213 protein-coding genes, 6 pseudogenes and 1 riboswitch (2 of these 220 cut by a window edge) are annotated in these 230,686 nt (G+C 43.0%); of the genes and pseudogenes, 170 read left to right on the top strand and 49 right to left on the bottom strand.

Annotated elements, in window-relative coordinates:
- From ACQ4MX_RS10155 to ACQ4MX_RS10145, 3 genes are all read left to right on the top strand, one after another.
- Positions 1-353, top strand: partial view of an amino acid ABC transporter ATP-binding protein gene (locus tag ACQ4MX_RS10155; RefSeq protein ID WP_431090423.1) — the end only. It extends 394 nt beyond the left edge of the window; only the last 353 of its 747 coding nucleotides appear in the window; the start codon falls outside the window, past its left edge; it ends in the stop codon at positions 351-353.
- Between the two features lie 53 nt (positions 354-406).
- A complete protein-coding gene (locus tag ACQ4MX_RS10150) occupies positions 407-832 on the top strand; it encodes an OsmC family protein (RefSeq protein ID WP_431090421.1) in 426 nt (141 codons plus the stop codon).
- A gap of 186 nt (positions 833-1,018) precedes the next feature.
- Complete coding sequence (locus tag ACQ4MX_RS10145; RefSeq protein WP_431090420.1) at positions 1,019-2,254, top strand: serine hydrolase; 1,236 nt, start codon at positions 1,019-1,021, stop codon at positions 2,252-2,254.
- Positions 2,255-2,257: 3 nt separating this feature from the next.
- Here the strand turns inward: ACQ4MX_RS10145 and ACQ4MX_RS10140 are convergent, their stop codons facing one another.
- On the bottom strand, positions 2,258-2,455 hold the full coding sequence (locus ACQ4MX_RS10140) for a hypothetical protein (RefSeq protein ID WP_431090419.1): 198 nt from the start codon (positions 2,453-2,455) through the stop codon (positions 2,258-2,260).
- 162 nt (positions 2,456-2,617) lie between these two features.
- Here ACQ4MX_RS10140 and ACQ4MX_RS10135 point away from each other — a divergent pair, with 162 nt between their 5' ends.
- Together ACQ4MX_RS10135 and ACQ4MX_RS10130 are read left to right on the top strand one after the other, a co-directional pair.
- On the top strand, positions 2,618-2,911 hold the full coding sequence (locus ACQ4MX_RS10135) for a putative quinol monooxygenase (RefSeq protein ID WP_134911171.1): 294 nt from the start codon (positions 2,618-2,620) through the stop codon (positions 2,909-2,911).
- A 45-nt stretch (positions 2,912-2,956) separates the two neighbouring features.
- On the top strand, positions 2,957-3,781 hold the full coding sequence (locus ACQ4MX_RS10130) for an aldo/keto reductase (RefSeq protein WP_431090418.1): 825 nt from the start codon (positions 2,957-2,959) through the stop codon (positions 3,779-3,781).
- Between the two features lie 65 nt (positions 3,782-3,846).
- On the opposite strand, the gene ACQ4MX_RS10125 is transcribed toward ACQ4MX_RS10130, so the two are convergent.
- Both ACQ4MX_RS10125 and ACQ4MX_RS10120 read right to left on the bottom strand, forming a co-directional pair.
- Positions 3,847-4,503, bottom strand: a complete 657-nt coding sequence (locus ACQ4MX_RS10125; protein WP_431090416.1) for an SdpI family protein — start codon at positions 4,501-4,503, stop codon at positions 3,847-3,849.
- The gene (locus ACQ4MX_RS10120) at positions 4,500-4,811 is read right to left on the bottom strand and encodes an autorepressor SdpR family transcription factor (RefSeq protein ID WP_025715558.1); all 312 of its coding nucleotides are present in this window, start codon (positions 4,809-4,811) and stop codon (positions 4,500-4,502) included. The genes ACQ4MX_RS10125 and ACQ4MX_RS10120 overlap by 4 nt, the downstream gene beginning before the upstream one ends.
- A 234-nt stretch (positions 4,812-5,045) precedes the next feature.
- On the opposite strand from ACQ4MX_RS10120, the gene ACQ4MX_RS10115 reads away from it, so the two are divergent.
- From ACQ4MX_RS10115 to ACQ4MX_RS10070, 10 genes are all read left to right on the top strand, one after another.
- The gene (locus ACQ4MX_RS10115; protein WP_431090415.1) at positions 5,046-5,672 is read left to right on the top strand and encodes an alpha/beta hydrolase; all 627 of its coding nucleotides are present in this window, start codon (positions 5,046-5,048) and stop codon (positions 5,670-5,672) included.
- A 118-nt stretch (positions 5,673-5,790) separates the two neighbouring features.
- Positions 5,791-6,015: a small acid-soluble spore protein Tlp gene (gene tlp, locus ACQ4MX_RS10110; protein ID WP_044647028.1), complete on the top strand. Its 225-nt coding sequence runs from the start codon at positions 5,791-5,793 to the stop codon at positions 6,013-6,015.
- 241 nt (positions 6,016-6,256) lie between these two features.
- Positions 6,257-7,549, top strand: coding sequence for an ABC transporter substrate-binding protein (locus ACQ4MX_RS10105; protein WP_044647029.1), 1,293 nt, complete (start codon positions 6,257-6,259; stop codon positions 7,547-7,549).
- 27 nt (positions 7,550-7,576) lie between these two features.
- Positions 7,577-8,539 (top strand): carbohydrate ABC transporter permease, encoded by a 963-nt coding sequence (locus tag ACQ4MX_RS10100; RefSeq protein WP_431090414.1) that lies wholly within the window; start codon positions 7,577-7,579, stop codon positions 8,537-8,539.
- Positions 8,540-8,542: 3 nt separating this feature from the next.
- On the top strand, positions 8,543-9,382 hold the full coding sequence (locus ACQ4MX_RS10095; protein WP_431090413.1) for a carbohydrate ABC transporter permease: 840 nt from the start codon (positions 8,543-8,545) through the stop codon (positions 9,380-9,382).
- 211 nt (positions 9,383-9,593) lie between these two features.
- Positions 9,594-10,883, top strand: coding sequence for a threonine ammonia-lyase IlvA (gene ilvA, locus ACQ4MX_RS10090; protein ID WP_431091296.1), 1,290 nt, complete (start codon positions 9,594-9,596; stop codon positions 10,881-10,883).
- Between the two features lie 199 nt (positions 10,884-11,082).
- Positions 11,083-12,057: a glycoside hydrolase family 43 protein gene (locus tag ACQ4MX_RS10085; RefSeq protein WP_431090412.1), complete on the top strand. Its 975-nt coding sequence runs from the start codon at positions 11,083-11,085 to the stop codon at positions 12,055-12,057.
- A 199-nt stretch (positions 12,058-12,256) separates the two neighbouring features.
- Positions 12,257-13,342, top strand: coding sequence for a FecCD family ABC transporter permease (locus tag ACQ4MX_RS10080; protein ID WP_431091295.1), 1,086 nt, complete (start codon positions 12,257-12,259; stop codon positions 13,340-13,342).
- Positions 13,342-14,367 (top strand): FecCD family ABC transporter permease, encoded by a 1,026-nt coding sequence (locus ACQ4MX_RS10075; protein WP_431090411.1) that lies wholly within the window; start codon positions 13,342-13,344, stop codon positions 14,365-14,367. The genes ACQ4MX_RS10080 and ACQ4MX_RS10075 overlap by 1 nt, the downstream gene beginning before the upstream one ends.
- Before the next feature lie 88 nt (positions 14,368-14,455).
- Entirely contained in the window at positions 14,456-15,403 is a 948-nt protein-coding gene (locus tag ACQ4MX_RS10070; protein ID WP_431090410.1) for an ABC transporter substrate-binding protein, read from the top strand.
- 268 nt (positions 15,404-15,671) lie between these two features.
- On the opposite strand, the gene ACQ4MX_RS10065 is transcribed toward ACQ4MX_RS10070, so the two are convergent.
- Positions 15,672-16,100 (bottom strand): hypothetical protein, encoded by a 429-nt coding sequence (locus ACQ4MX_RS10065; protein WP_134911159.1) that lies wholly within the window; start codon positions 16,098-16,100, stop codon positions 15,672-15,674.
- Between the two features lie 197 nt (positions 16,101-16,297).
- Between ACQ4MX_RS10065 and ACQ4MX_RS10060 the strand changes: the two genes are divergently transcribed.
- The 3 genes from ACQ4MX_RS10060 (at position 16,298) to ACQ4MX_RS10050 (ending at position 18,658) form a co-directional block, all read left to right on the top strand.
- A complete protein-coding gene (locus tag ACQ4MX_RS10060) occupies positions 16,298-16,597 on the top strand; it encodes a hypothetical protein (protein WP_431090409.1) in 300 nt (99 codons plus the stop codon).
- Positions 16,598-16,943: 346 nt separating this feature from the next.
- Positions 16,944-17,768, top strand: coding sequence for an alpha/beta hydrolase family protein (locus tag ACQ4MX_RS10055; RefSeq protein WP_431091294.1), 825 nt, complete (start codon positions 16,944-16,946; stop codon positions 17,766-17,768).
- Between the two features lie 92 nt (positions 17,769-17,860).
- Positions 17,861-18,658 carry a dioxygenase family protein gene (locus ACQ4MX_RS10050; RefSeq protein ID WP_431090408.1) on the top strand — a complete coding sequence of 266 codons (798 nt, stop codon included), beginning with the start codon at positions 17,861-17,863 and terminating at the stop codon, positions 18,656-18,658.
- Positions 18,659-18,752: 94 nt separating this feature from the next.
- Here ACQ4MX_RS10050 and ACQ4MX_RS10045 read toward each other — a convergent pair whose 3' ends face one another.
- Positions 18,753-19,679 carry a hypothetical protein gene (locus tag ACQ4MX_RS10045; RefSeq protein WP_431090407.1) on the bottom strand — a complete coding sequence of 309 codons (927 nt, stop codon included), beginning with the start codon at positions 19,677-19,679 and terminating at the stop codon, positions 18,753-18,755.
- A 292-nt stretch (positions 19,680-19,971) separates the two neighbouring features.
- On the bottom strand, positions 19,972-20,490 hold the full coding sequence (locus ACQ4MX_RS10040; RefSeq protein ID WP_044647040.1) for a DoxX family membrane protein: 519 nt from the start codon (positions 20,488-20,490) through the stop codon (positions 19,972-19,974).
- 243 nt (positions 20,491-20,733) lie between these two features.
- On the opposite strand from ACQ4MX_RS10040, the gene ACQ4MX_RS10035 reads away from it, so the two are divergent.
- The 7 genes from ACQ4MX_RS10035 to corA all read left to right on the top strand — a co-directional run bounded on the left by ACQ4MX_RS10035 (position 20,734) and on the right by corA (position 28,164).
- Entirely contained in the window at positions 20,734-21,834 is a 1,101-nt protein-coding gene (locus ACQ4MX_RS10035) for a DUF3048 domain-containing protein (protein ID WP_431090406.1), read from the top strand.
- Positions 21,835-22,026: 192 nt separating this feature from the next.
- On the top strand, positions 22,027-22,641 hold the full coding sequence (locus tag ACQ4MX_RS10030; RefSeq protein WP_014279877.1) for a DUF47 domain-containing protein: 615 nt from the start codon (positions 22,027-22,029) through the stop codon (positions 22,639-22,641).
- 14 nt (positions 22,642-22,655) lie between these two features.
- Complete coding sequence (locus ACQ4MX_RS10025) at positions 22,656-23,645, top strand: inorganic phosphate transporter (protein ID WP_431090404.1); 990 nt, start codon at positions 22,656-22,658, stop codon at positions 23,643-23,645.
- A 241-nt stretch (positions 23,646-23,886) separates the two neighbouring features.
- A complete protein-coding gene (locus ACQ4MX_RS10020) occupies positions 23,887-25,335 on the top strand; it encodes an amino acid ABC transporter substrate-binding protein/permease (RefSeq protein WP_431090402.1) in 1,449 nt (482 codons plus the stop codon).
- Positions 25,328-26,056: an amino acid ABC transporter ATP-binding protein gene (locus tag ACQ4MX_RS10015; RefSeq protein WP_431090401.1), complete on the top strand. Its 729-nt coding sequence runs from the start codon at positions 25,328-25,330 to the stop codon at positions 26,054-26,056. The genes ACQ4MX_RS10020 and ACQ4MX_RS10015 overlap by 8 nt, the downstream gene beginning before the upstream one ends.
- Before the next feature lie 427 nt (positions 26,057-26,483).
- Entirely contained in the window at positions 26,484-26,975 is a 492-nt protein-coding gene (locus ACQ4MX_RS10010) for a GNAT family N-acetyltransferase (RefSeq protein ID WP_431090400.1), read from the top strand.
- 229 nt (positions 26,976-27,204) lie between these two features.
- The gene (gene corA, locus ACQ4MX_RS10005; protein ID WP_431090398.1) at positions 27,205-28,164 is read left to right on the top strand and encodes a magnesium/cobalt transporter CorA; all 960 of its coding nucleotides are present in this window, start codon (positions 27,205-27,207) and stop codon (positions 28,162-28,164) included.
- A gap of 6 nt (positions 28,165-28,170) precedes the next feature.
- Here the strand turns inward: corA and ACQ4MX_RS10000 are convergent, their stop codons facing one another.
- A complete protein-coding gene (locus ACQ4MX_RS10000) occupies positions 28,171-28,698 on the bottom strand; it encodes a tyrosine protein kinase (protein ID WP_431090396.1) in 528 nt (175 codons plus the stop codon).
- A gap of 228 nt (positions 28,699-28,926) precedes the next feature.
- On the opposite strand from ACQ4MX_RS10000, the gene ACQ4MX_RS09995 reads away from it, so the two are divergent.
- The 4 genes from ACQ4MX_RS09995 (at position 28,927) to rlmD (ending at position 32,977) form a co-directional block, all read left to right on the top strand.
- Positions 28,927-29,217, top strand: coding sequence for a YerC/YecD family TrpR-related protein (locus ACQ4MX_RS09995; RefSeq protein WP_014279885.1), 291 nt, complete (start codon positions 28,927-28,929; stop codon positions 29,215-29,217).
- The gene (locus tag ACQ4MX_RS09990; protein WP_431090394.1) at positions 29,217-29,990 is read left to right on the top strand and encodes a sirohydrochlorin chelatase; all 774 of its coding nucleotides are present in this window, start codon (positions 29,217-29,219) and stop codon (positions 29,988-29,990) included. The genes ACQ4MX_RS09995 and ACQ4MX_RS09990 overlap by 1 nt, the downstream gene beginning before the upstream one ends.
- 186 nt (positions 29,991-30,176) lie before the next feature.
- Positions 30,177-31,058, top strand: coding sequence for a diacylglycerol kinase (locus ACQ4MX_RS09985; protein ID WP_431090392.1), 882 nt, complete (start codon positions 30,177-30,179; stop codon positions 31,056-31,058).
- Positions 31,059-31,300: 242 nt separating this feature from the next.
- Positions 31,301-32,977, top strand: a complete 1,677-nt coding sequence (gene rlmD, locus ACQ4MX_RS09980) for a 23S rRNA (uracil(1939)-C(5))-methyltransferase RlmD (RefSeq protein ID WP_431090390.1) — start codon at positions 31,301-31,303, stop codon at positions 32,975-32,977.
- Positions 32,978-33,155: 178 nt separating this feature from the next.
- On the opposite strand, the pseudogene ACQ4MX_RS09975 reads toward rlmD, so the two are convergent.
- Positions 33,156-33,364, bottom strand: a pseudogene (locus ACQ4MX_RS09975) (IS30 family transposase); the annotation flags it as partial.
- Between the two features lie 176 nt (positions 33,365-33,540).
- Here ACQ4MX_RS09975 and ACQ4MX_RS09970 point away from each other — a divergent pair.
- Together ACQ4MX_RS09970 and ACQ4MX_RS09965 are read left to right on the top strand one after the other, a co-directional pair.
- Positions 33,541-33,705 carry an HNH endonuclease gene (locus ACQ4MX_RS09970; protein WP_431091293.1) on the top strand — a complete coding sequence of 55 codons (165 nt, stop codon included), beginning with the start codon at positions 33,541-33,543 and terminating at the stop codon, positions 33,703-33,705.
- Between the two features lie 171 nt (positions 33,706-33,876).
- On the top strand, positions 33,877-34,935 hold the full coding sequence (locus ACQ4MX_RS09965) for an HNH endonuclease (protein WP_431090389.1): 1,059 nt from the start codon (positions 33,877-33,879) through the stop codon (positions 34,933-34,935).
- A gap of 775 nt (positions 34,936-35,710) precedes the next feature.
- Here ACQ4MX_RS09965 and ACQ4MX_RS09960 read toward each other — a convergent pair.
- Together ACQ4MX_RS09960 and ACQ4MX_RS09955 are read right to left on the bottom strand one after the other, a co-directional pair.
- Entirely contained in the window at positions 35,711-36,181 is a 471-nt protein-coding gene (locus ACQ4MX_RS09960; protein ID WP_431090388.1) for a hypothetical protein, read from the bottom strand.
- Between the two features lie 83 nt (positions 36,182-36,264).
- Positions 36,265-38,871 (bottom strand): hypothetical protein, encoded by a 2,607-nt coding sequence (locus ACQ4MX_RS09955; protein WP_431090387.1) that lies wholly within the window; start codon positions 38,869-38,871, stop codon positions 36,265-36,267.
- Positions 38,872-39,453: 582 nt separating this feature from the next.
- Between ACQ4MX_RS09955 and ACQ4MX_RS09950 the strand changes: the two genes are divergently transcribed.
- The 12 genes from ACQ4MX_RS09950 (at position 39,454) to ACQ4MX_RS09895 (ending at position 55,192) form a co-directional block, all read left to right on the top strand.
- Positions 39,454-40,581: a DNA cytosine methyltransferase gene (locus tag ACQ4MX_RS09950; RefSeq protein ID WP_431090386.1), complete on the top strand. Its 1,128-nt coding sequence runs from the start codon at positions 39,454-39,456 to the stop codon at positions 40,579-40,581.
- 1 nt (position 40,582) lies between these two features.
- Positions 40,583-41,671, top strand: coding sequence for a restriction endonuclease (locus ACQ4MX_RS09945; protein ID WP_431090385.1), 1,089 nt, complete (start codon positions 40,583-40,585; stop codon positions 41,669-41,671).
- 481 nt (positions 41,672-42,152) lie between these two features.
- A complete protein-coding gene (locus tag ACQ4MX_RS09940) occupies positions 42,153-45,674 on the top strand; it encodes a hypothetical protein (RefSeq protein WP_431090384.1) in 3,522 nt (1,173 codons plus the stop codon).
- Positions 45,675-45,760: 86 nt separating this feature from the next.
- Complete coding sequence (locus ACQ4MX_RS09935) at positions 45,761-45,958, top strand: DUF5659 domain-containing protein (RefSeq protein WP_431090383.1); 198 nt, start codon at positions 45,761-45,763, stop codon at positions 45,956-45,958.
- A gap of 19 nt (positions 45,959-45,977) precedes the next feature.
- A complete protein-coding gene (locus tag ACQ4MX_RS09930) occupies positions 45,978-47,813 on the top strand; it encodes a DNA primase family protein (protein ID WP_431090382.1) in 1,836 nt (611 codons plus the stop codon).
- Between the two features lie 1,036 nt (positions 47,814-48,849).
- Complete coding sequence (locus ACQ4MX_RS09925) at positions 48,850-50,118, top strand: site-specific DNA-methyltransferase (protein WP_431090380.1); 1,269 nt, start codon at positions 48,850-48,852, stop codon at positions 50,116-50,118.
- Between the two features lie 18 nt (positions 50,119-50,136).
- Positions 50,137-50,298, top strand: a complete 162-nt coding sequence (locus tag ACQ4MX_RS09920) for a hypothetical protein (RefSeq protein WP_431090379.1) — start codon at positions 50,137-50,139, stop codon at positions 50,296-50,298.
- Between the two features lie 67 nt (positions 50,299-50,365).
- Entirely contained in the window at positions 50,366-51,109 is a 744-nt protein-coding gene (locus tag ACQ4MX_RS09915) for a transposase (protein ID WP_431090377.1), read from the top strand.
- Between the two features lie 158 nt (positions 51,110-51,267).
- Complete coding sequence (locus ACQ4MX_RS09910; protein WP_431090375.1) at positions 51,268-52,113, top strand: tyrosine-type recombinase/integrase; 846 nt, start codon at positions 51,268-51,270, stop codon at positions 52,111-52,113.
- A gap of 175 nt (positions 52,114-52,288) precedes the next feature.
- Entirely contained in the window at positions 52,289-53,839 is a 1,551-nt protein-coding gene (gene terL, locus ACQ4MX_RS09905) for a phage terminase large subunit (RefSeq protein ID WP_431090374.1), read from the top strand.
- Between the two features lie 203 nt (positions 53,840-54,042).
- Positions 54,043-54,678 (top strand): 5,6-dimethylbenzimidazole synthase, encoded by a 636-nt coding sequence (bluB, locus tag ACQ4MX_RS09900; protein WP_431090373.1) that lies wholly within the window; start codon positions 54,043-54,045, stop codon positions 54,676-54,678.
- A 154-nt stretch (positions 54,679-54,832) separates the two neighbouring features.
- On the top strand, positions 54,833-55,192 hold the full coding sequence (locus ACQ4MX_RS09895) for a phage portal protein (RefSeq protein WP_431090372.1): 360 nt from the start codon (positions 54,833-54,835) through the stop codon (positions 55,190-55,192).
- A 1-nt stretch (position 55,193) separates the two neighbouring features.
- On the opposite strand, the gene ACQ4MX_RS09890 is transcribed toward ACQ4MX_RS09895, so the two are convergent.
- A protein-coding gene (locus ACQ4MX_RS09890) for an IS3 family transposase (protein ID WP_431090370.1) occupies positions 55,194-56,320 on the bottom strand; the annotation gives its coding sequence in 2 pieces (ribosomal slippage) (positions 55,194-56,071 and positions 56,071-56,320; 1,128 coding nt in all).
- A gap of 215 nt (positions 56,321-56,535) precedes the next feature.
- On the opposite strand from ACQ4MX_RS09890, the gene ACQ4MX_RS09885 reads away from it, so the two are divergent.
- The 3 genes from ACQ4MX_RS09885 (at position 56,536) to ACQ4MX_RS09875 (ending at position 59,592) form a co-directional block, all read left to right on the top strand.
- Positions 56,536-57,687, top strand: a complete 1,152-nt coding sequence (locus ACQ4MX_RS09885) for an Ig-like domain-containing protein (RefSeq protein WP_431090369.1) — start codon at positions 56,536-56,538, stop codon at positions 57,685-57,687.
- A gap of 63 nt (positions 57,688-57,750) precedes the next feature.
- A complete protein-coding gene (locus ACQ4MX_RS09880; protein ID WP_404521938.1) occupies positions 57,751-57,876 on the top strand; it encodes an SHOCT domain-containing protein in 126 nt (41 codons plus the stop codon).
- A 90-nt stretch (positions 57,877-57,966) separates the two neighbouring features.
- Positions 57,967-59,592: a recombinase family protein gene (locus ACQ4MX_RS09875; protein ID WP_431090368.1), complete on the top strand. Its 1,626-nt coding sequence runs from the start codon at positions 57,967-57,969 to the stop codon at positions 59,590-59,592.
- A 59-nt stretch (positions 59,593-59,651) separates the two neighbouring features.
- Here ACQ4MX_RS09875 and ACQ4MX_RS09870 read toward each other — a convergent pair whose 3' ends face one another.
- From ACQ4MX_RS09870 to ACQ4MX_RS09855, 4 genes are all read right to left on the bottom strand, one after another.
- The gene (locus ACQ4MX_RS09870; protein WP_431090367.1) at positions 59,652-59,939 is read right to left on the bottom strand and encodes a hypothetical protein; all 288 of its coding nucleotides are present in this window, start codon (positions 59,937-59,939) and stop codon (positions 59,652-59,654) included.
- Positions 59,940-60,339: 400 nt separating this feature from the next.
- The gene (locus ACQ4MX_RS09865) at positions 60,340-60,642 is read right to left on the bottom strand and encodes a hypothetical protein (RefSeq protein WP_431090366.1); all 303 of its coding nucleotides are present in this window, start codon (positions 60,640-60,642) and stop codon (positions 60,340-60,342) included.
- Between the two features lie 18 nt (positions 60,643-60,660).
- Entirely contained in the window at positions 60,661-63,921 is a 3,261-nt protein-coding gene (locus ACQ4MX_RS09860; protein ID WP_431090365.1) for an EndoU domain-containing protein, read from the bottom strand.
- Between the two features lie 864 nt (positions 63,922-64,785).
- Positions 64,786-65,115 carry a hypothetical protein gene (locus tag ACQ4MX_RS09855; protein ID WP_431090364.1) on the bottom strand — a complete coding sequence of 110 codons (330 nt, stop codon included), beginning with the start codon at positions 65,113-65,115 and terminating at the stop codon, positions 64,786-64,788.
- Between the two features lie 798 nt (positions 65,116-65,913).
- Between ACQ4MX_RS09855 and ACQ4MX_RS09850 the strand changes: the two genes are divergently transcribed.
- From ACQ4MX_RS09850 to ACQ4MX_RS09795, 12 genes are all read left to right on the top strand, one after another.
- Complete coding sequence (locus tag ACQ4MX_RS09850; protein WP_431090363.1) at positions 65,914-66,147, top strand: helix-turn-helix transcriptional regulator; 234 nt, start codon at positions 65,914-65,916, stop codon at positions 66,145-66,147.
- Between the two features lie 4 nt (positions 66,148-66,151).
- Positions 66,152-66,430 (top strand): hypothetical protein, encoded by a 279-nt coding sequence (locus ACQ4MX_RS09845; RefSeq protein ID WP_431090362.1) that lies wholly within the window; start codon positions 66,152-66,154, stop codon positions 66,428-66,430.
- Between the two features lie 192 nt (positions 66,431-66,622).
- Entirely contained in the window at positions 66,623-67,906 is a 1,284-nt protein-coding gene (locus tag ACQ4MX_RS09840) for an RES domain-containing protein (protein WP_431090361.1), read from the top strand.
- A 591-nt stretch (positions 67,907-68,497) separates the two neighbouring features.
- A complete protein-coding gene (locus tag ACQ4MX_RS09835; protein WP_431090360.1) occupies positions 68,498-69,778 on the top strand; it encodes a hypothetical protein in 1,281 nt (426 codons plus the stop codon).
- The gene (locus ACQ4MX_RS09830) at positions 69,775-71,754 is read left to right on the top strand and encodes a hypothetical protein (RefSeq protein ID WP_431090359.1); all 1,980 of its coding nucleotides are present in this window, start codon (positions 69,775-69,777) and stop codon (positions 71,752-71,754) included. The genes ACQ4MX_RS09835 and ACQ4MX_RS09830 overlap by 4 nt, the downstream gene beginning before the upstream one ends.
- Positions 71,744-73,573, top strand: coding sequence for a DUF2357 domain-containing protein (locus ACQ4MX_RS09825; protein ID WP_431090357.1), 1,830 nt, complete (start codon positions 71,744-71,746; stop codon positions 73,571-73,573). Before ACQ4MX_RS09830 ends, ACQ4MX_RS09825 begins: the two co-directional genes overlap by 11 nt.
- A gap of 705 nt (positions 73,574-74,278) precedes the next feature.
- The gene (locus ACQ4MX_RS09820) at positions 74,279-77,674 is read left to right on the top strand and encodes an RNA dependent RNA polymerase (RefSeq protein ID WP_431090356.1); all 3,396 of its coding nucleotides are present in this window, start codon (positions 74,279-74,281) and stop codon (positions 77,672-77,674) included.
- Between the two features lie 103 nt (positions 77,675-77,777).
- On the top strand, positions 77,778-78,923 hold the full coding sequence (locus ACQ4MX_RS09815; RefSeq protein WP_431090355.1) for a ParB/RepB/Spo0J family partition protein: 1,146 nt from the start codon (positions 77,778-77,780) through the stop codon (positions 78,921-78,923).
- 95 nt (positions 78,924-79,018) lie between these two features.
- Complete coding sequence (locus ACQ4MX_RS09810) at positions 79,019-79,189, top strand: hypothetical protein (protein WP_431090354.1); 171 nt, start codon at positions 79,019-79,021, stop codon at positions 79,187-79,189.
- A gap of 14 nt (positions 79,190-79,203) precedes the next feature.
- Positions 79,204-81,258, top strand: a complete 2,055-nt coding sequence (locus ACQ4MX_RS09805) for a hypothetical protein (protein WP_431090353.1) — start codon at positions 79,204-79,206, stop codon at positions 81,256-81,258.
- Positions 81,259-81,596: 338 nt separating this feature from the next.
- Positions 81,597-81,788, top strand: coding sequence for a hypothetical protein (locus ACQ4MX_RS09800; RefSeq protein ID WP_431090352.1), 192 nt, complete (start codon positions 81,597-81,599; stop codon positions 81,786-81,788).
- Between the two features lie 34 nt (positions 81,789-81,822).
- Positions 81,823-83,079 carry a site-specific DNA-methyltransferase gene (locus ACQ4MX_RS09795; protein WP_431090351.1) on the top strand — a complete coding sequence of 419 codons (1,257 nt, stop codon included), beginning with the start codon at positions 81,823-81,825 and terminating at the stop codon, positions 83,077-83,079.
- Here ACQ4MX_RS09795 and ACQ4MX_RS09790 read toward each other — a convergent pair whose 3' ends face one another.
- The gene (locus ACQ4MX_RS09790; RefSeq protein ID WP_044648991.1) at positions 83,080-83,340 is read right to left on the bottom strand and encodes a DUF3953 domain-containing protein; all 261 of its coding nucleotides are present in this window, start codon (positions 83,338-83,340) and stop codon (positions 83,080-83,082) included.
- Positions 83,341-83,508: 168 nt separating this feature from the next.
- On the opposite strand from ACQ4MX_RS09790, the gene ACQ4MX_RS09785 reads away from it, so the two are divergent.
- From ACQ4MX_RS09785 to ACQ4MX_RS09710, 16 genes are all read left to right on the top strand, one after another.
- Positions 83,509-83,670: a hypothetical protein gene (locus ACQ4MX_RS09785; RefSeq protein WP_431090350.1), complete on the top strand. Its 162-nt coding sequence runs from the start codon at positions 83,509-83,511 to the stop codon at positions 83,668-83,670.
- A 66-nt stretch (positions 83,671-83,736) separates the two neighbouring features.
- Entirely contained in the window at positions 83,737-84,171 is a 435-nt protein-coding gene (locus ACQ4MX_RS09780; protein WP_431090349.1) for a hypothetical protein, read from the top strand.
- The gene (locus ACQ4MX_RS09775) at positions 84,149-84,478 is read left to right on the top strand and encodes a hypothetical protein (RefSeq protein WP_431090348.1); all 330 of its coding nucleotides are present in this window, start codon (positions 84,149-84,151) and stop codon (positions 84,476-84,478) included. Before ACQ4MX_RS09780 ends, ACQ4MX_RS09775 begins: the two co-directional genes overlap by 23 nt.
- Positions 84,479-84,637: 159 nt before the next feature.
- On the top strand, positions 84,638-85,483 hold the full coding sequence (locus ACQ4MX_RS09770) for a tyrosine-type recombinase/integrase (protein WP_431090347.1): 846 nt from the start codon (positions 84,638-84,640) through the stop codon (positions 85,481-85,483).
- A 176-nt stretch (positions 85,484-85,659) separates the two neighbouring features.
- Positions 85,660-87,210 (top strand): phage terminase large subunit, encoded by a 1,551-nt coding sequence (terL, locus tag ACQ4MX_RS09765; protein ID WP_431090346.1) that lies wholly within the window; start codon positions 85,660-85,662, stop codon positions 87,208-87,210.
- A 116-nt stretch (positions 87,211-87,326) separates the two neighbouring features.
- Positions 87,327-87,602, top strand: a complete 276-nt coding sequence (locus ACQ4MX_RS09760; protein ID WP_404521822.1) for a hypothetical protein — start codon at positions 87,327-87,329, stop codon at positions 87,600-87,602.
- An 84-nt stretch (positions 87,603-87,686) separates the two neighbouring features.
- Positions 87,687-88,481, top strand: a complete 795-nt coding sequence (locus ACQ4MX_RS09755; RefSeq protein ID WP_431090345.1) for a hypothetical protein — start codon at positions 87,687-87,689, stop codon at positions 88,479-88,481.
- Between the two features lie 219 nt (positions 88,482-88,700).
- Positions 88,701-90,008, top strand: coding sequence for a phage portal protein (locus tag ACQ4MX_RS09750; protein WP_431090344.1), 1,308 nt, complete (start codon positions 88,701-88,703; stop codon positions 90,006-90,008).
- 771 nt (positions 90,009-90,779) lie between these two features.
- The gene (locus ACQ4MX_RS09745) at positions 90,780-91,394 is read left to right on the top strand and encodes a DUF4355 domain-containing protein (RefSeq protein WP_192513226.1); all 615 of its coding nucleotides are present in this window, start codon (positions 90,780-90,782) and stop codon (positions 91,392-91,394) included.
- Positions 91,395-91,424: 30 nt separating this feature from the next.
- Positions 91,425-92,255 carry a P22 phage major capsid protein family protein gene (locus tag ACQ4MX_RS09740; protein WP_025684791.1) on the top strand — a complete coding sequence of 277 codons (831 nt, stop codon included), beginning with the start codon at positions 91,425-91,427 and terminating at the stop codon, positions 92,253-92,255.
- A gap of 97 nt (positions 92,256-92,352) precedes the next feature.
- The gene (locus ACQ4MX_RS09735) at positions 92,353-92,571 is read left to right on the top strand and encodes a hypothetical protein (RefSeq protein ID WP_192513228.1); all 219 of its coding nucleotides are present in this window, start codon (positions 92,353-92,355) and stop codon (positions 92,569-92,571) included.
- Positions 92,564-92,875, top strand: coding sequence for a phage head-tail connector protein (locus ACQ4MX_RS09730; RefSeq protein WP_192513229.1), 312 nt, complete (start codon positions 92,564-92,566; stop codon positions 92,873-92,875). The genes ACQ4MX_RS09735 and ACQ4MX_RS09730 overlap by 8 nt, the downstream gene beginning before the upstream one ends.
- Positions 92,875-93,165, top strand: coding sequence for a hypothetical protein (locus ACQ4MX_RS09725; protein WP_025682868.1), 291 nt, complete (start codon positions 92,875-92,877; stop codon positions 93,163-93,165). Before ACQ4MX_RS09730 ends, ACQ4MX_RS09725 begins: the two co-directional genes overlap by 1 nt.
- Positions 93,162-94,313 carry an Ig-like domain-containing protein gene (locus tag ACQ4MX_RS09720; protein ID WP_431090342.1) on the top strand — a complete coding sequence of 384 codons (1,152 nt, stop codon included), beginning with the start codon at positions 93,162-93,164 and terminating at the stop codon, positions 94,311-94,313. Before ACQ4MX_RS09725 ends, ACQ4MX_RS09720 begins: the two co-directional genes overlap by 4 nt.
- A 64-nt stretch (positions 94,314-94,377) precedes the next feature.
- A complete protein-coding gene (locus ACQ4MX_RS09715) occupies positions 94,378-94,503 on the top strand; it encodes an SHOCT domain-containing protein (protein WP_283657219.1) in 126 nt (41 codons plus the stop codon).
- 90 nt (positions 94,504-94,593) lie between these two features.
- Positions 94,594-96,216, top strand: coding sequence for a recombinase family protein (locus ACQ4MX_RS09710; protein WP_431090341.1), 1,623 nt, complete (start codon positions 94,594-94,596; stop codon positions 96,214-96,216).
- A gap of 29 nt (positions 96,217-96,245) precedes the next feature.
- Here ACQ4MX_RS09710 and ACQ4MX_RS09705 read toward each other — a convergent pair whose 3' ends face one another.
- The 3 genes from ACQ4MX_RS09705 to ACQ4MX_RS09695 all read right to left on the bottom strand — a co-directional run bounded on the left by ACQ4MX_RS09705 (position 96,246) and on the right by ACQ4MX_RS09695 (position 100,411).
- Positions 96,246-96,533, bottom strand: a complete 288-nt coding sequence (locus tag ACQ4MX_RS09705; protein ID WP_431090340.1) for a hypothetical protein — start codon at positions 96,531-96,533, stop codon at positions 96,246-96,248.
- 152 nt (positions 96,534-96,685) lie between these two features.
- Positions 96,686-97,459: an Imm47 family immunity protein gene (imm47, locus tag ACQ4MX_RS09700; RefSeq protein WP_431091292.1), complete on the bottom strand. Its 774-nt coding sequence runs from the start codon at positions 97,457-97,459 to the stop codon at positions 96,686-96,688.
- A gap of 36 nt (positions 97,460-97,495) precedes the next feature.
- Positions 97,496-100,411: a contractile injection system protein, VgrG/Pvc8 family gene (locus ACQ4MX_RS09695; RefSeq protein ID WP_431090338.1), complete on the bottom strand. Its 2,916-nt coding sequence runs from the start codon at positions 100,409-100,411 to the stop codon at positions 97,496-97,498.
- A gap of 1,501 nt (positions 100,412-101,912) precedes the next feature.
- On the opposite strand from ACQ4MX_RS09695, the gene ACQ4MX_RS09690 reads away from it, so the two are divergent.
- The 27 genes from ACQ4MX_RS09690 (at position 101,913) to ACQ4MX_RS09560 (ending at position 127,869) form a co-directional block, all read left to right on the top strand.
- On the top strand, positions 101,913-102,845 hold the full coding sequence (locus ACQ4MX_RS09690; RefSeq protein WP_431090336.1) for an ABC-three component system protein: 933 nt from the start codon (positions 101,913-101,915) through the stop codon (positions 102,843-102,845).
- A 3-nt stretch (positions 102,846-102,848) separates the two neighbouring features.
- On the top strand, positions 102,849-103,331 hold the full coding sequence (locus tag ACQ4MX_RS09685) for a three component ABC system middle component (RefSeq protein ID WP_431090335.1): 483 nt from the start codon (positions 102,849-102,851) through the stop codon (positions 103,329-103,331).
- 4 nt (positions 103,332-103,335) lie between these two features.
- Positions 103,336-105,348, top strand: a complete 2,013-nt coding sequence (locus ACQ4MX_RS09680) for a DUF3732 domain-containing protein (RefSeq protein WP_431090333.1) — start codon at positions 103,336-103,338, stop codon at positions 105,346-105,348.
- A gap of 54 nt (positions 105,349-105,402) precedes the next feature.
- Positions 105,403-106,740 carry an AAA family ATPase gene (locus tag ACQ4MX_RS09675; RefSeq protein ID WP_431090332.1) on the top strand — a complete coding sequence of 446 codons (1,338 nt, stop codon included), beginning with the start codon at positions 105,403-105,405 and terminating at the stop codon, positions 106,738-106,740.
- A complete protein-coding gene (locus ACQ4MX_RS09670) occupies positions 106,733-107,689 on the top strand; it encodes a DUF4435 domain-containing protein (RefSeq protein WP_431090331.1) in 957 nt (318 codons plus the stop codon). The genes ACQ4MX_RS09675 and ACQ4MX_RS09670 overlap by 8 nt, the downstream gene beginning before the upstream one ends.
- Positions 107,690-108,063: 374 nt before the next feature.
- Positions 108,064-111,462, top strand: a complete 3,399-nt coding sequence (locus ACQ4MX_RS09665) for an RNA dependent RNA polymerase (protein ID WP_431090330.1) — start codon at positions 108,064-108,066, stop codon at positions 111,460-111,462.
- Positions 111,463-111,629: 167 nt separating this feature from the next.
- The gene (locus ACQ4MX_RS09660; RefSeq protein WP_179031563.1) at positions 111,630-111,827 is read left to right on the top strand and encodes a DUF5659 domain-containing protein; all 198 of its coding nucleotides are present in this window, start codon (positions 111,630-111,632) and stop codon (positions 111,825-111,827) included.
- 19 nt (positions 111,828-111,846) lie between these two features.
- On the top strand, positions 111,847-113,685 hold the full coding sequence (locus tag ACQ4MX_RS09655) for a DNA primase family protein (RefSeq protein WP_431090328.1): 1,839 nt from the start codon (positions 111,847-111,849) through the stop codon (positions 113,683-113,685).
- Positions 113,686-114,479: 794 nt separating this feature from the next.
- Positions 114,480-114,668, top strand: a complete 189-nt coding sequence (locus ACQ4MX_RS09650) for a hypothetical protein (RefSeq protein ID WP_431090327.1) — start codon at positions 114,480-114,482, stop codon at positions 114,666-114,668.
- A 37-nt stretch (positions 114,669-114,705) separates the two neighbouring features.
- On the top strand, positions 114,706-115,974 hold the full coding sequence (locus tag ACQ4MX_RS09645) for a site-specific DNA-methyltransferase (protein ID WP_431090326.1): 1,269 nt from the start codon (positions 114,706-114,708) through the stop codon (positions 115,972-115,974).
- Positions 115,975-115,992: 18 nt separating this feature from the next.
- Positions 115,993-116,154: a hypothetical protein gene (locus tag ACQ4MX_RS09640; RefSeq protein ID WP_431090325.1), complete on the top strand. Its 162-nt coding sequence runs from the start codon at positions 115,993-115,995 to the stop codon at positions 116,152-116,154.
- A 69-nt stretch (positions 116,155-116,223) separates the two neighbouring features.
- On the top strand, positions 116,224-116,967 hold the full coding sequence (locus ACQ4MX_RS09635; RefSeq protein WP_431090324.1) for a transposase: 744 nt from the start codon (positions 116,224-116,226) through the stop codon (positions 116,965-116,967).
- Between the two features lie 159 nt (positions 116,968-117,126).
- The gene (locus ACQ4MX_RS09630) at positions 117,127-117,972 is read left to right on the top strand and encodes a tyrosine-type recombinase/integrase (protein WP_431090323.1); all 846 of its coding nucleotides are present in this window, start codon (positions 117,127-117,129) and stop codon (positions 117,970-117,972) included.
- A gap of 175 nt (positions 117,973-118,147) precedes the next feature.
- Complete coding sequence (gene terL / locus ACQ4MX_RS09625; RefSeq protein ID WP_431090322.1) at positions 118,148-119,698, top strand: phage terminase large subunit; 1,551 nt, start codon at positions 118,148-118,150, stop codon at positions 119,696-119,698.
- Positions 119,699-119,811: 113 nt separating this feature from the next.
- Positions 119,812-120,039 carry a hypothetical protein gene (locus ACQ4MX_RS09620; protein WP_431090320.1) on the top strand — a complete coding sequence of 76 codons (228 nt, stop codon included), beginning with the start codon at positions 119,812-119,814 and terminating at the stop codon, positions 120,037-120,039.
- A gap of 34 nt (positions 120,040-120,073) precedes the next feature.
- On the top strand, positions 120,074-120,283 hold the full coding sequence (locus ACQ4MX_RS09615) for a hypothetical protein (RefSeq protein ID WP_431090319.1): 210 nt from the start codon (positions 120,074-120,076) through the stop codon (positions 120,281-120,283).
- Positions 120,284-120,355: 72 nt separating this feature from the next.
- Complete coding sequence (locus ACQ4MX_RS09610) at positions 120,356-120,754, top strand: phage portal protein (RefSeq protein ID WP_431090318.1); 399 nt, start codon at positions 120,356-120,358, stop codon at positions 120,752-120,754.
- Positions 120,755-120,762: 8 nt separating this feature from the next.
- On the top strand, positions 120,763-121,668 hold the full coding sequence (locus ACQ4MX_RS09605; protein WP_431090317.1) for a phage portal protein: 906 nt from the start codon (positions 120,763-120,765) through the stop codon (positions 121,666-121,668).
- 771 nt (positions 121,669-122,439) lie between these two features.
- Complete coding sequence (locus tag ACQ4MX_RS09600; protein ID WP_431090316.1) at positions 122,440-123,057, top strand: DUF4355 domain-containing protein; 618 nt, start codon at positions 122,440-122,442, stop codon at positions 123,055-123,057.
- Positions 123,058-123,086: 29 nt separating this feature from the next.
- Positions 123,087-123,917 carry a P22 coat protein - protein 5 domain protein gene (locus ACQ4MX_RS09595; RefSeq protein WP_431090315.1) on the top strand — a complete coding sequence of 277 codons (831 nt, stop codon included), beginning with the start codon at positions 123,087-123,089 and terminating at the stop codon, positions 123,915-123,917.
- A gap of 98 nt (positions 123,918-124,015) precedes the next feature.
- Positions 124,016-124,234 (top strand): hypothetical protein, encoded by a 219-nt coding sequence (locus tag ACQ4MX_RS09590; protein ID WP_431090314.1) that lies wholly within the window; start codon positions 124,016-124,018, stop codon positions 124,232-124,234.
- Complete coding sequence (locus tag ACQ4MX_RS09585) at positions 124,227-124,538, top strand: phage head-tail connector protein (RefSeq protein WP_431090313.1); 312 nt, start codon at positions 124,227-124,229, stop codon at positions 124,536-124,538. Before ACQ4MX_RS09590 ends, ACQ4MX_RS09585 begins: the two co-directional genes overlap by 8 nt.
- Positions 124,538-124,828, top strand: a complete 291-nt coding sequence (locus ACQ4MX_RS09580) for a hypothetical protein (RefSeq protein WP_431090312.1) — start codon at positions 124,538-124,540, stop codon at positions 124,826-124,828. The genes ACQ4MX_RS09585 and ACQ4MX_RS09580 overlap by 1 nt, the downstream gene beginning before the upstream one ends.
- Positions 124,825-125,013, top strand: coding sequence for a hypothetical protein (locus tag ACQ4MX_RS09575; protein ID WP_431090311.1), 189 nt, complete (start codon positions 124,825-124,827; stop codon positions 125,011-125,013). The genes ACQ4MX_RS09580 and ACQ4MX_RS09575 overlap by 4 nt, the downstream gene beginning before the upstream one ends.
- 100 nt (positions 125,014-125,113) lie before the next feature.
- Positions 125,114-125,977, top strand: a complete 864-nt coding sequence (locus tag ACQ4MX_RS09570; RefSeq protein WP_431090310.1) for an Ig-like domain-containing protein — start codon at positions 125,114-125,116, stop codon at positions 125,975-125,977.
- A gap of 53 nt (positions 125,978-126,030) precedes the next feature.
- On the top strand, positions 126,031-126,156 hold the full coding sequence (locus ACQ4MX_RS09565; RefSeq protein ID WP_431090309.1) for an SHOCT domain-containing protein: 126 nt from the start codon (positions 126,031-126,033) through the stop codon (positions 126,154-126,156).
- A gap of 90 nt (positions 126,157-126,246) precedes the next feature.
- On the top strand, positions 126,247-127,869 hold the full coding sequence (locus tag ACQ4MX_RS09560; RefSeq protein ID WP_431090308.1) for a recombinase family protein: 1,623 nt from the start codon (positions 126,247-126,249) through the stop codon (positions 127,867-127,869).
- Between the two features lie 29 nt (positions 127,870-127,898).
- Here the strand turns inward: ACQ4MX_RS09560 and ACQ4MX_RS09555 are convergent, their stop codons facing one another.
- From ACQ4MX_RS09555 to ACQ4MX_RS09520, 8 genes and pseudogenes are all read right to left on the bottom strand, one after another.
- Positions 127,899-128,186, bottom strand: coding sequence for a hypothetical protein (locus tag ACQ4MX_RS09555; protein WP_431090307.1), 288 nt, complete (start codon positions 128,184-128,186; stop codon positions 127,899-127,901).
- A gap of 196 nt (positions 128,187-128,382) precedes the next feature.
- Positions 128,383-129,309, bottom strand: a complete 927-nt coding sequence (trpS, locus tag ACQ4MX_RS09550) for a tryptophan--tRNA ligase (protein ID WP_431090306.1) — start codon at positions 129,307-129,309, stop codon at positions 128,383-128,385.
- Entirely contained in the window at positions 129,284-130,318 is a 1,035-nt protein-coding gene (locus ACQ4MX_RS09545; protein WP_431085585.1) for an IS630 family transposase, read from the bottom strand. Before ACQ4MX_RS09545 ends, trpS begins: the two co-directional genes overlap by 26 nt.
- Before the next feature lie 108 nt (positions 130,319-130,426).
- Positions 130,427-130,570, bottom strand: a pseudogene (locus tag ACQ4MX_RS09540) (hypothetical protein); the annotation flags it as partial.
- Between the two features lie 152 nt (positions 130,571-130,722).
- Positions 130,723-131,937, bottom strand: coding sequence for an MFS transporter (locus tag ACQ4MX_RS09535; RefSeq protein ID WP_431090305.1), 1,215 nt, complete (start codon positions 131,935-131,937; stop codon positions 130,723-130,725).
- A 26-nt stretch (positions 131,938-131,963) separates the two neighbouring features.
- Positions 131,964-132,710: a hypothetical protein gene (locus tag ACQ4MX_RS09530; RefSeq protein WP_431090303.1), complete on the bottom strand. Its 747-nt coding sequence runs from the start codon at positions 132,708-132,710 to the stop codon at positions 131,964-131,966.
- A 3-nt stretch (positions 132,711-132,713) separates the two neighbouring features.
- Complete coding sequence (locus ACQ4MX_RS09525) at positions 132,714-134,219, bottom strand: B12-binding domain-containing radical SAM protein (protein WP_431090301.1); 1,506 nt, start codon at positions 134,217-134,219, stop codon at positions 132,714-132,716.
- An 82-nt stretch (positions 134,220-134,301) separates the two neighbouring features.
- Complete coding sequence (locus tag ACQ4MX_RS09520; protein WP_431090299.1) at positions 134,302-134,442, bottom strand: hypothetical protein; 141 nt, start codon at positions 134,440-134,442, stop codon at positions 134,302-134,304.
- 336 nt (positions 134,443-134,778) lie between these two features.
- Here ACQ4MX_RS09520 and ACQ4MX_RS09515 point away from each other — a divergent pair.
- From ACQ4MX_RS09515 to ACQ4MX_RS09495, 5 genes and pseudogenes are all read left to right on the top strand, one after another.
- A pseudogene (locus ACQ4MX_RS09515) lies at positions 134,779-135,030 on the top strand (helix-turn-helix transcriptional regulator); the annotation flags it as partial.
- A gap of 115 nt (positions 135,031-135,145) precedes the next feature.
- Positions 135,146-136,597: an IS1182 family transposase gene (locus ACQ4MX_RS09510; protein ID WP_431090298.1), complete on the top strand. Its 1,452-nt coding sequence runs from the start codon at positions 135,146-135,148 to the stop codon at positions 136,595-136,597.
- A gap of 128 nt (positions 136,598-136,725) precedes the next feature.
- Positions 136,726-137,448 (top strand): annotated as a pseudogene (locus ACQ4MX_RS09505) (helix-turn-helix transcriptional regulator); the annotation flags it as partial.
- A gap of 113 nt (positions 137,449-137,561) precedes the next feature.
- A complete protein-coding gene (locus ACQ4MX_RS09500) occupies positions 137,562-138,188 on the top strand; it encodes a type 1 glutamine amidotransferase family protein (protein WP_431090297.1) in 627 nt (208 codons plus the stop codon).
- Positions 138,189-138,236: 48 nt separating this feature from the next.
- Positions 138,237-138,761 carry a VOC family protein gene (locus ACQ4MX_RS09495; protein WP_044647050.1) on the top strand — a complete coding sequence of 175 codons (525 nt, stop codon included), beginning with the start codon at positions 138,237-138,239 and terminating at the stop codon, positions 138,759-138,761.
- Positions 138,762-139,062: 301 nt separating this feature from the next.
- On the opposite strand, the gene ACQ4MX_RS09490 is transcribed toward ACQ4MX_RS09495, so the two are convergent.
- The gene (locus ACQ4MX_RS09490) at positions 139,063-139,254 is read right to left on the bottom strand and encodes a hypothetical protein (RefSeq protein ID WP_431090296.1); all 192 of its coding nucleotides are present in this window, start codon (positions 139,252-139,254) and stop codon (positions 139,063-139,065) included.
- A 303-nt stretch (positions 139,255-139,557) separates the two neighbouring features.
- A complete protein-coding gene (locus ACQ4MX_RS09485) occupies positions 139,558-140,070 on the bottom strand; it encodes a DinB family protein (protein ID WP_431090294.1) in 513 nt (170 codons plus the stop codon).
- A 349-nt stretch (positions 140,071-140,419) separates the two neighbouring features.
- Here ACQ4MX_RS09485 and ACQ4MX_RS09480 point away from each other — a divergent pair, with 349 nt between their 5' ends.
- The 3 genes from ACQ4MX_RS09480 to ACQ4MX_RS09470 all read left to right on the top strand — a co-directional run bounded on the left by ACQ4MX_RS09480 (position 140,420) and on the right by ACQ4MX_RS09470 (position 143,196).
- Positions 140,420-140,863 carry a HEAT repeat domain-containing protein gene (locus ACQ4MX_RS09480; protein ID WP_431090292.1) on the top strand — a complete coding sequence of 148 codons (444 nt, stop codon included), beginning with the start codon at positions 140,420-140,422 and terminating at the stop codon, positions 140,861-140,863.
- A gap of 200 nt (positions 140,864-141,063) precedes the next feature.
- Entirely contained in the window at positions 141,064-141,303 is a 240-nt protein-coding gene (locus ACQ4MX_RS09475; RefSeq protein ID WP_431090291.1) for a helix-turn-helix domain-containing protein, read from the top strand.
- A gap of 513 nt (positions 141,304-141,816) precedes the next feature.
- Positions 141,817-143,196: an amino acid permease gene (locus ACQ4MX_RS09470; RefSeq protein WP_431090290.1), complete on the top strand. Its 1,380-nt coding sequence runs from the start codon at positions 141,817-141,819 to the stop codon at positions 143,194-143,196.
- A gap of 89 nt (positions 143,197-143,285) precedes the next feature.
- Here ACQ4MX_RS09470 and ACQ4MX_RS09465 read toward each other — a convergent pair whose 3' ends face one another.
- Entirely contained in the window at positions 143,286-143,540 is a 255-nt protein-coding gene (locus ACQ4MX_RS09465) for a hypothetical protein (RefSeq protein WP_431090288.1), read from the bottom strand.
- 220 nt (positions 143,541-143,760) lie between these two features.
- Here ACQ4MX_RS09465 and ACQ4MX_RS09460 point away from each other — a divergent pair, with 220 nt between their 5' ends.
- The gene (locus ACQ4MX_RS09460) at positions 143,761-144,468 is read left to right on the top strand and encodes a hypothetical protein (protein WP_431090287.1); all 708 of its coding nucleotides are present in this window, start codon (positions 143,761-143,763) and stop codon (positions 144,466-144,468) included.
- Positions 144,469-144,879: 411 nt separating this feature from the next.
- Positions 144,880-147,819: an S-layer homology domain-containing protein gene (locus ACQ4MX_RS09455; protein WP_431090286.1), complete on the top strand. Its 2,940-nt coding sequence runs from the start codon at positions 144,880-144,882 to the stop codon at positions 147,817-147,819.
- 64 nt (positions 147,820-147,883) lie between these two features.
- Here ACQ4MX_RS09455 and ACQ4MX_RS09450 read toward each other — a convergent pair whose 3' ends face one another.
- Entirely contained in the window at positions 147,884-148,558 is a 675-nt protein-coding gene (locus ACQ4MX_RS09450; RefSeq protein WP_431090285.1) for an NAD(P)H-dependent oxidoreductase, read from the bottom strand.
- 143 nt (positions 148,559-148,701) lie between these two features.
- Here ACQ4MX_RS09450 and ACQ4MX_RS09445 point away from each other — a divergent pair, with 143 nt between their 5' ends.
- The 4 genes and pseudogenes from ACQ4MX_RS09445 to ACQ4MX_RS09430 all read left to right on the top strand — a co-directional run bounded on the left by ACQ4MX_RS09445 (position 148,702) and on the right by ACQ4MX_RS09430 (position 151,860).
- On the top strand, positions 148,702-149,094 hold the full coding sequence (locus ACQ4MX_RS09445; RefSeq protein ID WP_431090284.1) for a winged helix-turn-helix transcriptional regulator: 393 nt from the start codon (positions 148,702-148,704) through the stop codon (positions 149,092-149,094).
- 316 nt (positions 149,095-149,410) lie between these two features.
- The gene (locus ACQ4MX_RS09440) at positions 149,411-150,433 is read left to right on the top strand and encodes an ABC transporter substrate-binding protein (protein ID WP_431090283.1); all 1,023 of its coding nucleotides are present in this window, start codon (positions 149,411-149,413) and stop codon (positions 150,431-150,433) included.
- Positions 150,434-150,464: 31 nt separating this feature from the next.
- Positions 150,465-151,064 (top strand): annotated as a pseudogene (locus ACQ4MX_RS09435) (carbohydrate ABC transporter permease); the annotation flags it as partial.
- Between the two features lie 121 nt (positions 151,065-151,185).
- Positions 151,186-151,860, top strand: coding sequence for a phosphotransferase (locus tag ACQ4MX_RS09430; RefSeq protein WP_431090281.1), 675 nt, complete (start codon positions 151,186-151,188; stop codon positions 151,858-151,860).
- Here ACQ4MX_RS09430 and ACQ4MX_RS09425 read toward each other — a convergent pair.
- The 4 genes from ACQ4MX_RS09425 to ACQ4MX_RS09410 form a co-directional block, all read right to left on the bottom strand.
- The gene (locus tag ACQ4MX_RS09425; protein ID WP_431090280.1) at positions 151,824-152,384 is read right to left on the bottom strand and encodes a stalk domain-containing protein; all 561 of its coding nucleotides are present in this window, start codon (positions 152,382-152,384) and stop codon (positions 151,824-151,826) included. The two genes, ACQ4MX_RS09430 and ACQ4MX_RS09425, sit on opposite strands and share 37 nt — an antisense overlap.
- A gap of 21 nt (positions 152,385-152,405) precedes the next feature.
- Positions 152,406-153,416, bottom strand: a complete 1,011-nt coding sequence (locus ACQ4MX_RS09420) for a hypothetical protein (protein ID WP_431090279.1) — start codon at positions 153,414-153,416, stop codon at positions 152,406-152,408.
- Positions 153,417-153,585: 169 nt separating this feature from the next.
- The gene (locus ACQ4MX_RS09415; protein WP_431090278.1) at positions 153,586-154,221 is read right to left on the bottom strand and encodes a cyclodeaminase/cyclohydrolase family protein; all 636 of its coding nucleotides are present in this window, start codon (positions 154,219-154,221) and stop codon (positions 153,586-153,588) included.
- Positions 154,218-155,084 carry a bifunctional 5,10-methylenetetrahydrofolate dehydrogenase/5,10-methenyltetrahydrofolate cyclohydrolase gene (locus ACQ4MX_RS09410; protein ID WP_044646628.1) on the bottom strand — a complete coding sequence of 289 codons (867 nt, stop codon included), beginning with the start codon at positions 155,082-155,084 and terminating at the stop codon, positions 154,218-154,220. The genes ACQ4MX_RS09415 and ACQ4MX_RS09410 overlap by 4 nt, the downstream gene beginning before the upstream one ends.
- Positions 155,085-155,197: 113 nt before the next feature.
- A riboswitch (ZMP/ZTP riboswitch) is annotated at positions 155,198-155,282 on the bottom strand.
- 219 nt (positions 155,283-155,501) lie between these two features.
- Between ACQ4MX_RS09410 and ACQ4MX_RS09405 the strand changes: the two genes are divergently transcribed.
- From ACQ4MX_RS09405 to ACQ4MX_RS09350, 12 genes and pseudogenes are all read left to right on the top strand, one after another.
- The gene (locus ACQ4MX_RS09405) at positions 155,502-156,557 is read left to right on the top strand and encodes a fatty acid desaturase (RefSeq protein WP_431090277.1); all 1,056 of its coding nucleotides are present in this window, start codon (positions 155,502-155,504) and stop codon (positions 156,555-156,557) included.
- 72 nt (positions 156,558-156,629) lie between these two features.
- Complete coding sequence (locus ACQ4MX_RS09400) at positions 156,630-157,763, top strand: sensor histidine kinase (RefSeq protein WP_431090275.1); 1,134 nt, start codon at positions 156,630-156,632, stop codon at positions 157,761-157,763.
- The gene (locus tag ACQ4MX_RS09395) at positions 157,760-158,359 is read left to right on the top strand and encodes a response regulator transcription factor (RefSeq protein ID WP_025683815.1); all 600 of its coding nucleotides are present in this window, start codon (positions 157,760-157,762) and stop codon (positions 158,357-158,359) included. The genes ACQ4MX_RS09400 and ACQ4MX_RS09395 overlap by 4 nt, the downstream gene beginning before the upstream one ends.
- 216 nt (positions 158,360-158,575) lie before the next feature.
- A complete protein-coding gene (locus tag ACQ4MX_RS09390; RefSeq protein WP_431090273.1) occupies positions 158,576-159,199 on the top strand; it encodes a deoxynucleoside kinase in 624 nt (207 codons plus the stop codon).
- Positions 159,196-159,837 (top strand): deoxynucleoside kinase, encoded by a 642-nt coding sequence (locus tag ACQ4MX_RS09385; RefSeq protein WP_134911064.1) that lies wholly within the window; start codon positions 159,196-159,198, stop codon positions 159,835-159,837. The genes ACQ4MX_RS09390 and ACQ4MX_RS09385 overlap by 4 nt, the downstream gene beginning before the upstream one ends.
- A 205-nt stretch (positions 159,838-160,042) precedes the next feature.
- Positions 160,043-160,896 (top strand): annotated as a pseudogene (locus tag ACQ4MX_RS09380) (Rpn family recombination-promoting nuclease/putative transposase).
- 193 nt (positions 160,897-161,089) lie between these two features.
- A complete protein-coding gene (locus ACQ4MX_RS09375) occupies positions 161,090-162,091 on the top strand; it encodes a Gfo/Idh/MocA family protein (RefSeq protein WP_134914447.1) in 1,002 nt (333 codons plus the stop codon).
- A gap of 338 nt (positions 162,092-162,429) precedes the next feature.
- Positions 162,430-163,455: a methionine ABC transporter ATP-binding protein gene (locus tag ACQ4MX_RS09370; protein ID WP_431090272.1), complete on the top strand. Its 1,026-nt coding sequence runs from the start codon at positions 162,430-162,432 to the stop codon at positions 163,453-163,455.
- The gene (locus ACQ4MX_RS09365) at positions 163,445-164,107 is read left to right on the top strand and encodes a methionine ABC transporter permease (protein ID WP_431090271.1); all 663 of its coding nucleotides are present in this window, start codon (positions 163,445-163,447) and stop codon (positions 164,105-164,107) included. The genes ACQ4MX_RS09370 and ACQ4MX_RS09365 overlap by 11 nt, the downstream gene beginning before the upstream one ends.
- 44 nt (positions 164,108-164,151) lie before the next feature.
- Positions 164,152-165,039: a MetQ/NlpA family ABC transporter substrate-binding protein gene (locus ACQ4MX_RS09360; protein ID WP_431090270.1), complete on the top strand. Its 888-nt coding sequence runs from the start codon at positions 164,152-164,154 to the stop codon at positions 165,037-165,039.
- 57 nt (positions 165,040-165,096) lie between these two features.
- The gene (locus ACQ4MX_RS09355; RefSeq protein ID WP_431090268.1) at positions 165,097-166,305 is read left to right on the top strand and encodes a M20 family metallopeptidase; all 1,209 of its coding nucleotides are present in this window, start codon (positions 165,097-165,099) and stop codon (positions 166,303-166,305) included.
- Positions 166,306-166,523: 218 nt separating this feature from the next.
- Positions 166,524-167,750, top strand: coding sequence for an RtcB family protein (locus ACQ4MX_RS09350; RefSeq protein WP_431090266.1), 1,227 nt, complete (start codon positions 166,524-166,526; stop codon positions 167,748-167,750).
- A 116-nt stretch (positions 167,751-167,866) separates the two neighbouring features.
- Here the strand turns inward: ACQ4MX_RS09350 and ACQ4MX_RS09345 are convergent, their stop codons facing one another.
- Together ACQ4MX_RS09345 and ACQ4MX_RS09340 are read right to left on the bottom strand one after the other, a co-directional pair.
- Positions 167,867-168,757 carry a shikimate dehydrogenase gene (locus ACQ4MX_RS09345; protein ID WP_149095944.1) on the bottom strand — a complete coding sequence of 297 codons (891 nt, stop codon included), beginning with the start codon at positions 168,755-168,757 and terminating at the stop codon, positions 167,867-167,869.
- 29 nt (positions 168,758-168,786) lie between these two features.
- The gene (locus ACQ4MX_RS09340; RefSeq protein ID WP_431090265.1) at positions 168,787-169,977 is read right to left on the bottom strand and encodes an MFS transporter; all 1,191 of its coding nucleotides are present in this window, start codon (positions 169,975-169,977) and stop codon (positions 168,787-168,789) included.
- 177 nt (positions 169,978-170,154) lie between these two features.
- Here ACQ4MX_RS09340 and ACQ4MX_RS09335 point away from each other — a divergent pair, with 177 nt between their 5' ends.
- The 3 genes from ACQ4MX_RS09335 (at position 170,155) to aroD (ending at position 173,329) form a co-directional block, all read left to right on the top strand.
- Positions 170,155-171,066: a LysR family transcriptional regulator gene (locus ACQ4MX_RS09335; RefSeq protein ID WP_431090264.1), complete on the top strand. Its 912-nt coding sequence runs from the start codon at positions 170,155-170,157 to the stop codon at positions 171,064-171,066.
- Positions 171,067-171,199: 133 nt separating this feature from the next.
- On the top strand, positions 171,200-172,459 hold the full coding sequence (locus ACQ4MX_RS09330) for an MFS transporter (protein WP_431090263.1): 1,260 nt from the start codon (positions 171,200-171,202) through the stop codon (positions 172,457-172,459).
- A 105-nt stretch (positions 172,460-172,564) separates the two neighbouring features.
- Positions 172,565-173,329 carry a type I 3-dehydroquinate dehydratase gene (gene aroD, locus ACQ4MX_RS09325; protein WP_431090262.1) on the top strand — a complete coding sequence of 255 codons (765 nt, stop codon included), beginning with the start codon at positions 172,565-172,567 and terminating at the stop codon, positions 173,327-173,329.
- A gap of 101 nt (positions 173,330-173,430) precedes the next feature.
- Here aroD and ACQ4MX_RS09320 read toward each other — a convergent pair whose 3' ends face one another.
- A complete protein-coding gene (locus ACQ4MX_RS09320; protein ID WP_431091291.1) occupies positions 173,431-174,003 on the bottom strand; it encodes a shikimate kinase in 573 nt (190 codons plus the stop codon).
- Positions 174,004-174,570: 567 nt separating this feature from the next.
- Between ACQ4MX_RS09320 and ACQ4MX_RS09315 the strand changes: the two genes are divergently transcribed.
- From ACQ4MX_RS09315 to ACQ4MX_RS09305, 3 genes are all read left to right on the top strand, one after another.
- Positions 174,571-175,263 (top strand): pectate lyase, encoded by a 693-nt coding sequence (locus tag ACQ4MX_RS09315; protein WP_431090261.1) that lies wholly within the window; start codon positions 174,571-174,573, stop codon positions 175,261-175,263.
- A gap of 204 nt (positions 175,264-175,467) precedes the next feature.
- Positions 175,468-176,505 carry a phosphotransferase family protein gene (locus tag ACQ4MX_RS09310; protein ID WP_431090259.1) on the top strand — a complete coding sequence of 346 codons (1,038 nt, stop codon included), beginning with the start codon at positions 175,468-175,470 and terminating at the stop codon, positions 176,503-176,505.
- 52 nt (positions 176,506-176,557) lie between these two features.
- Complete coding sequence (locus ACQ4MX_RS09305; protein ID WP_431090258.1) at positions 176,558-177,556, top strand: glycosyltransferase; 999 nt, start codon at positions 176,558-176,560, stop codon at positions 177,554-177,556.
- A 79-nt stretch (positions 177,557-177,635) separates the two neighbouring features.
- On the opposite strand, the gene ACQ4MX_RS09300 is transcribed toward ACQ4MX_RS09305, so the two are convergent.
- The 3 genes from ACQ4MX_RS09300 to ACQ4MX_RS09290 all read right to left on the bottom strand — a co-directional run bounded on the left by ACQ4MX_RS09300 (position 177,636) and on the right by ACQ4MX_RS09290 (position 180,238).
- Complete coding sequence (locus tag ACQ4MX_RS09300; protein WP_134911051.1) at positions 177,636-178,034, bottom strand: toxin-antitoxin system TumE family protein; 399 nt, start codon at positions 178,032-178,034, stop codon at positions 177,636-177,638.
- A gap of 20 nt (positions 178,035-178,054) precedes the next feature.
- Complete coding sequence (locus tag ACQ4MX_RS09295; protein WP_431090256.1) at positions 178,055-178,738, bottom strand: hypothetical protein; 684 nt, start codon at positions 178,736-178,738, stop codon at positions 178,055-178,057.
- Positions 178,739-179,029: 291 nt separating this feature from the next.
- Positions 179,030-180,238 carry an MFS transporter gene (locus ACQ4MX_RS09290; RefSeq protein ID WP_192512365.1) on the bottom strand — a complete coding sequence of 403 codons (1,209 nt, stop codon included), beginning with the start codon at positions 180,236-180,238 and terminating at the stop codon, positions 179,030-179,032.
- Between the two features lie 186 nt (positions 180,239-180,424).
- Here ACQ4MX_RS09290 and cysK point away from each other — a divergent pair, with 186 nt between their 5' ends.
- Together cysK and ACQ4MX_RS09280 are read left to right on the top strand one after the other, a co-directional pair.
- Positions 180,425-181,348, top strand: a complete 924-nt coding sequence (cysK, locus tag ACQ4MX_RS09285) for a cysteine synthase A (RefSeq protein ID WP_044646611.1) — start codon at positions 180,425-180,427, stop codon at positions 181,346-181,348.
- 21 nt (positions 181,349-181,369) lie between these two features.
- On the top strand, positions 181,370-182,347 hold the full coding sequence (locus ACQ4MX_RS09280) for an aldo/keto reductase (protein WP_431090255.1): 978 nt from the start codon (positions 181,370-181,372) through the stop codon (positions 182,345-182,347).
- A gap of 152 nt (positions 182,348-182,499) precedes the next feature.
- Here the strand turns inward: ACQ4MX_RS09280 and ACQ4MX_RS09275 are convergent, their stop codons facing one another.
- Entirely contained in the window at positions 182,500-183,300 is an 801-nt protein-coding gene (locus ACQ4MX_RS09275; RefSeq protein ID WP_431090253.1) for a WYL domain-containing protein, read from the bottom strand.
- Positions 183,275-184,600, bottom strand: coding sequence for a helix-turn-helix transcriptional regulator (locus ACQ4MX_RS09270; protein ID WP_431090252.1), 1,326 nt, complete (start codon positions 184,598-184,600; stop codon positions 183,275-183,277). Before ACQ4MX_RS09270 ends, ACQ4MX_RS09275 begins: the two co-directional genes overlap by 26 nt.
- 242 nt (positions 184,601-184,842) lie before the next feature.
- Between ACQ4MX_RS09270 and ACQ4MX_RS09265 the strand changes: the two genes are divergently transcribed.
- The 19 genes from ACQ4MX_RS09265 to ACQ4MX_RS09175 all read left to right on the top strand — a co-directional run bounded on the left by ACQ4MX_RS09265 (position 184,843) and on the right by ACQ4MX_RS09175 (position 209,650).
- A complete protein-coding gene (locus tag ACQ4MX_RS09265; protein ID WP_431090251.1) occupies positions 184,843-185,667 on the top strand; it encodes a nucleotidyltransferase domain-containing protein in 825 nt (274 codons plus the stop codon).
- An 85-nt stretch (positions 185,668-185,752) separates the two neighbouring features.
- A complete protein-coding gene (locus tag ACQ4MX_RS09260) occupies positions 185,753-186,544 on the top strand; it encodes a TatD family hydrolase (protein WP_431090249.1) in 792 nt (263 codons plus the stop codon).
- A gap of 379 nt (positions 186,545-186,923) precedes the next feature.
- Entirely contained in the window at positions 186,924-187,520 is a 597-nt protein-coding gene (locus ACQ4MX_RS09255) for an ECF transporter S component (RefSeq protein ID WP_431090248.1), read from the top strand.
- Positions 187,520-189,004, top strand: a complete 1,485-nt coding sequence (locus ACQ4MX_RS09250) for an ABC transporter ATP-binding protein (protein ID WP_431090247.1) — start codon at positions 187,520-187,522, stop codon at positions 189,002-189,004. Before ACQ4MX_RS09255 ends, ACQ4MX_RS09250 begins: the two co-directional genes overlap by 1 nt.
- Positions 188,979-189,770: an energy-coupling factor transporter transmembrane component T family protein gene (locus tag ACQ4MX_RS09245; protein ID WP_431090246.1), complete on the top strand. Its 792-nt coding sequence runs from the start codon at positions 188,979-188,981 to the stop codon at positions 189,768-189,770. Before ACQ4MX_RS09250 ends, ACQ4MX_RS09245 begins: the two co-directional genes overlap by 26 nt.
- Positions 189,771-189,907: 137 nt before the next feature.
- The gene (locus ACQ4MX_RS09240) at positions 189,908-190,633 is read left to right on the top strand and encodes a methionine ABC transporter ATP-binding protein (RefSeq protein WP_431091290.1); all 726 of its coding nucleotides are present in this window, start codon (positions 189,908-189,910) and stop codon (positions 190,631-190,633) included.
- Complete coding sequence (locus ACQ4MX_RS09235) at positions 190,626-191,297, top strand: methionine ABC transporter permease (protein WP_014279981.1); 672 nt, start codon at positions 190,626-190,628, stop codon at positions 191,295-191,297. The genes ACQ4MX_RS09240 and ACQ4MX_RS09235 overlap by 8 nt, the downstream gene beginning before the upstream one ends.
- A gap of 379 nt (positions 191,298-191,676) precedes the next feature.
- Entirely contained in the window at positions 191,677-192,534 is an 858-nt protein-coding gene (locus tag ACQ4MX_RS09230; RefSeq protein WP_431090245.1) for a MetQ/NlpA family ABC transporter substrate-binding protein, read from the top strand.
- Positions 192,535-192,882: 348 nt separating this feature from the next.
- Positions 192,883-193,302: a hypothetical protein gene (locus ACQ4MX_RS09225; RefSeq protein WP_431090244.1), complete on the top strand. Its 420-nt coding sequence runs from the start codon at positions 192,883-192,885 to the stop codon at positions 193,300-193,302.
- 15 nt (positions 193,303-193,317) lie between these two features.
- Complete coding sequence (locus ACQ4MX_RS09220; protein ID WP_431090243.1) at positions 193,318-198,288, top strand: DUF4132 domain-containing protein; 4,971 nt, start codon at positions 193,318-193,320, stop codon at positions 198,286-198,288.
- Between the two features lie 177 nt (positions 198,289-198,465).
- Positions 198,466-199,449 carry a Gfo/Idh/MocA family protein gene (locus ACQ4MX_RS09215; protein ID WP_431090242.1) on the top strand — a complete coding sequence of 328 codons (984 nt, stop codon included), beginning with the start codon at positions 198,466-198,468 and terminating at the stop codon, positions 199,447-199,449.
- 516 nt (positions 199,450-199,965) lie between these two features.
- A complete protein-coding gene (locus tag ACQ4MX_RS09210; protein ID WP_431090241.1) occupies positions 199,966-202,695 on the top strand; it encodes a glycoside hydrolase family 3 C-terminal domain-containing protein in 2,730 nt (909 codons plus the stop codon).
- A gap of 129 nt (positions 202,696-202,824) precedes the next feature.
- Positions 202,825-204,342 (top strand): glycoside hydrolase family 30 protein, encoded by a 1,518-nt coding sequence (locus ACQ4MX_RS09205; RefSeq protein WP_431090239.1) that lies wholly within the window; start codon positions 202,825-202,827, stop codon positions 204,340-204,342.
- A gap of 283 nt (positions 204,343-204,625) precedes the next feature.
- Positions 204,626-204,964, top strand: a complete 339-nt coding sequence (locus ACQ4MX_RS09200; RefSeq protein ID WP_431090238.1) for an iron-sulfur cluster biosynthesis family protein — start codon at positions 204,626-204,628, stop codon at positions 204,962-204,964.
- A gap of 362 nt (positions 204,965-205,326) precedes the next feature.
- Positions 205,327-205,884: an SLOG family protein gene (locus ACQ4MX_RS09195; protein WP_431091289.1), complete on the top strand. Its 558-nt coding sequence runs from the start codon at positions 205,327-205,329 to the stop codon at positions 205,882-205,884.
- 157 nt (positions 205,885-206,041) lie between these two features.
- Entirely contained in the window at positions 206,042-207,907 is a 1,866-nt protein-coding gene (locus ACQ4MX_RS09190) for a rhamnogalacturonan lyase (RefSeq protein ID WP_431090237.1), read from the top strand.
- Between the two features lie 177 nt (positions 207,908-208,084).
- Positions 208,085-208,318 carry a hypothetical protein gene (locus ACQ4MX_RS09185; protein ID WP_431090236.1) on the top strand — a complete coding sequence of 78 codons (234 nt, stop codon included), beginning with the start codon at positions 208,085-208,087 and terminating at the stop codon, positions 208,316-208,318.
- 123 nt (positions 208,319-208,441) lie between these two features.
- Positions 208,442-209,314, top strand: coding sequence for a DL-endopeptidase inhibitor IseA family protein (locus ACQ4MX_RS09180; RefSeq protein ID WP_431091288.1), 873 nt, complete (start codon positions 208,442-208,444; stop codon positions 209,312-209,314).
- 90 nt (positions 209,315-209,404) lie between these two features.
- A complete protein-coding gene (locus ACQ4MX_RS09175; RefSeq protein WP_014279995.1) occupies positions 209,405-209,650 on the top strand; it encodes an HPr family phosphocarrier protein in 246 nt (81 codons plus the stop codon).
- A gap of 106 nt (positions 209,651-209,756) precedes the next feature.
- On the opposite strand, the gene ACQ4MX_RS09170 is transcribed toward ACQ4MX_RS09175, so the two are convergent.
- Both ACQ4MX_RS09170 and ACQ4MX_RS09165 read right to left on the bottom strand, forming a co-directional pair.
- Positions 209,757-210,545 carry a formate/nitrite transporter family protein gene (locus ACQ4MX_RS09170; protein ID WP_013308962.1) on the bottom strand — a complete coding sequence of 263 codons (789 nt, stop codon included), beginning with the start codon at positions 210,543-210,545 and terminating at the stop codon, positions 209,757-209,759.
- Positions 210,546-210,640: 95 nt separating this feature from the next.
- On the bottom strand, positions 210,641-211,420 hold the full coding sequence (locus ACQ4MX_RS09165) for a Cof-type HAD-IIB family hydrolase (protein WP_431090234.1): 780 nt from the start codon (positions 211,418-211,420) through the stop codon (positions 210,641-210,643).
- Between the two features lie 198 nt (positions 211,421-211,618).
- Here ACQ4MX_RS09165 and ACQ4MX_RS09160 point away from each other — a divergent pair, with 198 nt between their 5' ends.
- Positions 211,619-212,647, top strand: coding sequence for a WXG100 family type VII secretion target (locus ACQ4MX_RS09160; RefSeq protein WP_431090233.1), 1,029 nt, complete (start codon positions 211,619-211,621; stop codon positions 212,645-212,647).
- A 302-nt stretch (positions 212,648-212,949) separates the two neighbouring features.
- Here ACQ4MX_RS09160 and ACQ4MX_RS09155 read toward each other — a convergent pair whose 3' ends face one another.
- The gene (locus ACQ4MX_RS09155) at positions 212,950-214,377 is read right to left on the bottom strand and encodes a hypothetical protein (RefSeq protein ID WP_431090232.1); all 1,428 of its coding nucleotides are present in this window, start codon (positions 214,375-214,377) and stop codon (positions 212,950-212,952) included.
- A 367-nt stretch (positions 214,378-214,744) separates the two neighbouring features.
- Between ACQ4MX_RS09155 and ACQ4MX_RS09150 the strand changes: the two genes are divergently transcribed.
- The 15 genes from ACQ4MX_RS09150 (at position 214,745) to ACQ4MX_RS09080 (ending at position 228,540) form a co-directional block, all read left to right on the top strand.
- Positions 214,745-215,191 carry a tellurite resistance TerB family protein gene (locus ACQ4MX_RS09150; protein ID WP_044646589.1) on the top strand — a complete coding sequence of 149 codons (447 nt, stop codon included), beginning with the start codon at positions 214,745-214,747 and terminating at the stop codon, positions 215,189-215,191.
- A gap of 28 nt (positions 215,192-215,219) precedes the next feature.
- Positions 215,220-215,813 (top strand): TerD family protein, encoded by a 594-nt coding sequence (locus ACQ4MX_RS09145; RefSeq protein WP_431090231.1) that lies wholly within the window; start codon positions 215,220-215,222, stop codon positions 215,811-215,813.
- A gap of 47 nt (positions 215,814-215,860) precedes the next feature.
- Complete coding sequence (locus ACQ4MX_RS09140; protein ID WP_044646587.1) at positions 215,861-216,436, top strand: TerD family protein; 576 nt, start codon at positions 215,861-215,863, stop codon at positions 216,434-216,436.
- Between the two features lie 33 nt (positions 216,437-216,469).
- The gene (locus ACQ4MX_RS09135) at positions 216,470-217,051 is read left to right on the top strand and encodes a TerD family protein (protein ID WP_023987194.1); all 582 of its coding nucleotides are present in this window, start codon (positions 216,470-216,472) and stop codon (positions 217,049-217,051) included.
- Between the two features lie 100 nt (positions 217,052-217,151).
- Positions 217,152-218,414 (top strand): TerD family protein, encoded by a 1,263-nt coding sequence (locus ACQ4MX_RS09130; protein WP_431090230.1) that lies wholly within the window; start codon positions 217,152-217,154, stop codon positions 218,412-218,414.
- A 26-nt stretch (positions 218,415-218,440) separates the two neighbouring features.
- Positions 218,441-219,175 carry a TerC family protein gene (locus ACQ4MX_RS09125; protein WP_431090229.1) on the top strand — a complete coding sequence of 245 codons (735 nt, stop codon included), beginning with the start codon at positions 218,441-218,443 and terminating at the stop codon, positions 219,173-219,175.
- A gap of 124 nt (positions 219,176-219,299) precedes the next feature.
- A complete protein-coding gene (locus ACQ4MX_RS09120) occupies positions 219,300-220,514 on the top strand; it encodes an HpcH/HpaI aldolase/citrate lyase family protein (protein WP_431090228.1) in 1,215 nt (404 codons plus the stop codon).
- Positions 220,515-220,566: 52 nt separating this feature from the next.
- On the top strand, positions 220,567-221,907 hold the full coding sequence (locus ACQ4MX_RS09115; protein WP_431091287.1) for a phosphoribosyltransferase family protein: 1,341 nt from the start codon (positions 220,567-220,569) through the stop codon (positions 221,905-221,907).
- Entirely contained in the window at positions 221,904-223,055 is a 1,152-nt protein-coding gene (locus ACQ4MX_RS09110; RefSeq protein ID WP_431090227.1) for a cysteine protease StiP family protein, read from the top strand. Before ACQ4MX_RS09115 ends, ACQ4MX_RS09110 begins: the two co-directional genes overlap by 4 nt.
- Entirely contained in the window at positions 223,052-223,888 is an 837-nt protein-coding gene (locus ACQ4MX_RS09105; RefSeq protein WP_431090226.1) for an HAD family hydrolase, read from the top strand. Before ACQ4MX_RS09110 ends, ACQ4MX_RS09105 begins: the two co-directional genes overlap by 4 nt.
- A 17-nt stretch (positions 223,889-223,905) precedes the next feature.
- Positions 223,906-224,937 carry an ATP-grasp domain-containing protein gene (locus ACQ4MX_RS09100; RefSeq protein WP_431090225.1) on the top strand — a complete coding sequence of 344 codons (1,032 nt, stop codon included), beginning with the start codon at positions 223,906-223,908 and terminating at the stop codon, positions 224,935-224,937.
- 58 nt (positions 224,938-224,995) lie between these two features.
- Positions 224,996-225,676, top strand: coding sequence for a hypothetical protein (locus ACQ4MX_RS09095; protein ID WP_431090224.1), 681 nt, complete (start codon positions 224,996-224,998; stop codon positions 225,674-225,676).
- 156 nt (positions 225,677-225,832) lie between these two features.
- Positions 225,833-226,933, top strand: a complete 1,101-nt coding sequence (locus ACQ4MX_RS09090; protein ID WP_431090223.1) for a toxic anion resistance protein — start codon at positions 225,833-225,835, stop codon at positions 226,931-226,933.
- 340 nt (positions 226,934-227,273) lie between these two features.
- A complete protein-coding gene (locus ACQ4MX_RS09085) occupies positions 227,274-227,819 on the top strand; it encodes a hypothetical protein (protein WP_431090222.1) in 546 nt (181 codons plus the stop codon).
- Positions 227,820-227,862: 43 nt separating this feature from the next.
- Positions 227,863-228,540, top strand: a complete 678-nt coding sequence (locus ACQ4MX_RS09080; protein ID WP_431090220.1) for a vWA domain-containing protein — start codon at positions 227,863-227,865, stop codon at positions 228,538-228,540.
- 153 nt (positions 228,541-228,693) lie between these two features.
- Here ACQ4MX_RS09080 and ACQ4MX_RS09075 read toward each other — a convergent pair whose 3' ends face one another.
- The 3 genes from ACQ4MX_RS09075 to ACQ4MX_RS09065 all read right to left on the bottom strand — a co-directional run.
- On the bottom strand, positions 228,694-229,824 hold the full coding sequence (locus tag ACQ4MX_RS09075; RefSeq protein WP_431090219.1) for a Fic family protein: 1,131 nt from the start codon (positions 229,822-229,824) through the stop codon (positions 228,694-228,696).
- Between the two features lie 421 nt (positions 229,825-230,245).
- Complete coding sequence (locus ACQ4MX_RS09070) at positions 230,246-230,626, bottom strand: DUF3899 domain-containing protein (RefSeq protein ID WP_431090218.1); 381 nt, start codon at positions 230,624-230,626, stop codon at positions 230,246-230,248.
- Positions 230,626-230,686 carry the 3' end of a peptide ABC transporter substrate-binding protein gene (locus ACQ4MX_RS09065; RefSeq protein ID WP_431090217.1) on the bottom strand. The gene runs 1,583 nt beyond the window's last position, so the window shows 61 of its 1,644 coding nt (coding positions 1,584-1,644); the start codon falls outside the window, past its right edge; it ends in the stop codon at positions 230,626-230,628. Before ACQ4MX_RS09065 ends, ACQ4MX_RS09070 begins: the two co-directional genes overlap by 1 nt.

Here is a 230,686-nt window from a genome sequence, read left to right as displayed (position 1 = left end):
TGTCGGACAAGCAGGATGCTCATCCTTCGCGTTTGTCCGGTGGACAGCAGCAGCGGGTAGCGATTGCGCGTGCGCTGGCGATGGACCCGGCAATCATGCTATTCGACGAGCCGACATCAGCGCTCGATCCCGAGCTGGTCGGGGAGGTGCTGGGCGTTATGCGGGAGCTGGCCCAGGACGGGATGACGATGGTCGTCGTCACTCATGAAATGAAATTTGCCCGCGAGGTGGCGGACAAGGTTGTATTTATGGCGGATGGTGTGATTTTGGAGAAGGCTGCGCCACAGGCGTTTTTCGAGGCTCCCCAGCATGAGAGAACACAGAAATTTTTGCGTCAAATCAGTGAGTTTTGAAGCGAGAATAAGAACAGATTATAGATTATTAAGATGAAAGAAGGCCTTTGAACATGAAAGTATCTACAACTTGGCACGGCAAACGTGCGTTTACCTCGGAGGGACCGTCCGGTTATTCCGTTGGGATGGATGCTACGGCAGCTTATGGCGGCGATGGCAAAGGCATGACACCGATGGAGTTGCTGCTGGCGGGTCTGGCGGGATGTATTGGCATTGATATTACGATGATTCTGGATCGCTTCCTGTCGGACATTACCCGTATTGATATTGACGCAGAAGGTACGCGTAGGGAAGAAATGCCGAAGGGTTTTACAGCGATTGATCTGACGTTCCATGTAGATGGCGATGTTCCGGATTACCGCGTGTGGAAAGCGATTCAGATGGGTAAGGAAAAATATTGTGCCGTATCCGATTCCTTAAAAGCGGAGATTCGCATGCGCCTGATCCTAAACGGAACAGAAGTACCACATCCAGCGTAAGGGTGGAAGGTTAGTGAAGGAGAGTCAACCTGTGTTATATGCAGGGAGGCTCTCCTTTTTGAATTTATTTTCAAATATGACATGTAATGAAACTTTTTGTGCTTTGTTTTCGTTTACAATAGAAACTGAAGTATAAAAATGGGAAAATAAACCTGTATGCTGAGTGCATACGGGGGGAGGTATATAGTGAAACGAAAGCAGCTTGTGATCATAGCGATGGGCTTGGCTGCGGTACTCATCGTGATTGGTATGGCAGTGGGATTGCCATCATCGAAGCAGGACAGAATGGCTAATACCCCGGATACTGTTCGGCCCGCAACTGCCATTGCAGCTGACGCTAAGGAGGAAACGATTGAGCAGGATAGCGCCCATCGCGTGCTGCGCTTTTTAGAGGAACATCCAGAGAAAGCATCCATTACGATTCTGAGGGATGGAAAGAAGCTGGCAGGTCGTGAGGAACACCGGATGATGCCCTTGGCGAGTACAGTCAAGACGGTGATTGCGGTGGAATATGCCAAGCAGGCGGCGGCAGGTACAATCAACCCGGATGAACGGATCAAGCTGACTGCGCTGGAGCGATTCTATCTACCGCGTCTGAATGGTGGCGCACATCCGGCATGGTTGAAGGAGATGGAAGCCAAAGGACAGTTGAAGAACGGAACCGTATCTATGCGCGAAGTCGCTAAAGGGATGATTCGGTTTAGCTCCAATGCCAATACCGAGTATTTAATGGACAGACTGGGCTTGGAACAGATTAACCAAACGAAAACTACCTTGGGACTCCAGGATCATGATCCGATTTATCCATTTGTATCTTCCATTCTGATTCCTTATGAATGGATGAGAGAGACCCAGGGACGGGCATGGGATGGTGCAAAGTATAGCAATTCTGCCAAAGCAGCCGTTCAAGCGATGTCTGATGTGCAGTTCCGCCAACATGCCCAGATGATCCATAACAAGCTGGCTCGTGATACGAGCGGTTCTTATAAGAGAAATGCCGCTATCGCGACATGGTATGATCGGGAATTTGATCGAATGAATACGGAACGTTTTATAGCTTCGACGACGGCGGATTATGCGTCCTTGATGAGTAAGCTGAATAGCCGTCAAGGCTTTACTAAAGCCGAGCAAAAATTATTGTCTGAGGTCATGGAGCAACTGATGGATCATCCGGAAAATCAGGAATGGCTACAACATTCCGGACAAAAGGGCGGATCTACCGAATATGTCCTCACCCTGGCCATGTATGCGACGGACAAGGAAGGACATTCGACGGAAATGGCGGTCTTCTTTAACGACCTGGACCCGTTCACGAATGCCTCCTTGCAAAATATGATGAATGAATTTAAAGAACGGCTATTGCGTGATGAATCGTTCAGAAAAGAAATCAATCAGCGCATTGGTGTACAGGTGGAAATGTAACCCCTACCCGTTGCCTTTTTGCTTGCGTTCCCGTAACAGCAAATACAGATAGTACGGTGCGCCAATAATGGCTGTCACGATGCCTGCGGGAATTCCATACAGGGCAGAGAGGTGAGCATATATCGAAAGGATGATCCCAACAGCCCGGTGACCACCAGCACTAAAAGGGATATGAAAAGGATTAGTTTTGTCTGAAAACACACGTGCATTCACCGCTGTCAAGCAAGATATAGGAGGGTCGATCGCCTGATTTTCTCTCCAACACGATCCATTTTACTGTATTACAGGAACGCCCGCACTTTTAATCTGTCGAATGAATGGTCTATAATAGAAATAGTTACATAATGTGAGGAGGAAAATATCATGATTATTATTCATGCTGATATGAAAGTTTTACCTGAAAAAAGAGAGGCTTTTCTGGAACAAACCAAGGGTTTGATTAGCGCATCACAAGCCGAAGAAGGTAATGTACGCTACACGCTGATGCAGGATCTGAATGATCCCAACGCTTTTACCATGGTTGAAGAGTGGAAAGATGCTGCTGCTGTAGATTTCCATAACAAGTCTGCCCATTTCCAGGCATTTGTTGCCGCAGCTAAAGAATTGCTGGCTGCTCCGCTTCAAGTCAATGCTTTTCAGGATGCAACAAAATTGTAATCAGCCCGTTTTCTAAATCATAATCAGGAACAGGAGGAGATAGACATGGGGAACATTGCGGATACAACTGTACTGAATAATGGAGTTCAGATGCCTTGGCTGGGTTTTGGTACGTACAAGGCGGAAGGCAATGAGGTCTACGAAGCAGTCAAAACGGCCATTGAGGTGGGCTATCGTCACATTGATACGGCGGCGATCTATGGCAATGAGGAATTGGTTGGACAAGCCATCCGTGACAGCGGGGCGGATAGAGAAAAACTTTTCATTACCACCAAGCTGTGGAATGAGGATCAGGGCTTCGACTCAACACTGCGTGCCTTCGATGAAAGCCGTAAGCGACTGGGTCTGGACATCATTGATCTGTATCTCATTCATTGGCCTGGCAAGGACAAGTACAAGGAAACCTGGAAGGCATTTGAACGCCTGTATGAAGAAGGAAGCGTACGCGCTATCGGAGTCAGCAACTTCCAAGTTCACCACCTCGAAAACCTCCTGAAAGATAGCAACATCGTGCCTACAATCAACCAAGTGGAGCTTCATCCGCGTCTGACACAGCAAGAGCTGCATCAATACTGCCGGGAGCACCAGATTCAGCTTGAATCATGGAGTCCACTGATGAAGGGTAAATTGACCGAGCAAGCGGATATCGTTGAGATTGCTGCAAAATACGGCAAAACCTCGTCGCAGGTTATTTTGCGCTGGCATCTGGATCGGGGTATCGTGACGATTCCCAAATCTGTAACCGCACATCGTATCCGCGAAAATGCTGATTTGTTCGATTTTGAACTGACGGCAGAGGATATTAACCGAATCAACGCACTTCATCTTGATGAGCGTGTGGGCACTCATCCCGATAAGCTGTTGTTCTAGTTTTAGAATGAAAAAGAACCTTCAATTCCACGTGTATCGTGGTTTTGGAGGTTCTTTGTTTATCCCTACTTTTGATTTAATTTGCGATAAAGGAGGAAGGAGTAGAGGATGGGGGCGACGACGGATATACCCATTCCAGTGAGAAAAATGACCGTTCCCGCCGCTCCACCGACCCATGCCGCCACCAGGCCCGAAGCACCACCAAGCATCATCATAGGGCCGCCGAAACGGTGCGTTTTACGCCATACCTCCGGGTTCTTCAGCGTCCATAGTGTGCGGATGCCGAAGAAAAAGTTAGGCTGTACCTGAGTCAAATAATTACCCAGCACCAGCAGCATCAGGCCCAGCACTCCATAAATGATTGTAACCATCTGCAACTGATAATTCAGGTTATACAGCAGCATTCCCCAACCGGCTATAGCGAGAATGAGCGAAGTGCCTACACGCGTAACCTCATAGGCTTTAGCAAATTTCTCGAAATTTGCTCTGTTAGGGTCCATGTAGCGGGATAGCCGAAGGAGCAAAGGCACCAGCCCCAACAGCACCAGCATGAGAATAGAACTGTTTTTACTCATATACCCGTCTGCTGTATTGTCAAAGCTAAAATGAGAGGCCAGCACATCGGGAAGCCGGTTATACAGCAGTAAAGCGCCTATAGCAGGTGATAAGGCAATCAAAGTCGTTAAAACATCCATAAAGCTCCATCTCACAGGTGATTTCATTCAGATTCCTCCGTATCCTTGGTGTCCTTCGAATTTTGTTTTACAGGGGCATCAGATTGGGCGATGCTGAACATCCAACCGATGACATCCGCTACAACCGTTGTATGCAAGGTGTAAATAATGCTTTGTCCCTGTCGCTCATCCAGCACAAGTCCCGCCTGCTTTAGCAGATTCAGATGGTGGGATATGCTGGGCTTGCTGATTTGAAAATGCTCGGCGACATCGCCTGCGCTCATGCTTTTCTCTTTCAAAAGCTGCAATATTTTGCGCCGGGTCGGATCGGCCAAGGCTTTAAAGGCATCATTCAATTTTTGCTCACTCCTTTAGATATTTAGATAATTCTCTAAATATATAATACAATAGTAAAATAGAGCTATGATACTTGTCAACGGATAAATACATCATTTTAGAAAAAGGTTTAGAGCAGGTTTGCTGATTTCGATTGTAAAAGGTCGGGAAGTTCGCTATAATTCATTTATACAAAAAATAAGATTCTTAATGTTAAATGAATATACTGAATACTTATTAAGGAGGAAATAGATATGAAACACGTTTTCCGTAAAGGAAGTAATCCACAAGCCCCGGTGCTATTGCTGCTGCACGGTACCGGCGGGAATGAACAAGATTTGATACCATTGGCTGATTTGGTTGCACCAGGAGCATCTGTGTTAGGCGTGAGGGGAAATGTGCTGGAAAATGGAATGCCTCGTTTCTTCCGCCGTTTGGCAGAGGGGGTGTTCGATATAGAGGATCTTGTATTTCGTACCAAAGAACTGAGCGAATTTGTGGATACGGCTGCGGGGCAATACAATTTTGACCGCAACAACGTCGTAGCTCTCGGGTATTCCAATGGAGCGAACATAGCGGCCAACATGCTCTTTCACGATGCCAAAGCGCTGCGCGGGGCTATTCTCCATCATGCGATGGTGCCGTTGCGTGGATTGAATCTGCCAGACTTGAATGGTGTTCCTGTCTTCCTGTCTTCCGGTGAAAACGACCCGATTGTTCCGGTTGCGGAATCCCGTGAACTGCAAACCTTGCTGGAAGGCGCAGGCGCGCAGGTAGATGCACATTGGGAACGCAATGGTCACCAATTGACCCGTACCGAGGCCGAAGCCGCAGGCAAGTGGTTTGCAGAGCATTTTGTCCTGAATGACCTGGAAAAATAATAGAAGTTACTCCGTTTCATTAATAATGGCGCAGGAATGCATAAAATGATCCGATAACGATCAAGCTACGGATTAGCGCTCCAGTGAGCGATCCCATTATTAGGAGGAGACAAACGAAATGGCAAAACCAGATAATCGAGCCGATAATGTTGAACATTTGCAACAAAGTATCCAGAATACACAGCAGAACCTGTATGAAGCTGAAGGGTATCTGAATGAATTTTCCTCTGAAATCAGTGACGAGGAGCGTAAGCAAATCGAAGAAAAAAATAACCGCCGCAAAGAAAGTATTAGATCGTTTCGTGAGGAAGTTAAGGACGAGGCAGCACATTCCCAAGAATAGGTAGAAGGGCGCGACCCACTCCGAATTTTAATTGGAGCCGGGTCGCTTTTTTATGCAAAAATCATCATATCCCCATTCAATTCAATTTCCCCCTATAATGCAATGTAGACGCTAGTTTTGCGCTAAAAATGTATTTTTTATAAATAATGTTCTTGTAAACTAATTTGGCTTGATGTTAAATAAGAAAGAAAGCGCAATCATTTTAAGGAATCATCTTTTCATCATGCGAAGGGGGAAGGATATGCTGCTGCGAAGAAAAAGCATGGCGTTGATGCTCATGGCGGTGGTTCTGCTGGCTGGACTGCTGCAAGGCTGTTCTTTCAAGGCCGACGAAAAGGATGGGCCGGGAACTGAACTGGTATTGTGGACGTTTAATGAACTGCATGAGAAGTTTTTTCTGCAAATGGCCGACCAATGGAACCAACTGCACCCTGATGAACCGATTATTTTGAAAGCGAATACATTTCCATATGATAACCACCACAGCAAGCTGTCGATTGCGTTGCAATCAGGGGTAGGGGCACCGGATATTGCGGATATCGAGGTGAACAAGATCGGTAATTTCCTCAAAGGGATACCGCAACTGGTTCCGCTCAATCCGGTGATTGACCCGGAGATGAAAAACATTGTGCCTTCCAGAGTACAGATTTACGGTAAGGACGGGAAGTATTACGGTATTGATTTTCATGTCGGAGCCGAAGTGATGTATTACAATAAAGAAATTTTGGATCAGGCGGGGGTAAACCCGGATTCTATTGTGACATGGGCAGATTATGCTGCGGCGGGTAAGCAAGTGCTGGCGAAGACGGGCAAGCCGATGGCGACCGTAGAAACGAATGACCTGTGGAATTACTGGCCGATGATCTCCCAGCAAAAATCGGATTTCCTGGATGACAAGGGTGAACTGACGCTGGATAACGAAACGAATATTAAAACACTTGAATTTCTCCAGCAGATGGTGAAGGACAAAATCGCCATTCCTGCTCCGGGCGGTGGACACCATATGGAGGAATACTACGGGTTTATGAACAAAGGCGGAGCCGCTTCGGTGTGGATGCCGATGTGGTATATGGGACGTTTTACGGATTACATGCCTGACCTGAAAGGGAAAATCATCATCCGACCGTTGCCAGCGTGGGAAAAAGGCGGCTCTCGTTCAGCGGGGATGGGCGGAACCGGTACGGTGGTCACGAACCAATCGAAGCACCAGGATCTGGCGATGCGTTTTCTGGCTTTTGCCAAGCTGTCCAAGCAAGGGAATGTAGAGATATGGAAGCAGCTCGGCTTTGATCCGATCCGCAGTGAAGTATGGACGTTGCCGGAAGTCAAAGCGAAGAATAAGTTTACGGATTATTTCGGAACGAATATTTTTGATACGCTCATTGAGGTAAAAGATGAGATCAATGCGGTGCATATCGGACCGAAAACGCCTGATATCGCCAGTGCAGTTCGCAATAAAATACTTTACCGAACACTGCTGAATGGCGAAGATCCGGCCACGGTGCTGCATGAGCTGGCAGATGAATTGAGATAGACCTCAACAGGAAAGGGAGTGAGATTCATGGCAACGCCCGTTCATACGAACGCAAATGTACCGACAGGTCAGCCGCCGAAGCCTCAGCGTCCGACCAGAAGCCGATGGAGCCGCTTTATTCATTCCAGCCGCACGGCGCCGTATGTGTTTGTCCTTCCGTTTCTACTGTCTTTTGTGCTGTTTTTTGCGTACCCGGTCATCTCGACAGTCATTATGAGCTTTCAGGAAGTGCTGCCTGGCATAACGACTTATGTCGGACTGGAAAATTATAAAGATTTGGTCAATCCCACGTTTGGAAAAGCGATTCTGAACAGCGTCCTGTATACCTTGCTTACGCTGGTGGTGCTGATTCCGCTGCCGCTGGTGCTGGCGGTCCTGTTGAATTCGCCTAAAATGCCAGGCAGAGGTCTGTTTCGCTCGGTGATGTTTATACCTGCACTGACCTCGGTCGTGGTGGCGGGGACGATTTTCCGGCTCATGTTCGGAGAACTGGACGGTTCGCTGATGAATTCCTTGCTTGGTGTGTTCGGCCTGGAGCCGTACAAATGGCTGATGAACGCCAACACCGGATTTTTAGCGTTGATCGTACTGGCCTTGTGGAGATGGCTGGGTGTAAATATGCTGTATTACATGTCGGGACTGCAAAACATTCCCCCCGAGCTGTACGAAGCCGCGCAGATTGATGGAGCCAGCCGCTTTGATTCCTTTTGGCGGATTACGATTCCGATGCTGAAACCGGTGACGATCTACGTATTTACGATTAGTATCTATGCAGGGTTGTCGATGTTCACGGAGAGCTACATGCTGTGGAACGGGAACAACTCTCCGAATGATATCGGCTTAACAATTGTCGGTTATCTGTACCGTCAAGGTCTGGAGCAAAACAGTATGGGCTTCGGAGCCGCAGTGGGTATTGTATTGCTCGTATTTACGCTGCTGCTGAACCTGGTCCAGCTCAAATTTTTTGGCTTGTTTCGGAAGGAGGACTAAGCGATGGTTCAGAAGCAAAAAGGCGCGTTATCCGCACTGCTCGTTGTTCTGTTCATCCTGTTTGCAGGGTTTGCCCTGTTTCCGCTATTTGCCGTGACGCTTGCCTCCTTCAAGCCATCGACGGAGCTGCTGCGGTACGGCTTGAATCTCAAGCTGGAGTGGAGCATCATGTCCTTGAAAAATTACGCGTTCATCTTTCAGGGGACGACGGATTATTTTCAATGGTACTGGAACAGTGTTGTGATTACCGTCCTATTTACGGTGCTATGTCTGATATTGTCCGCCATGGTGGGCTATGGACTGGAAATGTATCGTTTCAAACTGAAAAATGTGATTTTTACGCTCGTACTGGTCGTGATGATGATTCCAGTAGAAATTATTATGCTTCCACTCTATAAGCTGATGATCGGCATGAAGCTGATCAACACGGTATGGGGCGTCATTCTGCCATTTGTGGTCGCGCCGATTCCGATCTTTTTCTTCCGTCAATATTTGAGCGGGGTACCGAAGGATTTTATGGATGCTGCACGGGTTGACGGCTGTTCAGAGTATGGCATTTTCGTGCGGATTATGATGCCTCTGATGGCGCCCGCATTCGCAGCGATGGCTATTTTGCAGGCGATGAATAGCTGGAATAACTTCCTGTGGCCGATGATCGTACTGCGTACCAACGATATGCTGACACTGCCGATTGGTCTGTCCAGTCTGTTGACGCCGTATGGCAACAATTATGATGTGCTAATCGCCGGGTCGGTGCTGGCTATTTTGCCAATTCTCGTCGTGTTTCTGTTCTTCCAGCGTTACTTTATTGAGGGAATGACCGCAGGCGGGGTAAAAGGATAATGTTCCATGCTATTAAGGGAACGATTGAATAAAAGAAACGTATAACGTCAGGAAAAGCAGGTCGGGGATCGTCCCGGTCTGCTTTTTTTGAATATAATTGATTTTCATTCTCATTTTCATGCTCTATAACCTGCACAAGCTATAGGTAAACGTGGTATGATATTTGAAAGATTTCAAATACAGACATATTCAGGCGGAGCGTGGAGAACCTATGGAACCAACAGAAACCCAGAAAACCGATCCGGCCCCGATGACGTCAACCGTCAGCATGGAGGATATTGTACGGGCGCATCATATGCTGCGTGAGGTTATTGTACGTACACCTTTGCAGCGGGATGCCGTCCTGTCGGCCAAATATAACTGTAACGTGTATCTGAAAAGAGAGGATCTCCAGGTCGTGCGGTCCTTTAAAATCCGTGGAGCCTACAACATGATTCGCAGCCTGACTCCCGAGCAGATGGAAAAGGGCATCGTGTGTGCGAGTGCGGGGAATCATGCGCAAGGTGTTGCTTTTTCATGTAATGCGCTGGGCATTCACGGCAAAATATTTATGCCGAGCACAACACCCAATCAGAAGGTGAAGCAGGTTCGTCGCTTTGGCGGCAGCAGTGTGGAGGTGATCCTGACCGGGGATACGTTCGACGATGCATACGATGAGGCGATAAAGGTGTGCAGCGAGCAGGAGATGACCTTTATCCATCCGTTTGATCAGTCGAAAATTATAGCAGGCAACGGTACGATTGCGATGGAAGTGATGGAAAGTTTGGATTCGCCAGCGGATTATGTGTTCGTGACCATTGGCGGTGGCGGTTTGGCGGCAGGCGTAGGCACGTATTTCAAAACGGTCAGTCCGTCTACCAAGGTAATTGGCGTAGAGCCGCTTGGCGCGGCGTCGATGACGGAAGCGATGCGTTTGAACAAGGTGGTTACGCTGGAGCAAATAGACAAGTTCATTGACGGGGCCGCTGTTAAGCGTGTCGGTCAGTTAACGTATGACATTTGTACACGTACCCTGGACGATATTGTGAAGGTGCCGGAAGGTAAGGCGTGTACTGCGATTTTGGAATTGTATAATGAAAATGCGATTGTTGTGGAGCCTGCGGGTGCGTTGCCTGTAGCAGCATTGGATATGTATCGTGAACAGATTCAGGGCAAAACGGTTGTCTGCATCGTCAGCGGTGGCAACAACGATATTGACCGTATGCAGGAGATTAAGGAACGGTCCCTGATTTACGAAGGACTGAAGCATTATTTTATGGTAAAGTTCCCGCAAAGAGCAGGAGCGCTGCGTGAGTTTCTTCAGGATGTGCTTGGACCGGACGATGACATCACAAGGTTTGAGTATACGAAAAAGAACGACAAGGAGAACGGCCCGGCGCTGGTCGGCATTGAGCTGTTTCACAAGGAAGACTACCTTCCTTTGATTGAACGAATGAACCGCAAGGGGCTCGAATATACGGAACTGAACAAAAACGAAAATCTGTTTAATATGCTGATTTAACAAGGGAGGAGCCTAGGGGCTCCTTTTTTGTATGAACAACATTATGCGTAGTTTGGGAATTTCCTATGATTTGAAATAAAGCGTTTACAAAACGGAAGTTAATAGGTTAATATATGGGTAACTTCGTAAGTATAAACACTAATGTAATATGTGTGTCAAATGATTTCTATCATATGGAACTATTTCGGAGGTGCGTAGAATGTTGGAATCTTGGAAAAAATCAGTGCGGGGTAAAATAGCCCGAACGGCGTTTGCCGCCGTAACCTCGGCTGCGTTGTTGCTATCCGTGATGCCATCCGCATCGGCAGAGCATTGGGCATTAACTGGCGATGTGGCGGTACATGATCCATCCATCACGAAGGAAGGCAATGCGTGGTATATTTTCTCCACGGGTCAGGGAATACAGGTACAAAGGTCGGATGATGGACGCAATTTTTACAGATTGCCGCAAATCTTCTTATCACCGCTATCCTGGTGGAAATCGTATGTGCCTAATCAAACTACGAATGATATATGGGCACCGGATGCTCAAAAGTACAATGGACGAGTATGGGTTTACTACTCCATATCTACTTTCGGGTTCCGCACTTCGGCCATCGGATTGACTTCTGCAACGAGCATAGGAGCAGGGAGCTGGAGAGATGACGGGCTGGTGCTGCGTACGACGCAATCTGACGATTACAATGCCATTGACCCGAATCTGGTCATTGACGCTTCCGGTAACCCGTGGCTTTCCTTCGGTTCCTGGAACACAGGCCTGAAAATCACACGTTTGGACAAAAATACGATGAAGCCTACAGGGCAGATTTATTCCATCGCGAAGCGTACCGCTGGTGGTCTGGAAGCTCCACATGTTACATACCGAGACGGTTATTATTATCTGTTTGCTTCCATTGATAACTGCTGCCAGGGCGTAAACAGTAATTACAAAATTATTTACGGTCGCTCCACCAGTATTACTGGACCGTATGTGGACAAGAGTGGTAAAAAACTGATGGATGGCGGCGGAACCATATTGGATGCGGGGAATGACCGTTGGAAGGGACCGGGCGGTCAGTCCATTTATAACAATAGTGTGATTGCGCGTCATGCGTATGATGCCACTGATAACGGAAATCCAAAGCTGCTGATTAGTGATCTGAAATGGGACTCCGCAGGTTGGCCTACGTACTAAAAAATGTGGGCTACATGGAGTCATCCATATAGCGATCTTACCTAGGTATATCCAAAAACTGTTCCTCATAGGAGGAGCAGTTTTTGGCTTGCAATGTCATAGAAACATGCTATTATAAATCAAGTTGATAATAATTATCATTATCGCCATCGTCATGAGCGTTATGGTGGTTTCAGGTATGGAGGGAGTGGCCTCACGAATGCAGTTTAAAGGCAAAACGGACAAACATGCGGCTCGTACAGAAGGCACAACTCCCGAAGTAGTCTTGGTAGCCCGTCCTTTACTCCGGGCGGGCCGGATTCGGCAGGCGCTGCTATTCATAGGTTCTGCTGTGCTGCTGGCCTTGGCTATGTTTGCCGCGATTTCCCTTGGAGCCAAGGACTTGACATTAGGCACGGTATGGGCGGCGATATTTCACTATGATCGTTCATTGATGACACATCAGATCATTCATGAGCTGAGATTACCGCGTGTGCTGGGGGCGGCTGTCATCGGAGCTGCACTGGCGGTGGCAGGCTCTCTGATTCAGGGTATTACGCGCAACCCGCTGGGAGATACAGGTGTGTTAGGCATTAACGCAGGAGCGATGTTTGTGGTCGCTGTAAGTTTTGCCTTTTTCCCCAACCTTCCTTATGGGACGTTAATCGTATTGTCATTCCTCGGGGCGCTGATGAGCACCTTGCTGGTATTTGGTCTGGGAGCTTCCGCGCCCGGAGGATTGACGCCGATGAGATTGACGGTATCTGGAGCAGTGACGGCTGCTCTGCTAGGCTCTATGACTTCGGGAATTGCGATTTATTTTGATCTGAGTCAGGATTTGGCCTTTTGGTATGCGGGTGGTGTCGCCGGAATCAAATGGTCTCAGCTTGAGATTCTTGCGCCGATTTTGCTGATTGTGATCGCCTGGTCTATGGGGCTGGCACGCTCTATTTCACTGATTTCGATGGGCGATGAGGTGGCGCTGAATCTTGGATTAAATCTCAAGCGTATCCGGCTGCTGGGTCTGTTGACCGTGGTGGTACTGGCCGGATTGTCCGTGTCCGCAGCCGGGGCCATCGGTTTTGTAGGGCTGGTTATTCCGCATATCGCCCGCAAGCTGATTGGTGTGGATTACCGCCAAATCGTACCGCTGTCTGCGTTATTGGGGGCTGTGCTGCTGGTGTTGGCTGATTTGGGGGCGAGAATGGCGAATCCGCCCGAGGAGCTCGCTATTGGAATTATGGTGTCCTTTATCGGAGTGCCTTTTTTCCTCTTTCTTGCCCGTAAGGAAAGGAGGGATTTGTAATGATTCGCTCTTTAGGAACCGGGGATGCAAGAAGGACAAAGGCTTTGATCGTCTGCTTGGCTTTGGCGGCGATCAGCTTTGCCGTCATTGTATTGAGTTTGAATACCGGAACGATTCGTATTCCACCGCTGCGTGTGCTGGATACACTGTTTGGTGGTGGCAGCGGGCGTGATCATATCGTCCTGTTCGAATACCGTCTGCCGCGTATCGTTGTAACGGTATTGGCCGGGGCTGGATTGGGAGCAGCTGGGGCTGTTATGCAGGGCTTGTCGCGGAACGCACTCGCTGACCCGGGGGTGCTGGGGCTGCACGCGGGGGCTGCGTTAGGATTGGTGATGTTCGTCAGTTTCTTTCGCGATCTTGAAGGATCGGCAGCCGTGCTGATCCCCCTGTTTACTTTTGCAGGAGGTGTCGTGGCGGCGGTGCTGATTGTGCTGTTGTCCTACAACCGGAACAAAGGAATCGTGCCTGTGCGTCTGATCCTGTCCGGCATCGGTGTAGCCTCGGGCCTCAGCGCGATAACGCTGTATTGGTCCTTGCGACTCGATGAGGATACTTACGCGTTCACCGCACGTTGGTTGGCTGGCAGCGTATGGGGCCGGGACTGGATACATGCGGCGGCTTTGCTGCCGTGGATTGTTATTGTGCTGCCTTACGTTCTGTCACAGACGCGCAGCCTGAACAATCTGTCGCTGGGCGACGAGACGGCGGCTGGAATCGGCACGAGTGTGAAACGGCAGCGTCTGTTGCTGCTGGGAGCAGCCGTGGCTCTATCCAGCGCCAGTGTGTCCATGGCCGGAGGCATTGGCTTCATTGGGCTGATTGCGCCTCATCTGGCTCGCCGTCTGGTTGGGCCAATGTATCAGCATTTGCTGCCAGTGGCCTGCTTTGTCGGAATCGTCATTTTGGTCACCGCGGATACGATTGGACGCTCTGTGTTTCAGCCGAATGCGATTCCGGCGGGTGTGGTGGTTGCTGTGGTAGGGGCTCCGTATTTTTTATTTTTGCTGTCCCGTACGAAATGACAGATGGAATAGGTACATAAACCAACAAGCTGAAGCTTTCTATATAGATCATTTTATATGGAGCTTTTATGACATAGGAGGAATAGTAATGACAAAAAATGGTTCCAATTATTCAGGATTCAAGCGTTCGTGGGTGGGCATGGTTCTTATTTTATGTATGGTGGTGCTGTCCGCTTGTGGACAAGCAGCAGACAACAAAGCTGCCGATACGAAAGCGGCGGACAACGGTGAGAAAACGGTCAGCGCGGATTCGCGTATTGCTTCTATGTCCATTCATTTAACGAACAATTTGCTGGCGCTGGGCATTACTCCGGCTGGTTCGGTCATCGGTGGAGATGTTAAGGACTTTTTACCCCATGTAAAAGATCGTCTCCAAAATACCCGCAAGCTGGGCGTTGTCACAGACCCGGATATGGAAGCCGTGCTGGAGCTGCAACCTGACCATATTTTTCTCGACAAAAAATATTCGGGAACCGATGTAGCCAAGTATGAAAAAATCGCGCCGACCGAGGTCTTTGATCTGGACGAGGGCACATGGAAGGACCAACTGAAAAAAATAGCCGTTATGGTCAAGCATGAAGCACAGGCGGACGCTTTCCTAAAAGATTACGATGCCCAACAGGAACGGGTTAAAAAGCTGATCCATCAAAAAATCGGCGACGGAACCGTGATGGCTATTCGTGTTACGGCGAAGGAAGTCCGTGTGATGGGCATGAAGCGCCCGGTAGGACCGCTGTTGTATCAGGATTTGGGCTTGAAGCCAGCCAAGGGTGTGGAAAAGATTAACAAGGCATATCAGGTCGTATCCCAGGAGGTTTTGCCGGATTATGATGCCGATGCGATCTTTGTCATTATCAGTAAAGGAGCGGATGCCCAAAAGGTGTATGCGCAACTGGAAGGAAACGCGGTATGGCAAGGACTCAAAGCAGTGAAGCAGGGCCATGTCTACATGCTGGACGGACAGCCTTGGCTGGACTATTCGGCAATGGGACACAAAATCGCTCTGGATAATGCAGAGCAACTCTTTTCCAAATAAGCTTTAACGTACATCAAAGCCGTATTCCCAATGCACTTATTGCAGGTGGGGAATACGGCTTTTTGGCGAACACCTAAGCTGCAAGTCGGATGCCAGATAGATTATTTTATACGGATGTACAAGCGCCAGTATGGCACAACTCCGGGGCTGCAAACACGACAGAAAAGACAGGGCCAATCGTAATTGGGAGTTGTAAGAGTTGTAAAATAACCAAAAGAGCCGCCGCGAACAAAAATCGGGCAGCTTCGGTATACATGAGGATTGCGAGTTATGAACGTTTTTTGCGCAAAAAAATCGGCTTGAGTCCAATAAAGCCGATGGCGGCAAGGATCAGATTCACCCAGGGTGAAATGCTGAACACGGGCAGTGCGCTGCGCAGGGCCAACCCTGCGACCAGAATCACCACGACTAACACGACATACAGCAAGATGGACTTGAGGTCTATGCGGGGCTTCACGGGCGTATAGTCTTGCTGTGCTTCCTCTCCTTCTTCCGGGCGGTCCATAAAATTCATCAGCGCTTCAACCAGCAGGATGGCTCCTGCGGCGATGATGATTAGGGTGGACAGGTTAACTTTTTCAAAAGGAGCAACATCTCCGCCTGTAAATGTTACAAACCATCCGATGATCGCCTGTGTCAAAAAAAACATGGACAAGGCAATCCATGCAATAAGCGTATAATTTTTGGCTTTATTCATTGCTTCCTCCTGCTTTGCGGGCGTATTCCGGTCTGGCGGAACCGCCAATCCGTAACAAAAACAGTATACGTGAGTAAGCTGCGGATGGCAAAAGGCTTTGTCTGCGCAATGTATATTACCGCTGCATTCTCCTCAAACTGGATAAAGGGTGAGCACGCGGAGCATCCTGAATGTAAATGTGGAGAGGATGTGGCATCATGAAGCTGGATAAGCAGGCGGATTATACGGTTAATAAACGGCTGGAGGCCGCTCCAGTTAGAAACAGCGTGGAGGCCTTGCCTGTGAACGTGAGTCATCGGAGCGTTCAGGGGACATCCCCGACGTACCGTATTCTGAACGATGCTGAATGGGCTCAGGATACCGAGTTTGCAGGTGATCTGGGTGAAGAGAGCTACCGCAGCTTATGGCATGAGGATCAGAATAGCGGTGTCTCTTGTAGGCTGGAGTGGGAGGGGCGTACGGAGACCCACGAAATGTTCAGGAACAGCTACGAATAGTCTGCGGGATGAAAGTAATTTTCCCCGTCAAGTAATGCAATATGGCGCTCTCCGTTATTCGTTGCGGGGAGTGCCATTTGTTCCCTTTTTCTCCGTTATAACTGACAGGTTGACAAGGAAGCAGGGCAATGATAGACTGACTTTACTATAAAACTTATTAAACTTATCGGAATTAAAGTGAATGGATATTTTACTGTGTATCCATGTTACAATATACGTTTGACATATTCGCTTTAAATCATTAGTTATCAATCAGTAATCATTACGAGAAGCTTCGCAAGGTAGGGTTGCCCATGCAGCATAGCAGCTTGGTGACGGTGAAGCTTGAAACAGGGGGACAATCATGATGGAACGGCAAATTGGAATTCGCTTTGAAAATGAGGAGCTGACCGCAACGATTCATTATCCGAGCAATCCGAATGAAGGAGACCGTCAGAGACGGGTACCGCTCGTAGTGATATGCCACGGATTTGTGGGCAATCGTATTGGGGTAGATCGGTTATTCGTAAAGACTGCACGTGAGCTTGCGGAAGGGGGATATTTTGTCCTGCGCTTTGATTTTGCCGGTTGCGGGGAAAGCACGGGTGACTACGGCAAGCAAGGGCTGGAGTCGATGATTAATCAGACACGTACCGTGCTCGATTATGCCGTGAATTGTGCAGACATCGACCCGACCAAGGTGACGCTGATCGGTCACAGTTTGGGTGGCGCGGTCGCCCTTCTCACAGCAGTACGGGACAAGAGAGTACAAAATCTGGTGCTTTGGTCGGCGGTCGGCTACCCGTTCAATGACATTGTTAAAATTACGGAGCGGAGCGTGTACGATGAATCCGTGAAAAGCGGTCAGGCCGACTATTTGGGCTACAAGTTCACACCTACTTATTTTGAATCGCTTGCCCAGTTCCAGCCGTTTCAGGAGGCCGTCAAGTTTAACGGGGATGTGCTCGTTATTCACGGAACCTCGGATGATATCATTCCTGTGGACTATGCGTTCCTGTTTCAAAAGGTATTTTGGATGCGTCCAGAGGGACGTTGCGACAAAGAAATTATTTTTCAGGGAGATCATACCTTCTCTTCCGGTAAAGAACGGCAACGGTTGATCGACCGGACGCTGGAATGGCTGGATGAGCAGGAGAATATTCAGAGGGATTGGCAGCACTGGATGATCTGATTTCAGGCTGTAACGGATTGTATTGGAAATTGCGCCTCCACCGGAGTAAAATGGAAGAGTAACACTATACTGGCGTGTGGAGGTTGGCAGCGATGACATTACCCTCAATTTTTGTTGCGCATGGTTCACCGACACTGGCTTTAGAAAACAATGCATACACCAGCTTTCTTGCAGAGCTGGGCGCGAGCCTGCCCCGACCCAAAGGAATAGTCATTTTTTCCGCGCATTGGGATAGTGCTGATCAATGTATCGGCGCGGATGATCAGCATGCAGCGCTGCACGATTTCTATGGCTTTCCTGAACAAATGTACACACTCGATTACCCTGCACCAGGCGATCCGAAGCTGTATGAGGAGATAGAGCATCTATTCAGTCAGCATAACCTGTTCCACCAGCCGGTTCGGAACCGGGGACTGGATCATGGAGCATGGGTGGTTTTGCGGCATATATATCCTGATGCGGACATCCCGGTCGTCCCGCTCTCTATTGATTCTAGGCGTGCTCCGCAGGAGCAGTATGAGATTGGGCGGATGCTGGCACCGTTGCGTGAACAGGGCATTTTGATCATCGGTAGCGGTGGGTTGGTCCACAATTTGCGAACACTCAAGCAGACGAATGAGCCTGCGGATTGGGCGGTTCAATATGATGACTGGATCGGTCAGCAGCTTCAGGACTGGAATTTGCGTCATTTGTTCCAATATGACAAAAAGGCTCCTTATGCCAAACAGGCGGTTCCCTCTTATGGGATAGAGCATTTTTCACCGCTGTTTTACGCGATGGGGGCTGCGGATGATCAGCGCTCGGCGAAGAAGCTTTTTCAGTCCTATGTCCTGGGCTCACTGAGTCTCAATTGTTGGGCTTTCGGTCAAGAACGTGATACGCAAATGTGAAAAAGAACTTCCGAATCCACATGGCTAGTGGGAATGGAAGTTCTTTTGTGTATATAACGGGAGTTACTGTAGGGTGTGTTCCTGTAAAACTTGATCAGGAAGTGGGTACGTTCTTTTTCAGCCAGTCGGCTACCTGTGCAGTATGTTTATCCCCGTTTTGATCCAGTAGTGCCACGAAGGCTTTTAGTTTTTGTACATAAGGACTAGCTGAGCCACTGTTGCGTTGAATTACCAGTTGATATCCTTTTTTGGCGTTTGGATGAATCTTCTTGGTATCGTAATCGAATAATGGCGTATTGTTTGTGCCGTAGAAGGTATAGAAATAATACAGATCATGGAATTCTTTGACAGCTAGTGTACGGTTGGAATGAGGATATTTGTTTAAAAAGTCTTCCTGTGCCAGCACCCGTCCAGACAACTGCTGATATCCGATATGCAGCGCGGCATCCTTGGTAGCCGCCTGTCCAGATTCCACTGCCATGATGTCAATATAGCTGCGGATATCTGCCGTGGTGTGCTTTCCGAAAACTTTATATTTTTCATAGTTTATGACAGGATAATACATACCTTCTGCGGTTTCCAGTTTGTATTCGGCATCTCTGGTTTGGGTCAGTAATTTCTTCAGATTCGTATCTTTGGTGCGGCTAATTACATTTGTGAACGAATCGCCGGGTTTATAAATAGTATTGATTTTGGTCTGAACAGAAGCTGGGTATAAGGCTTGTGAATAAGAATCCAATTGCTTGGTCTGTGCATTTTCCAGATGAAGCGTCATGATGGTGGCTTGAGAGGCTGGAACGGATTGAATGTGTTTTTGCAAATAAGCGAATGCCTGAGGTAGCTTGCCGGGTTGACGCAGCAGTTGCTCGAAGGTCTTGGAGATACCTTGAACACTTTCCGATTGAGACGTTGTTGTAGTCGATACTGCTGCTTCGGCTTGTGATGGGTATCCCAGCCCCATAGTTTGTACTGTGAAAGTTACTGTCGCGAGCATGAGATAGGCTTTGGTAATCTTTTTCATGATATAACCCTCCATGGTTTTCTTTGGTGTAACTGTAGTGTATAGGGGGAATGTATCGTGAGCATTCCGGATTGTATCCAACTTGTAAACGTTTGGGGAAATGATGAATCGGATATAAAAAGGGGATTTCAAACCGGGAGGAGGGGTAGCAACATAACTGCAAGAGAACGAAACTTATAAGCCAGAATGGAGCATCGTAGCTGCACAAAGCTGAAACATATAAAACAAAGCAGCATTGCTGCACAAAAAAACAACCATTAGCCCGGAGGGTAACGGTTGTTTTTTGGGTAGCTTAAGCTATTTTTCGAGCGGGATCTGCTGGAAAGGTATCTTTATTTTTACGGAACAATCCACGCAGGAAGGGCAGTACCCAACGATCCAAGCCAATCCGTCCAGCGTTTGCGCCAGCAACGACAAGGAAGATTTCAAACAGCAGGTAGATTGCATTGGTGCTTACTGTGCCCGAGAACAGGAACGAGAAGTTCATGACCATTGCCATCAGAGCAGCTAATGTAGTCAGTGTACCAAGAAGCAGGCCAACTCCGACCAGGAATTCACCCAGTGGGATCAGTACGTTGAACAAACCGACATTTGGCAGGGCAAAGGCTTCAAGGAACGATCCCCACCAGCCTTGTACAGCGGGATGTTCTCCGCCTGTTTTAGCAATGGCCCCCGAGATAAATCCGCCTGCATCGAATCCGCCAGTCAGCTTCTCAAGTCCATGGGTCATCCATTCATATCCCAGATAAACCCGTACTACAGTCAGCAGCCACATTGCTACTTTATTTTCACGCAACCAGTTGTTAAACATTCAAACCACTCCTCTTTCGTATCTTATAATGTTGTTTGTATTTCATTTGGTTTGGGATGATCATCTCTGCTACACCCTTATTGTATTAGGTTCAGTTACAGTTATTTGTGATAAAAATCACAAAGTCTGAATATTTTTTAAATTTTAATGTCTTCATATAAGTATTCTATAGAGATGAGGTGTTTCAATCAAGACAAAAACAGGAAATAACGCTTATAATGAGAAAAATGTCTAACTGGAGGGATGAACTTGTCCGGGCCCATTTTCAATCGAAGACGATGGTTGCGTGTGATGACCTCGGTTTTGCTATGTATGACCATAATGTCTTGTTCTGCTTTGTCCAAATCGGGTGAATCAGAACCCGCACCTCAACCGCTTAAGCAAGAAACACAGCCGGAGGCGCTTGAGCCGTCCAAGGAACCGACTATTCCGGCATTTACAGCTCCGCTTACGGGTCTTCCGGTGCAGCAGCCTGTTCTGGAACGACCGCTTGCCATTATGATTAATAACGCTCCAGCCGCACGGCCTCAGGCGGGACTTAGCGAGGCGGACATGGTATATGAAGTTCTCGCGGAAGGTGGAATTACCCGTTTGGTAGCTTTTTTCCAAAGTCATGGCGGAGATGTGAAAATAGGTCCGGTCCGCAGCATCCGGCCTTATTTGATTGAGCTGGGTGAAACTTATGGGGCATTGCCGATACACGCCGGGGGAAGTACAGATGCCTATGCGATTTTACAGCAGCAGCGAAAGGAGCATCTGGATGAGATTTCGAATGGGGGAGCTTACTTCTGGAGAAGCAAGGATCGCCGTCCCCCACACAATCTGTACACAGATGTGAACAGACTTCGCCAAGGAAGCGAAAGCAAAGGCTACTCCAGGCAGACGGTGGTTCCGGTATATAACTACCTTAAATCCGGTGAAACCTCGGTCATGGGAGACGAGGATGCAGTATCTTTACAAATCCGCTTTTTGCTTAAAAGCTACAAGGTATCTTACACCTACGATCCGTCTGATCAGCAATATAAGCGTTTTGTGAACGAAAAGTCACATGTGGATCAAAACAATAACAAGCAGCTCTCTGCGACCAATGTCATTGTGATGAGCACAAGGCACCAAACGCTGGATGATGTAGGCAGATTGAGCGTTGAGCTGAATGGCAGTGGAGAGGCCATGGTGTTTCAACAGGGACGGCTGATACATGCTGAGTGGCAGCATTCATCCGGTGATGCGATTCGTTTTATGAAAAATGGAGTTGAAATTCCGTTAGTACCAGGTACATCCTATATACATGTGGTTCCTACGGACGTTTCGTTGAACGAGCATGTAAGTATAGAAACAAAGTAAAGTGGATGAAGTTCACCTTTTAAGGTAGATATTGTCGGATAATGCACTTCCTTGTCGGGCAATGTATACTTAATATTGTGAAATTTGCCTTTACAAACTTTACAAAAACATTGATGAGTGTGATAAGATAGCAAAGGTTGTCTAATGCAGTCGAAACAGGTTGCGGATATTTTCGTAAAGGGGTAATCGTTAATGAGATTGAAGAAAAAGGATATATTCTTCGAGACGTTGGAAAATATGGCAGATACAATCGTGCAAGCAGCCGATTATTTTGCCCAACATACTTCAAATCTTCAAGATGTGGTTCTGTTTACTAATGAAATGAAGAAGTATGAAAATAAGTGTGATGATTACACACACACGATTATTACTGAGCTGAACAAGACCTTCATTACGCCGCTGGAACGCGACGACATCATGGAACTGACAACGACCATGGATGATGTGCTGGACGGTCTGGAAGCGACGGCCTCTCGTTTTTATATGTACAACATTACGGAGCCGGACGAGTATATTGTGCAGTTCGCTGATATTTTGCGTCAGTCGGCTTATGAAATCCAGAAGGCTGTACATTTGCTTTCACAGAAGAAGCTGCTGGCCATCCGTGAATACACCATTCGCCTGAATGATTTGGAAAATCAGGGGGATGAGCTGTTGCGTATTTGCATCAAAAACCTGTTTGCAACTGTAACTGATCCCATTGAACTGATTAAACGCAAAGAATTGTACGAACGCCTAGAAACGACAACGGATTCATGCGAGGATGTTGCAAATATGCTGGAATCCATCATTATGCGTAACTCGTAAGGGAGTCCTTTTACATGGATACAAGTTTACTGGTATTGGGTATTGTTATTTTTCTTGCTCTGGCATTTGATTTTATTAACGGTTTTCATGATACAGCGAACGCTATCGCAACCTCGGTATCTACCCGTGCGTTGACGCCGCGTCGTGCGATTATTATGGCTGCGGTCATGAACTTTCTCGGAGCCATATTGTTTACAGGGGTTGCCAAGACGATTGGTGGCAGTGTCGCTGACCCTACCAAGCTTACGAACGGGATTGATATCGTCATTGCGACACTGATCGCAGCGATTATCTGGAATCTGCTCACATGGTGGTTCGGTATTCCTTCATCCTCTTCCCACGCCTTGATTGGTGCGCTGGCCGGGGCTGTGTATGTAGGTGCGGGATCAGAGAAATTGAACTGGAGCGGCTTCATCGGGATTGTTGAGGGACTTATTTTCTCCCCGCTGATTGCTTTTGTAATTGGTTATATTGTAATGATGATTTTAAAATACATCTTCGCTCGTCGCAGTCCGCATACGGTGAACAAAGGTTTTCGCACGATGCAGGTCATTACGGCAGCGCTTCAATCGTTTACTCACGGTACGAATGATGCCCAAAAGGCAATGGGGATTATCACATTTGCACTCGTTTCGGCGGGGTATCAGGATCATCTGGAAGTGCCGATGTGGGTTAAAATTTCGGCCGCAACAGCAATGGCGCTCGGTACGTCCATTGGGGGCTGGAAGATCATCAAGACGATGGGCACCAAGATTTTTAAAATCGAACCGATCAATGGCTTCGCCGCTGATATTTCCGGTGCATCGGTTATTTTCACAGCCACATTGCTTCATTTACCGGTAAGTACCACTCATGCCATTACTTCGGCTATCTTGGGCGTTGGTTCTGCGAAGCGTTTTTCCGCTGTGCGTTGGTCGCTGGCTGGTCGCATTGTCATTACTTGGGTTATTACGATTCCAATTGCTGCCTTATTGTCAGGTTTGATTTTCAAAATTCTTTTTTAGTTCATCATTATTTCTTGGAAAATAAGTACACACTATAGGATACACAATAAGCTTCCGTCCGCTTTTTGCGGCAGGGGCTTATTGGCATTAAAGGGGTAAAAACAGGTCTTTTAAACCTTACCCGACCAGACAGATCCATGAAACATTATAAAAAAATATCTGACATCAAAGTAGTCAATTTTTGATAACTCCTGTAGAATAAACAGAAAACTTTGAACCGTTCAACTGACTGGAGGAACTTATGCAAAAATCTAGAAAACGAATAGTACTCATGATTTGTCTGTTTTTTGTGGTTACCCTGGCCGGTAATTTTGGCGTAGTGGCACATGCAGAAAACAAAACAAAATATGATATTGGCACGGATTCAACGTTCGCGCCTTTTGAGTTTGAAGATGTAGATGGTAAATTTGTCGGAATCGACATGGATCTGCTAGCTGCTATTGCCAAGGATCAGAATTTTGACTATACCATTAAGCCTCTTGGCTTTAATGCGGCAGTGCAGGCCCTTGAAACGAATCAAGTGGACGGCGTCATTGCCGGCATGAGTATTACAGATGAACGTAAGCAAAAATTTGATTTTTCTGAACCGTATTTTGATTCAGGTGTGGTCATGGCGGTCCGTAAGGATAATGATACGATTAAACGCTATGAGGACCTGAAAGGGCAGCGTGTCGCTGTCAAAACAGGAACAGAAGGCTACACGTTCGCAGAGTCCATTAAGGCCAAATATGGCTTTACTACGGTTCCGTTCGATGATTCCTCTCAAATGTACGATGAGGTTAAGACGGGAAACTCAGTTGCATGTTTTGATGACTATCCGGTGCTGGCATACGGAGTGACACAGAATAATGGACTCAAGCTTGTGACAGACAAGGAAAAAGGCGGTTCTTACGGTTTCGCTGTCAATAAAGGCAGAAACCAGGAACTGGTGGAGAAATTTAATGCGGGGCTTGTGAATCTTCGCAACAGCGGAGAATATGACAAAATCATGTCCAAGTACCTGGGCGAATCCGGCAAAGGTGCGGCACCTGTAGAGCGTGGTCGTTGGGAACTCATTTCCGCTTCTCTGCCTTCGCTGATCAAAGGAATGGGAAATACGCTGCTGTACACGCTTGTATCCCTGCTGGTAGCTTTTGTGCTGGGTTTGGTGTTCGGCTTTATGAAGGTGAGTCACAATAAACTGTTCCGTGGTATTGCAACAGTTTTTGTCGATGTTTTCCGTGGTATTCCGCTGATCGTACTTGCTTTCTTTATTTACTTTGGTATTCCGCAGGCACTGGATTTCAAAATGCCGCTCTTTGTTGCAGCCGTACTGACGTTGTCTCTGAACGCGGGAGCTTATGTGACAGAGATTATCCGTGGCGGTATTCAGTCCATTGATCCGGGACAAATGGAAGCGGCTCGTTCGCTTGGCTTGCCATACCGGACGGCTATGCTCAAAATCATTTTGCCGCAGGCTGTGAAAATCATGATCCCGTCGTTTATCAATCAGTTGGTTATTACGTTGAAGGATACGTCAATTTTGTCCGTTATCGGTCTGGTCGAATTGACCCAATCGGGTAAGATCATTATTGCGCGGACGTTCCAATCCTTTGATATTTGGCTGGTGGTTGCGGTGATGTATCTTATCGTCATTACAGTCCTGACCAAAATTTCCAACCGTCTTGAAGGGAGAGTTCGCCGTGGGTAAAATTATCGTCAAGAACCTGAAAAAAAGCTATGGCAGTAACGAAGTACTGAAAGGCATTGATATGCAAGTACAGGAAGGCGAGGTTGTCTGCGTCATTGGCCCCTCGGGTTCGGGGAAAAGCACGTTTTTGCGTTGTATGAACATGCTGGAGGAAATTACCGCAGGCGAGGTCATCGTGGATGACTACAACTTGAGTGACAAGAGTGTGGACATTAACAAGGTCCGTGAAAATATAGGCATGGTGTTTCAGCATTTCAACCTGTTCCCGCATATGACGGTGCTCAAGAACATTATGTTTGCGCCGACAGAGCTGGGTAAACAGTCTAAGGTAGAGGCACGGGAGACAGCCTTAAAGCTGCTGGAGCGTGTAGGCTTGTCCGATAAGGCAGATGCATTGCCAGGACAGTTGTCCGGCGGTCAGAAGCAGCGTGTAGCGATTGCACGCGCGCTGGCCATGAACCCGGATATTATGCTGTTTGACGAGCCAACCTCGGCGCTTGATCCTGAAATGGTCGGAGAGGTGCTCGGCGTCATGAACGATCTGGCCCGTGAAGGCATGACGATGATGATCGTGACGCATGAGATGGGTTTTGCACGCGAAGTAAGCGACCGTGTCGTGTTCATGGACGGCGGTTACATTGTGGAGGAAGGAACGCCACAAGAGGTATTCGGTAATCCGCAAAATGAGCGGACGATTAGTTTCTTGGAGAAAGTATTGTAAGTGGGGCAGGGTTTGCGTTGAATGTGTGAGATGTGCTCGTTGTGAGACGCTCCGCGGTCCATTTGATCTTTCGATCGCTGTTGCCCCTGAATTTTTGGATTGTATAAGACATGAAAAGGTGAAAATTCAGGGGCAAAGGCGAACGCTCCGCTTCTTCAGATTCAAATGTACCGCTGCGCTACTACTCGCTGAATCGACTCCTTTTTTCACAAAAGCCTGCCCCACTCTTTTGGGGTGGAGCAGGAGAGGGAACTGGCGCAGCGCTGTGCTTGCTGCGCTGAGGGAATAACGAGGTAAGTATTATATTCTGGTAGTAGATCCATTTTGATTTTTTTACAAAATGAACTAAAGAATACAACGAGTTGAACGAGAACGAAGTGGGCGCAACAGCGATGGGAAGCACCATCCGACCGCGGAGTGGCGCTTCGTGAACGTAGGTGGTTGTTCTTTTATGATGTTTATTTTCATAAGTGGAGGGCTTACTTTGGAGATAAGGACTGCTCATCACGAGGATATTCCGGCGTTGGCTTATTTAATGGAGGAGCTTGGTTATCCTACATCAGTTGAAGATATGAAGCAGAGATATGAGCGTATCGCTTCTAATCCTAACTATCATACCCTGGTTGCCGAAATTGAAGGGGAAGTGGTGGGGATGGTTGGGTTACACTCTGATATCTTTTATGAAAGAAATGAAGATTATGCGCGTATCGTTGTTTTTGTGATGGATTCAAAACATCGTAATAAAGGCATCGGCAAGGCGCTAAATCAGGAAGCGGAAGCTTGGGCCAAAGAGAATGGTTTGGTTGCCATTGCTTTGAACAGCGGTAATCGGAGTGAGCGACAGGATGCGCATCAATTTTATCGACGGTTAGGCTATGGAGCAACAAGCACAGGCTTTGTGAAATTAATTGAAGCATAGTTATCATTATAAGTTAGCTTCTTATTAGATAGAGATATGGAAATTATTGTTTGAGTTGGATTGTATTTTACAAGGATATCTTGGGGGATGTGATGGCCCAGGGATATCCTTTTCTTTATTTGGCTATATGAAGCATGAATACGGGGCTTGAGATTTGTATAACGCTGAATAGCTTATATACAATGTAAATGGAATCAAAGACAGTAGTGTTAGGCGAGGGGGTTGTACGGTGATACGTACATTGACTATAGGCCATGATCATCAGGTGATAGTGGGGCAGCCGCTGGAGCAGATCGTCATGGAGGATTATATATGGATGTGGGTGGATTTTAGCGAGCCTACCGATCATGAATCGGAGCTGCTGACGAGTTATTTTCATTTTCATCCGTTGGCTGTAGAAGATTGTTTGCATGTTCTGCAACGTCCAAAACTGGATTACTACGAGGATGTGCAATTTCTGGTAGTACATGCGCTGGATGTAGATACATTGGATGCGGAAGAAGTGGATATGTTTATTAGCAGCCGTTTCTTGGTGACATACCATCATCATGAACTGGAGGAGCTGGATCAGGCTTGGGAACGGATTGTCCAGCATGCCAATGAACGCAAAATTTGGTCGCGTGGGCCGTTGGCTGCGGCTTATACCGTGGTGGACAAGCTGGTGGATAACTATTTTCCGAGTTTGTTCATGATTGAGGATGAGTTGGCAGAGCTGGAGAGCCTGGGCGGGCGTGAATCGGTGGAGGACTTGATGAAGCAGGTATTTGCCCTGCGAGGCAGGCTGCTCAAGCTGCGCCGTACAATTGTGCCCATGCGGGATTTGATGTACCGGGTCCTTAATTCGCAGCATGTGCAGGGGAAAGGAGAGCATATGGCCTATTTTACAGATATTTATGACCATCTGCTAAAGCTGACCGATATGCTGGAGGCCGACCGCGAGATGACAGCCGACCTGAGAGACAGTTATATTTCGTTAAATTCCAATCGTATGAATTCGATCATGAAGACGCTGACCGTCATCACGACTGTTTTTATGCCCCTGACGCTGATTGCGGGTATCTATGGTATGAATTTTTCGTATATGCCCGAGCTGGGCTGGAAATACGGTTATTTTGGAGTACTGTTCTTTATGTTCATATTAAGTGCGGCGATGGTAATCTGGTTTATGCGTCGGGGCTGGTTCAAATAAAATAGCCTACTTTCTTTTGCGCTTGCGTGGACGTCTGCGCGGGGTAGTGGTGCTTTTGCGCTGCGTCTTTTTCCGGCGTGGGCGCGGTGGTGTGTATTCATCCAATTCCTCGGCGATTTCCGTTGCAGAATTTTTGCCCGCGGATTTGCCGAATGCTGGGAGCGCGCCCATAATCAGCTTCGCCATCGGAGCAAACTGCTGCACGCTGGACATGACCTTTTGTACCTTGCCGAAAGTAGCGACAATCCCGTCAATACCGCCCATACGGTCAATGATGCCTTTAATTTCGCCGAGATTGGGAAGGTTACCAAGGTTGCCGAGACCGCCGAGCAGTCCTCCTTTGGCCGGGACCGGATCAGGTGTGACCACGGCGGCGGATTCTGTAATACTTGATGGCGCCTCATAAGGCACGATTCCGGAGGAATCGACTTGCGGAACATCGCTGTACGGGTCGAGTCCCGGATACGAAGATGAATTATACGGATCGGAAAGGGAACGCTGTGGCGGCCTCCGATGATAGTAGTTTCCAGGCATGAGATCACATTCCTTTGTAGGTTGATACTCTACTGTATGTTACAAACGCACAGTGGGTTTAGGCGCGTGTCCCGAAATCAGGTATAAAAGCGGATTTGGGCTCAAGCACAGTAGGATCCTGCTGAAAAATAATGCTGTTCTGTGATGCGTGAAATCGTTAACGCTTGAAAAACCGACTATTCCTCGGGTACAATGGGGATAGATCGTAACCTTGGGAGATGATAATCCATGCAGCTCAAAAAGCTTAATGATAAAAGTATTGATCAATTGTTCGAAGCCATCCTAACTTTAAAAAATTTGGAAGAGTGCTATGTATTCTTCGATGATTTGTGCACGATTAATGAAATTCAATCCCTCTCTCAACGTCTGGAAGTTGCCCGTATGCTGGGCAAGGGCAGTACGTATAACCAGATTGAAGCAGAGACGGGTGCCAGCACAGCTACGATTTCACGTGTTAAACGTTGCTTGAACTACGGTAATGACGGGTATAAATTGACACTTGAGCGTCTGGGGCGCTAATGCGAAGCCCTGGGATACTGGTCATTAGCCATGGCTCAAGGGAGTCGTATTGGGTGGAACAGGTGGATCAGGCAGCCGCAAAGCTTCATTTGCCGAAGGACATGCCGTTAGAGGTTTCATTTTTGGAAACGGTTAAAGGAAGATTGATCCAGGATGGTATTGACCGTTTGGAAGCCCGAGGTGTGACAGATTTGCTGGTTGTGCCCTTGTTTATGTCATCCGGCAGCACGCATGTAGACGAGATCAGTTATGCGCTGGGAGTCAAGGATACACCAGACAAAGAAACGGATTTGGAGCCTTTTCGAGTCAAGGCGCGTGTGCATTTTGGCAGTCCGCTGGATGATGGAGAAGATGTGGCTCACATGGTTTGGGACAAGGTTAGCCCATTGTCGGTCAACCCTGCGAGAGAGACTATTTTGCTTGTGGGACATGGCAGTGTGCATGATGGCTTTTTTCAGCGCTGGGAGCGAGGGATTTCTTCGTTAGCCCGTACGGTGCAAAGGGTGAGTAGTATCGCAACGGACTACGCCTTGCTGAATCCTGAGAGTGTATATGATAAGGTAGCGTATTGGAAGCAGGAGCGGGGTCATGATGTTATTGTGGCACCGCTTTTTTTAAGCTCGGGATATTTTACAAGTCATATCATTCCTGGACGATTACAGGGGCTTGAATACCGTTATTCAGGAGATCCTCTACTGCCGCATCCCCTGCTCACAAGCTGGATGAACGGGCAAATTCATGAACTGCTGCAAAGAATGCAGAAGCAAGATTGAGCAACAGGCCGCTTGTTTCAGCTACAGCTTTTATCATAGCCTGAAATTTCCGTATTTAGGTAAGTGTTGGCTTCTTTTATTGTAAAAGAGGCCTTTTTCCAGTATGATGATATTTCGTATAGAGTGAATATGATGAATGAGAATATAAACATAAATATCATTAAATATACGGGTGGCGTAACGGGAATGAAAAGTGCTAGATTGATCTATAATCCGACCTCCGGACGTGAGGAAATGAAGCGTCGCCTTGCGGACATTTTGCAGCGTCTGGATGAAGGTGGTATTGAAGCCTCTTGCCATGCAACTACGGGCGAAGGGGATGCAACTCGTGCGACAGCAAAAGCCATTGAGCGCGGGTATGATATGATCATCGCCGCAGGCGGGGATGGTACATTGTACGAAGTTATTAACGGGATGGCCGAAAAGGAAAACCGTCCGCCCTTGGGCGTATTCCCGCTAGGGACGACGAATGATTTTGCAAGGGCCTTGGGCATTCCCAAGCAATGGGAGGACTATTGTGATCTGGTCATTCGTCAAAATGCGAAGCCGCTGGATATCGGAAAAGCTAATGACCGTTATTTTATTAACATCGCGGGTGGCGGTACTTTGACCGAGCTTACGTATGAAGTTCCCAGTAAGCTGAAAACGATGATTGGACAGTTGGCTTATTATTTTAAGGGTGTGGAGAAAATGGTTAGCCTTGCCCCGCAAGAACTGATTATCAAGGCATCGGGTCAGGAAGTGATACACGACGAGTTCATGCTTTTCCTGATTGCTAATACGAACTCGGTGGGCGGATTTGAAAAGCTGGCGCCCGGTGCGACCATTGATGATGGGCTGCTCGATGTGATCGCTGTGCGCAAATGTAATTTGGCGGAAATGATCCGGTTGGTGACACTCGCGCTGCGTGGTGAGCATTTGCAGGACAAGAAGATCGTTTATTTTAAAACGGATTACATGGAAGTAACCTCGCCCGGCTATGTCCAGCTTAATCTGGATGGCGAACTGGGTGGAACCTTGCCAGCAACTTTCCGCAATTTACCGCAGCATTTGAATGTTTTTCGGTAAGGAATGATGGTGAGTGTTCTCGCTTCTCATCGCAGTACAGTATATGGAATGTAGAGCTGGAAGTTATTCTTCGCTGTGACGATATCGGTTCTTGCCGTTCTCCGTGGGGGGTAACGGCATTTTCGAGTTCACGGTACTGGTGTTAATGTGTAGAGCGATGGCCGTGTGATTATATATGAGGCTGTATGCCGATCATGAGCATAAACAGGTTTGAAAAGATTATCAGAAAGAAGTGACATATAATGACGAGTAACCGTAGCGGACGTGGAAAAAGCCGCCGGAATGAAGCAGCTCCCAATCAAGGGAAGCCGCAGAAAAAGACCATGCCGATGAACAGTGAAAGAGGGCAGGGACAGCTTCGAACTGGGAGCGGAAATGGAAGTGCGAGTGGAAGTGAGCAGGAAAGGGAACGGAAGACATCGGAAAAGGGACGAGGAACGCGTCGTTCTTCCGGTGGTGGACAGAGTCAGGATGCATACAATCGTAACCGAGTCAGCGCAGAGCGTACCGATCTGCCTGTGCAAAAAAACGATGAAGCCGTGATGGACATCATTGGCATGAACCATGACGGCGAAGGTGTGGGACGCGTTGAGGGTTTTACGCTGTTCGTTCCAGGCGCGTTGCCGGGTGAAAAGGTGCGGATAAAGGTGCTGAAAACGAAAAAGCAGTATGGCTATGCCAAGCTGCTGGATATCGTGCAGGCAAGCCCTGACCGGATTGCAGCTCCCTGCGCCATCTACGATCAGTGCGGCGGCTGTCAGATCCAGCATATGAGCTACGAAGCGCAGCTAGGCTGGAAGCGCCAGCATGTCGTGGACGTGCTGGAGCGTATCGGGAAGTTGAGTGTGGAGGGAAATGAAGGTTCCATCGCAGGTGAAAAAACTGCCGTGAAGGTACTTCCTACGCTGGGGATGAACGAGCCGTGGCGGTACCGTAACAAAGCCCAAGTGCCGATCGGCGTCACCGAAGGCGGACTTGTCGGCGGCTTCTACGCACGTGGCAGTCATCGTATCGTGGATATGGACACCTGTCTCATACAGGACGAGCGTAACGACGAGGTTGTCGCGCGTGTCAAAGAGATTGGACGGACGCTGGGCATCAGCGCATATAATGAAGAAACCGGACGCGGACTGCTGCGCCATGTCGTCGTCAAGACTGCTTTTCGTACAGGTGAAATGATGCTGGTGCTCGTTACGAATGGACGAGATATCCCACACGCAGATGCCTGGATCGGCAGTATTCGTGAGCATATCCCACACGTGGCAAGCATTTGCCAGAACGTGAATACCAAGCGAACGAACGTTATTTTTGGCGACGAAACTCGTGTGCTGTGGGGCCGTGACGTGATCTACGACTACATCGGAAACGTCCAATTCGCTATTTCCGCGAGATCCTTTTATCAAGTGAACCCTGTTCAAACCGAAGTGCTGTATAGCAAAACCGTTGAATATGCCGGACTCACGGGCAAAGAAACGGTGATTGACGCGTACTGCGGCATTGGCACGATTTCTTTGTTCCTCGCTCAGCATGCGGACCAGGTGTATGGGGTGGAGATCGTCAAAGAAGCTATTGAGGATGCACGGAGTAATGCGCTGTTGAACAATATGCGCAATGTGAAGTTTGAGGTAGGCGCGTCCGAAGACGTCATCCCCGCCTGGAAAGAACAAGGCATCACCGCCGACGTCATCGTCGTCGACCCGCCCCGCAAGGGCTGCGATCCTCGCTTGCTCGAAACCATTCTGGAGATGAAGCCAGAGCGCGTGGTCTATGTATCCTGTAATCCGAGCACGCTGGCACGGGATTTAAGAATACTGGAGGATGGCGGGTATAGTACAGTGGAAGTGCAGCCCGTGGATATGTTTCCGCATACGGTGCACGTGGAGTGCGTGGTAGTAATATATCGAGATGAGAAGCATTGATGGACTAGGGTTTAAGAACAATTTGAATATGTTCCTGCATTCAAAAAAATGCTTTAGCGTTGAGTGCGGGAATATATATTATTTCATACATGAGGGACGAGAAGTCGGTGGAATTGCTGGTGCCTAAGGGCAATTAATTTTGAAAGATGTATTGGCGTAGTAGGGAGAAAACAAATTGTCAAGCCGAGTGCGACAGTTCCTCAGTGAAAGATTCGTAAGCGGTCTTCTCAAGATATTTTCGAGCACGATGGTTGATCAAATCAAGCGAATGCTCCAATGCCATATTCGATATTTGTGCAAAGTCTATTCTCTTGGAAAATGTGCGGTTTCTAGGTTCGCGTAACAGGAAAATTCCTTTCCCCGATCTGCCGTAGCGGTTTGAAATGTTCAACGAAAATCAATGTGGAATGAAGGAGTTTCCAGTCGGATTGTGGAATAAGATATAGAGAACAATCAAGCTGTTTTCTCGGAGTGAGATACATGAACTTTATGTCGGTGAGGATTCATGTGCCTGAAGACTGGAAAACTTACCACCGTCGTTGTGTAATAACAGGTAAGAAAACATTGCCTGTATTGGAAGTCTGGAAGTCGCACATATAAAGCCTTATTCGGAAAATGACCCTCATATGATAAACAACGGATTATGGTTGAGAAAAGATATTCATACATTAGTTGACCGAGGATATATTACGATTAATGAAGGTTTCAGATTGAGGTCAGTAAACTGATAAAAGAGGACTGCAGAATGGTAAGGAGTTTATGCTTTCCATGGAAAGGAACTGACCGAGATTCCTGAACTGCAAAATGAATGGTCTTCCCCGCAGTTTTTAGTTTGACACAATGAGAAAGTGTATTTGGTTTAGAACTTAAAAAGTAGAATTAAAGTTGAGGTGAAATGTATGGCTTTTCCTTCTTTGAGACCTACACAACGAGATAGAGAATATAAAAAAGTTACTCAGCAATTACGGGATCGTGTAGTCTTAGAATACATAATAAATGATAAATCCCACCGTTGGCTTGACGAACATGTTCTTAAGCTTGATCCAAATTACTCACGTGGGTACATGTCAATGGGGTTGTTGCATTTCATCGGTTTGTGGGATGAACATAAAGGTCTTTATGGAAGTAAATCTGCTGAGGAAGTTATAGATATTCTTTTAAAGCAGAATCAAAAGGAATTCAAACCTATTGTTGATTCGTTGGTTCGGCAACAAAACCAATTGTATTCAGATGATTCGTTCGACTTATTTACGATAAATGAGTCTGTGCCGCCTTTATTTAAAAAGCTGGGTAAATCTCAATATTCAGATGGTGTTCGTATAGACAAGGAGTACCATCGATATTTCAATCCACTCGATTCAAAGTACCATGTCAAACGTGGGACAGCGAGAAAGATTAAGATTTTGTTTAACAATTCCATCTATGATGCTGAGTATCGTTATGAAGATCAAACTAATAAAAGTATTGAACTGCAAAGTATTCGATTTAGAAAAGAACTTAAACAGGCCTTTATGAAAGTATTTGCTGAACCGATTGGGTCATTTAACATTTATGTTGGAGCAGACTTAAAACATTTTGTGTTTGAGATTGTTCCCCAAAACTTTTATGAAGATAATGATGAAGAATACCCTGAGGGTGCAATTGCCTTTCGATTGCATAAAGTTCGAGAGCGCAATCCGGCAGTAATCAAGAAAGCAAAACAGATATTTTTTAAGAATTACAAACGATTATTCTGTGAAGTATGTGGTTTCGATTTCCAAAAAGTATATGGAAATAGGGGTTCTGACTTTATTGAGGGTCATCATAAAAGGTTAATTAGTGAGATGACCGAAGGCGAAAAAACAAAAGTAGAAGATATTGCTCTTGTTTGCTCTAATTGTCACCGTATGCTCCATCGGTCTCCTGCGCTAAAGATTGATGAACTACAAGTAATAATTGATAGAAAGCGGGGATCATGATTACGTCTATTTATTTGCTTTTAACACAAAAAAATGGTATTTTCTACAGTTGATGAAAGTATACAAGGAGCTAACGAAACAGGCAAGTTTGTGGCTCTTCGCTATACTACGTGGGAAAAGCTACGTTTGAAAGGCATAATAGAGCGATTTGACATGGAGCCTCTACGGGCATGAGTACTCGCGAAAGCCGCGAAGCATAGGGACTTCGCGATACTAACCAGCTTATCATGCCCGCCTCTCCATATAAAATCGCTCTCTATTTACCCCACCCAGAGTAGCGAGGAAGCAAAAAAACGCTTAAAGGTTGAGTGCGGGAACATATTTTATTTAAAAAGGTATGTGGAGTGTAAAGTGTTACTAGCTTTTAAGGATGCTACGGAGCAAAGAATCTTTATTGCGCCTTTATTGGCAAAATTACACTCGATCCATTTGCATATAAAGAATATGACTATGTTAGGTATAGCCTTTGATGAGTTTGGAGAGGATAAGTAGTATCTGGACTCAGTGTCTATCATTTGATTGAAGTAATAGCTCTAAGGGAGTATTCGACAAAAGAAGATAGTGTAACCTATAAAAGTAAGTATAGAATGTTTAGATGAAGAGGATTACATATCTGGTATTCATATTAAGAGCGTCAACTGTTGAATACTTTGTAACAAAATTGTGCACTTCCATATTTTGCGAACACGTTAGAATAAAATTTCTTGTACATGCTAAACTTTTTTACTTTGGATACTGTTCCACTCTCTGGCTTTCCTAGGTATAAAAGTACGCCCTAATTAATTTTAATATCATTGAATACAAAAGAATGATTCATCTGTAAAGTGATGTTATGGCTTTTCCATTTCCAGTTAAACAGGTCAGTGTTTGAATTTTCGTTTAATTTTAACCGATTAAAATTAAGCGCTTGAGCAATTTCCTTTCGAATCAATTCTAGATGTGAGTCGGTCAACCATTTTTGCCAATGGAAAGGGACTTTATAATAGCTCAAATAAAGAGACTGTAAAAAAGAGTTAGGAAGCATATCATTGTAAAGAACCCGCTGAAAAGAATAAATCTCCCCTTTACTAGTAGAAACAATTACAAAAGCATGATCAAAGTAAAAGCAGAAAGCGACCAAGCCTTGAGGAGTTTCTGTTTTATGGCTTTTGTTGAATTGCTCAATTAATAATTGACTAATATGCTCTTTTATAAATAAATCTGGTTCAACCTTAAAGAGTTGCTCGCTTACTGTCAGCAGTGTCATATCGAACCTCCTCAAAAGACAACCAACAAGAACAAATGTTCCTGTTGGTTTTTATTATATCATTTATTAACTTGAGATAACAGTTACTTTTTTCGAATTAATTTTTTTGTAAGTTTGGTTGTATTTAAAATCGGATAGCTTTCTGCAGCTATTTCGATATCTTCAAGCTGTTCATCAATATACTCTTTTGTAATAATGACATCATCTGTTGTAAATATGGCAGCGATTTGTTTATAAAAAATATCAGGTGTTTTATCGATTTTATCTTTATTAGCAATAAATTGATCGTATAAATAGGCCAAATCTCTGGAATTGATAAATACTGGTTTTGTATGGTGACCTTTAACAATCTCCTCACGTAAAAATTCAGCCATTGCTCGTGCCTGTTTCTCTCTAAATTTGTTGCCAATAAAAATATGAGAAGTTATTTCTCTTGAAGTGCAATAAGCTGAAATATTAACCAGTCTGTTTAACTGATTTATATAATGCAGGCTTTTTCGATTTTCAGAAGATCCTAGCTTATAGCCGGATTTTTCTAATGTGAATTTACAATCATAAGTGAATGCGTGTTTTATTTCGGTAGAAAAGGAGCCGCTATTTTCCTTATATTGAATTGCAAAAATTCCTTCAGGAACAGCATGACCAGTGTATTCTTTCCCCCATTTCTCAGAATTCGGAAAAAGATGTTTAATAATTGTAAATGCATCATCTTCGAGCATGTTTTCATCATACATATCTTCTAGAGTGGATGTTTTATCACCAATATAAGTTAGTTTTTTTGTTGCTTTCATTGCAGCAGTCACAACCATATGATGAGTACGCTTTTCCAAATCTTTGAGATAATTCTCCATTAAATTAAAGAATTGACCGGATTTATTTTGAACATAAATGTCACCAAATGTAATTTGTTCCACAGTTTCGATAGCATAGCGGTCACTTGTCTGCTTGTCAATTCCATAGCATATAATAATCGTTGGAATCAATTTTCGTTCTATCCATTCAAGGGTCTTTTTAGGTAACAGACTGTCTGTTACCAGTATTTGATAGGGTTCGTCCTTATACAAAAAGCGCTTAAAGGTATACTTGTTTTTTTTAAATGTTTGTGTAGATGTTGTTGGATTATCACAACTTTGGTGATGATTAACGAACGTATTAATCAATTGATGAATATAATTTTCAATGTTTTTTCCTTTTGGAACCAATTCCTCATTAGTAAATTGGTTAATAGATTCATCACATTCCGGACAGATCAATTGTTGTTCCTCATCATCTACGGAGAGCACCTTAAGTGCCGTACGATCTGTAGTGGTAAAGCTACAAGTTGGATTTGAACAATGAAAACTGGTTTCTTCATTAACAACGATTAATTGATGTGCATTCAATTCTTCGTATATTTTTTTATGCTCGTGCGTGAATGGATCGGTGCTGGCGAATCTGAAAATCTGGTCGACTTTGAATGCTTCGCCACCATCAAATTTATTCCGAACAGGCTGATCGAGCGGAAAACCAAACTTCTTTAAAAATTTTTCTTTAATAGAATTTTTGGTTGAATCATCTAAATTACTGTCATTAAGCTTGAAAATTACATTCCCATCTTCGAGAACAATTGAACGAATGGACTTGGAATGCTTCTCTGAACGAAAACCAATTTTCTTAATATCCTTAAGACTGTACAAGTCAACAATACCTCTATTAAAAGCATCATTAACGCTAGGCCAGATGTCACTGCCTTTGAGCTGTAAAATAACATCGGGTGATTTAATAAGCAAAGAGTTGGAAAATGTAATAGATTCGATGGAAAAATCATCAGGCTCTTCATCACCGACAGGTGTGCCTTCCCGAAAAAGCTGAACAATATCTTCCACATTATAATTACTGAATACGCTATTCTCCATTTTGCGAAGAATAGTATTAAATTGTTCATCAAAATATTTTTTTACGCCAATTGCATCGCTAGAAGATGCCTTAATTTCCAGTGTATGCTTGCTGTTGTCTAACGAGAACAGAATTTGGTCACGGTCTTTAATCCGCCTGTTTTCGTCATAGCCGGGTCTTTTAGAGTCTTTTATCAATTTGTATAGGAGATAGATCGAATGTTTTTTATCTATATCACAGTGGGCTACCGTTCTGTACTCGCTACTATGACCTGAATTTTTATACAGGATATTGACAAGCTGCTGTTGAAAGACAGAATCCCTACTCAATTTGCTTCTTATATCAGGAAAATCTTTACCCGCTACATAAATATCACCGGATATTTTATTCCTCCATTCGTGTAAAACAAATACCTCAAGTAGCCAGTTTGGATCGGCATAAAATAAATGAATCAGTTTGGTAAGTGGAGAGATAGACGGAGTAGCATAGTCCGGCAATTTACAGCGGAACACTTCTTCTACCGCTTTTTTCTTTCTCTTTAAAAATTCTTTTAAAAAGAGTAAATTCAGAAATTCTGGGCTATCTTTTAGATTTCGAGTCCATTTTTGTTCCTCCTTAAAATCAGACAGCTTAAGAATGGATTGGAGGCCTTCTTTATCTGCCGGACTTAAGTAAGCGATAAACGCTGATTTAGCGGCTTCCGCTTTTTGGGTATCTGAGTAAATTTCTGAAATTTTTTCGTGATTTACGAGTAAATTATCCCAGTATGCTGAATTAGCCTTAGCTGTATGGGTGACTTGGGGTGTATTTGACATTCGATCAATTCCTTCCGACGTTCTATAAGCTACAGGAAAGTAGTACATATAGACTAATAATCATAATTCTTTTATACTATAATCATGTAAAAAAATCCAATAATTCTAACAAAATAGAATCTGTTTTTGGTTTCATCTGACAGGGGCAGTTTGTGCCTTTACTCACTTGTTCTTATCCTTTGTACTGTTCCATAGCATAAGTAAGATGTACTTTGATATCGGCTCGATGAACCATGTCTGGATACAGAGCAACTTTGAGGGAAGCGCCCATGTTAACAGAAGAAGTACATAAAAAAGTAGATATATTATGGTTGATAGTTTGGAAGCTCTATTAAAAAAAGCTGTTTTTAGTGATTACAGAAATAAGATTAAAAGATTTAATGAGGGGCAAGAGTAGCATCGTTCCAAAAGGTATAATTGCTTTTCCTAAGTTTGTATTGTTTTAATAGTTGTAACTAAAGTATTGGCTGGTTCTTACTAGTCAATACTTTTTTATTTTGTTATTATTAGTTGTTAAGAAAGCAGAGAATGAATTTTAAGATTTGAAATGTCTAAATTTGATTTGAGGTAGGATAAACAACAATGGATAATGCACCAACTATCTTTTCATTTTTTTCCGGAGCAGGTTTTTTGGATTTAGGGTTTGAAAAAACCGGATATAATGTTGCGTTCGTAAACGAGTATCATCGTCCTTTTATGGAGACGTATATACACTCACGCAGAGTTATGGGGATTCCAGAACCTGAACTTGGATATCATTTATGCGACATAACTGAGTTTGAGCAAGAGGCTGAAAGTGAGTCTTTATCAAGATTAATTAATAGAACAAAAAATGAAAAACGTTTAGTTGGATTTATTGGTGGTCCTCCTTGTCCTGACTTTTCTGTGGCTGGAAAAAACAGAGGTCAAGAAGGTGAAAACGGTAGGTTGTCTGCAACATACATTGATTTAATTTGCAAACAAAAGCCTGATTTTTTCTTGTTTGAGAATGTAAAAGGACTTTGGCGAACAACCAAACATCGAGCGTTTTATGAAGAGATGAAAACAAAACTGCATAGATGCGGATATTTAACAACTGAACGTTTAATTAATTCAATTGAATATGGTGCACCTCAACAGCGTGAACGTATTATATTAATTGGTTTTCAAAAAAGTGTATTAAAGAATCTAGGGATTAAGCTTGATGCAGGTCAATCTCTAACAGATATCTTCCCTTGGGAAGAACATTTGAAATATCGTATTGATGATATTAATGCTATGCCCTGGCCTGGAATGGAACCATTTCTTGAAGAAGGTGAGCGTGAAAAACCAGAAGGTATTAGTGAAGAATTGACAGCTGATTATTGGTTCAAAAAAAATGATGTTGAAAATCATCCCAATGCTCATCAATACTTCACTCCAAGAGCAGGACTGGCGAAATTTTTAGTTATTCCAGAGGGGGATGATTCTAAAAAGTCATACAAGCGTTTGCATCGATGGAGGCCCTCTCCAACAGTAGCGTATGGTAACAATGAAGTTCATCTACATCCATATAAAGCTCGCCGCTTGTCAGTTGCTGAAGCATTAGCACTACAAAGCTTGCCGAAAGAATATGAATTACCTCCAGCCATCACGTTATCAAACGCATTCAAGACAGTGGGAAATGGTGTTCCTTATGAAGCAGCCAAAGGAATTGCAGAAACTATTTTGGATTTTTTAAAGGTGGATTAGAATGAGTAGACTAACCGCAGCTAACCTTGTCCATGAAATTGGAATGTTGCCAAAAAGCAGTGTATATAATTACGTTCACAGCAAGACCCCTACACTTATTAAAATTGTTAATGTGGTTAAGCCAGAAGGACCAATTGTTATTCAAAGGATTCGTCCTAATAAAGGTGAGACCTGGAATAATGCTAAAGAAGAATCTATTTCTATGCAAATGATTTGGAGGTTAGCAAATACACTTGCTCCAAATCATCCAATCAACGTAGATAGAATATTTGGTGGAAGCTACAATACTCGTTCTGCTCTGGAAGCATTACTTGCTCACACACCTCAATTTTATTATTGTTATCCAGGTCGTATTGAGAGCATTAGTTCTAATAGTAAGATTAAACCTGGTCATAAGCATATCATGTGGTGTCCAGATAATCCTCATGCTCCAAACGTTATGGTCAAAGCAGAAGTGGATATAGTTATTTCAGAAGTTCCTAATACTGAAATTGTCTATGATGCATTAGTTCTTCCAGACGAGATTCAAACTCCCGAATTAGACATTGAGATGAAACGTAGACACTGCCAAATGCAAATAGCTCTTATTGAAATTGGTCAACATCTTGGTTTTAAAACATGGATTGCTCAAAATGATAAAGGCATTGTTTATAAGAATCGAAAAATAGGGGAAATGGAAGATGTTATTACTTCGCTTAAAAAAGAAGAAAATGTGATGCAGAACTTTTATGATGCTCAAAAGGCGGCATTACTTATTGATTGTATTTGGTTTAAAAATGGAAAGCTAATGCCAGCTGTCATGGAAGTTGAACATAGTACAGGAGTTACAAGTGGTTTAACACGAATGAAAGGGCTACAAGATGCATTACCACCCTTCCCAACTCGTTATGTCATTGTAGCTCCTGATGAGGATAGGGATAAGGTTTTTAGAGAAGCATCCAGGCCTCAATTCCAATCCTTAAACACTAGATTTTTCCCTTATAGCGCAGTTGAAGAAATGTATGCCTTATTCAAACGACGTAAATTAAAAGGTATTACAGAAGAGTTTTTGGATAGCTATATGGAGCCAGTACTGACTCAGTTAGCTTAAAAAGTAGGCCTGCCCTCATTTTATTGTGGGTAGGTTATTTTTTTATAATTTCACTTTTGGGCCTGAAAAGCATTTAAATTGAACCGAAGCAGAGATTTACCAAAGCAACGTACGAAGATTTATTTGAAAGTGATAAATATAAATACAGCATTTGTTGATAATCTAAGTTGCAACAATAATGATGTTGAGTTTAAGCTGACGGAAGACTTGGAAAGTTCATCGATCTCTTCTTTATTCAACAAAATTGAACGAAGTAAGTATCTATGAAATTCTGAATAAGTTTTTGGGTATTATTATGTTCAAGGCTTGTATTTAGTTTATATAATAAGTATCTGTCCTTGACTTTCTTGTTCCCTTTTAAATCTTTTCTTCTTTAAAAAAGTTTGTCCAATCGTTGTCTTTTAAAGTGAAGGTATATGCGATATAATGCATATGAGAACACTTGTTCTGCATCGACGATAATAATATCGGAGGAAGATATATGATCAAAAAAAGACAATACCACCTATGGCAATATCAACTTGGCGATGTGGTAGAGAGAAACGGACAATTTTCGCTGGTCTACACTTTAGCAGATGCTAAACAAGCAAGTGAAACCTTCATGTATTACATTCTGCACGAAAAGATAATGAATAAGCAATTCGATGCTACGCCAGAGTACATAACGAATGAAAATACTTCAGATTTAAAATCCAATGACAGCAAGCCGATCAAAAAAAAGAAGAATATTCTCCCTATCATGACCATCGAAACGGGACGTGGACGTAGTGAGGAGGATAATGACAAACTCAAACGTTTGCTGGAAAGGGGCTTTACAGCCATCTATACAAAGTCAAACGGTCAAGAGATTGCTCGCCATACCTATGTATTTTTGGATAATGTCCTTTCCGGTGCTCAAAACAAAGAATGTCGTCAGCTATTTGTACTGGAGAAATATGCTGAAGCGTTGAAAGCACATGTTTCCCTTGGAACTGAACCGACCCAATGTACCGTATCTAAAAACTTGACGCGCAATGCCCTAATGACGACAGATGTGTATCTCTGCCCTGTAGATATGAAGCAGCTAACCATCTGTATTCTCCCCGATAAAGAAATACCCGTAACGGAAGACGTAGAGATGATTCTTCCTTATCATCGTACACCCGAAGAAGAGGACATGTACACTAAGCTCCAAGCCTATATGGAAGAAGAAAAGCACTATGAAAAGCAGCGCCAAAAAATCAGCCAAAAGGTCAAAGAACATAAAATTGAACTTCCTATCGCACCTAACGATAGAGATCAGTACAAAACGACTGGTCGCTGGAAAAAAGAGAATAGCAGACGAGTGTCTTTAGAGCACCTTAGTAAGCCTGCATGGAAAGTCGAAAAGAAAAATGGCGTTTCGGTTCCCGTATGGACTATCGACCAGACTGAGCTTTATGAGAAAAAAGAACTCCCCATCACACCATGGTCAACGGGCTTGCAATTAGCAGAAGTAAAAAATCATACGGTCATGGAAAATGTATTTGATGGCATGGGTTTGGTCTCAAAAGAGTTAGGACAACAAATGGAACGTTTCCTACAGGTAGACTATACGATTACAGGTTATCAATTACGCTTGCCAGCAATCAAAGGCTTTTTTCCTTGTGTAGATTTTCATGGATATTTCCGTAAGCATAACGTAAATCGGATTCAGGATATATTTGGAACATGGCATGATGTAGATAAAATTGATATCTTGACCACCGAGTCTACCTTTAAAGCGAAGCTGCAAGTGGTCGGAGAAAAGCCAGACGGTTCAGAGGAGAAAGCCTGGTTATTTCCCTCGATATCCGCATACCAGTCTAAATTGATCGAGTATGGCTATGATGCGATTGGGATCTCCAATATTGCCAAGCCAGTACATGAACAATACCGGAAGTCATCGTATCAGTTGTTGTTGGCACTTGATTTGCAAGCAAGAGATGTCGTTTGCTTATCCCATGTGCAGGGCGATCTCATATATCAGGCATTAAGCATCTATCGCAAAGAGGAACTAGATTGGGAAGATCTCCGCTATTTGCAAGCATTTTTGCACTTGGTGTATCGGGAAAATTCAGATAATGGAATTGGTAAACAGTGTAGCGATGCCATCCATGCTCTACACCTTAATAAAAAATTGGCATTCGACCATAAAGTAAGGCAAACGATCAAGGAAGTAATCGATCATAAAATAGATGAAATGGGCTTGGGAAAGTTTTATGTTGAAGCCAAGTATCTGTATGTGACACAAGATATTTTAGCGTTTCTATCTTACGCTGCAGCAGCGGATCACCATACATGGAAATATACAGGGTTTCTATCTGCCAAGCAGAGTTACTGTGGTGGTGCGATATTAGGTCAGAATCTATTTGCGAGGAACCCGATCATGTCCTTCAGTGAAATCACGCGAACCACATTCGTAGATTATGAAGGTGAGGATGCTGAGTTTATTCGCCATCTCGATAATATTGTGCAGCTTCCTTTGGGAACAGAGCCAGATCGTCTTGGCGGCGCAGACAGGGACGGCGATGAATTACTGATTCTGTCTACACAATTAAACTTGGCAGAGACTCAGATTGAATACCTACAGCAGTACAATTTCAAGGTTAATAACGAAGAAAGTGAACACCACGATAAAAATCTGCTTGACCTGTTGAATGAGAATATCCAGCAGCATTTTGCAGAACGTTTTCCCGTTCAAGCTAGAGTATCGCTAGCAGACTATGTAATCGATTCACTGGTACAAGTCAACGATGCAGATAAATCCACCGCTCCTTCACAGGAATGGAACAAGGCAAATGTTATTGATTTTATTATTCACTCTGAAGATAAAACGGGAGAAATCACCGATATTAATACGACGATTGAAAATATCGCTAACGCGAAGGATGGGTTATTGCAATACAAGTTTCCGATTGCGATCATGAAGCATTTGCAGGCCCTATGTATAGATGCTTCCAAATCGGGTCTGTTCGACCAAGTTGTCATTCCAGATGTAATTCAATATCGGTTTGGAACGTTGAAGCCACAATTTACATTTTTCAAAGACGGAAAAACCTACAACAAGGATCGTAAGCACACCTCGGCTTTAGATCTGCTTGCCGAGTCCATGTTTTCATTTAAGAAATATATAAACCGAATCATGATAGACGATACGGATCAGAAAATTCGGAAACATCAGTTTGAGAATATCTATCAGTACTTTCAAAATTTCGACCTGGATACAGTGTATGTGGATCAAACCATCAATGCGTTAAAGACAACTTATGATACGTTCCTGCAAATAAATAGAGAGCTAACGCAAGAGAAGCAAAGCCTGAATCCATTCGCATCAGACGAGAAGCAGAAGCGATTGCGAAAAGAAGTGGATGCCAAATTTGCAGAGCTATATCGGGAAACGAAAGCGGCAGCAGAACACATATGCGATTGTCCCTCTCTACTGGCTACGGCTGCTGTTCGGAAGACTTACGTGGACTCCAAAGCGAAAAAATCGAATAAAAATTATTCCTTTTGTTGGGTGGTCGCCAGTGAAGGAATGCTGCAAAATGTACAGCTTCATTATGAGGACAAAGATAAAGTATATATCCAGCAGGCAAAAGAAAGTGATGAACATACCTTTGAATGGTTAGGCCATAACTATGCCACGGTGATGAAACGAGAAGCTTACACGTTACAATGGCCTGAAGGCAAGGATATGAGCATCCCTGACAAGTACCTCAAACAACAGGATGCGAAGCTCGATGATCTCATGGACTACAAAATTTCTTTGGTAAGCAGCGAAAAGAGGACATGGAATCCCAAAGAAGTAGCTGAGAAAATGGTGGGTCAGACATACACTCTGTTCGATGACCGAGGCTGGCTTGGCGTGGCTGAAGGATTGAGCATTGCTCGCAAAGCAGGAGATTCCATCCTCAATTGCTATATGAACAAGTCTATAACCATTAAGCAAATTATAAAGACAACAAAGGCTTCCATCACTTGTCTAGCAGACTTCCGAGCATAACCATGCGGCTTGTCAGCCGGTAGAGAGGGATGTGGGAGAATTCACCTTTCACATTCCAATCACTTATTTAGATGAGGAGGTCAAATATGGATAGCCATACAATTGTCATTACCCAGTCTCGAATGGCTGGATGGTTAATGTTTAATCGGTTTCATAAAATGGATGAAAAAGTTGATTTAAAGGATTCGAATCGGAAAGTATTTATATTCAAGGATTCACCTCCGTTGAGGAAGGTCATGGAGCAATATAACGAATTTAAACAGGTAGTCGATAACATCTATTAATAAGGGGGATCATAACAATATGACAACAGCTTTAGAGAAGCTCGATGATAAACACAAGTATTATACCGACCAATTCACCATTAATGGAAAACAGGTGGATGTACGGAAAAATAGGAATAGCAAGCAAGTAGAAGCATGGATAGATGGTATGTGGAAGCCGATTACCAAGGAAGATGTGGATAAGCAGTATCGGATACAGTTTGAATATTCTCCCTATGAGTTAGAGTTTTCGTATAATGGTGGCAAAACGTGGTGGACATACACGGATGAAAAATATATGACCGATTCGGAGAGAGCATACTTTAAGAAGGAAATTGAATGTTTTGAGTATTGGAATCTCCAAACACGTATTGAAGAGGAAGAACAAAAAGCGAATGATCCAGAATATCAAGAGTGGATTGCCCAACAATATATAGATTGGTTAGCTCACGAGGAAAAGTATTACCGGAGTCAAAGTAATTCTAAGCCTATATCTTATTTGGATATTTCAGATGTGTTCAAAGGTGACGAAAAGTCGGCAGAGGAGAATCCGCCTTCGATTGAGCCTAACTATAGGAAATACTTTGAGATGAATGGGAATCAGAAGAAATTCCAGCCTATCTGGTACGGTAAAGATATTATAGATCAGCATATGAAATGTTTTTTTGATGGTACGTTTTTGTATCGGTATGATCAGGGGGTATATGTCAATGATGGTGAGCGTCACCTGGAGCAATTATCCGTTACCCTGCTGGACAATGAGTTCCGCCATAGTCGGATTAAGGAAGCACGTTACTACATAGAGGCCCAAAGTTATATTGCAGGAACAGAAATTAATCTGTTGGACGACTATATTAATGTGAAAAACGGTTTGTTGAATTGGAAAACGGGAGAGTTAAGGGAGCATACGCCTGATAGACGGAGCACTATTCAATTTCCTGTCCTATATGATCCTACGGCCAATGACCCTGTCATGCTTAAGTTTATCGAATCTGTGCTGGAACAGGATACGCATGCAACATTGTTTGAAATGATCGGCTATTTTCTGATTCCTACCTTGGAGTATGAAAAAATATTTTTATTCACAGGTACGGGAAGCAACGGGAAATCGGTATTGATTAAAACGATTGAAGCGATGATAGGCAAAGCGAATATATCCAAAGTTAAAATTCAAGATTTAGAAGGAGACAGATCAAGGTTTAAAATTGCTGAACTTTATGGAAAAGTGCTGAATTGCTTTACAGATATCCCTGCGGATGCATTGAACTCTACGGGGAACCTCAAGGTACTTGCCAGTGGTGAAGGATTAAATGCCGAGAAAAAGGGGAAAGATCCCTTTAACTCTGAGCCGTTTTGTAAACTGTTATTTAGTGCAAATGAATTGCCAAAAAGTAATGACAACAGTGATGGATTTTTTAGAAGACTGATGGTGTTTCCTTTTACTCGTAAATTTACAGATCAACAAAAGGATACGAAACTAATTCATAAACTGACGACTCCATCCGCTTTATCGACATTATTGAATTATGCGCTTGAAGGTTTAAGACGACTCGAACAACAAGGTGGATTTTCGTATTCACAAACGATTAAGGACCAAGTTAAAACGTATCAAATGGAATCGGATGTCATTATGCTATTCATAGATGAAGAATGTCAAATCGAAAGTGAAGCTTCAAAACAACATGAAAGCCGAATCGAATGTAAAAGGTTATATGCGAAGTATGCTGCATGGTGTAAGCAAGGTGGATTTAAACCTGAAACGACGACTAAATTTAATAAGCATATCAAAGAAAAACTTAAGGATAAGGTGTATCAGAGGAAAGCTAGAACAACAAGTGGCAGCTCAGTTCCCTTTTGGTTTGGTATCAAAATATAATGTTTCCTGTTTGCAGCATCTGTTTCCTGTTCGTTTTCTGTTTTGCATACAATTGGAAACGGAAAAATAGTTTGTTTACATAGAGAATCATGAGTTTGTTTCCATGTTTCCTGTTTTTTTAACTCTTGAGAGAATACATATAATAATATTTGATCGAATATTATGTGCTGGTGAGGAGTGTTATATGTCATCAGGAGTGTTCAAAACTGGAAACATGGAAACAGCTTTTAAAAATCAGCTATTATACTGGAGAAATTGAAGTGAAGATAGGAATCTGGCGTTATAAAATTGGAAACAAGCTGATGGAGAATAGGAAACATGTTTGTATATGGGCTTGTCAGCCCGTAGAGAGGAATTGATGGATAAGTCCAGCCATGAATTTTAGAGTAAAGGATGATTGGAGTTGCGAATGTGAACTTAATAAGCCGCAAAGGGGTTGGGTGTGGGAGGGGAAACGGCGGCAGGCGATACTACCGTTTACGAAGCATAGCGAAGTGGTTTTATCGCGGTTTTGAGTTTCCCCTATCCCACATATAGATCATACATAGATTCAGCAGGATTCATACATGTAGTCAGAATCATATTATTGTCTAGGATTACCGCTTCAAGATTTTCAATTTCATATTCAAATTTATCTTGGTGAATTGGACTATGATTTGTGGAATTTTAAACTATATGAGTGAGGACTTGAACCAACAAAGAGTAAAGTGTGTCACGTGACACAATGTTGAAAATTTAAAGTACATATTATACACGGGAACTCTGGCTATTGGCTAGGGTTCCTTTTCATTTTGGAGAGGAGCAACAAGATTGTTATTAATGTTACAAGCAATAATCATAGAAATATTAAGATTTGTTACTGCAATTGGTGTGTTTTGCATCTGGATGTGGATTGCAGCCTTTTTGAAAATAAAGGTAGAAAGGGGAATCAAGTGGATTGGAAATCAAATTCGTAAACGTAGAAACTCTGATACCATACATAAAAAACACCAGAAATAATGAGAAAGCTGTAGACATAAAGGAGAGAGTTTTATAAATGAAATGGATGAAATTGAAGATCGATCAACTGGTACATGCGGAATATAATCCAAGGAAGGATTTAAAAGCGGGTGACCCAGAGTTTGAAAAGATCAGGAATAGCGTCATCGAATTCGGTTATTGTGAACCGATTATTTGTAATAGTGATTATACCATTGTAGGAGGCCACCAACGTGCCAAAGTGTTAAAGGCACTCGGATACGATGAAGTCGATTGTGTCATAGTCGATGTGAATAAGTCGAAAGAGAAAGCCCTGAACATAGCGCTCAACAAAATTACAGGGGAGTGGGACTTTGACGCACTGGCTGCATTATTAGATGAGTTAAAGGAAGCAGAGTATAATATTGAGCTAACGGGCTTTGATTGGTCTGAAGCGGAGAAGTTGCTGGATACATTACATGAAGATACAGCCGATGATGAGGATGATTTTAATGTAGAAGAAGCATTACCTGAGCATCCGGTAACTCGAAAAGGTGACATTTGGCTACTTGGGAAGAATAGGCTCATCTGCGGTGACTCGACTAATCCACAGGATATTACGAGATTGATGGATGGTAAGAAGGCACAGCTTATTGTAACCGATCCACCCTACAATGTGGACTATACGGGCAAGACGAAGGATGCATTGAAAATAGAGAACGATAAAATGGACAATAATCAATTTTATAATTTCCTATCGGCAGCTCATACTCGAATGTTTGAAGTAGCTGATGACGGAGCAAGTATTTATGTGTTCCACGCAGATAGTGAAGGTTTGAATTTTAGGAAGGCATTCATTGAAGCAGGATTCAAACTGGCCCAGTGTTGCATATGGGCTAAACAAGCGATGGTTATGGGCAGAAGTGATTATCACTGGATGCACGAACCTGTATTGTACGGTTGGAAGCCGACAAGTGGACACTATTGGAATAGTGATCGTAAGCAAACGACATTATGGCAATTTGATCGTCCCTTCCGCAATGAATACCATCCCACCATGAAGCCGATTTCCTTGATTAGCTACCCAATTAAAAATTCAAGTAAGCTTGGCGATATCGTATTTGATCCATTCGGTGGTTCAGGTTCAGCGTTGATTGCTTGTGAGGAAACGGATCGGATTTGCCATACGAGTGAGCTTGATCCCAAATATGTAGATGTGATTGTGAAGCGATATATCGCCCACGTTGGCAGCGATAACGGCGTATATCTGATTCGAGATGGTATACAGTATAGTTACCAAGAAGTTGTTGCTGAGTCGGCAAAGTCAGAGGTATCATGTGCTGACTAAACCGAAAGGGTGATTGAATTGGGTAAGGCAAAAGTGAATATGGTGATTCGATTCCTGAAGGGCATGCAAGCCGAAAAGGTAAATGTGCTAGGAACTGAGGAAGCGCGTGAGGACAATGAGTTGGTTCAGAAGGTGATTGAGGATATCGAGTTGTTTTACGAGGCTGAGTTAGAAAGTTAAGCTGATACATATGGGGAATGGGCTATTATAGTCTGTTCCCTTTTTTCATGCTGGAGGTAAGCATAAGATGAGTAAATATAATGAAAAACCAAAAAGGAATAAGCCAAAGATACTGACCAAGTATGATCAATTTGTTGTGCCAAGACTCAGGGATATTCCCGTTTGGGTACGTGAAGGAGCCACAGATGAGGAGATTGCTAAACGACTAAATATTCATATTTGGACATTAGGCGACTACCGTAGAAAACATCCCAAATTTGCGGAAGCATTGGAACGTCCAACCAAGTGGGAAACACATGTATATCCTAGACTCACGGAGATTCAGCAATGGTTCGAAGAAGGAGTGAATGCAGAGGACATCATCAAGAAACTCGATATAGGTAAAACGACTTGGTACGAGTATATAGATAAACATCCGATGCTGGCTGAACTAGTCAAATGGAGCAAATCTGTCCCTATATCCCACGTAGAAAATTCACTTTTAAAAGCAGCAACTGGTTTTTCGTATGAGGAAATTAAAACAATAGTTGAAGAGGACAAAAATGGAAAAAAGAAGACGCGTATCGAGAAAGTGAAACGATATCAGCCTCCCAATCCGACAGCGATGATTTTCTACTTAAAGAACCGTTCACCTAACGAGTGGAATGATCGACGTGAGCTGGTGGTTAATACGAAGGCACTGGAACAGGAACGGAAGCAGCTATTTTTGGATATGATTGAAGCGGATGTAGTAGATGCCGACTATGAAGCTATTGAGGAATCAGTTGAGATGGAGGAAGGATACATAGAGCCAGATGATTCACAGTCATAACGTTATGCCGTCAGTATTTTCATAGATAAACGCCAGTTTTAGCCCTGAATTAGCCTGTAAATTACCCAAATTCAGTGCATAAGATAAGTTATGCAATCAGTGGACTTTCTCTCGCATCAACGGTATGATGTGACACACAAGCGAAGGGTGGGGCGAATATGGAGTATATTCAAGGGTTTGAAGCACATTTACGGAGCAAGGATCGGAGCGAGAACACGGTTTCCTGCTATATTAGGGATGTATTGCAGTTTATAACCTGGTATCAAAGGAAAACGGAATATGGACTGGACAAGTGGATTAAACTGGATAGCGTAGAATACAAGAAATATCTGCAAAGCACCAACCAAGCAATACTGACCATTAACCGTAAGATCGCCAGTATCAATGTTTTTGCACAGTGGATGCATCAACAAGGCTATATAAAGGAAGAAGTACATATCGAAGCGGTCAGGAACAAGGTCGTTCGCCAATACAAAGGGTTAGCGGAAAAGGATTTGTGGAAGCTGAGAAATGAAATTCACCGGATGGGCAATCGGATGCATATCTGTATGATTGAATTGCTGCTGGGTACAGGGATACGGGTAAGCGAATTGGTTGGTATCAAGCTGAAGGATATAGAAATAAGCGAACGCAAAGGATTATTGAAGGTACTCGGCAAGGGGAACTCCTTTCGTACCATACCATTGAATAAGGATGTACGAAAAGCCATTTCTTGGTATCTTGAAGTCAGACCACACAGTGAATCAGAATATTTATGTATTGGCCAGCGTGGAGCATTGGAACGAAATGCGATCAACCTGATTTTGAACAAATACGGGGATCGGATCAATGTGAAGGTCACACCCCATATGCTCAGACATACACTTGGCTATAAGTTGGTAAAAACGACTCCATTGACGACTATCCAGCAAATCCTTGGACATGATCACGTAGCGACCACCAATATCTATACACTAACAACACAGCAGGATATGGTTGAAGCTTTGGCAAATATCGAGTGGTGAGAAGCCACTCTTTTTGTCGTGGAGGGAGGGGTACTTCTATGTAGATAAACGGAGCTGCCAGCAAAGGGTGCAGAAATTTTTGTGATGATTTTATAGTGAATTTGAGAAAGGAGCTAGTACCATTGAAACAATAAAACAAGAAGAACAGCGACAGACTGAGCTGCTGAAGCAGTATATGGAGAAGCATTTCAAGCCGCCCAAAATGAAACAATTGATCGACACGTTCTCTTTCTCCGAATTAAGAAAGCTAATCGGTGAGATGGACATTGAGTTTTTCGCTTTAGCTTATTTTCCTAAATATTTTGATCGAGCGTTTGGCAAGTTTCATCAAGAGCTATTCACGGAATTAAGACATATGCTTGCCCATACTGGACTGATTACGGCTTTCGGCCTCCCTAGGGAGCATGGAAAGTCCACGATCAGTTCCTTTTTATTTCCGCTGTATGCAACTTTATATGATAAATCACAGTATACATTAATCATATCAGCAACAGAGCAGATTGCATTGCCCTTCCTCGATATGATCAAAGATGAGCTGGAAACCAATCAGATGCTGATTGAGGATTTCGGTATTCGTAAAGGGAGCCGCTGGAACAATAACGAGATCTGGCTCAAGAGTAAAGGTGGACTGGACTCATGTATTATGATTCGTGGGATTGACGGTTCACTTCGAGGTATCCATTACAAGCATCACCGTCCTACCTTGGTTCTAATGGATGATTTGCTCAAGGAGGATACGGCTCGATCCGAAGCCAAACGAGAACAAATTAAAAATACATTTACAGATGTCATTTTACCTATTGGCACAAGGGATACGAATATTCTGATCTGTGGAACCATTTTGAATGAAGAAGATATTATGGCCGATTTGCTCAAAGGTAAAATCCCTGGTGTGCGAAGTGTTCGTAAAGCAGCCGTGCTTCAATTTTCAGAGCGTGATGATCTTTGGTCAGAGTGGGAGCGACAATATAATAATCTACAAGTCGAGGATAGGATCAATACTGCTTTGTCCTTTTTTATGGTGAATGAGGAGGAAATGCTAAAGGGAACGGAAATCCTGTGGAGCGAGTATCTGGACTATTATTATTTGATGTGCAAGAAGCAAGCGATGGGAGAGAAAACATTTTATAAGGAGCTACAGAACGATCCGCGCTCAACCGATGAGTACATCTTCCAGAATCTCATGTATTGGGACAGGTTGCCTGAATTTGAGGATATGGAAATGGCTATGTACATCGATCCAGCGATTAAAGGCGGGAAGAAAAATGACTATTCGGCTATTTCAATTATTGGTCAGCACCGAAAGACAAAGCAGATGTATGTGGTGGATAGAAATATTTATAAACTTCTGCCGGATGATTTGTTCCAAGTGGCTATTGAGAAGTTGAAGCTTTACCCTGTAGATAAGCTTGGTTTTGAGGTTAATCAGGCACAGAGTTATATGAAGCAAAAGTTTGAAGAAGAGTTATGGAAGGCGAATATACATACACCCGTAGAAAGCGTGCATTCCAAGGGGCAGAAGCATGAACGAATTATTAGCTTGGAGCCAGAAGTGAAGAAGGGTCATATTCTGTTCAATGCAGATAACCTCAGATACAATCATCAGGTGAAGGACTACAATCGAAACTGTACATATGATGACGCGTCAGATTCACTTTATGGGGCTGTCCAATTGATTCAGTCTGTGAAAAGCCTGAAATTTTATGATCGCAGTTTGTTGTTTTGAGGGTCAGGCAGTTTAGATTGCAGATTGATAATGACCTGCAAGAGACAGTATTGATTTCAAGTATAAATAATATTAGAGTTATATCATTAAAATACCTATTTCAATGTAAACTTGAGTCTGAAGCTCTGTCATAATAATCTGAGTACTAGCGCATTCTCAGTCTTATTTAGGTTGGGGATTTTTGTTTTAAGGGAGGGATTAAATTGTTAAATGATTCTGAAAGAGAAGGTATATTTAAGGCCATTTTTGAAAGGAGAGATATTCGATCATTTAATGGAAAACCCATATCCAAAGATAAGTTAAACAACATATTAATGGCTGGTCATCATGCACCTTCCGTTGGTTTTATGCAACCGTGGGATTTTATTGTCATTGACTCTCAAGAGGTTAAAGAACGATTGGCATATGCATGTCATAAAGAAATACAAGCGTTGTCCATACACTATGAAGATGAAAAAAAGACAAGATTCCTCTCGTTAAAATTAGAGGGTATAAGGGAAGCACCTATAACAATCTGTATTACATGTGATCCCACAAGAGGTGGCGGACATGTACTTGGGCGAAATTCTATTCCTGAAACAGATATTCTATCCGTCGCCTGTTGTATCCAAAATATGTGGTTGGCGTCTTATGCAGAAGGAATAGCTATGGGATGGGTTAGTTTTTACAAGAAAACAGACGTACGAGAAATACTAAATATTCCGCCACATATCGACCCTATTGCTTTGATTTCATTGGGATATACGGATTTTTATCCTACAAAACCAATCTTGGAACAAGAAGATTGGGAGAGGCGTCGAAATCTGAATAGTCTAATACACCATAATGTTTGGGAATAATTTGAGATATAATTGAATCTTTCCTTTAGATATGATGCTAGCGAAAACGATAGTTCAATAAGGAACTACCTTATTAAGGGTGGTTCTTTTATTGATTTAAGAAAAAAATTTACAGCTAGTAATCGCATAACCCATTTTGAAAGGATGAGCCTATTTGCAAATAACCGAGTCCATCATATTAAAATGTCTAAACGAACTCCAATCGGCTGCAATAGCCAAACAGAAATATTCAGATTACTATAATGGCCAGCATGCCATTCTGAAGAACTATTCGATGCAAGAAAGTCGAAGCAATCAAAAGCTTATTTTCAATTTCCCACGTAAGTTTGTAGACAATGAAGTGGGTTATCTGCTCGGTAAGCCAGTAAACTATGTGTTCAAGTCAGATCAGGATACAGCTATACATAACATAGACGTACATATGAGTCATTGGGACAAAGAACATAATTTACAGCTTCGAAAACAGTCTGAAATCTTTGGTGAGAGTTTTGAATTGATGGATTGTCAACACTAAACTAGACAATTTTTTTGCGGTGCCTCTGCTTGAACTCAGCCGGACTCAAGTAATCCAGAGAACCGTGAATCCGAATATGGTTAAACCAGTGCACATAGTCATGTAATTCTGTGGTTAGCTCAGCAAGACTTTCAAAATGACGTTTCTTCACAAACTCTGTTTTGAAAATTTTAAACGTGGCTTCCGCAACGGCGTTGTCATAGGGACAGCCTTTCATGCTCAAAGAACGTTCAATCTGAAAAGCCTCTAGCGCATCGTCAATGAGCTTATTCTTGAATTCATTGCCTCGGTCGGTGTGGAAGAGCTGAATGTCATTCAGGTTGCCCTTAATCGAAGCCAAAGCACGGTAAACCAGCTTGGCATCCTTGTGTGGCCCCGCACTGTAACCGATAATTTCGCGGTTAAACAGATCCACAAAGAAGCATACGTAATTCCAATATGAACCTACTCTAACGTACGTCAGATCGCTTACGACAACAGATAACGCCTGCTCTTGCTCAAATTTCTGGTCCAGTACATTCGCTTGCTTGGCTTCATTGCATCTCGTGGGATGAGGCTTGTACTGGGCGACTGTATACGAGGAAACCAACCCGAGTTCCTTCATGATTCGTCCAATTCTCCGCCTGGATACCGTAAGGCCTTGCTGGTACAGCTCTTTTTTAATCTTACGCGTACCGTAGTTTTGGCGGCTGCTTTGAAAAATGTCCATAATCAGGGAGGGAAGCTCATCCTCCGATGTCACTTCCACTTTGTTTTCTTCATAATAATACGTGCTTCTAGGGAGTTTTAGGACGTCGCACATGGCTGATACCGAGTATTTATGTTTATTCTGGCGAATGACATTTACTTTCGTCCCATGATCAGCGCGGCTTGCTTTAAAATGTCATTCTCCATGAGCAGTTGCTTGTTCTGTTTTCGAAGTTCGATGAGTTCTAATTCCTCTGGAGTTCGGTTGTCTTTCTCTTTAAAGGATCCAGATGTGGAACTCTGTTTCACCCATTTATCTAACGATGAAGGATTCAAATCATATTCTTGAATGATATCCTTGCGTGGTTTGCCACTCTGATAGAGTTGAACCATCTGTGCTTTAAATTCAGTGCTAAAGGTACGTCTTTCCTTTTTTTTCATGTCCGTTCGCTCCTTCTAGAGTGCATCTGTAGTCTACTATATTAGACCACAATTTTTCTGTCTAGAAGAGTGTAGCCGATCCACTTATTGTTGTCGAACTGCTATGTCCAAATTGGTAAGGATGTCTTTATTATTTTGGATAAGAAGGAATGGAGTGATTATGTGGAGTTGTACCTGTATCGCTGCAAGCAGGATTTTGGTTTGGAGGTGGAGGAGTGACAAGGAGCCTAGAGCCGATGATAGATTTCTTCCTGCGAGAAAAAGGTGAGCCTGTACATATCAATGGTGTGCGACAGCTTGTTCTAATTCAGGATGCGACAAATACCATTCAAATGACCGATGAAAAAATTATTCGAGCAGCAACACCCTTACATACAGGAGATAGCGTTGATTATCGTGATGAACGGTATCTGATCACCAGTCAGGTGGATCGAAATGAAAAGTCTTGTCGAGGCAGAATGAGAAAGTGTAATCAAAGTTTAGCGTTGAATTGGAATGGAAAGGTGAGATGCTTTGATGCTGTGGTAGAAGCCAGAACGTTTTCAATGGAAACAGGTAAAGTTATTTCAATAACGGAGGGCAACATTCTGGTTAGTCTACAGGACAATGCAGATACGAGGGGTATTACATTAAGCCAACGATTTTATATGACTCATCAGCCATTTAAAGTGACTGGAATTGACCGCACAATGAATGGCATTATTCAGCTAAGCTGCACATTAGATAGCATAAATACAGCTTATGATGACGTGGAACATAACATTGCGGACAAATGGAAGTACGAAACTGCTCACACATACGCATTACATATCAATCAGGGAACGATAGCCCATGTGCTGCTCAACGAAACAATACAGTTAAATGTGAGCGCTGCGGATAATGGAAATGAGATAGCCAATCCAGCGATTACCTATACATCCAGTGACCCAAGTGTAATTAGCGTAGACCAGCAAGGTCAGGTTATGGGCATCGCTTTGGGACAAGCAAGCATCACTGCGAAATTAACGTATCACCCAGCAGTACAAAGTACCATTGAAATGAGAGTCGTCGAAACAGGAACGCATATCTATTCGATAGCCATTACTGGCAATCCCATTCTCAAAACAGGCCAAAGTGCATCATACGTCAGTCATATCTATGATCATGGAGTGGAAGTGTTTGACCAGTCTGTAGAGTGGAGCCTACGAAATCAAGATGATTCGACTCCTACTAAGGGAATCATAACAACCAGCACAGGAAATAGCGTAACGATAAAAGCAGGAAGCAGTAGTGGGGAGAACAATAAAGCCCTTGCACTGACTGCCACCTTAGTAAGTGATCCTAGCATGTCCGCAGAAAAGAACATTAGCCTTAAGAATTTATTTTAATCTTTATTATCTATCGGCTTGCCCTAGAGGTGAGCCATTTTTATTTCAAAGGAGCACATACATATGCAACGAAAATCTATTGATTACTTGCTCAGTCTGAGTCTATTGAAGCAATTAAGATCACAACAGTTGATAACAGAAGAAGAATTTATTGCGATTGATCAGCTTAATAAAAAATCTTTCAAGTAGCTATAACATGGGCAGAAATGGACTTGATGATGTGCCGAAAGCATTATACCATGTGACCGTATAAAGAAGATATCGAAGGGAGAAACGTCTATGGCACAAGCCGCATCCGCAAAAAAAGTTGTGATTGTTCCCATTAAAACGATGGACACCGTAGAGGGAATTCAATCTATACAAAAGAAGAAAGTCGCTGCCTATTGCCGGGTCAGTACCGATTCCGAGGAGCAAAAGGAGAGCTATACGAATCAGGTGAATTACTATACCCAATACATTCAAAACAACTTGGAATGGGAAATGGCTGATATTTATGCCGATGAAGGGATCACTGGAACCAGTACCAAGAATAGAACACACTTTAACCGGATGATACAGGATGCTCGAAACGGTAAACTGGATCTGATTCTGGTCAAGTCGATTTCGAGATTTGCAAGAAACACACTAGATTTATTGAAATATGTACGGGAACTCAAAAGTCTCGGAGTCGCCGTATTCTTTGAACGTGAGAATATTAATACACTGGATACCACAGGTGAGGTATTGCTGACCATTCTGAGTTCACTTGCACAAGACGAGAGTCGAAACATTTCGGAAAACAGCCGATGGGGCATACTACGTGGCTTCCAAAACGGCAAAGTCTTCTGCAACACGAATCGCTTCCTCGGCTATGATAAGGATGAACATGGTGAACTGGTCATTAATGAGAAGGAAGCCGAGATTGTGCGGCGTATATATGAGGAGTATCTGGACGGAAAAAGCTATCAGGCGATTGCTAGAGGATTGATGCGAGACCACATTAAAACAGTCACGGGTGGCGATACGTGGTGGGATTCCTCCATTACCTTAATTCTGACCAATGAGAAATATTATGGAGCCTTGCTGCAACAAAAGACGGTAACGGTAGATTTTCTAACCCATAAACGAATAAGGAATAAAGGACAGGAGCAGCAATATTTAATTGAGGACAACCATGAACCGATTGTTTCCAAGGAAATATTCGAAGCGGTGCAAAAGGAAAAGGAACGGAGAGCCAAGCTGAAAGGGAGTGTGATGGGGGAGAGTAAAAGATACTCCAGTAAATATGCACTCAGTAGCAAGGTATATTGTGGATGCTGCGGAGCTATTTTTAAGCGCCGAACCTGGAACAGCAATAATCCATCCAAAAAAGTGGTATGGCAATGCAAAACGTATGTCAATGAAGGTAAAGCAGCATGTGATGCCAAATCGGTTGATGAACAAGTTTTACATTCCGCGTTTGTACGATTGTTCAATCGGATGTATGAGAACAAGGAAAGATTCATACGAACGTTGAAAGGGAATATTGTATCGGTACTATCGGGCAAAGTAGAGCAAGAAACACTATTGGACATTGAAGGAAAGATGCAACAATTGAAATCCGACTTGAAGGAATTAGTGAATCTCAAGCTGCGGAATCAGATTGACGAGACAGTATATGATGAAGAAACGAGCAGACTTTCCAGCGAGCTCAATGAGCTACGGCAACAGATGCTGATATTAGAGGAGGAAGAGGATCAGAAAGCAAAAATCAAGGAACGAGTCGATGAAATCATTCAGGTACTAAGCTCGCGGCAAGATATACTGGAACAACTTAACGATAACCTATTCAATGCGTTGGTGGAGAAGATCACGATTCTCTCACCAGCGCATTTTGTTTTTACCTTGAAAAGTGGAATGAGCATAGATGAAATTATAGAAGATTAATAGATCATTGTTAGAAGTATTGACGAGTAAACGAATCATAGGCTAAAACGATCAATGGGCTAACGAATATTTGTGGAGTGTATGACGGGAAGGATCAATCGAATCCCGTCTTTAACTCCTTCCATATAGATGGATTGTTTGTCCTGACTTAGTTGATAGCCTATTGCTTCTTCCCATTCGGATAGCAGATGCTGAATATCCTCGGTTTGGTTAATTTTGAAATGATCCATTTGAGTGAATAGATTGTTGTCCTCTGATGAACATGAAGCCTGTTGTTCACTGGCTAGTTCTAATTGATAAAACCGTTGGCGTAACGCTTCGAGAAACCAATCTGGCCAATTTGACATGATACATTTTCCCTCCCGTAGTTTGAGTGTGTGTATGGTAACTCTGATGGGGAGGGATGGCAAGTCATTGTTTATTGTTTGAAATTAAGTTTCAGATTATTTGCTTGGGAGAACAAGAACTTCACTATAATAAACTTTTTTAGGGTGGCTAGCTTTTACTATATCCATTCTAATGGGGATTATCTGTTTAAAAGTAACGGTGCTGTAGAGAAAATAGGTCAATTATGGATGGTTTTCACCATAACTGACCTATTCTAAGTAACAGCTTTCCACTATTCAAGCGATAATATTTTGCTGTCGTATGCGTAAAACTTCGAAGGGGTAGTTGAAGTAGGTATTATATAGTAAAATTTGTTAATTATTAAATATTGATGTAATTGGTACTGTGAGCTTCAAATGGCTAATCCATGTAGCTCTCAGCGGTGTGAATATGTCTTATTAAATCTAAGTCTGGATATCTCTTATCTAAAGAATATAATATGTCGATATACTTTTTACTCTGTAAATTGTACGCCACTTCTTCGAAAACCTCACTTAAATATGAAATCTCTGTTTTATTGCATATCTGCAAGAAATTTAAAGTTGAGTTTTCGTCTTCACTCAGTAAATTAATTAATTCATCCCATTTTTGTTCTATTCTTGGATCGTTATCATCAAGTAATGCCCGTGCACCCAAGATTGCTCTAACTTTTTCTTCAAACATTAAATATCCTCCTTAAAATTATGGTTGTAGCATATTATCTGGGAAAATGGTTCCTATCTCTCCATTCGTTTTGATAACGCCAACTCTAACACCATTTAATTCTTCGAATATTGGTATTCCATCCATTGTTTCTTTGTGTTCAGGCATGTTAGCAATATGTTCTCCGGCATTCTTTATATCTGCCTTAGTCCATTCTTTTGGAAACCATGCTTGACCAATACCTGATCTTTTTCCTTTAGACTTATGTCCTGGTACATTACCAACCCTAACTCCATTGGAATAAGTTTTTTCTATATTATATTCAATTCCGTTGTTCTTAAGAAAATCTATATTATCCTGACCATGTCCACCCCCACTCATTTTCGATATCTTTCCTGTTTTTGGATTTCTAGTGAAATCACCCATGTTCGCATGGTCCAATGATTTTTCACTGACTATATGTGTTTTAGGTGGAATATTGTCCTGCGATTTAACAATTTCTTTTTCTTTTTTTAAATATTCTTTTATATTTGAGGCTTTTCTTGTATTTGTACTCTTAGTTACATTATATATGACCTTCTTTTGAATTTTATTATTTTCTTCTCTAGTTGCCTTGGAGGCAGTCTCTCGTAGCATTTTCCTTGCCTGTTGATCCTGTTGTTTATATTGGTTTTTCGTTGTTAACCTTTCATTTGGCTGTGGTTTGTAGCCTTTGGTTTCAAGAATTTGGTTATTTTTTGGGGTAGCTATGTTTTCTCTAGCTTCTATTTGTTGTCTCGCTAATAATTCCTGGACTCTTACTTTTGCACTTACTCCAGAAGAAATATTAAAGAACCCTTTTCCTCTACCCAGTTTTGAAAGTATCCCCTTTAATTCTTTAGTGTGGTCCATACCCCCTCGACCCCCAAACATAAGAGGGTTCTCTGTGATAATAGCATAGAACATCCATTTCTTCTCTTCTTCGGATACTCCTTGCTTCCTAGTTAGCATGAAGAAATCGCCGGGATAATTATGTTTCCATTCACTATAGTATTGGCGATCCGGTTTACCGTCACGAGTACGTACAAGACCATCTTCTCCTCGATAACTCCCCGGTTTAAGTTTGGGTGTAAAGTCTTCGGTATATGCTGCCCTAAGATAATCCTGCCAGATTCTTTCGTAGTCTTCTTCTGTCAGCTCTGGTGGCGCAGCTTCTTTTTTTACTTTAAGGACAGCTTTAGCTCTAGCTTCTTTTTCTGCTTTAAGAGCAGCTTCAGTTCTAGCTTTTTCTTGTTCTTTATAATCCCTGAGCATTTTATCTCGAACACTTTTAGGAACCTGCTGATAGGCATGAACCATAGCCTTTGACTCTTTCAGCAGGTTTTGAACTAGCTCTAATGGGCCACCGGAATCCGCCACATGACGCGCACTCGTGTACACTTTCCCCAAAATCCACTTGCTATAGTAGGCTTGTCTCGCTTGCTCATGCTCGTATTGACTAATCAGTCCCTCAAGGGCTAAACCAGCCAAGTATTTCAACGGATGAACCCCGCTATCCTTGCCGTTGCCTCCAATCGTAGGAGTTCCCTTGCTTCGAACGGGGATGGCTCCAGTTGCTTGTAATATCGTTGCTGCCACTTTACCTGCTGGCCCACCTACCGTATTCAACATCACATTGGCTACGTTCCCTACTACGGGAATGGAACCTAATAGCTTGGATACTGTCCCCATCAAAGCATTAGCCTTCTGAAGCTCAGCTGGAGTCGTAATTTTTGCTTTAGGGGTAGAGGCTTGGCTGCTAGATGAATCCTTGGCTGCTGATTGAGCTGCTTCATACGCTTTGATGCTCATCAATGGAGGCTCAGGTACAGGAGGGAGGTCAGCTACGAAAACGGGAGCTTTTACCGTACCTTCCTGATATATCACCGGAGCTTTGGTATCCGTTTCGCCATCGAGCACCATGCTGCTGGCTCCACCTTTTAAGTATAGCGCCGTACCAGCTTCGAGAGATAGTTCCTCACCTGCATCGAGCTTCACATGACCACCCTGAATCTGCACATTCCCCGGACTGTTAACGGTAATGCCACCATCTTCATTTAGTGTAATTGAAAATCCATCCGAGGTGGACAGGGTCAGTTCTTGCTCCGACATTTCTATGCCGCTTCCTTGTGCATGCTGCCAGACCTTAACCTCTGGTTGTCCATGAGCGTGGCGTTGTTGTCGCAGTGAATCCGTTACATAGGCATCCTGTTCGTGGTGTGTAGGCAGATATAACTCCACCTGTTCCCCGATTTCAGGCATATCGTACCATCCGCTATGTTCTTCGGCTACATATCGAGTCGCTACGGGAAACCAGCAGGCTTTGGTAGGATCTTGCTTCGGGTCGATGTCCAGTTGAAGCTGTACGAAATCCTGTTGTACCTTGAGCACCGTTCCTGTCAATGAAATTCCGGTAGCCTGATCGTTTTCATAACGGGCATAGCGGATATCCTGTTCAGCTTGAAGATCATAACGAGTACGCAGTAAGCCATCTGCTAACGTTGTTACTGCCCGAACGACGACCAACTCTTTGCCTTGTCCAATGGGCAACGTGATAAGGTTGCCCAGCGCATAGTATTGCAGACTTTCGATCATATAAGTGACATATGAGCCAGCATGTTCCCCTGGTTTTCCCGTATCCAGCTCATGAAACGTTTTTCGTACCCGATAAAATACATCTCGTTCCACCTTGTACTGCTTGCCTTCTGGCATCCCGAAGAAAACTTTGGGTGAGGCTGCGGTTACCTCTGGCACAAGTACGGAGCCAAAGCGGGAAGCAAGACGCTTTAAAAACGCCCAATCGGTCTCCTCATATTGTAAAACAAATGTCTCCAGTTTGGCATAGTTGCTTACCGTATCAATGGCATCTCCGTACTGATACTTTCGAACCAGTGCAGTGACCAGATGATCATAGGTACGGTGAATATCCTGATAGGATCGCTTTTTGATCTTGATATCCATCTGATAGGAATGGGAAGCGGCCTCCAGTTCAAATGTATATACGCCTCGCACACATTGTACGGACATACTCGTTACAACCCCATGGAACAGCCTTCTCAGCGATTGTCCCTGATCATCCAACTGACGAATCACAATCGGCTCTTGCTCCATATTTTGTCCGATGCATGCGGCTCCCTGTTCTTCGGAGAGCAACCCACTGATATGTAAAAAGGCATGGTCGTTGATGGTACGTGTTATTTGAAGTTTTTCGATGTGTAGTGGCTGAAAGGGACCATAAAAGCGTAGGCTTTCATACCCGATCCCATCTGATAGTAGGCTCAAGTGAGTTTATGTCTCCTTTCTAGATACGATAGTTATTTACAATTAACGTACGCTATTTTAAATTCGCTTCTGATTATAGAAGCCACAGATGGGTACAACAGTGAGTCAAGATAGATATGTATTACAAGGTTTGCTTGGTATAAAGGTACGAGAGGTGATATTTAATAAACAACCCAGCATATGTATTTATCGGTTGAAAGAGAGATTTAGTTTACAGAATGACCCATTCGTTGGGGTATTTACTATGTGTAATACTGGAAGGGAGAGGTATGGGAAGAGAGGAATTTAGAATGGAGATACCATATAATATGAGGCGAGAGGGGCTATCCCTTCCCTCGTCTCGACACATCATTCTACTCGTACCAAGAACGGACGACAATATCAAGAAGAGGGCCACAAATTCTGCGGCTTGCCCGCCTGTAATCATGGCTATGTCCACGGACATTCGATAGGCTTCTTCGTTTCCATTTAATGTCGGTGCGTGATGAACGGGGAGGGGGGACATATACATTAAACAGGTCAATCATGGTGGTATTGACCTGTTTAATGTAACGCTACAGCGGTATTTAGGTTATATGTCAAGCATTATTGTGCGTACATCCATATTAGCAAATCTCATACGGGACTGATGAAGGTTAATTCTGATTGGGGTAAGCCGCCCGATTCATTCGGCACTGGATGGGGTCTATTTTCACCTGCAGCTGCGACAGGGACAAAAGGAAAAAGAGACCACAATAGGAGGAGTGACTGGCTCGCATTGTGGGTTCTATATAGATTATGCATCGGAGAATCAGGAAACGTACACTTTATATTACTTTACAGGCACACCTTGATCAAGGAATTGCTCATGTTTTGCAATCAACGTTATGTAACTATCGTTGCAACTATTAAAATAAATCCTATCACTAGACCGGCAGGGCCCCAATAATGCATAGGGATAAAAAACAGACTGTTCTGGGTTCCCATTCGATAGCGTTGCCCCGTTTCCATATCAACTAGCACTTTGTCCGAGTCGGCGTTGAGTGCTTTCCCCAGATACCAGATAATAACTCCAGACACAATGAATACAAAAGCCATCGGCAGCCGGGAATCTATTGAGTCAAGTCCTAGAGCGGATACTAAACTCCCGACAATAACAAATAAAATCCCTGGAATAACAATATTTAAAATACCAAAACCCTTCCAAACAATCACATGAAAACTTCCTTTCTGGTTATGTTTACGTTAATAGTGAGTCCCCCTCGTCGAAGATTGGATAATAGAATTAAGGGGGCGTAAAAAAGTTTACACGAAATGATAGACAGACTCCTAAATTACAGGAAACCATATTTCATATGGGAATAAACAATCCTCCACTAGTACATTTGGCTCGATATGACCGTACATCACGATGTTTTCCATAGGTGTCTCCTTCTGTAGTTGTGTTTAATAAGTGCCATTTTGAAAATTCCAAGCAAGCCTATATTGTTATTCCTAAACCCAGCATATGTATTTATCGGTTAAAAGAGAAATTTAGTTTACAGTATGACCCATTGGAAGCGGTATTTACTATGTGTATTTCTGGAATTAGAAGATATGGAAGGGATGGTTAGAGTAGATATACCGTATAATAGGAGGCGAGAGGGGTATATATCCTTTCCATCCACTCGACACATGTGGAGTGCGTGGTAGTAATATATCGGGATAATAAGCATTGATGTACGAGGGCTAGAGGGTAATTTGAATATGTTCCTGCATTCAAAAAATCGCTTTAGGGTTGAGTGCGGGAATATGTATTATTTTTATTCACATGGCATATGGAGTGCGTGGTAGAGGTATATGAGAAGGATGCATCCTCCGATTAATAATGAAAGTGAATTTTTGAGCCTCCTTTTATGGGAGGTTTTTTGTATTATTGTAATTACATTTTGTTTTATAAACTGTTCTAAATGTTATATTTACTTCACAAAATGTTATTATAATATTACTATAATAATGAGAGGAGGTTTTTTCATGTTTGCATTTGGCGATATCAGCAACCAAGTTTATTTACTGCGTGCTGAACGGAGATGGACCCAAACAGACCTAGCCAAAGAACTAGGCGTAACAAGACAAACGATTGCTGCAATTGAGAACAATAAGTTTGTGCCGTCGCTTGAGCTTGCATTTGCCATAGCATATGTATTTAAAAAAGAAATTACTGAAGTATTTCATTTTGCAGTTTATGAAGAAAACGAGGAGGAATAATACGATGGGTATTTGGATAAGTATTATTATTTTAGTAGGGATACTATTAAATTTTATTTTTTCGGTTAGAGAAGGAAAAGATGAACGGTGGAAGCACATTATTAGCAGACCCCTAAATTATGCATTTTCTTTATTATTTATGGGTTATACTGGGGGTAATCTTATCTCTGTGTACTATAATTTTGACTTAGTTACATACAAAATGTACTATGATTATCTTTTTGCTGGCGTATTAGTCGTGTACATTGTTCTTTTGCTTATTGAGAGAAGGAAATTATCTTGAACTCAAAGAATTATGGCTCTACGCTATACTGCGTGGTTAAAGACACTTTTAATTAGGTTGTTAGAGAGATTTGATATGGAGCCTCTGTGGGTATGAGTACTCGCTAAAGCTGAGAGGCATAGGGACTTCGCGATGCTTACCAGCCTAGCCATGTCGAGTAGCGAAGAGGCTGATTTATTTTAAGGAGTGGGCATGATGGATAAAAAGATGAGTAGCATTATTTGCTTTCATTGTACTGGGCTTATTAAACCTTTATGGTACAATATGATTAGAATTGTAGATATTCAGGAAGCTCCAATAAATATTGTTGGTTATAATCCTAATACTAAATTAAGGTGTAAGCGTTGTAGTCGAGATTTACAGTTTAGAGATTTATATTTTGATAATGAAGATGAGTATAATACATTCATGAGAACGGCATTAGAAAAAATTGCATCAAAAGTTTCTAGAGAAATTTATTGCTGTGATAATTGTAGTGGCTACATAATTGAAAGACATGTTTATAACGTTAATAAAGGCGAACCTCGTAATTTGATAGATGAGAATAAGTATGGAACTTATATCACTTCAATATTAGAGGAAAATTATTTGCCTGAAAATACTTTTGATTTGATTTCGAAATTACTCGTATGTCAAGAATGTGGCTATGGAACTACTAGATATATACATGGAAATCCAAATAATAATAAGTTTGATAAGTGGGATAAAGTTTATCTTAAAAGTGAAGTGAATGAGTTTTGGGGATGGAATATCATTAAATTTGCAAATAAATTTGATATATCTATTCATGAGTATGAACTTGAAGTTTTTAAAAAGTTTTTGTATCAACAACCAATGTTAGCTCTCTTAGATGAAACAGGAGAGAAGCTTTACAAAGCAATTAAACAAAGTATGGATAGAGGCAATTTTGTTGTTCTTAGTAAGGAAGAAAAACTTTTTAGAGGAAGGATGAGATATAAGGATGAAAAATCATTTCTAGAACACGAAATGTGGAATCCTCCCCACGGAATAGCTAATCATGGGAGATATAATTCAATTGGCAAATCAGTTCTTTATTGCAGTAACCAAAAAGAGGCAGTACCTTTTGAACTTCATCCAACAAATGAACAGATTATTGATATTGTTACATTTGAAGTTAATCATGAAGTGAAATTATTTGATATGGATGAAGCTTTTGAAGATTTTGAAGGTTTTATAGCTACACTAAATTCTGAAAGCAAATTATTGAAACAAGAATATCTGATTACTAACTTTGTTGGTTCCTGTTGTGAAGCTGTTGGATATGATGGTATTAAGTATAGTGGGGTTGGAAATGCTGAATTGGGATATGATAATTACGCACTATTTGATAATGGAAAACTAAAAGAACTATTAAGAGTTATGAGCGATACAGAACCGTTCAGCGTTAGGGTATCTTACGAAAATAGTCGATATCGGGAAAAGAGTATTGATGAAATGTTGAGATTAATAATTTAACAAAAAGCAATTACGATTTGAAGTAAAATTATTTAATGGTTTATAAGGTTGAGCCTTTATTTAGCTTCAATAATTTAATATTTGCTCGATCTGATGAGTCAACTCCAGATGCTCAATCAGAGCAATGGATCGTCCACACTCTTCTAGACAGAAAGCTGGAGGGACATCCCCTCAGGCCCGTACATTTATGAGTGGCGTCTACGGTGGTGGTATAGAGCATTTTAAATAAGCTTCATTAATCGAGATTAAACTAAAATTCACAAAAATTGTGCACATACTCTAAATTAGGCCCTTGGTATTAAACAAGGTCTTTTTTTGTTCCATATATCTCCTTATATATGCTATAGTTTAAGGAATAAAGAAGATTTATGCAGATTTTAGTAGGGAAATATTTTTTTTGAGATTTTTTATTAGGTATATAGTCCTTTTATGAGGAGGTCAAGAATATGTAGAAAGAAGACATAATGAATTGGAAAAAATATTATTCATAACATAGCATAATTTATATAATCCGTATATGTTTTGTATTTCTCTAAAATTCCTTTTATCAGATGGAAAATGTATCACTTTAAGAAGAAGGAGATATAATGTATGCATGAAAGTGAGTGGCTGCCGAAGATAATGTCTAAATCTGACATGCTTCAAATATGCAGCCTATTTAATTTGAACATTAATGGTTTTCGTAAAGATTATTTATCGAGCAGATCGGTAGAACAAATAAGGGAACTCGTTTATAGTGCACTTGCAAAAGGAATTGGTTCCAAAAAAATTTCAAGAGGGAAAGTACCGATTCATTTGTTTTATGAACGCATAACAAAGGAAGTAGAACATGAGACGACTGATTTAAATAAAAGTGATATTAACAAATTTATGCTTGGAATAAGTGTACATCCATCACTAAGACCATACCAAAAGTTAGCACTATTGCACCAATGGTTTCAAGACAATTATCGAGAATATAACGATCATATAAAAACTAATGCAGTAGAAGGAAGAGATATCTTTTTTGGATTATTTTCAACTAGGGACTTGACGATTAAACTGCTTATGCAGGAAGAAGAATTTCCGAAAATTGAGGATTATACTAATTTCATTCATGAAATTGGAGAAAATAAACATCTAGATGAAATCAAAAAAAATCTAGAGAATAAATCCGATGATCTTAGATTGGCATATGTCACAGGTTTAGATCAAGTCAAACGATTTATTGGAACGTTTTTATTAGTACACTTATATGGCTTTGAGCAGCTTAAATATGGAGTTTATCGACTGTATGAAAAGGAGAAAGAGAGGTATGCTCAAGAAAAGCTAGATCATATTCTAATGGATCATTCCGTTTCTGAGAATCGATTAGAAAATTTAAACAACCAGTTGGATTTAGAAAGAAAGTTAAATCACGAACTATCCGCTCATTCAAATGAAATTGGAGACCAATTAGAAGTTATAAAATACAAGTTGCAGATTAAGGATGATGAAGTTGAAAGATTAAAGGAAGAACGAAGAGGAATTGAACGTGAATTAGTGGCATTAAACGAATATAAACACATAATGGATGATTTAGTACCAGAAATCAATCAGGCTGTAATAATAACAGACACGACAGATATCCAAATAAAGACGCTATTTAAGAAGAACGCTTTTACGAAAAAATTTTTGTTACAAGAGAAGCAAAATGGAAGTATAAATAATCTAAAGGACAAAATATGGTTTATTGACCGAAGGTGTTTTACAAATACGAGAGAATGGGTAGATATCAGACATTTTTTTTTACAAAGTGGTTTTAATTTTGAAGAATACAGTGATAATCTCGAATTAATTAGACAGTATATAGATATCTTTAAGGACGAAGACATGGAGGAATACGAACTATGACGCTAATTGAAATTAATGATAAAACTAAACGAGAGATAAATAATTGCTATATATTAGGTAGATTGGCAGATGATTCTGACCCTAATATTATACCACCGTTAGGACAAGACCGAAGGTCGGTTACAAAAAGTCACAGAAATGACTGTATAATAGTATTTTATTTACAGGCTGTAAGTGATGAGCCTAAGATATTAAATAGTTTAGGAAAAGAGCCGAAAGAATGTTATGTTTCTTTTGATGATCGCAATAGTAGATACTTACAGAGTATAAAATATTACGAGCAGCCGGATAAAGTGCAGTTTTTAAGAGAACATTTATCGGGAAAGTTAATTTTATTTAAACCAAAATTGTCAAATCGCAATGATAACACCGGACATAGATATCATTATAACTTCGAAATTGTTTTGGTTTCCGACGATAAAGTAGACGCTAATGACTACATTACTATTCCTCAGGTGAAAAAAGGAGTACCTGCTGTTCGATTTGAAAAAGCATGTATGGAAAATACACCAATTCAGCTTGTGGATTATCCAAATCATATGGAAATACCAGAGTTTATTCTTTGTGATGGTTTTTTGTATTTTATTCCAGAACAAGATATTCTCCAATCTAGCGCTCAGAATATGACTACATATTATGCAACGAAACCTGAGCTTATCAAAAAATTGCCATTAAGCGAGTTCACTGAATTTTGGGATGAAATTAAATGTGCATATCGTGAACTCGGGTTCATATCTGCAAAATTTGCCGGAAAACTGCGAGATCATTTTAATACACATGGTTCTTCAATTGGTCAGCAAGAGACAACAAGAAAAGAAGAAAAAGATAGGAAAAAAAGCTATAGTATTGAGGAAAATACGACTTTGAGTGAAGTTGACTTTATCGAAAGGTTAAAAGGATTGGCATTAGAAGAAGGACTCATATATCAAGAAGAGGAAGCTTTGATTAATTTCCATACTGCATTAAAGACTGGAAATATGGCTGTTCTTGGTGGAATGAGTGGAACAGGTAAAACTCAGCTTGCTTTACTTTATGCTAAAGCACTTGGACTTAAAAAAGATGAAAATTTATTAATTGTCCCCATTTCTCCTTCTTATACGGAACCAACAGATATTCTTGGATATTTAAATCATCAGTTGGGTATTTTTATGGAAAGTGAAACAGGGCTTGTTTCATTTCTTGAACGAGCTAATGAGGAAAAAACCGAACTGTTTATGGTGCTTTTTGATGAGATGAATTTAGGACAAGTAGAGCACTATTTCAGTCCATTTGTTTCATTGCTGGAGCTTCCCCAAGAACAACGGAAACTGCAAATTTTCAGTCAAGATGCTGTTTGTTATAATAGGAAATTAAAAGGTGGGATTCCTATAAATAACAATATACTCTTTGTAGGTACAGCAAACTTTGATGAAACGACCAAAGACTTCTCAAATCGTATGCTTGATCGAATGAATGTAATCTTTTTAGAAAAATTAACATTTGGGGAAGCCTATGTTGCTAAAGAAAAAGACAATAATGAATATGATAGGGAAACTACTGTTAACCGGAATATATACCGGAATGACTGGATGAACAAAGAGGAACATCTAGAGGAAAATGAAATTTCATTGCTTGATAGTTTGCATGATCTAATACGTGAGTATGATTCTCAAATAGGAGTAAGTTTTAGGACTGCAAAGGGTATCGGGAAATATTTGTCTAATATTCCTTGTGATTATGATGGCAACCCTTTGGTTACAAGGCAGACCGCTTTTGATTACCAAATTAAACAACGTATTTTAACTAAAATTCGTGGGCATCGCGAACAAATGCAAGAGTTGGTTGGTACTTTTGAACTTGAGAGTAATCGCTATCAACAAGGACTTATAGCTAGACTTCTAATGGAAGAAAGAACTGATGAAGCTGAATTTAAAACTTCGCTAAATTTTTTATTTCAGAAAGCCAAAGAACTGACGAGGAACGGGTATGTATTATAAAGACGATGCTTTGCCGTTTGTATTGGAATTCTTTACTGGAAATCAAGAACATCAAATTAAAAATGTAACTGATTTTTGGGACGGACATCAGGAAGTAGCGGCTAATTCTATTCGAAATCTAATCCAAGTCAAAGAAGGAGTACAGATCGGTGTTCGATTATATTCAAAAGAAGGACATAATTTTGACTATAATGCTAAAGTGGTAATTGAAACAAGTACGTACGATGAAATAGGACAACAGATATTGTTCACTGTGCCGATAAGTCAAAGAAATAATAATGATTATTTGTATAAAAATGAAAGTAAACGAGAGTTTCCGTGGAGAATGGGCGTTTATTTTATTGAGGTTCACTATCAAAATAAAAGTTATATTTCTGGCATTTTTGTCGCGCCAATTCATTTGAGTATCGACCAAGTACAACACTTGCATCTGCTACTAGAAAAAGAAGTTGAAGGTATTTGTTATGAACTTATGTACACTTCAAAATCGACTAGCAGTGATTATTTAGTTCTTAAATCAAAATCATATTACGATTATGTTCTTACCTTGGTGAATAAAAAAGAAAAAATAGTCTCAACTCTTTCTAGGTTGCAAAGAAGCATACCTGAACAAGTAATCACAGATTATGTTCCAAATTTATATCAGAAAAAGACAGATCATAAGAGCTTGCGTTGGAAAACTATACGTGGAACATCTATGGAATTGAATAAAAAAAAGGTGTTGTCTGTAAATATACCTGAAAACAGATGGATTAAGCATATTCTTATTTCATGGAAAAATGATATGTTAAATATAGAAAAGGAATTAGAAGAAGATTATAAGCGCGAATTAATGATTATTCATTCAAAGGAAGAAGAGAAACTTCAAAGGGAACAGCGAAGAGCAGTGCTTTGGAACGAAAGAGAGATCTCTCAGGCATCCAAAGATTCATTGCATTCTACAATTTTCCGACTTTCTGATGACATAAAAAGTGCAGAGCGCAAAATTGCAATATTAGTAAAATGGAGAAAATTGATTAATAATATTATTGGCAGATTAACTTTCATTCTCACATCAACTAATTTAAAGGAAGTTGAACTGATAAAAAAAAGAATACATTTAAAAAACAGAAATTATAGGGATGTTTACGAATTATATGTAGATTGTAAAAAATCAATTTTTGATGATGGAAATTCTAAACATGTAGTGCAAATTCTAAAGCCAACATGGAAAATCTATGAGCAGTTTGTTTATTTCCAAGTTGTCAGTATGCTTCAGAAGTATGGCTTTGGTATAAGTGATACGTGTGACTTAGAAAAATTACAGGAGCTAAACTCAGGATTTTGTATCGAACTGGAAAATGAAGATTTAGTCGCTCATGTTTGGTATGATAAGGTGATTCATCTGAGGGAAGATGCAAAAGTTTATAATGATGATTTCTTTGCTTCTCAATTGATTCAACCAGATATCCGTATTGACTTGTATAAAAAAGGTGAGCACCATGTCTTTATTTCAATGCTAGTTTTAGATGCTAAGCATCGCAAATACAAATCGTTATTCAGTGATGCCTTTACAAGTATTGTAGCTATTCAGTTATCCAAATACCAAAATATCTTTTACCGAGGTGAACATACCGTTCAAAGTCGTAGAAGATCTGTTATAAGCAGTGTTTTATGCGTTTATTCGCGAGATACAGAAGCACAGGTAAAGACGGAGGATTTCCCTTACGTTTTTATCCAACTATTTCCTGATTTAAACAAAGATCAAATGATCGGTTATGATGAACTATATCAAGAGTTTGCCAATTGGTTGAATGAAAGTAAATCAGAATATTGTTAGTGAAATTAGATAATTATCATCTAAGTTAATAGAAGAATATTAATATGCTAATAAAATTTAGTTAATATGAATTAACTTCTGATGTACTTGAGTGGACATAAAGCCTGAAAATCATCAATTCACATTCTTTTTGCTTCCATATGAGTGGGCGGACAAATCCTTTTGTACTGAATTTTTTAAGATTCTATCAAGTTGACGCTAAAATTCTCAAATTCAGAGACCTAGCAAAAGCTGGGTCTTTTTGTTGTACTTCAAGTTGTTATAGCAGAATAGAAGTACAGTATAATTTGGCCTCCTCGCTATTCGGCATGGGTAAAATAGACTGCGATTTTATATGGAGGGCGGGCAGATTAGCTGGTTAGCATCGCGAAGTTCCTATGCTTCGCGGCTTTCGCGAGTACTCATGCCCGTAGAGGCTCCATGTCAAATCGCTCTATTAACCTATCAAACGTGTCATTAACCACCCAGTATAGCGAAGAGCCATAATTTGTTTCAGAAACATTATGACAAGTATTTTTATCCCTAGGTGTTTGAAGTCTTATTCTCTCTATTAACAAATTTCTGAACTTAACTCTTGAAGTGAGAACATGCATTCGGTATAATTAACAGGAACGTTTGTTTCTATTTATTACACAGATACATGCTCCACCAAGAATGAAACGTTCACAACCATATCGCACAAACTACAAAATAGGAGGCTAAAATTTGACCACTAATCCAACACGAAATCAATACCAAATCAAACTGTTTCATTTTAATGAGATTACTCATGTAGGCAACCAACTTTACGCACCGCATTCCAGCACTCGTACCATCACCGTATCAAATAGCATCTATCTCGATCAACTCAAACGAGTTGTAGCAGAACGTGATCCTTCCCCTGATGTTACCGAAGTCATCTTTATGCTCAGAGCTGATCAAATTGACGAAGATGATCCATCCCAACTTGCTCTGTTTGAACGTATATTACGAGAGGGCATCTACTATAATGGAAGGAAATATGTTCGTTCAATTAAATCACCTGCTATGGGACGTACACAGAGAACAGAATTTATCCAGGAAAAGTATGTCGCAGATCTGTATAAACACATTACACTCGGCAAATTGCCACCACTCACCAATATCCATAAGTGGGAAGCAGCATTGGGTGTGAGTCGTTCAGCAGCACAACCAGTCCCGTATATTCCACGTATCGTCGTTATTCCAGATTATGAAAAGGATACGATTATCGAGGATGTATGGAAAGTGGAAAAATGTGCTGAAGATTTGGAGCAACAGAAGTTGATATTCGATGAAAAGACGAAGCAACGTGAATATTTCAAAGCGAAGAAAGAATTAAAACCATCCAAGGAACAATTACATAAGTTAGAACGTATACCGAATAAAACGATCTCGTGGAATAGCCGCACAAAGTCTGTTCCTGATCAATCAGGGTATAAAACTTTCAATGGATGGAATAAACATAATCGTCGTGTGAAGCTAGAAGCAATTCCTTTCCCTGCTCGCTCAGTTATGTACGATGATTTGTACCCTTGCTATTCCATCGAGCAAACGGAAGAAATCCCAATCATAGCGATCAATGAAGAGTCCATCGGATTTAAGCGAGTCGAGTACCCAAGTTATAAAAATAAGAATGTTCAGTTTTTCGATGGTCAAGGTTTAATGAGTTTCCAGTTTGCCGAGCGTATTGGACAACATCTGAACCTATCCTATTCACCCAATGCAGTTCAGGGAAGACTTCCATATATTAAAGGTAACTTTATTCGATTCGATCTGATGAAATGGTTCAAGGAAAATAGCATCACAGAAATAAAAGATGTTTTTGGTGAATCACAGCCGATCATCGACAAACAGGGTCGTCCTATTGATCTCATCCTCACCAAATCCTGCTTCAAAGCATGGCATCTATATAATGAGGGAGAAGATAAGCCGAAGTGTTTGTTTGAAGACATAACAGAATATGAAGAATTACTGAAAGTACATAATCATAACAATTTCTGGGTCGCCAATTATTCGAAACCAGCATACCAAATGAACGCCTACACACCACTAACATACCAATATATTCACGCGTTGAATCTTACACTGAACGATTTATATCAATTAGCTACGCCTCTAATGGATGTCATCAAACGAGTATTACATGGACAAAAGAATGACATCCATGGAAAGTGGCTTCGAGATATCGCGTACACAAAAGCGTTCCTACATATGCTAGTCCAGGAAGACGATGAAACTAAAGATGTAGACGAGGAACCCGACGAACAGGAAGATGAAATAGAACGGGGCCAGAAGAAACAATTTATAAATGAAATTATCCAAGCCATCGATTTGAATGAACGGATGCTGTATGACGGTAATGTCCGCAAATTCATCGTGAAGCAAGCCATGCAGAAGGTACAGGATATGTTGAAAGGTCGTATCCCAATTCGTGGAAGCTACTTTTATTTGACCAATGACCCGATTTCATTCATGGAGCATGCCAGCGGATATCCAATAACAGGTGTGCTGAAGAACAACCAGGCTTTTATGAATCGGAAACAGGGAATGCATGCGCTATTTCGCTCACCGTTAACGATATTTAATGAAGTCGGTAAGCTAGATTTTGTACACGTACATAACCGATATACGCGCCATTTAGACAATGTGATTGTGCTGAACTGTTGTGATTTAACACTGGCAAGACTTGGACTAGGAGATGTGGATGGAGATACGGCTCTCTGTACCAACGATCCAACTATACTCTCAGCCGTGATCGATGCTCCTACGATCATCAATGAAGATGATAAAAAAGTAGCTGCTCCAGTACCGAATCATATGGATAGTATCATCAAGATGGAATTGAAGAGCCTGCATAACCTGACGGGTAGATGTACGAATGTGAATACGTATTTTCAGAATCTGGCTTTGGAGGAAGGAAGCCTGCAAGCACGCGTTTTGGAAAACTCAGTCTTAAAATTTCTCCAAGGTCAAATCATTGATGCGACCAAAAATGGACTAGAAGTAGAGATCCCATATGTGCTGGATCGTCTGGCTATCCAGATGCCATATTTCTTTCGTTTTGTGAATGGTGGCAAAGCCGAGGATTATCAGCACTCGATGAAATCGCCGTTTAATCAATTTTGTGTCAAGGCAGAAAAGTACATAGATGACAAGTTCCAGATGAAAGACGGTAAATTGGATCAGTCTATTTTCAGCATCGAAAGTACGAGACAACTGTTACAGGATATGAGGAAGGTTAGCCAGCAGAAGTTTCTGAACTATCTAGCTCGTATTGAACCGCTGTATAAAGAATACAACGAGCAGAAAAATCCCATTAATCATCGTCGAAAGCAATTTAATGAACTGAAAAAATGGGAACGAGATAATGATACTCGGAAAGCGATCAGTGCTGAATACGCCAAGTTAAGAGAAAAATACAAAGCTCAGTGTGAAGAGATCTGCCCTTATCCTTCGATACTTGCCAGTGTAGCTGTGGAGATCGCTTATCAAAATTATGGAACGTACTCCTTTGCATGGTTGTTTGTAGATGGACTACTGGAAAATCTAAAGCAGCATGAAAATGTATTGAAGAAGGAAGTACGAAGGGTGAATCGGCTTACGAATCGGAATGTAGAAGGCAAGAAGCTTACCGTTCAAGCTGGCATGGCTACAATAGATAATGTGGAGTTTCCATTCTATGTGCCAGACGGTGTGTATTCATTATTTGAAATTATGGGACAATTCTTTATCGGGTATGAAGCTGAACGGGAAACCGTAGTACAAACCAGTAATACGCCTTCTCTGTTGGATGGGAGAAGTACAAGACGAACATTGAGGAATTATTCGCTTGGCTTCAGCACATTGAAAAAGTCGGAGGAAGAATCCCAGTTGATAGCTGACGATGTGTTGGGTAAGAAATTGCGGATTCAGGTGGTCGAGTATGGATATGTTCATATTGTAGATGAGCATGGAGAAAGGAAATGTATAATTCCGAGAGATCAGGCCATTCGTCGAGATGAGGGGTTATCCTTACTGGATTTTGATGGTACAGAAATTGAATTTTTATCTATCGAGAAAGTCACGAAATCGAGCTTTAAGGCGATAGTCCATATCGACTAACGTGAATCATTTGCTGTCATGATAGGCGCCTGTTAACACGGGCGCTTGGGTGACAGCTAGAACGTTATATATACGAATCCAAACATAAGGGAGATATCATCATTTGAACATCACATTAAAATTAAGCCAGATCGTTACCAACCCGAATCAGCCACGCAAGCATTTTAACGAGGAGTCTTTGCAGGAACTGGCAGCATCTATTCTAAGCGATGGATTACAGGAAGCTATATTGGTCAGACCACTGGGAAGTCAGTATGAAATTGTTCAGGGGGAGCGCAGATATCGAGCAAGTCAAATGGCTGGACTGGATACAATTGCAGTGAAAGTAAAGGAATTAAACGATGAGGAAGCTTTTCATCTATCTGTCATTGAAAATATCCAACGGGAACAAATGACCCCTATTGAAGAAGCTCATGCATTTTATGAGTATGTACAAAGAGGATACACGCATGATCAAATTGCCAAAAAAGTGAGCAAAAACAGAGCTTTTGTTACAAGCCGTTTGAGATTATTGAAATTATTACCTTTTATTCATGACTGGATTGCAGAAGGATATATTTCGGACGGTCATGCCAAACAACTATTGAAAATGGAATCGTTTTTGAATAGATTGCTAAATAATAAACCGACATTAAAATTCATTCATGAAGACGGTTCACAGAGAGAAGAAAGTCATTTTGAAAACTATCAATGGAAATTTCATAGTTCCTTTTGGGAGAAACATGACATAAAAAAAGAAAAACTAACCGTAAACGAAGTCAAAAGTTGGGTGGGTGGTTGGCATTATGATTTAATAATCTCGCCTATTTTGAATTATAAGGGACTTGGCTCTGTGGTTGTTTCTAAAAATAGAGGATTCGCTTTAACCGCTCAAATGAATTGTATTATCAATCATCTTCATATCTCCAACATAACAGAAGAAGATATTGATTTTGCAGTTGTTTATGATTTGGAAAAAAATAAAGATCACTTTGATTCCGAATTCAGACCGTGGATGGTTGAAAAATTTTGGGATGAGATGCGAAATGAACTCTTTCACTCTGATATCAACATCGAAGAAAAATGGAATGTACATAGCTTTCAAGATGAATTGAAAAGATGTAAAAATTACAGCGATGCTTTAGAGGGAAAATCATTGGAAACGTTAACGGAAGAAATCAAATTTTATAAGCAACAATTAGATCATATTGCCAAAGAGAATCATGTTTCAATGGATGACATACTGGATGACTTGCTGGCCATGGAGTAAATAGTGTCACGTGACACATATAGCGCCTGTTAACACGGGCGCTTGGGTGACACCTAATGTATTGGTGTGATTTCCAATGAGAGGAGTGAATTTGAATGAGCTATTTTTATTGTTATGATGGTCAGATGATGCGGAAATTGCAGGATAAAAATATTCGGTACATTACTCGCGCTTTGACGATTGAGAAGCATCAAAAGTTTTGGCTGTACGCTATTAATGAAGAATTTCAACAGGCTTTAGAGGAAATTAAGCAACTGAATATATAAGGAGTGAATCTGATTTGGCAGTGAATCGGGATTGTGAAATTGAACAAATGTATAATTATTTAACTGAAGAACATAAACAAAATGTACATAAGGAAGCATTTCAGGATATTGCAAACGTATTTCTAGATTTATATGACGAGTACACCAAACAGTATCATCAATATGTAGAATTTAAAAATAATAACCGGGTAGAAAAGCCTGATTCAGCTGTAAAATGGCTCTGCAACGCGAGTATGGGGCATGGTAAAACAACCGTATTAATTTGTTTCTTGAAGTGGCTTGTATCTGAAACTTATTTGAAGAAGAAGATTCCAGTCTTATTAGTCATTCGGGAGAATGGGATGGCTGAAGAAGTATTCAATGAATTGAAGAAATTTGATGAGCATTGTATTGTCAGTGTGAGAGCTGCCAATAAAGAAGATATTGAATCATATGTTTGTTATCATCAAATTATCATTATTACTCATAGTAGACTCGATAATCTGGCTCTTGGATATGGAAATGCTCAAATGTATAAGAGTTGGAAGCAGTATCGCATGAATGGGTTTAGTAGCTACGATGCTCTTGATACTCACAATTATGTATGCACCCGACAACGATTATTGATCGTTGATGAGAAACCTTCCTTTGTCAACGCATCGATTTTCGGAATTGACAGTTGGGATAATGCATTAGATTGGTTTAATACGCTGTCGTTTGTTTTAAAAATGCAGCCTTTTCAAGCTCAAGTTTTAAAAACGTATATTCTTCATTTAATTGCAAACCAACTCGTCGAAAACACTTCAGATGTAACAACGGCTCTTATGACGAAAACCAAAGATGACAAAATGAATAGTATTCTAAATGCCATTCAATCCATAAAGGCTAATGCTGAATCCAAAAGTAAAATTGAAGCGTACAAGAAAATGATTCACTTTGAAAAGTTATGTAAGAGATCCAGACTTGGAAGAATTGACGACTATGAGCAAAATGGTTTGACAGGTAGAAAAATTATCGTTTCAGAACGTATCCACTATGGCAAACTGAAGTTAAATATGCTTGTCCTAGATGGAACTGCTAAAATGAACAGTAGACAATACATAGGTTTTAAAGCAAAGATTATTCAGAATTATAATCAATACGCTCGGCTAAACATATGCCAAGATGTAATTAATACTTCAAAAAATAGTCGTTTGAAGAAGGGCCATACTACTCAAAAAGCAATTACGGAACGGATACTTGAGTTAAAGCAGAAGCATTTAGATTTATTCATATTGCCAACGAAATTTGACATCCCAATCTACAAAAAATTAGGAGCCATTGGAACAGAGCAGCAGGATTCCTTTGAAGAAAAAGTAAGTGATCATACTCGGCCTATTAACTTAATGAACACAACAGGGAAAAATCAGCTTAAAGATAAGACAGCGATGTATTTGACCAGTCTGCCTCGAATGAATCCCGACTACTATAAAATCATTGCAATATCGATTTATGGAGACAAGGTTTCACTAAAAATGAGCGAAGAAGATGATTTGAATTGGTTTGAAGATGAAAAGTTAGAGATGGTGTATCGAGGGGAATTGTACGCTGAGTTTTTGCAAATTGTGCATCGGACAGCGTTAAGAAAAATTAATGAAGATACGCCCATTCACATATATGTTGCATTTAACCAAAATGAGAAAGACATAGCTACAGTTCAACCGATGTTCTGGGAGATTAATAATTGGTATATGCATGGAAAAATGAAGTATACCTATAACCGCATCAATGATGAATCATTATACAGTCGTGGAGATACCATTCGTAACTTTGCACAGGAAATACATCAATGGATTTGGGAGAATTCAACCTATTTTAATCAGTTGCCGCTACCTGTCAGTAGTATTCAGAAGGGAACAGACAGTATTGGGGAAAAGTTTAGAAAATGGCTATCCAAAAATAATAATTGGGTTAACAAGAAAGAGATGATCAATAAAGTTTTTGCACAATACGGATATATCATTTATGAAAAACAAGATCGGTATAGCTCAAATACCAAGTATATTTCAACGATTAACAAGCATTACGAATATCAGATATTTGGTTCATAATAGACGTGACCCCACTTCTCTATATATAGGGGAAACTGGGGTCAGTTCATTAAACTTAGCTTAGTTTTAGGAAAAGGGTTATGTAGTTCTTTAAAAGGAAGGTTTCCAGTTGAGTACCTCCATATCCAAGATGGTTTTCCTTGGATTGGGGGGACAAGCAAGCAACAGGTCCATCGTTGCGCGGTAGGCACTTGAACTCAGAATTGGAGAATAGGGCTCACAAAATTTTGAAATGTGTCACGTGACACAATGTGCAGGTTTACAATTACAAATTCGATAACACGAGAACTCTGGCCATAAGCTAGGGTTCCTTTTTTATATAGAGAGGAGCAATATAAATGCTATTAATGTTACAAGCAATAATTATAGAAATATTACGAGTTATCACTGTGGTTGGTGTGGTTTACACCTGGATGTGGATTGCAGTATTTTTAAAAATGAAGGTAGAAAGGGGGAGCAAGTGGAGTGGAAATGAAATTCGTAAACGTAGAAATACCCATACCATACATAAAAAACGCCAGAAACAATGAGAAAGCTGTAGACATAAAGGAGCAAGTGATATAAATGAAATGGATGAAATTGAAGATCGATCAACTGGTACATGCGGAATATAATCCAAGGAAGGATTTAAAAGCGGGTGATCCAGAGTTTGAAAAGATCAGGAATAGTGTAATGGAATTCGGTTATTGTGAACCAATTATTTGTAATAGCGATTATACCATCGTGGGAGGTCATCAACGTGCTAAAGTACTGAAGGCACTTGGTTATGCTGAAGTCGATTGTGTCATAGTCGATGTGAATAAGTCGAAAGAGAAAGCCCTGAACATAGCGCTTAACAAAATTACAGGGGAATGGGACTTTGAAGCATTGGCTGGATTATTAGATGAGTTAAAAGATGCAGAATATAATATTGAGCTAACTGGCTTTGATTGGTCTGAAGCGGAGAAGTTGTTGGATACATTACATGAAGAATCCATGGATGATGAGGAAGATTTTGATGTAGAAGAAGCGCTACCTGAACATCCGATCACTCGTAAAGGTGACATTTGGCTACTTGGTAAGCATAGGCTCATCTGTGGAGACTCGACTAATCCGCAGGATATCGCAACATTAATGGATGGCAAGAAGGCTCAGCTTATTGTGACCGATCCACCTTATAATGTGGACTATACAGGAAAGACCAAGGATGCGCTGAAAATTGAAAACGATAAAATGGACAATAACCAGTTTTATGATTTCTTATTGGCTGCTTATACTCAAATGTTTGAAATAGCTGATGACGGAGCAAGTATTTATGTGTTCCATGCAGATAGTGAAGGTTTGAATTTTAGGAAGGCATTTATTGAAGCTGGATTCAAACTGTCACAATGCTGCATATGGGCTAAGCAAGCGATGGTAATGGGTAGACAAGATTATCACTGGATGCACGAACCCGTATTATATGGTTGGAAGCCGACAGGTGGACACTACTGGAATAGTGATCGTAAGCAAACAACCTTATGGCAATTTGATCGCCCCTTCCGCAATGAGTACCATCCCACGATGAAGCCAATTCCCCTGATTAGTTACCCGATCAAGAATTCCAGTAAGCTTGGTGATATTGTATTTGACCCATTTGGTGGTTCAGGTTCAACGTTAATTGCTTGTGAAGATACCGACCGGATTTGCTATACGAGTGAGCTTGATCCCAAATATGTAGATTTGATTGTGAAGCGATATATTGCCGACGTTGGTAGCGATAATGGCGTGTATTTAATTCGGGAGGGCAAGCGATATGACTATCATGAAATTGTTGCTGAGTCAGAATTAGAGTGCGTGTAGTTAACCTTTTCTTGATAAAAGTGTAGTTATAAATACCAAAATAGAAAACAAGGAGACACTGAAGCTAATTATTGCGTAAGTTTTTCGATTTGCCTTAAGTTCTGAGAAGCCAGAAAATAAAAACATGAGACCGAGGAAAAATTGTGAGAATTTGAATAGAATATGGTCGCCGGGATAAGCAAGTGACCAAAGGGACGTGATTATAACAACAGCGGCACATACAAATTTAAGAACTTGATAGATATTCAGTTTTTTAAGCATAGGTAAATTCCCCCACTTCATATACCGTATTATTCGGTGTAACCCCTTTATACAATATTATACAACTATTTGATTCGGAATGGTAAGTAGTATGGTTATGATGAAGTAGTTGCTGAGTCGGCAAGGTCAGAGGTATCATGTGCTGACTAAACCGAGAGGGTGATTCAATTGGGTAAGGCAAAAGTGAACATGGTGATTCGATTCCTGAAGGGCATGCAAGCTGAAAAGGTAAATGTGCTAGGTGCTAAGGAAGCTCAAGAGGACAATGAGCTGATTCAGAAGGTAATTGAAGATATCGAATTGTTTTACGAGGCTGAGTTGGAAAGGTAAGCTGATACATATGAGGAATGGGCTATTATAGCTTGTTCCCTTTTTTTCGTGATGGAGGTGAGCAGAATGAGCAAAAATAATGAAAAACCCAAAAGAAATAAGCCAAGGATACTAACCAAATATGATCAATTTGTTGTGCCAAGGCTCAAGGATATTCCCGTTTGGGTACGTGAAGGAGCCACAGATGAGGAGATTGCGAAACGGCTAAATATTCACATTTGGACATTAGGCGATTATCGCAGGAAGCATCCAAAATTTGCTGAAGTATTGGAACGTCCAACCAAGTGGGAAACACATGTATATCCTCGGTTAGCGGAGATTCAAAAATGGTTCGAAGAAGGTATGAATGCAGAGGATATCATCAAGAAACTCGACATTGGTAAAACGACTTGGTACGAGTATATAGATAAACATCCGATACTGGCTGAACTAGTCAAATGGAGCAGATCTGTCCCTATCCCACGTAGAAAATTCACTTTTGAAAGCCGCTACGGGGTATGAATATGAAGAAATAAAAACGATTATTGAAGAGGACAAAAATGGAAAAAAGAAGACGCGCATTGAGAAAGTGAAACGATATCAGCCTCCCAATCCGACAGCGATGATCTTCTACTTAAAGAACCGTGCACCTAACGAGTGGAATGATCGACGTGAATTGCTGGTAAATACGAAAGCACTGGAACAGGAACGGAAGCAACTATTTCTGGATATGATTGAAGCCGATGTAGTGGATGCCGACTATGAAGCTGTTGAGGAATCGGTCGAGGTTGAGGAAGGATATATGGAGCCGGATAACTCGCAGCTATAACGTTATGCCGTCAGTATTTGTATAGATAAACGCCAGTTTCAGCCCTGAATTAGCCCCAAAAGTAGCCAGAATCAGTGCATAAGATAAGTTATGCAATCAGTGGACTTTCCCTCGAATCAACGCTATGATGTGACACACGAAGCGAAGGGTGGGGGGGAAATGAAGTATATTCAAGGGTTTGAAGTACATTTACGAAGCAAGGATCGGAGTGAAAATACGGTTTCCTGCTATATTAGGGATGTGTTGCAGTTTATAGTCTGGTATCGGGGCAAGACGGAATATGGACTGGACAAGTGGATTGAACTAGATGGCGTAGAATACAAGAAATATCTGCAAAGCACCAACCAAGCAGTACTGACCATTAACCGTAAGATCGCCAGTATCAACGTATTTTCCCGGTGGATGCACCAGCAGGGGTATATTAAGGAAGAAATACATATCGAAGCAGTCAGGAACAAGGTCGTTCGGCAATACAAAGGGTTAGCGGAAAAGGATTTGTGGAAGCTGCGGAATGAAATTCACCGTATGGGCAATCGGATGCACATTTGTATGATCGAATTATTGATTGGGACTGGCATACGAGTAAGCGAATTGGTTGGCATCAAGTTGAAGGATATTGAAATAAGTGAACGTAAAGGATTATTGAAGGTACTTGGTAAGGGAAATTCTATACGAAACATACCATTGAATAAGGATGTACGAAAAGCCATTACCCGATATCTCGAAGTCAGGCCACAAGTGGAATCAGAATATTTATGTATTGGCCAGCGTGGAGTATTGGAACGAAATGCGATCAACCTGATTTTGAATAAGTATGGGGATCGGATCAACGTAAAGGTTACACCCCATATGCTCAGACATACGCTTGGCTATAAGCTGGTCAAAACGACTCCATTGACGACTATCCAGCAAATCCTCGGACATGATCACGTAGCGACCACCAATATCTATACACTAACCACGCAGCAGGATATGGAACTAACCTTGGCAAATATCGAGTGGTGAAAGGCCACTCTTTTTGTCGTGGTTGGGAGGGGGGCTTCTATATGCAAAAACAGAGCCGTCAGCAAAGGGTGCAAAAATTTTTGTGATGATTTTATAGTGAATTTGAGAAAGGAGCCAGAACAATTGAAACGATAAAGCAAGAAGATGAGCGCCAAGCTGAGCTGCTTAAGCAGTATATGGAGAAGCATTTCAAGCCGCCCAAAATGAAACAACTGGTCGAGACATTCAGCTTCTCCGAACTAAGAAAGCTTATCGGTGAGATGGACATTGAATTTTTCGCCTTGGCCTATTTCCCTAAATATTTTGATCGAGCATTCGGCAAGTTTCACAAAGAGCTATTCACGGAATTAAGACATATGCTTGCCCATACAGGACTGATTACGGCCTTCGGACTCCCAAGGGAACACGGAAAGTCAACGATCAGTTCTTTTTTATTTCCGCTGTATGCGACTTTATATGATAAATCACAGTTTACATTAATCATATCAGCAACAGAGCAGATTGCATTACCCTTCCTCGATATGATCAAAGATGAGCTAGAAACGAATACGATGTTGATTGAGGATTTTGGGATTCGTAAAGGGAGCCGCTGGAACAACAATGAAATATGGCTCAAGAGTAAAGGTGGATTGGACTCTTGCATTATGATTCGTGGCATCGACGGTAGCTTGAGAGGTATTCACTATAAGCATCACCGTCCTACCTTGGTTCTAATGGATGATTTGCTCAAGGAAGATACAGCACGATCCGAAGCCAAACGAGAACAGATTAAAAATACGTTTACGGATGTCATTTTGCCTATTGGCACAAGGGATACGAATATTCTGATCTGTGGAACCATTTTGAATGAAGAAGATATTATGGCCGATCTGCTCAAAGGTAAAATCCCAGGTGTGAGGAGTGTTCGTAAAGCAGCCGTGCTTCAATTTTCAGAGCGTGATGATCTGTGGTCAGAGTGGGAACGACAATATAATAACTTGCAAGACGAGGACAGGATCAATACTGCCTTGTCTTTTTTTATGGCGAATGAGGAGGAAATGCTGGAGGGTACGAAAATCCTATGGAACGAGTATTTGGACTATTATTATTTGATGTGCAAAAAGCAAGCAATGGGGGAAAAGAGCTTCTATAAAGAGCTACAGAACGATCCGCGCTCAACCGATGAATACATATTTCAGAATCTCATGTATTGGGACAGGTTGCCTGAGTTTGAGAACATGGAACTTGCCATGTACATTGATCCAGCCATTAAAGCCGGGAAGAAAAATGACTATTCTGCTGTCTCCATTATTGGGCAGCACAGGAAGACGAAGCAAATGTATGTCATCGACGGCGAAATCTATAAACTGTTGCCGGATGATTTGTTTCAAGTGGCTATTGAAAAATTAAAGCTTTACCCTGTAGATAAGCTTGGTTTTGAAGTCAATCAGGCACAAAGCTATATGAAGCAAAAGTTTGAAGAAGAGCTATGGAAGGCGAATATACATACACCCGTAGAAAGTGTCCATTCCAAGGGGCAGAAGCATGAACGTATTATTAGCTTGGAGCCGGAAGTGAAGAAGGGTCATATTCTGTTCAATTCAGATAACCTTCGATATAATAATCAGATAAAGGATTACAATCGAAATTGTACATATGATGATGCACCAGATAGTTTATATGGGGCTGTTCAATTGATTCAGTCGGTCAAGAGTTTAAAGTTTTATGATCGAGGCTTATTATTTTGAGACTTTCGCTAGATATTCATTCATTATTTTGATCCAATTTTGTTAAGCTAATGGGCAGGATAACCTTACCAGTTACCCAATTAGTTGTTGTATTGTTGCAAGGGAAGGGGATGCAAATGGCCATTTGTTTGGACTACGAGTTAGTTGAGATAAGAGGAACCGTTGCTGTGTATAAATTTGGAAACTGTTTGAAGGAATTAGATGGAATTTTTGAGATTAATCTACCCAAGTTGATAAGTGGGGAAATATCGATGCAAGCACCAATTGGTGAAGTAGTGAAACTAAAGAATGACAACCAATCTCAAGCTAAGGCCATCAAAGTATTTGGAAAGATATATAAACATTATCTTGAACATCACGAATATCCTACAAAGGGTGGATATTATGCTTAGTTAATCGGAGTTTATTCTTTTTTTCTTATAACGATCAATGGAAGATATAAAAATTACTCAGTGGACTTTAAAAGGAGCGGGAATATGGGTCTGGATGCTTATGTAGTATGCAATTGTGTGAAGGAAGGAAATGTTAAGCCTCTCCCTTTTGATATAAGCTTGCTGGAAATTACGGACGAAGGGATCGACATACTAGAATCTGTAAATGACGAAACCTATGAGCTTTATCAGCAGTGGCGGGAGAACGCTTGCGAGCATGAAGACTTTTACTATTATCAAGACCGGGTTTTTAATGTCGCAGGAGGAAATTTCTTTTATGGAATCATTGACCGGTTGGGGCAGGACAAATTCCCATTATTATTTTCAATTGGGGAGAAGTCACTCTCCACCGATCAGGTCGAAAAAGCTTTAAAGGAACTGGATATTTTTGAATCAGGAGCAAGCAAGCTGCAAGGGATTTTCCTCGTAGATACTGTATCTAATGATGAATATGGGAGATCTCTTCCTGGAGAGGATAAGTGGTTCTTATCATCTGGAGGTGGGCACACTTATCAGTTAAACGACCGAGGATTCTGTATTCTAGACAGAGATCATCGCGAGCTTTTTCATTCAGTAGCGTTCGCCCAAGAAGTAATGAGTGTTGAAAAAGAAGGACGGAAGCATAAGCATGCAAGATTTCATGATTTGGAGATGGGACGAATTTTTGAATCTTCTTATTCGCTAAGCCGAAAGATATGGGGAATCGATGAGCTGTATTATCCAAAATCTTTTCAGGTCGTAAAGAGAAACCTAAAGGGATCTGATTCTCGACCCGCGCGAGTACTAAGAAGCCCGTTTGAGGCTTCTTTACAGACAGGTAATCCGATCATTTGGGCATAAAGAGATCTGAGATGAAGCATTTGAATATTAACGGAATACGATCCTGTGCTGATTACAAATCCAGACTTTTTGAGATAGCTTAATATTATTCTTAACCTAGCATAATTGAGCTAATGGGAAACTTTAGTTCAACAAGGAACTACCTTATTAAAGGTAGTTTTTTTATTTATGAAGAAATTAACAACCAATAATTAGCCCATTTTGAAAGGAAGTATATATTTGCAAATAACCGAACAAATCATATTAGAATGTCTAAACGAACTCCAATCGGCTGTATTAGCCAAACAGAAATACTCAGATTACTACAATGGTCAGCATGCCATTATCAAGAACTATGCGATGCAAGAAAGTCGAAGCAATCAAAAGCTTATCTTCAATTTTCCACGTAAGTTTGTAGATAATGAAGTGGGTTATCTGCTCGGTAAGCCAGTAAACTATGTGTCCAAGTCGGATCAGGATGAAGCCATACATAATATAGATATACATATGAGTCATTGGGATAAGGAGCATAATCTACAGCTTCGGAAACAATCCGAAATATTCGGTGAGAGCTTCGAATTAAACTATATCGACTCGGATGGTCAGTTTTCAGCCACGGTGCTATCTCCTTTGAATGCCTATGTACTGGAAGATGGAACGGCAGAACGAAATGTATTACTTGGTTTACATAAATTTACCCGTCGGTTCGATAAGCAAATGTATTTGGACGTGTATACCGATCATGAAATTCTACACTATACAATCGGCAACAATGACAAACACAATCGGAGTAGGCAGAACCAAGCAACTGAATTAAAATATATCGGCAAACATAATCACATCTTTGGAAGAGTCCCACTTATCTCCTGTCCAGCCAATACGGAGAGAAAAAGTGGCTTCCATGATGTGATTTCTTTATTTGATGCCTATAACTCGCTGAATTCGGATTTGGTCAATGAAATCGCAGATCATCGCAACGCCTATCTGGTGATTGAGAATGCCAAGTTGGAAGCCGACGATTTATTGAATATGAAGAAGATGGGCATTATTCAGGTTCCGGCTGGAGGGAAAGTAAGCTGGCTCACAAAGCAGATTAACGATTCTTTTGTGAAAAATGAGTTGGACAATATTGAACGCAAAATCTTCGATATGATGGATCAGGTTAACTTCAATGAGAATTGGGCCAGTAATACGTCTTCCTTGGCGCTGAGAAATAAACTTTTGAATTTGGAGAATCGAGTGGCAATGAGGGAAGCTTTGATGGAAAAGGCAATCAAGCAGCGTCTGCGTAACTTCTTCACCTTTCTGCACATTAAAGAAGGGATGCAATACGATTATCGGGATATCGCCGTGAAGTTTACTCGCAACTTGCCGACAGATTTGGTTGGGATGGCTGATGTGATTGTGAAACTGAAAGAAGTGGTCTCTCAGGAAACGTTGCTCACGTTGCTTCCGTTTGTCGAGAATCCCAAGCTGGAATTCAATAAATTTCATGCGGAGCAGCAACGATTAGTTGGTACGGATAAGGAGAAATCGAATGCAGAATAAAAATAGGATCAAGCGGCTCGTGAAGAATAGCTGTGCTTGTTATCTCGGAACGAAACATGGCATCCCGAATTATTGCTGTTTACAAGATGGCCCATGTGTATTTTTTGCTCAAGATGATTCTTTTCCCCGTTGTAGCTATTTTGAAAATGGGGTTTTACCCATAGATGAAAAGTTAGAACGAGAATATAAGTCTGAGCGGAATATAGAATCTGAATTTAAAACAGTGCAACCGAGGGTGAACTGCCAGAAATGTAAGGCTACTTTTTCAGCAAATTCGAATCGGCAGAAATATTGTGATAAATGCAGAGACAAGAATGCGAACGAAAAGACGAAATTACGGATGCGTCAGATGAGGAAAAAACAGGCTTGATGTTACGCTTTAGAGGTTTAAAAAGTCCAATAAACTAAGGATGAAAAACAACCCAAAATGAGGAGTTGGTATGTTTGTACCTATTTCTCGTTTTTACGTTTTCTAATGCGTAACATTATTGTATCAGATATGACGTTAAACGAATTCAACATACATATGCGTGTTTGAAAGCTCGAACCTATACAGACTCGGTGTTACGCATTAGGCTATCCAAAATACGCATAAACAAAGGATGAAAAATAGGTAAAAGTGGGGAGTTGGTATGTTTGTACCTTTTCCTCGTTTTTGTGATTTCTAATGCGTAACAACCCTGTCCTGAGCATGACATTAAAAGGCTCCATACATATATAAGCGTGTTCGGTTCTGCGTAGTCGAATGGGCAATAAAGGAGATTATCTAAAATGAATTTAGAACAAATGAAGCAGTTGATTGAAGAAAACCAAACCAAAGAGGAATGGCAAATGTATCTTCAGGGTTTGAATCCGTATAGCGTGGAGGGGATGGAGCAATATATCCAATCTAATCAGCAAGCAAAAAGTTGGTTCGATAGCACGGTGGACAAACGATCCGCTAAATCGCTGGAAACGTGGAGAGCCAATCATCTGGAAAGTGCAGTGGATGCTGAGATCAAGAAGCGATTCCCGGCTAAGGATGAAAAAGAAATTGAAGTCGAAAAGCTACGAGCCGAAGTCGAAAATATGAAGCTGGAGAAGCAGCGTGAACGGTTAACCAGCCAAGCGATCAAAATTGCATCCGAAAAGAAACTTCCACTCCCGTTAGTGGATTTTTTTGTTGGTACAGATGAAGAAGCGACGACAGCGAATTTAGCTATGTTGGAACAATCGCTGCAATTGGCTATACAACAGCAAGTCGAGCAACGACTCAAAGGAGATGGCTATACACCTCCGGCTGGTTCAACAGGTAGCACATTTACATTGGATTCGATTAAAGGGATGTCCCAAAACGAGATTAATCAGCATTGGGATCAAGTCAAACAAGCATTACAAAACAAATAATAATAAACGAAAAGGACAAGGTGAAAAGATATGACAGTACAGAATTTTATTCCAACAATTTGGAGCGCACGTTTAAATGAAAGCCTGAAAAAGAATTTGGTGTATGGGAGCGTGGTCAACACCGATTATGAAGGTGAGATTCAAGGGCAAGGCTCAACGGTAAAAATTAATTCGATTGGGGCAGTAAGCATTGGCAATTATGATAAGGTGGCAGGAATCGGTAATCCACAGGAACTGGATGCTACACAAAAAACATTGGTGATTGATCAGGCCAAATATTTCAATTTTCAAGTGGATGATGTAGATGCTGCTCAAGCGAATGTAAATCTACTCGATGGTGGAATCGTGGAAGCCTCGTATGGACTGGCCAATGTAGTGGATCAGTATCTTGCTGGATTTTACACAGAGGTCAAAGCTGAGAATACGATGGGCAATGATACAACGCCTGTAATTCCAACGAAAGATACAGCCTATGATATGCTGATTGATCTTGGCGTGCTGCTGGACGAAAACAATGTACCGGAAAGCGAACGGTTTGTGGTGGTTCCTGCATGGTATTATGGCTTGCTGCTGAAAGATGCTCGTTTCACGAAAGACCCAAATATTATTCGCACAGGCTATGTGGGAGATATTGATGGTATGACCGTTTATAAATCCAACAATGTGCCAAATACAGGAGGAGCCAAGTATAAAATCATCGCAGGTCATAAAAGTGCCATTTCGTTTGCGGGACAAGTAGATTCGGTAGAAGCATTCAGACCAGAGAAACAATTTTCAGATGCAGTGAAAGGGTTGCAAGTGTTTGGAGCCAAGTGTATCAAGCCAGAAGCTCTCGCTGTACTTACAGCCAATAAGTCCTAATTGAAAATGTATGATTATGAGAACACATTATAATAGAAGAAACACGTTCGGGGTGTCCGTTTTGGATGCCCTATTTTATTTTTTGGAGGGTGATAAGATGTGGTTTTTGAATCAAGAAACAGGCTGCACATGGGAAGTCACGGATCAGGAGCTGTTGCTGCGTTTACAGGTTAATGATCATTATGAGCAAGTGGATGAGCCTAAACCAGATGAGACTGAGCAAGATTTACCCCAAACGAAAGTTCAAACTGTCAAGAATATGAAGCGTACCGAGAAGGCACAGGTAAAGGAGGAACAGGAGACAGTACATGAGTGAGCAAATGGATTTGATGAAACGATTATTAAGTATGGAGCCAACAGATATATCTAAAGACGATATCTTGATTCATTACTTAAACAAAGCCAAGGGTAATATTCTAGGCTATTGTAATGTGGCAACACTCCCTGTGGAATACGATCATGTTATGGTCGATTATGCTGTGTATCTCTATAAAAATAGGGATTCGGTTGGACTTATAACTAAGCAGGAAGGTGAACGCTCAGCTACCTATGAAATAGGCATTCCGGCAAGTATTCGACTTACTCTTCCTCTGCCTAAAATCAAGGTCGGAACAGATTAATGTTCTACGATACGAAGCTGGAAATTTTAGATGCTACTCATTTCAACCCTGTTCTGTCAGTGATGGCAGATGTACAACCTTATCGCAAAAGCTTTTCATTTGAAGATAGTTACACCTTGGAGACAATATATCGAGCTTTCTGTCCACTGGAATCCTTATTGCAATTAAACGGCTATGTCCAATTTGCTAAGGATGTCTTTATTATTTTGGATATGAAGGAATGGAATGATTATGTGGAGTTGTACCTGTATCGCTGCAAGCCAGATTTTGGTTTGGAGGTGGAGGAGTGACAAGGAGCTTAGAGCCGATGATGGATTTCTTTCTTCGAGAAAAAGGTGAGCTTGTACATATCAACGGTGTAAGACAGCTTGCTCTGATCCGGGATGCGACAAATACCATTCAAATGACCGATGAAAAAATCATTCGGGCAGCGACACTCTTACATACAGGAGATATCGTAGACTATCGCTATGAACGATATTTAATTACCAGTCAGGTGGATCAAAATGAAAAGTCTTGTCGAGGCAGGATGCGAAAATGTAATCAATGGTTGGCTTTAAACTGGAATGGACAGGTGAAATGGTTTGATTCTGTGGTAGAAGCCAGAACGTTTTCAACGGAAACAGGTAAAGTTATCTCCATGCCAGAGGGCAACATTCTGGTTAGTCTACAAGACAATGCAGACACGCGAAACATCGCATTGAACCAACGATTCTATATGACACATCAGCCTTTTAAAATAGTTGGAATAAATCATACATTGAATGGCATCATCCAGTTAAGCTGCATATTAGATAGCATAAATACAGCTTATGATGACGTGGAAAATAACATTGCAGACAGATGGAAGTACGAGATTGCTCATACATATGCATTACAAATTAACCATGGAACGATGGCCCATGTGCTGCTTAACGAAACAATACCGCTGGATGCAACTGCTACGGATAATGGTATTCCAATAGAGAATCCGGCGATTACCTATGTATCCAGTGATCCGAATGTGGTTAGTGTAGATCAGCAAGGCCAGGTTATGGGCATTGCTTTGGGACCAGCAAGTATTACTGCAAAACTAACGTATCACCCAACAGCACTGAGTACCATTGAAATGAGAGTCGTCGAAACGGGAACGCATATCTATTCGATAGCCATTATCGGCAATCCCATCCTCAAAACAGGTCAAAGCGCCTCATATGTCAGTCATATCTATGATCATGGAACAGAAGTGTTTGACCAGTCGGTGGAGTGGAGCCTACGAAATCAAGATGATTCGACTCCTACTAAGGGAAGCACGACAGCGAGTACAGGAAATAGCGTGACGGTGAAAGCAGGAAGCAGTAGTGGAGCGAACAATAAAGCCCTTGTGTTGACGGCCACCTTAGTAAGCGATCCTAGCATGACCATAGAAAAGACCATTAGCCTTAAAAATTTATTCTGAGCTTTATATCTACCGGCTTGCCTTAGAGGTGAGCCATTTTTTATTTCAAAGGAGCCACATACATATGCAACGAAAATCCATCGACTACCTACTCAGTCTGAGCCTATTGAAGCAATTGAGATCACAACATGTCATTACAGAAGAAGAGTTTATAGCCATTGACCAGCTTAATAAAAAGTCTTTCAAATAGTTATAACATGGGCAGAAATGGACTTGATGATGTGCCGCAAGTATTATACCATGTGACCGTATAAAGAAGATATCGAAGGGAGAAATAGCTATGGCCCAAGCCGCAACCGCAAAAAAAGTCGTGATCGTTCCCATTAAAACGATGGACATCGTAGAGGGAATTCAATCGATTCAAAAGAAGAAAGTCGCTGCCTATTGTCGAGTCAGTACCGATTCCGAGGAGCAAAAGGAGAGCTATACCAATCAAGTCAACCATTATACCCAATACATTCAAAACAACTTGGAATGGGAAATGGCTGATATTTACGCAGATGAAGGCATCACCGGTACCAGCACCAAAAATAGAACACATTTTAATCGGATGATACAGGATGCCCGAAACGGTAAACTGGATCTTATACTGGTCAAGTCGATTTCGAGGTTTGCTAGGAATACACTGGATTTATTGAAATATGTACGGGAACTCAAAAGTCTCGGAGTCGCCGTTTTCTTTGAACGAGAGAATATTAATACACTGGATACGACAGGTGAGGTATTGCTGACCATCCTGAGTTCCCTTGCCCAAGACGAGAGCCGAAACATTTCTGAAAACAGCCGATGGGGAATATTACGTGGCTTCCAGAACGGCAAAGTCTTCTGCAATACGACTCGCTTTCTTGGCTATGATAAGGACGAGCAGGGTGAGCTGGTGATTAACGAGCCAGAAGCAGAGATTGTGCGGCGCATATATGAGGAGTATTTGGATGGGAAAAGCTATCAGGCGATTGCCAGAGGCTTGATGCGAGATCACATCAAAACAGTCACGGGTGGCGATACGTGGTGGGATTCCTCCATTACCTTAATTCTGACCAATGAGAAATATTACGGAGCTTTGCTTCAGCAAAAGACGGTAACGGTAGATTTTCTAACCCACAAACGAATAAGGAATAAAGGACAGGAGCAGCAATATTTAATTGAGGACAACCATGAACCGATTGTATCCAAGGAAATATTTGAAGCGGTGCAAAAGGAAAAGGAACGGAGAGCCAAGTTGAAAGGGAGTGTGATGGGGGATAGTAAAAGATACTCCAGTAAATATGCGCTCAGTAGTAAAGTATATTGTGGATGTTGTGGAGCCATTTTTAAACGCCGAACCTGGAACAGCAATAACCCATCCAAAAAAGTGGTATGGCAATGCAAAACGTATGTCAATGAAGGTAAAGCAGCCTGTGATGCCAAATCAGTCGATGAACAAGTTTTACATTCCGCGTTTGTACGATTGTTCAACCGGATGTATGAGAATAAGAAAGGATTCATAAAGACGTTGAAAGCCAATATTGAATCGGTGCTTTCCAGCAAAGTAGGGCAAGAACCGCTATTGGACATCGAAGGACAGATGCAACAATTGAAATCGGATTTGAAGGAACTGGTGAACCTCAAGCTTCGGAATCAGATTGATGAGATTGTATATGATGAAGAAACGAACAGACTTTCCAATGAACTCAACGAGCTACGACAACAGAAGCTGACACTGGAGCAGGAGCATGAGCAGCAAGCGAAAATCAAGGAACGTGTCGATGAAATTATCCAAGTACTAAGCACACAGCAGGATATACTGGAACAATTTGATGATAACCTATTCAATGCGTTGGTGGAGAAGATAACCATTCTCTCACCAGCGCATTTTGTTTTTACCTTGAAGAGTGGAATGGACATAGATGAAATATTGGACTAGAGAAACCATAGGCTGAAACGATCAATAGGCTAGAGAATATTTGTGGAGTGCATGACGGGAAGAATCAATCGAATCCCGTCTTTTACTCCTTCCATATACATGGATTGTTTGTCCTGACTTAGTTGATCGCCTATGGCTTCTTCCCATTCAGATAGCAGTCGTTGGATATCCTCGTTTTGGTTGGTTTTGAATTGATCCATTTGAGTGAATAGATTTTTGTCCTCAGATAAACTTGAAGCCTGTTGTTCACTGGCTAGTTCTAATTGATAAAAACGTTGGCGTAATGCTTCCTGAAACCAATCTGGCCAATCTGACATAGTACATTTTCCCTCCCGTTGTTTGAGTGTGTGTATGTTAACTCTGATGGGGAGGGATGGCAAGTCATTGTTTTTGTGTAGGAAAGGTGAATGGTTATGGTCTTCTCGTTGTTGAAATAATATTCCTAATCGTTCATTATTCGTAAGATCGTCTATAATGTATGGCCGTAAAAATATTTCTGGCCTTTCTCCCAGTTTTTCTTTGAAAGTCCTTCAATATAGTTTATGAAATCTTTATAATTTGTTGAATTGATGACAGTATTATAGTCTCCTGGAACTTTCTCACCTGACCAAATAGATAATAAGGATGGAATTAATTCCATCTGGAGCGGTAATTCATGATTTGCAGCTATCATAATTCTTTCGATGAGCTTTTTCGCCAAGTCTCCGGGAAAGCTTAGTTTTTGATCAAAATAGTATTTATCGGTATCACAGTCTTTGGTGTAATTCAAATAATATTCCCCAATTTCGTCAACTGTTGCTTCGTCACCTAATTGATTTTCAAAATTAATAAAGAAATCAATGGAGTCTCTAATAATTGTCGAGGTTTCATTAATTTCATCCCAGTCATCAAGTAAGGATAAAAGGTAGGGGACTACATCAAGTGAAAGGGAGGTAATCGCTGCAGATGCAAATGTATTCACTGCATCTTCTGTTGCTTCGCCTAAGAAAATAAGATTGTTGGAATCTCTCAGATCGTCGTGAGTAGAAATGGAACAAAATACTCTAATACAAAGATTTAATACTGCTTCATCCTTAGTTTGATTCATTAGTTGTATTAATAGCGTTTTTTGGGTGAGATCACCTAATTTAAAGAGTTCAATTAAGTTAAATATAACATCCCGTTCTGTCTGTGCTTTTAAAATATTTTGTTTAATAACCGAACTGTCAACACTCGGAGCCTTTCCAAACCAAATATCATTCATAAGATTAACATATTTCACAAGCCATTATTCCCCCTCTTATTTCTTTCTTAGGCCGTTTTCTCTCTGCCATTTTAGCACTTTATTTTGAAAAACAGTAACTTCTGTGTGTTGAGGGTTATTTCCAAAGTGTATAATGCCTTTTTCATCTTGATATATTTTAAATATCTTTGCATTTTTCTTTCCATAACCCATTTCATGATAAAAATCCATATCTAATTCCTTAAGCTGTTCTCGACGTATGGTTGATTCTCCTGTGGTCTTTATATTTGAATTTGCATTTTCCCCACCAAACGCCAGTCCTTGAATATGATGACCTTTATCTAATTCTCCTCTTCTAACTAGTGCCTCGTAGTCAGCACGTGCCTGTTTTAAATCCTTTCCTTTTACAATTTTAGACTCGTCAGGATTCGGATACCATTCAGGATTTGATTCATGCAATTTTTTTGCTTCATCATAGTAAGGACCATATACATGTTCTACCTTACCTTCATTAATTTCTTTAGGCTTTTCATTCCAAATTCCTGATTTTTCAAATTTGGCCTTTGGAATTTTGAATTTTCCAGAGGGGAGCTTTAATTTCGTATTTAACTTAACACCACGCGAACCTCTAATGCCTTGAAAATTATAAGCAATACCGGCAAATACAATGGAAGCCGCCTGCCATTTGGGTATGGGTTCTCCCGTCCACAGATTATAACCTTCCATGGCGGCTTTTGTCTGTTCTAGGATAGGATCGAACTCATCTGATCCGTTATTTAATTTGATTTCCCCATTTTTGATAGCTTCGTTATAGGCAAGAGAAGCTTGTGCAGCTTTCTGATCGGTAACTCCATTTTTACTGAGGACCCACATAGTACCCATAAATTCTTTATCATACTCATCAAAATTATAGGATACTTTGGCTTTTTCAGCTGCCATGTAGCTATCGTGCTTGGCCTTCCAGCGTTGTCTTAGATCTACAGGGATCTGCTGATACGCATGAGCCATGGCGTTAGACTCTTTCAATAGGTTCTGCACCAGCTCCAATGGGCCACCGGAATGAGCTATATGACGCGCACTCGTATATGCTTTTCCTAAAATCCACTTGCTATAGTAAGCTTGTCTCGCTTGTTCATGCTCATACTGGCTAATCAACCCTTGCATGGCCAAACCAGCCAAGTATTTTAACGGATGAACTCCGCTCCCCTTGCTATTTCCTCCAATCGTAGGTGTTCCTTTACTCCGAACGGGGATCGATGCAGTTGCTTGCAAAACAGTTGCCGCTACTTTACCTGCGGGTCCACCAACTGTATTTAACATTACACTAGCCACTTTCCCCATCACCGGAATGGAGCCTAATAGCTTGGACACCGTGCCCATCAAGGCATTCGCCTGTTGAAGCTCTGCTGGACTGGTGATTTTTGCTTTAGGGGTAGAGGCTTGGCTGCTAGATGAATCTTTGGCTGCTGATTGAGCTGCTTCATAGGCTTTTATGCTCATCAATGGTGGCTCAGGTACAGGAGGGAGGTCAGCCACGAAAACGGGAGCTTTCACCGTCCCTTCCTGATAAATCACTGGAGACTTGGTATCCGTCTCACCATCCAGCACCATGCTACTTTCTCCACCTTTGAGATACAGCGCCGTTCCAGCTTCCAGCGACAGTTCCTCACCTGCATCGAGCTTCACGTGACCACCCTGAATCTGCACATTCCCCGGACTGTTGATGGTGATGCCACCATCTTCATTTAGCGTAATTGAAAATCCATCCGAGGTGGACAGGGTCAGTTCTTGCTCAGACATTTCTACGCCGCTACCTTGCACATGTTGCCATACCTTCACATCTGGCTGTCCATTCTCGTGGTGTTGTTGTCGGAGCGAATCCGTTACATAGGCATCCTGTTCGCGATTTGTTGGCAGATAAAGTTCGACCTGTTCCCCGATTTCAGGCATATCGTACCAGCCACTATGTTCTTCGGCTACATATCGAGTCGCTACAGGAAACCAACAGGCTTTGGCTGGATCTTGCTTCGGGTCGATGTCCAGTTGAAGTTGTACGAAATCCTGTTCTACCTTCAGCACCGTTCCTGTCAGCGAAATCCCGGTCGCCTGATCGTTTTCATAACGGGCATAGCGAATATTCTGTTCCGCTTGGAGATCATAACGGGTACGCAGTAATCCATCCTCTAACCGTGTCACTGCTCGAACGACGACCAACTCTTTGCCTTGTCCGATGGGTAACATGATAAGGTCACCTAGCGCATAGTATTGTAGACTTTCAATCATATAGGTGACATACGAGCCAGCACGTTGTTCTCCGAGCTTTTCCGCATCCAACTCATGAAACGTTTTTCGTACCCGATAAAATACATCTCGTTCCACCTTATACTGCTTGCCTTCTGGCATCCCGAAGAAAACTTTGGGTGAGGCTGCGGTCACTTCTGGCACAAGTATTGAACCAAAGCGAGAAGCGAGGCGTTTTAAAAATGCCCAATCGGTCTCTTCATATTGTAAAACAAAAGTATCCAGCTTGGCATAATTAGTTACGGTATCAATGGCATCTCCGTATTGATATTTTCGAACCATCGAAGTGACCAGATCATCATAAGTACGGTGAATATCCTGATAGGAACGTTTTTTACTCTTAATATCCATTTGATAGGAATGGGAAGCGGCTTCCAATTCAAAGGTGTATACTCCCCGTGTGCAATTCACAGACATTTGCGTAACAATCCCGTGGAACAGTCTTCTCAGCGATTGTCCCTGATCATCCAACTGACGAATCACAATCGGCTCTTCCTCCATGTTCTGTCCGATGCAGGCTGCTCCTTGCTCTTCGGAGAGCATACCACTGATATGTAAAAAGGCATGGTCGTTGATGGCACGTGTTATTTGAAGCTTTTCGATGTGTTGTGGCTGAAAGGGACCATAAAAGCGAAGGCTTTCATATCCGATTGCATCTGATAGTAGGCTCAAGTGAGTTCATGTCTCCTTTCTAGGCGATGGTTATTTTCAAGTTGAATTCGCTTCTGATTATAGAAGCCGCAGATGGGTACAAATTTGAGTCAAGATAGATATGTATTAAAAGGTTTGTTGGGTACAGAAACATTCTTAATCGGATACAGGTGTCCCAAGTAAGCATTCATTTAAGGAGCAAAAGGGCAAGAGGAGATATTTAAATAACAGTCCAACATATGTATATATCGGTTGAAAGAGAGATTTAGTTTACAAAATGACCCATTCGTTGGGGTATTTTCAATGTGTAATACTGGAAGGGAGAAAGCTAACAGTAATTTTGAGCAATTGCCTTTCAAAGTCAGGAACGGGGCTGATTTAATCGTGATCATGGATTCGGCTAAATATCTGGAAAAAAGGGGGGGGGGGTGAGAAGGAGTGGCTTTTGATAAAATAGGTAATATTTATAATAAAAAGAAATATATCCCTTCCATCGTCTCGACACATGTGGAGTGCGTGGTAGTGATATATCGAGATAAGAAGCATTGATGTACGAGAGCTTAAGATTAATTTGAATATGTTCCTGCATTCAGAAAATTGTTTAGGGCTGAGTGTGGGAACATATATTATGTACATACACAAGGTACGTGAAGTGCGTGGTATTGATATACTGAGGGGAATATTGGGGAAGCATAAATATATATGAAGTGACTTCTAGCAAGCAGATACTACCAAATCATTCTAGACGAATGCTCATAATAATTATGAGCGTTTATTTTTTTATTGTACTCTCAATAATAACGGTTTATCCTCTCTTTATAAAACTCTTGCTCACTGACCTCAAGTAGTTCTGGAGTAGTAGGTCTTTTCTAAAAAAGTTTCTGATCACGTAGTGATTTTGGCTCTTCTTGCAGCAATTTTAGAAATTCTTTTTTTAATTTCAGTATGCTGATTGGTTGTAATATTGTCCTAAATACAATTTTCGCAGTAAAAGTGCTGTACATAAATAATTATATAATAGTTATCTCATCTGATTTTGAGGAAAAAAATATGTAGTTTATAGTGTGAATATACAAATTTGCACTACACTAGTAGTTTTCAAAGTAAAACATATGTTCGGAAGGAAAATGTTGCATAATGTCGAAAACAGATACTAGTCCAATAGTTTTATTTTGTTTGGTTCTTAGTTTTATTGGACTATTTTTAAGGCCCTAAGGAGAGGATTGTTATATCTGACCTGAAATATAAACACGAAAAGCATGTAGCTCCCGGTAGTCTTGCAGGCTATCTATTCCAACCCGAAAGAGCCTTATTTTGGCTAGTCAATAGCAAGAATGGAGCAAAAGTAGGGATTGAAACTGATGATGATGTTGTTAAACAAGCAAAAAGCGATAATGAAAATAACGTATACGAACAAGATAAACATTCTATTTCAAAGAATATACCGTTTGGTAACCATAGTAAAGATTTGTGGAATACTCTTCATATCTGGCTAAATGCGATTTCAAGCGGGAAAATTGATGTGAAAAATGCACAGTTTCATTTAGTTACAAATAAAATTATAGAGGGAGGGATTGTTAAATCAATTGCGGCTGCTCAAACAAAAGAGGAGGTCATCAATTGTGTGACAAGTTTAAGAAATATTGCTTTGAGTGCGCCCGCTAGTGTGAAAGTTTACGCTGAGAAGGTTTGTTGGTATGATGACGAAACTATGTGTATGTTAATTGAGAAAATTTTTCTGTGCGATGGGAATGCTAATAGCTATGGTGACGGATTAAAAGAAGAGATAAGATCAAAATTACTTATACCAGAAAGTTTACCTTTTTCAGAAATATATGATTCATTACTTGGATGGGTCCATAGTTCTGCTATGAACTGTTGGCGCCACGATAAACCAGCTTGGTTATCACGGGATACTTTTACAGAATATTTTCAAAGGATAATTACTCGATATAAACTTAAAACATTTGTTGAAACGGACCATTCATTAATTCCACTTTCTTTAGTAGATAAAGAAGCTCAATACAATGAACTTTTTGTAAGGCAACTTTATTTACTAGCACTTGAGCGAGATGATGATATACTTACTGATTCAATTGAGGATTACTTAAGGTGTAAACATGAAAGAACAAGACTGAGCATCCAAGGGAACATTACTAAGGAGGAAATGGATAGATTCGATCAAAATCTAGTGGAAAGATGGAAAATCATTTTTGCTGAATTTAGCCGTAAGTATAAAAGAGGACAGAAGGCATGTGAAGATATAAACGATTTTGGTTCAGATATGGGATTTAACATTCTTGTAAGAACATTAGACCACAGAGAACCATTAGCGAACCAACCAACAGAGCAATATTATTTGACAAGAGGGAGTTATCATAGATTAGCCAATAATAATAAGTTACAAATTGGCTGGCATCCTGAATACAAAATGCTGCTTGGACAAGGAGAATAAAAATTGGATGATTTAGATGAATATGAAGTTGTTCAAAATATTGCCTTGGGTTCACTTGCTCTTTGGTCTTTTTCAGTTGAGTACTATAAAACAGTTGAAGAAAAAAAAGGAATCGATTTGCGAACGCTTATGCTGGTACTACCCTTGGTATACAATGAATCCATTGCAAACGCAGTATATAAAAGAAAATTTAAGGGTGGTCTTTTCAACTCATTAAATGATGATAAAGCTCTCTTTATAGGATTGCAAGAACGTATGCAAGATATGTCAGTGCTCTCACTCAAATCACTTAATCTATGTCTTTCTAGCAATTTATTATTGTATCAAAATAGCAGTTATGAATTTTTACCTATAAGAATGGGGAACTCAAATTACGATTATGCTGAATCTATAAAAAAAATATTAGCTGCTTCAAAACGTTTTGGTTATTGGTTTTCAACTATTGAATTCAACGAATTATGTCAGCTTTTAAAAGTGAGGTTTTAAATATATGGACTTTAAGATTAATAATATTATTTTATGGCCAAGAGATTCGAGTAAAGAAAAGAGAAATCTAGAATTTGAATTAGACAAAATCAATGTAATTACAGGTGATAGTCAAAAAGGTAAATCCTCTATAATACCAATTATTGATTATTGTCTAGGAAGTTCAAAGTGCACGATTCCAGTCGGATTAATTAGAGACAAAACTGAGTGGTTCGGGATTGTTGTTAATGTTAAAGGAAAGAAGATACTATTTGCTCGAAAAGAACCAGGAGTTCATAGTCAAAGTTCAGAGGTCTTTATTAAAGAAGATGTTGAAATTGAGAAATTACCTAGGCCAACGGCAGAAACAAATGTCACCTTTCTTAAAAATAAGTTAAATGAGATTGCTGCGTTGCCTTATCTTACTTTAACTGACGATGTTGATGAGAACGCGGCGGGAAAAAGAGCTAGTTTTAGAGATTTTTCCGCCTTCCAATTTCAGCCCCAACATATAGTCGCTAATCCGTATACACTATTTTATAAAGCTGATACTTATGAAAATCGAGAGCGTTTGAAAAATATTTTTCCTTTAGTACTTGGCGCACTAGATAAAGAAACCTTGTATTTAAGGCAACAACTAAAAGAACTTGAACAGGAGTATTCTAAAAAGATTAAAGAATTAAATGAAGTTAAACGTACTACAGAACATTGGATATATAGGGTGAGAAGTTACTACTCACAAGCAAGAGAGTATGGGCTACTTCCAAATGCTCCAGATTTTATGATTGGATGGTCGACTCAGGTTTATGTTAAATATCTAGAGGAAGTTCCTCAATTAATTAATTCTAAAATTTTTCTCATCGAAAATCAGGCTACTAACAGCGCAGTTACTGAATTGAACTTACTTTTAAATGAAGAATTGGAATTATCTCGTGAAATCGGAACTCTTCGACAAAAGCTTTATAAGATGTCCAGGCTTTTTGAATCTGAGAAACTCTATCATGAATCCCTAGACAAACAACAGGAAAGGTTACAACCAACTAATTGGTTCCAAAAATTGGTAGAACCTCGTACTACATGCATCTTTTGTGGATCTGAAAACAATAGTGCTTATGAAGAACTGAATAGATTATACAATTATCAAACTAAAATTAACATAAGTTCAAACGATATTGTAAGATCCTACGATATGTTAGATAGAGAAATCGTAAAAATTAGAGCAAGGCTAAGCGAGCTAGAAAAATCTCTAAATAACATCAGGAAACAGAAAAATAGCTTAGAAGTAGAGTCAGATGAAGTAAGAAGAATCAGACAAACAGAGCAAGAAGTTTTTCGTTTTGTCGGAAGATTAGAGAAGGCATTAGAAGACTACAAATTGGTTCATGAAGATCATAATTTGCAAGATGAAGTAACAGAACTTGAAAATCAAATAAATATATTAAAGGAAAAAATAAATCCTCAGAAAATTAAAGCAAATTTAAAAGAAGCATTAAAGAATATATCTAGTAAAATAAATAGATATGCTGATTTCCTTGGAGTCGAAGATGCTGATCATCCTATTTCATTGGATATTACTAATTTAACATTAAGAAAAACATCTGGTAAGAGAGAAGACTTTTTATGGGAAATTGGTAGTGGCGCGAACTGGATGGGATATCATATTGCTACGATGCTTGCTTTACATGAGTACTTTAAAGGTTTAAATTGGAATCCTGTTCCTCATTTTTTAGTAATTGATCAGCCAAGTCAGGTCTATTTTCCTGAAAAAATTATCGAAAACGAAAACACAAAAGAAAATGATGAAAATGAAACAAAACAGATTCCTCAGTTTAAACAAGAAGATGTAGTTAGAGTTGAAAAAATATTCACTGCGCTGTCTACTCATTTAAGGTTAAAAAACCTTAACAAATATTCTACTCAAATTATAGTAATTGAACATGCTGATGAGATTACATGGAAAAGCGCAGAACATGATATACATGTGGTTGCCAGATGGAGAGATGGAAATGATGCATTGATCCCAGAGGAATGGTTATAACTTGATTTGATGGGAACTTTAATATGTGATAAATTCAAATCTAAGGGTGATGACATGGAAAACATTTCTAATAGTAGAATTAAAGAGTTTAGTATATATAACTTATTTGGGGATAGAAATGTTACGATAAAATTTAATGAAAATGTTATGGTGTTAGTAGGCGAGAATGGCTTAGGGAAAACAACAATATTAAATATTATTTATTATACTTTATCTTGTGAATTCAAAAAATTATGGAGAATTAAATTCGATAATATTCATATTAAATTTGATGATGGGAACAGTATTAATATTAATAGAAAAGATATTTATCCCCGTAAAAAAGTATTAAAACACTATCGATATAATGAAGAAGATTCAGTGAAGATGGAGATCGTTATTAATGATTATGATGGCGAGAGTTATAAAAAAATAATTGATAGTGATTATGACGTTTATGAAAAAAATGGGGATTTTTATTTTGATGATGAAAAGATTGAGAAATATGATTCGATAATTAGAAATTATCAAGAGAAAATGGAACCTTATTTAGATGGGAAAATACTGTATTTTCCTACATATAGGAGGATAGAAGAGGATTTATATAAGATTAGGTCTGTTAATAGCATAAGAGAGAAAAATTTAATTAAGGAAAATCGTAATATTCTGCAGTTTGGCATGGAGGATGTAAAAGGGATATTTAAGAAAATTCTGGAGGATATTAAGTCATCTTCGTTGAATGGCTATACTCAAGTTACTGGGAAAATGATAACAAATTTAGTTGATGCCACTTCTCAATCCAAAATTACAAAAGACGTAAAGAATAGCATTCAGGATATTAAAACAATTGATATTATTTTGTCGAGAATAGATGATCATAACTTATCAAAAGATGATAAGCAAAAAATTAGGAACCTAATTGAATCAAAAGAAATTTTTGAGGGGGAATTATACAAACCATTAATTCATTTGTTATCTGATTTGATAAGAGTATATAATCAGCAACAAAGAAAACAAGATCAAGCTATTAAGACATTTGTGAGCGTATGCAATAGTTATTTAGTAAATAAATTTTTTGAATATGATGAAAGTGTCCTCACTTTGGAAGTTTATAATAAAAAGAATATGAAAGAAGTTAATTTAAGTGATTTATCATCAGGAGAAAAACAAATAGTAGCTATATTTTCTAAACTGTTTTTGTCGGTAGATGATGATTTTATATTACTATTTGATGAACCTGAGCTATCACTATCAATCGAATGGCAGGAAAAATTGTTGGTTGATATAGTTAATAGTGGAAAATGCAAATTTTTACTTGCTGTTACTCACTCTCCTTTTATTTTCAACAATGAACTCAAAGGTTTTGCACGTAGTATTGACTTATTTATTGAGGAGTTAAATGGGAATGAGTAGAATTAATAGAGCGTTAGATATGTTAAATAAATTAAGTGAAGAGCCGGTTGGTTATCATAGATTTATGTTAAAATATAAAAAATCTATTTATTCTCCAATTTGTTTGGTAGAAGGTATAGATTCAAAGTATTATCGAGTTAGAGTTAAGTCATTGTGTGAAGGAATAGAACCTGAATTTGTTGTTTGTGGAGGTAAAAAAGGCGTTATTGATACTCATGGGCTAATTCGGGAGATAGACGACTATAAGGAAGCCAAAATATTCGCATTCGTAGATAGGGATTTTGATTCAATTTTAGAAAACGAGAATATTTATGAAACACCATGCTATTCAATTGAGAATTTATATACTACATTGGATGTAATTAAAACTATTTTAATTGATGAATTGAAAGTCGATGAAGTACAGGATGTACAGGATTATAACACTTGTGTTGAATTTTTTATAAAGGCTCAATCTAGTTTTCATGTAGCCATCACTGAATTAAATGCATGGATAGCATGCCAAAGGGACTTAAGTAGTTCAGGTTTAACAACAAGGCTAAATCTTAATGATAAAGAAAATGTGATAATGAACAGTTTTTTTGATATTAAATTAGACAATGTTACTAAATTATATTCTATCGCTAAAATAGAATCATTGTTCCCAGATGCTCAGAAAATACCAGAAACTCAGCTAGCTAAAAAGATAAAAGATATTAGTCACTTAGATGCACAAAAAACTTATAGAGGAAAATATGAATTAGTGTTTCTCAAAGAGTTCCTTAAAAAATTAGTAAATGAACTTAACAGAAAAAATTCTAGTATTTTTTCTAAAAAAAGGAAAATTGACTTTCAGGTGTCAAACACAAATCTTATTTCTCAAATATCACAATATGCTGAAACACCTAATTGTTTAATAGACTATGTAAAAAAAATGTGGAAAGGAAATTTTATTGAATTGAGCGTATAAGCCATCCCAATTCCAATTACAGTTTTCTTTTGTGAACGTGGCGATAGCTCACTTGAAGTGGAAATACAAAATTTTCAATAAAATTTTTAAGACTCAGCGGCAGACGCTGGGTCTTTTCGCCTCCTCGATTCACCTGTCATAGCGGCGGTGAAATATAGGTAATTAGCTTCAGGAAATATTATAGAAATAATTTATTCCTATTGCCTTTTGAATGCCCCTATATAAACAATTCCTCAAACTTAATCCTTGTAATGCGAACATATATTCTGTATAATAAACACGAACGTTTGTTTCTATTTAGTGTAGATACAAAATCCATCAGGATGGAACGTTCACAACCATATCATCCAAACCAACAAACAGGAGGCTAAAATTTGTCCAGTAATCCAAAACGAAATCAATACCCAATTAAACTGTTCCACTTTAACGAGATCACCCATGTTGGCGACCAACTTTGTGCACCACAATCCAGCACTCGCACTATCACTGTATCGAACAGCATCTATCTCGATCAACTCAAACGAGTCGTAGCAGAACGTGATCCTTCCACCGATGTTACCGAAGTCATCTTTATGCTCAAAGCTGACCAAATTGATGAAGATGATCCAGCCCAACTTGCACTGTTTGAACGTATGTTACGAGAGGGAATCTACTATAATGGAAGGAAATATGTCCGTTCGATCAAGTCACCTGCGATGGGACGTACACAACGAACAGAATTTATCCAGGAAAAATATGTTGCTGATCTATATCGACACATTACACTCGGCAAAATGCCACCACTCACTAACATCCACAAATGGGAAGCAGCATTGGGCGTGAGTCCTTCGGCAGCACAGCGAGTGCCTTATATCCCTCGTATTGTCGTCATTCCCGATTATGAAAAAGATACGATCATTGAGGATGTATGGAAAGTGGAAAAGTGTGCTGAAGATTTGGAGCAACAGAAGTTGATATTCGATGAAAAGACGAAGCAACGTGAATATTTCAAAGCGAAAAAAGATTTGAAACCAACCAAGGAACAATTACATAAGTTAGAACGTATACCGAATAAAACAATCTCGTGGAATGACCGCACAAAATCTGTTCCTGATCAAAATGAATATAAAACTTTCAATGGATGGAATAAACAGAATCGTCGTGTGAAGCTAGAAGCAATTCCTTTTCCTGCTCGTTCAGTTATGTATAATGACAAATTATATCCTTGCTATTTCATCGAGCAAACAGAAGAAATTCCAATTATAGCCATCAATGAAGAGTCCATAGGATTTAAGCGAGTGGAGTATCCACAGTATGAAAATAAGAAAGTACAGTTTTTCGATGGTCAAGGTTTAATGAGCTTCCAGTTTGCAGAGTGTATTGGACAACATCTGAACCTATCCTATTCACCTAATGCAGTTCAGGGAAGACTACCATATATCAAAGGTAACTTTATCCGTTTCGATCTGTTGAAATGGTTTAAGGAAAACAACGTGACAGAGATAAAGGATGTTTTTGGTGAATCACAACCCATCATCGACAAACAGGGTCGTCCTATTGATCTTATCCTCACCAAATCCTGCTTCAAAGCATGGCATCAATACAGCGAGGGAGAAGCTAAGCCTAAATGTTTGTTTGAAAATATAGCGGAATATGAAGCATTACTGAAAGTACATAATCATAATCACTTTTGGGTAGCGAACTATGCGAAACCAGCGTACCAGATGAACGCCTACACACCACTGACATACCAATATATTCATGCGCTGAATCTCACACTAAACGATTTATTCCAATTAGCTACGCCTCTAATGGATGTCATCAAACGTGTACTACATGGACAAAAGGATGACGTCCATGGAAAGTGGCTTCGAGATATTGCGTACACGAAAGCGTTCCTACATATGCTAGTCCAAGAAGACGATGAACCGAAAGATGTAGATGAAGAACCCGATGAACCTGACGATGAAATAGAACGGAGTCAGAAGAAACAATTTATCAATGAAATTATCCAAGCCATTGACTTGAATGAACTCATGCTTTATGACGGTAATGTCCGCAAATTCATCGTGAAGCAAGCCATGCTGAAAGTACAGGATATGTTGAAAGGTCGTATTCCGATTCGAGGTAGCTACTTTTATCTAACCAATGATCCGATTGCGTTTATGGAGCATGCTAGCGGAAAACCAGTTACAGGTGTGTTAAAGAAGAACCAGGCTTTTATGAATCGGAAACGTGGAATGCATGCGCTATTCCGTTCACCGTTAACGATATTTAATGAAGTTGGCAAGCTAGATTTTGTACAAGTACATAACCAATATATTCAACATCTGGACAACGTAATTGTTCTGAACTGTTGTGATTTAACACTGGCAAGACTTGGACTCGGAGATGTGGACGGAGATACGGCTCTCTGTTCCAATGATCCCACCATACTCTCAGCCGTGATTGATGCTCCTACCATCATCAATGAGGATGATAAAAAAGTAGCTGCTCCTGTACCGAATAATATGGACAGTATCGTCAAAATGGAACTGAAAAGCCTACATAATCTAACGGGTAGATGTACGAATGTGAATACGTATTTTCAGAATGTGGCTTTGGAGGAAGGAAGCCTTCAAGCGCGCGTTTTGGAAAACTCAGTTTTAAAATTCCTCCAAGGTCAAATCATTGATGCGACCAAAAATGGATTGGAAGTAGAGATTCCATATGTGCTGGATCGTCTGGCTATCCAAATGCCGTATTTCTTTCGTTTTGTGAATGGTGGCAAAGCGGATGATTATCAGCACTCGAAGAAATCGCCGTTTAATCAATTTTGTGTTAAGGCAGAGAAGTACATAGATGACAAGTTCCAGATGAAAGACGGTAAATTGGATCAGTCTATTTTCAGCATCGAAAGTACGAGACAACTGTTACAGGATATGAGGAAGGTTAGCCAGCCGAAGTTTCTAAACTATATAGCTCGTATTGAACCGCTGTATAAAGAATACAACGAGCAGAAAAAACCAATCGATTTTCGCTTGATGCAATTGAATGAACTGAAAAAATGGGAACGGGATAATGATACCCGAAAAGCAATCAGTGCGGAATACGCTAGGTTACGAGAGGAATACAAAACTCAGTGCGAAGAGATCTGTCCTTATCCTTCGGTACTTGCCAGTGCTGCTGTTGAGATCGCATATCAAACCTACAGAACATACTCCTTTGCATGGCTGTTTGTAGATGGATTACTGGAAAATCTAAAGCAGCATGAAAATGTATTGAAAAAGGAAGTACGAAAGGTGAACCGACTCACCAATCGTAATGTAGAAGGTGGGAAGCTTACCGTTCAAGTTGGCATCGCTACAATAGATGATCTGGAGTTTCCATTCCATGTGCCGGACGGTGTTTATTCGTTATTTGAGATCATGGGACAATTCTTTATTGGATATGAAGCTGAGCGGGAAAGCGTAGTACAAACCAGTCATACGCCTTCTTTGCTGGATGGAAAAAGTACAAGACGAACATTGAGGAATTATTCGCTCGGCTTCAGCACATTGAAAAAGTCGGAGGAAGAATCGCAGTCGGTAGCTGACCAGGTATTGGGCAAAAAATTACAGATTCAGGTGGTCGAGCATTGCTATGTGCATATTGTAGATGAGCATGGGGAAAGGAAATGTATCATTCCGAGGGATCAGGTCATTCACCGAGATGAGGGGTTATCCTTCTTTGATTTTGATGGTACAGCAATTGAATTTTTATCTATTGAGAAAGTCACAAAATCAAGCTTTAAGGCTATAGTCCATATTGAATAAATTAAATCATAGTGTGTCATGATCTGGCGCCTGTTAACACGGGCGCTTGGGTGACACCTGTTAAAAGGTGCTTCAAGCATAACTATGCGGCTTGTCAGCCGGTAGAGAGGGATGTGGAAGAGATTTACCTTTCTCATTCCAATCATTAATATATGAGGAGGTCAGATATGGATAGCCATACAATTGTCATTACCCAGTCTCGGATGGCAGGATGGTTGATGTTTAATCGGTTTCATAAAATGGATGAAAAAGTAGATTTAAAGGATTCCAATCGGAAAGTATTTATATTCAAGGATTCACCTCCATTGAGGAAGGCCATGGAACAATATAACGAATTTAAACAGGTTGTCGATAACATCTATTAATAAGGGGGATCATAACAATATGACAATAGCTTTAGAGAAGCGCGATGATAAACACATGTATTATACAGATCAATTTACCATTAATGGAAAACAGATAGATGTACGGAAAAATAGCAATAGCAAACAAGTAGAAGCTTGGATAGATGGTATGTGGAAGCCGATTACCAAGGAAGATGTGGATAAGCAGTATCGGATACAGTTTGAATATTCTCCCTATGAGTTGGAGTTTTCGTATAATGGTGGCAAAACGTGGTGGACATATACGGACGAAAAATATATGACCGATTCGGAACGAGCGTATTTCAAGAAGGAGATCGCGTTTTTTGAGAATTGGGAACTTGAACAACGGATTGCAGAGGAAGAACGGAAAGCGAATGATCCTGAGTATCAAGAGTGGATTGCCCAACAATACATAGATTGGTTAGCTCATGAGGAAGAGTATTACCGGAGTCAAAGCAATACTATGCTTACATCTTATGTGGATATTCCAGATGTGTTCAAACACGATGATGAGTCAGCAGGAGAGAATTCCCCCAAATCAATTGAGCCAAATTATATGAAATATTTTGAGATTCACGGAACGCATAAGAAATTTCAACCAGTTTGGTATGCTAAAGATATTTTAGATCAGCATATGAAATGTTTTTTTGATGGTACGTTTTTGTATCGATATGATCAGGGCGTATATGCCAATGATGGTGAGCGTCACCTGGAGCAATTATCCGTTACCCTGCTGGATAATGAATTTCGCCATAGTCGGATTAAGGAAGCACGTTATTACATAGAGGCCCAAAGTTATATTGCAGGAACCCAAATGAATCTGTTGGACGACTATATTAATGTGAAAAACGGTTTGTTGAATTGGAAAACGGGAGAGTTAAGGGAGCATACGCCTGATAGACGGAGCACTATTCAATTTCCTGTCCTGTATGATCCTACGGCCAATGACCCTGTCATGCTTCAGTTTATCGAATCTGTGCTTGAACAGGATACGCATGCAACTTTATTTGAAATGATTGGCTATTTCCTGATTCCCACCTTGGAGTATGAGAAGATATTTTTATTCACAGGTACGGGAAGCAACGGGAAATCGGTATTGATTAAAACGATTGAAGCGATGACAGGCAAAGCGAATATATCCAAAGTTAAAATTCAAGATTTAGAAGGAGACAGATCAAGGTTTAAAATTGCTGAACTTTATGGAAAAGTGCTGAATTGCTTTACAGATATCCCTGCGGATGCATTGAACTCTACGGGGAACCTCAAGGTACTTGCCAGTGGTGAAGGGTTAAATGCCGAGAAAAAGGGGAAAGATCCCTTTAACTTTGAGCCGTTTTGTAAATTGTTGTTCAGCGCCAATGAGTTGCCGAAAAGTAGTGATAACAGTGATGGATTTTTTAGAAGGCTGATGGTGTTTCCTTTTACTCGTAAATTTATAGATCAACAAAAGGATACGAAACTAATTCATAAACTGACGACACCATCCGCTTTATCGACATTATTGAATTATGCGCTTGAAGGTTTAAGACGACTTGAACAACAAGGTGGATTTTCATATTCACAAACGATTAAGGATCAAGTTAAAACGTATCAAATGGAATCGGATGTCATTATGCTGTTCATAGATGAAGAATGTCAAATCGAAAGTGAAGCTTCAAAACAACATGAAAGCCGAATCGAATGTAAAAGGTTATATGCGAAGTATGCTGCATGGTGTAAACAAGGTGGATTTAAACCTGAAACGACGACTAAATTTAATAAGCATATCAAAGAAAAACTTAAGGATAAAGTGTATCAGAGGAAAGCCAGAACAACAAGTGGCAATTCAGTTCCGTGCTGGTTTGGCATCAAAATATAATGTTTCCTGTTTGGAGCATCCGTTTCCTGTTCGTTTTCTGTTTTAAATACAATTGGAAACAGAAAAATAGTTTGTTTACATAGAGAATCATGAGTTTGTTTCCATGTTTCCTGTTTTTTTAACTCTTGAGAGAAATACATATAAATAATATTTGATCGAATACTATGCGCTAGTGAGGAGTGTATATGTGATCAGGAGTGCTCAAAACTGGAAACATGGAAACAGCTTTTAAAAATCAGCTATTATAGTGGAGAAATTAGAGCAAAGATAGGAATCTGGCGTTATAAAATTGGAAACAAGCTGATGGAGAATAGGAAACATGTTTGTATATGATGGGATTGAATATATAAGTCCAGTCATGAATTTTATAGTAAAGGATGATTGGAGTTGCGAATGTAAACTTAATAAGCCGCAAAGGGGTTGGGTGTGGGAGGGGAAACGGCGGCAGGCGATACTACCGTTTACGAAGCATAGCGAAGTGGTTTTATCGCGGTTTTGAGTTTCCCCTATCCCACGTATAGATCATACATAGATTCAGCAGGATTCATGGACAATTCAAAGTCATATTATTAATTGGCTGTATATCGCTTTAAAATTTTCGTATTTCATATTGAATTTTATCTTGCTAAATATAGGCTGGTATTTGCAAAATTTTAAAATTGAAAAAGTCGAGCTTATAAAGTTTGAGATGTGTCACGTGACACAATGAGCAAATTTACAATTACAAATTAGATTACACGGGAACTCTGGCTATGAGCAAGGGTTTCTTTTTCATTTGGAGAGGAGCAACAAGAATGCTATTAATTTTACAAGCAATAATTATAGAAATATTACGATTTATTACTGTAGTTGGTGTGTTTTTCACCTGGATGTGGATTGCAGCCTTTTTAAAAATGAAGGTAGAAAGGGGGATCAAGTGGATTGGAAATCAAATTCGTAAACGTAGAAATGTTAATTCCGTACATAAAAAACGTCAGAAATAATGAGAAAGTTGTAGAAATAAAGGAGAGAGTTTTATAAATGAAGTGGATGAAATTGAAGATCGATCAACTGGTACATGCCGAATATAATCCAAGGAAGGATTTAAAAGCGGGTGATCCGGAGTTTGAAAAGATCAGGAATAGTGTTATCGAATTCGGCTATTGTGAACCGATTATTTGTAATAGTGATTATACCATTGTAGGAGGCCACCAACGTGCCAAAGTGTTGAAGGCACTCGGATACGATGAAGTCGATTGTGTCATAGTGGATGTGAATAAGTCGAAAGAGAAAGCTCTGAACATAGCGCTCAACAAAATTACAGGGGAATGGGACTTTGACGCACTGGCTACATTATTAGATGAGTTAAAAGAAGCAGAATATAATATTGAGTTAACAGGCTTTGATTGGTCTGAAGCGGAGAAGTTGCTGGATACATTACATGAAGATACAGCCGATGATGAGGATGATTTTAATGTAGAAGAAGCATTACCTGAACATCCGATCACTCGTAAAGGTGACATTTGGCTACTTGGGAAGCATAGGCTCATATGCGGTGACTCGACTAATCCGCAGGATATCGCAACATTGATGAATGGTAAGAAGGCTCAGCTTATTGTAACTGATCCACCTTATAATGTGGATTATACAGGTAAAACCAAGGATGCATTGAAAATAGAGAACGATAAAATGGACAATCACCAGTTTTATGATTTCCTATTGGCAGCTTACACTCGAATGTTTGAAGTAGCAGATGACGGGGCAAGTATTTATGTGTTCCACGCAGATAGTGAAGGTTTGAATTTTAGAAGGGCATTTATTGAAGCTGGATTCAAACTGGCACAATGCTGCATATGGGCAAAGCAAGCAATGGTAATGGGGAGACAAGATTACCACTGGATGCACGAACCTGTATTATACGGTTGGAAGCCGACAAGTGGACACTACTGGAACAGTGATCGGAAGCAAACGACATTATGGCAATTTGATCGTCCTTTCCGCAATGAATATCATCCCACCATGAAGCCGATTCCTTTGATTAGCTATCCGATTAAAAATTCTAGTAAGCTTGGTGACATCGTATTTGATCCTTTTGGTGGTTCAGGTTCAACGTTGATTGCTTGTGAGGAAACAGATCGGATTTGCTATACCAGTGAGCTTGATCCCAAATATGTAGATGTGATTGTGAAGCGATATATTACCCACATTGGTAGCGATAGCAATGTATATTTGATTCGGGAAGGTAAGCAATATAGTCATCAAGAAGTAGTTGCTGAGTCGGCCAGGTCAGAGGTATCATGTGCTGACTAAACCGAAAGGGTGATTCAATTGGGTAAGGCAAAAATGAATATGGTGATCCGATTCCTGAAGGGCATGCAAGCCGAAAAGGTAAATGTGCTAGGGGCTGAGGAAGCACAAGAGGACAACGAGTTGATTCAAAAGGTAATTGAGGATATCGAGTTGTTTTACGAGGCTGAGTTGGAAGGGTAAGCTAGAATACATATGGGGAATGGCTGATCGTTGGCTGTTCCCTTTTTTCGTTGATGGAGGTGAGTTAAGATGAGCAAAACCAATAACAATCCAAAAAGAAACAAGCCAAAGATACTAACCAAGTATGATCAATTTGTTGTGCCAAGACTGAAGGATATTCCTGTTTGGGTACGTGAAGGAGCAACAGATGAGGAAATTGCGAAACGACTAAATATTCACATTTGGACATTAGGCGATTATCGCAGGAAGCATCCTAAATTTGCGGAAGCATTGGAACGTCCAACCAAGTGGGAAACACATGTATATCCTAGACTTGCGGAAATCCAGGCATGGTTCGAAGAAGGCGTGAATGCAGAGGACATCATCAAGAAACTCGATATAGGTAAAACGACTTGGTACGAGTATATTGATAAACATCCGATGCTGGCTGAACTAGTCAAATGGAGCAAATCTGTCCCTATATCGCACGTGGAAAATTCACTTTTGAAAGCTGCTACTGGTTTTTCGTATGAGGAAATTAAAACAATAGTTGAAGAGGACAAAAATGGAAAAAAGAAGACACGTATCGAGAAAGTAAAAAGGTATCAGCCTCCCAATCCGACAGCGATGATTTTCTACTTAAAGAACCGTGCACCAAATGAATGGAATGATCGACGTGAGTTGGTGGTGAACACGAAGGCATTGGAACAAGAACGTAAGCAGCTATTTCTGGATATGATCGAAGCCGATGTAGTGGATGCCGATTATGAAGCTATTGAGGAATCGGTTGAGATGGAGGATGGATACATAGAGCCGGATGATTCGCAGCCATAACGTTATGTCGTCAGTATTTGTATAGATAAACGCCAGTTTCAGCCCTGAATTAGCCTGTAAATTGCCCAGATTCAGTGCATAAGATAAGTTATGTATGGAGTGGACTTTGCCCCACATCAACGGTATGATGTGACACACAAGCGAAGGGTGGGGACGAATATGGACTATATTCAAGGGTTTGAAGCACATTTACGGAGCAAGGATCGGAGTGAAAATACGGTTTCCTGCTATATTAGGGACGTATTACAGTTCATAGCCTGGTATCAAAGGAAAACGGAATATGGACTGGGTCAGTGGATTGAACTGGATGGGGTAGAATACAAGAAATATCTGCAAAGCACCAATCAAGCAATACTGACCATCAATCGTAAAATCGCCAGCGTCAACGTATTTGCTCAGTGGATGCACCAACAAGGATATATTAAGGAAGAAACACATATCGAAGCGGTCAGAAACAAGGTTGTTCGCGAATACAAAGGGTTAGCGGAAAAGGATTTGTGGAAGCTGCGGAATGAAATTCACCGTATGGGCAATCGGATGCATATCTGTATGATTGAATTGTTGCTGGGAACAGGGATACGGGTAAGCGAATTAGTTGGCATCAAGCTGAAGGATATTGAAATAAGTGAACGCAAAGGATTGTTGAAGGTATTCGGTAAAGGGAATTCCTTTCGTACCATACCATTGAATAAGGATGTGCGAAAAGCCATTACCCGATATCTTGAAATCAGACCACAAGTGGAATCAGAATATCTATGTATTGGCCAGCGTGGAGCTTTGGAACGAAATGCGGTCAACCTGATTTTGAACAAATACGGGGATCGGGTCAACGTAAAGGTCACACCCCATATGCTGAGACATACGCTTGGCTATAAGCTGGTCAAAACGACTCCATTGACGACCATTCAGCAAATCCTTGGACATGACCACGTAGCGACAACCAATATCTATACACTAACAACACAGCAGGATATGGTTGAAGCTTTGGCAAATATCGAGTGGTGAGAAGCCACTCTTTTTGTCGTGGAGGGAGGGGTACTTCTATGTAGATAAACGGAGCTGCCAGCAAAGGGTGCAGAAATTTTTGTGATGATTTTATAGTGAATTTGAGAAAGGAGCTAGTACCATTGAAACGATAGAGCAAGAAGAGCAACGCCAAGCTGAGCTACTTAAGCAGTATATGGAGAAGCATTTTAAACCACCGAAAATGAAACAATTGATCGAAACATTCTCTTTCTCCGAACTAAGAAAGCTAATCGGTGAGATGGACATCGAGTTTTTCGCTTTAGCCTATTTTCCTAAATACTTTGATCGAGCATTTGGCATGTTTCACAAAGAGCTATTCACGGAATTAAGACATATGCTTGCCCATACTGGACTGATTACGGCTTTCGGCCTCCCAAGGGAGCATGGAAAGTCAACAATCAGTTCTTTTTTATTTCCGCTGTATGCAACTTTATATGATAAATCACAGTTTACACTGATTATTTCTGCCACAGAGCAAATTGCATTGCCGTTCCTCGATATGATCAAAGATGAGCTGGAAACCAATCAGATGCTGATTGAGGATTTTGGGATTCGTAAAGGGAGCCGCTGGAACAACAATGAAATATGGCTCAAGAGTAAAGGTGGACTGGACTCCTGCATTATGATTCGTGGGATTGACGGTAGCTTGAGAGGAATTCACTATAAGCATCAACGTCCTACCTTGGTTCTAATGGATGATTTGCTCAAGGAAGATACCGCACGATCCGAAGCAAAACGAGAACAGATTAAAAATACATTTACGGATGTCATTCTGCCTATCGGAACAAGGGACACCAATATACTTATCTGTGGAACGATTCTCAACGAAGAAGATATCATGGCTGATCTGCTCAAAGGGAAGATACCAGGTGTGAGAAGTGTCCGTAAAGCAGCCGTGCTTCGGTTTTCAGAACGAGATGATTTATGGTCAGAGTGGGAGCGACAATATAATAACTTGCAGGATGAGGACAGGATCAATACGGCCTTGTCTTTTTTTATGGCGAATGAGGAGGAAATGCTGGAGGGTACGGAAATCCTGTGGAGCGAGTATTTAGACTATTATTATTTGATGTGCAAGAAGCAAGCCATGGGTGAAAAAAGCTTCTATAAAGAGCTACAAAACGATCCACGTTCAACAGACGAATACATATTTCAGAATCTCCTGTATTGGGACAGGTTGCCTGAATTTGAGGATATGGAAATGGCTATGTACATTGATCCAGCGATTAAAGCCGGGAAGAAAAATGACTATTCGGCTATTTCAATTATTGGTCAGCACCGAAAGACAAAGCAGATGTATGTGGTGGATGGAAATATTTATAAACTGCTGCCAGATGATTTATTCCACGTGGCTATTGAAAAATTAAAGCTTTATCCTGTAGATAAGCTGGGATTTGAAGTCAATCAGGCACAAAGCTATATGAAGCAGAAATTTGAAGAAGAGTTATGGAAGGCGAAGATACATACACCCGTAGAAAGTGTTCATTCCAAGGGGCAGAAGCATGAACGTATTATTAGCTTGGAGCCGGAAGTGAAGAAGGGGCATATTCTGTTCAATGCAGATAACCTCAGATACAACCATCAGGTGAAGGACTACAATCGAAATTGTACATATGATGACGCGCCAGATAGTTTGTATGGGGCTGTCCAATTGATTCAGTCGGTCAAGAGTCTGAAATTTTATGATCGCAGTTTGTTATTTTGAGTGCAATATTTCATATTTGATTAATGATGACAGTAGTAGGGGAATTTGCTGAGTGCTGGTTACAAGATACTATGATATACTCTCCATATATTTATTTGTCTGGAGGGAATAACATGGCATTAATCAGAAATTTAAGTAAGATAACAAGAAATTCAAGATTACAAACAGAGGCAGAGTCAACCTATAACGTTTTAATTCAAGATGGAAAAAAATACATTCAGATCAATACCTATGGATCAAAGGAACGAGTACATACCAACGTAGTGAGCCAGAGCATCCAATTAGATGAGCAAACAGCCAAACAACTGTTAGATATAATTAAAACTGAATACTCTTTGTGATTATCTGTTCACAATTATTAAGGGGGATACTGTGATGGCTACATATAAGCAAATTCAGGAATATGTTAAACAAAAGCATGGTTATGTTCCAAAAACGTGTTGGATCGCGCATATGAAAGAAATATGCGGTCTTAATCCTAAAGTGTCACCCAATCGGAATTCAGTAGATCAGAGAGTACATCCTTGTCCATTAGGAAAACAGGAATCAATTAAAGAATCTTTTCAGTACTTTAATATGCTTTAAATATATAGACTATTAGGAGTCCTCACTATTTGTGGGGACTATTTTTATGTTTAATCGAGAGGAAGTATATATTTGCAAATTACCGAACAAATCATATTAGAGTGTCTAAATGAGCTCCAATCGGCTGCATTAGCCAAACAGAAATATGCAGATTACTACAATGGCCAACATGCCATTCTCAAGAACTATGCCATGCAAGAAAGCAGAAGCAATCAAAAGCTCATTTTCAATTTTCCACGTAAGTTCGTAGATAATGAAGTGGGCTATCTGCTCGGTAAGCCAGTAAACTATGTGTCCAAGTCAGATCAGGATGAAGCCATACATAATATCGATGTGCATATGAACCATTGGGATAAGGAGCATAATTTACAGCTTCGGAAACAATCCGAAATCTTCGGTGAGAGCTTCGAATTGAACTATATTGATTCGGATCGGATGGTCAGTTCTCAGCCACAGTATTATCTCCTTTGAATGCGTTTGTGTTAGAGGACGGAACAGCAGAACGAAATGTATTACTTGGCTTACATAAATTTACCCGTCGATTCGATAAGCAAGTGTATTTGGACGTGTATACAGACCATGAGATTCTACACTATACAATCGGCAGCGATAGTAAACCTAATCAGAGTAAGCAAAACCAAGCACCTGAATTAAAATATATCGGCAAACATAATCACATCTTTGGAAGAGTACCGCTTATCTCCTGTCCAGCCAATACGGAGAGGAAAAGTGGCCTCCATGATGTGATTTCTTTATTTGATGCCTATAACGCTTTGAACTCTGATTTGGTCAATGAAATCGCAGATCATCGCAACGCCTATCTCGTGATTGAAAACGCGAAATTGGAAGCTGAAGATTTATTAAATATGAAGAAGATGGGCATTATTCAAGTTCCGGCTGGAGGAAAGGTAAGCTGGCTTACAAAGGAGATTAATGACTCTTTTGTGAAAAACGAGCTAGACAATATTGAACGCAAAATCTTCGATATGATGGATCAGGTTAACTTCAATGAAAATTGGGCTAGCAATACATCTTCCTTAGCGCTGAGAAACAAGCTGCTTAATCTGGAGAATCGAGTGGCAATGCGTGAAGCCTTAATGGAAAAGGCGATCAAACAGCGGTTACGGAATTTCTTCACGTTCCTGCACATTAAAGAAGGTGTGCAATATGATTACCGTGATATCGCGGTGAAGTTTACTCGTAACTTGCCGACAGATTTGGTGGGGATGGCTGATGTGATTGTTAAATTGCAGCAAGTCGTATCTCAGGAAACGTTGCTGACACTATTACCATTTGTGGAGAATCCGAAGCTGGAATTCAATAAATTTCATACGGAGCAGCAACGATTAGTAGATACGGCTGAGGAGAAATCGGATGCAGAATAAAAATAGGATCAAGCGGCTGGTGAAGAATAATTGTGCGTGTTATCTCGGAGCGAAGCATGGTATTACAAACTATTGCTGCTTACAGGATAGTTCCTGTATATTTTTCGCTCAAGATAATTCTCTGCCTCGATGTACATATTTTGAAAATGGGGTTTTACCCATAGATGAAAAGTTAGAACAAGAATATAAGTCTGAGCGGAATGTAGAATCTGAATTTGAAACAGCGCAACCGAGGGTAAACTGTCCGAAATGTAGGGCTACATTTTCAGCAAATTCGAATCGACAGAAATATTGTGAGAAATGCAGAGAGAAGAATGCGAACGAAAAGTCGAAGTTACGGATGCGCCAGATGAGAAAAAGCAGGCTCGATGTTACGCTTTAGGCTATTCAAAAGCCATATAAACTAAGGGTGAAAAACAACCATAAATGGTGAGGGAGTATGTTTGTACCTATTTCTCATTTTTGTGGTTTCTAATGAGTAACATCTTTGTATCAGATATGACGTTAAACGAATTCAACATATATATGCGTGTTCGAAAGCTCGAACCTATACAGACTCAGTGTTACGCTTTAGGCTATCCAAAATCCGCATAAACAAAGGTTGAAAAATACCCAAAAGTGGGGAGTTGGCATGTTTGTACCTTTTCCTCGTTTTTGTGATTTCTAATGCGTAACAAATCCTGTCCTGAGCATGACATTAAAAGGCTCCATACATACATAAGCGTGTTCGGTTCTACAGAGTCGAATGGGCGATAAAGGAGATTAACGAAAATGAATTTAGAACAAATGAAGCAGTTGATTGAAGAAAACCAAACCAATGAGGAATGGCGGACATATCTTCAGGATTTAAATCCGTATAGCGTAGAGGGGATAGAGCGATTCATTCAATCTAATCAGCAAGCAAAAAGTTGGTTCGATAGCACAGTGGACAAACGATCCGCTAAATCACTGGAAACGTGGAAAGCCAATCATTTGGAAAGTGCAGTAGATGTTGAGATCAAGAAGCGATTCCCGGCTAAGGATGAGAGAGAAATTGAAGTCGAGAAGCTACGAGCCGAAGTGGAGAATATGAAGCTAGAGAAGCAGCGTGAACGGTTAACCAGCCAAGCGATCAAAATTGCATCCAAAAAGAAACTTCCACTTCCGTTAGTGGATTTTTTTATTGGTGCAGATGAAGAAGTGACAACAGCGAATTTGGCTATGTTGGAACAATCGTTACAATTGGCAATTCAACAGCAAGTTGAGCAACGACTTAAAGGGGAAGGCTATACCCCTCCAACTAGTTCAACGAATAGCACATTTACATTAGAAGCGATTAAAGGCATGTCGCCAAACGAGATTAATCAGCATTGGGATCAAGTCAAACAAGCATTACAAAACAAACAATAATCAATAGAAAAGGACAGGGTGATTAGAATATGACAGTACAAAATTTTATTCCTACGATTTGGAGCGCACGTTTAAATGAAAGTCTGAAAAAGAATTTGGTATATGGGAACGTGGTCAACACTGATTATGAAGGTGAGATTAAAGGTCAGGGTTCCACCGTGAAAATTAATTCCATTGGGGCAGTAACGATTGGCAACTATGATAAAGTGGCAGGAATCAGTAATCCACAGGAACTGGACGCTACGCAAAAAACGTTGGTGATCGATCAGGCGAAGTATTTCAATTTTCAGGTGGATGATGTCGATGCTGCTCAAGCGAATGTAAATTTACTCGATGGTGGAATCGTAGAAGCCTCTTATGGACTGGCCAATGTAGTGGATCAGTATCTTGCTGGATTTTATACGGAGGTTAAAGCTGAGAATACGATGGGCAATGATACAACGCCTATTGTTCCAACCAAAGATACAGCCTATGATTTGCTAATTGATCTTGGCGTGATGATGGATGAGAACAATGTACCTGAAACGGAACGTTTTGTGGTAGTTCCTGCATGGTACTATGGCTTGCTGCTGAAAGATGCTCGTTTCACCAAAGACCCAAATATCATCCGTACAGGCTATGTCGGAGATATCGATGGGATGACCGTTTACAAATCCAACAATGTGCCAAATACAGGAGGAGCCAAGTATAAAATTATTGCAGGTCATAAAAGTGCGATTTCGTTTGCTGGGCAAGTGGATTCGGTGGAAGCCTTCAGACCAGAAAAACAATTTTCAGATGCGGTGAAAGGGTTACAGGTGTTTGGAGCCAAATGTATCAAGCCTGAAGCTCTCGCTGTACTTACAGCCAATAAGTCTTAATTAAAAGTGGGATCATATGAAAACACATTATAATAGAAGAAACACGTTCGGGGTATCCGTTTTGGATGCCCTTATTTTTAATTTTGGAGGGTGATAAGATGTGGTTTTTGAATCAGGAAACAGGCTGCACATGGGAAGTCACAGATCAGGAGTTAATGCTGCGGTTACAGGCTAGTGGGCATTATGAGCAAGTAGAGGAACCGCAACCAGATGAGACTAAGCAAGAAGCAGCCCAAACGAAAGTACAAGTTACCAAGAGCATGAAGCGTACCGAGAAGGAACAGGTAAAGGAGGAACAGGAACCAGCACATGAGTGATTCATTGATTTTACTTAAACGGTTATTAGGCATGGAACCAACAGACATATCTAAGGATGATATCCTGATCCATTATTTGAATAAAGCGAGGAGTAACATTTATGGCTATTGTAATGTTTCAACACTACCAGTGGAATATGATGATGTTATGGTCGATTATGCGGTGTATCTCTATAAAAATAGGGATTCGGTTGGCTTAACACATAAGCAAGAAGGTGAACGCTCAGCCACCTATGAAACAGGCATTCCTGAAAGTATTCGACTGGCTCTTCCTCTACCTAAAATCAAGGTCGGGACAAATTAATGTTCTACGATACGAAGCTGGAAATTTTGGATAATGCCAATTTCACACCTGTTCTGTCGATGATGGCAGATGTACAACCTTATCGCAAAAGTTTTTCATTTGAAGATGGTTATATACTAGAGACGACATATCGAGCTTTCTGTCCACTGGAATCCTTATTGCAATTAAACGGCTATGTTCGAATTAGCAAGGATATTTTTATTATTTTGGACATGAAAGAATGGAGCGATTATATGGAGTTGTATCTGTATCGCTGCAAGCCAGACTTTGGATTGGAGGTAGAGGAGTGACAAGGAGCCTAGAGCCGATGATGGATTTCTTTCTGCGAGAGAAGGGAGATCTTGTGCATATCAATAGTGTAAAGCAGCTTGCTCTGATCCGAGATGCGACAGATATCATTCAAATAACTGATGAAAAAAATTATTCGGGCAGCGACACCTTTACATACAGGAAATATCGTAGATTATCGCTATGAGCGTTATTTAATTACCAGTCAGGTGGATCAAAATGAAAAGTCGTGTCGAGGCAGGATGCGAAAATGTAATCAACGGTTGGCTTTAAACTGGAGTGGACAGGTGAAATGGTTTGATGCTGTGGTGGAAGCCAGAACGTTTTCAACGGAAACAGGTAAAGTTATTTCAATACCGGAAGGAAACATTCTGGTCAATCTACAGGAAAACGTAGATACGAGGGGCATTACATTAAGCCAACGATTTTATATGACTCATCAGCCGTTTAAAGTGACTGGAATTGATTGCACGATGAATGGCATCATCCAGTTAAGCTGCACATTGGATAGTATGAATACAGCTTATGATGACGTGGAAAATAACATTGCAGACAGATGGAAGTACGAGATTGCTCATACCTACGCATTACATATTCATCAGGGAACAATAGCCCATGTACCTCTAAACGAAACAATACCGTTGAATGTGACCGCTACGGATAATGGGAATGGATTGGCTAATCCGGCGATTACCTATATATCTAGTGATCCAAGTGTGGTTAGTGTAGATCAGCAAGGCCAGGTGATGGGTATCGCTTTGGGACAAGCAAGCATCACCGCAAAATTAACGTATTACCCAACAGTACTAAGTACCATTGAAATGAGAGTTGTCGAAACAGGAACACATTTCTATGCGATAACCATTATCGGCAATTCAGTTCTAAAAACAGGCCAAAGCGCCTCATACGTCAGCCATATCTATGATCATGGAATGGAAGTGTTTGACCAGTCTGTAGAGTGGAGTCTACAAAATCAGGATCATTCAACTCCTATCATGGGGAGCGTGACAGCGAGTACAGGAAATAGTGTAACCATAAAAGCAGGAAGCAGTAGCGGGGCGAACAACAAAGTCCTTGTGTTGACAGCTACCTTAGTAAGCAATCCTAGCATTACCGCAGAAAAGAACATTGGCCTTAAAAATTTATTCTAAGCTTTGGTTTGCCCTAGAGGTGAGCCATTTTTATTTCAAAGGAGCACATACATATGCAACGAAAATCTATTGATTATCTACTGAGTCTAAGCCTATTGAATCAATTGAGATCACAAAATGTAATTACAGAAGAAGAGTTCATAGCGATTGATGAGCTGAATAAAAAGTCTTTCAAGTAGCTATCACATGGGCAGAAATGGACTTGATCATGCACCGCAAGCATTATACCATGTGACCGTATAAAGAAGATATCGAAGGGAGAAACACTTATGGCACAAGCCGCAACCGCAAAAAAAATCGTCGTCGTTCCCATTAAAACGATGGACATCGTAGAAGGAATTCAATCAATTCAAAAGAAGAAAGTCGCTGCCTATTGCCGAGTCAGTACAGATTCCGAGGAGCAAAAGGAGAGCTATACCAATCAGGTAAACCATTATACACAATACATTCAAAACAACTTGGAATGGGAAATGGCTGATATTTACGCAGATGAAGGCATCACCGGAACCAGCACTAAAAATAGAACGCACTTTAATCGCATGATACAGGATGCCCGAAACGGTAAACTGGATCTTATACTGGTCAAGTCGATTTCGAGATTCGCTAGGAATACACTGGATTTATTGAAATATGTACGGGAACTCAAGAGTCTCGGAGTTGCAGTATTTTTTGAACGAGAGAACATTAATACGCTGGATACAACAGGTGAAGTATTGCTGACCATCCTGAGTTCTCTAGCCCAAGACGAGAGTCGAAACATTTCGGAAAACAGCCGATGGGGAATACTGCGTGGCTTCCAAAACGGCAAAGTCTTCTGCAACACCACTCGCTTCCTCGGTTACGATAAGGATGAACATGGTGAATTGGTGATTAACGAGCCAGAAGCAGAGATTGTACGCAGAATATATGAGGAGTATTTGGATGGCAAAAGCTATCAGGCGATAGCTAGAGGATTGATGCGAGACCACATTAAAACAGTCACGGGTGGCGATACTTGGTGGGATTCCTCCATTACCTTAATTCTGACCAATGAGAAATATTACGGAGCTTTGCTTCAGCAAAAGACGGTAACGGTAGGTTTTCTAACCCATAAACGAATAAGGAATAAAGGACAGGAGCAGCAATATTTAATTGAGAACAACCATGAACCGATTGTATCCAAGGAACTATTTGAAGCGGTGCAAAAAGAGAAGGCACGCCGTGCCAAGCTAAAAGGTAATGTCATGGGGGAGAGTAAAAGATACTCCAGTAAATATGCACTGAGCAGTAAAGTATATTGTGGATGCTGTGGAGCCATTTTTAAACGCCGAACCTGGAACAGCAATAACCCATCCAAGAAGGTTGTATGGCAATGCAAAACGTATGTCAATGAAGGGAAAGCAGCCTGTGCTGCCAAATCAGTCGATGAACAAGTTTTACATTCCGCGTTTGTACGATTGTTCAACCGGATGTATGAGAACAAGAAAAGGTTGATTAAAACGCTGAAAGGCAATATTGAATCGATACTATCGAGCAAAGTAGAGCAAGAACCGCTATTGGATATTGAAGGGCAGATGCAACAATTGAAATCCGACTTGAAGGAATTAGTGAATCTCAAGCTGCGGAATCAGATTGATGAGATTGTATATAATGAAGAAACGAACAGACTTTCCAGTGAGCTCAACGAGCTACGGCAACAGATGCTGATATTAGAGGAGGAAGACGATCAGAAGGAGAAAATCAAGGAACGTGTCGATGAAATCATACAAATCCTAAGCTCACGGCAAGATATACTGGAACAATTTGATGATAACCTATTTAATGCGTTGGTGGAGAAGATCACGATTCTCTCACCAGCGCATTTTATTTTTAGCTTGAAAAGTGGAATGAGCATAGACGAAATACTGGACTAACGAAATCATAGGCTAATGCGATCAATGGGCTAACAAATATTTGTGGGTTGTATGACGGGAAGAATCAAACGAATACCGTCTTTTACTCCTTCCATATAGATGGATTGCTTGTCCTGACTTAGCTGATAGCCTATGGCTTCTTCCCATTCGGATAGTAGTTGCTGAATATCCCCGTTTTGATTCATTTTGAATTGCTCAACTTGAGTGAACAGAATTTTGTCCTCTGATGAACATGAAGCCTGTTGTTCACTGGCGAGCTCTAATTGATAAAATCGTTGGCGTAATGCTTCTTGAAACCATTCTGGCCAATTTGACATTGTGTGCTTCCCCTCCCGTTGATTGAGTGTGTGTATGTCAACTCTGATGGGGAGGGATGGCAAGAATAAATTCATCCTATACCGTTTAATATGGGAACTTAGAATAGTTAATACTTTTTTACTTAGTAGTTTGACTGTGATAAATAAATATGGATGAAAATTGAAAACAGTAAGAGAGCGTTATGTTTCATTAGTTTTAAACAGTGCCGATTTTGTTTTTGATGTCTTTAAGTGACTTAGAAGCAATTTCTCTTGCTTTTTGAGCTCCTGCTTTAAGAATTGAGTCAAGATATGCTGCATCGTTTAAATATTCAAAGTATTTATTCCGTGAATCTCTAAAATAGTCCTCTATTGTCGCTAACAGTTCTTTTTTTACGTCTCCCCAGGCAATTCCTTTGTAAAATCTTTCACGCATTTTATGAACTTGAGATTCATCGGAAAATTCCTTATACAGAGAAAATAAAATTGAATCGTCAGGATCTTTAGGAGCTTCAGGAGGCAAGGAATTTGTTTTTATTTTAAATATTATATTTTTAAGGGTCTTACTATCCGAAAAAATAGGTAAAGTATTATTATAGCTTTTACTCATCTTTCTTCCATCAACACCAATTAATACTGACGACTGATCAGCTATTTGATATTCGGGTATGGTAAAAGTTTCACCATACAAACTGTTGAAGCTTTGAGCAATATCTCTAGCTATTTCGACATGCTGAATTTGGTCTTTACCTACAGGGATTACATTTGAATGGAATAAAAGAATATCAGCCGTCATTAAAATCGGGTATGTATATAATCCCATATTTATATCAGTATCTGGATCTATACCCGCTTCAATATTTTTATCTCTTATGGATTTATAAGCATGTGCTCTATTCAATAGCCCTTTAGAAGTATGACATGATAAAATCCAAGAAAGTTCGAAGATTTCAGGAATATCAGATTGTTTATAAAAGATAACTTGTTCCGGATCTAAACCTAAAGCCAACCAAGTAGCGGCTGATTTATATATGTATTCCTTCATTTTAGGGCCATTTTTTAATGCCGTTAATGCATGATAATCTGCGATAAAATAAATATATAAACCGCAATTAAGATTATAACCTGACCAACAGGCGATCAATCGTTTCCAACGGCCGCTTATTGATTCGCTTCATAAACTGGCCGACATGAAGCTTAATCTTGTAGAACTTTTCAAAAAAGACGTTATTGACTACGTCGGATTTAAGCCACAGCCATAGTCCCTCGACCGGATTCAGGTTGGGACTATAGGGCGGTAGAAAGACCAAATGAAGGCGCGGATGTTCTTTCAGAAAAGGTTGTAACCCGGTGGCATGATGAATCCGGCTGTTGTCCAGAATGATAGCCATTGTTCCATTAGGGTACGCCGACAGAAGATCCTGGAGGAAGCGAATAAAAGCGTCCACATCGGCCTTTTCTTCTTCACGGTGATGCACCTGTCCGGTTTCATAGTTAATCGCGGCGAATAACTTGGCTCCTTCATGCTTCCCATACGTTGGTACTTTACGCTGCTTGCCGCGCGGAAACCAGTTATATTGCAGCGCCTGATAGGAACGAATCATCGATTCGTCTTCAAACAGCAGATGATCGATTTCTTCGGCTTCCACCTGCTTTTTAAGCTGGGCGAAGGTGTGCTTACGGAAAACCGCTTGGGTCTCCTCATCAGCTTTGGCCAGTGTATAGGTTGCTTTAGTGAAGCTGAAGTTCATGCGTCTAAGCATGGCGCTGATTCCGCGCACACTCATCGTAACGCCAAACTTTTGCTTGATCCATTCCGCTACGAGCGGTAGGGTCCAGGTATAGCGAGCTTCAAAGCCTACATCGGCTGGCTGTTGCTGCTCCAGCATAGCGGCTAATTGGATGCGTTGCTCTTCCGTAAGCTTAGGCGGTTGTCCAGGGGAGTGTCCTATTTCCAGTCCGGTAAGGCCCTGCTCTTGGTAGCTCTGCCAATAGATACTGACGGTTTGACGCATGCGACCGAGTAGATCACCGATCTCCGAAAACGTGTGTCCTTCCAGACGAAGACGAACGGCCAGGTATCTTTCGTAAAGTCGTTTATCGGCTGTTTCTTTCATGGCTTTATTCAGTTGCTCGATTTCTTCGCTCTTCATTTTTATCGCCACCTTGGGTTTGATCTTTCTATTCATTACCCGATTAGGCGATGGGTGTGATGCTGTTGGTTTCTTAATTGCGGTTTATATAGAAGAAAATTGGGTTGCTTTAGATAGTTCTATTGCCGGCTTGATTGCACCGATGTAATTCCCTAGATGTAATTCACCAGTAGGTTTAATACCAGTTAATGCGACTTTCTTTTGAATATTCAAAATATCACCATCTCTTCTTTTTTTAGTATATGATATCATTAAAGGGGCTAATTTGTATAGGAATTTCATATGTCTGAACATAAGCAATTTAGCAAGTTAGAGTCTATAATGCTGTACTGTTGGTTTGAATATACACTGCTCTCTTAAGTTGACCTACCCTAAGAACTTAAATTTGGTTATAGCATATAATATTAGTTGTTTTTGATGAAGGGTAGCACCTTAAGATTCATCCCTGTATACAAACTTGTAAAAACAATAAATAGACCTAGTATTGTTAATATCCAAGATGGAGATATAATGGAGGAAAATAAACTGCCCACTAGAATTGAAACTGAAGAAGCACTTCTTGATAAAACGCGATTAATTGAAGAAATCCTTCCGATATATTCATAACTAGTATTTATTTGAATAATACTTTTAATAGCTATATTGAAAAATGATAAACTAATTCCAAATAAAAAAATAAGTAAATTACTAATTAAAAAGTTTATTGTAGATATGTTAATAAACAATATTAAAAAAATGCCTATAGCAATCATTGAAAATACATATGTTTTTCTCATTCCAAATTTTTTGCTGATTCTAGAAAAAAGGATTGTACCAATTAATAATCCAAAACCCTGAAATGACATGTACATTCCTATATTTTGGACGGACACTCCATTTTGTTGAAAATGAAGAATAAAGAGAATGCTATTAGCCCCTATTCCTAATGCTATAACCCAAGTTGAAGTAAGTGTAGAGAGCAGATTTTGATTTTGTTTAAGTATATCGAATCCTTCTTTTAGTTCCTGTATGATGTTTATATTTTTTTTGATTAAGGTTTTTTGTGTTTCATTCCATCTAGTATTTATAAAACAATATCCAATAGCGCTAATTAAAAAAGAAGCAGAATTCAACATAAATGTTCCTGAGTAGTTCAGATGTTCAATAAAAACTGTTCCCAATATGGGTCCTAGAATCAAGGCAATTGAGTTTAATAGTAGCAATAGTGAATTTGCTTCAGATAGATTTTTATTATCAACTAGTGATTTAATTATTGTAACTTGGGTTATAGCCGAAAATGATGAAGTAATTCCTGTCATAATGGTTATAAGGATTAGTATCCAAGGCGCATAAATTTCTGGAATGAAAATTAAATAAAAAATAATAAGTGATCTACAAATTTCGGAATTTACTATAATGTATTTTTTATTGCTCCTGTCAATAACAGTTCCTGCAAACAAACTTACTAAAATAGTTGTTATAATTTCAATAAAAGATATTAAACCGGTTAGTACAGATGAATTTGTTAATTTATAAACATACAATGGTAATGCGATTAAATGGAACGCGCTTGCAATTTGGGATAGCCCTTGGCAAATAAATAATACAAGGAAGGCAGGTTTTTTTAAAAGTGTCAGCATATATAATTCTCCAAAGGATAAATTTATTAGAACTTTTTGATTGCTATATTAATTATTGTAATGTTGTTCTTAAAAGTATCCTTGAGCGCCATATTAACATTTTGTAGGGTAGACTCTGGAGGCATAAAATGTCCTGATTTATTATTTACTACGCATCCCTTTATCTCTTTAGAATTGTTTTTCACAAATATAATCTCTCCTGCTCCTTGAATAATAATGTCTTTTGTTTTTACTAAATATGGATGTATTAATGAGTACCCTTGATTTGATTTAAATTCTTTTCTAAAAACTAAATCAATAATTGAAATAGGTTGTTGGTAAATAATCAATTCACCATACTTATCAACTATATATATATATACATTATCAGAGATAATATGGTGTGAATGTGAATAGTCACCTTTTAATGTGTAAGTTTCATTTTGTACTTTTTGAGCAGTAGGTTGGTAATGTTTGATATAGTAGTTATAATCATATTCTAGAAGTGTTTTTTGGTTTTTGAGATATTCTTTTATTATATGAAAATTATGTTCAACCAAAATTATTCGACTTGTTTTGTCATAATGATCTTGAAGGATTATTGTTGCTTTTTCTAGCTGTGCTGATAAAGCAGCTTTGTCACTCTCGTCATTTAGATTAATAAACATCTTTAAGATAGATATTAATATATTATATTTAATGACGAGTGAGGTAACAGAATAATAACCGTATTTTAAGCTATATGTCTCAAGATATGAATGCAATTCGTTTATTTCCTCATGGAATGGAGTCATTTTCTATAGACCTCTCGCTAAAGAATAATCTTTTTCTAACTGATTATTTATTATCTTTTTTAATTCAGTCTGAATCCCCAAAGATTGAGTAAATGAATATATTGAATCATAAAAATAGGATTGTTGTTCAAGAAGTGTGGGTTTTTTTAGAAGAAAATAAAACAATTCTTCTAAAAATAAACTGAATCTTCCGTTGAATAATTCTTTTGTTATAGTCCTAATAATTGATGGAGTACCTGTTCTATTCCAAAATAAATCAACAAGTCTATTAATTACAGTTGCAATTTCAATTTCTTCTTTTTTAAATGTATTTGTTTTTCTAATAGTATAATTCGTGCTATCAAAATCAAAACCGAATTGTTTGATCTGTTCCGCCATTACTGTGTTAGGTAGTATTTTTAATACATTAGAAAGAATCTTTACATTTCCTAAATTGAAGCAGTAATCTAATGTTTCGTACCAATCATTTAGGGATTCCTCAGGTAATCCAATAATTGTATTGACATTAACTTCAATATTATAGTCGATGAGGTATTTTACGTTTTGTTCTATTTTACTCCAATTATTTCTTCTCTTAATTAAACGCAAAGTCTTCTCATGAGCAGACTGTAATCCTAATTCTACTGATAGACAGTTTGCCTGGGCCATTAATTGAATTTCTTCTAATTTTAAATTTTCTGGTTTTATCTCCGCATGAAAAGTCCACGATCGACTATACGTTGTAAGCAGATTTAGTAGTTTGATTGTTCTTTTATTACTAAGGTTAAATGTACCATCAAGAAAACTAGTATGTTTAGTATTCTTATCAGCAAAGAATTTCAAATCACTTTCGATACGTTCCATTGTGATACTTTTATATGGTTTATGCCCCTGATCACAAAAAGTACAATTAAAAGGACATCCCCTTGAAGTTTCATATTGAATACTTTCTTTTTCTAGCGATTCATCCATCAGTTCAGGTAATTCGATGTATGGATTAGGTAAGTAATTGATGTTCTCATTATCATCATAAATTATTAGATCTGAAGATAATTCAGGGTGTTCTTTGTAAAGAGTATAAACACCTTTATATGCAGTGATATTTTGGTTCATAGAGAGGCATTTTAAAATGTGGAGTAATGGTTTTTCGCCTTCTCCAACAACTAACGCATCTAATATATTGTTTTCAACTAATTCTTTCAATTCCTTGTTGTCAAAGCTAACGTGTGGTCCTCCTAGGACTAGTTTTGTATTGAAGAATTGTTGTTTTGATTTTAATTCATGTATAAGCTCTTTTATTTGGATATGATTCCATATGTACATGGAGAAGCCAATTACATCGCAATTTATGTTGTTCAAGTAATCTACAACGGTTTCATTTGATGTTTGGTAATTAAAGCTTGAAACAATTACGTCAACGTTGATAGAGTTTACACTGGCATACTTATTAATGAATGCCTTAAGTATCCAAATACCATACGGAGGCAAATCAAAGCCTTCTGCATTAATTGTAAGTAAGCATAATTTCAAATTCTGTCTCTCCTTTCAAAGTAAATAATGTTGTAAAAATGAGGAGCAGTATGTCAGCTCCCCATTTCCACAGCTTTAACAATTAACGTTCAGGAGATAAATCAGTTAAGGAACCCCAAAGTAAACTTCTGAGTTCAGCAGGACTTTTTGAACCTTCAACTTTTCTTAATGATCTGAGCAAGTTTTGCAAATCTTTGTTACTGACGTTCTTATCTTGTTTCATAGCAAATCCTCCTTGAAAAATAGTATTTTATGGTACACCATAATTATCCAAAATTGTTCCAAAAACGTATATAGCTAATAATGTATTTTTTTGTTTTTTATTGTCGAATAATGAAATTTTGAAATCTAATTTACATACTAGAAAAATAGAATTTGAAGTATATTCTTTCCATCGTCTCGACACATGTGGAGGCTGTTGTGAGGATTGAAAGGCTGAAAGATTGATGAATAAGGGATGCAGGCGATTCGCAAAGCTAATCATTTAGTGCGATCCTTGAGAAGATAAAAAAGATATTTATAAAAGATTGAGCTTTAATGAAAGATGAGGATTCAGGTTATGCCAAAAAACGATAATATGCTGGCAATTCTATGGATGCTGAATTCAGGCGTAAAAATGACTGCAAAACAAATATCCGAAAAGTTAGAAATAAATATAAGGACAGTATATCGGTATATTGATGCACTATGTGCCAGTGGAGTGCCTATAATATCCGACACAGGTCATAATGGCGGGTATAGCTTGCTAAATAACTTTATCAGAGCACCTCTGCTATTTGATATTGAGGAAAAAAAGGCACTCCTTCATGCGAGGCCACTGAAAAAGTCCCCCAGCTCACCAAAAGAGACAGTTCCTCATTTTTTTGAGGAGTCTGTCTCTTTTTTTCGGTATAATTGAAGTATCTTATCCAAGGTTGGTGATCCCTGTGCTCCCGAAACAGCAGAGCTTTTTGTTGAGTCCGTATACAGAACTTTACGATGTACTCATCCCCAAAGATCATATGTTGTGGAGAATGGACGAACTGGTGGACTTTAGCTTTGTGTATGAGGAACTGCATGACAACTATTGTCATGACAACGGACGTACAGCTGTAGATCCGGTTCGGATGTTTAAATATTTGCTACTCAAGTCCATCTTTGACTTGTCTGACATCGACCTGGTTGAGCGCTCAAAAACGGATTTGTCATTCAAGTTTTTTCTGCATATGGCTCTAGAAGAAGCTGTCATTGATCTCAGTCTACTCACCAAGTTTCGCAAATTACGACTCAAAGGTATGAAGTTGTTAGATTTGCTCATCGGCAAAGCGGTGGAAATCGCCATCGAAAAAGGCGTTATTCACAGTAAATCTATTATTGTGGACGCAACTCATACCCAAGCCCGCTACACTCAAAAAACACCGCAAGCCGTGCTACGGGAACGTTCCAAGCGTCTCAGAAAGGCCATCTACATGCTGGGTGAATCCATGAAAAGTAAGTTTCCCGCCAAACCCGCCACGGATGTCCTAGAAGATGAAATCCAGTATAGCCAGCAACTGGTCGCTGTGATTGAACAGGATGGGCGATTTACCGGACTGCCGAAGGTTACAGAACCGTTGAATTTATTGAAAGAAACAGTCACCGACGATGTGGAGCATCTGCAAACGTCTGCGGATCCCGATGCCAAAATGGGTCACAAAAGTGTGGACTTCTCGTTTTTTGGTTACAAAACCCACATCGCTATGAGTGAAGAGCGAATCATAACAGCGGCAACAATTACCACCGGGGAAAAACACGACGGCAAGCAACTCCAAACCTTGATTGAAAAAAGTAAGGCGGTAGGAATGAAAGTGGAAACGGTGATTGGAGATGCAGCCTATTCAGAAAAAGATAACCTCGCCTACAGTGCGCAAGAAAACATCCAACTGGTCGCAAAACTACATCCTTTGATTACTCAGGGAAACCGAAAGAAGGAAGACGAATTTGAGTTCAATAAAGATGCAGGGATGTATGTGTGCAAGGCTGGTCATCTAGCAACTCGCCGGGCGCGGCAGGGGAAAAAAGGCCAAGGAGAAAACCAAACCGACACCTATTACTTTGACGTAGAAACATGCAAGCGATGCCTTCTTCGGGAAGGCTGCTACAAGGACGGGGCAAAAAGCAAGACGTATTCTGTAAGTATAAAAAGCGATGAACATCTGGCTCAAGCCGTATTTCAGGAGAGTGAGGTCTTTAAGACCAAGGCCAAAGAGCGATACAAAATTGAAGCCAAGAACAGTGAACTCAAGCACAGACACGGGTATGATGTGGCATCTTCCTCGGGTCTGATTGGCATGGAGATGCAAGGAGCGATGGCGATTTTCGCGGTGAATCTGAAGCGGATCTTGAAGTTGATGAGCTAAAAAGAGGAGCACTCGTAGACATGAGGAAGCAAAAAAAGACGACATCTCATTCAAAAACAAAGGAATGCATGTCGTCTTTTTAATGGATTCTTTTTCAGCTATCTGTAAGAACCATGTTTTTCAGTGGCCTCCTTCATGCTGCTGTTTTTGCAAAAGAAGCTGGATACCCTTTGAGTGAGGCATTAGGCAATGCGACATCAAAATTGAAAATGTATTCGAATCAGGAGCAGGAAAGTATACTTAGCCGTCATTTAGCCGGATTTGAAGTTATTAACCGCATGGGAGACCCTTCTCTTCAGCCGGTATTGGCAGAATTGGAGCAGGCTGTAGCAAACGAATCCTCTGTAGAAATGGATTATCGCTCAAGCCATGAAGAACAACCCAAGAATAGGGTGATAGATCCCTATGGAATGGTCTACTGGAACAATAAATGGTATACTGTTGCATTTTGTCACCTAAGAAATGAGATCCGTAGCTTTCGGGCAGATCGGATTTTACAGATCAAGCGTACTCAAATCATATTTAAGCGTCCCGAGGCTTTTTCGGCCCGTGAGTTTTTTATGCAAAATCTGTTACCTGATTTAGTGGGCAAGGACGGGTTAATTTCTTTAATTATCGGAGGCAGGTCAGAGGCATTGGATGACTTATGCCTGCATTGGTTTTTGGGGCATCATCTGAAAGAGCGGACATCAAATCAAGCAATCTTTTTACTTGAGGAAAAATCAATTCATATATATGTCCCTTATTTTCTCCTATCCTACGGGAAATCCATTCAAGTAATCGAACCACAGAGTTTGAAGGAAAAACTTGTTGCTGTTGCGTCGGAGCTAATGGAATATTATCAACTTTAATAGCTTCACTGACAGCAGATGTCAGTGAAGCTATTTTATAATGATGATAATCATTGATTATCGATGGATGGTTGGTATCACTTGATGAATTGTAAAATAAGGAGAACGTGCAAATGAATAATATGGTATACCTTTATGTGTTTGACACAATGTCAGATTGGGAAATAGGTTACTTAACTGCGGAACTGAACTCGGGGAGATATTATAAAAAGGGGCTGGCCCCATCAAAAATAGTTACCGTGGGAATTGAAAAGACTCCTGTAACTACAATGGGCGGATTGAAAATACTGCCTGACATCAAACTGGATGAGTGCAGCATTGAAAGCACAGATACATTGATTTTACCCGGTGGAGATACATGGACAGAAACAATTCACCAACCCATCTTAAAAATCGCTGAGAGGTGTTTAAAGGAAGGTATATGGGTTGCAGCGATTTGTGGTGCTACCATGGGACTCGCCCAGACAGGATTGCTGAATTCACGTTGGCATACAAGCAATGATCTGGAATACCTTAAAATGACCTGTCCCACATACACGGGCGAAAAGTATTACAAAATGGAGTCTGTTGTAACGGATGGAAAACTGATCACTGCATCTGGAACAGCTCCGTTGGAATTTTCCGTACACGTTTTGAAAGCTCTGGGTGTGTTTTCTTCTAAAACATTAGAAGCCTGGTATAGTCTTAATAAGACTCAGGATTCCAAGTATTTCTATGAGTTGATGAATTCAATCCAATGAAGGTATAAGCATAAAATTGGTATTTGATCATTTAAAGGAGGAGTAAAAATGACTGAAAGCAGAGAATATATGGGAGTGTCAGGTAAATATACAAAGAATGGAACACCCAACGGCTTTACATCTATTACCCCATTTATAACTGTGAAGAATCCTTCTGAGGCAATAGAGTTCTATAAAACTGTTTTCAATGCAAGGGTTAAGGATATTACTGAATATCCTGATGGAAATGGAAATAAAATAATTGTTCATGCGGAATTAGATTTTGGAAATGGTTTTTTGCAGCTGGGAGCAGCGAATCCGGCATATAAATTGGCCTTGCCGCCAGATGAGGACAATGCGTGTTATTCTTTAGGAATTTACGTAATTAATGTTGATCAGGTACTTGAAAATGCGGTAGCAAGAGGAGCAAAAGTAAGGGAACCGGTTGCAAACTTTGTTTCAGGTGATCGATTCGCAAGTATATTGGATCCTTTTGGAGTAAGATGGTCTATTATGACTAGGATTGAGGATTTGTCAGAAGAAGAAAGTAGTCGTAGGGTTGCTGAATGGGCCAAAAGCTTTAGTGGAGAATAAATGCAATAACTGTCTTAATAAAAAGTGTTAAAAGTGACAGTTTGCTGAAATGATGTAATAGAAATGCTGGTGCCAAATAGTTGGCGAAAATAGAAACTTCAAAATTTTGAGGTTGAAAAAGCAATCTTTCGAAAATATATCGTATCGCCAAGGAGCTACCAGCTTCATACGGCATCATTATCACCGCCACAAGGCATGTGGAGAGCATCGCTCGCTTGGTATAAGAGTGTAGCCGATCCAGTAGAGGGGTTCGTTGGGGACGAAAAGAGGACGTTAGCTATTCACGTCCTCTTTTCTATGTCTATTTAATTGCCGAATACATTTCCATCTGATGAAGATCAATAAGCATTTCTGCGCTCTTCAAAATATCCAAACCGATCAGTCCACTAATGTAGTCAGTGTTTTCATGAAAAACGCCAGAATCAATCAGGATGTCATTGAGCACAAGCTGCTCTAACTGAATTTGGTCTACCCGTTTTGAATTCAATCTCAATATGTTATTGTCCTTACATTTAAATAATTCCCTTGTTGCCTCGCCGGGGTCTAGAATAGCCCGAATCAAAGCCACATCGTCCACGTACTGCTTGTTATCTTTGGTATGAGAATTCATGATGTATTGCATTAACGCTGTTCTGAATTTGCGAAAGAATGGACTCAAACTTTTCCATTACAGATTGATCTGCTGAACGTAGAGTAATAAAAGTCAGGTGAAAAATCGTGGAATGAGTATTTTGTAGTTTCGAATGGCGGTTTTTCCATACTCCAAGGCCAGTCAAATTACGCACGGAAATATACGCTAAACCCTTGTTTTTAAATATAAGAAAAGACCATAATCTGTTGACACAGAAGCGTAACCCATTTGTCGTAACATAGCTGTGATATTACCACGGTGATATGTTCCATGATTCACAATGTGGGGGACTATTTCGGATACACTTGTTTTCATGAGGTCGGCAGAAGGATTCTCAATGACAAGAGGCTTGTCTATATTTTCTTTTTGGTTCAGGAACGATTTGAATCGCTCGGATAACTCCAAAAACATGGTCTCCATTTCCTCTAACCCTTTTGACTCAGTTTGTTCTTTTAGTTGTTCAGCTAACGACAATGCATGGTTCAAACTTTTACCAGAAAAAACTTCTATCCATCCAAGATCGGAAAGATAAACATGGGCCAACACATTCGCTAACGAAGGAAATACACTTTGAACTTCTTGACGATAAGCATCCTTGGGAAGCTCTTTTAAACGCTTGAAAATTTGTTCATTTGCCCATGCGTTAAAATCATAAAATTGTAATGAAAAATCCATCATATGAATCTCCTCTTTTCATGTGGAATATATTTTCCAACCCATTCATTGTATACGAACATAAGTTTTTATTAAAGCTAGTACTACACTAACTAAATGCAAGAGAGCCGGAGCATCAAAAGCTCAATTTAACTTTCCACGTAAGTTCGTAAATAAAGAAGATGGTTCGAGATATGAAGAAGACCTGCAAGTATGTTATATTTAACAAACGGCAATCATGATGAACAGCAAATGTAGTGATTTTTTTAGTAAAGCCACAGGGTCGAAGAACAGGTGAACAAAGTGTTCTGATGGTGGAACCGTTACAGGATCGAAATAGATTGACTCAGTTATAGAAAAGGATGAGATTATTTTGGAAAACAACGAAACTCAGCAGGAATTTGCAGAAGTATATGAACAGCTTAAAGTAGCTGCAAACCGAACCTCCGATTGGAAAGCGCGTCTAGCTGCGGTAAATGATCTGGGTGCATGGAAGAACCAGCAGACGATTGACGTGCTGACACACCGATTGAATAATGATACGGTATATGCCGTTCAGCAAGCCGCATACAACAAGCTACAGGAATGGGGCGAGAATGTACAGCCGCCTGTGCGCAAAGAGGGTGAGCTTGTAAAGGGCCTGACGAAGACTCTGGTGCGGATTAAAAAAAGCCTGCCAGCCGATCATACCTATAACGATTTTCGCGAGAAGCTGCACAAGATGAGAGTCGATATTTATGACGTCTATGAAGGTGACAAGGGTGCTGAGTTTGATCAGTGGCTGGAGCAAAAATGGGCTTCGTTATCCACAAGATAATGTCGGGACCGTTACAGTTTAAGACAAGACCTTAATAAAGACAAGATCTTAACAGGGATAAGGAGTTATCTTTGCTAAGGTCTTTTTTTGGTGGTTATGGTGCAAATAAAATTTAACTGATGACCTGTTCGACAAGCTACTGAGCAAGAATATTCAGCGTATGATTACTCGCATATATGAAACTTCTTTACATCTGACGAATGCCTGCGGAGGCTGGGAAACGAACAGTTGATAACGAACAGTTGATAATGGAGTTAATAAAGACTATGTACGTTTTGGCGAAAAAATTAGGGATACGTCCTAATGCGATAAGTCAGTGGGTGTCTGACGGTGGGGTTGACGTTAAATCCATTACATTGGATACACTTAACCGTATTTGTGCTGCGCTGGATTGCCAGCCTGGAGAATTGCTCAAGTATGTGAAAGATACAAACCAATAAAATTTCTATTCTATAACGTTAAAGGAATACTTTTTGAGCAAGCTATGAAATACATATCAGGAATGCAAAGAAAGCAACTAAGAATTATCTGTAGATAAATTGTAGGAAAATGATCATTTTTGATGGGGCAATAGTGAAGTTTGTCGTTGATAAACACGTTTCCGTGAAATATATTAGCTCTAAGCGTGGTCATAGTGAATAAGCTGTTGCAACGACAAATTTGGCCCTCTATTTTTTACCATTATTCTTTAACCATTGGTTAATTAACAAGTGTTGATTTTCCGTTTTTTTTGTCATACAATTCTTTCATTGCTACAGGGTCGGACTCAGGAACAGCAAGGCTTGATTCATATTTGGACGTGATTTCCTTGTACGCACTCGGATGATGAAGTAGCTCTGTATTGGCAAAATCAGCATCACGGCAGCCTGATATCTCGATATCCTTTTTGGGATAGGGGCTGTTTTCCATATCTTTCAGTTTGATGATGAACATATACGAAAGGGAGCGTTTTTTTGGAATCGAAACAATTAACGAGAGGGCTAAAGCCACGGCATGTTGAGCTGATTGCGCTTGGAGGCACCATTGGCGTTGGTTTGTTTATGGGGTCAGCAAGTACGATAAAATGGGCGGGGCCTTCTGTGCTGTTGGCCTATCTCTTAGCCGGGATTATTATGTTTTTTGTCATGCGGATGATGGGAGAAATGCTGATTCTCGAACCGGTGACAGGCTCATTCGCTACTTTTGCACATAAATATATTAGCCCTTTGGCCGGTTTTTTGACCGCTTGGAGCTATTGGTTTTTATGGGTTACTGTAGGGATGGCGGAGGTTACTGCCATTGGGGTGTACGTGGGCTATTGGTTCCCTGACATTCCGCAATGGCTACCAGCCTTGGCAGGTGTCATCATTATTGCGTTAGCCAATTTGGCGGCTGTGAAATTTTATGGAGAATTTGAATTTTGGTTTGCCATGATTAAGATTGTCGCCATTATCTTTATGTTGATTATTGGCACGGGTATGATCTTCTTTGGCCTGGGGAACGGCGGGCAACCGATTGGTCTCTCCAATCTGTACAGCCATGGCGGTTTTTTTGCAGGTGGTTTAAAAGGTTTTCTATTTGCGCTCTGTATTGTAACGGCCGCTTATCAAGGTATAGAGATGGTGGGCATTACGGCGGGTGAAGCAGAAAATCCGAAAATGACGCTGCGAAAAGCCATTAAGAATATTATCTGGCGTATTCTGATTTTTTACGTGGGTGCGATCTTTGTTATTGTTACAATCTATCCATGGAATCAAATTGGCGAGATCGGCAGTCCTTTCGTTCTGACCTTTGCCAAAGTAGGGATTGTTGCCGCTGCGGGCATCATTAATTTCGTTGTTCTCACAGCCGCGATGTCAGGCTGCAACAGCGGGATTTACAGTGCGGGAAGAATGTTATATACATTGTCTAAAAACGGACAAGCCCCCAAGTTCTTTGGGAAAGTTTCCGAAAGCGGGGTTCCCAGAAATAGTATTATTGCGACCATTTCCTTGCTGCTAGTGGGAGTGCTGTTTAATTACTTAATCCCTGATTCCAAGCTGTTCCTGTATATTTATAGCGCCAGTGTTCTTCCAGGCATGGTACCGTGGTTTGCAATGGCGATCAGCCAATTTAAATTCAGAAAAAAATGGAAGAATGAAATGGAAGATCACCCCTTCAAATCTCGTTTTTTCCCGATCAGCAACTACATCACCATTATCTTCTTGTCCCTGGTGATCGTTGGAATGTGGTTCAATCCAGACACGCGTACGTCGCTGATTGTCGGAGCATCATTCATGGCAATCGTCGTTGTCGGCTATTTTGTCTTTGGTATAGGAAAGCGGCAGAGAATTGAAGAACTAGAGGAAAACTAGAAGATTGTTAAATATGTAAAATTTGCCGAGTGCCATTCAGGTTATATCCTGAGTTCGCTCGGCTTTTATTTTATGTATGGTTATCTTTTTCACGCAATCAGCCTAAATATAAATACAAAAAAAGTGAAAAAGGAAACGATAAAGCTGGCTATAGCCATATGATTTCGTTTTGCTTTAAACTCCAAAATGCCTGAAAATAAAAACAGAATGCCCATAAAAAATTGTGCGATGGTGTATGAGTGCGTATAGGTATCAGGAAATGCGAGTGATAAAGATGATGGGATCACAACCATTAAAGCAGATATGAGAGTGAGGATTCTGTAAATATCCATTTTCTTAAACATAGATAAATTCACCCTTCCTTTGATTTTCCTCCTGCAGCTAAACATCCTCAGCCTTCCTGCAATTGATAGAATCTAGTATATTCTATATTCTATAGGACAGACCGTGGTACATCAAATGAATAAAGAACAAATTATTCTTATTTCTTTCTAAAATTTAACTGTCAGTATAATTATTGAAACGCTATAATGCATTGTATTAAGAAAAAAAGAGGGAGAGGGCATGATGTTGAAAAAATGGCCATTATTATTCATGCTAGGTATTATCATGCTGGCATCTGTAGGCTGGAACAGTGGAGTATCTCATGCGAGTTATTATTTTGAATACACTTGGGAGAAGTACAAGGGGACTGAGGTCAGAAACTACAAGTTGACGCCAGTACCTGGAAGAGCCGGATTTATGGATCAGGAAAAATTCTTTGCTGCTATTAGCAAAACCCCGAATGTGTATGGGGGGGTCAGCGGCTATAGAACAGGAAAAACAACTGGAGTTGCTATCAAGAGTGTAACAGATGGGGTTTATAAATATTCGGTTACTGATTTTATTCGCGACAAGGAACCAGAAATTTTGGAATACGTTAATCCAATAGGCGGAATTCCTGGTAGATGGAACGGAACCGATGATATTCGAGTTTTTATGAGAGGGTCTGAAGCGGCTTCTTTGGCGGAGCTGTTTTATGAGGGGACTCCAACGGAAGGACGATATCATTTTGATGCTAACGATGTCTATTTAGTTACATTCCGGTCCAGTACAGTAAAACCGGTCAGTGAAATGTCTGCTGAAGCGTTAATTGAAGAAGGAACCCCTACGTTTATAAATCAAGAGTTGGTAGGCCAAATAAAGGGTAAAGATCCTGCTGCTTATCCGTCAAATGGAATTTTTAACGGCTACTTTTATATTTATAAGGGTTCTGAAGTAAAAGAGAATTAAAGAGCAGACAGAATTTAATAAACTTATCTACACAAGAACGAGATAACATTGTGTATTCTTCATACTGAATGAGGATACATGATGTTATCTTTTGTTTTATTTGTAGGCGTGACCAAAATAGCAGCCCAATAAGGTAATAAGCATTTAATTCCCAATGAAAGCCATTGTTAAGTGATTGGGATATACAGCTTTAAAAGTATATTAATTAGCATAAGGACAGAATTACTTTTTTTTACTGGCCTTATTCAATTCCGGGGGGATTATTCCGATAATTTAATTATATACAGTTTGGTGTTAATGGAAATTAAAATTCGTTTGAAAACAAATGGGGTTATTTTCAAAGCTGAAACAGAGGGACAGGTGAAAATGATCCAATGCTATCTCATAGAGGAGGTGTAATGATCTAACATAATGAGATGTGAAAAAAAGTTAAAACGAATTAGGCAATACATGGCTAGTTTACTGGCTGTTTGGTTGTTCTGTATACATACTGTGCCTGTTTTTGCAGATAGGGCCTTTAACGATATTGAACATTCCTACGCAGCGGATGCGATTGAGGCCATGGCCGCTCAAGGTTATGTTACGGGTTATCAGGATGGTAGTTTTCGACCTGTACATTTTATTTCGCGGCAGGAATGGGCTAGTATCTTCGCTAAAACCTTAAAACGCACGTCGAATGACAAAGACGTTATTTCTTTTCGTGATGTGTCTCCCTGGGCCCTACCTTATGTGCAGATCTTGCAGAAAGAGAACATTACGAAAGGAATTAGTGATCAATTATTTGGTGCCAAGCACAATATGACTCGTCAGGATATGGCCGTTTGGTATGCACGGTATTTTGGTGTTTCAGAAGATACACGTTCTGCTGGTATATCCAGTTTTGTGGATCAATCTGATATATCAGACTATGCACAAACGAGCGTGTGGTTGATGGAGCGATTAGAGCTGATAGAGGGGGATACGAATCATTATTTCTATCCCAAAAAATTTGTAACACGACAAGATGCCACGTTGGTTGCATATCGGGTATGGCTAGGCGGTGACGATCTGAGAGAGCGTGCCAAGCGTTTGCTAGAGTCAGGAAACAGAGCTGGAACGACGAATCAGCTACCCAGCTTGCCGGAACAGGACAAACCAGTGGTCGACTTGGCACCGGAAATTAGCCCCGGGCCTGTGAATCCGGAAATTGAGGAGCCTGAAAGACACAGCTCTAAGCCTGATCCCAAGCCACCGGCACCCGATCCCAAGCCACCGGCACCCGATCCTAAGCCACCGGCACCTGATCCTAAGCCACCGGCACCTGATCCCAAGCCACCGGCACCTGATCCTAAGCCACCGGCACCTGATCCCAAGCCACCGGCACCTGATCCTAAGCCACCGACACCTGGTCCCAAACCACCGGATCACTCTTCGGATTTTGTAGTGGATGAGGTCGTAATCAAGGCGTCGGAGCTCATAAATCAACCGGAAACGTATCCTTCGTATCAGCTGTCCTTTCAGCTCTACAAAGAAGGGCAGCCGGTAAGCATTCCCGCTGCCAGCGTTACAAGTGTTACTTATACATTTAGTGATGCATTAGGTGTGTTTGATGAACAGGGGAAAATCGTACATTCTGAAAATATTCCTGCTGCAGATGGTACTATTCCTGTCGAGTTGGAAGTCACCATTGCCAAACCTTATCGGGTACTTAAAGCACAGACCAAGCTGATCGTGAAAGGAATGACTCCTCCACCAGAGGCTCCGAATGTAATCAGGTCCGTATACTTGGCGACGTACTCCATTTCACAGGCCGCTACTCTAGACCCTGCAGCCTGGAGCATGCCCTATGTATTTCACAATGCAAAGGGAGAGGTCATACCGCCCGGCTCGTTGCCGTCAGACTTGAAGCTTCGGATAGAGGATTCCAGTGAAATATTTGATGAGGATGGACGTATTGTCAATCTGCATTTGATTCCGGCAGTGAACTCGGTCATTCCATTCAAGATCGAGGTTGAATCACCATCTCAGGGAATTCACTTCATATCCGATGCCGAGTTAACTGTAGTACCAGGAGAACGCAAAAAGCAATATTTTGCTGTCTCCATAATGCTGCAGGGACAAGGCGGCAGTGCGACCACGGTAGACCAAATTAAGCAAGCTCGTCAGTTGCTGATGGATCACTTTGGCCCCAATTTAAAAGTGACCTGGGCGATGGAAAATACATTTGTTTTTGTAGACACGAATCGCCCGCAGCTTAAACAGGTTTTGGCATACGTGGATCAGTATGGCGATGAAGTCGGGATTATGGACGGATACCCGAATAACCTGCACAAGCTTCCTATTTGGGAAGCACGGATGAGCGAGTGGTTGTATATGTATCGTTATAATGCACTCAATGAGCTGCACCAAGGCGGTACGATGGGATCACCTTCGGTGTTTGAAAGCATGGATACAGACCAATATCGGAAGTATCTGCCTAAATCATTGACCAGCTTTACGGTGAATCCTGAGCAGGCCCAATGGCTTAAAGATCATTATAAGATCACTTCAGCCATGGGGTGGTCGGCTACACAGTATAATGTTAACAACATGTATGGTGAGGGTTCACCTTTGATGCCTTACTGGTCTAATAAGGATAATCCGATTGTTCCAGCACAGGGGGTTACCGATAATAGCGGTATCGCGTTTATGAACTCGGTTACGATTGATCCCATTGGATCACGTTATACAAAAGATTCCTCACGCTGGACGCTCAATCCAGGTGACCCAAATTTGAATGAAAAAACGGATGCGGCACCACAACTGTATATAGCACAGCAATATCTGGATAATCCGTATCAACGTTTAAATACGGTGAACTATATGTCCATTATTCTGGACATCAACTCGTTTGCCCAAAAGCATAACATGTCTCAAATATGGGAGAACTTTGTGAAGAACTTCCCTGCTGGCCGTGAGGTCGAGATTGTGAGCGTGGACGGGCTAAAACAGATTTATCAATCGTCAGCTGGATCGAATAATGATCATTCGGAATTTTCACTCATGTTTAGGGGCTCCGGCATTGAGACGCCCACGGGCTCCAATAATTCGCCGGCCAATCTGCGTTACTTGTGGACTGAAAATGCCTCACAGCGGATCATTTTATCCAAGGAGGATGGAGATGCGGCCTGGTCCATTATTGATTTTACGGACTATACCCGCAGTCCGGTTCCGAAGTTACCATACAACCTGGATTTGAAAACGGATGTAAGCTATGTCACCGGAAGGAACTTCAAGCTAGATCCTACGGCTCCGTTAACAGCAGAGGAAATTCAGCGCGTTAAGGATCGTTTGAAGGAGATTTACTTCGCAGAAGAAGTGAACTATCAGTAATTGTATGAAACGAAGAACCGAGAGCATATTGCTTTCGGTTCTTTTTGGTCTACTCGTCCTTCAGTTATACCCATTCAATAACTTGATCCGCAGGTCGCCGAGTCTTTCCACGCGGCTCATTCAGACGGTATCCAAAAGCCACCATGCAGGAAATGCCGAAATGCTCGGCATCCATGATGCCTTCTTCGGAAAGAATTTGTTCAATTTTGTTTTTATTAAAACCTTCGATCGGACAGGAGTCAATTCCGATTTGAGCTGCCGCTGTCATCATATTGCCCAGAGCGATATAGGTTTGTCGGCAACCCCACTCGAACATCGCTCTTTCATTTTCCTCCAGCCCAAAATCCGATTTCAGGAAGGCATCATATACCTTTGCTTTGCCTTGAGCCACTTCAGCAGGCAATTGCTGTACGTTTTCCATTACACCCTTGATATAGTCGGATGAGGCCAACATGTCTTTAGGCAGTCTGGAGAGAATGAGTACAAAATGGCTCGCTGTAGGTAGCTGTTTTTTGGCTCCCCAAGAGTACGGGAGCAGCTTCTCACGCATGGCGTTACTTTGGACGACAACGAATCTCCAGGGTTCAAAGCCAAACGAGCTGGGGGATAAACGACCTGTTTCAAGAATAAAATCGAAGTCCGAATCGCTGATTTTCTTATGGCTGTCAAATTCTTTGGTAGCATGTCTGAACTTATATGCAGATAAGATTTGATTTTTAGCAGTTGTTAAGGTTTCCATAGTTCATTCACTCCTTGTGAATAATGATTGAATTGACGCTTATCAAGTGGCATGCTTAATATTAGAATATGTATGACCGTTTTAGAAGTACGCACATTAATGTGCTGTAGTATACAAAATGATACCAAGGGGGAAAAATACCTATGCGAAATCGGAAAGGCGGCTTTGGAGAATGTCCCGATGGAAAGGATCAGGCCTGCCCGGTGGAGTACACACTGGATGTGATTGGAGGCAAATGGAAAGGGATTCTCTTATATCATCTAATGTATGGAACCAAGCGGTTTAGTGAGTTTCGGCGAATCTGTCCGGGGATCACTCAGCGCATGCTGACGCTCCAGTTACGCGAGTTGGAAGAGGATGGTGTAGTTCACCGTGAAGTCTATCAGCAGGTTCCTCCCAAAGTCGAATATTCTCTAACCGAATTTGGAAGAACTCTGACTCCGATTATTAACTTAATGAAGGATTGGGGAGAAGAATATAAAACTAAGCATCGTTCATCAGAAAGCTGCATGGAGCCATCCAAGCCCGGCTTGTAGAGGGGGATGTTCATCTATCAATACAGGTACGCGCAAAAGGCACTTACGTTCGTATGCTAGAGCATATATCGTAGTGCCTTTTGCGGTTTATCTATAAGAGCATTTTGCATAAATCCAGTGAGAGACTGGAACCAAATGATTCATAAGGCTGAACCACTCATCGGATGATTTGGTCAGGTATTCTCCAGTTCCCCTCTTTTTTGAAACTTCGATTTTAAGTTGACAGCAGGAAGGCTGCCTGATATATTTCTTACGATATTGATAATCATTATCACGAAATTGAAAAGATCATTTTTACAATACATAGGGGGCTAATATGTTGAAGAAAAAATCGTTTTTTATTTTGGCTGCTATAATGCTCGTATTGTCTGTATTCATTAGCGCTTGCGGCGGAAACAGCAATGGTAATCATTCCGCTTCATCTTCAGGAGATAAGCAAGAGTCAGCTTCCACTGGAGAGAAAAACGCTGATACGACAGACGGTCAGATGAGAAGCTTTAAAACGGTCAAAGGGGAGATTCAAATTCCGGCCAAACCGCAGCGTATTGTGACGGATTTTTACGGCGGAGAATTACTGTCCGTAGGGGCTAATGTGGTGGGTGTGGAGCCGACGGCCTTTCAAAATCCTTTCATAACTGATTTGCTAAAGGAAAAGGGGACCAAAGAAGTGGGTGACCCGACCAATTTGGAGAAGGCGCTGGAACTCAAACCCGATCTGATCGTGGTGATGAAGGATACCAACTATGAGGCATTGTCCAAAATTGCACCTACACTGTATATTCCATACGGAACGACTATGAATATTTATGATACGGTCAAGCTGTTTGGTGATATCACCGGGGAGAAAGAGAAGGCAGAGCAATTTATTGCTGCATTTGATAAAAAAGCTGCCGAAGGCCGCGAACGTCTTAAAGGCGTCATTGATCCCAATGCTACCTTTGGTCTGTATGAGCTAACGGACAAGAACGCCCTTTGGATATTTGGAGACAATGCAGGCCGGGGCGGACAAGCCGTATACAATGCGCTCAAGTTGAACATGCCGAAGAAAACGGCTAATTCCAAGGAACAAACTGTACAGCTTTCGCTGGAAGTATTGCCACAGTATGACGCAGACTATATGTTCCTGACAACCTATGACCCGGAGAAAAAGGGAGACGCGCTCAAGCAACTGAAATCGTCAGCTGTGTGGGGGAACCTTCCTGCGGTGAAGAACAATAGAGTGTTCTTTAACGATTTTGATACGTACTATCGCTATGATCCGATCGCCATTAACGGGCAGATTGATATGATCGTGGATATGCTGATTGAAAGAGAAACAGAGAATAAAGCGAAAAAATAAGTATATGATCCACGTTCATTCGTAAGCACTGGTGATCGGTGTAGCGATTACTGCGCTGAACCTGCTGTTTAATTCTATGGCTGGCTATGCGCTTGCCCGCTTGAATTTTCCGGGAAAAAATCTGTTGTTCATCATCATCCTGGGTGTACTGATGATTCCGGGTCAGGTTACGATGATACCGAATTTCTTGATTCTGAAAGGCTTTGGTTGGCTGGATACGTATCAAGGAATGATCATTCCCTCCATGATCAGCGCGACGTATATTTTTATGATGCGCCAGTTTTTTGTCAGCTTTCCTAAAGAACTCGAAGAGGCCGCCGAGATTGATGGCTTGGGGCGGTTTGGCGCTTTTTTTCGCATCGTTCTTCCGTTGGCTCGTCCAGCATTGGCTGCACAGATCATCTTTGTGTTCATGGCATCATGGAATGATTTTATGAAGCCACTGATTGTGATGTCCAGTCCGGAAATGTTTACCTTGCCGCTTGGACTGAATACGTTCAAAGGCCAATATATCAGCTATTGGAATTACATTATGGCGGCTTCCATGATATCTACGCTACCGATCCTTGTCATTTATGCATTCTTTAATCGTTACTTTATTAAGGGAATCACCTTTACGGGCGGCAAATAACGAAGGTAAGGGATATCGTACCCATACAGGGCAGATATCCCTTTTTTGATAATCCAAGAGGTTATCCAAATCTGTATGAAGAATGTAAAGGATGCGGGGGATCATTAAAGGAGCGGATCTAATGGAATGGATATCGAAAGAAAATCTGATTTTTGACGATCTGTTGAAATCATTTCATCGTTTCTTTGGATTACATGTTATGGAATCTGTTCCAATTCAACGAGGCTGGTTAAACGACGGAACGCTGGGTATCCAAAATACTCCTAAATTTGTGCCTCCCAGCCGTGAGGAACGATTAGCTCATTGGGATTCAGTCTGGGAAGAGGCTAAGAAAGACGATAAAATGGATATTCTTGCTGACATCGAAGCTCAGCGTAAAGCAACGGAAGAGTTAAATGTGGAAATGACGTCTACACTTCAATCTGGCTGGGCTCATCGTGATCTGTGGGCAGACAATATTTTATTTAATGAAAATAAGTTAAGTGCAATCCTGGATTTTGATCGATTAGATTATGACTATCCGCAGTTGGATGTGGCCCGTGCGGTCATGTCTTTCACCTGGGACGAGCAACTGGATGTTTCCCTTGTTTCTGCGTTTATGGAAGGATACAGGGAGAAACGTACACTGGCAAAGGGCTGTCTAGCAGAATCACTACAATGGCTATGGTATATGGAAAGTGTCTGGTGGATCAAAGCCGACATGGACCAACATGCTGTTCCTGTCCGGTTCGCTAAAGAAATGAACTGGATTTCCAGAAATTACAAAGATCTTCCCGATGTATTAGGGGATATATAACCCATAAAAAAACCAGTCCAACACGAGTCGTGTTTGGACTGGTTTTTGATTTGCAATTTCGTCGTAATTACGATAGTATCTTCTTTTTGAATCCAATCTACTTTGGCCCCTAGCGTCTCGCTGATCAGCCGGAGCGGAAGATAGCCAATGCCGTTTACAGTGAAGGGAGGATTTGTGAGTTTCACAACTTTACCGTTCATCGTTGTCTGCCCGTTTTTAAGATTAATTTGCAGAGAGACGGGATTGGCTCCTGTCTTGGACTGATTAATTTCCGCTATTTTGCTGTTAAAATCATAAGTGACCTCCGCCCCCAGCTTGTCAAAAACAGAACGAAGGGGAATAAACGCCTGCCCGTTGCGGGTAATGACACCGTTACTTAGAGAGACAGGTGTATCATTGAGAAGGACGAGAATCGGCTTTTGTACAGGAACCGGCGTACTGTAGAGAAATTCATAATCCCCTATGCCAAGCTGCGCATGTTTGTTGACCCCCCAGCCCCATAGGGTGCCGTCTGTTTTTTGCATGATCGCATGCCGTAATCCAGCCTAGATGCTTTGAATATTTTTGGCGAGTAATTTAAAAGGGACAGTGGACGATAATTTCTCGCCTTCCAAGGACGCTTCATATACATTCCCGCTTGTCGTCAGTGCAAGGATAGAGCGTTCAACGATAAAGACGTCTTTGACATCCTTTATACCTGTTAACAATACAGGGTTATTTTCGTTGTGATAGGTTGTACTATCCGAGTAACCTGTGACCGTTTCACCCCAGAACCATAACCGTCCTTGTCGATCAATCGCGAGATTGGAACTCCCATTGGTCTTAATTGTTTTGATGTCCGATAAGGCTTGAATCTGCGATGCAGATAAAGCTTCGGATGGGGTAGCATTTTTTTCAAATACCTTGAGCCATGTCCATACAGTACCGTCTTTCTTTAAGGCTATGTTTTTGGAGATAGCAGTAATATCCTTTAATGATGGAACAGGCTCGAAGCCCTGCAAGGACCTTGTATTTTTCCATACACTTCCATCCTTCTTCAAGAAGATCCAGCGTTCCTCATATTGCGGTCTTTCTTCATAGTAACTATCCAATTCTGTAACCTCGTCGATGCCGGATAGGGTTTGAAAAGGAGCAAAGTTGCTATCATTCTCGATTCGATCAGCAGATGATACGGTTCCTTCGGCGCTTAGGGCGAGTACATGATCATTCAAGCTACGCACGTCTACGATGCTCTGTAGTCCTTCCAGAGAGTTGAATTTTACGGGTTCAGAAATATTAATTCTTGGCACATACCAGGCGGAATGATCCTGTAAGGTAAATACCAGATCGCCTTCATGGATTATATTCGAATATGTTCTGACGACGTTGGGCTTATCCTCTACACGAGTCGGTACGGATTGATTATAGCCCCATAACCACAAGCTCCCATCGGATTGAATCAGACTCCCGGAGTCATAGGAGCGAATACGGGACGTCGATTCATCTCCGGCCGCCCATGCACTGGAACTGAACAATAACAACGCGATCATACTGATTAACAGAGTACGTCTTTTCATGCGTTTTTCCTCATTTCTTCATCAATGTATATAAGGTGAAAATAACGCCTTGGGGAATATCTCCTTATCAATAGACGAAGAATATATAGAAAAGTTTTCCAAAACACATCTATTCGAATAAAATAACCTCCAGAAACCCACGCTTAGTGTGGATTTGGAGGTTGTTTTTTTAGCCTGTTATTCGGCTACGCACGATCAATAAGGTTTGAGCTTTGATTTGTCCAATTTCATGGATGAGTGCAGCCGTTTTCGCTTCATAGGCGTGTTTGGAATCCAAATCTTTCAGTGAAGCAAGGTTAATGTCAATGGTAAGCAGGGCGGATTGAGCAGCAGCTTCAAACAGGATTGCGCCTATGCCAAGATCAGAAATGACATTTTTGTTGGACAGTTCCACAATACTATAGGCACGCTGCATTCCGTCCCGGCATACTTCCAGCAAACGCATCGGCACCTCAATGGCGGCGATCACTGCGTTCTGTAGGGAATGGGTACGATAGCGTTTTTCTTCGTCTGTTTCTTTGGGCAAGCGCAATGCGGTCATGTATTGTTCAAAGGATTGAATGTCTGCGGTCATCAGTTCCTCACAGCGCGTGGACAGGTTTGCCATGCTGTGAATCACTTCGGTGATTTGTCCATAAACATGCGCGTACTTTTCTCCTTGGGAAAGGTTGGCGGTCATGGAGGTCATAGCCGCGCCCAGTGCCGCTGCCAGTGCGGATACACTTCCTCCGCCGGGGGTAGGCGCTGCACTTCCAGCCTCTCTTAGAAAAAGTCCGATGGAATCACTCCACGACAGTTCACTCATGAATAGGCCACCTCTCTGGAGTAGTGTTGCAGATCTATTGCTTTGAGCAGATTCTTGTACAAAATCGCAGTAGTTAATGTGCCGACACCGCCGGGAACCGGAGAAATCGCATGTACCTTTTCCCCAACGTCTAAAGCGGCATCCCCCACTATTTTTCCCTCCAGCGTCTCGTTAATTCCCGCATCTACCAAAATTAGACCGGGATGAACCATATCCTGTGTAATCACATCAGGGCATCCGACTGCGACAAAGGCAATGTCTGCATGGCTCAAATGCTCTGCAATATCACGTGTGCCTGCATGACAGGCGGTAACGGTGGCATTTTCTCTTTGCAGCATGTGAAAAAGGGGGAGTCCCACCGTCTGTCCTATGCCGACAAGGGTAACATTTTTGCCTGCCAACGTGTGACCGTAATGCTTGAGCAGTTCAATACAGGCTTGAGGCGTAGCGGGATACAATCCGCTTTCACCTGTAACGGTAGCCAGCTTGTTGCCTGGGGTAATTCCATCAATATCCTTGTACGGGGCGATGGATTGTTTAATGACGGAGGCGGATAGATGCTGGGGAAGAGGCAATTCCAGCATAATACCATGTATATGGGAGGCTTCATTCAGGCTGCCGATCAGGTGAAGGAGTTCGGCTTCGCTTACATGGCGGTCAAAGGTATGGAGATGAAAGGAGATGCCCAGCTTCTCCGCTATTTTTTGCTTGGTCCGGGCGTAGTAGGCAGAGGCAGGATCGCCTTCTACCAACAGTGTTGCCAAATGAGGGCGATGCCCTTGCTGTTTCATTTGTTCTACCTTGGTACGGATCGTTGCATACACTTGCTCAGCTGCTTCTTTGGATTTCATAATGATAGCCATAGTTTGAACCTCCTCTAAATTTATCGCATAATGGAATCAACAAGGTGTTATGGTCTTGTAAAACGAAAAAAAGTATTTGCACAAGGTCGTCACGACAGACGAATCCTCTGCAAATACTTCTCCCAGGCGAACGGCACGCTTTCATTGTATGCTCCCTCGTGGTTGATTCCACTGACTTCGCCAGTCACATACAGCGTTATTTGTCTTATATTTTAACAAATAATCTTCCGAAAAGAAAGCCGTGAACATTTGGCAAAGAGGTCATGTTATTTGTCTATATGACAAATGTCATACTCCCGAAATGACGTTTATGACTACAGCGAACACAGGTATCTCTTTATACTGAGGTTAGATCAACATGTACGCCTGACGAGATCAAGATACGGGCGTCATTTTAAAGGAGGATCAACATTAAGTATGACACAACTCCCATTAGCCCAATTGAAAAAAAATATGGCTCCCTATGAGAAAATAAACACGAAATCCAGCGTTCTGCAACTCATTAATACCCTGGGTCCACTGATCCTGCTATGGTATGCCGCTTATCTTAGTCTGTCGGTATCGTATTGGCTGACTCTTCCGATTACTATTATTACTTCCGGATTTGTTATACGAGCATTTATTATTTTTCATGATTGCGGTCATCAATCGTTCTTCAAAAGCCGCAGGCTGAATGACATTGTGGGCACGATTACAGGTATTATTACACTTTGCCCGTATGACCAATGGAAAAATAGCCACGCGATCCACCATGCAACCAGCAGTAATCTGGACAAACGGGGCACAGGTGATATGTGGGTGCTTACGGTGGAAGAGTATGTAGAAGCTTCTGCATGGACACGACTGGCTTATCGTGTATACCGGAGTCCATGGGGGATGTTCGGACTCGGTCCGATCTACACTTTTTTGATTTCCTATCGCTTTAACACAAAGAAGGCAAAACGCAAGGAAAAAATGAACACCTATTTGACGAATGTATCCCTCGTCGTATTGTACGCTCTGTTGTGCTGGGCCATCGGATGGCAGAATTTTGTTTTGATACAGGCACCTATTTTTTTTGTATCAGGTGTGCTGGGAATCTGGTTGTTCTATGTACAACATCAGTTTGAGGATTCGTATTTTGAGCATGATGAAGACTGGAGCTATATTAATGCAGCCGTAGAAGGCAGCTCTTATTATAAGCTTCCTAAGGTGTTGCAATGGATTACGGGCAATATCGGCTTCCATCACGTTCATCATTTGAGTCCGAAAGTACCGAATTACAATTTGGAGAAGGCGCATGATGCCACCCCGCAGCTTCAAAAAGCGACGACTATCACGGTGAGCACAAGTCTGCAATCTCTGAAGTTCCGGCTTTGGGATGAAAGCACGAAAACCTTTTTGACCTTTAAACAAGTGAAGCCGTTGCTCAGCAAACGTGCTGCCGTTACGAAACCCGTCCCTGTACCTGTTGTGAGCACGGAAAGAAAATAACTTTGTACGAAACACGGTATGATAAGATAAGGGATATAAGCTGAATTAGTGAAATGATAAAGGGTGGGCAGGATGCAAAAATGGTATCAGATTTTCCAAAGAAATACGGGACTTAACCCTTATGTATGGGTCGTCTTTTATATCCTGCCCTTCTATTATTTTAGCTCCTCATCTACAAGCCATATTGTGCTGGGTACCGCCATTATTTTAGTGTTTTTTGCTTGTTATGTACTGGCTTTTGTCTCTCAAGGCTGGCTGATCTACTTCTGGACCAGTGTACAGATTGCGATATCCATTACCATGACGCTGTTATTCAGCTATATGTATTTCTCGATATTTATCGCCTTTCTGATCGGTAATATCAAAAGCAAGGCCGCATTCACTACACTGTATATTGTTCTGATGGTCTGTACCATTGGATTGATCAATTACGGCTTCGTAGCTCAAGATCCTGTTTTTATTAAGCAGCTTCCCTTTATTTTATTGAATCTGCTTGGTGTAATCTTGATTCCGATAACCACTTTTAACCGAAATAAAAGTGATCGGCTTCAAGTGCAATTGGAGGATGCCAATAAGAAAATATCGGAATTGATTAAGCTGGAGGAGCGGCAAAGAATTGCGCGCGACCTGCATGATACTCTCGGTCAGAAGCTGTCACTCATCGGACTGAAAAGTGATTTGGCTGGCAAGCTGATGGATCAGTACCCGGAGCGGGCTCACGCTGAAATTAACGATGTTCGTCTTACGGCGAGAAGTGCGTTAAAAGAAGTGCGGGAAATGGTCACTCAGATGCGAGGTATGCGATTAGAGGATGAATTACTGCGTATTCGGCAGATTTTAAAGGCTGCTCACATTGAATTCACCTTGGAGGGCGATCCGAAGCTGGAGCATACGTCCTTAATGAACGAGAATGTGCTCAGTATGTGCATGAAAGAGGCGGTGACCAATGTGGTTAAGCACAGTGGCGCTACAGCCTGCTCCATTGCCATTGAGCCGTCTCGTAAGGAGCTGACCCTTCGGATTCAGGACAATGGAGTCGGCGTTACGGGAGAAAATGCAGCCTTTCGGGGGAATGGTCTGAAAGGGATGAAGGAACGGCTCGAATTTGTGAACGGGTGTATGGAACTGCGTTCAGATCAGGGAACGGCCCTGATTATTAAAGTGCCGAATATCACTGAAAAGCCAAATGAGGAGGTGGGGCCATGATTCGAATCGTCATTGCGGAAGACCAGCGTATGCTGCTGGGTGCTTTGGCCTCCCTGCTGGACTTGGAAGAGGACATGAAAGTAGTCGGAAAAGCAAGCAACGGGGAAGAGGCTTTAGAGCTGGTCAAGCTGCATCAGCCGGATATATGCATCATGGATATCGAAATGCCAATCAAGAGCGGATTGGATGCGGCTGAGGAACTTAAGGGCTTGAATTGCAAGGTGCTGATTCTGACCACGTTTGCCCGTCCCGGATATTTTGAACGGGCCATCAAGGCAGGCACGCACGGTTATCTGCTCAAGGACAGTCCCAGTGAAGAACTGGCTTCTTCGATTCGAAGTATTATGGCAGGCCGTCGCATTTATGCTCCGGAGCTGGTAGATGATGCTTATGCCGAAGTTAACCCGCTGACCGAGCGTGAGAAGACCGTCTTGGCGCTCATTGCTGACGGGAAGAACACCAAAGAGATTGCCGGTGAGCTGTACCTGACGACAGGGACGGTGCGCAATTACATTTCAGTCATTCTGGATAAGCTGGGTGTCAGCAACCGGATTGAGGCGATTACGCGCTTTAATGAAAAGGGCTGGTTTAAATAAGCGGGAGACAGAAATGTCCTAGGAGAAACAGGGTAGCTATGAAGGAAGACATAGCCTCTCTGTTTTGTTGTTTTATTGGAGGATACATAGGAGAAAGTTAACGGAAAATACGGATTCAGGAAGGCAAGATTTGATATGCCTTTAGCCTACTTCCTTGTGATACAATAGGATAGCTATCCATGGGATGGACCGAAGTACAAGGAGGAACAGAACCACATGAAACAAGCCCCATTTATAGCTGTTGAAGGGCCGATCGGAGCAGGAAAAACGACTTTGGCTTCGATGCTTTCAACGGAGCTGCATATGCCGATTATTAAAGAGATTGTCGAGGAGAACCCGTTTCTCGATAAATTTTATCAAAATATAGATGAGTGGAGCTTCCAACTGGAAATGTTCTTTCTCTGCAATCGGTACAAGCAACTGGAGGATACCGGCCTGCAATATATCGAGAAGGCACAGCCTGTTATTTCCGACTATCATATTTATAAAAACCTCATTTTTGCTGAGCGGACCCTAAAGGGTGTGAAGCTTAAAAAATATCGCCAAATCTATCATCTGCTCACCGACGATATGCCTAAGCCGGACGTGATCATCTACATTAAAGCCGATCTGGATACGTTGCTGGGCAGAATTCGCAAACGGGCGCGCTCCTTTGAACAGGAGATGGACCCGGCCTATCTGGAGCAACTTATTATCGATTATGATAAAGGCATGCAATTTCTCGCCAAACAGGCTCCTTTTCCCAAGATATTGACCGTTAACGGGAATGAGATTGATTTTGTAGAAAACCGAGCACAATTTGAACTGATTGTTTCCGATGTAAAGGAGCTTATACAATGAATAATTACAACATCCCCGCGAATGCCCTGATTACGGTAGCGGGTACGGTAGGTGTGGGTAAATCCACGCTGACGGGGGCTTTGGCTGAACGCCTTGGCTTTAAAACCTCCCTGGAGAAGGTAGATCATAATCCTTATCTGGAGAAGTTTTATCATGATTTCGAAAGATGGAGCTTTCATCTGCAAATTTATTTTCTGGCCGAGCGCTTCAAGGAGCAAAAGAACATCTTCTTGTCCGGTGGAGGCTTTGTGCAGGACCGTTCGATTTATGAAGACACAGGAATTTTTGCGAAAATGCATGCCGATCAGGGGACGATGAACCCTACGGATTATGAAACGTATACCAGTCTGTTTGAGGCGATGGTGATGACGCCATTTTTCCCGCACCCGGATGTACTGGTCTATCTGGAAGGCAGCTTGCCATCCATACTGAGCCGGATCGAGGAACGCGGTCGTGAAATGGAGATCCAGACAGAGCGATCTTATTGGGAGCAAATGTATCGCAGGTATTCCAATTGGATCAACGAGTTCGATGCCTGTCCTGTGCTGCGTCTGAACATTGATGAATATGACGTGCATGACCCAGCTTCCATGGATGCCATTTTGGTAGAGGTAGGCAAGGTAATTTCTAAAAAATAAAAATTGTTGACCGTCCGTGAGGACGGTTTTTTTGTGTTACACATTTATAAAAATCTTGCACATATGTGCAGGTAAGCACGCTGAAAATGATCCATCAGGAATATGGACTGGCGGTCATGAAGCTGGTATATTTTGATTGATGAATACAGGAACGTATGTTCCCTATTATGTTTTCTTATTCATTGTCGTGGTATAATATGAGCAAATGGAGCTGATTCTATTGGTAGAAATGCTGGACCCCCGCAATGACTTTTTGTTTAAGAGGGAAAACCTCCATTAACGGAAATTGTACTTTTGAATCCTTATACGGATAAAGACGCACCGCGTGATAAGCAGTCTATTTTGGATATTCGGGCCAGAACGTCGGAAGGTCAGCTTATTAATGTGGAGATGCAGCTTTTTAATAAATATGACATGAATAAACGAACCTTGTTTTATTGGAGTAAACAGTATGCAGGACAATTGTATGAAGGGCAATCTTATAAGCTGTTGAGGAAGTGTGTAACGATCAACATTTTGAATTACTCTTTCCTGCCGAACAGCCGCTATCATAATGTGTTTCATTTGACGGAGGACCGTACGGGCATTCCGTTTAGTGATGATATGGAGTTGCATTTTTTGGAACTGCCCAAACTGGATGAGCACGAGATCCCGGCTGACAGCGGTGGCTTGGTCAACTGGCTTTTGTTTCTAAAGGGAAGTAATCCATCTCAATGGGAGGTATTAGCCATGAATGAACCTGGTTTGAAAAAGGCGATGACTACGCTGGAGTTTCTAAGTCAGGATAAAGAGGCGCGTTTACAGTATGAAGCTCGACAGAAGTATCTGCATGATGAGGCTTCCATGATTGAAGGCGCGAGGGAAGAAGGTTTGAAGCTAGGTAAGGCCGAGGGAAAGGCAGAAGGTAAGGCAGAAGGTAAAGCAGAAGGTAAAGTTGAAGGAGAGCGTCAAAAGGCAATTGAAATCGCACGAAATATGCTGAATATGGGGCTTGAAATTGAAGTGATTGTAAAAGCATCTGGCTTATCCGAGTCAGAGGTGCGTTCGCAGAAAGTATAAATCAGAAACAACATACAAGGACTGTGGTACAATCAGAATGAATTGGCTGATGACCGCAGTCTTTTTTTGTCGAATAGATTATCTCCAAGGACGAAGTATGCTTAACTGTATAGTGGACAAGCTTAGGCTAGAATGCGAGAATGGATACATATTTTAAATGTAAATTACTCACGGGGAAGGATGGGATACTGTGATACGTTTTGGTATTGTTGGAACCAACTGGATAACGGAGAGGTTTATTCAAGCCGCGGTAGAGACGGACGAATTTGCCCTGACGGCGGTATACTCACGAACAGAGGATAAAGGCAAAGCTTTTGCTGCCAAGAACAACAGCCATCCAGAGGTATTTACAGACTTGGCGCAAATGGCTGCAAGTGATCAGGTGGATGCCGTATACATTGCCAGTCCCAACTCCTTGCATGCGGAGCAGGCGATTGTGTGTATGAATCACGGAAAGCACGTACTGTGTGAGAAGCCGTTTGCCTCCAATGCAACGGAGGTGCAGAGCATGATTGAGGCTGCGCGCAACAATGATGTTTTGCTAATGGAGGCCATTAAGTCCACGCTTATGCCAAACTTTAAAATTGTTAAAGACCATATGTATAAAATAGGCCGTGTTAGGCGTTATTTTGCAAGTTATTGTCAATATTCATCACGTTTTGATGCTTTTAAGCAAGGAAAAGTGTTGAATGCCTTTAATCCGGCTTTTTCGAATGGCTCATTGATGGACCTTGGGGTTTATTGCCTGTATCCTATGGTGGCATTGTTCGGCAAACCGGAGGAAGTTCGCGCGGTTGGTGTGCTCCTGTCCTCTGGTGTAGATGGGGAAGGCAGCATCGCTATGCGATATCCGGATATGGATGCCGTTGTGATGCATTCCAAAATTACCGATTCATATTTACCTGCTGAAATTCAGGGTGAAAATGGAACGATGGTGATTGATAAAATTAGCCAACCGTATGAGGTGAAAATTCATTATCGGGACGGCACGATTGAGGATTTGACGAAAGCACAGACGCGCGAACCGATGTATTATGAAATTCAGGAGTTTATTGATCTGATTAAAAGCGGAGAACGCAATAGCTCCATTAACTCACTGGAATGTTCACTCGCAGTCGCCGAAGTGATGGAGGATGCAAGACAGCAGATTGGCCTTCGCTTTGAAGCGGATTTGAAAGATACGACTGCACGTTAGTTGGTTAGTGATTTAACGATATTCTTAAACAGTGAACAGGGAAACAGGGCTGCCGGTTTTGCAAACTTTGCAAACATCCGGTCGGCCTTATTTGGTTTTTATATACCTAAAAGTGTAAGCGGCTGTGATCACAGGAGGATGAAGGATGTATTCATTTTTATTGACAGATTCTCCTTCTTGTCTTAAGGTGTTAACCATACGGTATATAGTTAAATAATCCCAGCTCCGGTATAAACGGAGCCAAGGGAGCTTTTTTTAGACTATAATTCCGATTATTTCAACCGGATTACTAAAAAAAGTGGGAATGCAGAGGTGCAGATGTAAGGAGGTAAGCAGGTTTGATTAAGTTTGAACAGGTCAGCAAAATATTTTCTTTGCCCAATCGAAAGGTAAGTGCTTTGGAAAACGTTACGTTATCCGTTGGAAAAGGGGAGATTTTCGGCGTCATTGGCTTCAGTGGAGCAGGTAAAAGCACGTTGTTACGGCTTGTAAATTTGCTGGAGCGTCCCTCGGAAGGGCGAATTGTCGTGAATGATCAGGATATTACCCGGATACGCCCCAAGGAGCTAAGGGATTTAAGAAGGCGGATCGGGATGGTGTTCCAGACTTTTAATTTATTCAATTCGCGTACCGTGTATGGGAATTTGGCTTATCCACTGAAGTTGGCTAAACTGCCAAAGGTGCAGATTGATGCTCGTGTTAAGGAACTACTGCAATTTGTAGGGCTGGAGGATAAGGCAGATTCGTATCCAGAGCAGCTATCTGGCGGTCAAAAGCAACGGGTTGGCATTGCCAGAGCGCTGGCAAATTCGCCGGATATTCTGATATGTGATGAAGCGACCTCGGCGCTCGACCCAGAGACGACAGAAGATATATTAAAGCTGCTGAAAAAAGTCAATGAAGAGTATCAGATTACGATCTTACTCATTACCCATGAAATGAACGTGATCCGTAGTATCTGTGACCGTGTCGCGGTGATGGAGAATGGCAGGGTGATAGAACAGGGCAATGTGTTCGATGTATTCGCCAATCCACAGACGAAAACGACGAAAAATTTTATTCGCTCAGTGCTGAACGATCAGCTTTCACCCAAGCTGCTGAGAAAGATTCGGGAGCACCACGCCGGACGACTGTACAGACTTATTTTTCGGGATGGGGCGACAAGTGAACCCGTGCTGTCGAGGGCTACACGCAAATACAATCTGGATTACAACATCGTATACGGCAGCATTAATGAGCTACAGGGAGCACTGTTCGGCAGCCTCATTGTGGAGTTGATCGGGGCCGAAGACGAGGTTGATAAGGTCGTGGAAGAACTGCGAACGACGGTGGAAGTCAGGGAGGTCGTCGATCATGAGAGTTAATTGGGATACATTTTGGCTGAAGGTGGTGGAGGCTACAGGAGAAACGCTTCTGATGGTTGTCGTCACGCTGGTTTTCGCCAGTATTTTGGGGCTTGCCATTGGTTTGTTGTTGTATGTGACACGCAAAGGGAGCCTGTTTGAAAACAAATTTGTATTTATGCTTTTGAATTTGCTGATTAATATCATCCGGCCGATTCCGTTTATTATTTTCTTGGTCGCGATTAGCCCGTTTACGCGCTTAGTCGTGGGGACCACCATTGGAACCTCGGCGGCTATTTTCCCCATGACCATTGTAGCGGCCTTTGCTGTAGCGAGGATTGTGGAAAATAATCTGGTTTCCATTGATCCGGGGATGATTGAAGCAGCCAAGGCGTTGGGGGCGACTCCTTATCAGATCATCACGGGTGTGCTGATTCGGGAAGCGTTGGGACCTTTAATTCTCGGGCTGACGTTTATTACAGTGGCATTGATTGACTTCTCTGCCATGGCGGGCACCGTGGGCGGGGGAGGTCTGGGGAATCTGGCGATGACCTATGGTTATCAACGGTTCGATACCTCGGTAATGATTGTCACGATTGTTTTGCTGATCATTTTTGTACAGGTTGCCCAGTATGCGGGGAACTACCTGTCACGTAAATTTTTACGACGCTGATTTGAAAACAGGCATCATACATAACGATTAGAGGGGAAATGGATATGAAAAAAATAATTCGTTTGGGTTTGCTCGCTATTCTTAGTGTATCTCTTCTTTCTGCGTGCTCGGCTAACGGTTCAGGCGCAGGTGCAAATGACAAGGTGCATGTTAAAATCGGGGTTTCCGGGTCGGAAGACACATATTGGGATGTGCTTAAGAAGAAAGCGGAGGCTAAAAATATTGAAATCGAGCTAATCAGTTTTTCGGATTACACGTTGCCCAACAAGGCGCTTGCCAATAAAGAGGTGGATTTGAACTCCTTTCAGCACTTGGCTTTCCTCAGTCAGTTCAACGTGGAAAATGATCTGAACATTGTTCCCATTGGTGCAACGGTCATTGCTCCGATGGCGCTGTACTCCGAAAAATTCAAAGATGTATCGGAACTTCCTGACGGCTCCAAAATTGCTATACCGGATGATCCCTCCAATCAGGGACGTGCTTTGAAACTGCTCCAGTCTGCCGGGCTGATTGAATTGAAGAAGGGTGCAGGCTTGTATCCAACCACGGATGAGATCGAAGGCAATCCGAAAAAACTGGAGATCGTTCCTGTCGTCGCCCAACAGACGCCGCGTGTGTTGTCTGATGTAGCAGCTTCGGCTGTGAATAGCGGTGTCGCTACAGATGCCGGGCTCAAGCTGGACGCGTCCATTTACAAGGATGATGCAAGTAGCGAGGAAGCGAAGCCTTATGTTAACGTATTTGCCGCCCGTGCAGAGGATAAGGACAATGCAACCTACCAAACGATTGTGGATTTGTACCATGATCCGGAGGTCGCAGAGGCTGTAAAACAGGATTCCAAAGGAGCCAACGTAGTGGTAGACCAGTCTGCCGAGGAGCTACAGGCTACATTGGATAAGCTGGTGGCGGATGTCAAAGCGCAAAAGAAGTAAGGGCGTTTGAAAAATAGGATTGAAAGCATATTATTCTAAAAAAGAGGAGAGATTGCGATGAGTGCAACGAATACGGTGGATACACACAAGCAGCGGATTATAGAACAAATCGAGGGTTCCCGGACGCTCTATACGGAGACAAGTCGGTTTATTCATGCTAACCCTGAAATCGGCAATCAGGAATTTCAAGCTTCCAAGGTACTGACGGATATTTTGCAGCAGGCGGGTTTTGAGATAACTCGTAACGTAGCGGGTCACGAAACGGGATTTGTTGCTCGTAAGGCTTCGACCCGACAAGGTCCTAAAATCGGATACCTGGCGGAATATGATGCGTTGCCTGGCCTGGGCCATGCTTGCGGTCATAACATTATTGGGACGGCGAGTACGGCTGCTGCCATCGCTTTGGCGCAGGTGATTGACGAGACGGGAGGCGAGGTGTATGTATTCGGCACTCCGGCAGAGGAAGGTGGGCCTAATGGCAGTGCGAAGGGAAGCTATGTAAAGCATGGGCTGTTCGAAGGGATTGACGTTGCGCTGATGGTTCATCCGTCTGGTGTAACCCGGCTGACTTCGCCAAGCCTGGCGGTTGACCCGCTGGACTTTCATTTTTACGGCAAAGCGGCTCATGCAGCCGGATCACCGGAGGAGGGGATTAATGCGCTGGATGCGGTTCTTCAATTGTTTAGCGGCATCAATGCCTTGCGTCAGCAGCTTCCCACCGATGTACGGATTCACGGCATTATTACGCATGGGGGAGACGCGCCCAATATTATCCCGGATTACGCATCGGCGCGCTTTTTCATTCGGGCAAGCACTTGGCAGCGCACGGAGGAGGTTTCCGCGAAGGTTCGCAATATCGCAGAAGCTGCTGCATTGGCAACAGGGGCTACTGTGAAGATTGAACGTTTTCAAAATGAAGTGCGTGATTTCATTCTGAACGATACGCTGGATGAAGTTGTAGGCCGGGAGCTGGAAGCGCTAGGGGAACAATTGGATCGTGGACCCCGTGGCGGAATCGGCTCGACGGATGCGGGTAATGTGAGCCATGTCATTCCGACTGCGCAAGCCTACATTAAAATCAGACCGGATGATCTGATCGCTCATACGGTGGAATTTCGGGAAGCGGCTGGCTCTGCCAAGGGAGAGGAAGCCTTAGTGACTGGCGCGAAGGCGTTAGCCTTATCGGGGTTGCAGCTCCTGGTAGATGAAGCGCTGCTGGCCGCGGTAAAAGAAGATTTTAAACGTACGCATTCAGCGGCACAATAAGCATCATCGATGATGTAAAGCAGAGCGATCTATATGAATAGTATAAAAGGATATCCTACAGCCTTGTTGGCTGCATGGATATCCTTTTCATTCTATTAGGGGACGTCTGCTGCTGTGCTTGTAATACTTACGCCCTGTTCGGAAGCTGGTAAAACGTACATAATGCTATTAACAGGTTTAACGTTTGAATATGAAGCAAAATATAGGAGGCTGAAACGATGGCTTATCAAGAAATCAACGGAGTGCGCGTGTGGGGAGTACCCGATTCAGGAGCGTTATCTCAAGCCCGTACTTGTGCCGAGAACGGTAATGTGGTTCAAGCGCTGCTGATGGCGGATCATCATAAAGGCTACAGTCAGCCGATTGGTGGCGTGATGGTATATGACGGACAAATTTCACCTTCGGGTGTCGGGTATGATATCGGATGCGGAAACAAGGCAGTTAGGACCAAGCTGTCCGCAGCAGATATTTTGCCACGTATTTCATCCATTATGGATGAGATTGCACGTCATATTTCCTTTGGCGTAGGCCGTGTAAATGCGGTTCAGGTAGATCATGAGCTGTTCGATGACCCGGATTGGGCGGTATATGCTGCGATTGGGAAACAGGAGCATGACAAGCTGAAATCCTTGGCGAGAGACCAGTTGGGTACGGTGGGGAGTGGTAATCATTTTGTTGACGTATTCGTGGAGGAAGCGACAGGTCAGGTCTGGATTGCGAATCATTTTGGAAGCCGGGGCTTTGGACACAAAACAGCAAGCGGATTTCTAAACTTGGCGGCAGGGCGGGAGTTTCTCGGAAAAGCGCCGGGAGAGCATATGGATCAACCGCCAGTGCTGCTGGACATGAATAGTGAGTTGGGGGATATGTACTACCGTGCGATGCGTCTTGCCGGACGGTATGCTTATGCGGGACGGGATTATGTAATAGATCAGGTGCTTGGCATTATGGGCACCGAAGCGGACTTTGCCGTGCATAATCACCATAATTACGCTTGGAAAGAGCAGCATGATGGACGTGACACGATTGTAGTCCGCAAAGGTGCTACTCCCTCGGCTCCTGGTCAAACGGGTTTTATTGGCGGAAGCATGGGCGATATTTCGGTGATTGTACGTGGGAAGGATACGGTAGAAAATCGCGATTCCTACTATAGTACAGTTCATGGTGCAGGACGCATTATGAGCCGTACGCAGGCAGCCGGTAAAATGAACTGGAAAACCCGTACGCGCAGCGGCGGGCAGATTACGGACTTGCAGATGAAGGAAGCCGTTCAGAACTATGGTGTCGAGCTGCGCGGAGCGGGTACGGATGAAAGCCCGTTCGTTTACCGCAAGCTGCGCGAGGTGCTGGACGCTCATGCTGAGACGGTGGAGGTTCTGCATGAGCTCAAGCCTATTGGAGTATGTATGGCGGGGGCGAATGAGTTCGATCCGTATAAGGATTAATAAAAAGACTATGCATGGCAGAAGTGTTCATTCGCCGAGCATAGTCTTTTGAGTACATAAATGAGTATATAATAGAAGGAATTCATTGCTTGATGCGTTTGTTAGTAGCTCTATGTTTACAGCTTGTCAGCAAAAAGCTGTTCTTTAATATAAGAGACCGGCATTTCCTGGCCTGTCCACAGCTCGAAAGCAAGTGCGCCCTGCCACAGCATCATGCCCAGACCGTTAATGGCGGTTGCACCTACGGATTCGGCTTGTTCCATCAGCTTGGATTTAGCCGGGCTGTATACTACATCGGTCACGATCAGGTCGGAACGAAGCATGGATACATCTTCAAGCACGCTTTTTCCTTCCAGTGGTTTCATGCCGACACCTGTTCCGTTTGCGAAAATATGACTTGTGCGGATCTCTTCACGCAGTTGTTCTTGATCTTCCAGAGGATATATATTCGCTTTGACTTGGGTGTGTTTCATATCTTCATTAATAATACGGACATTTTCTTCTGCACGGGCAAAGAACTGATCATTACGGGCAAAGATTGAAATTTCAGCCAGACCTGCTTGAGCTGCTTCAATAGCAATGGGTGTAGCTGCACCGCCAGAGCCGACGAGTGTCATTTTTTTGCCTTTCAGATCAATACCGTGTTCACGCAAGTTACGAACATAACCAGATCCGTCTGTGCTGTAGCCTTTCAGCTTACCCTCCGTGTTCACGACGGTGTTGACGGCACCTGTAAATTTAGCGCTGTCGTCCAGTTCGTCAAGGTACTGCACAATGGCTGTTTTGTTAGGCATGGACACGTTATAACCGCGTATGTTCAAAGCACGCATCCCCCTTACCACTTCTTCCAGTTGTTCATTTCCTACTTCAAAGGCCATATACGCGTTGTTCAGGCCCAGTTTTTCAAACGCAAGATTATGCATAGCCGGGGACAAAGAATGTCCGATCGGTGTAGCAAGCAATCCGATTAATTGTGTTCTTCCGTCAATACGCCCAGCATTTTTCATGATATAAGCCTCCAAGTTATCTGTGTAGTTTAATGAAACACTTTTTTATATCGATAAGCAACAAACACGGCCAGCAAAATACTGACTACGGCAATCGCAATATCCAGAATGAACACGGAAGTAATTCCAAGGCTCTTGGACATGCTCCCGGTAGCTAGCGGCATCAGGATGAACGAAAGACTGGCTGCAATGTTCACGAGAGAAGTCGTAGTTCCTTTGTTTTTGCGGAAGAATTCCGTCATAACAGTGAGAGCAATTTGGAATATACCTGCGGTAGACAATCCGATTAAGAACGAACTGATTATCGTAGCGACAGGATTGTGCCAAGTAATTAAAGCCAGCAAGGAAAGCAGGGCAATAAACGGATACACAATCATGACAGTAACCGGTTTAATGAATCTGCCAAGTACCACGGCTAACAGAATAACGGAAACCAGCGAACCTATACTATAGTAGCTCAGCAGTTTAATAGCACTGGCTTTCTCCATACCCAAAGCCTCTTGCCCAAAGGTAGGAAGCCATAGCTGCACGACCATGAACAATACAGTGGAAGTAAACCCGATAATGATCAGGGACAGACCCTCCTGCCAAAACTTAGGCTCGGTGCGGAATGTATCCACGGATTGGGCAGCCTCGGTTGGAGCTTTTTGTTCCTCAGCCTTGTGATTAGGAAAGGCTGTCATCGACAAGAAGATACCGCTCAGCAGATAAATACCTGCCGGGATAAAGAAAGAGTATCCGTAGAACATATCGTGATTGATAAAGAATGCGATCATGAACGGAATAATAATGGCACCAATGGAGACGGATGCTTTAACCAGCACCGTTGCAGAGCCGGCTTTTTTTCCGAAACCTTCAATTAATGCGGGATACGTTCCCGAATCCATCATGGAGTTACAAAGTCCTGCGATAATGGCAAATACGAATGCCAACGTATAATTGGGTGCAAGGGGAATACCGATCAGGAAAATTAAATAAGCAAATGATGCAATCACAACGAGCGGCTTTCTTCCGTATTTGTCTGACATTTTCCCGGCTACCCCGAGAGCCAGCAGCTTACCGATCCCGATCGCTGACACCAGATAGCCGATGGCTGCTTTATCCGTGTTCAATTGCACGGTCAGGAAGCTCATATTTGAGGAGAGGATAACATTGATCATACCCAGAAGAAAATAGTTGATGTAAAGCCCTGTTGCCATTCTGATATAAGGATTTTTCATGAGTATAGCTCCCAACTTAATTTTTAGATCCATGGTCTAATAGTGAAATTATTCACATTGATTCTGTGCCTTTATTATATAAGGAGTGCTATTATAAATCCAATGCATATTTCTGTCGTTTTTCATAGTTTAGGTCTATAATTTAAAATATAAATTAAAGAAGGGAACTACATAATTATGAACCTGAAGCACTTACAATATTTTCGTGTACTTGCAGAGATGGAGCATTTTACCCAAGCAGCTTTACGACTATGTATTACTCAACCCAGTTTAAGCCATGCGATTTCAGAATTAGAAAAGAATCTGGGGGTTCATTTGTTTGAAAAGCAGGGGAGGAATATTCGGCTGAACAAATACGGACGATTTTTCCTGAAATATGTGGAGCATGCGATGGATGAATTGGAGAAGGGAGAGCACAACTTGCGGGAATTGGTTAGTCCAAGCCATGGGAATGTGGATCTGGCGTTCATTTACACGTTAGGCTCGCACTTCATTCCAGCGATTATTCAGGCCTTCTCCGCCTCGGATGCCCGTAAAGATATATCCTTTTCTTTTCACCAAGGGAACACGAACGATATTATCCAGGGCTTGAAGCAGGAGCATTACGATGTGGCGTTCTGTTCTCACATGGAAAATGAACCGGACGTTGAGTTCATTCCGCTGGCTCAGCAGGAGCTGGTCGTTATTGTTTCACCAGATCATCCGCTGGCTTCGCTGGACCAAATCGATCTCAAGGATACGGCGGCTTATCCTTTTATCTTTTTTAACAAGAAAAGCGGTATACGTCCCATTATTGAAAATCTATTCGCCAGAGTAGGAGTTACTCCGGAGATTATTTGCGAGATTGAAGAGGACACGGCGATGGCAGGGCTGGTATCTGTGAATTATGGAATTGCGGTCATGCCCCGAATTTCATCGTTGGATTATTTTAACGTCAAAACATTGCCTATTGTTAATCCCGAATATGAGCGTTTTATCTATCTGGCGAGCATTAAAAACAGGTATTTATCCCCGGCTGTAGTGGACTTTCGGAACTTTGCGCTAAGCTACGGTGAGGAATTTTATTTGAAAACACATCAGCGTGTCTAAATGTGTGTCTCGCAATATTTAAACTTGATAAATTTAAAAATGTGTTCTATACTTCATCATCGACACAGATGATGTGAAATGATTCACATTAGTGGCACCACAAGACTTACTCACAAAAGCAGGTGAATTCACGATGAAACGTTCTTCTTTTCCAGTGGCGACCGGCCTTTATGTAAACTATCTTCTGTTCGGTATGTTTAATATAATGCTAGCGTCACACATGTCCTTTTTAACCGAGCATTTGCATACAGATCAGGCGGGAATCAGTCTTCTGGTATCCGCAATGGGATTTGGCAGGCTGTTTACGCTGTACATATCCGGGGTGCTTTCCGACCGTTATGGTCGCAAGCCGTTTATTATAGCCGCAGGGCTACTAATGGCCGTTTTTTTGGTTGGTATACCGCTAAGCCCCAGCTTTGAAATTGCGATGGTGCTGGCTGTGCTGGCAGGTGTAGCGAATTCTTTTCTCGATTCAGGCACCTATCCAGCTCTGATCGAAGCTTTTCCTCAATCTTCCGGTTCGGCTACTGTATTGGTGAGAGGTTTTATATCCATCGGAGCGGCGTTTTTGCCGTTAATGATTATCTTTCTTATGAATCACGATATTTTTTACGGATTCTCATTCTTTTTACCGGCACTCATATTTGCTCTGAATGCGATTTACCTGTTCAAAATGAAATTTCCAGACATGCAGGTTCAGGCGCCCAAGGAGCCAGTTCACGATACTACCGTGTCTGACGTGGAACAAAAGGTGGAGCTAAAATCAAATGACCGGAGCAAGCCGCGCTTCTGGCAAGAAGGACTGTGCCTTATTGTTCTCGGCTTTACCGGGCCTACCTTGCTGTACATCGTTCAGTTGTGGCTGCCTACTTTTGGACAGCAGTTTATCGGTATGACTGAATCAGAGTCCCTGAGGTTATTAGTCTATTACAATGTCGGTTCTCTCGTATCCGTGTTCGTATTGGTGATTGTGTTAAGAAAGTGGATCAAACCTGTTCACATTATTCTCATTTATCCATGCATTTCTTTGTTGGCTTTTGGAGCATTGCTCCTTTTCAAATCACAGGCTGCGGCCATTATTAGCTCATGTGTCATCGGGTTTTCCATTTCGGGTGTGCTTCAGCTGACATTGACCGTGATGAGTGAATTTTTCAGTCAACGTAAAGGACAGATTACGGGATTTATTTACACGGCAACTTCTCTGTCATACACGGTCATTCCTGTGTTTACGGGGTTCCTTTTGAAACATTCCCAAATATCCAGTGTGTTCATGCTGGCTATTATTGTGAATGTGTTGGGTATGGTGCTGGCGGTATTTGTTAATTTCCGATACAGTACCGTTTTTCCAGCGAATCGCGAATTGCCCTCCAAAATCGCGCTGGAAACGGAATAGTAGGACAGGCTGAACCTAATCATCAGCTGGCTCATTCAGAATGCGTTATACTATGAAATATTGTAAATGCTTGATTTAAAACTATGATTTGGGAGTGAGTTAGATATGGCAAAAATCGTAAAGGTGAAAGATGTTTTGATCGGTGAAGGCGCGCCTAAAATCTGTGTTCCGATGGTGGGAGAAACGTTGGAGCAACTGAAGGAAGAAGCTACCCATTTGCGTACACTCGACCTGAATATCGTGGAGTGGAGAGTCGATTTTTTCGAGCATGTAGAGGATTTGGAGAAGGTTAAGGCTGCCTTGATTGAAATCCGGTCCATCTTGGCGAATATTCCGCTCGTCTTTACGTTCCGCAGCGCCCGGGAAGGTGGGGAAAAGGAAATCAGTACAGCGAGTTATGTGGAGTTGAACCGCACGGCAGCCGAAACGGGACAGGTAGATATCATTGATGTGGAGCTTTTTAATGACGAAGCCGATGTGAAGACGCTGGTGGAAGCTGCGCATAAGCATAACGTATCCGTGATTATATCCAACCACGATTTCCAGAAGACGCCGCCGAAGGAGGAAATCGTATCTCGGTTGCGTAAGGCTCAGGAGTTGGGAGGCGATCTGCCTAAAATAGCGGTCATGCCGACAAGTACGGCCGATGTGCTGACCTTGCTGGATGCCACCCGTACCATGGCAGAGGAATATGCAGATCGGCCTATTATTACGATGTCGATGGCGGGAAAAGGTGTCGTGAGCCGTCTGACCGGAGAGCTGTTTGGTTCAGCTTTAACCTTTGGTGCCGCTAAGAAAGCTTCCGCGCCGGGGCAGATTCCTGTCACTGAACTGAGAGAGATATTGACGGTACTGCATAGGCATTCTTAAAAGACGCATGGCATTACTGCCAGCAAGCAAGGTACCCGCAGTGAACAAAAAAGGAAGGCCCCCATGTGATAAGCATGCTGGAGCCCTCCTTTTTTGTAACTCTAATTCAATCCACGGGTGGGCTCATACAATTCCCAACCGAGATTTAGAGTTTGAATAATATAGTCTGCGACTTCTTCCGCATCCAACTGATCTGTATCGATCCTGGAGTGATTCACCGCGTAAATGTCCTGTCTGGAACGGAAAAGAGCTTCGATTTCCTCCAAATTCTTGTTTTGCAGATTGGGCCGGGTATCGATGAGCATCTTGAGTCGATCCTTCCAGGATTCCCAATTTAAATCTAAAAAGAAGACAATAGATGAAGCCAAGCAGGCCTGTTTAACCTCTTCTTGTAAAAAGGCACCGCCGCCAACCGAGATGACTTTCAGGCGGGTATTGCTGCATAGTTTGAGAATATGATCTTTTTCAATCTCACGGAATCTTTTTTCTCCATATGTTTTGAAAATTTCTGTTGTCGGCATGTTGTACTCTTGTTCAATCTCCTGATCAATATCCACAAAGTCCCGATACAGCTTGCGCGCGAGATGGGAACCGATCGTTGTTTTGCCTACACCCATAAAGCCAATGAGCACAATATTCTGTTCTCTTAATGGAATCTCTCTCTTGTTTTGCATCATAACCACTCTTTTCCCACCAGTAATGTTGAGATTGTAACGCTTCAAAGCGCTAAATACATAAATATATTATACGTTCATCAAACGTGTCATTCAATAGCATAGATCACTTTAGGAGAAAGGAACAAGATAAAAATGGTGTTCATTACCATATGGATGATATTGAAAATGTAAGACGGATTAGTACATAAAGTAATTTCATGCGTAATTTTGCGAAAAATAAACTTGTACAAGTATAAAAAAGTGAATTTTGTGTACTTAATTGAAAAAAAGAGCATAATTTACCGAAAAATATATTGAAATTATTGGAAGTGCGATTATAATGGAATTATGCATAATGTAAATGAAATCGCTGTATTTACATTATGTGTTTATTTTATACAAGGTAAGTAACCTACTTTGAACCAAATACCAAGTATACATATCTTAATAGTTACATATATGTTATAGACATGTATCGGTCGATTGGGTTCATTGTATAAAGGCGGTGATATGGTCTACGGGCTCTAGTCAACTACGAATTGAGTGGCGGAAATAAAAAAACATGTACGAGAGGGATGAATTGAAATGAACACAAACACAGCTAAAGTATTGAAAAAAGGAATGGGTATCTTTTTATCAGGTATGTTGGTCGCTTTATTCGTCGGTAATTATTCTGCCCATGCAGCTCCAGAAGTCGTTAGTAAAACCATTCTTGTAAAAGCTGGAGAAGTATACGATGGTAAGGGGAAGACTGTAGTTGCTGATCCAAAAACCTTGGGTGACGGAAGTCAGGCTGAGGCCCAAAAGCCTATTTTCAAGCTTGAAAATGGTGCAACTTTGAAAAATGTGATCATTGCTGCGCCTGCTGCGGATGGCGTACATGTTTATGGTAATGGCACGATCTCCAACGTAACATGGGAGGATGTAGGTGAAGATGCCTTGACGCTTAAAGAAGCAGGCACGGTAAACATTACGGGCGGCGGAGCGTATCATGCATATGACAAAGTGTTCCAAATCAATGCGGAAGGCACAATTAACATTAAAAACTTTAGAGCCGATGATATCGGAAAGCTGGTTCGCCAACTTGGGGGCTCTAAATTCACAGTGAATATGACTCTGGATAACTCGGATATTTCCAACGTAAAGGATTCGATCCTGAGATCGGATGGTCCTAACAGCAAAGCTAAAATCACGAACACTCGTTATCATAATGTGCCACAATTGTTCAAGGGCTTTAAATCCGGTAATACGAGCGAGTCCGGGAATAGTAAATATTAATCGGAATAGGATAGGAGCGGGGATGGAAATCGGTAGATTTTGATTCTATCTTTGCCTGAATGAGAAGGGGCTTGTCCAACAGATCGCTTGGATCTGAATGGGACAAGCCCCTATTTAGCTTTTATTTGTTTTTCGTGCTACTGAAAGATACCGTTGGAATGCTCAAAAGACAAGCCGGGCTTCGTTCAGAACGAGTACTGTGATATGATCGTGCTATTACATTTTATACAAAAAAGTTGGGTAGCTATGAATCTATTTCATCCATATGTGAATGTTGACGGTACTTTGAATGATACGCAGGTATGGAGTCGGGAAGTTTTATATACAGGTACAAATGGTCGGCATGTTGAACGTTTTTACGTGTCACCTTCTGAGAGTTATGTGTTCAAGCCATTGACCAATGATGAGCAAGCAGGCCGGGAGAGATGGGTGTATGAGCATGTACTTCCTTCACTACCGTCGATTTATCCCCGATTGCTTGCCTGGTCTGATTCGGGGGAAGATGGCAGTGGGGAGTGGATGATTTTTGAGGACCTTGGTCCATTAGATCATCTGCATGATAAAGAAGTCATGTTGCAAGTGGTTGGACTTGTAGCCGGGTGGCATGCTTTGCCACCGGATGGTTTTGTTGGAATGCCACAGCGCGGCCCGAAGCCGCTTATTCAAGACTTGGTTGCTGAGCTGTACATGCGCCAGCTTGATGTGTTGAAGCTTTGCAGCTCGTTAGGGGTTCCTAAACAGCAGGTTCAGCGTATGTATGCACAGTTGGATCAGTTCGTTTTTTCACCGCAGCTAGTGCTGTCTCATGGTGACCTTCATCCGGGAAACTATGCGCTAAGCGGGGATCGGCTCGTGGTGCTGGATTGGGAGCATACCCATTTGAACACACCGCTTTGGGATGTGTATCATCTGATCGACATGTCCCATCCGTTGTTTCCCCGGCGTATGACGCCCGACTTGCGAATTTGCTTGCTGGACAGGTATTTGGAGCAGATGGAGCTGCTGGGAGCAGGACTGGAGCGGGGCACATTTATGCAAGAATACAGCATGTTTGCCGTGGTATTTTCACTGTGGATGCTGTTGTTAATTGAAAGTGATTTGCGAAGGATCGGAACGAAATTGCATATAAACGGTGATAAATGGTCAAGAGAGCAATTAGAGGCCCAACGGGGCGAGGCGTTAGCCTGTTTGAACCAATGCGCAGCGATGCTGGAATGGGGACAAGTCAGAAGGTGTGAATAAAGAGTTTGAGCTACAGCGTGTGTACAGATCGTAAACAAAGGTGGGGACATATATGAAAAAAGTCGGTTTGGTCATGAGAAAAATACAGTTTGCCGAAGCGCAGGGCCCGCGTATTTTTGCGGAACGTCTGAAGCAGATCGGGCTGGAGTTGGGCGTGGATATCGTATTTGTGTCACCGGAGCGCCATGTTAGCAGCCATGACTGGCTTCCCGGTTATGAGCATGAAAAGGGTGATCTTGTTAATTATGACGTGGTGCTCGATCAGCTTCATGAGCAGCAGATTGAGGATGTTATTTATACGGTATCCGGCTTTACATATTTAAAAATGTTCTTTAAAAATAGCGTGCTTTTTCCGCACAGTTTTCCTGATCCGGCGCTTACAGGCTATGAGATGATGAAGCCTTTTTATCAGATCGTGGACAAGGCTATTGTGCAGACTGATTTTCTCAAGCAGGAGATGGCATCCAAATTTGGTGTAACGGATGTGACAGTTATCCCGATTGGATTTAATGAGCGGCTGGTGGAAAAGCATTTTGACCCTTCGCAGGTAGTGGAGAATCGGGTGATGTGGATCGGAAGGGATGAAGAGAATCGGCGTCCTGATCTGGTATTGGAGTATGCGCGGCATAATCCCGACAAGGAAGTTTACATGGTGTTTGGCGGAGAACGCTATAAGGAAAGCATGAAGAAGTACGATATCCCTGACAATGTGAAGCTTCAATTTGCGTTGATGCAGGATGAGGTATTCGCGCTGATGAATACGGCGAAAGTATACTGGAGCTGCTCCAAATTCGACACGTTTGCGATGCCGCTGACCGAAGCACTGGCTATGGGGAAAATCGTCGTGAAGCCTGAGCATCCTTGCTACGGACATATCAGCTCCACGCACTCTTTTTCGGGCAATGAGAAAAACTGGTTCGAGCTGGTCAATATGGCTACTGCCTCACCCCGTCGGGTTTCCACGGAAAATCAGTCGTATGCCATGGAGAAGTTTTCGAGCAGGGTGATGAAGCAGGGGTATCGGGACTTTTTCGAGAATTGGTTAAGCTGAGCAGGTAACGTCGCAGTATTTAAAAGCCATCGTTTGAATAAGTAAAAGGAAGAGGGGGTTACCCTCTCCTTTTTGAATTCTAAATATGTGGTTTGTTGGGGATAATATGAAATAAAAATATACCTTCTACTATGGCAAATAAGCTAGTAAATGAATGGTTAGCAAAGCGGGTTTGGTTCGTTAACTTTGAGTACTCAGGCGGATGAATGTGGTAGGGCTCTGTTGTAGTTTGATAATCCTCATCTTGATGTGGTTCACAGTGGAATTTAGCTAGAACCTGTTTATCGTCTTTGCTAATCCAATCGTAGTAATAGTGTGTAATAACACCGTGTCGTATATGTTCAGTTATGTATAACTTGGAGTCATCTACAAAAACAAGGGTCGCTCGCTGGGCGTAAGCGGTGCTTGTCTTGCCAGTGCTATCTGTATCTCGAACAAGCGAAATGGCATCCCCGAAGGTTCTTTTCAATAACTCCAAGTTTGAAGCAGGATTTCCTATCAATTAGGGCTGATTTCTTGAAGAGAAGCTCGCCACTCTTTACCTTCTCTTGACCATTTAAAATCATTAGACATACTTGGTTCTCCTTTCTCTTTAAGCACATGTTCGAACGAATTACCATATCGTTCTTCATAAAAATTGATCATATCTACAGAATAACGAATGTGATTTATTTGAGATTCGGTCTTATCCATGTTTAACTTGGTTTGGTTTTCTTTGTATAATGTAGCTACTTCCTTCAAGGAAATGTGTTCTCCTGTAGGGGAGATCCACAAGGTTCGAGCGTTAATTCGGGCCTGTTTATTTTTTTCCTCTCTGACGAATCCTACAAATCGCTTTGCGGCAATCCAGTTGTTAATAGTTGATATACTAACTCCAAACATTTTAGCTAACTGCCCTGTCGAATATGAAGGTGATATTTCTTCCTCCGCCAGAGTGAGTATACTAGCGCTTATGTCCTTTAAACCTTTTGTAAGGATATCTAAGTTCTCATCGCCTACACGTCCGAACTGAATGATTTCAGTAATTTCTGATTCCAAGTTTGCAGGTAACGCATTAAATCTCACAGCGATGTTATGAAAAACCTTCAAAATAACTTCTGCTTTCTCCGGGGATCGTGAAGATTCAGTTATGAAGTTTTCGAATATTATTTTATCCTCTGTTGATAACGCCACCATATTCACCTCTTTATGCCTCCATTCTAAATAAACTGCAATCAAACTGCAAGTTAAACTGCAAATAAACTACAACTTCCTATATTTCCATTGTATCTGTCCCCTTTATTTGTATACCTAAAAGATTTGAAAAAAATTAATATCGAAAGTGCGATAAGGTTAGTTTTTGTTGGTGTAGAAATCAAAAGAGATCCCTGTGTGACTTATCACAAGAATCTCTTCGATGTTTCGCAGTGCTGATATCAAATAGGTCAAAACTCAATATCTGTAGCCAAGGTTTCTCTAACGAGTTAATCCAATTTAGGATTGTATCCCCGCTACGGCTTCAGATTGAGCAGTTCTGCGGTCGATGACGTAGCTGACCAGCATGAGAAGCAGGCCACCGACAGTGATAAGAGATGCGACCCATGGGATGGCGGCGAGTCCCATTTGGTTAATGACGACCCCGCCGATAAAAGCGCCTCCTGCATTGCCCAGATTCAATGCGGAATGGCTGGAGGTAGAAGCGAGCAAAGGAGCCTCATAGGCCAGATTCATGATGCGAACCTGAATGCCGGGCATAATGCCGAACGCGGCAATGCCCCAGATAAAGACAGTGATGACGGCCAGCACCGGGCTTTGAAGCGTGAACGTCAGGATGGCCAAAATAACTGCCAATACGGCATAGTTTGCGATCAGCGACGGCAGCAGTTTCCAATCTGCGAGCTTGCCGCCGACGATGTTGCCGATGGTTACGCCGAGGCCAAACAGGACGAGAATCCACGTAATGCTATGCTCGGCAAAGCCGCTAATGTCGGTCAGTAAAGGCGTGATGTACGTAAAGACGGTGAACAGGCTACCACAACCGACAGCACCTGTGAGCAGCATCAGCAGTACCTTCGGATTAAACAGGCTTCGGACTTCTTGTTTGAGACTGGAAGGCTTGTCCTGATGCATGACCGGAATGTACCGGATGATGCCAAAGAGAGAAATCAGGCCGATCACAACGATGGCTCCAAAGGAAGCACGCCAGCCGAGCTGCTGTCCGATAAAGGTGCCAAAGGGCACGCCGATAATGTTGGCTACGGTCAGTCCGGTCAGCACCATGGAGATGGCACCAGCCCGCTTATCAGGACGGACCAGCCGCGCCGCGATCAGGGAACCCACTCCCAAAAAGGTTCCGTGCGATAACGCGGTAGCCATACGGGCTACAATCAGAAGCTCGTAGTTGGGAGCAATGACGGAAAAAAGATTGCCTAAAATGAATATAATCATCAGCAGGCATAACAGCTTTTTTTGCGGTACCTTGTGAGTCAATACGGTGAGCACAGGTGCGCCAATGGCTACACCAAGCGCGTAACTGGTGATTAGCTGTCCGGCTTGCGGGATGGTAACATGAAGATCCTGGGCTACATTAGGCAGAAGCCCCATAATGACGAATTCGGTCATGCCGATGGCGAAGGCACCGAGTGTCAACCATAGCAAGGAGGGTGGAAAGCGATGGGCTGTCAAATTTTCTTGAGTACTCATAAATGTCTTGTATCCTCCTGAAAAATAGTAATGCGAGTATATCATTAGAAGCCACATCTTGCGACCCATTTGCAAGAATTTTACATACTAAGCAGATAAGATTTATGTATTTTACAAAAGCGACAGGTATGAGCGGGTTAAATATGTTATTTTTATAATATGGACTCATCCAAGGAGGATACAATGATGACGCTTAAAGTGGTACATAGTATTACAGATTTAATTGGAGATACGCCTTGTGTGCGGCTTCAACGGTTGACCGGACCGCAGGATGCGGAAGTGTATGTGAAGCTGGAATACTTTAATCCCAGCGGCAGTGTTAAGGATCGGGCGGCGGGTAATTTGATTGACGAGGCGGAAAAGGCTGGACACTTAAAGCCGGGTGGAACCATTATTGAGCCGACCAGTGGCAACACGGGGATCGGTTTGGCGATGAATGCGGCTGCCCGAGGCTACCGTGCGATTTTGGTCATGCCGTCGAATATGACGAGGGAACGAATCAATATTTTAAAAGCGTATGGGGCTGAGGTTGTGCTGACACCAGCGGAAGAACGGATGTCAGGAGCGATTCGCAAGGCGCTGGAGCTGGGGGCTGAGATTGAAGGGAGCTTTATCCCGCATCAATTTGAAAACGAGGCCAACCCGGATATCCACCGTACAACGACTGCACTTGAAATTTTGGAGCAGACAGAAGGCAAGCTGGACGTGTTCGTCGCTTCTTCGGGAACAGGCGGTACGATTACAGGAACGGGTGAGGTACTGCGCCAGCATTTGCCGGATCTGCGGGTTGTCGTGGTGGAGCCGAAGGGTTCGCCAGTGCTGTCAGGGGGCAAGCCTGGTCCGCATAAGCTGGTCGGTACTAGCCCGGGATTCGTTCCTGCCGTACTGAATACGGATATTTATGACGAAATCATACAGGTTTCGGATGAGGATGCGATTGCGATGACACGGGCCATTGCTGCTCAGGAAGGAATTCTTGTCGGACCTTCCAGCGGAGCTACAATATGGACGGCAATTCAGGAAGCGCGGCGCTTGGGAGCGGGCAAACGGGTGCTTTGTATTGCCCCGGATACAGGAGAGCGTTATTTGAGCATGGGGATTTTCGGATAAAAAGAGTGAAGGAGGAACAATATGAAGATTATGCCTTTACAGAAACGTGGAATCTCCGATAGTCGTCTGGTTCTGGGCTGTATGCCTTTTGGCGGAGAATGGAGCCAGGCGCCATTTACGCAGGAGCATATTGTTGAAGCAGAAAGAGCGGTGGAAGCCGCACGTTCCATCGGCATTACGATGTTCGATCATGCAGACATCTATCGTATGGGGAAAGCGGAAGAAATTTTCGGCCGGATTTTGAAGGGACAGCCTGGTTTGCGCGAGCAGATCGTTATCCAGTCCAAATGCGGCATTTTCCTGCCAGATGGTACGCTCCCAGGGCGATTTGATTTTTCATATGCTCATATTATGGAGTCTGTGCATGGTATTCTGAAGCGTTTGGGCACCGAATATTTGGACATCCTGCTGCTGCACCGTCCCGATCCACTGGTAGAGCCGGAAGAAGTGGCGGAGGCGTTCAGCAAGCTCAAGACATCCGGTAAAGTACGGCATTTTGGCGTTTCCAATATGAATGTAAGCCAAATTCAGTTTCTGGAGCGCAGCCTGGCGGAGCCGCTGATTGCTAATCAATTGGAGATGAGCCTGGCGCATCTACACTTTATAGATCAGACGGTGCATGTGAATCAACAAGCGGGGACGAATGTCCATTTTGGCGAAGGCTTAATGGAATTCTGCCAAACGGAGGATATTCAGCTTCAAGCGTGGGGTCCGCTGGCACAGGGACGTTTTAGCGGTGGTTCTTTGGACGGGGAGCCGGAGCATATACGCCAAACAGCAGAGCTGGTGCAAAAGCTGGCTGTTGAAAAGGAAACGACACGTGAGTCCATCGTGCTTGGCTGGCTCATGAAGCATCCGGCACGGATTCAGCCCGTGATTGGCAGCGCCAATCCTGAACGGATCAAGGCGTGTCAGGACGCAGAGCGCCAGAGTGAGCTGATGACCCGTGAGGAATGGTATGAACTGTATGTGAGCGCACGAGGACAAGCTTTGCCGTAACTTTGGAATGCTTCTCAGCTTGTTATAGCAGGCACATTTTCATGAAAGAGTATGACTTGGTAATACAAACCGTAATTGAATAGGCCCGCTCTTTGTCTTATGGACAGAGTGAGGGCTTTTTTTTATTGGACGTATTAATATTTTTTCAGCGGCTAATCCTCTTCGTATCTTGCAAGTGCCCTGGCGGTTGTTTCCTTCATTCGGGAAATGAGCCGGGAGCCTTGGACGACCTTGACGCGTTTGCCGAGGAAACGGATTTTGGACAGTACATATTCATCTTCGTCTGCCTGAAAAGTGAGCGTAATGCGATAGGTATCCGCATCCTGAATATACTCTACTTCTTTCTCAAAGCAGGAAAAGGCGTATAAAATACGGGACATTTCCCCGTTGTAGACAGGAATAATTTCGATGATGCCCTGTTCTTTGCGTGACTCCAGAATACCGAGTATACGTTGGGTGAATTTCTCGGTCTCTTCAGGTGGAATTTCCTCTTCGGTGATGGTTACGATGTTAGGCAGCTTGGTGGACATCAACGCACGGTGTCTGCGATTGTACCAAAGCAGGCTCCATTCCTTTTTGACCATGGAAAATTCCAGTTTATACGGAAAGCCGGATATACGCTCATGAACACGCCCGTTGCGCATTCTGTAGCTCATACAGATACCTGAGCGTGACCGCAGGATGGGACGTAATATACGCAGGAGCGGATGATAAACCGGGGAGGCAGGGATGCCTGCTTTTTCCCTCAAGCTGCCATCGACCTCCAGCGGCTCGTCATCTGCGAGCATCAGCCGAAGCTTATCGAGCGTAGACGGGGTAAAAGCCTCTGCCGCCGCTGGATCTGCCAGCATGGACTGGAGCCAAATTCTTTCCTGCGATGTAGTAGCAAAAGCGCCCGATTCATCCAGCCGCGAGACGATTTGGTAGTTAAATATTTTCTCGAATAGGCTCATAATAGGCTTGAAGCTCCTTCCATTCCTGCTTGAATTCCTGACGCAGCCGCTTGGGTTCCAATACCTCACAGCTTGATCCAAAGCTGCGTAGCCATGGTTTAATCTCGGTGATTCCATTCACTGTAATTTCATAGATAAAGGATTCACTTTCTTCCTCCGTGATCGTTCCCCATTGTCCCTGCAACAGCACACGCTCCCGAATAAAGTTGCGTTTGGCACCTTCGGGATTGAAAAAACGTACCCGCACCTTCACGGTGCGCCCGGTATCCACAAGCCAGCTATACCGCGTTCTTTCTTCCAACACGGCCAGCAGGTCGGCAAAACGCTGCTCCGACACGGGTTCGCCCTCCGCCAATTGTGTCATGCCCTCCATGCGGAACTTCATGATTCCTTTGCCCCCCACCTGACCCAGCACATACCAACGCCCGTATTGATGATCATAGATGACTTGCAAGGGAAGAATGGTGTGTTCACGGCCTTCGGTTTCTTTTTCAAACAGCGGATTTGTGTTCTGTGACCCGTACATGCTTCGTTTGGCTGTAGAAAAATACAAAAAAGTCACATAGCGACGTTGCCGAATGGCGTGAAGAAGCGGATGAATATGGGCCTCATCCAGAATGCGTGAGTAATAGTGGTATTTGTATAAAAAAGGTTCCACCATTTCCTGATCTCCGGCTTGACGACGCATGGCTTTTTTTAAAAGATCGCGCAGCAGATATCCCTGTACAGAGGAGAGGTGCGTATTCGCCATAATGTCCACAAAGTCATACAGGTCCAGTAATTCCTCGTCCGTCAGTCCAGTGACCAGATCATTGCGAACAGCATAGCGATAAGGTCTGCCGCCGGGCTCCTTGCGAACCACGCCGACTTCGACCAGATATTTCAGGTCCGAACGGATCGTTTTCTCATCCGGGAGCGTACTGTCGGGAGGCAGCCCGTCGCAGCAGGCATCCAGCAGCTCCATGGTGGTCAGCGGTTGTGACTGTAGCGCTGTCAACAGAAGGGCCAGGCGGACGCTTTCCGACTCCTTGAGTGATTTGGCCCGAAACAGGAATAGCAGTAGTGGATCAGCGGATTCATAGTAGTTGAAGCGCAGCATTTCATTGAAGTCATGTCCCTGCTCCGCTGGTAACTGCTGCTGCACGGATTGAACGATTTCTTTGAGACGCCGGATCGTTTTATCAAAGGTATGTACGGAAATGCCCAGTCTGTCTGCAAATTGCTGCCGATTATAAGCGCCACTCGTCAGTGTCAGCATGCGCAGAAATTGAATTTCTTTATCAAAGCTCTCTCTCGCCATGGCGGATTCCCCGTTTCTGTTGCCGTTCTCCGAAAATAAGTATCCCTTTATTCTAACAGGGAAGAGATGCGGGAAAAAGGGAATTTATTCATCTTTGTAATACTTTCGCCATGTTCGCGGCAAGCAAAATATAGGATGATATAAATACCAAGTAGAATCCGTCAGCCAAGACGGGGTGTAGAATGAATGAGGAGCATTCAGGAAATATCAAGATATAAAAGGGCGGTTAGGGAGGGAATAGCATGACAGATATAAAACATGAGCGGGATTCAATCAGACCGGAAATGCGTGAAACGATATTGCAGGAGCTGCGCGTTTTGGAGCAGGAGGAGCAGGTGCGCATTGTATATGCCTGTGAATCAGGCAGTCGGGCGTGGGGATTTCCTTCACAGGATAGTGACTATGATGTACGTTTTATTTATGTAAGGCCGGTGGAGTGGTATTTGTCCATTTTTGATAAACGGGATGTGATTGAGCGTCCAATCAGCGATTTGCTGGATATCAACGGCTGGGATTTGAAAAAGGCGCTCAATCTGTTTCGCAAGTCCAATCCGCCTTTGTTGGAATGGCTGCAATCCCCGATTCCCTATCTGGAGCCATATTCAGTGGCAGAACAGATTCGCGCTATATCGCCGTTAACTTTTTCGCCTAAGTCCTGTATGTATCACTATCTGAATATGGCGCGGGGAAACTATCGGGATTATTTGCAAGGAGAACAGGTGAAGATTAAAAAGTATTTTTATGTGCTGCGCCCGTTGCTGGCGTGTGGCTGGATTGAACGCTATAACAGTATGCCTCCGATGGAATTCGAAGACTTGCTGGAGGAATTAATTCCGGCAGATACAGGGCTTTATCAGGTGATCGGACATTTGCTGCAACGTAAAAAAGCGGGCGAGGAACTGGATATTGAGCCACAGCTTTCTGTGGTAAATGATTATATCCAGCAGCAAATGGCTTATTTTGAACAAAAGGCGCCTTTGCTCCAGCATATGGAGGGTGGACGTGATCAGCAACTGGATGATTTGTTCCGTGCTGCGGTGAAGGAAGTATGGCAAGCCGATCTGTAAAGACTGGTTCGTTGACTATGAATCGGGAGAAATAATGGTATGGGAACATGGTCCGAGATTATCGTTTTATAAAGGAGGAACTGAAATGGGTACGTCACTGATTGATATTGGTGTAAATCTGATGCATCGTTCGTTTCATGAGGATCGGGAGCAGGTGGTGGAGAGAGCGGCAGCTGAAGGGATTACACCGCTGATTATTACCGGGACAAGTGTCCGCAGCAGCCGGGAGGCTTCTCAGTATGCGGCACGTTACCCCGGAAAGCTGTATGCGACGGCTGGTGTGCATCCCCATGATGCCAAAGGCTGTACCCCGGATACGATTCAACAGCTCCGTACGCTGGCGGGTCAGCCGCAGGTCGTAGCCATCGGGGAATGCGGGCTGGATTATAACCGCGATTTCTCTCCGCGTGATGTGCAGCGTCAATGGTTTGGGGAACAGATTAAGCTGGCTGGTGAGCTGAAAATGCCGTTATTTTTGCATGAGCGGGATGCGCATGAGGATTTCGCGGCTATGCTGCGGGAACATGATGGGTTGGTAGATAAGGCGGTGGTACATTGCTTTACCGGAACCGCGCAGGAGTTGCATACGTATGTAAACATGGGATTGTACATCGGAATTACAGGCTGGATCTGCGACGAACGACGCGGGAAGCATTTGCGTGAACTGGTCAGGGATATTCCGCTGGACCGTCTGATGATTGAAACTGATGCTCCATTTCTCACCCCGCGTAATTTACCTGTAAAGCCGAAGGAAGGGCGCAATGAGCCGATCTATCTCGCACATATTGCCGCTACGGTTGCAGAATGTACAGGTCGAAGCATTATGGAGATCGAAATCGCGACGACGGAGACGGCAAAACGTTTTTTCGGATTGTAGGATTGTCAAAGCAATAGATGTGGTGTACATTATAGTGAATTAAAAAGCATTGTCGGGAGCTTGAGAAAGTCAGGCTGAGAGGGTGGCCCTTGCCATCGACCGTGAAATCTGATCTGGGTAATGCCAGCGTAGAGAAACCTGGAACACTATACAGGAATGCCGCTTGTTTCGCGGTTGTCGATAGATTCGGTTCATATCTTATAATCAAGCTAGACGGCTGCGCTTGGGCTACTGGTTATATGAGGCATATCGACGAATCATGTTTTGTATGGTGATCCACCTTTTACTGCGCATAAAGCTTGCCTGGAGATTCAGCTCCGGACAGGCTTTTTTTCATGGCCACGAGGCCCATTTTAAGGGAAAAGGGGAGCACATCATAATGAATACTGCTGTAAAAGCGTCTAAAGGATTGAAGCTGACGGATATTTTGGTCACGATTGTGATCGCCGTCGTGTTTGGGTTGGTCTATAAAATATGGGGGCCTGCGTATGATCTGGTGAAACCGCTTGGGCTGAACGCCGAGCAATTGGTGTATGGCATGTGGTTTATGGCGGGCACATTCGCATACCTTATTATCCGCAAGCCGGGAGTTGCGATTTTGGCAGAGGTGGCAGCGGCAACGGTCAGTGCTTTTTTGGGAAGTGAATGGGGGATGTCTACCTTGTACTATGGCTTGCTGCAAGGATTGGGAGCAGAGCTGTTTTTTGCGGTTTTTCTGTACCGGAACGCCAATCTGTGGGTCACTTCCCTGGCCGCGGTTGGATCGGCTATAGCCTCCCTGATTTTAGACTTCAGTTACGGGTATATTGATCAGCTTTCGACCTGGAACTATGTTTTGTATGTCGGATTCCGCATGATTGGTAGTATTGTGATTGCCGGGGTGTTCGCGTTCTATCTGGCTAAGGCGCTGGAAGTCACCGGGGTGACACGTACCTTGAGACCCGCAACGGAACAGGACTATAAGGGGCTGGACTAATGAGTTGGGTAGCCGAAGATGTAGTGGCGTCGGTCACTCGTCTTCGTTTGAAATTTCCCGGTGAGCAGGAACTGATTTTCCACAATATGTCTGTATCCGTCCGCAAGGGGGAAAAGCTGCTGCTGCTTGGACCGAGTGGATGTGGAAAATCAACGCTGCTCCAGGTGCTGAGCGGTCTGATTCCACGCACGATAGAAGTGCCGATGAAATGTGATGCTGCTGTCATTCCGGCGCGTGCGGGTGTCGTATTTCAAGATCCGGATACGCAGTTTTGTATGTCGTATGCGGACGAGGAACTGGCTTTTGTATTGGAAAATAATAAGGTTCCCCGGGAGCAAATGCCTTCTCGTATCCGCGAGCTGCTGACGCAGGTAGGTCTTTCAACGGATGAAATACATATGCCGATTGGCAGCATGTCTCAGGGCATGAAGCAACGGCTGGCGATTGCGTCTGTGCTGGCGATGGAGCCGGAGGTGCTTTTTCTGGATGAGCCGACGGCTTTGCTGGATGAAGAAGGAACCGCACAGGTGTGGGATACGATTCGCCACATTTCGGCAGATCAGACGCTAGTGATTGTGGAGCATAAAATTAATGAAATTGTCCATGATGTGGACCGGATTGTGGTGCTTTCTGCTCAAGGGGAAATCATGGCGGACGGGACTGCGGAGGAGGTATTTCATAAGCATCGGCAGGCGTTGTCTGATTATGGTGTCTGGTATCCGGGCGTATGGGATGAGGCATCCTCACCACGTTGGAGTGAACAAGGGGCACAGGAGCATGGAGTGGGGAATGACTGCGGGGCGTTCATCTTGGCAGCGGGTACTCCTATACTGGAGCTGGAGCATTTCAGCGGCCTTCGGGGTTCGAACTCAGTCATTTATGTAGAGCAAGCGCAGGTGAAGCCGGGGGACTGGATTGGTGTGGTCGGTGAAAATGGGGCTGGTAAAAGCTCGCTGCTGCTCTCCATGATGTGCTTAATCCGAACGCAGGGAAGTTACAACGTGGACGGAATAGAGGCTGGCGGTACGGAACAACTGGCAGAGCGTATCGCGTTCGTGTTTCAAAATCCGGAACTGCAATTCGTAGCGCACACCGTTCGAAAGGAACTGGAGTATTCGCTGCCGGAGAACTTGTTTACGGCTGAACAGCGCCGGGAGCGAGTGGATCGAATGCTCGTACAGTTTGGGCTGGAACGGCTGGATGAACGTCATCCGTATCAGCTTTCGTTGGGGCAAAAAAGGCGGCTGAGCATTGCCACAGCCATTATCCGTGAGCCAGCGGTGCTGCTGCTGGATGAGCCGACCTTTGGGCAGGATGCGCGTAATACCTTTGTCATGCTGGACATGCTGGAACAGCTTAGAGTGGCGGGCACGGTGATTGTGATGGTCACGCATGACCCGGAAATTGCCCGTCGATATTGCACGGATATATGGCGGATACAGAAGGGGGAACTGCGGCATGAACCTGTCTTTTCCCCATCATGAAACATGGCTTCACCGGGTTAATCCGGGATTAAAGCTTGTTATGTTTTCCTTGTTGTTCGTGGTCGTCATTCTGATTCACAATCCGAACGTGATGTTCAATGTAGCGTGCGCTATGCTGCTGTTGCTCGTCTGGTCAGGCCATCCGTGGAAGCGACTGCTGCTGTATGGTTCTCCCTTTATACTGGTGTTTATTTCAACCTCCACAGGCATGATGATGTTCGGCAAAGGGGTGACGACCTGGTGGACATGGGGCCTGATCCATATCACGCAGGAAAGCTTTTATCGGGGAATGCATCTTGGATTTCGTGCACTGAGTATGGCGGCGGCAGGATTATTATTTGGTTTGACGACACGCCCGGTGAACCTGTTTTATTCGCTGATGCAGCAATGGAGGCTTCCTCCGAAATATGCGTACAGCTTTTTGGCGGCGATGCGGATGATGCCGATGATGCTGGAGGAATTCCAAACGTTGAGACATGCCCACCGCATTCGGGGTGTACATCAGCATGTGTCCAAATGGAATATGTATGCTACGCTCCGCAGATATGCGATTCCGCTGCTGGCTCAAAGCATACGGCGCGCCCAGCGAATTGCTATTGCCATGGAAGCCAAGGGTTTTGCCAATGAGACCAAGCGCACGTATTATTATGAGATCCGTCATTCGGCTGTAGATATCGTGTTTATTTGTTATTTTGTGGTGATGATTACACTGGCTTGGGGACTTGGTATCCAGTTCCCTTATGTGGGGACATGGGATGTACGCTAATAGTTGCCAAAGGCTTTGCCGGGTTTCTGCCCTGTGGTATATTAATGCAATGGGAAATGACGGCTCGCACAGACCCGCGTGGTCTGGCGGGCTTTATTACATATTCCCGAGAAATGGATCATCAGGAGGCCAGGTTCATGATTACGCTGCATCAGGTAAGCAAGCATTATACGACCTCAAGCGGCCAATTTCATGCGGTTCAATCCGTGTCCCTTCATGTGGAGGAAGGGGAGATCCACGGTATCATAGGCACCAGCGGTGCTGGCAAGTCTACATTGCTCCGGTTGATGAATGTATTGGAACAGCCGGATGAGGGAAATGTGGTTGTAAATGGAGACGAGCTGGCCCGCATACCGGAAAAACGTCTTCGTGAAGCGCGGCGATCCATCGGGATGATTTTTCAGCATTATCATCTCGTCCACAACCGTACGGTTAGTGGCAATGTGGCAATGCCGCTGGAGCTGGCAGGCGTACCGAAAAAAGAGAGAGCGGTACGCGTGCGCGAATGCCTGCAATTCGTCGGCTTGGCTGACAAGGCGGAGCAGTATCCAGCACAGTTGAGCGGAGGCCAGAAGCAACGTGTGGCGATTGCCAGAGCGCTGGCGAATCGACCTGCGGTGCTGCTTTGTGATGAGCCGACCTCGGCGCTTGATCCGCAGACAACGGCGGATATTCTAGGCGTGTTGCAGGAGATCAACCGTGAGCTGGGGGTTACGATTGTGATCGTAACGCACGATATGGACGTGGTGCGGAGCATTTGTAGCCGCGTTTCGGAGATGCGGGATGGACATTTGCTTTCAACACAGCTGGTGGCTGACCCGGCGGTCAATTCAACAGCGAAAGCAGGTGAAGCTCATGAATGAAACGCTGAGCATCATTGCGCAGTATCAGTCCGAGATATGGAAGGCCATCGGAGAGACGTTCATCATGGTGGGCTTTTCCATCGCAGCAGCCGTACTTTTGGGGCTTCCGGCAGGAACAATTTTGTATTTGTGCGGCAAGGGGCAAAAATATGAAAATCGGCTGGTGTTCACCATACTAAACAGTCTGGTCAATGTGATTCGCTCGTTCCCGTTCTTGCTGCTGGTCGTGTTTATGATTCCATTTACACGTCTCGTCGTGGGTACGGCACTGGGTACGATGGCGGCTACGGTTCCCATGTCAGTGGTAGCCATTGCCTACTATTCAAGGCTGGTGGAGCAGTCACTGCTGGATGTGCCAAAGGGTGTAATCGAAGCTGCTACTTCTATGGGAGCGTCTACCCTCCAGCTTATTTTTAAATTTTTGTATGTGGAAGCCCGTTCCGGGCTTGTACTGGGGTTGACCACGTCGACCATCAGCTTCATCTCTTACTCTACGGTGATGGGCATTGTGGGCGGCGGCGGCGTGGGTGATTTCGCCATCCGCTACGGTTATCAACGTTTTGAAACCGGATTGATGGCGTTCACCATCGTCGTCATGATTATTTTCGTGCAAACGATCCAGTTCACCGGAAGCACCATATCCCGCCGGATCGACAAGCGATAGTATATGCTATAGCCTGCTACGTTAAGACGGATGCTCTATCGACGCCCTATTTGCTCAAAAGTAACAGCAGCCAGCGGCAAGGAAGGTAAACTGAGGATGTAATCCCTCAGTACCGATAGATCGTAGGCAATACACTTGCACCACCCACCATGGGAAATGAGAATGACTTTACAGTGGCACATAAGCGTAGCGGGCAGAATTGTTCTAAAGAAGCGATAGCGTTCGCCTTTACCCCCGGATTTTTACCTTATAATGTTTTACTAAATGAAAAAAATCCGGGGGTAACAGCGATCGGAAGAACAATCTGCACGCGAAGCGGCTCCCCTGTAACTCACTCTCCTCTTCCCAATCACAAATTTACTTGGAGGTTTCTCACCTAATGAGTCGGAATAACAACATAAAAACTAACCTGAAATTACTTACACTATTCGCTGTCGTCATGCTGCTGGTTGCCGGATGCGGCGGTCAAAAGCAGGCGGCACAAGAAACACAGCCTAAAGAAGCGACTTCTCAAAAAGAAGTGACTTTGAAAGTGGCGACGCTGATTCCGCCGATGACGGATGTGCTGGATATCGTAAAACCATTGCTCAAACAGGACGGCGTCAATCTGGAAATCGTCGTGCTGTCGGACAATATTCAACCCAATAACGCATTGGCAGCCCATGAAGTAGATGCAAACTTCTTTCAGCATGCTCCTTTTATGCAACAATACAATGAAAGCAACAAGTCTGATCTGGTAGCAGTCAAACCGATTTACAACGCCATCTATGGCGCGTACTCCAAAAAATACAAGAACATTAAAGACCTGCCCGAAGGTGCGACGATTGCGATTGCTAACGACCCGGCCAATACCGGACGTTCTCTCGTGATGATGGAGCAAAACGGTCTGATCAAGCTTAAAGAAGGTGTAGGCTATAATGCCACACAGGCTGATATTATTGAAAATAAGAAAAAGTTTGTGTTCAAAGAAGTCGATCTGTTAATGCTGGCGCGGTCGCTGGATGATGTGGACATGGCTGCCATGTATCCCGCTTATGCCAAGCCGTTGGGCCTGACACCGAAGAAGGACGCGCTAATTACTGAAAAGGACGATACCCACTTTGCTATTAATTTGGTAGCGCGCAAGGATAATGCGGATTCGGATGCCATTCAAAAGCTGGCGAAGCGAATGACTGGTCCGGAGGTTCGTAAATTTTTCGAGGATAATTATAAGGACAGCGTTGTCCCAGCATTTTAAATAAATACGAGTGTTGAAACGTTGTTTTATGATTAGTTGCGGCCTGTATAAGGTAATGAAGTCTGTGATGAGCAGATGGAGTTCCTTGTGCAGGTCTTTTTCTTTTCTATCCTTAATATGGATATTTTTTATCGAAAACAGGGTAAAAAGTCTTAGTTTTTAAGTTTACTGGGCGTGATATGGCTGTGATTTTTGGTCATATAGGGCGATGGAGTATTGCTTGGGAACATATTAAAATAAATATACGAACAAACATTCGTTTTCGATTTCGTTAACGGTGTCTTTGTATGGGTGGAAAATTCAACTGACAACGGGTCAGAAGCGGGAGCAAGAAGGAAGGGGAACGACATGAAGCTGGCTGTAACTGTAAAAAGTTTGGGGAAACGAAAGCCGGAACTCGCAAAACAGGAAATGGAGCTGAATCCTGTCCCTGAAACTTTGCGAGAGCTGATTACTGCTACCGTCGCCCTGAATGTCCGCAGACTGCGTGAAAAGCAGGAGAGTGTCGCACTGATCCCGTTCCTCACAGGGCAGGAGGTTCAGGCGCAGGGCGAGACAGGCAAGGTAGGATTCGGGTCCGTCTATAATGATGGTGTTCCTGATGTGGAGGATGCGGTAAACACGGCGATGCAGGCTTTTGAAGACGGCTTGTACAGGGTTTTTGTACGTGATGAGGAAGCTACTGTGCCGGATGCCCCTTTGTTGCTTGAGGATGGAGACGAGATTGTATTTATACGGTTCACAATGCTGGCCGGAAGCCTATGGTAGAGGGGGAAATGAAATATGCATCAGGAGAAAAATGAACAGGAATATTTCACCGAACTGAAGGGGCGCGCGGCGCAACTGGATGGACAACAACAGGAATTGGCCCAACATGTTATGGAACTGGGTCGAATTCATTACATACGCGAGGATGAGGAGCCTTTTAACGAATGCCAGCGCATATTAAAAGTACAGGCAGAAGCAAGCGGAGAGCCGCTGTTCAAGCCACTGGCAGAGGTGCTGCGTCAGTTGATTGGAACAACGGCCGGGGATGTGTTTGCATATATAACGGAGCATGTGACTGAATATCCTTACAGTACAGGGTATGAGCGTAAACCGTTCCGTACCTCGGATATCACATTCCATACTTCGCGGATTTATAAAAGAATGGTGCAGCTTATCCGAATGGACTGGATCGGCTTCTCGCTTATAGATTATTTAACGAAAAAGGATTATGAACATGGGAATGACTATCGGATTCAAGAGACGATTAGTGATTGGATAGCCTATGAGTTGGACAACGGTAATCCGCAGGTCTTGGAGTCGCTAAAGGGTATTATTTATGGCGATAACCAGACTGCGCTTCTTACGCGTGCCATGATTAAAGGAATGCTCTTGAGCCATCAAGAGGAGAATTACCATATGATCGGCGAGCTTTTGGCAGCTGCCAAGCTTCAGGAGGGATTGCGCCAAAGCATCGTGGAACAAATGGATGAAGGAACCCCGGAGGCTCTTGTATATCTGTTGAAGGTGATTATCGACCAGGGTTTCATTCGTTACAGCTCGGTGGTACGGGCGCTTGCGGTGTGGACAGGCATGGGCTTGGAGTCTGCTAATCAGCGGGTGGTTCGCCAACTGATCGAGCAGGCGTATGAAGCATTGACAAATAGCGGGCTGCGTCAGGAATGGCTGACTAGCGCGAATGCCAATGAGGTATATATGAGCTTGTGGGCTACCGCAGTACATGAGGAACGTGATCTGTATGGACAGGTTCGACAAGTCATGGAGCAGGGAGCACCTTATCAGAAGATTGTAGCGCTTTATGTACTCTCTAACAGTGAAAACAAGGATGTGCGTCTGGGGATTGCCAGAGAATATCTGAATGAGACGAACCCGGAGCTTCAATATTGGGTATTGACGAACTATACAAGTAATTATTTTTATGAATGGGTAGAAGGTGGGACGGTCGCCGATCGGATCGTTAGAGTGGTGCGTACTCCATTACTGGAAAATAAAGAAGAGCGGCGTAAGGATTTTGAGCGACTTCATGCTCTGTTTGAACAGATGAAAAAAGGCGAGTCTACCGAGCCCTCCAAGGTACTGGATTTTGTAAACGTTTATCACCGTTCAGATGCAGCGATTCAAAAAATGCTGTATCTCGCCAGTTATGATATGGACACGACCTGGATCGGTGAAATCGTAGCTTTGAAGGATCAGATTAGCCCTGATCTGCGTGGCGAGCTGCTTAATCATTTTGTGCAGAACCCGGATAATAAAGTACAGCGCGACTTTATTTTTGCCAGTCTGTCTGATAAAAGTATGAGCATTCGCGAGTTCGCTGTTGCCAAGGCACGCAATCTGACGCTGGCGGAAGAAGAAATGCAGCAGATGGAGGGGCTCTTGAAGCTCAAGACGGGTTCCCTGCGGCAAAGTGTCATTGGTGTGCTGCTGGTACAGCCGGATAAGTCTCTGAATAGTTCATTGGAGCGGTTGCTTCGGGCAAAGGCGGAGCTGCAGCGATTGGGCGGACTTGAAATATTGACGAAGATCTATGCAGACCCCGAGCGTGCCGAGCAGTATGGAACCCTCCAGCCTTTAGCAGATATTATCCAGCAACCGACGGCTAAGGAAGAACAACTTCTGTCCAAGCTGGGGCAGGAGGATGCTTATACGGAGACAAACGGCTTTGGCTTGTACGAGCCTGCTGCCAAGGAGGCTTGGTTAGAGCAACAGCCGGATCTGGGGGATTTCCGGTTGAGTGATGTTTTTGTGGGTTCACTGGAGAAGATGAAGCAATTCCTGAGCGGACTGAATGAGCTTGTCCACCAGCATCGTGATGTAGAATATACCGCTGAGTATTATTCGGGTTACAAAGAAACGCTGCTAATCGGCGCTAATTTTCGTACCGTGCGGTTGGCTCAGCCTAATGAGGAAGCAGTTTCCATGCTGTCTTTATATCCTCTTCACGAGGAATGGAGTCGTTATTTGCAGGAGAGCGACATGGAAGCCAGTGAACTGCTAGAGCTTGTTTTATATGACCGATTGGAGTCTATGGATCAAACACTTGACCGCTATTACCGTTATTTCTCCAATCATAACATGGACTATTCAGAACTGAGCAAGCACAAGCTGCTGGAAGGATGGCGTAAAGATTTCGCTGAGCAAATGTATCCTTTAGATCGAATTAACGAGATGCAGCGATGGATAGCAGAGCTGACGTATAACGATCAGGTAAGCACGCTGATTAATGCTTATTTCCTGGACACTCCCGGTGATAAAACCTTTGATACCATTGATTTCTCGTTGAATACATTGATGCAATCTATGCCGAAGGACCGACCTGCTGAGGACATGGGAATGCTGCACCTGCTGTCCAGCCCGTGGATCGGGCTGGAGAAAGGGCGTGTATATGATGATGAGTCCTTTAAACGTTTTTTCCATACTTTTGTTAACTATAATGAACTGGCAGGTGTATTAAATCACTTTTATTCACCGTTGGATCTGGAGGATTATTTTAAAGCATATGAAAAAGGGCTGATCGGTGTAGGAGAAGTGTATCGGGAACTGTTGGCTGGCAGTGATAGCAGAAGACATATGAGTTCCTTAACGAATGCCCGCAATACATGGATTGCCAGCAATCCGGAATTTTTGGAAATACGGCGTACGGTTATTGACCGACTGCTGGAGGTTGAATTGGTTCGAGGTGATTTGCCTACCGAGGCCACGCCAAAAGTGATGGGATTGAGCCGAATTGAAGGCATGGATTATTTCCTCCGTATTCTGGATGGACTCGACAAGGAAACGTTCGTGCGTGGTTATGTGTATGGCTACGGTGATCGTATCACCAAAAAAGAATCGTTCAGCCACTTGCTCAAGGCATGTTATCCGCGTGATGGCGAGGATTCTGCTTTGCTGAAGGAAAAGCTGAGTAACGCTAAAATTACGGATAAACGTCTGCTGGAGGCGGCAATGTATGCTCCACAGTGGATTGAAATTGTAGCAGGCTACCTTGGATGGGAAGGTCTTCGCAGTGCTGCATGGTATTTCCATGCGCATATTAATGAAGGTTTTTCCGCCGAGAAGGAAACGATTGTAGCTCATTATTCACCGATTGTTCCGCAGGATTTTAATGATGGAGCCTTCGATATTCACTGGTTTCATGAGGCCTATGAGACGTTGGGCGAGGAACGTTTTGATCTGCTGTACGACTGTGCCAAATATATTTCGGCCGGAGCCAATCATCGCCGATCCCAGTTATTTGCGGATGCGACGCTGGGTAAGCTGAAACTGAGTGAAATGAAAAAGTCGGTGGAGGACAAACGGAACAAGGAACATTTGCTGACCTACAGTCTGATTCCTCTTGTCAAACCTCCTGAACCAGATGTACGGGAACGTTATGACTTCATCCAGAAGTTTCTGGAACAGAGCAAAAAATTCGGAGCACAGCGTAAGGCCAGTGAAGCTCTGGTTTCACGAATTGCGCTTGGGAATTTGGCACGTAATGCAGGCTATGATGATGTAACCCGGCTCGTGTGGGACATGGAAGCCCGTAAGCTGGAAGATCTTCGGTCTTATTTTGAGCCACATGCTTTGGAAGAGGCCACAACGATACAACTGGTCATTGATGAAGAAGGAACGGCAGATATTGAGATTGTCAGCAAAGGGAAGACGCTGAAATCTATCCCGGCTCGCTTCAAGAAGGATGAGTATGTTGCTGCGTTGAAGGAGCTTAAAGGCGATCTGGTGGATCAGTACCGTAGAGCCCGCAAGGAATTGGAACGCTCTATGGAGTCCGGCACGGCCTTTATGGTAAAGGAATTAACGGGATTATTAGGCAACCCTGTGCTTGCTCCGTTGGTGCGAACGCTAGTTTTCAAGGCTGGAGATCGCTTGGGATATTTCAATGAAGATACATCAGGGTTGGCCGATCCTTCGGGTCAACAGTATCCCGTAGGTGAAGAGGACAAGCTGATCATTGCTCATCCGCTCCATTTGTACGAAAGTGGTGGTTGGAGCGACTTCCAGAAGGATTTATTTGACCGCCAGATTCGGCAGCCGTTTAAACAGGTGTTCCGTGAGCTGTATTTGCCGAATGCAGATGAACGTGCAAGTGCCACCGTTTCCCGTCGATATGCGGGACATCAGGTACAGCCGAATAAAACGGTAGCCCTGCTGAAAGGTCGCCAGTGGACGGTCAGCTATGAGGAAGGACTCCAGAAGGTGTATTATGCCGAAAACCTGATTGCTAACCTGTACGCGATGGCAGATTGGTTCTCACCAGCCGATACCGAGGCTCCTACACTGGAGATGGTGCAATTCTTTGATCGGACAACGTATAAGAGTGTGCCGTTGGAGGAAGTTCCTCCAGTGCTGTTCTCGGAAGTCATGCGGGATGTAGATTTGGTCGTCAGTGTCGCCCATGTGGGCGGTGTTGATCCGGAAGCCAGTCTTACGACCATTGAAATGCGCAGCGTTATTGTGCAGGAATCGCTGCGTTTGCTGAAAATCAGTAATGTACATTTGGATGGGAATTATGCGCGTGTAGACGGCAGTCTTGGTGAATATGCGGTACATTTGGGAAGCGGCGGTGTCTACAAGCAGGCGAAGGGAGCGCTGCATATCATTCCGGTGCATTCGCAGCATCGTGGGCGCATCTTCCTGCCGTTCCTGGATGAAGATCCAAGAACAGCCGAGATTTTATCCAAAATTGTACTGCTGGCTGAGGATCAGAAAATCAAGGATCCGCAGATTCTTACGCAGCTTCAGGCGTAGGATAGAAGCTGTGATATAGAGATTCATTTTGAAGTAGCGTGAAGCCCTGTCCATGCAGATTCGTGTGGCGGGGCTTCATCATTTGCGTCAGATAATTCTTTTGTTCCTGGCAGGCGTTTGCTAGAATAAAGGAGGTTGTAAGTCAACGTTGGCCATATTGCAGGGAGGGACACGAGTATGAGCAAGAAGATCAAATGGGGAATTGTCGGCACGGGATGGATTGCAGATCAATTCGCCGCGGATTTGGCGCATGTTACGAACGGGGAAGGGTACGCTGTTGGATCACGCACTATTGAAAGCGCTACCGAATTTGCAGCCAAGCATCAAATTGCACGCGCTTATGGAAGCTACGAGGAACTGGCTCAAGATCCTGAAGTAGATGCTATATACGTAGGCACTCCTCATCCTTTTCATAAAGAAAATGTTCTGACGGCTCTTCGGGCGGGTAAAGCCGTTCTGTGTGAGAAGCCTTTCACCGTGAATAGTGGGGAACTGGAGGAACTGATCGGCTTTGCACGTGAACATAAGCTATTCCTGATGGAAGCGATGTGGACACGCTTTTTGCCTGCGATTCGCCAAGTACGGGAGTGGATACATGCGGGACGAATTGGTGAGGTGAAGCTGGTTAAAGCGGAGTTTGGTTTTCGCGTAGATTGGAATCCCGAGGGACGGCTACTGAACCCCGATTTGGGCGGAGGTGCTTTATTAGATACGGGAATTTATCCGGTTTCTTTTGCTTCGATGGTGTTTGGTCCTGAACCCAAGCATGTATGGAGTACCGCTCATATCGGGGAAACGGGCGTTGACGAGACGTTCTCCATCCTGCTGGATTACGGAAACGGGCGCACGGCTATGCTTAACGGGGCAGTTCGTCTCGGACTGACGAATGAGGCTTATATCCATGGCACAAAGGGATATATCCGCATTCCATCTTTCCTGAATAGCACGTCGGCTACTTTACATGTGGACGGTGAAGATGCACAAACCTTTCAGGATGACAGTGCTTCCACAGGGTATGCCTTTGAAGCAGAAGAAGTGGGGCGCTGCCTGAATGAAGGCTTATTCGAAAGTTCCACGATATCTTTGGATGAATCACTGGGCATTATGAAGCTGATGGATCAGATTCGCGCACAGTGGGGGCTTCGGTATCCTTTTGAGTAATTGAATTATGAATTGAATAAAGAATAAACCACTTAAAGTCCAGAGAGCTTTTGAAGCTATTTGGACTTTTTTGTGTACACCGTTTGGAATTAATGCAATCCCCATAAATTGGCTCAATCCCAACTTTGGTCGCAGATTAAAAATGTTCATATGAGCACTGGAATGAGTGGGTCATATGAATCATTTTTTGTGATTTGAATTAGTTAAAAAATAGTCATATAAAAGTGACAAAAATGTAATTATATCGTCAGTTAACGGAATTGATAACGCTCTCTTTCTATGAAAATAAATGATGGTCCTAGGGAGTGGTTTCCAGAATTTTTCAATGAAATTTTCAGAGATGTACGGTAGGGTGTTGTACATGTCACTTGAGCCAGTGCGGCTTTTGCTGACTTGCTTGCTTATCCTGTGGCTTTTGATTCTTGTCGGAGCTCACAGGATCAAGAGCCTTTGCAAGCCTATGAGAGTTGAATTGGCATTCATCTCATGACCTAACATCAAGGAGGAATTACAAACGTGAAAGTGAAATCAACATGGTTGTTTCGTATGATGATGATGACCGTCATTGCGGCTGTTGTGATCGGACCGATGAATATTGCAGGAGCGGCAGGAAGCCGGACAGACCGGCCCTGGATGAATACGTCCCTTTCGGCTGAAGAACGAACGATGCTGTTGTTGAAGGAAATGACGCTAGAAGAAAAAATAGATTTGGTGACTGGCAAGGTCAACAATTATTATGGATTCTACAATGATCCGATTGAGCGTTTGGGTATCCCGGCGTTAACGATGGCAGACGGCCCTGCGGGTGTGCGTATCGCCAATCCGGAGGTACAGGACAAGCAATCGACTGCGCTGCCTGCTCCAATTGCGTTGGCTGCAACGTGGGATACTCAAGCTGCCAAACAGTATGGTGATCTGATCGGAGACGAGGCTTTTAATACAACTCATAATGTGATGCTTGGACCGGGAATGGATATTGCCCGCATTCCATGGGGATCGCGGAACTTTGAATCTATGGGTGAGGACCCGCTGCTGCAATCGCAAATGGCGACCGCTTATGTCAAAGGTGTACAAAGCCATCCTGTGTTGGCCACAGCCAAGCATTATCTTATGAATAATCAGGAAACGGAGCGCTTCACGACGAACGTCAAGGTCAGTGACCGTGCGTTGCATGAAATTTACATGCGCCCGTTTCAGGAAGCTATCGCCAAGGCTGATTTGGGAGGGGCCATGTGCTCCTTTAACAAGGTCAACGGCGAGTCTGCTTGTGAGAACAAAACGCTTTTGACGGACATCTTGAAGAAGGAGCTGCAATTCAAAGGCTTTGTGATGAGTGATTACGGTGCGAACCTGAGTACAGTCGAATCAGCAAATAGCGGATTGGATTTGGAAACACCGGGGACACCTTTTGGCAAATGGGGAGATCAACTGCTGACTGCTGTCAAGAACGGCAAGGTAAGTGAGAAAACAGTTGATGATAAGGCTGGGCGTATTCTGGTGCAAATGTTCAGTAAAGGGTTGTTTGATCATCCGGTTAAAAATAAGCAGATTGATGCCCGTGACCATGGCAAGACAGCCCGCCAATTGGCTGAGGAGAGCATGGTGCTGCTGCAAAATAAAAATAATACTTTGCCAATTTCCAAGGATAAGCTCAAATCCATTGCTGTTATCGGTCCCGATGCAGATAATGGCACTGTAGCAGGCGGAGGCAGTTCGTTGGTGAACCCAACGTATACTGTAAGTCCGTTAGAGGGAATCCGCAATCGTGTCGGCAAAGGGGTTACCGTCCAATATGCACCGGGTACGGACCCGATTTCTGCGGGAGACATTATGCCGGGCCCATCGGCTGTACCCTCCTCATTGCTGACCACATCCGACAAAAAAGAGGATATCAGCGTTGGGTATGCCACTTATGGAGATGACGAGCAGGGACTGCGGGGCGAATACTGGAAGAACAACAAAATGGAGGGCAGTCCGGTTCTTGTGCGTAATGATGGTCAGGTCAACATGAATCTTGGATTTTATAATTATCAGGGCCTTAATGCGAAGTCCCCTAAAATTCCGAATACGCCCACGACACTGAACGGCTTGATATCGGCGCGCTGGACAGGCGCAATTGCAGCACCCAAGGATGGCGACTATGCGTTGTCCTTAACCAGTTTGGGATCAAGCAAGCTATATCTCGATGACAAGCTATTTGTGGATAATCAGGGCACGAAGCTGGGTACCACGAAGAAAAACATCTCGCTCAAAGCAGGTGAAAAGCACAAGGTGCGGATCGAATACCGTGCCGATTATCCGGTAACCGGCCGTGATTCCGGCGGTATGGTTCGTTTGGGCTGGGAGCCTCCGGCAGATACGTCAGACAAGCTGATTGACAATGCGGTGAAGCTGGCGAAAAAGTCGGATGTTGCGATTATCGTCACACGTACTTATGAGAGCGAAGGTTATGTTGAGCGTTCCGATATGGAACTGCCGAACAATCAGGATCGGCTGATCCGTGCGGTTGCCGCAGCGAACCCGAAAACCATTGTTGTGCAAATGAGCGGCAGAGCTGTACAAATGGACACTTGGCAGAATAAAGTTCCCGCTATCGTACAAGCATGGTTTGCTGGTCAAGAGCAGGGGAATGCCATAGCACGCGTTCTGTTCGGGGATGTGAATCCTTCCGGCAAGCTGCCCGTAACCTTCCCGGTTAACGAGCAGTCCACGCCGGTATCCTCACCGGAAAAATTCCCGGGTGTGAACGGAATAGGTGACTATTCGGATGGCATTTTTGTAGGCTACCGGGGATATGAGAAATCGGGAATTCAACCCGCATTTTCCTTCGGATACGGCTTATCCTATACGACGTTTGGCTATAGCGATCTGAAAACAAAACAGCATACAAGCGGAAAGAAATCCAATCGTACGAATTCCGTCGAGGTCTCGCTGAAATTGAAAAATACCGGAAAAGTAGCTGGAGCAGAGGTTGTACAGGTGTACAGCGGTAAGCTTCCGACGAATGTAGAAACTCCATCGCGGCAATTGGCAGGCTGGTCCAAGGTCGAGCTGAAGCCGGGCCAAGAGAAAAATATCCGCGTGGAGCTGGACCCGAAAGCCTTCTCCTACTGGGACGAGAAATCCAAAACATGGGTTATGCCATCGGGTGAAGTACCCATTTATGCAGGTAGCTCCTCTCAGGATATCCGTCTGACAGGAAGTGTTACCATTCCGGCAGCATCTACAGGAAAGACAGCGAAGTAACCCTGTTACATTTGTTTTAAAATGGTTATATTCAAGAGAGGCGCGGGCATATGCACCGGCTCTCTTTTTGCGCTAGGTATGCAAGGGGGATTCCAAGTGAAAGCTGAAATAGAAGGAAGGCTGAGGACGATGAAGAAACCCCAAAAGCAACGACGTTCCAACATGTGGATGCTCGTAGCTGCAACTGCGATTTTGGTCTGTGCTATTCTGGTCAGTATTGCTATACGGAATAACCCTGAGCTGAAAGCAGAAAGTGACGTCAGCATGTGGCTGACGTCACCGGACCCGGCGAATCGCTTGACCCAGCAAGCTCCGATACATTGGAGTAACGATAATGCTAAAGGCAACACAGCGAACTCGAACGTACTGACGGTTGAGGTGAAGCCGGATATTCGTTACCAGACGATGGAGGGGTTCGGCGCAGCGGTATCCGGCTCGTCCGCTTATCTGATGATTCACGGCATGTCTCCAGATCAGCGTGACCAGTTACTCAACGATTTGTTTACCGCGAGCGGTATTCAATTGAGCTATATTCGCCACACCATCGGGGCATCCGATTATTCGGTGGATGAACAGGGACAGCCCAGCAGCTATACCTATGACGATGTGGCATCAGGCAAGGACTATGATCTGAACCACTTTTCCATTGCCAAGGATCGGGACGTGACGGATGTGCTAAAGCAGATCGTACGAAGAAATTCTGACCTTCGGATTATGGGAACCCCGTGGACTGCGCCGCCTTGGATGAAATATGGGGAGCAGACCTACAATGGCTGGTATTTGGACTATAACGATCCGCGCGTCTATTCCGCGTATGCTGACTATTTTGTACGTTATATTCGGGCTTATGCGAACGAAGGCATTCCGATTCAGGCGATTTCCATTCAAAATGAGCCGGAGTTCACCACGTCCAAGTATCCCAGCATGAGTATGGGGGCAGCCGAGCAGGCAAATTTTATTAAGCAATATCTGGGTCCTGCCTTAAGTCGGAACAAATTGTCTACCCAGATTATTGCTTTTGACCATAACTGGGATACCGGGAGTGACTATGCCCGCATGGTGATGGGAGATGAGCAAGCCCGAAGCTATACGCATGGCACGGCCTTTCACTGCTACAAAGGAGAGCCCACAGCGATGACAGACGTGCATAATGCCTTTCCGAATAAGGCCGTTTACATGACAGAATGCAGCGGGGGGCAGTGGAGTCCGGATTTTGGAGATAATTTGAGCTGGGATATGTCCAAGCTGATCATCGGCGCACCTCGCAACTGGTCGCAAAATGTCCTGTTCTGGAACGTGGCGCTTGATCCATCCGGCGGTCCGACAAATGGTGGCTGTACCAACTGTCGCGGTGTGGTTACCATTGATCCGTTGAGCGGTGCCATTACAAAAAATGTGGAATACTATGCGATTGGACATGCCAGCAAATTTGTTCGCCCGGGTGCGGTACGTATTGATTCCACGCAGTACAGCGGAAGTATTGAAACGGTCGCCTACCGTAACCCCGACGGTACCCTTATCCTGATTGCTGCTAATACGGGAGCGGACGAGCGGACTTTCAAGGTTCGGCAGGGAAGCAAAGTTTTTACCTGCAAGCTTCCTGCCAAATCGGCAGCTACCTATCAATGGAACTCTTCGGCTTCATAAAAAGGCCATTCTTCTGAATGCTTACAGTAGATTTAGAGCGCTTAGCCTATCCGGATGGGTGCTCTTTTTTGTGTGTTTCAAAGTTCAAGCCGCGAAAAGATAAAATTTTAGTGTTGTTCTGAAATGGTTCGGCCGACCATCACTCAATCGTTCAAAAAGTGAGTGCAGTCACACAAGTACATTGAAAAGCTTAACTATAATGTATATATATACGTCGTTTAAATTTCGCCCTTTTGGAATCAACGCTTCCAAGCATTCATGTATAAAGGAGAAGAATAGCCTCATGGAAATACAATTACAGTTGGACCCCTTGTCAGTTGAACGATTAGCAAGCGCACTTTTAGCACGACCGGGAGTATTTAAGTTGTTTTATGACACAGAGGGCTGTGGATGTAACGGCGTAATTGTCATCTTGGTGGTCACTGCGCCCGATGCTACCGATATAGTCATTCAGTCCGAGCCCTATTCTTTTTTTGTAGATCGGCAGCAGGAGCAGCAATTCGACAGTAGAATGAGGCTTGAGGCAGACCCTAATTATCCGTCGTTTAAATTGAGCAGCGATGCGGGCCTATTCAGCAGCAACATTAGAATTAAAGATGTGCGTGTAAAATCGTCTACTTGAAGAGTACTGGGTGGCTAGGGGAAGTATGTAATGTAAACGGAGACGACTATGGCGAGTACGAAATCCGTTTTTAATAAATTAGTAATAATACCCAAACATGGAGTGATTTTAATGGGAAAGAATAATCTTGCCCAATTTCAAAAATATCAGGAGAACAAATTTACCAAACGCATTATTCATAAAGAAGCATGAACACGAAACCAGTAGCGAATCCCAAAAGACGAACCTCATCCACCAAACATGGATCGAAGTTCGTCTTTTTGGACGTATTCACTTAGCTCTCCAAAGAACTAAGTTATGTAGTGGCCTCCTTGTAAGTGGTACAATAACCATTATGATCATTCGAGAAGGACGTTGAGATGATGAAAAACTTGCTCGTTTCGGGCTACCGCGCTCATGAATTGAATATTTTCAACCAAAAGTACGAAGGCATTCCATATATTAAAAAGGCGATCACAGGCAGGCTCATTCCCCTGATTGAAGAAGGACTGGAGTGGATTATTACCCCTGGTCAGTACGGGGTGGATCTGTGGGCCTGTGAAGTGGCAATTTCACTGAAGCAGCAATATCCTCACTTGAAATGCTCCATTATGGTGGCTTATCAAAATATGGAGGAAAAGTGGAAAGAGGATAAAAAGGAGTATTTTCAGCAGATCTGTAAGGGAGTTGACTATGTGGGAGTCGTCAGCCGCCAGCCTTATCAGGGAATATGGCAACTCAAGGCACGGGATGAACTGCTTTTCCGCAAAACCGATGGTTTATTGCTCGTTTATGACGAGGATGCCGGGGAGGGCAGCCCACGTTTTATGAAAGAGCTGGCATTAAAAAAACAACAGGCAGAAGGCTATCAATATATCAGCATTAGCTCTGAGGATATCCAAAGCATAGCGGATGAAGAACGACTATTCATGGACCTCTGATTTTTAAAACATTTACCCGGATTTTTGAACAAAAAGGGCGTGTTCGTCCCTTTACTTTTATGTAAGCGCTATCATAAAATTTAAACAACAATAATTTATCAGTCAGATAAAATAAATTTATTGAAAAAACAAATTATGAAAGGAGTTAAGGATTCAGATGAAAAAAAGATTTCGGTATACCGCGTTGCTCTGTCTCGGTGTCATTTTGTGTGGAACAGTCACCCCGATGGATAGCCAGGTCTCTGCTGCTTCTACGAGGCAAATGGAAAAGCTGAACCGGGGAGCTGTCGCGGTCAAGGTGCCGGAGGGTGTATTGGTGAGCTGGCGCTTGCTGGGCACAGAAGCGGATTCGGTCAGCTTCAATCTGTATAGAGGGACAAGCAAGGCCAATGATGCGCCGATTACGTCGAAAACCAACTTTCTGGACAAGGCAGGTACGACTTCCTCTTCGTACACGGTTCGTGCCGTGGTGAATGGAACAGAACAGGCTGCTTCTCCTGCGGTAAAGGTATGGAGCAACAACTATCTGGATGTTCCCATCCAGCAGCCTGCGGGTGGTACAACCCCGGATAATGTCAGCTACACGTACAATGCCAATGACGCCAGTGTAGGTGACCTGGATGGGGATGGCGAGTATGAGATTGTGTTAAAATGGGACCCTTCCAATGCCAAGGACAATTCACAATCCGGCTACACGGGAAATGTATTTTTGGACGGCTACAAGCTGGATGGAACACGCAAATGGCGAATCGACCTGGGCCGGAACATTCGGGCTGGAGCGCACTACACGCAATTTCTCGTCTATGATTTTGACGGAGACGGCAAAGCAGAAATCGTATGCAAAACAGCAGACGGCACTAAAGATGGCACAGGGGTGACCATTGGCAACGCCTCGGTTGATTATCGCAACACCAGTGGTTATATTTTGGACGGGCCTGAATTTTTGACCGTGTTCTCGGGCGATACGGGCAAAGCACTTAGCACGATTGACTATGTGCCGCCACGGGGAACAGTATCTAGCTGGGGAGATAATTATGGCAACCGGGTGGATCGTTTTCTCGCCGGGGTTGCTTATCTGGATGGCGTGCGGCCCAGCATTGTGATGGCACGGGGTTATTACACCCGGACGGTTCTGGTCGCGTACGATTGGCGTAATGGTAACTTGAATCGACGCTGGACCTTTGATAGCAATAGCTCCACCAATGCCGGAACCGCTGGACAGGGCAACCATAGCTTGAGTGTGGTGGATGTGGATGGAGACGATAAGGATGAGATCGTGTACGGCTCGCTGGTGGTGGACGATAACGGGACCAAGCTAACTAATACGGGCATGGGACACGGTGATGCGCTTCATGTTGGGGATCTGGACCCGGATCGTTCAGGCTATGAAGTGTTTAAGGTAAACGAGGACAAAAACGCGACCTACGGCGCTGCCATGTATGACCCACGTAATGGAAACATTTTATGGGGCGTAAATACAGGCAAGGATACCGGAAGAGGTATGTCGGCAGACATTGACCCGCGTACCAAGGGCAACGAACAATGGGCACCGGGCATCGGCGTACGTTCTGCCAAAGGAGAGCTTATTACGAATACGCTACCGTCTTCCATTAATTTTGGAATCTGGTGGGATGGCGATTTGCTGCGTGAGCTGCTGGACCATACCTCGTCGAGTGCTGGCAAAATTGACAAGTGGAACTATACCAACTCAACCACTTCCAATTTGCTTACGGCGACGGGCACCAGCTCCAATAACGGAACGAAAGGAACTCCGTCCTTGCAGGCCGATCTGTTCGGAGACTGGCGCGAGGAAGTGATTTGGCGCAAAAGCGACAATTCGGCGCTGCGTATCTACACAACACCATATGAGTCAGAGTATCGTTTTTATACACTTATGCATGATCCGTTGTATCGCCTGAGTGTAGCGTGGCAGAACGTGGCCTATAACCAGCCTCCACACACTGGGTTTTATCTGGGAGAAGAGATGTCCAAGCCCGCGCAGCCGAATATATACACCCCTTGATTTGCAGGTCAATTTGCAGGTCGAAATGAAACGCGAATGAACAAAAACGGAAAGGGTTCCGGGTTGATCGGAGCTCTTTTTGTCATGCCAACAAAGAAGACAACGTATGATTTTCATAAAAATGGGAACATTAGTTCTTATCAGTGAAATCTACGCATGAAAAAGGAGGCGGGATATGTGACTTCTCTAACGACGGAAGGTATGATTGCGCTCGTAACCAATGTCGGATTCCCTGCTGCATTAAGTCTGATTCTGTTAAAATATATCCTTGTCACCCTTAGCCGCAGATTGGAGCAGCTTGACCGGTCTGTTAAGCAACTGTCACAATCCCTGGAAGAGGTGGAGGCAAAGCGAGTGAAGCAGTCAGAAGAAACGCACCCGGCAAATACGGACAAACTTCGTGTAGAATGAACAAATAAAGCCAAATAGAAACAATTTAGCAACCCAATTGTGGTGCGGGATTCTTATAATAGAAACGTGTGCAGTTTATGCAGGTATATGATTATGGAGGTGCATCGAATGATGAAAACAGGTATGAAAATAAATACGAAGCTATCCGCGCTGTGCATCGCAGCTACGCTTATGAGCGTAGCACAGGCCGCAGCCGCCGCGCCCGCCGTGACCGCTCCAGCGGAAGCGACGCAACCGGGCATTGCCAGTCCGGCAGCATCCGCCCCAGCCAAGGTGCCAGCACCAGCAGCATCTGCGTCTGTTACGACGCCAGCCCCGGCACAAGCGCCGTCGGTTCCAGCAGCATCGGCCCCGGCCACAGTTGCGGATTCCGCCAAAGCCGCTACACCAGCAGCTCCGTCTGCACCAGCACCGCGTCCATCCGCGTCGGTAGCGCCAGCGGCTGCTCCGTCCGCACCGTCGACTGCGAAGCCGTCCAAGCCACAGCCGCCGTCCACTTCGGGGCCAGCAGCAGCTGCCGCTACCAGCGTGAAACCAACGCAGCTGGACAAGTTGAATCACGAGAGCGCCATTCCGCTCGTGCTGGAGGCGCAGTCACGTTATCTGTACGCGATCAGCGGTGGCAGCACGGTGGGCGAATCGTTCCAGTGGAACGGCAAAAGCTACCGCTACCTGTCCGAGGACATCGGCACAAAGACCAAGCTGACCAGCTATCTGACGCAGGCCTACACCAAGCAGGCCAGTGAGCAATTTGTTGGGAAATTTTTCGTTGAAATTAACGGAAAACTGGCTCAGCTGGACGCAGATGGTGGTAACCTGCTGGAGTTCAACCGGGCTACAGCGAAAATGGTGACTATGACCCCGGTTAAGCGCAGCTATCTGCTGACCGTGCCTTATCCGGCAGGAACCAAGCAGGCGAACGAGAAAATCACCGTAAATTTTGAAAAGGTCGGCAGCTACTGGAAAATCAGCTCCGCACCGCATATCATTTTCTAAATTAAGATTTTGCAACATGCTTCATATGGGGTAAAGTGAAGTTAAGACTTGTTTCGTAAGTCCCAATTCAAGGCAGGGGAGTGCTGCGCAATGATGACACCCATCAAGGTAAAAGACGTTAAGGATATTGAAAAAATCAATCAAATCGTTTCGAATTATACCTATGACATTTGGATCCATGGCAAAAGCGGCATGGCAGATGCCAAATCCATTTTGGGCATGTATGTGCTAAAGCTGGATGAACCGCTGACTCTGGTGGTGCCCGACACCGTCAATCCCAAAAAACTGTTCAAGGAGCTGGAGGAATTTATTCATTTTCCTGCTCAAGAAGGATAACAGACAAGTAAACACCTGTAGACGCTGCATACTCTAAATTAAAAATGTTCTAATTCAAAATAACGCAAAGAAGCCGTGGAATACTTAAATCCCACGGCTTCTTTTTTTAATGCTCCTCCTCGTCCAAAAACGGGAGATTCACCGAATAGTACATGACTCCCATCAGCAGCACACCGCCAACCAGATTCCCGAGCGTAACCGGAACGAGATTATGGATCACACCAGCGACAGAGACTGTACCCGGATGGTCCAGTACGAGGGCAATGGCGAAAGTACACATATTAGCCACGCTATGCTCATATCCCGAAATGAAAAAGCAGAACACGAACAGCATCATGGCAAACATTTTGGCGCCATTTTCCTTCATGAACATGGGCACGAAGAAGGCAAGGCAGACCAGCCAGTTACATAAAATAGCCCGGAAGAACAGCTGCATTGCAGGCGCTTCCATTTTATGCTCCACTACGTTCAGTAGAAAGCTGTTCACGCTGGAGGAGTCAAACAGCCCGGTTAAGTAAATAAGGAGCGCGAATACCCCCGCACCCAGCAAATTACCGCCATAGCTGGCAGCCCACAGCCGAAGCACCTGTCCCCAGCGCAGCTTTTTACGGAGCGCAGCATAGGTGTAATAAAAGGTGTTGCCTGTAAACAAATCCCCGCCGCCGTATGCGATCAGAATGATAGCCGCCCCGAACGTTAGCGCCGCCATGGGATAAGTGAATGGAGAATGCTCCATGTAAAAAAAGTTGCCCGTCTTGAACGCTACAATAACACCGAACCCGATGAACATACTCGCCAGCATGGAACGCGCCAAATACCGGAGCAGGCTTTGTTTGTAAATTTTGTACTTCTTCATGGCTAGCTGTTCGACATTGCGTAAGCCCTCCGTCTCCATTTCCAACGACAACCTCCTATTTTCACAGATGTAAGTCTTTAAACAGACCTTATTTTTCCCTAAACATTGCCCAGTCAGTCAGCAATCCTGTTAGCTTATAACAAACCAAGCTTTTGCAGCCCGTACAAAATGCCGTCTTCATCTGCGCGTTTTGTGACCATTTTAGCTGCGGCCTTGGCTTCATCACAACCGTTACCCATTGCGACACTGTTATGTACAGCCGTCAGCATTTCCACATCGTTCAAACCGTCGCCAAAAGCGTATTGATTTTCATCGGCAATGCCCAGTCTGGACGTAATTTCGCGGATGCCCTTTGCTTTGGAGCCAGCGTGAGGAACAACGTCCACAGAACTCGGATGCCAGCGTACAAAGTCAAAAGCTTTGAATACCGCTTCATAGAAGGGTTCTTCTTCTACCGTACACATCAACAGCGTCTGATAAATATCTCTTCCCTGGAAGTAAAGCGGATCGTATCCAACCGAAAGCTTGGCCTTGAACGTTTGAAGCGATTTTTCTACAAGTTCATCGTTAGGAATATTAGCCTTCATATTGGCATGATCCATATATACGATCGCATGATTATGTGTGAGGGCCAGATCAGTCATGGATTGCAAAGCTTCTCTGTTCAGCGGATTTGTAGCAACCACTTCCCCACGAAGCACGACATATTGCCCATTAAAGCTGACATAAGAATCAATTTCAAGCTGCTCACGGATTTCCTTGAACATAAAAGGTGCGCGTCCTGTGGCAATAGCTACCTCATGGCCCTGCTCTTTCAAAGCAAAGACGGCCTTTTCAGCCGTTAGCGGCATTTTTTTGTCATCGTCCAGTAAAGTACCGTCGATATCGAAAAAGATAATTTTTTTGTCTGACATGTTCTTACACCTGACTTTCAATAATGTATTGTCGAAATGGACTCATATGGATTCATTATATCAAATGAACTGCTTCTGAATACACAAATACGTATAAATCCTCATGAATGTCCGACTTCTATAGCTTACAATATGAAATAAGGATTACTGTAAAATAGAATGCCTATCTCCTATTTTCATAGACGGGATGTGATCATCATGACGAAAATCCAAGTCACACCGGAGCAACTGGATAGCGTGGCCTCCCAATTTGCCAATGCACACGGAACACTGAATAACCAGTTAAACGGCCTGGATAACACAATGAACAATCTTCACAGCCAGTGGGACGGTATGGAGAGAAATCGTTTTTATAACGACTATCGGACGGCTAAATATACGCTTTCTTCCGTGTTAAACAAGGTTCAATCCATTGAAATTGAGCTGAAAAGCATTGCTTCGAAGTTTAGAAGTACGGATGACAACCCGCGTGGCTTCTGGACTGCATTAGCGGCGGCTATGAGCGCTAGTGCAGCGTCGGCGGGCGGTGGAGAAGCCGGGAAACAAGCTGGAGATGCCTCCAAGCCTCCTAAAAACATAGATGACTGGGATCGGGCCGACGCCGATAAATACCATCAATATGAGAAATTACTGAAAGATGCCGAGGCGATTGGAGACAAGCAGGTTATGCAGAAAATCCACGACCAGATGAACGTCCTGCGGCTGCAATATGAGGACTCGGTGACCCGTACAGATTACAATACAGGAGAAACGTCCAAGATCACGTCTGATTCTCTCGTCGCCGTCACCGAGCTGACGGGTAAGGATGGCACAAAAACGGATATTTCCATAGATAAAAAAGGTAACGTCGTCAGCTACCAGCAAAATACCGACAAATACGATTACTGGGCCCAAGAGCATACCCAATCGGCCGGAGAGCACGCTCTGGGTAAAACGGCCCAGACCGTCACCGGGTATGGCATAGGTCTTATTTTGTCGCGTGGGACTAGCGTTGGTGGCGCAGGTTCGAGCATTAGTTCCGGCGCAGCCTCCGGCTGGGGAGAGCACGTCGTCGGCATCGGTGGCGGCATGATCAGTGACAAGGTGCTATTCTCCGTTCCCGATGAGGGCGAAACCCGCACCATGATCTACCGAACCAACAAAGAAACCGGACATATCGAAAACATGATCATCGTCACCAAGGGTGAGAATGAAATGGAGTACCGCTACTGGGAGGATTATAACTAGAAGCGGCCATGAGCTGGAAACGATCATACTCAATGCGAAGAGGAGTATCTATACAATCTACAGTCTTTTTTTCCGGAACAGGTGAGTGGCAGTTGGAAACTGCAAAACTCGCTAGCTGGAGAAGTCTGTAGATTTTTTTGTTTACCAAAATTTTCTGGAAACCGATATATTAAATAGAGATAGATAGAGGGTAGTCCAGTTCAGCAGGAACTAGGCATGTTAGATGTTTAAATCTAATTATAAAGAAGGCGCAGGGCTTCCGTTGAATTGGAAGGCTGCGCCTATTGTTTTTTGAATTAAATTTACTGAGCCTCCCCGTTCAAATAACGATAAAAGGGAGTATCCACCCAGAAGTGGTAGCTTTCCACCTCTACACCTGGCTTGATCTTACGTAAGCCATCGGTAATGGAGGAAGCCTTGTCCGTCAGCGAAAAGGACTGGGCATAATAGCGTCCTGCGCTGACCCGGTTGTTCGCAATCTCCGTGTAGGCTGAGCCGGGGGAGGACAGGGAGTAATAGAGCGGCTGCCACCAGGACTGAGCGATCAGGCCGGCTTGGTCTTTACTGTTCTTTTTGGCGTATTGGTTGATGATAGTGTCAAAACGGTTCTTCTGCCCGATCGTCGCAAATTCGAGGGCAAGGTCATACTCCTTGGAGTAGGCGATATAGTTACCGTTGTTGATTTGTACGACTTTATAGTTTTCGGTCTGGACAGGCTGTCCCCATTCTTTCAAGTATACAAAAGCCGAAGTTTTTGGTTCCAACTGTACTTTGGCTTGAATACCCTCGCTGCGAAGCAGCCCAATCAGTTGGATCGCGTGCTTGAGATCGCTGTGTCCATAAGTAAGGGACAGCTTCGGATCAAAATGGGCATCATAGCGGCTGTCCTTGATATTGTAGCCTGTGAACAGATTTTGCTGAAGTCCTGCGTCGAACAGGGCCTGCAGCTCCGGGGATTGGACGAGTATCTGTGTATCGTAGGCCTGATGGATTTTAGCAAAAATATCGTCATCCTGTACTTGACCGACGGTATTTTTGTATTCGCCGTGGAATGCCAGCACACGGCTTAGCACCTCGGCGGTGAATGACGCATCGGCTTGCTCGTCCGGCTGGAAGGAGGACAGCTCGCTTTGCGGCAGCAGTCCTGTATCTACAGCGACTGCCAGATCCTGCGAGGCCGCCAGACGGGTCTCAGCAGTTCCAGTCAATGTACGAATCCCCGATTTAGTCAGCACAGCCTGCGCCTTATCCTCAGAGTATGTAGCAGCCAACTCAGTCAATCCGGCGGCTTTTACAGCTATACGGATCGCGTCATTTTGTGACAGGGGAACGGACGGTTTTACGTCAGTGTTATCCAGTATACCTTCTGCATACAGTGCTGCCGCTTGGGCATACAACGGGTCATTTGAGTTTAAGCCTCTGAAGGCGGTGTTTTTGTCCTCAGAAGCTGTACTTGAGCTGTTCAGGCTCAGCACGGTGGTAAGGGCAGCGATATATTCCCCCTTTGTCGGGGTTGAGGATAGTTGGATGTTAAAACGGTCCTTTAGATAGGTGAGCTGGTTGTCCGAATCGGTAACAGTGCTTGAAGCGGAGCTGTTTACTTGCTGGACGACCGGGGCTGCCGCGGCATAGGAATCAATAGGATTGGAAAAGGCAGCGATGAATAGGGCGGCGGATAGGGGAACCATTTTCCAAGAGGATAGTCTTAGGCTGGCAAAAGGTGCGGTCATGTGAAATTTCCTCCTAAATAGGCTATACTATTTTATATTATTCCTAGCGAAATACTTATAATTTGATAGAATGATAGCTTGTTCCTCTCAAACTGTCAATCCATCTTAAATGTATTTAGCCACAATCCATATGATCATACACGCGAGGTATCTATGGACTTGCAATTAGGGTACCAAATGATAGATGATGGAAGAGGGCCTTTTAGCAGAAAATAGGGCTAAAGATAGAGAGGATACCGATAAAAAATAGATCGTATTTACCGTATTTTTGTATATTATTGTAGAAAAAGATCGTAATTCAGGTTATAGTAAAGGAAGAAATTAACTAGGATGCGTTTCACCCAAATACGATTTTGTGGAGGGCAACATGAGTACATTTAAAAATTGGCTGAATACAACTAAAAAGGGTCTTGGAGACCAGGTTAAGAAGTTTAAAAATAAAGATTTCATGGAAGCTGTTGTTGCGGGTTGTGCGCTGGTAGCCTTTGCTGACGGTACCATTAGTCCGGACGAGAAATCAAAAATGGCCGGATACATAAATCTCAGTGAGGAACTGAAAGTGTTTGATATGGGAGAGGTCATCAATCGCTTCAATCACTATGTAGCGAACTTTGAATTTTCGCCTGAAATCGGCAAACAGGAAGCACTCAAAGCGATTGGTAAATTGAAAGGCAAGCCTGAAGTGGGCCGACTCGTCGTTGGCGTATGTAGTGCCATTGGTGCTGCTGACGGTGACTTTGATGCAGATGAACAACGAATTGTCGCTGAAATTTGCGGCGCTTTGGGTTTGAATCCGTCTGAATTTAGTCTGTAAATTTTACGGAAGGGAGGTGTGTTAATCAGTGGCTGTAATTAATCTGGTTAAGGGCCAGAAAATTGATTTGACCAAAGGAAACGCAGGTCTAACCAAAGTTATTGCCGGATTGGGATGGGACCCGGTGCAGTCCAAAGGATTTTTTGGCATCAAGAAGCAACCGAATATTGATTGTGACGCTTCTGCCATTTTACTGGACGCAAACGGAAAACTGACTCAATCGGATAACGTAGTATGCTTCCACAATAAAAAAAGCCCATGCGGCTCTATCGTACATTCCGGTGATAATTTGACTGGACAAGGTGACGGTGATGATGAACAAATTGTGATTGACTTGGCACGTATTCCTGCCAGTGTCCACAAAGTGCTTGTTGTTGTAAATATATATGATTGCGTAAACCGGAAACAGGATTTTGGCATGATCGAGAAAGCGTATATCCGCATTCTGGACGGTGCTAATTCCAAGGAACTGGTGACGTTTAATTTATCTGATAATTATGAAGGGCTGACTGCATTGGTTTGTGGAGAACTCTATCGTCATAACGACGAATGGAAGTTTGCTGCCATCGGTGAAGGTACGAATGCCGCACATATTAATGTGCTGGCTCAGCGCTATATGTAATTTATTTTACGAATACCAAACTTAATTATGGAAAAGGGGTTCTTATCATGGCAATTAACTTATCCAAAGGTCAAAAGATTGATTTGACGAAAACAAATCCAGGCTTGTCCAAAATCACGGTTGGTTTAGGTTGGGACACGAACAAATACGACGGCGGTAAGGATTTTGACTTGGACGTATCCGTATTTTTGGCTAATGCAGAAGGTAAAGTAGAATCGGATAAGAACTTCGTCTTTTTCAATAACCCACAAAATGAGAACGGCTCTGTTGTTCATACCGGTGATAACCGTACGGGTGATGGTGACGGAGATGACGAGCAAATTAAAATTGATTTGGGTAGCGTGCCAGCTAACGTAGAAAAGATCGCTTTTACGATTACAATCTATGAAGCACAAGAACGCAGCCAAAACTTTGGACAAGTGTCCCGTGCTTATGCTCGTATCGTAAATGAAGCGAACAATGAGGAATTGATCCGCTTTGATCTGGGAGAAGATTTCTCGATCGAAACGGGCGTTGTTGTAGGCGAATTGTATCGTCATAGTGGTGAGTGGAAGTTCAATGCCATTGGTAGTGGCTACCAGGATGGTCTTGCAGGGTTGACTCGCGATTACGGTTTGGCGTAACTAAAATCTACACAAAGAAAGCAGGTATACAGTATGACCATTAGTCTTTCCAAAGGACAACGTATTGATCTGACCAAAACCAATCCCGGCTTGACTCGTGTTGTCGTAGGTCTTGGATGGGATACGAATAAATACAGCGGTGGCGCGGACTTTGACCTGGATGCTTCGGCTTTCCTGCTTTATGAAGATGGCAAAGCCAAAGCTGCTGATGATTTTGTATTTTACAATAATCCAACAGGCGGAGCAGGATCTGTGACCCATACAGGCGATAACCGCACAGGTGAGGGCGATGGGGATGACGAGCAAATCATCGTTGATTTTTCGAAGATTCCTGCGAACATCCACCGTATCGGGATCACGGTTACCATTTATGATTACGAGGCACGCGCGCAAAACTTTGGTCAAGTGTCCAATGCTTTCGTACGTGTGGTAGACGCAGCGACGGATCGTGAAGTGCTGCGCTACGATTTGGGAGAGGATTTCTCCACCGAAACGGCCGTGGTATTCTGTGAATTTTACCGTCAGAATGCGGACTGGAAATTCCAGGCGATCGGTAGCGGCTTTGCTGGTGGATTGGGTGCGCTTGCTAAAAACTATGGCTTGGACGCTCAATAATATCCACTTGGGGTGGTGTCCATAGGGCGCTACCCTTTTTTTTAGCCATTGAATTGGCGTGCGCTGACACATGACAAACGGACAGAAAGGTGACACAATCATGGCTGTTATCGTAGTAAAGGGACAGAAGGCGGATTTGACGAAAACGAATCCGGGTCTGACCCAAGTCAACGTAGGGATCGGCTGGGAGTCCCCAGCGGCTCTGGAACTGGATACTTCGGCGTTTTTGTTAGGCTCTGGAGGAAAAGTGTCAAGTGATGAGGATTTGATCTTTTACAACAATCCGACCACGCCCTTCATCACTTATTCAGACGGACAACAGTCCGGTGACAAAAAGCAATTTGCACTTGATCTGACGCGGATTCCTGCCAATATCGAGAAGATTGCGTTCACACTGACGATTTATGATGCGGATCAGAAACGGCAAAATTTTGGACAGGTTCAAGGTGGGTTCATTCGTTTTGCTCATCCGGTTAGCGGAGAGGTTTTGCGGTTTAATTTGGACAGCGGATTTACAGTGGAAACGGCCATTGTCATAGGTGAGCTGTACCGTCATAACGGGGAATGGAAATTCAACGCAATTGGCGCTGGTTTTTCCGGTGGATTGGATGCGTTGTGCGTCAATTTCGGGATTGAAGTGGAAAATAATCCGGCTCCTCCGCCAGTGCCTGCACCACCTCCACCTCCTCAGCCAGCACCAACACCGCCGCCAGCATCTCCTGCTCCGAAGCCAGAGCCATCTGCAACACCGGTGAATCTGAATTTGCGCAAAATTGAACTGAAGAAGAAGGGCGACACCATCAATCTGAAAAAAGGCTCGGGTGGATTAGGAGAAATCCTGATCAATCTGAACTGGAATCAGGTGCAGCAGAGCAAGGGCTTTTTCAGTCGTGGCTCCAAGGGTGTCGATCTGGATCTGGGCTGCTTGTATGAGATGAAGGACGGGGACAAAGGTGTTGTTCAGGCGCTGGGTGAAGCTTTCGGCTCGCTGAATCGCTTCCCGTACATTGCTTTGGACGGCGACGACCGTACGGGATCTGTGAAAACAGGGGAAAATCTCCGCATCAACGGTGCTAAAATTTCTGAAATCAAGCGAATTTTGGTGTTTACCTTCATCTACGAAGGGGTTACGAACTGGTCGCAGGCAGACGGAGTGGTCACGTTGTACCAGAAGGACGGACCGGACATTGTCGTTCATCTGAATGAACATGACAACCGCAAGGGGATGTGTGCGATTGCCATGCTCCAAAACGTGAACGATGAGACGTTCAGCATTGAAAGACTCGTGCAGTTCTATGGCGGTCATCGTGAGTTGGATCGTGCACATAACTGGGGCATGCGCTGGTCGCAGGGTAGCAAATAAACTGAATTATCGGAGGCACTCTTTTCATGTTGAATGATTTATTTAAAAATATCAGCGAGAACTACGGCCATTTCTTCTCATGGAGCGATGTTGTAGCGACGCTTACTGATCCAGTGAGTTGGGGGATTATTGGAACTCTCATTTTGCTGGAAGGTCTTTTGTCGGCGGATAACGCCTTGGTTCTCGCAGTTATGGTTAAGCATTTACCGAAGGAGCAACAGAAGAGAGCCCTATTTTACGGGATTTTGGGTGCGTATATATTCAGGTTCCTCGCGATCGGCTTGGGTACATTTCTGATTAAGTTCACGCTGATTAAGGTACTGGGTGCGGCCTATCTTCTTTATATTGCTTATAAGGGCTTATTCAAGTCCGAAGCTGATGGAGAAGTGGAAAACAAACCTATTTCTTTCTGGAAAACCGTATTAATGGTCGAACTGATGGATATTGCCTTCAGTGTTGACAGCGTCATTGCCGCTTTTGGTGTGAGCGAGAAAGTATGGGTTCTGTTCCTGGGTGGTATTCTTGGTGTTCTGATGATGCGTGGTGTTGCTCAAGTGTTCCTCAAGCTCATTGATAAATTTCCGGAACTGGAACAGACAGCCTTTATTTTGATCGCCATTATTGGAGGTAAAATGCTGGCTGCTGCTTTTGGCTTTCATATGCCGCAACTCTTGTTCTTCGGCATTTTGATTGCCGTCTTTGTAGGCACAATGGTGATTAGCTCGGCGAAAAGAAAGAAAAAGGCCGACGAAGAGGCTTAATGTACAAAGTATAGCGAAATCCCTCCTGAACTTAAGGGGGGATTTCTTTTATACCCGAGGCACAGGGCTTCAGTCAGGCAAGAAAGAGCAAGAGGAGGAGAAGGCCCTGAAATATTTTAATGATTTGACCTCTGAGGAAGTAGAAGCGATCTTTTGTACGCAGCCGTCAGAATTTAATAACCGATCCCCCAAAAGTATATTGGCTTACGCGATAGGGGCGGCTTTGTACATGCCTGCGACCCGTTCGGAAGTAGCGGAAGAGATCAAGAATGGAAAACATGAAGGACTGACGACAGTCATGCTGGATTTGGAGGATGCCATAGGGGACCAACAGGTCGGGCATGCAGAACAGTCGCTGGCACAGCAGTTGCTTCAACTATTTTCGTATGTACAGACAGGCGCGATGAGTGAACAGAGTTTACCGCTGCTGTTTGTACGTGTGCGATCTGTGGAACAGCTCGAACGGCTACTGAACGGGTTGGGAGAATCTCTGTCGCTACTGACGGGCTTTGTTTTGCCCAAGTTTTCTTCTGACAATGGACGAGCATATTTTGAACTCATTGCCGGATATAACCGGGGGAAGGCTGAACAGAACATCCCCGTGTTGTACGGATTACCGATCCTCGAAAGCTCCAACATCATTTACCGGGAAACCCGCTGGAATGAGCTGCTGTCGATCAAAGAGATTTTGGACGAGTATCAGGAATATGTGCTGAATGTACGAATTGGGGCAACTGATTTTTCCAGCCTGTTTGGCTTGAGACGTAGCCCGGATATTACTATCTATGAAATTGCCGTCATTCGGGATTGCATCGCTGATATTATTAACTTGTTTGGACGCGTAGATTCGGATTATGTCATTTCCGGTCCTGTGTGGGAATATTTCTCTCATCGGGAACGTGTATTTAAGCCTCAATTAAGAGTGTCGCCCTTTGAGGATGCATTTGGTAAACAGGGACGCAATCTGCGGATGGACTTCATTTCAGATGCGGTGGACGGACTGATCCGTGAGGTCATGATGGACAAGGAAAATGGCATCATCGGCAAAACGATCATCCATCCTTCCCATATCAAGCCGGTACAGGCTATGTACGCGGTCACACATGAAGAGTATATGGATGCCCTCGCGATTGTAGAGCGTAATGATGGTAGTCTGGGTGTATTCAAAAGCACCTATGCCAACAAAATGAATGAAATTAAGCCGCATTTAAATTGGGCTCATCGTATTATAAACAGATCAAAAGTATACGGGGTGTTACATGAACAACAACATTTTGTCAGTCTCTTACCCAACCACGAAAACACATCTGCTACCTATCCTGGAGCAGTTCAGCGTTAAAATTACGGAAACACATAATCCATTCTGCCTTCCAGTAGACAAGCTGTTTGCGATGGCGGCGCGGGTGAACAAGAAGCGTTCATTTCTATTTGTCAGCAAGGTGCTGGGCAAGCATATTCCGGTGAACCCTTACACCTCTCTGCTGAGTGGTGCGGCGCTGGCTATACTGCTGTACAAGGAGCTTGTCCCACAGGCAGGACAACAGATGGATGAGCTGATTGGAGAGGCTGTGAAGGGACTTCTGGATTCGGACTATGCCGAGAAAGCCTATCGTAAGCTGATGGACGAACGTTTGGCTTTTGCGGAGCCGATCAAGTTTGTTGGCTTTGCCGAGACGGCTACGGCGCTGGGACACGCCATGTATCAGGTGTTTGCGGACGGTGCTTCGTATATTCATACGACGCGCGAGGAAATTCCGGGCCTTCAGCCGATTATTCGGTTTGAAGAAGAGCATTCGCACGCTGTTGATCATCGTTGCTATGCACTGGATGAAGATGCTTTTGCGGGAGATGGCCCGATTGTGCTGGTAGATGATGAAATTACGACGGGAAAAACAACGCTTAATATCATACGGGATATTCAGGAGCATTTTCCGCGTAAACAGTATGTGATTGCTTCGTTATTAGATTGGCGGACAGACAGCGATGAGCAGGCTTTCACTGATCTGGAGGCAGAGCTGGGCATTACGATTACGCCTTTAAGCTTGCTCAAAGGAAAGATTGAGGTACAGGGAGTGCCGATGCTGGATCACGCAGAATACGCTGGGCGAGCCGGGCACGCAGAACATGCTGCTACTAGCATAGCAGAGGATACGACAGACGCTTCTGGAATAATTGACCACTGTTTTGCAGAGGATGCGTCTGGTTTTGAACGGGTAGTACACAGCTCGATTTCAACGGACGGATACGCCAATCAGGCTCCTTATTTGAAATATACAGGTCGTTTCGGCCTGCAATCCGTCGATAATGCTGCGTTGGATGCGGAAATTACGTGTACTGCGGAACGATTGAAGAAGCTTCGCTCAGGGCAGCGCACGCTGGTGATGGGTACGGGGGAATTTATGTACATTCCGATGCGGATTGCAGCGGAGCTAGGCCCGAATGTGTATTATCAGTCGACGACGCGCAGTCCGGTGTATCCCCATCGTGAGGAAGGATATGGCGTAGTTTGTGGTGTGCCTTATCCCTCACCTGATGATGGGACGGTGCGCAATTTTATTTATAATGTAGATCCTGGTCAGTATGACGAGATCTTTGTGTTGATCGAAAGGGAGTCGGATGCGCAGCGAATGAAGCCCATGCTGGATGCTTTGACCCGTCTTGGCTGCGATCAAGTACATGTTGTTTATTTTAACCGGTTAACCGGGCAGGAGAGCAAAGGAGCGCGGATATGAAGCAGACACTCATGGAGCAAATACAGCAGAAGAACATTCATCCGCCCGAGCCGTTGGGGAGCTACCCTGCATCGGATGTGACCTTTTTATTGAAGGATTTGAGCCGTGTTACGTTGGAAAAAGGGACGGAGGATCGTGAAGAGGCGATTCAGTCGGGAGTCCATTATTCAGAAATGCTCCCAGTGGAATATGAGCCTACGGCAGAGTATATTGCACTGTTTCACGAAACACTTGCCCAATCGGCCGAAAAAGTCGCATTAGCGGCAGCTTCTGTGGCTGAAATGATTGTGAGAAAAAGGGGCCTGAACACTGCGATTGTTTCGCTTGCCAGAGCAGGAACGCCCATCGGTATCTTGATCAAGCGGTATATTGACTGGAAGTACGGCGTTTCCCTGCCGCATTACAGCATTTCCATTATTCGCGGCAAAGGCATTGACCGGAATGCTATTTTGTATATTTTACAGCAGCATGGGCTGGATACTGAGCTCCAGTTTGTCGATGGCTGGACGGGAAAAGGGGCGATTCGGCAGGTGCTGATCGAGGCTTGCCGTGAGATGAACGCAGATTACGGATTACGCCTGAACGATGATCTGGCGGTGCTGGCCGATCCGGGTAGCTGCTCGGATACCTTCGGTACACGGGAAGATTATTTGATCCCGAGCGCTTGTCTGAATTCGACCGTATCGGGTCTGATGAGCAGAACGGTATTGCGCGACGATCTGATAGGCCCTGACGATTTTCATGGAGCCAAATTTTATGAATCCTGGCGGTCGGTCGATCAGTCCAATACGTTTGTGGATACGGTTTGCGGTTACTTTCAACATGTGGCTGAAACCGCCGCTACGTATGCTGAACAGATGACATTGAATCCAGCTGCGGTGACATGGCAGGGCTTGCGTGATATTGAGGCAATACAAAAAGCTTTTGGTATTCAGGATATTAATCTGGTTAAGCCCGGCGTGGGGGAGACGACTCGTGTACTGCTGCGCAGAGTGCCGTGGAAAATTCTGATTGATCGTGAAGATAATCCGAATCTTCGGCATATCGTGCTGCTGGCAAAGGATCGGGGAGTGCCTGTCGAGGTATTTAAAGGGCTGACCTATTCCTGCTGCGGGATCATTAAGCCGCTCAAGGGGGGACAAGAATGATCTACGCAAGCGATCTGGATCAGACACTGATTTACTCCAAACGTTCACTTGGCGTGCCGTTGGAGTCGCCTGGGCTGCTGCCTGCTGAACAGATTGATGGGGCAACGGCGGCGTTTATTTCAGCGCAGGCCCTCCAACTGCTGAAGACACTGCCGCAAGACGTGATGTTTATGCCTGTGACGACTCGCACGATGGCACAGTATGGACGGATCACGGTGTTTCAAACGGAGCTGGTTCCGGCATATGCCGTGACCAGCAATGGCGGTAACATCATCGTCGGAGGCGAGGTGGATCGGGAGTGGAATCGCCGCATTCATGAGCAGGTACGCCGAGATGGTGCTAATGCGGAAGAAGCACGTCAGGTGTTCGGACAGGTGCTGCATGAAGACTGGGTCGTAAACGAACGCTTTTGCGACGAGTTATTTTATGCTTTCGTTATTGAACGAGATCGTATGCCGCTGGAGCAGGTGCTGGAGAAGGCGCGAATCATACGTGAAATGGGCTGGGAGGTATCCATTCAAGGACGTAAGGTGTATCTGGTGCCTGCGGCTGTGAATAAACAGGCAGCCGTGGAGCATATCCGTAACCTCACGGATGGAGGGCCTGTAGTAGCGTCCGGCGACTCTTTGCTGGACCGTTGTCTACTGGACTATGCCGACTATGCGATTGCTCCACGTCATGGCGAGCTGTACCGGGAACAGCTGCGAGATAAGCTGGAGGTCAATTACCGTTTTACGAATGTGTCGGGGGTTTATGCAGCGGACGAAATCATGGCGTATGTTCATGAAATACACCGGAGTGTGTTCGCAGCTCAAACTTCATTTTCAGAATAGATAGGGGACGTGGCTCTGTGAAGAAGGTTAAGGTGTATTTTAACCGCTGGTTTTCAGTGGCGTATCATTATATGAATGCTATTCGTAACAATGAGGACGGTATTCCGTTCGAGATCTATGCGACACACTCAGATCCGCAGCATATGGCACTACAGGCCAGTGATGTGGCTGAGGTGGAGCCGCGCATAAGTGGCGTGGAGTATGCACGTTATTGTGCGGATTTTTGCCAGCGTCACGGAATTGATGTATTTATTCCACGATGGAATATGCTCGATATTAGCAAGAATCTTCATCTATTCGACGAAATTGGGACGAAGGTCATCGTATGCCAGGATACCGAACTGTTGGAGCAGTTGATGGAAAAGGATCTGTTTTACGAATCCATTCGCCAAAGGGACATTGTCGCGATTCCTGATTATGCCATTGCCAGCAATGCAGAGCAGTTTAAACAGGCATATGAGACGTTAACGGCACGAGGGCATAAGGTATGCTTCAAGCCATGTAATGCAGAGGGCGGAATGGGTTTTCGCATCATCGACAACGAGCGTAATCCACTGGAGGAGCTGTTCGGACATGCGCTGAACCATATCTCGTTCGAAGAGGCATATCGTGTATTGTCATCCACAGAGTCGTTCCCCAACCTGATGGTGATGGAGCTGCTGGAGGGCTATGAATACAGTATTGATTGCCTGGCTGACCGAAACGGAAAGCTGCTGGCAGCAGTTCCGCGCAGGAAGGCGGGAGGGCGATTACGGTTGCTGGAGCACCATACCGAGCTGCTGGATGTGGCGCATAAGGTCGCTGATGCATATCACATTCCGTACAATTATAACATTCAGGTAAAATATAACGGCGAGTGTCCCAAACTGCTGGAAATCAATCCGCGGATGTCTGGTGGACTACATGTGTCATGCTTGTCCGGCATCAATTTTCCTTATTTGGCGGTTAAATCGGCTTTGGGTCACGAGGTGGGTCCGCTTTATCCGCAATACGACATTTTAGCCAGTCATATCGAGCAGCCAATCACCATACGTAAATCCTTACATTGACACATGTAGAGTATATTTTCTACAATATGGTAAGGGTTTACGTCAGGAGGTACAAGCTATGACGTCAAAAATGTGGGGAACCACGATTGCCGTGGCCAGCTATCTGATTGCGCTTTTGCTGAGTTTTTGGTTGCCATTTTTTGTGTGTTTGGCAATTCCGATCATTGGTTTAGGGGGATACAACGTCGTTATGGCTATCCGCCATCCCCGACCCAATCTGACGGGTTCTGTTATACCGGTAGAGCAGGCACAAGCTGTTGAGACACAAAAGATTGAAAAGGAATCCTCGGCACCAACAGAGCCTGTAACTGAGAAACCACGCTTATCGGAACAGGTGAGCAGCGAATTTGCTCAGGTCATGGAGTATCTGGAGGTATTGGAGGATATGGTAATCTCCGAGGGGCAAAAGGATGCGCTCGATAACGAGATCGTCGAGAAGGCATTGGCTCTGTTCGCACGTTTACAGCGGGTGATTCCGCTTTTGCATGAATTAAATAACAGCGAAGTAAACCACACCGTTCGGAGGCTGATTTTGAAGGACCTGAATGGACTGATTAATCCATTTCTCCGGCTCAGCGGTGATGCCAAGCGAACCAACCGGAGAACGTTATTAAACGGCTTGCGGGATGTGGATAGCAAAATATCGGTGATTGTATCCACGGTGGAGCACAAGGATCTGATGGAATTACAAAGCAAAGCCGAACTGATTCACCAGCGGTACAGCAGTTCCGAATTGTAGGCTATTTTTATGAAAATAAAAAATCAGCAGTATAGCTGCTCTGAACAATAACCATTAGCCGTTGGATTTTAAAATTAAAAAAAGCAGCATAGCTGCCCTAAACAATAACTATTAGCCTTTGGATAACAGTTATTGTTTAGGATAGGAGGTAGCGTTATGGCGACCCCATGGGCTGAATTGAAAAAAGAAGACGAACAAAAGGTGACCGAGGAGGCTTCACAGCTTATTCAGAAAGTGTCACAGAGCGATGTCATGAGCCTGGATACTTTAATGGACGACATCGGGAAGCTGGGGGTTAAAACGCAGGAGCGTGCGGGACAGACTCTTAAAATGCTGGATCGCCCGGTGAACGATCTCATGTCCGGCGACCGGGCCGAGGTATCGAACATGATCTTAAAGCTGCGGGATGAATGCGAAACGCTCCAGCAGAGCAAAAATGTGAGCTTTTTCGGCAAGCTTCTACGGAAAAGCCCACTGAAGAACTACATTTACAAATATCAGTCGGTCAAAACAAACATTGAGCAAATCATTACAGCCTTGAGAGACGGTAGGGACAATCTGGAAGAAAACATCGTCGGTATGAGACAGTTGAAAAAGGCTTCCATTGAGGAAATCTACAATTTGCAGACGAAGATCGCCTTTGGCAATCGGTTGAAGGAGCTGTTCGAGACTGAGATTGCCAAGCCGGAGAATGAAACGCGGAAGCCTCATCTGGAACGGGGACTGCGCAAGGTGGTTACTCGTACGCAGTCGATGACCGAAATGATTTTACTCTACAATCAAGCGATTGCAGCAACGGATATCATTAATGATAATAATGATAAACTGATTGATTCCGTAAATAATGCCATTGATAAAACGTCGAATCTGATCACTGTATCGGCTATGATTGCGATGGCGCTGGCGGATCAGGACAAAATCATTTCTGCTGTAGATGCCACGAATCGTACGATTGAGAATCAATTCAAGGAAAATGCCAAGCTTCTCAAAACGACGACGGAGAGAACGACAGACTTACTTAGCAAGCCTTCTATGTCACTGGAGGCTGTGAATCAGGCCATTGGGGATTTGGTATCTGCTTTGGATCTGTCCGAAAAATCCAACCGTCAAATTATTGAAAGCTGTCATGATTATACGAGCAAAATGACGGCAATCAACGCCAACCTCAGCCAACGTTTGGGGATAGAAGGGAAGGAACAGCCCAAGAGTTTGAAGGATAACGATTCTTCCGAAGGACTAAGCTCGTTTCTGAACTGATTTTACAAATGTGAAATAATGGACCTAACCTATTGAAAAGACGCCAGGGCGATCCTGAAAGGCGTCTTTTTTGGTTTGGGGGCAGCAAATAAGGGACATGATGATCATACATAGCAATCTCGTGCATAAACTCTTAAAAAGTGAAATAACAAAGGAGAGAACGAGCGTATGATGTCCTTTATTTTGGGGTGTGTGATTGTCTATCTGCTTGTAGCTGCCAGTAGTGAAAAAGCAGATTCTATCGTGGAATTAAATGAGACTGTGAAATAAAATTTTTTATTGAAAATCATGCATTTTCTGATAGGATAGAGTTAAATATTGGAATCCCAAAGGAGAATGCATGCTGGAATTTTCATTTGAAATCATCGACGAATCGAAAATCAACATTGTGTATCAGTATGGGAGCAGCAGCTTTAATTTCAATTTGTTTTTTAATTACGGTGTATGGACGCTGCATCCTTTTGACGGAATTCTGTTGCAAAACAAGGAAATGTGCCGCCTGATCGTGGCGGATCTGTTTAAGAACAAGGATTTTCATGTCATGCTGGTACGGGAAAATATTTTGTTATCAGCCTTGCGTACCTCTATTGATCTCAATCCCGAAACCCGGGGAGAGCGATTTCAAGAGCAGGAGCCAGATGAGCTGTCTGAATTTGCTGAGAAACACAGCTTTGAAGATGTGCTGCAAATCGAGCAGGACTCCGTCCGCGAACGTATGGATTTTTTCCAAAACATTATTCAAAAAATGTATATGGAAGGATTCGGCCCGGAAGACAGCGACTTTAATAAGGTACAAGCTATGATCCGAATTTACAAAGATGCGCATGACCAACTCGGAGATTTGAGCGACTTTCCCCTGAGAGGCGACGAACGCCGCAGATGGTAGGATAGACGGACTAAGGCAAACATCATAGAGGAGCGTGGGGAATATGAGCGGTATTTCTTTGCTTAAAAAGAATGCACAAATTGTACTGACTAAAAAGAATCTAACCAATGTGACTGCTAGAGTTGGATTGGTACTTGATATTTCAGGATCTATGAGAAGTTTGTACAAAAATGGAACCGTTCAAAAGGTGTTGGAGCGAATTGTCGCGGTAGCGAGTTCTTTGGATGATGATGGTGTACTGGATGTATGGGTGTATGATCACCGTTTTTCACGTTTGCCGTCCGTTACCGAAAACGACGTTGACAACTATGTTGAAAGACACATTTTGTCCAATGATTATTTGCCCAAGTTCGGTCGTAATGATGAGCCGCCTGTGATGCGCGATGTCATCGCCAAATACACCAAGGAAGAGCCTTCTGCTGATCCGGCTTTTGTTATTTTTATTAATGATGGCGGTGTGAAACGTGGAAAAGGAGACAACATCGACAACGCGGTAATTGATTCGTCAGGAGAACCGATTTTCTGGCAATTTGTCGGTGTGGGTGAATCTGATTTTGGTGTATTAAAAAAGCTCGATAACATAGAAGGCCGTGTGGTAGATAACGCTAACTTCTTTCAAATCCAAGATGTCGAATCCATGGAAGACAATGAATTGTACGAACTACTACTAAACGAGTTCCCATTATGGCTGCAAGAAGCGAAAGACAAGCATATTTATTAAGCTTAGTAGGCCTTGTAATGTGAGAGTTCTACAAATCTCATTTTGAAAAATAGATATTAAAAAGAGAGAGTCCCACGATTAAACTCCGCGGAACCCCCTCTTTTTGTGTTATCCATCTTGTAAACATAATGAATTATAGTGGGCACTGTCTATTTAGTCATCACTACCCAAAAGATACTGGTATTTTTCGGATTCATTACGAATATCGACAGCAAGTTCTTCATATTGGGCTGAAAGAACGATGGTACGGATACGTTGCGCTTCCGGATCTTTTGGCTCCAGGAACCCTTCTTCAATCCACTTTTTAATCTTTTCTCGTACCGTCCGTTCACCAGCGTCCAATAGCCTACAAATCTCAGTTATTGAGGCGGCATTTTGCTTGAATACCAATTGACGGAATAGTGTGCGTTGCTGTATGTCCAGTTTACGGATCAGTTCAGGTTCTACCCTGAGCATCTCGCTATTTTTTTGTCGAACGATCTCTGCTGCTTCTGAGTATACTTCGGCCAATCCACTCAAAAAGTACTCCAACCAAACGGTTATATCTGCATCATTTCGACCAAAATAATAGTTGTGGGAAAGCTTCATTTGCAACGCACGGTAATAATCATTCAGGTTTCGATCGTAGAAATTTTCCAAAACAAACAATCCTTTCAGACCATAACCCCCTCTACGCAAAATGTACGTAGCGATCATACGAGCGGTTCGTCCGTTGCCATCCATGTACGGATGAATAGTTAGAAACTGCCACATGGCTGTTCCTGCTTGAATGGGAGCAGCTAAATTCACATTATGCGGCGAATTAATCCATGCAATCAAGTCTTCCATCAGAACGGGAACATCTTGAGACTCCGGCGGGAGATAAAAGCCTACCTGATTGCGGTCGCCGACTTTATTTTGTTCATTACGGTATTCGCTCAGTCTGGGTCTGCGTCCATGTACTACTTTAATGATAGCATGTAGTTTTTTAATCCATTCTTCGGTGATGGGCAGTTCACGCTGCTCTGACTCATCTAGAAATTCAATGGCCTTCATCAGGTTATAAACCTCTTGCTCTTCGTCGTTTTTACTGGATTTATAAAGAACCTTCCGCTTTGCTTCATTGTCCAGAGTGTTACCTTCCATTTTGGTGGAAAGAAGTACAGTAACCTCTTGTGCTTCTTTTTTTAATTCCTCAAGAATCGTTCCCGGAAGCGGAAGCTGCTCTACAACTACGCTGGAGCGTTCTATTTTCAGTAAGTCATTAATCATCGACGAAGTAATGGTATATCTCGGCTTAAACATTATAAAACCTCCTTCTCATTACATTATAACACATTTGCCGCTAAATTACCGCAAATTAAGATGCGTATGTAATTGTTTCTTAACGATTTTAGGAAAAAGTCAACAAAAAAGAGAGTCCCACGAATAAACTTCGCGGAACTCTCTCTTTTGTGTACCTCAGTCAAAACAAGGTAGGCCAAGTTAAACCACTTGGCCTACCCCTCTCTCCACCTTACACACCACTAAAACGTATAGAAGCTCTACGGCGGTTGCCAGCGGAGCGGGCAGAATTGTTCTGAAGAAGCGATAGCGTTCGCCTTTATTCCCGGATTTCACCCTTTACAGGCTCTTATTCAAAAGAAATCCGGGAATAACAGCGATCGGAAGAACAATCTGCACGCGCAGCGCCCACCAACCGCAAGAAGGCTTTCATACGCCCTAACTAACTTATTCCCATTAAAACCATCGAACAAAGCACAAGCCCCGTACCGCATCCCGAGGTGTACACCTTGAGGTGACGGAACACAGACGTTTTCCAGGCAGTTAGAGATTCATCCGAACGCAATCGTTCGTTTTCCTCCTGTAATGCCTTGGATTGTCGGATGAACAGATGTCTGATGTCGGCGAATCCCCGCAGGAAGAGGGTGAGAAACCCGCTTTGCAGGACGTGGAAGATTGCGCCGATCACCAAGCCCAGCAAGCCTAACAGAAATAGCAGATTCGCTGTTGCCACATTTTCACGATCATCTAACAGATGGGGCGAGGCATACAGATAACCAAAGGCGCCGACGATCAGGGCCGTTATCCCGAAACGTAAAAACATTATTTTTCGACCCGTTTGGCAAAACGAAGATCCGGGTTCGAACGGGCGTCAAATACGATG

It is taken from the genome of Paenibacillus sp. 8b26, assembly GCF_050626875.1.
In the GTDB taxonomy this organism is placed as follows: Bacteria; Bacillota; Bacilli; order Paenibacillales; family Paenibacillaceae; genus Paenibacillus.
The sequence above is the reverse complement of the archived record's forward strand: the minus strand, read 5'-3'. Positions and strand labels throughout refer to the sequence as shown.

What these genes read in the sequence shown, in the direction of transcription:
- ACQ4MX_RS09585 (WP_431090313.1), top strand. Translation starts at nt 124,227, where the DNA reads ATGAGTGATTCATTGATTTTACTTAAACGGTTATTAGGCATGGAACCA.
- ACQ4MX_RS09355 (WP_431090268.1), top strand. Translation starts at nt 165,097, where the DNA reads ATGAGTGCAACGAATACGGTGGATACACACAAGCAGCGGATTATAGAA.
- ACQ4MX_RS09560 (WP_431090308.1), top strand. Translation starts at nt 126,247, where the DNA reads ATGGCACAAGCCGCAACCGCAAAAAAAATCGTCGTCGTTCCCATTAAA.
- ACQ4MX_RS09845 (WP_431090362.1), top strand. Translation starts at nt 66,152, where the DNA reads ATGGGTATTTGGATAAGTATTATTATTTTAGTAGGGATACTATTAAAT.
- ACQ4MX_RS09425 (WP_431090280.1), bottom strand. Translation starts at nt 152,384, where the DNA reads ATGCAAAAAACAGACGGCACCCTATGGGGCTGGGGGGTCAACAAACAT.
- ACQ4MX_RS09095 (WP_431090224.1), top strand. Translation starts at nt 224,996, where the DNA reads ATGACGTCAAAAATGTGGGGAACCACGATTGCCGTGGCCAGCTATCTG.
- ACQ4MX_RS09600 (WP_431090316.1), top strand. Translation starts at nt 122,440, where the DNA reads ATGAATTTAGAACAAATGAAGCAGTTGATTGAAGAAAACCAAACCAAT.
- ACQ4MX_RS10125 (WP_431090416.1), bottom strand. Translation starts at nt 4,503, where the DNA reads ATGAAATCACCTGTGAGATGGAGCTTTATGGATGTTTTAACGACTTTG.
- ACQ4MX_RS09155 (WP_431090232.1), bottom strand. Translation starts at nt 214,377, where the DNA reads ATGACCGCACCTTTTGCCAGCCTAAGACTATCCTCTTGGAAAATGGTT.
- ACQ4MX_RS09175 (WP_014279995.1), top strand. Translation starts at nt 209,405, where the DNA reads ATGATGACACCCATCAAGGTAAAAGACGTTAAGGATATTGAAAAAATC.
- ACQ4MX_RS09565 (WP_431090309.1), top strand. Translation starts at nt 126,031, where the DNA reads ATGCAACGAAAATCTATTGATTATCTACTGAGTCTAAGCCTATTGAAT.
- ACQ4MX_RS09290 (WP_192512365.1), bottom strand. Translation starts at nt 180,238, where the DNA reads ATGAGTACTCAAGAAAATTTGACAGCCCATCGCTTTCCACCCTCCTTG.
- ACQ4MX_RS09960 (WP_431090388.1), bottom strand. Translation starts at nt 36,181, where the DNA reads ATGACACTGCTGACAGTAAGCGAGCAACTCTTTAAGGTTGAACCAGAT.
- ACQ4MX_RS10055 (WP_431091294.1), top strand. Translation starts at nt 16,944, where the DNA reads ATGGAACGGCAAATTGGAATTCGCTTTGAAAATGAGGAGCTGACCGCA.
- ACQ4MX_RS09760 (WP_404521822.1), top strand. Translation starts at nt 87,327, where the DNA reads ATGGCCATTTGTTTGGACTACGAGTTAGTTGAGATAAGAGGAACCGTT.
- ACQ4MX_RS09520 (WP_431090299.1), bottom strand. Translation starts at nt 134,442, where the DNA reads ATGAAACAAGATAAGAACGTCAGTAACAAAGATTTGCAAAACTTGCTC.
- ACQ4MX_RS09940 (WP_431090384.1), top strand. Translation starts at nt 42,153, where the DNA reads ATGATCAAAAAAAGACAATACCACCTATGGCAATATCAACTTGGCGAT.
- ACQ4MX_RS10150 (WP_431090421.1), top strand. Translation starts at nt 407, where the DNA reads ATGAAAGTATCTACAACTTGGCACGGCAAACGTGCGTTTACCTCGGAG.
- ACQ4MX_RS09415 (WP_431090278.1), bottom strand. Translation starts at nt 154,221, where the DNA reads ATGAGTGAACTGTCGTGGAGTGATTCCATCGGACTTTTTCTAAGAGAG.
- ACQ4MX_RS09645 (WP_431090326.1), top strand. Translation starts at nt 114,706, where the DNA reads ATGAAGTGGATGAAATTGAAGATCGATCAACTGGTACATGCCGAATAT.
- ACQ4MX_RS09080 (WP_431090220.1), top strand. Translation starts at nt 227,863, where the DNA reads ATGAGCGGTATTTCTTTGCTTAAAAAGAATGCACAAATTGTACTGACT.
- ACQ4MX_RS09915 (WP_431090377.1), top strand. Translation starts at nt 50,366, where the DNA reads ATGAGTAAATATAATGAAAAACCAAAAAGGAATAAGCCAAAGATACTG.
- ACQ4MX_RS09365 (WP_431090271.1), top strand. Translation starts at nt 163,445, where the DNA reads ATGAGAGTTAATTGGGATACATTTTGGCTGAAGGTGGTGGAGGCTACA.
- ACQ4MX_RS09985 (WP_431090392.1), top strand. Translation starts at nt 30,177, where the DNA reads ATGAAAAGTGCTAGATTGATCTATAATCCGACCTCCGGACGTGAGGAA.
- ACQ4MX_RS09620 (WP_431090320.1), top strand. Translation starts at nt 119,812, where the DNA reads ATGGCATTAATCAGAAATTTAAGTAAGATAACAAGAAATTCAAGATTA.
- ACQ4MX_RS10115 (WP_431090415.1), top strand. Translation starts at nt 5,046, where the DNA reads ATGAAACACGTTTTCCGTAAAGGAAGTAATCCACAAGCCCCGGTGCTA.
- ACQ4MX_RS09850 (WP_431090363.1), top strand. Translation starts at nt 65,914, where the DNA reads ATGTTTGCATTTGGCGATATCAGCAACCAAGTTTATTTACTGCGTGCT.
- ACQ4MX_RS09220 (WP_431090243.1), top strand. Translation starts at nt 193,318, where the DNA reads ATGCATCAGGAGAAAAATGAACAGGAATATTTCACCGAACTGAAGGGG.
- ACQ4MX_RS09240 (WP_431091290.1), top strand. Translation starts at nt 189,908, where the DNA reads ATGATTACGCTGCATCAGGTAAGCAAGCATTATACGACCTCAAGCGGC.
- ACQ4MX_RS09500 (WP_431090297.1), top strand. Translation starts at nt 137,562, where the DNA reads ATGAATAATATGGTATACCTTTATGTGTTTGACACAATGTCAGATTGG.
- ACQ4MX_RS09755 (WP_431090345.1), top strand. Translation starts at nt 87,687, where the DNA reads ATGGGTCTGGATGCTTATGTAGTATGCAATTGTGTGAAGGAAGGAAAT.
- ACQ4MX_RS10100 (WP_431090414.1), top strand. Translation starts at nt 7,577, where the DNA reads ATGGCAACGCCCGTTCATACGAACGCAAATGTACCGACAGGTCAGCCG.
- ACQ4MX_RS10085 (WP_431090412.1), top strand. Translation starts at nt 11,083, where the DNA reads ATGTTGGAATCTTGGAAAAAATCAGTGCGGGGTAAAATAGCCCGAACG.
- ACQ4MX_RS09395 (WP_025683815.1), top strand. Translation starts at nt 157,760, where the DNA reads ATGATTCGAATCGTCATTGCGGAAGACCAGCGTATGCTGCTGGGTGCT.
- ACQ4MX_RS09475 (WP_431090291.1), top strand. Translation starts at nt 141,064, where the DNA reads ATGCCTGCGGAGGCTGGGAAACGAACAGTTGATAACGAACAGTTGATA.
- ACQ4MX_RS09710 (WP_431090341.1), top strand. Translation starts at nt 94,594, where the DNA reads ATGGCCCAAGCCGCAACCGCAAAAAAAGTCGTGATCGTTCCCATTAAA.
- ilvA (WP_431091296.1), top strand. Translation starts at nt 9,594, where the DNA reads ATGGAACCAACAGAAACCCAGAAAACCGATCCGGCCCCGATGACGTCA.
- ACQ4MX_RS09360 (WP_431090270.1), top strand. Translation starts at nt 164,152, where the DNA reads ATGAAAAAAATAATTCGTTTGGGTTTGCTCGCTATTCTTAGTGTATCT.
- ACQ4MX_RS09245 (WP_431090246.1), top strand. Translation starts at nt 188,979, where the DNA reads ATGAACCTGTCTTTTCCCCATCATGAAACATGGCTTCACCGGGTTAAT.
- ACQ4MX_RS09790 (WP_044648991.1), bottom strand. Translation starts at nt 83,340, where the DNA reads ATGCTTAAAAAACTGAATATCTATCAAGTTCTTAAATTTGTATGTGCC.
- ACQ4MX_RS10060 (WP_431090409.1), top strand. Translation starts at nt 16,298, where the DNA reads ATGAAGCTGGATAAGCAGGCGGATTATACGGTTAATAAACGGCTGGAG.
- ACQ4MX_RS09650 (WP_431090327.1), top strand. Translation starts at nt 114,480, where the DNA reads ATGCTATTAATTTTACAAGCAATAATTATAGAAATATTACGATTTATT.
- ACQ4MX_RS09180 (WP_431091288.1), top strand. Translation starts at nt 208,442, where the DNA reads ATGAAAATAAATACGAAGCTATCCGCGCTGTGCATCGCAGCTACGCTT.
- ACQ4MX_RS09925 (WP_431090380.1), top strand. Translation starts at nt 48,850, where the DNA reads ATGAAATGGATGAAATTGAAGATCGATCAACTGGTACATGCGGAATAT.
- ACQ4MX_RS09705 (WP_431090340.1), bottom strand. Translation starts at nt 96,533, where the DNA reads ATGTCAGATTGGCCAGATTGGTTTCAGGAAGCATTACGCCAACGTTTT.
- ACQ4MX_RS09660 (WP_179031563.1), top strand. Translation starts at nt 111,630, where the DNA reads ATGGATAGCCATACAATTGTCATTACCCAGTCTCGGATGGCAGGATGG.
- ACQ4MX_RS09165 (WP_431090234.1), bottom strand. Translation starts at nt 211,420, where the DNA reads ATGTCAGACAAAAAAATTATCTTTTTCGATATCGACGGTACTTTACTG.
- ACQ4MX_RS09130 (WP_431090230.1), top strand. Translation starts at nt 217,152, where the DNA reads ATGGCTGTTATCGTAGTAAAGGGACAGAAGGCGGATTTGACGAAAACG.
- ACQ4MX_RS10045 (WP_431090407.1), bottom strand. Translation starts at nt 19,679, where the DNA reads ATGAAAAAGATTACCAAAGCCTATCTCATGCTCGCGACAGTAACTTTC.
- ACQ4MX_RS09555 (WP_431090307.1), bottom strand. Translation starts at nt 128,186, where the DNA reads ATGTCAAATTGGCCAGAATGGTTTCAAGAAGCATTACGCCAACGATTT.
- ACQ4MX_RS09495 (WP_044647050.1), top strand. Translation starts at nt 138,237, where the DNA reads ATGACTGAAAGCAGAGAATATATGGGAGTGTCAGGTAAATATACAAAG.
- ACQ4MX_RS10020 (WP_431090402.1), top strand. Translation starts at nt 23,887, where the DNA reads ATGCAAAAATCTAGAAAACGAATAGTACTCATGATTTGTCTGTTTTTT.
- ACQ4MX_RS09595 (WP_431090315.1), top strand. Translation starts at nt 123,087, where the DNA reads ATGACAGTACAAAATTTTATTCCTACGATTTGGAGCGCACGTTTAAAT.
- ACQ4MX_RS09590 (WP_431090314.1), top strand. Translation starts at nt 124,016, where the DNA reads ATGTGGTTTTTGAATCAGGAAACAGGCTGCACATGGGAAGTCACAGAT.
- ACQ4MX_RS09715 (WP_283657219.1), top strand. Translation starts at nt 94,378, where the DNA reads ATGCAACGAAAATCCATCGACTACCTACTCAGTCTGAGCCTATTGAAG.
- ACQ4MX_RS10030 (WP_014279877.1), top strand. Translation starts at nt 22,027, where the DNA reads ATGAGATTGAAGAAAAAGGATATATTCTTCGAGACGTTGGAAAATATG.
- ACQ4MX_RS09280 (WP_431090255.1), top strand. Translation starts at nt 181,370, where the DNA reads ATGAAGATTATGCCTTTACAGAAACGTGGAATCTCCGATAGTCGTCTG.
- ACQ4MX_RS09260 (WP_431090249.1), top strand. Translation starts at nt 185,753, where the DNA reads ATGGGTACGTCACTGATTGATATTGGTGTAAATCTGATGCATCGTTCG.
- ACQ4MX_RS10070 (WP_431090410.1), top strand. Translation starts at nt 14,456, where the DNA reads ATGACAAAAAATGGTTCCAATTATTCAGGATTCAAGCGTTCGTGGGTG.
- terL (WP_431090346.1), top strand. Translation starts at nt 85,660, where the DNA reads ATGGAGAAGCATTTCAAGCCGCCCAAAATGAAACAACTGGTCGAGACA.
- ACQ4MX_RS09090 (WP_431090223.1), top strand. Translation starts at nt 225,833, where the DNA reads ATGGCGACCCCATGGGCTGAATTGAAAAAAGAAGACGAACAAAAGGTG.
- ACQ4MX_RS09810 (WP_431090354.1), top strand. Translation starts at nt 79,019, where the DNA reads ATGAGCTATTTTTATTGTTATGATGGTCAGATGATGCGGAAATTGCAG.
- ACQ4MX_RS09995 (WP_014279885.1), top strand. Translation starts at nt 28,927, where the DNA reads ATGCAGCTCAAAAAGCTTAATGATAAAAGTATTGATCAATTGTTCGAA.
- ACQ4MX_RS09460 (WP_431090287.1), top strand. Translation starts at nt 143,761, where the DNA reads ATGATGTTGAAAAAATGGCCATTATTATTCATGCTAGGTATTATCATG.
- ACQ4MX_RS09075 (WP_431090219.1), bottom strand. Translation starts at nt 229,824, where the DNA reads ATGTTTAAGCCGAGATATACCATTACTTCGTCGATGATTAATGACTTA.
- ACQ4MX_RS09330 (WP_431090263.1), top strand. Translation starts at nt 171,200, where the DNA reads ATGAAACGTTCTTCTTTTCCAGTGGCGACCGGCCTTTATGTAAACTAT.
- ACQ4MX_RS09530 (WP_431090303.1), bottom strand. Translation starts at nt 132,710, where the DNA reads ATGACTCCATTCCATGAGGAAATAAACGAATTGCATTCATATCTTGAG.
- rlmD (WP_431090390.1), top strand. Translation starts at nt 31,301, where the DNA reads ATGACGAGTAACCGTAGCGGACGTGGAAAAAGCCGCCGGAATGAAGCA.
- ACQ4MX_RS09875 (WP_431090368.1), top strand. Translation starts at nt 57,967, where the DNA reads ATGGCACAAGCCGCATCCGCAAAAAAAGTTGTGATTGTTCCCATTAAA.
- ACQ4MX_RS09195 (WP_431091289.1), top strand. Translation starts at nt 205,327, where the DNA reads ATGAAAAACTTGCTCGTTTCGGGCTACCGCGCTCATGAATTGAATATT.
- ACQ4MX_RS09275 (WP_431090253.1), bottom strand. Translation starts at nt 183,300, where the DNA reads ATGAGCCTATTCGAGAAAATATTTAACTACCAAATCGTCTCGCGGCTG.
- ACQ4MX_RS09225 (WP_431090244.1), top strand. Translation starts at nt 192,883, where the DNA reads ATGAAGCTGGCTGTAACTGTAAAAAGTTTGGGGAAACGAAAGCCGGAA.
- ACQ4MX_RS09675 (WP_431090332.1), top strand. Translation starts at nt 105,403, where the DNA reads ATGGAAAACATTTCTAATAGTAGAATTAAAGAGTTTAGTATATATAAC.
- ACQ4MX_RS09105 (WP_431090226.1), top strand. Translation starts at nt 223,052, where the DNA reads ATGATCTACGCAAGCGATCTGGATCAGACACTGATTTACTCCAAACGT.
- ACQ4MX_RS09455 (WP_431090286.1), top strand. Translation starts at nt 144,880, where the DNA reads ATGAGATGTGAAAAAAAGTTAAAACGAATTAGGCAATACATGGCTAGT.
- ACQ4MX_RS10050 (WP_431090408.1), top strand. Translation starts at nt 17,861, where the DNA reads ATGACATTACCCTCAATTTTTGTTGCGCATGGTTCACCGACACTGGCT.
- ACQ4MX_RS09305 (WP_431090258.1), top strand. Translation starts at nt 176,558, where the DNA reads ATGAAAAAAGTCGGTTTGGTCATGAGAAAAATACAGTTTGCCGAAGCG.
- ACQ4MX_RS09670 (WP_431090331.1), top strand. Translation starts at nt 106,733, where the DNA reads ATGAGTAGAATTAATAGAGCGTTAGATATGTTAAATAAATTAAGTGAA.
- ACQ4MX_RS09770 (WP_431090347.1), top strand. Translation starts at nt 84,638, where the DNA reads ATGAAGTATATTCAAGGGTTTGAAGTACATTTACGAAGCAAGGATCGG.
- ACQ4MX_RS09410 (WP_044646628.1), bottom strand. Translation starts at nt 155,084, where the DNA reads ATGGCTATCATTATGAAATCCAAAGAAGCAGCTGAGCAAGTGTATGCA.
- ACQ4MX_RS09420 (WP_431090279.1), bottom strand. Translation starts at nt 153,416, where the DNA reads ATGAAAAGACGTACTCTGTTAATCAGTATGATCGCGTTGTTATTGTTC.
- ACQ4MX_RS09740 (WP_025684791.1), top strand. Translation starts at nt 91,425, where the DNA reads ATGACAGTACAGAATTTTATTCCAACAATTTGGAGCGCACGTTTAAAT.
- cysK (WP_044646611.1), top strand. Translation starts at nt 180,425, where the DNA reads ATGACGCTTAAAGTGGTACATAGTATTACAGATTTAATTGGAGATACG.
- ACQ4MX_RS09190 (WP_431090237.1), top strand. Translation starts at nt 206,042, where the DNA reads ATGAAAAAAAGATTTCGGTATACCGCGTTGCTCTGTCTCGGTGTCATT.
- ACQ4MX_RS09730 (WP_192513229.1), top strand. Translation starts at nt 92,564, where the DNA reads ATGAGTGAGCAAATGGATTTGATGAAACGATTATTAAGTATGGAGCCA.
- ACQ4MX_RS09440 (WP_431090283.1), top strand. Translation starts at nt 149,411, where the DNA reads ATGTTGAAGAAAAAATCGTTTTTTATTTTGGCTGCTATAATGCTCGTA.
- ACQ4MX_RS09840 (WP_431090361.1), top strand. Translation starts at nt 66,623, where the DNA reads ATGATGGATAAAAAGATGAGTAGCATTATTTGCTTTCATTGTACTGGG.
- ACQ4MX_RS09935 (WP_431090383.1), top strand. Translation starts at nt 45,761, where the DNA reads ATGGATAGCCATACAATTGTCATTACCCAGTCTCGAATGGCTGGATGG.
- ACQ4MX_RS09390 (WP_431090273.1), top strand. Translation starts at nt 158,576, where the DNA reads ATGAAACAAGCCCCATTTATAGCTGTTGAAGGGCCGATCGGAGCAGGA.
- aroD (WP_431090262.1), top strand. Translation starts at nt 172,565, where the DNA reads ATGGCAAAAATCGTAAAGGTGAAAGATGTTTTGATCGGTGAAGGCGCG.
- ACQ4MX_RS09140 (WP_044646587.1), top strand. Translation starts at nt 215,861, where the DNA reads ATGGCAATTAACTTATCCAAAGGTCAAAAGATTGATTTGACGAAAACA.
- ACQ4MX_RS10080 (WP_431091295.1), top strand. Translation starts at nt 12,257, where the DNA reads ATGCAGTTTAAAGGCAAAACGGACAAACATGCGGCTCGTACAGAAGGC.
- ACQ4MX_RS09150 (WP_044646589.1), top strand. Translation starts at nt 214,745, where the DNA reads ATGAGTACATTTAAAAATTGGCTGAATACAACTAAAAAGGGTCTTGGA.
- ACQ4MX_RS09270 (WP_431090252.1), bottom strand. Translation starts at nt 184,600, where the DNA reads ATGGCGAGAGAGAGCTTTGATAAAGAAATTCAATTTCTGCGCATGCTG.
- ACQ4MX_RS09160 (WP_431090233.1), top strand. Translation starts at nt 211,619, where the DNA reads ATGACGAAAATCCAAGTCACACCGGAGCAACTGGATAGCGTGGCCTCC.
- ACQ4MX_RS09735 (WP_192513228.1), top strand. Translation starts at nt 92,353, where the DNA reads ATGTGGTTTTTGAATCAAGAAACAGGCTGCACATGGGAAGTCACGGAT.
- ACQ4MX_RS10000 (WP_431090396.1), bottom strand. Translation starts at nt 28,698, where the DNA reads ATGCCTGGAAACTACTATCATCGGAGGCCGCCACAGCGTTCCCTTTCC.
- ACQ4MX_RS09315 (WP_431090261.1), top strand. Translation starts at nt 174,571, where the DNA reads ATGAACACAAACACAGCTAAAGTATTGAAAAAAGGAATGGGTATCTTT.
- ACQ4MX_RS09795 (WP_431090351.1), top strand. Translation starts at nt 81,823, where the DNA reads ATGAAATGGATGAAATTGAAGATCGATCAACTGGTACATGCGGAATAT.
- ACQ4MX_RS10105 (WP_044647029.1), top strand. Translation starts at nt 6,257, where the DNA reads ATGCTGCTGCGAAGAAAAAGCATGGCGTTGATGCTCATGGCGGTGGTT.
- ACQ4MX_RS09615 (WP_431090319.1), top strand. Translation starts at nt 120,074, where the DNA reads ATGGCTACATATAAGCAAATTCAGGAATATGTTAAACAAAAGCATGGT.
- ACQ4MX_RS09725 (WP_025682868.1), top strand. Translation starts at nt 92,875, where the DNA reads ATGTTCTACGATACGAAGCTGGAAATTTTAGATGCTACTCATTTCAAC.
- ACQ4MX_RS09835 (WP_431090360.1), top strand. Translation starts at nt 68,498, where the DNA reads ATGCATGAAAGTGAGTGGCTGCCGAAGATAATGTCTAAATCTGACATG.
- ACQ4MX_RS09630 (WP_431090323.1), top strand. Translation starts at nt 117,127, where the DNA reads ATGGACTATATTCAAGGGTTTGAAGCACATTTACGGAGCAAGGATCGG.
- ACQ4MX_RS09110 (WP_431090227.1), top strand. Translation starts at nt 221,904, where the DNA reads ATGAAGCAGACACTCATGGAGCAAATACAGCAGAAGAACATTCATCCG.
- ACQ4MX_RS10065 (WP_134911159.1), bottom strand. Translation starts at nt 16,100, where the DNA reads ATGAATAAAGCCAAAAATTATACGCTTATTGCATGGATTGCCTTGTCC.
- ACQ4MX_RS09780 (WP_431090349.1), top strand. Translation starts at nt 83,737, where the DNA reads ATGAGCAAAAATAATGAAAAACCCAAAAGAAATAAGCCAAGGATACTA.
- ACQ4MX_RS09955 (WP_431090387.1), bottom strand. Translation starts at nt 38,871, where the DNA reads ATGTCAAATACACCCCAAGTCACCCATACAGCTAAGGCTAATTCAGCA.
- ACQ4MX_RS09255 (WP_431090248.1), top strand. Translation starts at nt 186,924, where the DNA reads ATGAATACTGCTGTAAAAGCGTCTAAAGGATTGAAGCTGACGGATATT.
- ACQ4MX_RS09200 (WP_431090238.1), top strand. Translation starts at nt 204,626, where the DNA reads ATGGAAATACAATTACAGTTGGACCCCTTGTCAGTTGAACGATTAGCA.
- ACQ4MX_RS09405 (WP_431090277.1), top strand. Translation starts at nt 155,502, where the DNA reads ATGACACAACTCCCATTAGCCCAATTGAAAAAAAATATGGCTCCCTAT.
- ACQ4MX_RS09115 (WP_431091287.1), top strand. Translation starts at nt 220,567, where the DNA reads ATGGCGGCGCGGGTGAACAAGAAGCGTTCATTTCTATTTGTCAGCAAG.
- ACQ4MX_RS09085 (WP_431090222.1), top strand. Translation starts at nt 227,274, where the DNA reads ATGCTGGAATTTTCATTTGAAATCATCGACGAATCGAAAATCAACATT.
- ACQ4MX_RS09945 (WP_431090385.1), top strand. Translation starts at nt 40,583, where the DNA reads ATGAGTAGACTAACCGCAGCTAACCTTGTCCATGAAATTGGAATGTTG.
- ACQ4MX_RS10035 (WP_431090406.1), top strand. Translation starts at nt 20,734, where the DNA reads ATGAACTTGTCCGGGCCCATTTTCAATCGAAGACGATGGTTGCGTGTG.
- ACQ4MX_RS09990 (WP_431090394.1), top strand. Translation starts at nt 29,217, where the DNA reads ATGCGAAGCCCTGGGATACTGGTCATTAGCCATGGCTCAAGGGAGTCG.
- ACQ4MX_RS09485 (WP_431090294.1), bottom strand. Translation starts at nt 140,070, where the DNA reads ATGATGGATTTTTCATTACAATTTTATGATTTTAACGCATGGGCAAAT.
- ACQ4MX_RS09830 (WP_431090359.1), top strand. Translation starts at nt 69,775, where the DNA reads ATGACGCTAATTGAAATTAATGATAAAACTAAACGAGAGATAAATAAT.
- terL (WP_431090374.1), top strand. Translation starts at nt 52,289, where the DNA reads ATGGAGAAGCATTTCAAGCCGCCCAAAATGAAACAATTGATCGACACG.
- ACQ4MX_RS10025 (WP_431090404.1), top strand. Translation starts at nt 22,656, where the DNA reads ATGGATACAAGTTTACTGGTATTGGGTATTGTTATTTTTCTTGCTCTG.
- ACQ4MX_RS09910 (WP_431090375.1), top strand. Translation starts at nt 51,268, where the DNA reads ATGGAGTATATTCAAGGGTTTGAAGCACATTTACGGAGCAAGGATCGG.
- ACQ4MX_RS09215 (WP_431090242.1), top strand. Translation starts at nt 198,466, where the DNA reads ATGAGCAAGAAGATCAAATGGGGAATTGTCGGCACGGGATGGATTGCA.
- ACQ4MX_RS09250 (WP_431090247.1), top strand. Translation starts at nt 187,520, where the DNA reads ATGAGTTGGGTAGCCGAAGATGTAGTGGCGTCGGTCACTCGTCTTCGT.
- ACQ4MX_RS09310 (WP_431090259.1), top strand. Translation starts at nt 175,468, where the DNA reads ATGATCGTGCTATTACATTTTATACAAAAAAGTTGGGTAGCTATGAAT.
- ACQ4MX_RS09230 (WP_431090245.1), top strand. Translation starts at nt 191,677, where the DNA reads ATGAGTCGGAATAACAACATAAAAACTAACCTGAAATTACTTACACTA.
- ACQ4MX_RS09170 (WP_013308962.1), bottom strand. Translation starts at nt 210,545, where the DNA reads ATGGAGACGGAGGGCTTACGCAATGTCGAACAGCTAGCCATGAAGAAG.
- ACQ4MX_RS09950 (WP_431090386.1), top strand. Translation starts at nt 39,454, where the DNA reads ATGGATAATGCACCAACTATCTTTTCATTTTTTTCCGGAGCAGGTTTT.
- ACQ4MX_RS09580 (WP_431090312.1), top strand. Translation starts at nt 124,538, where the DNA reads ATGTTCTACGATACGAAGCTGGAAATTTTGGATAATGCCAATTTCACA.
- ACQ4MX_RS09205 (WP_431090239.1), top strand. Translation starts at nt 202,825, where the DNA reads ATGAAGAAACCCCAAAAGCAACGACGTTCCAACATGTGGATGCTCGTA.
- ACQ4MX_RS09135 (WP_023987194.1), top strand. Translation starts at nt 216,470, where the DNA reads ATGACCATTAGTCTTTCCAAAGGACAACGTATTGATCTGACCAAAACC.
- imm47 (WP_431091292.1), bottom strand. Translation starts at nt 97,459, where the DNA reads ATGAATGATATTTGGTTTGGAAAGGCTCCGAGTGTTGACAGTTCGGTT.
- ACQ4MX_RS09385 (WP_134911064.1), top strand. Translation starts at nt 159,196, where the DNA reads ATGAATAATTACAACATCCCCGCGAATGCCCTGATTACGGTAGCGGGT.
- ACQ4MX_RS09070 (WP_431090218.1), bottom strand. Translation starts at nt 230,626, where the DNA reads ATGTTTTTACGTTTCGGGATAACGGCCCTGATCGTCGGCGCCTTTGGT.
- ACQ4MX_RS09745 (WP_192513226.1), top strand. Translation starts at nt 90,780, where the DNA reads ATGAATTTAGAACAAATGAAGCAGTTGATTGAAGAAAACCAAACCAAA.
- terL (WP_431090322.1), top strand. Translation starts at nt 118,148, where the DNA reads ATGGAGAAGCATTTTAAACCACCGAAAATGAAACAATTGATCGAAACA.
- ACQ4MX_RS09545 (WP_431085585.1), bottom strand. Translation starts at nt 130,318, where the DNA reads ATGAAGAGCGAAGAAATCGAGCAACTGAATAAAGCCATGAAAGAAACA.
- ACQ4MX_RS09400 (WP_431090275.1), top strand. Translation starts at nt 156,630, where the DNA reads ATGCAAAAATGGTATCAGATTTTCCAAAGAAATACGGGACTTAACCCT.
- ACQ4MX_RS09340 (WP_431090265.1), bottom strand. Translation starts at nt 169,977, where the DNA reads ATGAAAAATCCTTATATCAGAATGGCAACAGGGCTTTACATCAACTAT.
- ACQ4MX_RS09430 (WP_431090281.1), top strand. Translation starts at nt 151,186, where the DNA reads ATGGAATGGATATCGAAAGAAAATCTGATTTTTGACGATCTGTTGAAA.
- ACQ4MX_RS09235 (WP_014279981.1), top strand. Translation starts at nt 190,626, where the DNA reads ATGAATGAAACGCTGAGCATCATTGCGCAGTATCAGTCCGAGATATGG.
- ACQ4MX_RS09345 (WP_149095944.1), bottom strand. Translation starts at nt 168,757, where the DNA reads ATGAAAAATGCTGGGCGTATTGACGGAAGAACACAATTAATCGGATTG.
- ACQ4MX_RS09265 (WP_431090251.1), top strand. Translation starts at nt 184,843, where the DNA reads ATGACAGATATAAAACATGAGCGGGATTCAATCAGACCGGAAATGCGT.
- ACQ4MX_RS09450 (WP_431090285.1), bottom strand. Translation starts at nt 148,558, where the DNA reads ATGGAAACCTTAACAACTGCTAAAAATCAAATCTTATCTGCATATAAG.
- ACQ4MX_RS09880 (WP_404521938.1), top strand. Translation starts at nt 57,751, where the DNA reads ATGCAACGAAAATCTATTGATTACTTGCTCAGTCTGAGTCTATTGAAG.
- ACQ4MX_RS09335 (WP_431090264.1), top strand. Translation starts at nt 170,155, where the DNA reads ATGAACCTGAAGCACTTACAATATTTTCGTGTACTTGCAGAGATGGAG.
- ACQ4MX_RS09965 (WP_431090389.1), top strand. Translation starts at nt 33,877, where the DNA reads ATGGCTTTTCCTTCTTTGAGACCTACACAACGAGATAGAGAATATAAA.
- ACQ4MX_RS09930 (WP_431090382.1), top strand. Translation starts at nt 45,978, where the DNA reads ATGACAACAGCTTTAGAGAAGCTCGATGATAAACACAAGTATTATACC.
- ACQ4MX_RS09800 (WP_431090352.1), top strand. Translation starts at nt 81,597, where the DNA reads ATGCTATTAATGTTACAAGCAATAATTATAGAAATATTACGAGTTATC.
- ACQ4MX_RS09535 (WP_431090305.1), bottom strand. Translation starts at nt 131,937, where the DNA reads ATGCTGACACTTTTAAAAAAACCTGCCTTCCTTGTATTATTTATTTGC.
- tlp (WP_044647028.1), top strand. Translation starts at nt 5,791, where the DNA reads ATGGCAAAACCAGATAATCGAGCCGATAATGTTGAACATTTGCAACAA.
- ACQ4MX_RS09655 (WP_431090328.1), top strand. Translation starts at nt 111,847, where the DNA reads ATGACAATAGCTTTAGAGAAGCGCGATGATAAACACATGTATTATACA.
- ACQ4MX_RS09320 (WP_431091291.1), bottom strand. Translation starts at nt 174,003, where the DNA reads ATGCAAAACAAGAGAGAGATTCCATTAAGAGAACAGAATATTGTGCTC.
- ACQ4MX_RS10135 (WP_134911171.1), top strand. Translation starts at nt 2,618, where the DNA reads ATGATTATTATTCATGCTGATATGAAAGTTTTACCTGAAAAAAGAGAG.
- ACQ4MX_RS09465 (WP_431090288.1), bottom strand. Translation starts at nt 143,540, where the DNA reads ATGTTTAAGAAAATGGATATTTACAGAATCCTCACTCTCATATCTGCT.
- ACQ4MX_RS10040 (WP_044647040.1), bottom strand. Translation starts at nt 20,490, where the DNA reads ATGTTTAACAACTGGTTGCGTGAAAATAAAGTAGCAATGTGGCTGCTG.
- ACQ4MX_RS09825 (WP_431090357.1), top strand. Translation starts at nt 71,744, where the DNA reads ATGTATTATAAAGACGATGCTTTGCCGTTTGTATTGGAATTCTTTACT.
- ACQ4MX_RS10130 (WP_431090418.1), top strand. Translation starts at nt 2,957, where the DNA reads ATGGGGAACATTGCGGATACAACTGTACTGAATAATGGAGTTCAGATG.
- ACQ4MX_RS09445 (WP_431090284.1), top strand. Translation starts at nt 148,702, where the DNA reads ATGCGAAATCGGAAAGGCGGCTTTGGAGAATGTCCCGATGGAAAGGAT.
- ACQ4MX_RS10095 (WP_431090413.1), top strand. Translation starts at nt 8,543, where the DNA reads ATGGTTCAGAAGCAAAAAGGCGCGTTATCCGCACTGCTCGTTGTTCTG.
- ACQ4MX_RS09865 (WP_431090366.1), bottom strand. Translation starts at nt 60,642, where the DNA reads ATGTTTGAAGAAAAAGTTAGAGCAATCTTGGGTGCACGGGCATTACTT.
- ACQ4MX_RS09350 (WP_431090266.1), top strand. Translation starts at nt 166,524, where the DNA reads ATGGCTTATCAAGAAATCAACGGAGTGCGCGTGTGGGGAGTACCCGAT.
- ACQ4MX_RS09635 (WP_431090324.1), top strand. Translation starts at nt 116,224, where the DNA reads ATGAGCAAAACCAATAACAATCCAAAAAGAAACAAGCCAAAGATACTA.
- ACQ4MX_RS09125 (WP_431090229.1), top strand. Translation starts at nt 218,441, where the DNA reads ATGTTGAATGATTTATTTAAAAATATCAGCGAGAACTACGGCCATTTC.
- ACQ4MX_RS09680 (WP_431090333.1), top strand. Translation starts at nt 103,336, where the DNA reads ATGGACTTTAAGATTAATAATATTATTTTATGGCCAAGAGATTCGAGT.
- ACQ4MX_RS10075 (WP_431090411.1), top strand. Translation starts at nt 13,342, where the DNA reads ATGATTCGCTCTTTAGGAACCGGGGATGCAAGAAGGACAAAGGCTTTG.
- ACQ4MX_RS09870 (WP_431090367.1), bottom strand. Translation starts at nt 59,939, where the DNA reads ATGTCAAATTGGCCAGATTGGTTTCTCGAAGCGTTACGCCAACGGTTT.